We start from the raw sequence: 223858 nt of genomic DNA on the forward strand, positions 1-223858 counted from the left end.
CCCGGCGGCGCGGGCATTCCACAGTGCCAGCGGGGTGATGCGGTAGGTGTGGACGTGCTCGGGGGCACGCTCCAGCTCGGCGAACGGGGCCAGGGCGATACGCGCTTCGGCGGCGGCCGGGTGGTCGATCTCGAGCAGGACGGTTTTGTCGGACTGGACGATCAGTGGTCCGTCACCGATGGGCACTGCGGACTCCTCATGGGCGGGGTGTGGTGAACCGGTCCATTCTAGACCGGCGCGGCGACCCAGGCGATGCGGTGCGGTTGGATCCGCAGCGAGACCCCGTCGGACTCGGTGACGCCGACGATGGACACCGGACTCATCGTCACCACCGAGATCCACTCCTGCACCGCCGAGCCGTCGGCGTTGACGTAGCTGATCTCCACCCGCGTCCCCCGGTCGTAGGCCGAGCGCAGCGTCGCCATGATCTGGTGCGGGTCGCGGACGGTCTCCACGTCGGGCAGGTCTGTGCCCTCCAGGTCCTCGGTGTCGGACGCGGCCTGCCGGGTGCGGCGCAGCCCCTCGACGCTCCCGGCGAGCTGGTCCTCGACCTCCTCACGCGTGACGGTAGGACGCCGTGGGTCGGGCACCAGTGACAGGACCGGGCCATGGGTCGTGGCGGCGGCGTCCCCGTCGACCCCGACCTGTACCCCGGCGTCCTCCAGCAGGTCGACGACGCGGGAGAGCTGCGTGCGACTGACCGCCACGGTCGGGGCGATGCGGCGCAGGGCGGCGTCGTGGACCTCCCCGTCGGACAGGGACGCCAGCGCGGTCAGCGCCGAGGTCAGCGTCGCCTCGTCAGGGGCGGTGAGGACGGTGGACGCCGTACCGGCCGTCAACGCACCGGTGGACCGGAAGGTGTCGTTGATGAGGTAGTCGAGGCCCTGGGGGATCTCCGGCGCCATGCCGGTGAGGAAACCCCGGACCCGGTCGGCGGTCTCACCGGCTGCCGCGGCGCGCTTGAGCGATTCCGGGGAGATGCGCCACACACTCGCCATACCGGTGGACTCCACGTCGGCGATCGCGCGCAGCATCGCCTCGTCGTCGGGGGCCAGCAGACCGGGGGCGAGGACGGTCATGTCGGCCTGGATGATCAGCATGCTCACCGGGGCAGGCAGCACACCGGTCAGCGCGGTGGTCAGCGCGTCCGCCCGGGCGTCGGACGCCAGCGCGACCGCCGCGCTGGTAGGCTGCCCGTCGGCGCGCAGCCCCAGCGCCTCAGCCTCGCGGAGGACGCCGGCCACCGCCTCGGTCGGGGTCTTCGCCGCCAGGGAGGGACGCAGCCGCCACAGCTGGACCGCTGGATCCTGTGTGTCCTGCGTGCCACCGAGCACGGTCACCAGTTCCGCGGTGAGTTCGCGCAGTGCGGCGGTGGCGGGGTGGTCGAGGCTGTCCTGGAGCAGGTGGGCGCCGGTCTCCGCCATCTCCCACGGGGAGTGCGGGCTCGTCGACCAGCCGGACAGCAGCAGCGCCCACCGCCGGGCCATACCCGCAGCCAGGAACTCCGCGCCACGGTCGGTGAGCCCCCACACCTCCCCGTCGGGCCCGGCGGTGTCGACCTCGGGGGCGGGGACGGGCAGACCGGGGCCGATGAGGTCGGCGTGGCGGCACAGCAGCAGTGTGCCGGTGACCTCGTCGATGGTGGTGTCGGTGGCCTTGGCGACACGGGTGATCTCACGGACACCGACTCCGCCGCCGCCCAGCGGGCGCAACGGTGCGGTGCCGAGGAGAGTGAGAAGTTCCGTGATCTGCCGCAGCGTCTCCACGGCCCGGGCGACACCCGACCCGTCGGCACGGTCGGTCGCCGGGACAGGGTCGGGCGAGGTGAAGTCGCCACCGGGGGCCGGGGTCACCCGGCCGGCGATGACGGCACCGACACGCGGGGACAGGCGCGCGGTCTCGGCGTCCACCCGGTCGAGCAGGCCGGCGGCGATCATCCGGGCCAGCGGACGCTCCGGGTCGTCGAGGGACGCCGAATGCCCGATCCCGCCGGCGGTGGCGAGAGTGTCGAGCAGTCGACGCTGCCGGTCGGGGAGTTCGGCGAGGACGCCGGGGAGACGGTCGGTGGGGACCGGACAGCGGTAGCCGTCGACCAGTGCCCAGGGCAGGTCGGTGGTGCCGGTGAAGAAGCCCTGCAGGTCGCCGGGGACGGCGACGGGGAAGGGGTCTGACCGGTCGCCCTCGACGGCGCTGTTGATGTGCAGACCGGGGCCGTAGGCCAGCCCACGGTGTGCCAGGGAGTGCAGCACTTCCGGGATCTCCGCGGTTCCCGGACGACCGGGTGCAGGCGTCCCCGCCTCGTCGAAGAGAAAGGTCAGCGCATCAGTGAGGGAGGCGGCGTCCACCGGATGATGGGCGGCCCCGGCATGGGCCAGCCCATGGAGGACGGCCAGCGAGCGGGCGTCGAGCTGACGCAGTGCGGCGACATCGGCGGTGAATGTCCGGCCGTGGAAGGCGCGCATACGCCACAGCAGATCCACGAGGGTGGCGTCGTCATGGGCGGTGAGCCAGTCACCGTAGGACGGGAACGGTGTGTTGTCGGGCATGATCCGGACAATTTTACCCGTACCTCCCACGGGGGTGGGCGCGGCATGTTGTTCAGGCGTCAGGTACTGCCGTGCCGGTCAGGTGTGGAATGATAGGCGACATGGCTGATGTTGAGAAGAAGCACTACGTTGATCCGGGCTGGCCGCAGGATGTTCCCGAGGGACACCACGCCGTCACCGAACTCATTGCCGCCGACGCCGGTGCACTGAGTCCCTACGGTGACCTGGAGTTCCCGGTCCCCGCCGAGACCCTGCACTACGTGCACCCGTTCACCGTGATCAACGGCGCGGAGTAGAACCTCCCCGTGCACCCGGTGACCCCGGGTGCTTTCGTGCGCCCATGTGCGCTCCGGTGGGCCGACGCCCTCCCGGGACGCCGAAGACGCCCCACGGAACAGTGATGTTCCGTGGGGCGTCTGTGCATTCCGCACGTACTGCCGCCCGGGGAGAGACCCCGGGTGGAAGTGCTAGAACTTCAGGGCGGTGGCGGCGGCGTTGAAGCCGTCGAGGGCAGCGCTGTACTGGTCGTTCAGGTCGTTGCGGTTCGCGTTGTAGGCGTCGGTGACCTCCTGCGGCACGGCGACACCGCGGGCGGCGGCCTCGTCGTTGAGCTGCTTCCAGACGGCGTCGATGGCGAGGACGTCCTCGGCGGAGTTGAGCTGCTCGACCTGGTTCTGGGAGGAGGCCGGAGCGGCGCTCGGGGCGGTGCGCTCCTCAGCAGCGGAGTTCAGACCCAGCTGGGAGGAGCAGGAGGGCCATGCGCCCCAGCCCTGGCCGGCGAGGACGCGCTCGCCGACGACGATCTGCTCTTCGCGGGAGGCCTGGTAGGCGTAGGGGGCGAACTCTTCTCCGCCGTAGCCGCTCCAGGTGCTCGGGGAGAACTGGAGACCACCGTGGAAGCCGTTGCCGGTGTTGATGGACCAGTCTCCGCCGGACTCACACTGTGCCAGGGCGTCCCAGTCGGAGTCGGGGGCGGCGGTGGCGGCCGGGGCCAGAGCGGCGCCCATGCCGGCGACGGCGATGCCGGCGACGGCGAGGCGCTTGGTGGAGGTCAGTCGGGTGCGGGTGTTGTGGCGTCCCATGATGCGGTTCGTTCCTTCCGGTGCAGGGGGGTCGTTCCTGTGAGGTCTGACGCTGCCCTGCGGAGTCCGTTGATGTCTCTGTGGATAGTGCAAGCGGGGACGTCCCCGCTCGGTTCGTTGGACAGCGTAACGGATAGGTCACGGTTCAGTCACGCTGTTGGGCTGAAATGCCCTGATTCTCGGGGAGGACGCGACGTTTCGGAGATTGTCGTGACCAGAGCGTTCCCCGGCCGTCATCGGACCGTGATCGAGGAAAAGTGCTGGTCAGTGATTCCGTTATCGTTTTGTGCCACAGCTGTGACCGTATTGTGATTTATTGGGACCTGGCGGGAGTGTGGTATTCGTCACACAGGGGCGACGCTGGGACTGTGGTGACGGCTGTGAATGTTGATATTGGGGTAATGTCGTCTCTTCCGCTGTCGAGACCCGGTGGCGGAACGGAACAGAGAGTATGGAGGACACATGCCGACCGGCAAGGTGAAGTGGTTCGACGCCGACAAGGGCTTCGGATTCGTGTCTAACCCCGGCTATGACGACGTCCACGTGGGACGCCAGGCCCTTCCGGAGGGGGTGACTGAGCTCGTCCCCGGCCAGCGCGTCGAGTACGACGTGGCCACCGGCCTGCGGGGGAAGGCCCCTGAGGCCCTGCGAGTCACGGTCCTGGACCAGGGGCCGCGGCGTGCCGCACACAAGTACACCCCCGAGAAACTGCACGGCCTGGTGCAGGACACTGTCTCGCTGCTGGAGAACCGGGTCCAGCCCCTCCTGGAGTCCGGCAGGCGTCCGGGACGCAGGGAAGGCCACCAGGTCGCCGAGATTCTGCGGACCATCGCCCGCGAACTCGACGCCTGACCCCCCGCCCCGGCTCACTCCTTCGGCGCGATGGACCAGACAGCGACGACGGGCTCTTCCTCGTCGCCGGAGTCGTCGATGAGGACACTCTGGATCTCCAGGCCGATGAGACGCGGGTGGTTTCCGTCGTCGTCGGTCATGCTCGACGACCCCTCGATGGTGACTTCCTTCGCCTCATTGGCGGCGTAGCTGTTGCTGGAGTTCGCGCCGTCGTCGTCGTAGAACTGCAGCAGGGTCCAGTCGTGGTCGTAGACGTCGGAGGGCAGCTTGAGGGTGATCTCGCCGTCCGCGGGGATATCGACGGTGGCGGGATCCTCGTCGTTGGTCCTCGCTTCACCGTCGGCCCAGATCGACCAGGGGGCGAGTTCGGTCTCCTCGCCGTCGGCGGTCACGGCGGTGACCCGCAGGTCGGCCGGGTTCGTTCCACCCCGGGAGTCCATGTACTTCTGTACCCCCAGCACCGCGCCGGCGACGACAGCCACCAGCACCACGACACCCAGGAACATGAGGAGCTGCTTGCGCTGGGCGGCCTTGCGTCGCTGCTTCTTGGTGAGCTTCGGGGCCTTGGAAGGCTCGGCGGACTCAGTGGACTCGTCCGACATAGGGACCTGCTTTCGCTCGGCGGGGTCAGGACCGTGACCGCGCCCGGCCGATGAGGGAACCCACACCGAGACCGCGGGACGCAAGGATCACATTGACGAAGAACACTGTACCGGTGGCGGCCAGGACGGCCATACCGACGGTGAGCTCGGTCGGCAGCAGGAGGCCCAGTGTCCCGCCGAGCACCCACGACAGCTGGAGTATCGTCTCGGACAGTCCGAAGGCGGAGGCCTGCGCCGACTGGTCAAGACCGGACTGGATCGTCGCGTCGAGACAGGACTTCGAGATCGCGGATCCCAGTGAGAGCACCAGTGTCGCGACCGCCGCGGTGGGTACACCGTCGAACACGGCGGCGACGATCACCGTCGCCAGGGAAATGACGGCCAGCATGATGACGGTGAACCGGGGCCGGGCGAACTTCACCCGCGAGCCCACCGTGTTGCCCAGGAAGGTGCCCACACCGCCGGCTGCGCCGACGACACCGAGCAACGCCAGCTGTTCGGTCCCCGACAGCGTGTGGGAGGACTTCGCCACGAAGGCGACGTAGATCGTCATGAACCCGGTGCCGAGCCGTTGCATCGCGGTGCCCCACATCGCGGTCCGGGTGGCGTCGGGGAAGCGCACGGACATCGACTGCCGCCACTGCCCGAGGAACGACGCGGACCCGGCGGACCCGGCGGACCCGGCGGACGCAGTGGGCGCCACGACAGTCGGAGCCTCCTCCCCGTCCGGCGCACCCATTGCCGGACCGAGGTCATCGGTCGGGGCGAAGGGGTCGGCGAAGACCTCGTCACCACTGCTCTCCGCAGTCGAGGGGATGAGGCCGCACAGGTAGATGCCCGCCAGCGCGCACACCAGCAGCAACCAGAGCGCCTCCTTGGGGGAGAAGACGAAAGCCACTGCCGCCGCGGCGCCACCGACCACCATCGATCCCCCGATGTGCCCGGTGATCATCAGCCGCGCATTCGCCCGCACCAGGTCGAGGTTCTCCGGGGCGAGTCGCGGTGTCACCGAGGATTTCAGCACCCCGTAGGATTTCGACAGCACCAGCATCCCGAGTGCCGCCGGGTACAGCAGCCATGAGTCGAAGTTCTGCAGCAGCACTGCGGCGAGGGTCACCCGGGCGGCGAAGGTCAGTGACATCGCGACGCGGCGTCCGGTCCGGATCCTGTCGAGCAACGGACCGATCACCGGGGCCAGGACCGCGAAGGGGGCGATCGTCACCAGCAGGTAGGCGGCGACCGAGCCCTTGGACTCTCCGGTCGTCGCCGAGAAGAAGAGTGTTCCGGCCAGGGAGACGGCGAGCACGGCGTCCACCGCGAAGTTTGCGATGGTGGCGTACATCAGTGCCGTCAGCCCTGATTCGCGGGCCCCGTCGGCACCGAGCATGCCGTAGACCTTCGCGGTGAGCCGGTGCGTCCGGCCCGGCCGGTCGGTGTTCACTTCACGGTCACCTCGTAGACGGTGTCCCAGAGTTTGCCCGTGATGAGGAAGTGGTCGGTGGTACCGGGCACCTTCGCGATGCCGTTGAGCACGTCGGCCCCGTCCTTCTCCCGGGCGGGGAGGTCCAGGTCCGAGGTATCGAGGATGCCGTTGACCTCACCGGTCGCCGGGTTGATCCGCAGGATGCGGTCGTCGTACCAGACGTTCGCCCACACGTCACCGTCGGAGCAGTCCAGTTCATTGAGCTGGTCGACCGGCTCACCGTCGAGGGTGACCGACACTTCGCCGGTCACCGCGAACGTCGACGGGTCGCGGAAGGTCAGCCGGTCCGAGCCGTCGGACATGACGAGCCGCTCACCGTTGGAGCACAGTCCCCAACCTTCACCGTCGTAGGACGCCTCGTCGGTCTGCTCCAGCGTGGCGGCGTCCCGCTTCACGGCCACCCCGTGTTTCCAGGTCAGCTGCCAGATGTCGTCACCATGGCGGGTGGACCCCTCGCCGAAGTACTGCGGATCGAGGTCGACGGACACGGTTGCGGCGTCACGGGAGGCGTCGGTCAACGGGGTCCGGTAGATACGGGACTGCCCCTCCTTGCCGGTGGAGACCAGCAGATCGCCCTCCGGCATGACCTCGAGCCCCTGGGTGAAGGACGTCGGATCCGAGGGGTATTCCGCGACAACCTCCGCGCTGAGGGACGCCGTGTCCCCTGTGCCTCCCGTGCCGCCTGTGCCTCCCGTGCCAACTCCGTCGTTCCCGCCGCCACCGTCGGAACCGCAGCCGGCGAGCACGAGCGCGGGAACACTCAGCAGCACGGGCAGGAGCCGCGCGCCGTGCCGTAAAGAGGGGCGTGAACTCGACGGGTACAGGGCCATGGGGACCATGCTGCCATAATGGGTGCCGTGAGTAGTCGAGGACATCAGGGACGGCCGTCGCACGACCGGAAACGACGGGGAGGCGGAGTCCTGTTGTCGGCGCAGGGGATCAGCACCGCCCGGGAGGCCGTTCTCGATGTCGCCGGTCCCGACGGTGTCGGCGAACACCTCGGGGGCTCCTCGACCAGCCCGGAGACCGCCGTCCACCGGTTCGCCTGCAGAGAGCGCGGCTACCGGGGCTGGGAGTGGATCGCCGTCGTCGCCTGTCCACCGGGTGCGGACTACGTCACCGTCAACGAGGTCGCCCTCCACGCCGGTGACCGGGCACTGTCCGCCCCCGCCTGGGTGCCCTACGAGGACCGGGTGCGTCCCGGTGACCTGCAGCCCGGGGACCAGCTGCCGCTGAAGGCGGACGACCCGCGGGTCGTCGACGAGGACGATCTCGCTGACGACGACGGGGTGCGCCGCAACCCCGGAACCATGCGCACACTCTCGCACGCCGGGTGGGACGCCGCGGTCCGCCGCTGGACCACCGGTGACACCGGCCCGGACACCGAGTTCGCGCGCCGGGCCGAACGGACCTGCGCGAGCTGTGCATTCTGGCTGCCGCTGCAGCGTCGGCGACGGACCGAGGTCGGTGTGTGTGCCAATGAGTTCTCCGCCGACGGCCGGGTCGTGGCTGCCGACTACGGCTGCGGTGCCCACTCGGACACGCCCCGGGACGGCGGCGAAGGGGCGGCGTCCCACAGTGCCTGGGATGACGGCGGGCCCGAACGCTACTGACGCATTTCTGAAGCGCCGGTGAGCGCGAAACCCGCGTCCGCTTGCGACCGGTGCGGCCAGGGGAGAAACTGAGACGTCTTGACGTTTTCCTGAGCCTGAAAGCTGGTTTCCCCCATGGCAACAACGACTGATCCCGACGGATCGACGGAGGTGAAGGAGGGGTCGTTCCTCGACCGCTTCTTCCACATCACCGAACGCGGGTCCACCATCGGTACCGAGGTCCGCGGTGGTGTGGTCACTTTCTTCGCGATGGCCTACATCATTCTGCTGAACCCGCTGATCATCGGCACCGTCGCCGACCATACGGGGGCCGAGCTGGGGGTCTCCGCCGTCGCCGCGGTCACGGCCTTTGCCGCCGGCGTGATGACCATCGCCTTCGGTGTGTTCGCCAGATACCCCTTCGGCATCGCCGCTGGTCTGGGCATCAACACCCTGGTCGCGGTCACCTTCGTCTCCACCGAGGGGCTGACCTGGCCGGAGGCCATGGGTCTGGTCGTCATCGACGGCATCATCATCGTGATCCTCGCCGTCTCCGGCTTCCGTGAGGCCGTATTCAACGCCATCCCGGCGTCCCTGAAGTCGGCGATCACCGTCGGTATCGGCCTGTTCATCGCCTTCGTCGGTGTCGTCGACTCCGGCTTCGTCACCCGCAACACCGACGACATGAACACCACTGTCCCGGTGAGCTTCGGCATCGGCGGATCCATCACCACCTGGTCCGGCGTGGTCTTCGTCGTCGGCCTGGTCACGTGTGGCATCCTCGCCGCCCGCAAGGTCCGCGGCGGCCTGTTCATCGGCATCGTCACCACCACCATCTTCGCCGTCATCGTCCAGGCCATCGCCGGCGACGACAATCCGGAGTCCACCGGCTGGCACATGGCCACCCCGGATGTCCCGGACTCCTTCGGTGGTATGCCGGACCTCGGCCTGCTCGGCGAGTTCGATCTCTTCGGTGCCTTCACCCGCATCGGCTTCCTCTCCGCCTGCCTCCTCATCTTCACCCTGGTGCTGTCCAACTTCTTCGACGCGATGGGCACCATGACCGGCCTCGGTAAGCAGGCAGGTCTGGTGAACGAGAAGGGCGTCCTGCCGAACATGCGCACCGCCCTGATCGTCGAGGGTGCCGGTGCCGTCGTCGGTGGCGGCGCCTCGGCGTCCTCCAACACGGTCTTCGTCGACTCCGCCGCCGGTATCGGCGACGGTGCCCGCACCGGCCTGGCGAACGTCGTCACCGGTGTGATCTTCCTCGCCGCGATGTTCCTCACCCCGCTCTACGAGGTCGTGCCGATCGAGGCCGCTGCCCCGGTGCTCGTCATCGTCGGTGCGATGATGATGGCCCAGATCAAGGACATCGACTTCGGTGACCTGGCGGTCGGTCTGCCGGCCTTCCTCACCATCGTCATGATGCCGTTCAGCTACTCCATCGCCAACGGCATCGGCATCGGCTTCGTCGCCTACGTCGTCCTCCAGCTGGGTACCGGCAACTGGCGGAGGATCCACCCGCTGATGTACCTGGTGGCGATCCTCTTCGCCGTCTACTTCGGCATCGACCCGATCAAGGATGCGATCGGCTGAGCGCCTGTCGCATGAGTACGCTGAACGGGTGACCAACCCGATCAGCATCACTGACCCCGCCGACCCCCGACTCGACGACATCCGGGACCTGAACTCCTCGGACCGGCGTCCTGACCTGCCGGGAGGGCGGGGTCTCGTCATCGCCGAGGGAAACCTGGTGGTTCCCCGGCTCGCGGCGTCCCGCTTCCCGGTGCGCTGTGTGGTGGGCTTCGCCCGGCGCCTCGACGAGCTCGAGGACGCCGCGTCCGCCGATCCTGCGGTCGCCGCCGGGTTGGCGGGGGTGCAGCGCTACGAGGTGTCCCGCGAGGTGCTGGCCGAGGTCGCCGGATTCGACATGCACCGTGGCCTCGTCGCCGCCGCCGACCGGGTCGAGGAACCGACGGTCGGTGAGGTGCTCGACGGGCTGGACGGATCCAACCGCGTCATCGGCGTCCTCGAAGGAGTGGGGGACCACGAGAACATCGGCGCGCTGTTCCGCAATGCCGCCGGGCTGGGGGTCGGCGCTGTCCTGCTGGGGGCCGGCTGCGCCGATCCGCTGTACCGCCGTGTGGTGCGGGTGTCGATGGGCCATGTGCTGCGGGTGCCGTTCGCCCATGTGCCCGGCAAACCGACGACGTGGCAGCGCGGCCTCGCCGACCTGCAGGAGCGCGGTTACCGCGTGCTGGCGATGACGCCGAACACCGACAACACCCTGGCGGACGCCGTGCGCGGTGCCGACAAGGTCGCCGTGATGGTGGGGGCGGAGGGACCGGGTCTCACCGAGCATGCGATGCGGGCCTCGGACGTGCGGGCGAAGATACCCATGTCGCCGGGTACTGATTCACTCAATGTCGCCACCTCGGCTGCGGTCGGGTTCTACGCGGCCCAGTTCTAGGTGTACTTCCCGGCTCTGGCACGGAGTGACACCATGTCGGGTGCTCCAGGTTGGTCTGATCCTCTCAGACCAATCTGGGGCGCCCGACATGGACCATCAGCGCCCGGTGTTTCGTGCCCGGCGGCGGACCTCGTCGCCGATCCGGTGCGTGCCGGTGCGGATCCACTCCACTCCGGTGCGCAGGCCACGGCCGACGGACACCGCCGCACCCTTCACCAGTTCAGCGGTGGAGCGGGACTCGTCCTGATTCTCCGGCTTGTCGGCGTAGTCGTCGTATCCGGTGTCGGTGACCGCACCGTCCATCGGGACGGCGTCCGGCATGGCGGTGACGACGATGCGCCGCGGGGCAGAGGGAGTGTCGGAGTGACCCGCGCGGGTCTCCGGGCGGCCGTCGACGGCGAAGGCCGCGACCGGGATGTCGATCTCGTCAGAGACCCGGAACCCCAGCCAGTGGGCGATGGCCGCGGCAGCCATCTCCGAGGGGCGGAAAGGTAGCTCGATGCCGCGGGCCTCGGGAGCTTCGGACTCGCCGGCCCAGAATGCGGCTTCGTCGGGCAGCGGGACTCCGGTGTCCTCGATGATGCGTTCCCGCGTGGCATAGAAGCAGCGGGTCATCCGGCCACCGACCCAGTGGGCGAAGCCGCCGAGGCCGTCGCGGTTGGTCGGGGTGTGCACCGTGACCAGCAGGTCGGCAGTGGGGATCATCGAGACCAGGGTATTGAAGGGCTCGGTGAGCGTGGTGAGTCCGGACAGGGACCAGGCGTCCGGTACCTCGGGCAGCACGGTCTGGATCACTGTGAGGCCGCGGTAGCCGCCGATGTAGAATTCGCCCTCTCCGGGCGGGGCGGAGCGGTTCATGTCGAAGTCGCCGATATGGGTCAGCGGCCATGCCGGGTTGAGCTGGGCCAGGAGCTTGCGGGCGTAACCGCGGTCGGCCTTCGGCTCGGCGACGAGGACACCACGCGGGTCGGCCGCCGTGATGAACCAGAGAGTCACCACCTGCTGGTGGTCGTGGTCGGTCATCGCCGGCTACTTCTTCTTCTTACGCGGTGAGGTCCGGACACCGAGGAGGACATCCTCCCAGTGCGGTGTGCTGGTGCTGCGCTTGCGCTTCGCCGGGTGGGACCGCTGGTCCGGGGTCGGGTCGCCGAAGAGGTCGACGGTGGGGGCGATGGAGGACTGCTCGTCGGTCTCGTCCCGGTCGCTGCCGTCGGCGGCCGGGATGTCGTGGTCGCCGGCCGGTTCATCGACCGGGGCATCCTCGTCGAGACCCGGCTCCTCTTCCCCGGTGGAGGGGGCGGAGACAGTACGGACCGGTCGGTTGAAGCGCGGGTCGACAAGGTCGTTGGCCACCGAGTTCGCTGGTTCGACGGTCGACGGGCCGGTGCCCGGGGGAGGAGCCGGGACCCACCGGAACTCGGCGACGAACTGGGTTGCACCGTGCCGGTTGCCGCGGGTCCACGTCACCGTGATGATCCAGTCGTCGGAGGAATCCATCGCGGCGTCCCAGGTGGAGGCGCGGACATCCTCCTGTCGGGCGGCGAAAGCGGTGGCGAGCGACTCCCAGAGAGTGTGCTCGGCAGGGCCGTCGGACAGTACCGGATAGGCCTGACGGGCCAGCTCGGCGATGCGGTGACGCTCCATCTGGATCGGGTGGGCGTAGGGCAGCAGCCGGGATTCGGAGGCCCCGGTCTCCTCCATGAGCTGTGCGACGGTTGCACCGTGGCGCAGTCGCTTCTGGATCTCACGGGGACGCAGCTTCACCTTCGGCTTCGGTTCCTCGGCAGGACGCTCGACAGAGGTGACCGACAGGGTCGGGGTCGGGCTGGCGTCTCCGGTGGAGGTGGCGGGTTCTGCGGCGGTCCCGGTGCCGTCCGGGATGTCTGACGCGGCAGGGGTGACTGCGGCGGCCGGGGCGTCCTCACCTGCCCCGTTCTCCTCGGCCGCGAGCTCGCGGGCGACGGTGACGTGGTCGCGCAGAGCCTCGGTGACCGGGATCCAGTAGAGCCGGTCACTCTCGGTATCGCGCAGGACAAGGGAGGCGGCGTCACTGTCGTCGGGGACGAACTCCAGTTCCTGCATCAGTGCCTCCGTGTCTTACGCTGTTCTGCGCTGTCCGGTGTCGGCCCGTGGCCGTGCGGTGGGTACTCGTGACGACTGTAGCGCACACCTGCGTCGATGTGGGGGAGGACAGCGCCTGCACCCCCGGGGACGTCTGCTGAGTCTCCTGCCGGGACGACGAAAGTCCGCATCACGCAGTCAGAGGTCGTCGGGGAGCGTACTCCACCAACCTCAGTCTGCGTGATGCGGACAGGGCCCGGGAAGTCCGGGCGCGCCCGCGTCTCTACCTGGACGCGACGCCCGCGTCGAGGATGTAGTCGATCGCCTTGGTCAGGGTGCGGATGTCCTCCGGCTCGATGGCCGGGAACATACCGATGCGCAGCTGGTTACGACCCAGCTTGCGGTAGGGCTCGGTGTCCAGGACGCCGTTGGCGCGCAGGGTCTTGGCGATGACGTCGGCGTCCACCGCGTCATCGAAGTCGATGGTACCGACGACGAGGGAACGGGAGTCCGCGTCCGCGACGAACGGGGTGGTCTCGGAGCGGCCCTCGGCCCAGTTGTAGAGGATGGAGGAGGACTCGGTGGTGCGCTCGACCATGCCCTCCAGGCCACCGTTCTCGTTCATCCACTTGACCTGGCTGTCCATCATCAGCAGGGTGGCGACGGCCGGGGTGTTGTAGGTCTGGTTCTTGCGGGAATTGTCGACCGCGGTCTTCAGGTCCAGGAAGGCCGGGATGTAGCGGTCGGACGCGGCGATCTCCTCGACGCGCTCCAGGGCGGCGGGGGAGAAGGCGGCGAACCACAGGCCACCGTCGGAAGCGAAGCACTTCTGCGGGGAGAAGTAGTAGACATCGGTTTCGGCGATGTCGACGGGAAGTCCGCCGGCGCCGGAGGTGGCGTCCACCGCGACGAGGGCGTCGGTGGCCGGGCGCTTGACGCTGACCATCGCACCGGTGGAGGTCTCGTTGTGGGCCCAGCCGACGAGGTCGGCGTCCGTGCCGTCGAGCTCTGAGGTGGCGGGGGCGGTGCCCGGCTCGAAGGCGTGGATCTCAGGCTCGGCGAGCCACGGGGCCTTCTTGGAGACGGTGGCGAACTTGCCGGAGAACTCACCGTAGGTGAGGTGTGCGGACTTCTCACGGATCAGACCGAAAGACGCGGAGTCCCAGAACGCGGTCGCACCACCGAGGGAGGTGATGATCTCGTAACCCTCCGGGAGGTTGAACAGGTCGGCCAGGCCGGAGCGCACCGAACCGACGACATCCTTGACAGCCGGCTGACGGTGGGAGGTGCCGATGACGTCGGTGCCACCGGCGACGATCGCGTCGATCTGGGCCGGGCGGACCTTGGAGGGGCCGCAGCCGAAACGGCCGTCAGAGGGAAGAAGGTTCTCGGGGAGGGTCAGGAACTGATCGCTCATGGTGAGGTGATGTCCGCTTTCTTGTCGTCGTCCCCCGGGTCCTGTCGAGCCCGGAGTGTGCCACCGAACAGCCTAACCTGTAGCGTCCACCACCGGAACAAGAGGGAAGAAGAAGACGACGTAACTTTTGGGCGGGGTAGGGACTGGGGGTACCCGTGTGCTGTCCAATCGGGTACCGCGGTGTTGCGTATACCTGTAATTCTGTACAGTGTGTCCTATCCCACGACTGTCTGCGGTCCGGTGCGACCGGCCGTGCGCTCTGTAGCGGACTGTCACCACCGGTGATACGCGGACTGTGGACGTAACGAGAACTACCGAGAACTTCAGAAACATCGAAAGGGATGTCAATGGCTTCCGAGAACCAGGACAAGGCCGTTCTCCACTACCCCGGTGGCGAGTACGAGATGCCGATCGTTGAGGCGACCGAAGGAAACTCCGGGTTCGCCCTGGGTAAGCTCCTCGCCGAGACCGGTCTGACCACCTTCGACCCCGGCTACGTGAGCACCGGCTCCACGAAGTCCGAGATCACCTACATCGACGGTGCGAACGGCATCCTGCGTTACCGCGGCTACGACATCGCTGATCTGGCCAACAACGCCAGCTTCAACGAGGTCAGCTACCTGCTGATCAACGGCGAACTGCCGAACGAGGCCCAGCTGGCGGACTTCAACGACAACATCCGCAAGCACACCCTGCTGGATGAGGATTTCAAGTCCCAGTTCAAGATCTTCCCGCGTAACGCCCACCCGATGAACGTCCTCGCGTCCTCGGTCAACATCCTCGCCACCTACTACGAGGACCAGCTTGACCCGCTGAACAAGGACTTCCAGCTCAAGAACACCTACCGCCTCATGGCGAAGGTCCCGATGCTGGCCGCGTACGCCTACCGTGCGTCCAAGGGCAAGCCCTACATGTACCCGGACAACAAGCTCAACGCGCGCGAGAACTTCCTGCGCAACATGTTCGGCTACCCGACCGAGGACTACGAGATCGACCCGGTCATCGCCAAGGCGCTCGACAAGCTGCTCATCCTGCACGCCGACCACGAGCAGAACTGCTCCACCTCCACGGTGCGCATGGTCGCGTCCTCGCAGGCGAACATCTACGCCTCGGTCGCCGCCGGCGTCAACGCCCTGTCCGGCCCGCTGCACGGTGGCGCCAACCAGGCCGTCCTGGAGATGCTGCAGGACATCCACGAGAACGGCGACGACGCGACCGAGTTCATGGACCGCGTCAAGAACAAGGAGCCGGGCGTCAAGCTCATGGGCTTCGGTCACCGCGTGTACCGCAACTACGACCCGCGCGCCGCCATCGTCAAGGAGTCCGCTCACGAGATCCTCGAGCACCTCGGTGGCGACAACCTCCTCGACCTCGCCATGAACCTGGAGCAGATCGCCCTCAACGACGACTACTTCATCAGCCGCAAGCTGTACCCGAACGTGGACTTCTACACCGGTCTGATCTACCGCGCCATGGGCTTCTCCGAGGACTTCTTCACCGTCCTCTTCGCCATGGGCCGTCTCCCGGGCTGGATCGCCCACTACATGGAGCAGGTCAACGACCCGACCGCCAAGATCAACCGCCCGCGTCAGATCTACACCGGCCAGACCCTCCGTACCGTCACCCCGCGGTCCGAGCGCTAGTCTCCGGCTCCGGTCCCTCCGACCCCGGTCCCCCGACCCCCGACCCCACCGTGGTCGGGGGTCCGGTGTTTCTGAGAGGCCTTTCCGACGTTTCTGTCGTGCCCGATCGTGTCATGACTGATAGACTGACGCGGTTCTGTTCCACAAGAAAGAGGAGTGTGACCTTCATGGTCAAGCCGCAGATCGATGCCCAGCAGGGACCTGCACCCGTCGAGCTTGTCATCGAGGACATCACCGTCGGTGACGGTGCAGAGGCTGTTCCCGGCGGCATGGTCGAGGTCCACTACGTGGGCGTCGACTACGAGACCGGTCAGGAGTTCGACTCCTCCTGGGACCGCGGCACCACCATCGAGTTCCCCCTCGCCGGTCTGATCCAGGGCTGGCAGGACGGCATCCCCGGCATGAAGGTCGGCGGACGCCGCAAGCTCACCATCCCGCCGGAGCTTGCCTACGGCCCCGTCGGCAGCGGTAACCCCCTCGCGGGCCGCACCCTGGTCTTCATCATCGACCTCATTGACGCCAAGTAGCGTCAGCGCCGCCATAGTGCGGCGCATCCGCCCGGACCGACGTCCCGGGTGACGGCACAGGGCCCCGGGTCGACTCCCGGGGCCCTGTCGTGTTCAGCGTCGGGGGTCTCAGCCCCGTACCACGCTGCGCAGCCGCAGGGTGTTGATCCTCCCCAGTTCACGGACCGTGGTCTCCCATTCGGTGACCGTGGGGTTGTCGAGCCGGCGGCGCAGCAGCCGCAGCACCTCGTGACCTCCGATGCCCTGGGCGCAGACGAGGAACAGGTGGTGGAACCGCTCCTCGTAGCGTCGGCAGAGGTCGGCGACCTCGGTGAGTACCTCAGGTGGGGATTCCAGGATGAACGACTGCTCCTCGCGCGAGTAGATGTCCGTGGTCTGCTCGCCGAGCACGGGGTGGGCCTGGATACTGGCCAGTACCTCGACCCGCGGCATGCGCAGCAGCTCCCGGTGGGCGACGTCCAGCAGGTGCTCCAGGTTGCGGAAGGGGGCGGCGGACGCCACCTCCTCGCCGAGCGTCGGGTTGTACAGCAGGTCACCGATCAGGGCGGAGATCTGCGCCGGGGTCATCCGGTTCAGCTCGGCCAGTGTGGTGTGGAAGGGGGTCGCCGTACGGGTCGGGGCGATGAGGTCGGAGTCGGTGGAGGTCTCGGTGATCGTCTGTGATTCACTCATGATCACAGGTAACTCCCCCATCATTTCGGAGCTGTTACGGCGCAGTGACCCCAGGAGTTAACCTGCCGTCAGCAGGATTAACTGTCAGTGTCCGACTTCCACCGGGGTGACGCGGTCACGCCTGCTTGAGTGCCCGCATCCAGGTGAGACGACGCCCGTTGTTGAGGATCGAGCCGCGGTAGATCCTCGCCACGACCATGAGCACCACCAGTGTCGCCACCGCCAGGACCAGGAAGGACGCCACCAGGCCGAGGAAGGACAGGTTGCCTGCCGCGTACTGCATCGGAGCCACGCCCATCGAGATCGGCGGCACCCAGGCCAGCACCTCCATCACCGTGGAGTCCATGGCCGACCAGCCGAAGATCGGCGGATACATCACGGCGAAGAAGAGCAGCATCACCGGCATCTGGGTGCTGCCCAGTTCCTCGGCGCGGCTCACCAGGGAGCCCGCGGCCGCGTACAGCGCACTGAAGAACAGCATGCCCAGGATGTACGAGACCAGGAGAATCCCCAGTGTCGCCGGATCCAGGTCGACATCAGCGAGCATCCCCGTCACGGCCATCGATGCCAGCGCCGTCCCGAGGATCACCGCGGTGCCGACGAAACCGACGATGAGCATCGCGACGACCTTGCCGATGAGCAGGTCCAGCGGACGGATCGTGGCCAGGATGATCTCCACCACCCGCGACGACTTTTCCTCGGTCACCCGGCCACCGACATTGCCGGAGAAGGTCATGATGAACGTGAGGATCACCATCGTGCCCAGCATTGTCGTCACCACCGCCGGCAGCGTGTCATCGGTGGCCTCGTCGGAGACGTCGACCGTCTCCACCGCGGCATCCGGCAGGGAGTCAGCGAATTCGTCAGGGTCCACGCCCACGGCGTCCAGGGCCTCGTTCTGGGCGATGGCGGACGCCGCGACCTGGGACGCGGCCACCAGGGCGTCATCCGGGGTGCCGTCGGAGATGAGGGTGAAACCGTCATCGTCGCGAACCAGGGCGGCGTCCTTCCCGTCGTCTTTGACCGCGTCCACCGCCTCGTCGCGCGACTCGACCGAGGTCACGTCGATGCCGTCGCCGACAACGGCCGTGACAGTGGTCTCCTCGACTCCGGCGACGACGAGTGAGGGGTTGTCCTCGTCACGGCCGTCCAGCCAGCTGAGCAGGAACACACCGCCGACGACCACGACGAGCACGATCGCCGCGGTGATGATCAGCCCCTTACTGCGCATCGCGACCTGGATCTCGCGTCCGGTGACGGTCCGGATCGCGTCGGCACGGGAATACTTCGGTGTCGTACTCATGAGGTCACGACCTCCTTGAAGAGTTCGTTGAGATCGGGGACGCGGCGGGTGAAGCCGTGTACCGGGCCCGCGGACATCGCTGCGGCGAGGATGGTCTGGTCGTCGATGTCACCGGCGTCGAGGATCACTGCGTCCTCGGTGGTGTCGGTGACGGTGGTGCCGGCGGGGTACCAGTCGCGGGCGGCGGTGCGGATCTCGTACTGGACCGGGCCGCGGGTGCGGAGTTCGTCGACGGTGCCTTCGGCGCGCATCTCGCCGTGGGTGATGATGCCGACGCGGTGGCAGAGCCGCTGCACGAGATCGAGCTGGTGGGAGGAGAAGAGGACGGGGACACCTTCGGACGCTTTCTGCAGCAGCATCTCGCTCATGACGTTGACGGCGACGGGATCGAGGCCGCTGAACGGCTCATCGAGGATGAGGATCGCCGGGTCATGGACAAGAGAGGCGGCGAGCTGGACGCGTTGCTGGTTACCCAGCGAGAGCTCCTCGAGTTTGGAGTCGGCGCGGTCGGCCAGACCGAGCTGGTCGAGCAGAGCCGTGGTGGTCTGCTGGGCTTTGTGCTTGGTGAGGCCGTGGAGCTTGCCGAAGAAGACGAGCTGGTCGGCGATGCGTTCCTTGTCGTAGAGCCCGCGTTCCTCGGGCATGTAGCCGATGGTGCGGCGGATGTCGTCGTTGATTCTCTCGCCGTCGACGCGTGCCTCGCCGGAGTCCGCGGAGAGGACGCCGAGGGTGATGCGCATCGCGGTGGATTTCCCCGCACCGTTGGAGCCGACGAAGCCGTAGACCTCGCCGGGGTTGACGGTGAGGGACAGGTCGGTCAGGGCGCGGACGGTGGAGTCGCCGGTGCCGAAGATCTTGGTGAGACGGTCAAGTTCCAGGGTGGACATGGTCGCTCCTCAGGGTCGGTGATTCCGATTATTACTGTTTGTCGCGGGAACTTTCGGGGGTGCCGGGCCGAAGGTCGTGGCGTAGGCGATGGTCGGCAAGGCGCTGGCGGTGAGCAGGCCGATGAGCGTGAACAGGCCTCCGGTGTAGATCCAGTGGGTGAGGTCTCCGGATCCGACCGAGCCCAGGACGATCATGTAGAACGCGGTTGCCACGGACAGAACCACGAGCCAGCCGTAGGCGATGGCCTGCCAGTTCCGGATGATCTCCTGTTCGTACTCGTCGAGCTCCTCCTCGGGTGCGACGTCCCGGGTGTTTATCACGGTGCGCAGCATCGTCCATGCGACGAGCATGATGGCGGTGAAGAGGATCCAGGCGAACAGGGCGGGTCGCCAGAAGATCTGGACGACACCTATGAGTAGGCCGAAAGCCAGCGACCCGAGGTAGATCCTGATGAGCAGCCGGGTGCGCGCCTCGGTGCGCCAGCCGGGCAGGGACGCTGCGACAGCTGCACTGCGCTGACGCCAGCGGTTGGCGCGGCGGGCCAGGTGGCGTTCGGCGCCGTCGTTGAGGCGGGTGAGCGGATTCATGGTGTTCATGACTGGTCCTCTCCGGTGGTGGATGGGGTGTCTGTCGTGGCTGTGGCGGCTGTGGCGGCTGTGGAAGTAGTCACGGCTGTCGCGTCCATGGCATCGGTGTCCCGGATGCTCGTTGCGTCCGCGATGCCCTCTGAGCCCTCTGAGCCCTCTGAGCCCTCTGAGATGAGGAGGTCACGGTTCATGCCGCCGGCGATGTCGCGGAGGATCATGAAAGGGCCGAGCAGGATTGCCACGGTGGTCATGACGTAACACGCGTGGAGGGTGGCGATGAGCGGGACGGGGTGTTCGGGCGAGTGGGTGATCGGTCGGTTGGTGGTCCCGGTGGGAGAGGTCACGGGGACTCCTTTCCTGCAGTGGGAGGGGTGTATGTGGTGTCGGTGGTCGGGGTGTCGGAGGTCCGGTAGATCTCGGTGGACATCGGACCGAACCGGGGTGCGGCTGAACACGGCCTCGACCGGGAGGGAGAAGACTTCGCAGATGCGGAAGGCGAGGTCGAGGCTGGGGGAGTGGTCCCCGCGTTCCAGCGCACCGACGGTCTGGGGATTGACGCCGATCAGCTCGGCGAGTTGCGCACGGGACATGTCCCGTTCCGCGCGCAGCACCCGGACCCGGTTGTGGATCACGGCCTTCTTCTTTGGGGACATAACTCAGAGTGTTATATAAACCCAACGCTTTGTCAACGATTCACATCATCTTGGCGTCCTTCCGGTCTTCCTCGCGGAGTTTGCGCCGACAAACCCGGGATATGCTGCCGATCAGGTGTCGGAATGTCGGCGCAAACTCGGATGGCATGAGCAGGATCCTCGATGGGAGGAGGTCGGAACCGGCGCATGGTCAGGACCTGCGCAGGATCAGGACCTGCGCAGGATCAGAACCGGCCCATCTCCCAGAACTCACCCATGGCGGGGTGCCAGGTCCAGACCTGGGCGTCGGTGGACATGCGTTCCCCGGCTGTGCGCTTCCGGCGCGTCCGCGGATGCCTGAGGTTGTAGGTCACAGTGTCGAGAACCTGCTCCACCATCTCCGTTGTGGCGTATTCCACGCAGCGGCCGGTGTGCAGAGCAGGGTGTAACCGGACCTGGTCACTGCGTTCCGTTTCCAACAGTCCCTGATCTGGTCATCCTGTGTGGTCGACGCCCCGCCGTGGAAGGCGAAACCGTCGATCTCGATGAGCACGTCGGCGTCTTCGATGACCAGGTCGAAACGGTATCCCTCCACCATGGCGTTGATCTTCACTTCCACTTCGATACCGTCGAGGGCCGCGGTGATGGCGGTCGCCGCCTTCAGCTCGTAGCTGCTGGCGGTTCCGGTGACGAGGTCCTCCAACAGCACACCGGCTCGTCGACGCTTGCGTGGTGGCAGTGCGGCGAGGTCCTCCGCCAGAGCGTCATTTCCTTTCACTCCCAGGTACTGCTCGGTCAGGAACGTCCGGAGTACATCGTCGGGGAGGTTCAGCATGACGGTGGTCTCCAGCGGTGATGTGACGGGGATTCCCCGAAGCGTCCGGGTACGGCGGGTCTGCCCCTCGGAGAGACGGAACCGTTCTCCACCGTTGTGGCTGCTCCGACGTGGCACCCGGGCAGGCGCCGGCCAGGTGAGCGGAACGATGCCGTAGAGGAAGCCTGCGGCCTGGCCGGTGTAGACCAGTCCGTCGCGGAGAGAGGCGAAGATGCCGAGGAGCTCTTCGTCCGTCGGTTGCCGTGGCGTGTAGATGCCGTGGAAGGGTCTGAACAGTGTCCCTTCCTTTACCGCGCGGGCGATGCTGTCAGCATTCATGCCCTGCTTGAGTAGTGTGCTGGTCCGCCAGACCCATGCGTCCCCCATGATGATCCCCGTTTCGTCTGTACCGCAGGTCCCCGCCTGTGGCGTCGACGCCGAGCATAGCGTCATGGTCGTGATTGGCGGGGAGCATCGGGCGGTCCGGAGTCTGCGCCGACAGATTGGCGGTTCGCTGCCGCAGATTGGCGGATTTGTCGGCGCAAACTCGGCACGGGGTGGCGCTGTGGCGCAGCACCGAGGATGCAGGACGCAGCGAGGACGCGCGGAACCGGGGCGCAGCAGACTCTTCGCCGTGAGTCGATCGCTGCATGCACCCGACGAGGACGCGTACAACGGGGGACATGACTGAATCGACAGCACAGAACACCCCGACCGGCAGCACCCCCACCGACACGGTCACCCTCAACGACGGGCACACCATCCCACAGCTCGGCCTCGGCGTCTGGGAACTCACCCCCGAGGAGGCCTACACCTCCACCCGCGCCGCCATCGCCGCCGGCATCCGCCACATCGACACCGCCGCCGGCTACGGCAACGAGGCCAACGTCGGCCGCGCCGTCGCCGACGCGATCGAGGCCGGTGAGGTCACCCGCGACGACCTCTTCATCACCACCAAACTGTGGAACGCCGACCAGGGCTTCGACGAGGCGAAGGACGCACTCGACGTCTCCCTGTCCAACCTCGGGCTCGACCGCGTCGACCTGTACCTCATCCACTGGCCCGTCCAGCCCTGGGGTCGCTATGTCGACACCTGGAAGGCCCTCGTCGCCGAGCGCAAGGCAGGCAAGGCCACGTCCATCGGCGTCTCCAACTTCTACCCGGAGGTCCTCGACGAGATCATCGCGGCCACCGGCGTCGTCCCGGCAGTGAACCAGATCGAGATCCACCCCGGCTTCTCCCAGCAGGAGCAGCGCGAGGACAACGCCAAGCGCGGCATAAAGACTGAGGCATGGTCGCCGCTGGGCCGTGGCGTCCTCGATCATCCGGTCATCACCGGCATCGCGGAGGCGTACGGCGTCACCCCGGCCCAGGTGATCATCCGTTGGCACCTCGATCAGGGGCTCATAGTGTTCCCCCGGTCGAAGCGTCCGGAGCGGGTCGCGGAGAATGCCGCGGTCGGCGGCTTCACGCTCACCGACGAGGAGGTCGCCGCGATCACCGCGATCGACGGGGACGCCGACTACGCCGGTCGTGTCGGCGGCGATCCGTACACCGCGGTCTTCGGCACTCCGCTGGCCTGACCCGGGCCTGACCCGGGCCTGACCCGGGCCAGGATCCGCCCTGCCCGGACGCCGACCACCGAAATGGGGGACAATGGTCGGCATGACAGAGAACGTGGTGTCGCTGGAGATCGACGGGCGGGTGGCGGTGGTCACCCTGACCCGACCGGACCGCAGGAATGCGCTGGATGCGGAGGTGTGCACGCAGCTCACCGCGGCACTGGAGGACGCCACCTCCCGCAGCGGCATCCGGGCCGTCCTGCTGCGGGGTGAGGGCCCGGCCTTCTGCGCCGGGGCGAACCTCAAAGGCGGGGTCTACGCCGACAGCTTCTTCGCCGCACTCGAGCGGATGCTGATCACGGTCACCGACGTCCCGGTGCCGGTCATCGCTGACATCCAGGGCCCCGCGGTCGGCGCGGGCTGCCAGCTTGCCCTTGCCTGTGACCTGCGCATCATGGGGGAGGACGCCGTCACCTGGGTCCCCGCTGTCCAGCACGGTTTCGCCCTGGACCCGTGGACCGTGAACCGTGCAGTGGAACTGCTCGGCGGCGCTCATGCCCGCAACATGCTCGTCGCCGGCGCAAAGGTCGACCGGGATGCCGCGGTGACCTGTGGCTTCGCCATCCAGGCCGGCACCTCCGAGGACGCCCTGGCCTTCGCTCACCGTGTCAGCGAACAGGCCCCGCTGTCGACGGCCTGGTTCAAGAAGGCGCTCAACCATCCCGAGGCCCCGGAACTCGTCGAGGAGGCCCTGGCCTGCTGGGCCAGCCGGGATGTCCGGGAGGCGCGCACCGCCCGGGCGGACCACCGGGCCCCGGTCTTCGAGGGGCGGTAGGGATGGCAGAGTACACCGGCCCGGCCGAATCCACTGAGCCCACTGAGCCCACTGAGCCCACTGAGCCCACTGGGCCCACTGGGCCTACCGGGCCTACCGAACTCACCGGGCTCACCCGCGCCGAGGTCGGGCAGCGCGTCGCTGACGGGCGCGCCAATGTCGTCGGCCGAAGCACGGGGCGCAGCGTCCTCCAGATCATCCGGGCGAACGTCTTCACCAGGGTCAACGCGATCCTCGGCGTCCTCGCGGTGATCGTGATCTCGACCGGGTCGTTCATCAATGCGGCCTTCGGGCTGCTGATCATCGCGAACTCGGCGATCGGCATCATCCAGGAGCTGCGGGCGAAGCGGACCCTCGACAACCTGAAGATAGTGGGGGAGACGAAGCCGACCGTCATCCGCGACGGGGAGAAGCTGACCGTCCACCAGAGTGAGGTGGTGGTCGACGACCTCATCGTGCTGCGCTCCGGTGACGAGATCGTCGTCGACGGCCCGGTGGTCGACGGGGCGTTCTCGGTCGACGAGTCCCAGCTCACCGGCGAGGCGGATCCGGTGCACAAGGAGGACGGTGAGGAACTGTGGTCCGGCTCCTTCGTCACCAACGGCCACGGCATCTACCGTGCGGAGAAGGTCGGCGACGAGGCCTATGCCGCCCAGCTGGCCAAGCAGGCCAGTGAATTCTCGCTGACCGATTCGGTGCTGATGAGCGGCATCAACTCCATCCTCAAGGTCATCACCTGGCTGCTGATCCCGACCGGCATCCTCACCATCTGGACGCAGCTGGTCCGCTCCGGCACCGACGTCAGGGAGTCGATCCTCTCGATGGCCGCGGCGATCGTGCCGATGGTCCCGGAGGGGCTGGTGCTGATGACATCCATCGCGTTCGCCGCCGGCGTGATCCGCCTGGGGCAGTACAAGGCGTTGGTCAACGAGCTCGTCGCGATCGAGGGGCTGGCCCGGGTCAACACGGTGTGCACCGACAAGACCGGCACGCTGACCACCAACGAGATGGAGCTCGACGGTGTCCACGCCGCGGACGGGTCGGATGCCCCGGACGAGCTGCGTGAGGCGCTGGGCAGGCTTGTAGCCACCCAGGAGGACCGCAATGACACCTCCGAGGCCATCGGCACGGCGATTCCCGCTGACCCGCTGACCGGCACGGAGATCCCCTTCAACTCCCGGTACAAGTTCTCCGGCGTCCAGACCGGGGACGCCGCCTGGATCCTCGGTGCCCCGGATGTCCTCCTGGCGCCGGACGGAGAGGCGGCGGCGACCGCAAAGGAGCTGGGGGACGCCGGCCTGCGCGTCCTCGCATTCGGGAAGGTGCCCGGCCAGCTCACCGTCCCGGGGGAGGACGCCACCATGGCGGACGCCCCCACCCTCGATGAACCTGCACTGGTGACGCTGCGCCAGCAGCTGCGTCCGGACGCCCGGGAGACCCTCGACTTCTTCGCCGAGCAGGACGTGGACCTGAAGATCATCTCCGGCGACAATCCGGACTCGGTGAAGGCCGTGGCTGCCGGGGCGACTGACCGCGAGCTCGTCGCCGTGGATGCCCGGGAACTCGACGACCTGTCCGAGGCGGACTTCGATGCGGAGATCGCCCGGGCGAATGTCTTCGGCCGGGTCTCCCCGGAGCAGAAGCAGCAGATGGTGGAGTCCCTGCACCGGGCGGGCCGGACCGTCGCGATGACCGGTGACGGCGTCAATGATGTGCTCGCACTGAAGAAGGCGGACATCGGTGTCGCCATGGGTTCCGGTTCGGCGGCGACCCGGTCGGTCGCACAGCTGGTGCTGCTGACCAACAGGTTTTCCGCGATGCCGAAGGTCGTCGCCGAGGGGCGTCGGGTCATCGGCAATATCGAGCGGGTGGCGAACCTCTTCCTGACGAAGACCGTCTACTCGGTGGTGCTGGCGCTGGTCGTCGGCATCCTCGGGATCTCCTTCCCCTTCCAGCCGATTCACGTGACCATCACGGGGTGGTTCACCATCGGTATTCCGGCGTTCATCCTGTCACTGGCGCCGAACACGGAGCGTCCCCGTGACGGTTTCGTCAAAAGGGTGCTGTCACTGGCGCTGCCCTCGGGGCTGCTGATCGGCGGTATCGCGGTGGGCATGTGGATCGCGGTCTATCCGGGCGGGGACGCCCCACAGCTCGAGCGTGACCAGGCCGGCACCGCGGTGCTGCTGGCGCTGATCATCATGGGCCTGTGGGTGCTGGGGATCGTGGCGCGTCCGCTGAACTGGTGGAAGGTACTGCTGTTGTGCGGCTGCGTGGTCGGCTACCTGGTGATCTTCACGGTGCCCTTCCTGCGGGAGCTGGTGCTGCTGGAGCCTGGGGATGCGTCCCTCATGGTCACCGGTGCAGTGGTCGGCGTGTGTGGTGCGGCGGTCATCGAGGTGGTGCACCGGGTGCTGTCGCGGATGCGGGAGGCGAAAGTGGGCGAAGGGATGGCGTCCACAAAGTAGTTGACACATCAACTAAATAGGAGCATGATCGGAGTCATGGAATTCGGAATCTTCACCATCGGCGACGTCACCACTGACCCCACCACCGGTCGCACCCCGACCGAGCATGAGCGGATCCGCTCCACTGTCCGCTATGCGAGAAAGGCCGAGGAAGTCGGCCTCGACATCTTCGCCACCGGCGAGCACCACAACCCTCCGTTCGCGGCCCCGGCCAACCCGCCGATCCTGCTCTCGCACCTCGCCGCGCAGACCGAACGGCTGCGCTTCTCGACCGCCACCACCCTGATCACCACCAATGACCCGGTGCGCCTGGCCGAGGACTACGCCTACGCCCAGCATCTCACCGAAGGACGCCTCGACCTCATGCTCGGCCGCGGCAACACCGGACCCGTCTACCCGTGGTTCGGTGCAGACATCCGCCAGGGCATTCCGCTGGCCGTGGAGAAGTACCATCTGCTGCGCCGGCTGTGGCGGGAGGAGAACGTCAGCTGGTCCGGTGAGTTCCGCACTTCGCTGCAGAACTTCACGTCCACACCGCGTCCTCTCGACGGCACCCCGCCGTTCGTCTGGCACGGGTCGATCCGCTCGCCTGAGATCGCCGAGCAGGCCGCGTACTACGGCGACGGCTTCTTCCATAACCACATCTTCTGGAACATCGAGCACACACGGAAGATGGTCCGGCTCTACCGGCAGCGCTACGAGCACTACGGGCACGGCGCGCGGGAGGAGGCGATCGTCGGCCTCGGCGGTCAGGTGTTCATCGGCGAGACCGAGGCTGCGGCGAAGAAGACCTTCCGCCCCTACTTCGACAATGCCCCGGTCTACGGCCACGGCCCGTCGATGGAGGACTTCACGCAGATGACGCCGCTGACCGTCGGCACCGTCGACCAGGTCATCGAGCGTTACCTCGGGTACGCCGACGAGGTCGGTGACTACCAGCGGCAGCTCTTCCTCGTCGACCATGCCGGACTGCCGGAGTCGGCGGTCCTCGAGCAGATCGAGATCCTCGGTACCGAGGTCGTCCCGGTGCTGCGCCGGGAGTTCGAGGCGCGGCGTCCTGCGAATGTACCCTCGGACCCGCCGCACGGTGGGCTGGCCGCCGTCGAGCCCGCCACGAAGCACAACCACGCTGCAACGGACAAGTAGCGGAGAAGCAGAGGACAAGTGGAGGAGAAGTGATGAAGACTCTCGTCATCGTCAACGCCGGCCTGGGTGATCCTTCGACCACCCGCCAGGTCGCCGAGCAAATCGCGGATGCCACGGTCCGTCAGGTCACCGCCGCCGGAGAAGGGCTGGACGTCCGGGTCGTCGACGTGCGCACCCTGGCCGCAGACCTTGCGACATACATGACCACGTTCATCGCCACGCCGGCCCTGGCGGACGCCCGACGCACCGTCACCGATGCTGATGCCCTCATTGCCGCCACGCCGGTGTTCCAGGGCAGCTACTCCGGGCTGTTCAAGATGTTCTTCGATGCGCTGGACATGAAGTCACTGGCCGGGATCCCGGTGACCATGGTCGCCACCGCCGGGACGGCGCGCCACTCCATGGTCCTGGACTTCGCGGTGCGTCCGCTGCTGTCGTTCCTCCATGCCGTGGTGCTGCCTACGGGTGTCTTCGTGGACACCGCCGAGTTCGGTGCAGATTCTGCCCTGCCCCGACGTGTGGCGACGGCGGCAGGGGAGTTGGCTGAGCAGCTGACCTCTGTTGTGTCCGGGGTCGCGGGATTCACGGGATCCAGGGGGTTTTCTGGATCCGTTGAGTCTGCTGGATCCGCTGAGTCCGCTGAGTCCGCTGAGTCCGCCGAAGTGGACGCCGCCCTTGACGCTGGTGTCGATGACTCCACATCGGAGGAAACGGACTTCCGCGTTCCCGCCGGTGGCTTCGCCGCAATGCTGGCCGGTCACTCGGGGGAGTAGCCGGCGGCTCGGGGGTCTCCTTGCGTGGAGCTCGGGAGCGACCCGACTGGTTGGTCCCGGTCCACTGAACCAACCGGTCGAGTCGTTGTGGGGACGGCCGTGGCCACGAAATGCCCTCTGACCTGTACCCCGATGTTCGATTGAATCAATATTTGTGCCCCAGGGCAGATTCGAACTGCCGACACCCGCTTTAGGAGAGCGGTGCTCTATCCCCTGAGCTACTGGGGCGCACCGCGTCAGTGTACCGCACGCTTCCTCGGTCCCACGGCATCGGCCACCATGGGGAAGACGGCGACAGTCAGGGCTCCGGCAGCGACAAGGAGGGACGCCTCCTCGTCCGCGAGGAGCCCTGAAGAGGTCGCCACCTCGGTGACGGCGACGATGATCGGCAGGCCAGTCGCGGCATAGAGTGAGAGCTGCAGTTTCTCACGCCATCCCTGCAGCGAAGAGCCGGTGTGACCACCCAGTTCCCGCACCAGGACCGGCAGTCCGCGGGCCAGGAGGATCACCGGGACCAGTCCGAGGAGGAACCACGGGCGGTCGCCGATGACGCCGGTGTCGATCCCCATGCCCGAGGTGACGAAGAATGCCGGGATGAACAACCCGTAACCGAGCACCTCCAGCTTCTCGGTGAGGTCGGGGAGTGCGCTGCCCGGGACGATCTGCCGCACGATGATGCCGGCGGCGAAGGCCCCGAGGACGACGTCGAGCTCGAAGATCGAGGCCACCGCCATGAGGACGGCCAGCATGACCACGATGGCGCGAACGACGGTCTGGTTGGTGGAGCCGACACCGTCGCGGATGGCCCAGCCGACCCAGGGCACAATCTTCCGGACCGTCCGGGGGAGCAGGGCGATGACCAGCGCCACGGCGAAGAAGATCACGAGAATGACAGCGGTCGCCCACGTGGTACGCGCCGAGAGCAGCAGGGCCATCGCCAGCACCGGGGCGAGTTCGCCGACCGCACCGTGGATCATGACGCTGTTGCCGACGGGTGTTCCGGCCAGCCCCTGCTGCCGGATGACGGGCAGCAGCGTTCCCAGCGCGGTGGAGGTCAGTGCGATGGCGAGGACGGTGGCGGTGCCGGTCTCCCCGCCGGTCAGTGCCATGGTCGCACCGAAGGCGAGGAGTGCGCAGATGATCCAGGTGAGGATGGCGTTGCGCCCCTCCTTCCCCTTGAGGTCGGAGGGTGCGAGCTCCATACCGGCGAGCAGGAAGAGCATACCCAGGCCGAGCTCGCGGACCAGGTCGATGGCTTCGCTGTCGGTGGTGAGTTCCAGCCCGTAGGGCCCGATGAGGACGCCGAGGATGATGAGGAACACCACCGCCGGAACCTTCTTGGAGGTGGCGAAAGACAGGACGGGGGCCAGCAGTCCCGCGGCTGCGATCCACGCGAAGGTGATGAGCGTGTCGGTCATGGTGACCAGCGTAAACGAACAGACCCCCGCACCGGTGAGGTGCGGGGGTCCAGGGGTGGTGCGGTGGTCGGCGGTGGTGTGTCGGAGGAGTCGGATCCTAGTGGTCGACCGGAGCCTCGACGCCCACACCGGTGAGGGAGCGGACCTCCATCTCGGCGGCCAGGGCTTCCTTGTGGTCCGGCTTGCCCAGGTAGGTGCCGAGGATGGCGAAGGCGAAACCGATCGGGATGGAGATGATCGCCGGGTTGGTCAGCGGGATGAAGGACCAGTCGGAGTTCTCGAACATCGCTCCCGTGGCACCGGAGACGGCGTCGGAGAAGATCAGGACGATCAGCGCGGAGATCAGACCACCGTAGGTGGACCATACGGCGCCGGTGGTGTTGAACTTCTTCCAGTAGAGGGAGAAGAGGATGGTCGGCAGGTTCGCGGACGCGGCGACACAGAAGGCCAGGGAGACCAGGAAGGCCACGTTCTGGTCCATCGCCAGGATGCCGAGGACCACGGAGATGACGCCCAGGACGACCACGGTGATCTTGGAGACCCGGACCTGCTCTTCCTCGGTGGACTGACCCTTGCGGATCACCGAGTGGTAGAGGTCGTGGGCCACGGAGGCGGAGGCGGTGATCGCCAGGCCGGCGACCACGGCAAGCACCGTGGCGAAGGCGACCGCGGAGATCAACGCCATGAAGATCGAGCCACCGAGTTCCAGGGCGAGCAGCGGGGCTGCCGAGTTCGCGCCACCGGCGGAGTTGCCGATGCGCTCCGGGCCGACCTTCCATGCGGCGGCGTAACCGACGACCAGGGTCATCAGGTAGAAGGCGCCGATGAGGATGATGGCCCAGACCACGGACTTACGGGCTTCCTTGGCCGTCGGGACGGTGTAGAAGCGCATGAGGACGTGGGGCAGACCGGAGACACCGAGGCAGAGTGCCAGGCCCAGGGAGATGAAGTCGATCTTGTGGGCGGTGTCCACGCCGTACTTCATGCCCGGGTCGAGGATGGCAGATGCGTTCTCGGCTCCGTCTGCGGCGTGCTTGTCGACCGCGTTCTGCAGCAGCTCGGAGAAGTTGCCCTTCACCGCGATGGCGACGAGGACGACCATGACGAAGACGCCGGCGATGAGCAGGACAGCCTTGATCATCTGGACGTAGGTGGTGCCCTTCATGCCGCCGATGAGGACGTAGGCGATCATCACGGCGCCGACGATGGCGATGATGAGGGCCTGGACCCCCTTCTCGTGGATGTCCAGCAGGGTGGAGACCAGTGCGCCGGCACCTGCCATCTGCGCGATGAGGTAGAACAGCGTCACGCCGAGGGTCGCGAAGGACGCCGCGAGGCGGACCGGACGCTGCTTGAGGCGGAAGGACAGCACGTCGGCCATCGTGAACTTGCCGGTGTTACGCAGCGGTTCGGCGACGAGCAGCAGCGCGACGACCCAGGCCACGAAGAAGCCGATGGAGTAGAGGAATCCGTCGTAACCGGTCAGGGCGACGGAACCGACGATTCCGAGGAAGGACGCCGCCGACAGGTAGTCACCGGCGATGGCGAGACCGTTCTGGGTGCCGCTGAAGCTGGCACCACCGGTGTAGAAGTCACCGGCCTGGGTGGTCTTCTTGCCGACCCTCGTCACGATGGTCATCGTGATCACGATGAAGGCGACGAAGATGATGATGTTGAGTACGGGGTTACCGGCGTCCGAATCGGAGGCCGCGAGGAAATTGATGTTCATGGCGCTCCCTTACGCAGTCTTCGTGTCGGAGTAGGGGCCGGTGTGCTCAAGGCGGTTCCGGATGTCTTCGGCGCGCGGCTCGAGCTCGCGGTCGGCGTACTTCACGTAGGCGTAGGTGATGACGAACGTCGTGACGAACTGCAGCAGACCCAGGATCAGGCCCAGGTTGATGTTCCCCCACACCTTGTTCGCGTAGAGATCCGGGGCGAACATCGCCAGGATGACGTACGCGACGAACCACACGAGTGCGGCGATCGTGATGGGGAAGGTGAAGGCACGGCGCTTACGGCGGAGTTCCCGGAACTCGGCGCTCTGCTGCGTCGCGATGAACTCCTCGGCTGTCGGTGTATGCCGGGGGTCGGGTGTCGACATGGGCTCCCTTTCGTGTTCGGTGATCCCTCTTGAAAAACGGATATCGAGCATGTCGCGCCCACGGCCGGGCAGACTCACTGAGTGACAGCTGTCACAGCCGTGTTGCGGATGAGGGATAAGTTACAGACTTGTGTGAAGCCATTTCAATGTGGAACGGAAAAGTGCCCCCCTCTCGACGGGTTCCACCCCCGCGAAATTGTGTGACATGCAGTGACGCAAAGCACACAGGGGGTGCCCCCGCTAGCCCCTTCAGTGGTATGACCTTTATGTTGTGCTCAGACTTACTGTCGAAAATATGCACAAATCCCACCGCAGCAGATGCGGTGGGATGGTGGAGCGACGCCGGGCGAAGCGACGTGAACTATGTTAACCCGGCTACTCCGCCTCGCCGGTCAGCTCGGCGACCCGACGCCTGACCTGGCCTGCCGGCGGGTTGGTGGCGTAGGAGCCGTCGGCGTACATCACGGTCGGGACGACCCGGTTGCCGTTGTTGACGGACTCGACCCAGGCCGCGGCGTCCGCATCCTCCTCGACGTCGATACGGGCGTAGGCGGTGCCGGAACGGTCGAGGTTCTCCACCAGCGAGGAGCAGAACGGGCACCAGGTGGTGGTGTAGAGGGTGACGGCAGGGGAGTCGACGGAGTCGGAAGGGGCGGTCATGATGGTTCCTTTCAGGAGTTGTCGCGGGTGAACTCGCAGATCCGGTAGCGGAGCGGATCCTCCCCGGTCAGTGCGGTACCGCGCCCGGAAGTCAGCCACGGACCGTCGTGGGTGGTGAAGCCCGGCTCCGCCCGCATGTCCGGGGCGTAGACCTGGAAACGGTCGGGGGCACCACAGGCGATCTCGGTGACGACGACCCGGTCGGTCACCGGCACGCACTGACGGTAGACGTGGCCACCACCGAGGATCCACACGGTGGAAGCTCCGGTGCCCACGGCGGAACGCCCGGCGGCGAGGATGGCGTCCGGCAGGGAAGTGTGGACGGTTCCTCCCGGGGCGTCATAGGTGGCGTCCCGTGTGATGACGTGGTTGTCGCGTCCCGGCAGGGGGCGGAATCTCGGGTCGAGGGCCTCCCAGGACACTCTGCCCATCACGACGGGTGTGCCGAGGGTGGACTGCTGGAAGTGCTTGAGGTCCTCGGGCAGGTACCAGGGCATGTCGGCGCCGTCGCCGATGACACCGTCGGTGGTCTGCGCCCAGATCATCCCGATCTCGATGTCGGCGGGGAAACCGGGCAGATCGGCGCGGGTGATCTGCGGCTGCTCGGTGAATACCGCGTCGGTTGCCGTGGTGCCCATCAGACTGCCACCGGAGCCTTGATACCCGGGTGCGGGTCGTAGCCGATGACCTCGATGTCGTCGAAACCGTAGGAGAACAGGTCGGCGGCCTTGTGCAGGTTCAGCGTCGGATAGGGACGTGCCTCGCGGGAGAGTTGCAGGCTCACCTGGTCGACGTGGTTGTCGTAGATGTGGCAGTCGCCGCCGGTCCACACGAACTCGCCGACCTCCAGGCCCGCCTGCTGGGCGAACATGTGGGTGAGGATGGCGTAGGACGCGATGTTGAACGGCACACCGAGGAACATGTCCGCACTGCGCTGGTAGAGCTGGCAGGAGAGCTTCCCGTCGGCGACGTAGAGTTGGAACAGGAGGTGGCACGGCGGCAGAGCCATGTTCTCCAGTTCGGAGACGTTCCAGGCGGAGACGATGTTGCGGCGCGAATCCGGGTTGTTCTTCAGCGTCTCCAGGGCAGCGGTGATCTGGTCGATATGGCGTCCGTCGGGGGTCGGCCAGCTGCGCCACTGGACGCCGTACACCGGGCCGAGGTCTCCGGACGCGTCAGCCCACTCGTCCCAGATGCTCACCTTGTTCTCGTGGAGCCATGCGACGTTCGAGTCGCCGCGGAGGAACCACAGCAGTTCGCCGACGATGGAGTGCAGGTGCACCTTCTTCGTGGTGATCAGCGGGAATCCCTCGGCCAGGTCGAAACGCATCTGGCGGGCGAACAGGCTGCGGGTGCCGGTGCCGGTGCGGTCGTCCTTGTGGATGCCGTGCTCCAGGATCTCGCGGAGGAGGTTCTCGTAGGGTGTGTGGACGGGGGAGACCGGTGGTGCGACACTCATGGGTCCCAGAATAGGCGAGTGTCGGTGGGCAGGTCATTGCAGGCGGCCCGGAATAGCGGTCAGCTGCCGGATCTCTCGCCGACGTTGCGGGAAAGGACAGCGCCCCGGGCCGGGCACCCGGGGCCGGCGACGGCGTATGAACCGGATATATCGTCCCACTGGGAAAGCTGTTGCCGGGGACCACCGGCGCCACTACAGTTTCTCCTGAACTCACAGTCGAACTGTTCCGTCGCACAGAGGAGTGGGGACCATGTTCGAGATCGCCGACGGATCTGCTGTCGTGCAGCATGCTCTCACCGGACCGCTGCCTTCCGAGGGGACAGTCACCCGGCTCGTCGATGCGGCCTACAACCGCTACCGGGACCGCTGTGGTGGTCAGGTAGCCGACTACATTCCCCCGCTCGGCCGCGTAGATCCTGACCTGTTCGGTGTCGCTCTCACGGATGCGGCCGGTGTGACCGATTCCGCGGGGGACACCGACGCCGTCTTCACGATCCAGTCGATCTCCAAGGCCTTCGTCTTCGCTCTCGTCTGCGAGGAGTCGGGGCATGACCAGGTCCACGAGACGGTGGGAGTGAACAACACCGGCCGTTCCTTCAACTCGGTGATGGCGGTGGAACTCTCCGCCGGGTCCCCCGGCAATCCGATGGTCAATGCCGGTGCGATGGCGACGATCGCCCTCGTCCCGGGGGAGACCCCGGATGCGCAGTGGGAGTTCATCCGTGCCGGACTGTCCCGCTTCGCGGGTCGGGAACTGACCGTGGACGAGGAGGTCTTCGCCGAGGAGATGGCAACCAACCAGCGAAACCGGGCGATCGCCCGGTTGCTGGAGAGTTACGGGCGGATCACCCGGGAACCGGGACCCGTCGTCGAGGTCTACACCCGCCAGTGCTCTCTGTCGGTGACGGTCACGGATCTCTCGGTGATGGGTGCGACTCTAGCGAACGGCGGAGTGAACCCGGTGACCGGTGAGTACGTGGTCTCCCCGGAAGTCTGCCGGGACACGATCGCCGTCCTGGCGTCCTGCGGGATGTACGAGTGTTCCGGGGAGTGGATGTTCGAGATCGGGATGCCGGCGAAGTCAGGTGTCTCCGGCGGCATCGTCGCTGTCGCACCGGGGAAGTGTGCCGTCGCGGCGTACGCGCCGCCGTTGGACCCGGCGGGCACGAGTGTGCGCGGTCAACGGGTGTGCTCGTACCTGTCCCGGTCGTTGGGACTGAACCTGTTCGCCTCGGCGGCCGGCCAGCTCGGCCATCTTCCGGAGCTACCTGACGCGACCTGACATATGCGGGCAGGTGTATCGACCCACGAACTGACACAGAGGAGAAACAACCGATGAGTACGACAAGCGGGAAGCAGCAGGAGGAACGGCGGTCCTGGCTACCGATGGTGGGCCTGTTCCTCGCCCAGGTCCTCATGTCCTTCAACGTCGCCGCACTACCGATCTCCCTCGGCGGCATGGTCGAGGACTTCAACGTCTCACCGACCACGGCCTCCACCACGATCGTGATATACGGCCTCGCTGTCGCCGCCCTGGTGATGACCGGTGCCAAGGTTGGGCAGCGGTTGGGATGGCTCGGAGTGTTCCGTACGGTGGTTGCGGTATTCGCGGTCTCCTCCCTGATGATGATCTTCTCGCCGTCGGTGGGCTGGGCGATCGGTGGACAGTTCCTCGCGGGCGCTTCCGCTGCCCTCATCGTGCCGGCACTGGTCGCCCTGATCGCCCAGAACTACCATGGTGACCAGCAGGCGACCGCGGTTGGTTCACTCGGGTCGGCCCGGGCGTTCTCCGGTATGGCGGCCTTCCTCATCGGCGGGACGATCGGCACCCTCGTCGGCTGGCGTCCCGTGTTCATCATCACCCTCGGGCTGGCGGTCGCGGTGTTCTTCCTTACCTGGACCCTCGAGAAGGTCCCGGGCGACACGACCGTGAAGATTGATGTCACAGCGTCCGTCATCATCGGAGCTGCGGTGGTGCTGCTGACCCTGGGCTTCAACAACCTCAACGGCTGGGGCATCCTCCGGGCAGAGGAGGACGCACCGTTCGCCATCGGCGAGTTGTCCCCGGCCCTGCTGTTCATCGTGGGCGGTATCATCCTCGGGTCTCTCTTCTTCTGGTGGACCGCACGACGTGGGGACGCCGGCAAGGTCCAGCTCGTCGACCTCTCCGTCCTGCGCAGTCCGAAAGAACGGGCCGCTGTCTACGCGATGTTCATCATCGTGGCCATGGAGGCGGCGGTGAACTTCACCATCCCGACCTACATCCAGGTCGTACAGGGACGCACCGCGTTCTCGACTTCGATGGCGATGCTTCCGTTCAACCTCACTGTTTTCCTCACCGCCTCCGCCGTGGTGTTCCTCTACAGGAAGTTCGCACCCCGGACCATCGCCCTGTTCTCTTTCGTGCTGACCACCGTTGCCCTGGTGTGGCTGGCGTTCGTCGTCACCAACAACTGGGAGACCTTTCCGACGATCCTCGGTCTGATCGTCTTCGGTATCGGTCAGGGTGCCCTGGTCACGCTCGTGTTCAACGTCCTGGTCACGGCATCGCCGAAGGAACTCGCCGGTGATGTGGGTTCGGTGCGGGGGACGACCCAGAACCTCGCGTCCGCGGTCGGCACGGCACTGATGGGCGCGGTGGTCGTCACCCTCCTCAGCAGCGGCATCATCAACGCGATGGACGACCACCCTGAACTGCCGGAGGAGCTGATCGCCCAGGCGGAGTTCGACGAGTCGACGTTCATCAGCAACGACGACCTGCGTGAGGCCTTCGCCGCCACGGGTGCCTCCGACGTGCAGATCGATGCCGCTGTCGAGGTCAACGAAGACGCCCGCCTCGACTCCATGCGTCTCGGTCTGCTGCTGCTCGCCGGCATCAGTGCGGTGGCGGCGATCCCGGCGTCCCGCCTGCCGAACTACCGGCCGCACGAGATCCCGGCGGGCGTCAGTCACGGCGGTGAGTGACCTCGCCCCCGCGTCCACCGTCTTAATCTTCCTGCCCCGCCGTCCGGTCTGGCCGACGACCTGGCGGAGGGGAAGACCTGCTCCGCGCAGGTGTGGCCACTCCCGCCCGGGTTAGAGGTGCTCAGGGTGGGGTTTTCGCGGGTTGGGAGGGGTCAGGCCTGGACGGAGTGCTCCGGCCAGTTGCCGTCGAGGGTGCCCAACTGGTCGAGGAAGAAGTCGATGCACTGCCGCCAGTGACGGTACGAAGCCTCGTACAGCTCGTCGAGGTCGGTGATCTCCACTCCCTCGGCACGGAACGTACGGGGCGGGGGGACAGTACCAGAAGGCCGGGTCAGTTCCGCCGTCCGACGCCGAAGGCGGGCCGTGGCGGCGGTGGTGAGGCTTCCGATGTGGACTGCGGCGAAGGTGGCCTGGGGCAGGGAGTAGCCCAGCGGCCGCAGCCGATGATGGAGGTACTCGTTGCCGGGCCACACTTCCCGCAGAAGACCCGGGTATGAGTGGAGGACCAGGTCGAGCCCGGGGTACCGGGTGAGCAGCTGCCAGATGTGTTCCGCGGTCTCGCTGAGAATCTCGCGCCACGCTGCCTTCTCGGATGCCGGGGGAGTGAGCGGCATCTCCGTGAGAATGTGCCGGAAGCAGGCGTCGACGAGGTCGGCCCGTCCGGGGAAGAGGCGGTAGAGCGCCGGGGTGGTGACGCCGAGGGTCCGCGCGACCTCACCCATCGTGAAGTCTGCGATGCCGATCCGGAGGGCTGCCCGGACGGCATCCTCGGCGGTGAATTTCGGGGGCCTTCCTGTGGCGCGGCGTGGGGACCCCGGATCCGGGGCACCGGTCTGTGAGGAGATCATCGGTGGGTGGGCCCTTCGTGGACCGGGACAGCGAGAGGCCCCTTCATCGCCGGGAAGTGGGGGCACTGGCGGCGAGTCCGTCGAGGAGGACATGGACGTGGGTGCGGTACAGACAGTGGAAGTCCACGGTGAGTGCGTCGGCGTCCGGGCCTGTGCCGACGCGGGTGATCTGACGGTGGAGTTGGGCGGTGGCGGTGGTCGCCAGGTCCGTGAGGTACTGGGTGGCGAAGAGGGTCTGTGGGTAGGTGAAACCCTGCCTGGTCAGATTCCAGACCATCCGGCGGGTGGGTTGCAGTGCGTTGCCGAGGGACCGTGGGAAGGTCGACACCACCTCGCTCAGCCCGGGGTAGTGCAGGAGTGTGGACCACAGCTGGTCTGCGAACACGGAGAGAGACTGGCGCCAGGGAAGGTTGCCCGGTGATTCCGGCTGATCGCGGCCGATCGTTGCGAGGCAGGCGGCGGTGAGATCATCACGTGTCGGGAAAAGCCGGTAGAGGGCGGGGGTCGTCACGCCGAGAGCGCGGGCGACGCGGGACATGGTGAACTCCGAGATACCGAGATCCAGAGCGGCGCGTACGGCGTTGCCCACGGTGAGGCGTGGGAGACGGCTACCGCGGGGAGTTTGTGCCACGAGGGTGTCTGCACCACCTTCAGGGTCGGGAAGTCCGGACGTTCCGGACGGGTAAAGAGCGGTGAGGGATCACCCGGGGACGGGTGGGCGCAGACGACTGTAATTCCGGCATACGAGTAGCGATTAGTAACGGGGTGAAATATGAGGGTGGAACAATGACGTTTATTCACGCGTATGCGATGATCACTTTTCATGGGAACACGCGGCAGGACGACTTGGTTGTCTGTCGTCGGCGAAATTCTGCTGACAGTCGGAGTGGTCGTCGGACTGTTTGTGGTCTACCAGGCGTGGTGGACGAATATCGAGTCCGGGAAACTCCAGTCGCAGGTGTCCGGGGACCTGGACCGCTTATGGTCAGACGAGAATCCACGTCCTCTGAGCCGAAATGCTGAAGGTACCGCCTTTGCCCGGATGTTCATCCCCTCCTTCGGACCGGACTTCAGTTACGCCGTGGTGGAGGGCACGTCGGACGCGGCGCTGAACACGGGACCTGGGCATTACTCGTCCACGCAGCTGCCGGGGCAGCCGGGGAACTTCGCGGTGGCCGGCCACCGGGTGGGGCGCGGGGCGCCGTTCAATGACCTGGGGCATCTGACCACCTGTGATGCGGTGGTCGTGGAAACCGCCTCGTCCTGGTTCGTCTATCGGTTGCTGCCAGTGGAGGACGCGCCGGGCGCGGATCCGGTGACACGTCAGACGGCAGCCGCGCAGTGTCTCGACGAACAGACGGCTGCGGAGGTGGCGACGGGGCGGTACGCCGGCTTGTCCGGTCGGCATATCACCCTGCCCGGTGACGTCGGCGTGCTGGACCCGGTGCCGGGCTCGGGGGTGATGGATGTGCTCGACGGGGATCTGCCGTTGCTGACATTGACGACCTGTAATCCGCAGTTCTCCAACCGGGAGCGGATGATCGTTCACGCTGTGCTGCAGCGTGCGGAACCGCGGGTGGACGGGCAGTTGCCGACTGAACTGGTGGAGGGGGTGTGAGATGTACGCGTGGATCTGGCGGCACCTGCCGGGGCCGGTGACTATTCGCCTGGTGATCGTGGCGGCAGTACTGGTAGGGGTGTTCTTCCTGCTGATGGACGTGGTCTTTCCGTGGGTGGAGACGCTGATGCCCTACGGCGACGTGGCGGTGTGAGGCGTGAGGGTCGGTACGGGGAATTGTGATCGCCCTATTGCGCGAGACCCGCAGCAACGGTGCTGTGCGAATTTGTACGGGGGTGGAACAAGGGGTTCTAATTTATCGAATTCCTGTTTATCTCTGAAGTGATGCCCTGAGACTTTTTCCGGTGCTGGTATTTCTCTCTCTGAGGGATTCCCCCGAATGGCATTCACAAGGAGATTGATTATGGGAAGTTGGCTGACACAACCACCGCGGGGAGGTGTGACGGTCCGAGGGTGGGGGCTTCTTGTCGCCGCCCTCATCGGGATCATCGCGCTCGTCCTCACGGCGGCAGTGACTGTGGCGCCGAAGGCGGCCGCTCAGAATTCGGATGATCCGTCTGTGTCGACACAGGGAAACAACACTTCGGATCTGACCGTGGGTGAGGGCGACTCTTATGACGTCGCGCCCGATGCCAATGGTTCCAACGACGACAGTCAGAACAATGAAGCCGCCGAAGGCACCTCGGAAGTGGTTACCGCCGACGATGCTGACGTTGCAGGCACCGAGACCGAGACAAACGAGCCTAATGCCCCGCCGTCGGAGACCCCGAAGGTCGGGGCCACACCGCGGGCAGCGAACTCCAGCATCGTCATCGACGTCACGTTGATCAAGAATGTCCCGAACCCGGGCGAACAGCTCAAGGTCGGTGACAAGGCCCGTGTCGAGGGGACCTGGAAGGCTCCGGAGGGCATCGCCGAGGGAGACTCCTTCGCCGTCGGTTTCCCGGCGGAACTGCAGATTCCGGCCGGACAAACTTTCAACCTTACCGGCACCGGTGAGTACGACGGTCGGCCGGTAGGCACCTGTACGGTGAACGAGGACAACACTTTCACCTGTGTGATCACCGCCGACCTCGACGACAAGGAAGACGTTCAGGGCACCTGGTGGATCGAGGCCACTGCGTCGAAGTACACCTCCGCAAAGGACGTCGAGTTCACAGTTCCCTCCGGCGGCCCGGTTACGGCTCCGCTGCCCGGTGACAACGGTGGCATCAGCGACGGTCAGGAGTTCGAACTCACGAAGTCCGCCAAGGTCAACCCGGACAAGTCCTCTATCCAGTGGACCGTCGAGATCCCGGGCAGTATGCTCTCCCCGCTGGATCCAGAGGGCACCGGCAAGGTCACTCTCCAGGACAAGCTGCCTGGTGGGCTGATGGTCTGTTCTCCAGCCAACGCCAAGCTGCAGAGCGGTCGGGCTTCCCTGACCGATATCGCGGACGGTCTCACCCTTGAGGAGAAGGCCACTGGAACGGTCGACGTCGAGATAAATGCCGGTGGTGCCTTCAAGGATGACCAGCGTTACGTTCTGACCTACAACACCTGCACCACGGACGGCAGCCTGCTGGAGCCGGACGAGAAGTACGAGAACACCTTCATCGTCGACGGTCAGCACTCCGCTACCGGCATCGGTGAGGGGCAGCCGTGGTCCCCGCAGGTTCTGGCCAAGGCCGGTTCTGTCGTCAGCGGCCTCGATAAGGTCCAGTGGACCGTCACCATCCCCGGTGACATGGTCAAGGAGGACGGCAGCGTCGATTTCTCCGACGAGTTCGAGGGCGACACCTTCATCTGTGAGGGTGGCGTGGACCTCCGGATCCGTGAGTCCCTCGACCGGATCCAGTACCCGAACACCGGACGTTCGTGGACGGACATCACCGACCGTGTCGGCGGTGTCAAGGGGCTCGGTACCGAGGGCGAGAAGTCCTTCTCCACCACCCTGAGTGATCTGACGAAGGATGCGACCAAGGTCTACGAGATTCAGTACAGCACCTGTCTCGACCAGATTCCGGACCGCGGCCAGCAGTTCAAGAACACTGCCAACGTGAACGGTAACCCAGTGGTCAAGACTGCGACTCCGCCCACGTCTAACTCAACCAAGAAGGGCGCCTTCAACACCAAGCCTGTCACCATTGACGGTGAAGAGTACCCGGCCGGTACCACCCAGACCTGGACCGTGGAGATCAAGGGCTACGATCTGGAGACCAAGCTCGAGGACGGCTCTTTCGAGCCCGCCAAGGTCCTCGAGGCCACTGACGCCTTCAGTGACACCATGGCTGTCTGCAGCGACAGTACCGACCTGGTGGCTGCGCTGGGCATGACCGTCGAGGGTAAGGGAGTCGGTAACTACAAGGTCCCGGATGTGGACCTCACGGAGAAGATCACCGTCACCAAGAGAGACAACGGTTTTTCCCTGAAGGTTGATCCGGCCGACGAGAAGGACTTCTCGCGTTACCGGAACTACACCATCACCTACACCACCTGTACTTCCAGCGGTGGTCAGGATGCTGCCGGCACTCGTTACGAGAATGAATTCAAGGTCAACGGTAAGGAGCTCAAGACCCACGTCGACATGAACTGGAACGCCGGCGGTACCGGTTCCGGTGTCTCCCGTGGTTCCTTCGACCTGGTGAAGTCTGCATCGAGCAGCTCTGAGAAGTTCGACGAGGATGCCGAGTTCACCGTCAAGGTCGAGGAGTTCTCCTCCCAGGAGAAGCTCGACGCCAATCAGCCGGAGAACACCTACAACGTGAAGGTGAAGGCGGACGGTACCCCCGTCTCCGGTCACTTCACCCGCGGCAACGGCTGGCTCATTCGCCTCACCGAGACCGGTTTCCCCTCTGACGCCGGCGTGTTGTGGCAGCCGGGCACCTTCGTTAGGTCTGACGGTGTCACCGTTGACGAGCAGGGCCGCGCGATTGTCGCGATCACCCCGAAGTCGAACGTGTCTGTCCAGCTGAAGAATACCGCGACTCTCGGCGAGCTCACCGTCACCAAGAAGGTCGATGAGGGCACGACCGTTGTTGACCCGAATCTGGAGTTCAAGGTCACCGCTCACGTGACCGAGAAGGAAGGCGAGGGCCCCCGGGACATTCCCTTCACCCTGAAGGCGAACCAGTCCTACACCCTGAAGGATCTTCCTATCGGTGCCGTCGTCACCTTTGACGAGACTCAGCCGGTCGACACGGACTTCATTACCTGGGGTACTCCCAAGTTTGAGCCGTCATCTGTCACGGTTAGCGAGGGGACCAGCGGTTCCGAGGTCATACTGACGAACACTGCGTCGGAGACCACGGGTACCTTCACCATCGCGAAGAAGGTTGTGGGCCCGGAGGCCGGCAACTCCAACGTCCCGGAGACCTTCGATGTGAAGGCCACCTGGACCGACGCTGACGGCAACGAGCAGTCGACGACTCTCACTGTCCCCACCAACGGGAACGCTGTGGACTTCGGCGAGCAGCTGCCCGGCGGCACTGAGGTCACCGTGACCGAGGATGTCCCCACCAACGGCAACGGTCTCGCCTGGGCAACCCCCACCTTCTCCGGCGAGGGCGTGACCACTGACGAGGACGGCAACGCCGTCGTCACCATCGGTAAAGACGTCAAGGCAGTCACTGTCACCAACACCGTCGCCAAGAACGATGGCACCCTGCGTCTGACTAAGACCGTCTCAGGTGAGGCCGCAGACCTTGTCGGCAAGGACCCCGAGTTCACCGTCACGGCCACCTGGAAGGACGGAGACGAGTACAAGTCCACCGAACTGAAGGTCTCCAAGGGCCAGGTCACTGAACTGGGCGTGGATCTGCCGGTCGGCACCGAGGTCACCTTCGAGGAGACCGACAAGCCGAACGTGCCGGGCGTCGAGTGGGGCTCCGTGACCTGGGGCGTCGCTGATGACCAGACCTGCCAGGTGCAGGCCCTGACTGCCGGTGTGGAAACCAGCACCTGGCTGCGGGCGAACACCGACGGCACCGCCACCGGCATCGTCTCCGATGAGACCGACTGCGGTCGCCTGATCTCCCTGACCAACGAGGCCAAGCACAGCCTCGGCAAGGTCGAGTTCGAGAAGAAGATCGTCACCGACGACGGCGACACCATCTCAGTGGACGAGGCTGTGGAGAAGGGCCTCCTGCCTGAGGATGTCTCCTTCGATGTGACCATCAAGGATGTCAACGTCTCCGCCGGTCAGACTGCGCCGGAAGGCGCCGTCCAGGCCGGTGACACCATAACCCTGGACAAGGCCAACGAGTGGAAGTGGACTTCCGGTGACCTGCCGAAGGGCACCGTCGTGACCTTCGACGAGGTCACCCCGGTTCCGCTGCCGGGTGTCGACTGGGCCAAGCCGCAGTTCGATGAGGGACAGCTCACGGTTGAGGGCGGCAAGACCGTCCCCACCGAGATTCGGAACACGATCGTCCCGACCACTGAGGTCGACATCGAGAAGACCGTGACCGGTCCGCTGGCCAACAAGCTGGCGAAGAAGACCACCTTCGAGGTCACCGCATCCTGGACTGACAAGGACGGATTCGACAAGACCTGCGTCTTCACCGTGAAGAACGGTGAGTCCGCAGTGCCGACCGAGAACTGCGACGCCACCGTCATCGACGGCAAGGTCTACTTCCCGCAGGGCACTGAGATCACCTTCGAGGAGACCGGCGCGTCCGAGGATGCCCGCCACCTGACCTGGAAGGACGTCAAGTGGACTGTCGAGGAAGGCAATGCTGACCTGGACTCCGAGGACAAAGGCGACCGTTTCCCGACCATTGCGACGGTGACCATCAAGGGCGAGAGTCCGGTCACCATCGGTCTGGAGAACGAGAGCGGAATCGACGGACTGATCATCATCCCGATTATTCCGATCATCCCGCCGCACCCGCCGGTGCCGGGCACCCCGACTGAGCCGGGCACCCCGGTGACCCCGGAGACCCCGACCACCCCGGTCGAGGGCACCCCGGGCCACCCGGGCCAGGCGATGCCGGAGCAGCCGTCCAGCTCCTCCAGCGATGGCGGCCTGGCCAACACCGGTGCCTCGGTGATCGGTCTGACAGCACTCGCGCTGATTCTCGTCGGTGGAGGCGCGTGGCTACTGCTGCGCAACCGTCGCGAGGGTGAAGCCTAGGCTCTCCCCGGACGACCCCCGGGCTGACTCTTCTGTGAGCCGGACCAGGGGGGAGAGGCTCCGGCTTACGCCGGGGCCTCAACTCCATCTCCAACCGTTTGAGTCTTGATCTACCTGCCACACCACATCACCTGAAAGGTCCATCACTTTGAAGAACATTCGTAAGGCACTGCTCGCAGCGGCGACCGCTACCGCTGTCACCTTCTCGGGAACCGCTGTAGCGACCGCCAACGAGAGCACCGACCAGTCGGTCGGCGTTGACATCCGGGAGCCCGGTACCGACGAGGGCGACGGTGAGGCCGGAGACGGTCCCGCCCTCCCCGGTGACGAAGACGATAAGGAGATCACCGGTTCGACGGACTTCGGTGACGTCTTCGGCTCCCGCGACGACAACGGGAACTTCTCCTTCGACAAGGCCCTGTCGTCCCTGAAGAACGTCGCGGCCTTCGGTGCAGCGGTTGCCGGTATCCTCGGCGTGATCGTCACCCTGTCGACCAAGATCCCCGAGGTCCTCGAGATCTTCGGCATCGACACCCCGTCGAAGAAGTAGTCTGACGCTTCCGGACGCAGAATAGGCCCCCGGGCAGATTCACAGAGAGTCTGCCCGCGGGGCCTCTCGCTGTCCGCGTGACTCTTGGCGCGTGATCTTCACCGCGTGGCCGTCACAGGCCCAGATTCGTGATCGTCTGTTCGGCGATCTTCTGGGCCTTCACCGACTGATCCTGGGCCGTCGTGACGGTGACAGCTATGTTGTCCTTGAAGACCGAATAGACAGCCCCGCCGCCGGGGACGCCGTACTCACTGTCGGAGGTGCCGCCGCGTCCTCCCGACCAGCCTTCCGGCTGCAGGGCCTTCGTGGTGGTGTCCACCGGTGCCGCCCAGTTCACCACGGCCACGGCGTCCTGATGCGTGGTCATCCACCGGACCTGCACCACTGCCTGCGGGACCTCCTCATAGGACCAGTACACACAGGTGGGTGTTTCGAACCGGGTGTCCAGGCTCGTTCCCGTCCACCGCTCACCGGTGAGCTCTTCGACCATGCCACCGTCCAGGTACGGGCAGGTAGCGTCCCGTGGTCCCGCAAGATCGGGGGAGGTGTCCGCAGGTAGTTCTGACCCGTTGACCGCCGGCCAGTTCTGTTCGGAAGTGATCTCGGCGTCTGAGCTGACCGCGGGCGAATCATCGGAGCCTGTACAGGCGGACAAGACCAGGACAGTCAGCACGGCGCAGGCAGATGTGGCTGCGGACGAGACCGCAGCGGAGAACGGATGCTTCATTGAGCGGCCGACCTGTCGCCGTCGATCTCCCACCCGTCGGTGTCTTTGTCAATGCCGGAGACGATGATCTCTACCGCCCGTGTCCGGAGGAAGTTCCTGGAAGGGCATCGTGTTTCATCGTCAGGCATACGGAAGATCTGGTCGAGGGTGCTGATCAGCAGGGATGCCACGAAGTGGGTCTGCTGAAGCGAGAAACCGAACTCGATGAGTCGCCGACCGTAGGTCCGGAACGGGACGGCGACGAACCTCGTCACCTGGTTCTCGTAGCCGGAGACCACCTGTGGAAGCTCCGGGTATCTCAGACACAGTGCCCACCATTCGTCGGCGGCCCGGCGCAGCGAGTCCTGCCAGCTGACCGCCTCGGTCAGCGGAGCAACTTCCGAGAGGATGCGGTTGAGGCATTCCTCGAGCAGTGCCCGGTGGGAGGGGAAGCGACGGTAGACCGCGGCTGTGGTGACGCCCAGTTCCCGGGCGACGGCGGCGACGCTGAATGAGCGCAGACCGAGCTCCATGGCGGTCCTCACGACGTCATCGGCAGAAAACCGGGGGCGGCGACCTGCCTGGCGGCGGTGGGTGGCAGTGGCGGCGGTGTGGGTGGCGTGTGCGGTGAACGTCATGGGTCAAACGCTAGGCTGCCAGGGGATTCTGCGCGCTTTTTGATGCCGTGGAGAAACTTATAGCCCTTCACTGGGGGTATTGAATGCCCTTCATAAAGGGGGTCGGGGCCTCCGGCTGGACAAAGCCGGCCAGGAGTGAAACTAAAACATGTTGTACTCTTATACCGTTCTGCGGTGAATGAGATGAACCTTCAGGTTCGCACTATGGCGGCGGAGCGGGGTCGGTGTACCGACCGCGTCCTCGGCCGTGAGCTTCGCCCGGCGCCCGGCCATCAGTCCTCCGGCTGGTAGCTGCCGTGCTCGCCGAAGAAGGCTGCGGCCTGCGCCAGGATCCCGTCGGCCAGCTCGGGACGGCAGATCAGCACGTCCGGCAGGTAGGTGTTCTCGTTGTTGTAGACCAGCGGGGACCCGTCCAGTCGACTGCAGTGCAGGCCGGCGGCCGCGCACACCCCCACCGGCGCGGCATTGTCCCACTCGTACTGGCCACCGGCGTGGAGATAGGCGTCATTGTCGCCCAGCAGTACGCTGATCGCCTTCGCGCCGCAGGATCCCATCGTCACCAGTTCCATGCCGGTCTGCTCCGCGACATGCACCGCGACCTGGGGAGTGGAGTTCCGTGAGATCACCAGACGGTTCGTGGGATGTCCCGTCACCGCCCTGGATTCCCCGGTGGTGAACACCTGGCCCAGATCCGGCATCCCCACCGCCGCCGTGGTGACGGAGCCGTTGATCGCGAGTGCGATGTGCACCGCCCAGTCCTGGCGCACGCCCGCGTACTCGCGGGTGCCGTCGAGCGGGTCGATGATCCACACCCGCTCCTTCTTGAGACGGATCAGGTCGTCAGCGGCTTCCTCGGAGAGGACCGAGTCTTCCGGACGGTGAATGGCCAGTGCACGGGCGATCCACTCCTGGGCGATGGAGTCCCCGGCATCCCCGAGTTCACCGTCACGCAGCAGTCCGACATTTCGGACACCCTTGAGGATCTCGCCGGTTCCCTGGGCGAGGCGGCGGGCGAGGGTCTCGTCGTCAATCGTAGACGTCATGGGGACAGTGTAGCGGTGGTGCGGAACGACAGCCGGGTCGTGGTGTGGTGGGGCGCATATTTTTCCGCCCCTTGTGCTGTCGGTGACCCCGGCTCCACCTACGCAGGTATTGACGACAGCGGAACGACGGCGGCTGAGGTCGGCGAAGCCCGGCATCCGGCGTGCCCGGTGCTCTCGTGCGTGCCCTCCCCGGGAGTACTGCTGGAGCCGGTTGCCGACACATGTGCCGACCTCGGAACGTACCGGATGAATGTGCCACATCTGCTGCCGCACTTTACGGGTGGATCGCGACAACCATTCCTCTGTCGAGTGTCACGACCCGGTCAGCGGCCGTCGCCTGGTCGCGGTCGTGGGTCGCGATGATGACGGTGACCCCGGCGTCCTTCTCCTCGGCGATGGCCCGGCTGATGAGGTCCGCGGTGGCGGCATCCACTGCCGACAGAGGTTCATCGAGCAGGAGCAGGGGTGCTTCCTGTGCCAGCCCCTGGGCGATGAGCGTGCGCTGACGCTGACCGCCGGAGAGGTCGGCGAGGGTGCGGTCGGCGAGGTCCGTGATCCCGGTACGCTCCATCGCCAGGTGTACTGCGGTGTGGTCGGAGCGGTTGAGACGGCGTACATACGGCAGATACTGCAGGATGCTGTGCCTGCTGCGTCCACCAGCCCAGTGCCACCGTCCCATGGCGACGGTGTCACGGACGGTGACCGGGAAGAGCTCGGGGGTCTGGCTGTGCTGGGGGACGATGCAGATGTTGTCCGGTCGGCCGGTGATCCGACCGTGTGAGGGAGGCAGCGTGCCGGCGAGCAGGCCGAGCAATGTTGACTTTCCGCAGCCGTTGGGTCCGGTCAGTGCGGTGACGGATCCGACCGGGAAGGCCACGGTGACGTGGTCGAGGGAGAGGCTGTGCCCGTGGCCGGAACCGGGGTTCCGGCCGTAACTGTGACAGACGTCGTGGAGGGAGACAGTCTCGCGCATATCTTGATGGTAATGATAATCATTACTACATGGAAATCCTGACCGACCCTTTCGAGGTCTCCTTCGTGTTCCGGGCCCTGCTGGCCGGCAGTTTCACCGCGGTGCTCTGCGCCTGCGTCGGCACCTGGGTGGTGCTGCGCGGCCTGGCCTTCTTCGGTGACGCCATGAGTCACGGCATGCTGCCGGGGGTTGCGGTGGCGTCCCTGCTCGGGGCGAATCTCATGCTCGGCGCCGCTGTCAGCGCGGTGGTCATGTCTTTCGGGGTGGTGGTCGTGAGTCGTGCGACGCGACTGTCGAGGGACGTCAGTATCGGTCTCCAGTTCATCGTCATGCTGTCGCTGGGTGTGGTGATCGTGTCGCACTCCGGGTCGTTCGCGGTCGATCTCACGGCGTTCCTCTTCGGTGACGTGCTGGGGGTCGGATCCACTGATGTGCTGACTGTCGGCATTGCGGCGCTGGTCGGACTCGTCGTCTGCGCGGTGATGCACCGGCCGTTCACGGCGTTGACCTTCGATCCACGCAAGTCGCAGACCCTCGGACTGCGCCCCGGATTCGCCCATGTCGCAATGCTCATCCTCGTGGCGTTGGCGACGGTCGCGTCCTTCCGGGTCGTCGGGACGCTGCTGGTCTTCGGTCTGCTCATCGGCCCGCCGGCGACGGCGGTGCTGCTGGTCCGGGGGATCGGGCGGGTGATGGTGCTCGGCGCAGTGCTGGGGGTGACCCAGGTGTATGTCGGGCTGCTGGTCAGCTGGTACGCGGAGACGGCGGCGGGGGCGACGATCACGCTGCTCGGAGGTTTGACCTTCCTCGTGGTGTTGGCGGTCCGGGAGGTGGTGTGTAGAGTTCATTCCGCTAACGCACATGACAATCATTTTCATTAAGAGGAGATATGGGACGACCGGACACCGCCACGCGGCTCGTTGCCGTCACAGCCGCCACACTTGCTCTCGGACTCGCTACCGGCCTCACCGCCTGTGGATCCGGGGACGACGGCACCGGGCAGGACGCAGGCCAGGACACTGCTGAGGCATCCCCGCACGGCTATGTCGAGGGCGCTGAGGAAGCCACCGAACCGCAGCTGCGGCTCGCCGTCTCGGATGCGGACTCCGGCACACTCACCCTGGTGGACCTGCTCACCGGTGACACGGTCCAGACCGAGGACGCCGCAGAACTGCACGGATCCGACAACCGCTACCTGTTCACCACAGGGGAGGAAACCACCACTGTGACCGACTCCGGCGTCTGGACCGTCGACCACGGCGACCACTTCCACTACTACCGCTCGGAGCCCGGCACGGTGGGCGAGGTGCCCGCCGAAGAGCCCGGCCACGTCATGTCCGCGGACACCCGCGTCGCCTTCTTCGATGACGCCACCGGCGACGTGAAGGTCTACCCGCGCGCCGACATGGACGATGACGTTCTTGAGCCGGTCACCGAGTTCAGCGCCGGAGCGCACCACGGTGTCGCCGTGCCATTCGCGGATCAGGTGGTCAGCACCATCGCCCCGGAGAAGGACAGCGCCGAACTCCCGGACACCCTGGCGGTCTTCGATGAGGCGGGGGAGAAGTCCGACCTGGCCGGAGACGCCACCTGCACCGACATCCACGGCGCGGCCACTGTCCGCGACGCCGTCCTGTTCGCCTGCGCCGACGGTGTCCTCACGGTCACGGAGAAGGACGACCCGGACACTCTCACTTCGACCCTGGTTCCTTATCCGGAGGACGCCGACGGCCGTGCCTGGTCCCTGGCCGCCGGTCGCGACCTGGTCGGCGTGCCCTTCGAGGGTGGTGGACTGGGACTGCTCGACCCGGAGACCGGAACCTGGACCGTCGCCCCCACTGATGCGCCCGTGACGTCCGCCGCCGTGTCCCCGGACGACGGCTCGGTGCTCGCCCTCGACGAGGACGGCACCGGATACGCGGTCGACCCGCAGTCCGGGGGGATCCTCGCCGACTCCTCACTCGTCGAGGTCGGCCGGAGCGGGGCCGAGGGTGCCTCTGTGGTGCTCGGTACCGAACGCGGCTACGTCTCGGACCCGGCGTCCGGCACCGTCACCGAACTCGACGTGGCCGACGGACTGCGTGAGACCCGCGAGTTCGATCTCGGCGGAGCGCCCGGTGCCCTGGCCGTCACGGGAGGTAAATGATGCGCCGACCATTCAGCCTCCGCGTACCCGGCGCCGTCCTGGCTCTGGTTCTCGGTGCCTCCGGCGCGGTCGCCTGCACCGGCGGTGACGGGAAACCGGACATCGTCGTCACCACCAACATCCTCGGTGACGTGGTCACCCGGCTGGTCGGCGACACCGCCGAGGTCCGGGTGCTCATGAAACCGAACGCCGACCCCCACTCTTTCGGCATCTCCGCCAGGGAGGCCGGGGAGGTGGAGAACGCCGACCTGGTCGTCGCCAACGGACTCGGTCTGGAGGAGGGGCTCGGCTCCATCCTCGACAGTGCCCGCGGTGAGGGCGTCGAGGTCCTCGAGGTCGGCGAGCTGGTCGACCCGCTCGACTACACCGCCGGTGCCGACAACGGTGCCGACAGCGCCGAGGCAGCGAAGGACCCGCATTTCTGGACTGATCCGGCGCGGATGGTGGAGGCCACCGGGATCATCGAGGAGAAGCTCACCGACGAACTCGACGGTGATGAGGCGGACCGGGTGCGGGAGGCTGCGGCGTCCTACCGCAGTGAGCTGGAACAGCTCGACGCCGAGGTCGCCGAACTGCTCGGGTCGGTGCCGGAGGACAACCGGAAACTCGTGACCAACCACCACGTCTTCGGCTACCTCGCCGACCGGTTCAACTACCGGGTCATCGGCGCGGTCATCCCCGGCGGCACCACCCTGGCCTCCCCGTCCGCCGCCGACCTGCGGGACCTGTCCACGACCATCCGGGACAACCACGTCCCGGCGATCTTCGCCGACTCCTCCCAGCCGCAACGCCTCGCCGAGGTCCTGGCTCAGGAGGCCGGCGTGGATGTCGAGGTCGTGGCGCTGTTCTCGGAGTCCCTCACCGAGCCCGACGGTGAGGCCGGGAACTACATCGGCATGCAACGCACCAACGCCGAGCGCATCGCCGACGCGCTCATGCCGCGGTAGACATCCCCACTTCATCCACTGACTTTTTCAAGGAGATACCCCCATGAACCGTTCCACCCGTACCCGCCGTCGCTCTGTCGCGGCCGTGCCTGCGGCGCTCGCCGCCACCGCCCTTCTCCTCGCCAGCTGCGGTGACAGCGACAGTGACAGCGGCGACAGCACCGCCGCCGGCACCTCCACCGCAGCCTCCGCCACCGGAGAACATGACCACGCCGCCGAGCCCGAGGTCGTCGAGGTCGCGCAGCCCCGCATCCTCACCACCTACGACGGTGGCATCCTGACGCTGGATGCCAACACCCTGGACGTCATCGCCGACGAGAAGATCGAGGGGTTCAACCGACTCAACCCGGTCGGCGACGGACGCCACGCCCTGGTCTCCACCTCCAAGGGATTCCAGCTCTTCGACGCCGGTGTGTGGACCGAGCCCCACGGCGACCACTCCCACAGTTACGCCACCGACCCAGAGTTCACCGATGTCGTCTACAGCGTGGACAAGCCCGGTCACGTCGTCCGCCACGACGGGAAGACCATCCTGTTCAGCGACGGTGACGGGAAGATCCAGGTCTTCGACAGCGCGGCCTTCCTTGAGACGACCGGTGAGGGTGACGCCCCCGAACCGACCGTCACCGAGACCGAGCCGCACCACGGTGTCGCCATCGAGATGTCCGACGGCACCCTGGTGCACACCGAGGGGACCGAGGAGTACCGCGACACCGTCGTTGCCGTCGACGCGGACGGTCAGGAGACCGCCAGGAGCACCGGGTGCCCCGGCGTCCACGGGGAAGCCGCAGCGCAGGGTGAGGCCGCGGCCTTCGGCTGCGAGGACGGACTGCTGGTCTACAAGAACGGCGAGTTCACCAAGATCCAGGCGACCGAGAAGTACGCCCGCACCGGAAACCAGGCGGGGTCGGAGGAGTCCACCGTTGTCCTCGGTGACTACAAGACCGATGAGGACGCCGAACTCGAGCGTCCCACGAAGATCACCCTGACTGACACGGCGGCGGGCAGCACGAAGGTCGTCGACCTGGGCACCTCCTACAGCTTCCGTTCCCTGGGACGCGGCCCGGCCGGTGAGGCTCTGGTGCTCGGCACCGACGGTAAGCTGCACGTCCTCGACCCGGAGTCCGGCGAGGAGACCGCGGCCTGGGACGTCATCGACGAGTGGGAGGAGCCGATCGAGTGGCAGGACGCCCGCCCGACGCTGTTCGTCCTGGGCGACCGCGCCTACGTCAGTGAGCCTGACACGAAGGAACTGCACGTCGTGGACCTGTCCAACGGTGAGGTCCTGGCCTCGGCGGAGCTGCCCGAGGCTCCGAACGAGCTCACCGGCGTCACCGGGTAGCGGTGCCCGGCCGCTAAGGCGCACGAAGCTGTCCGGTCCGCGTGGTTGACTGGTGGGCATGACTGCTGACCCCCTCGACCGCTTCTTCGCGCCCGTGGCGTCCTGGTTCCGCGAGGTCTTCGTGGAGCCGACGGTAGTGCAGTCGCAGGCGTGGGACGCGGTGAGTCGTGGTGAGCACGCCCTCGTCGTCGCCCCGACCGGTTCCGGTAAGACGCTCGCCGCTTTCCTCTGGGCACTGGCGCGGCTGACCTCCGCCGGGCTCATGCAGGACGGGGCGGGGGAGACTGCACGCAAGGGGACCCGCGTCCTCTACATCTCCCCGCTCAAGGCCCTCGGTGTGGATGTGGAGCGCAACCTGCGTGTCCCGCTGGCCGGGATCGCCCGTACCGCCGCGGCCACCGGCACCGACATCTCCCCGGTCACCGTCGGGGTGCGCAGCGGAGACACCCCGCAGTCCGAGCGGGCGAAACTGCTGCGTACCCCACCGGACGTGCTCATCACCACGCCCGAGTCGCTGTATCTCATGCTCACCTCGAAGGCTGCCGGCACGCTCGTGGACGTGGACACCGTCATCGTCGACGAGGTCCACGCTGTCGCCGGTACGAAACGGGGCGCGCACCTGGCGTTGAGTCTGGAACGTCTGGATGCGTTGGTCGCAGACCACGGGGGATCCGTGCAGCGTATCGGCCTGTCGGCGACGGTGAATCCGGTGGACACCGTGGCGTCCTTCCTCGGCGGTGACCGGCCGGTGACGGTGGTCAACCCGCCGGCACACAAGCTGTGGGACGTGAAGGTCCGCTCGGTGGTGCCGGACTTCCGCGAACCACCGGAGGTCGAGCCGCTGGTTCCCGAGGACGCCGCGGACGCAGCGGGCACGTCTGACCCCGACATCCCCGTTGACGACGCCCTCGTCGGCCCCGGCCTCATCGGGGAGGGAGTCGGTGGGATCACCGACGCCGGATCAGGACGCCGCGTCGCGTCCGGCGTGGACCGTGAATCCGCCCTGCCACAGCAGAAGTCCGTGTGGCCGCACGTGCAGCGGGCGATCTACGAGCAGGTCATGGCCAACCGCTCCACCCTCGTCTTCGTCAATGCCCGACGCACCGCCGAACGACTTACCGGCGCACTCAACGAACTCTGGGCCGAGGAGCATGATCCGGAGTCCCTGGCCGCGCCCACCCGCCGTGACCCCGCCCAGCTCATGGCACAGTCCGGGTCGGTCGCCGCTGCTCCGCAGGTCATCGCCCGGGCCCACCACGGGTCGGTGTCCAAGGACGAGCGCGCGGACATCGAGCAGGCGCTCAAGGAGGGGTCGCTGCGGTGCGTGGTGGCGACCTCCTCCCTGGAACTCGGCATCGACATGGGTCTGGTCGACCATGTCGTGCAGGTCGGGGCGCCACCGAGCGTGTCTTCGGCGGTGCAGCGGGCAGGACGCGCCGGGCACTCCGTCGGCGCGGTCTCCCGGGCCACCGTCTACCCCCTGCACCGTCAGGACGCCGAGGCCGCGACCGTCATCGTCGACCGCATGCTCGCCGGTGACCTGGAGCCGCTGCATGTGGTCACCAACGCCCTCGACGTGCTCGCCCAGCAGACCGTCGCCCGGGCGGCACAGGCCGAGTCGACCGGTGGCGATCCGGTGGACGTGGAGGAGTGGTTCCGCACCGTGCGCCGCGCCCACCCTTACGCTGCCCTGCCGCGGGAGGCCTTCGACGGTGTCATCGAGCTGGTCAGTGGCCGGTACCCCTCGACCGACTTCGCGGAGCTGCGTCCCCGCGTGGTCTACGACGCCACCGCGGGCACGCTTGTCGCCCGCCCCGGGACCAGGCGTGTCGCCGTGACCAGTGGCGGGACGATCCCGGACCGGGGACTGTTCGGCGTGTACCTGCCCGCCGACGGGGAGAACGCCGGAGGACGCCGCGTCGGTGAACTCGACGAGGAGATGGTCTACGAGTCCCGGGTCGGGGACGTGTTCACGCTCGGGGCGTCTTCCTGGCGGATCAGTGAGATCACCCGTGACCAGGTCATCGTCACCCCGGCGGCCGGGCACACCGGACGCCTGCCGTTCTGGGTGGGGGACGCCGAAGGCCGGCCGGCGGAACTCGCGCCGGTGATCGGGGCATCGCGTCGGTCGTGGGGGACCGGTGGCGACGGTGACCTGCGGGCGGCGTCCTTCCTCGACGAGAACACCCGGGCCAACCTCGACATGTTCTACTCCGGGCAGCGGGAGGCGACACAGGTCATACCGGATGAGAAGACACTGCTCATCGAACGTTTCCATGACGAGGTCGGGGACTGGCGCGTCGTCATCCACACTCCCTGGGGCCGGTCGGTGAATGCGCCGTGGGCGCTGGCGATCGGTGCCGCACTCGCGCGACGGTCCGGCATCGACGCCATGGCGGTGGCAGGGGACGACGGTATCGTGCTGCGCCTGCCGTACACCGAGGAGCCGCCCGGGATGGAGCTGTTGACCGGCGGTGCTGACGATGCCTCTCCTGTGGTCGCAGAGGTAACGGACGCGGTGGGCTCCTCGGCCCTGTTCGCCGGGCGGTTCCGTGAGTGTGCCGCCCGTGCCCTGCTGCTGCCGCGGCGCAACCCCGGCAAACGTCAGCCGTTGTGGCAGCAGCGCCAGCGGGCCTCCCAGCTGCTGGATGTGGCCCGGCCGCACCCGGAGTTCCCGGTGATGGTCGAGACGATGCGCGAGTGCCTGCGCGATGTCTACGACCTGCCGGCACTCGAGAAGATCGTCGGCGCGGTCGGGTCGCGGCGGGTGCGCGTCGCCGAGATCACCACGGACACGCCGTCCGCGTTCGCCGAATCCCTGCTGTTCAGCTACACCGGTGCCTTCCTCTACGAGGGGGACTCCGCCGAACGCGCTGCCGCCCTGTCAGTCGACCCGGCGTTGCTCGCCGCGGTACTGGGTGCCCGTGGCGAGGGCCTGGAACTTGATGAGGCAGTGGTCGCCGAGATTGTCGCGGGGCTGCAGTGGCTCGCGTCCGGGCGGCAGGCCCGCTCGGCCGAGCAGGTTGTGGACATGCTGCGTGCCCTCGGGCCCCTGGCCGTCGACGAGGTCGCCCGGCGGGTCGATCCTGCGGTGCCTGGCGGGGTGGACGCGGTGTGCGACGAGGTCCGGGCGATGATCCCGCGCCGGATCTGCGGGGTGAAGGTCGGTGGCGTGCTGCGCTGGGCCGTCGTCGAGGACGCCCCGCTGCTCCGCGACGGGCTCGGTATCCCGGTGCCCCCGGGAGTGGGGGCACCGCTGGAGACGGTCCCCGATGCCGTCGACCAGCTCCTGCTGCGGTGGGCGAGAACGCACGGGCCGTTCACCGCCGCCGAGGTCGCCACCGAGTTCGGACTCGGTGCGGCGACCGCGGACGCTCTGGCGAAGCGCTGGGTGAGTGGCCGACGGTTGGATACCGTGTCCGTCAGCGGGACAGACGGGGAACGGTACGTCGACACCGGCGTCCTGCGCAGGCTGCGCGCCGCGACCCTGGCGAAGGCCCGTGGTGCACTCGAACCGGTGAGCCGGCAGACCTATGCGTCCTTCCTGCAGTCCTGGCACGGGTTGGGCGAGGGGGAACGCGAGGACCTGGCTAGCGTCATCGAGCAGTTGGCGGGTGTCGCGCTGCCGGCGAGTGCCTGGGAGACCGTGGTGCTGCCTGCGAGGATCCCCGGGTATGCGCCTGCGGACCTCGACGATCTCATGACCTCAGGTGAGGTCGTGGTCGTCGGTGCCGGGGCGGCGTCGCCGACGGATCCGCTGGTCATGCTGCTGCCCGCGGACCTGGCGCCGCTGCTGGTCGCTGCGACCGAGGGATCCGATGTGCCGCTCGGGCCGGTCGCGCAGCTGATCCGTGACCGGGTCGCAGGGGGAGGGGCCTTCCTCGCCGCGGAGATCGGGCGTGCGCTCGGGGAGGCCGAGGACTCTCCCGGCAGTCCGTCGCATGATGCGGTGGACGCCGCGATCCGTGAGCTCTTCGACGCGGGCGTCCTCATGCCCGATTCCTTCGCTGCGGTCCGGGCCCGGCTGGCCGGTACCGGGATCACTGACGTGGCTGGTCACCGGGGTGGGGCAGTATCGAAGGGCGCGCACAAGGCGCCGCGGCGCGGACGCGGTCGGGGTTCCACCGCGCGGCTGCGCATGGGTCGCACCACCTTCGCCCAGACCGTGAGGTCGGAGGAGGTCCGTTCGCGCCGGGCGGCGATGAACGCCCATGCCGGGGTACCGGGACGTTGGTCCCTGGTGCCCGCGCCCGGTGGTGCAGCGGCCGACCGCGCGATCGCCCGTGGCGAAGCCTGGCTCGACCGGTACGCGGTGGTGACCAGGGGCTCCGTGATGGCGGAGCACACCGAGGGAGGCTTTGCTGCGGCGTACCGGATGCTCACCGCCTGGGAGGACAACGGCACGGTACTGCGCGGGTATGTCGTCGACGGTCTCGGTGGTGCGCAGTTCGCATCACGGGAGGTCATCGACCGGCTCCGCGAGATCGAGGAGGAGGCGGTCACTGACCCGGGCGTTCCGGTTGTGCTGGCCGCCTCGGACCCGGCGAACCCCTTCGGCGCGGCGGTGCCGTGGCCGGAGGTCTACGGGGCAGGTGGTGACTCTCCCGGTGGTGCCGGGCGACCGACCCGTGGCGCCGGAGCGTTGGTCGTGGTACAGGACGGCCGCCTGCTCGCCCATCTCACCCGGGGAGGACGCAGTGTGCTGCTGTTCTCCCGACCGACACCTGGTGAGGGTGATGGTGCCGGTGGTGGAGGCGCCGGCAGTGCTGCCGTCGCCGCTGATCCGGCGGATGTGCAGGCCGTGGTGACGGGGTTGACGGCTCTCATCTCGGCCGGACGCCTGTCCCCGGTGACCGTGGAGAAGATCAACGGCACCGAGGTCATGGCGCTGGGTACGGCGACCCGGGCGTGGACCGAGGCGGGTGCCCGGTTCACCCCGAAGGGGCTGGTCGTGCGCTGACTCCCGCGCTGACCCACTCCGCACTCTGACGGTCGGATCCTCGAGTGGAGAAGGCGTCCGTCTCAGTCCCGGGACGGGTGCTTCCGGTGCGTGTCCTCGTTGAACAGTGCGGTCATCGCATCGAGGAACCCGATGACCGCCTCGCGCGCCTCGGCGGGGACGCCGCGCGCCACCTCGAACATGGCTTCGTGCATCGGGCCGGCCCACGCGGCAAGTTCCCGGTGGGAGCGCTCAGTCGCGCCCAGGAGGACGGCCCTGCGGTCCTCGGGATGGCTGTTGCGGGCCATATGGCCGGACCCGGTGAGCCGGGTGATGAGCTTCGCTGTGGCAGCGGTGCTGATCCTGAGCTGATCAGCGAGCTCCCTCGCGGTCAGGGGGTGACCGGACCGCTCGGCGGCGATCACACGGCGCAGGGCCTCCAGGTCGGTGCCGTTCATCCGCATGTCCGCGCCCAGCCGACGCCGCATCTCCTGGTCCGCGGTGCGGAACCGGCGTACTGCGGCAAGCAGTGCGACCGGCGGTGCCTCTTCGTCGTACCAGTATTCCCGGGGCATTCACGGGTCCTTCCGCGCCAGATGTGTCACAGGTTTCCCAATATACAAGGCCCAGGATAAGCCCACGGGGGAGGTGGGGAGGGTATTGAGGTATGCGCTTCGCCATTATGCTAACTTGGTTAGCGTTATCGAGAGACAATGTTGACCGGAAGGAGACACCCATGGCCGCCGGGCCCGCCACCACGCTCGTCTGGTTCCGCGACGATCTCCGCCTCGCCGACAACGCTGCACTTCAGTGGGCTGCGCAACGGGGTCAGGTCATTGCGGTCGTCATCGACGAGGATGCCGCTGCCACCGGGGCCCGCCCGCGCGGTGCCGCGGCATCCTGGTGGCGCGACCGGAGTCTCTCACAGCTCTCCGCGCGTCTGCTCGACCACGGTGTCCGGCTGCTCCACCTGGCGGGGGACCCGGTGGAGATCATGACGACCCTTCCCGGCATCCTCGACGTGGACGCGGTCGTGTGGAACCGGCGGTACGAGGAACCGCTTCGGGCCGTCGACCGTCGCGTCAAGGACATTCTGCAGGGCGGTGGCAACGAAGTCCACAGCTTCCCCGGCCACCTGCTCACGGAACCCTGGCAGATCACCACCGGGGAGGGCCGACCCTACCGGGTCTTCACCCCGTACTCCCGTGCCGCGGCGCCGGTCGCCCAGGACGCGGTGGAGCGGTTGGTGGAAGCCACGGCGCAGGCGCCCGATGCACTGCACGGTCCCGAGGGGGATCTTCCCGAGGTTCCGTTCCCCTCGGTCCGGTCGTCGGCCGCTGCGTCGTGGACCGCGACTCTGGCTGCCCACTGGACACCGGGTGAGGAAGCGGGGCAGGCGACTCTCGCTGCGTTCGTGACAGGTGACCGCAGGACGACGGCGACCGGTAGCCCCGGTTACGCCGACGGGCGTGACATCCCGGATTCCGACGCGACCACCAGGCTCTCCCCGCACCTGCGTTTCGGTGAGGTCAGCCCGCACCGGGTGTGGTTCGCGGTGGCCCGTGCCGTGGCCGCCGGTGACCTGCCTGTCGCAGACGGCACGTCACTGCACAGCGAGCTGTTGTGGCGGGACTTCGCGTGGCAGCGCCTCTACCATCGGCCCGATCTCGCGTCCCGGTGTGTCCGTGGACAGTTCACGCAGTTCCCGTGGCGGTGGGACGACTCCCTGCCCGGCGACGCGATGCGCCTCGGTGGCCGAACGGCTCTGGCGGAGGAACTGTCGGCGTGGCGGTCCGGGACTACCGGTATTCCACTGGTGGACGCAGGGATGCGGGAACTCTGGGCCACAGGCTGGATGCACAACCGGGTGCGGATGGTGGTGGGCAGCTTCCTCACGAAGAATCTGCTCATCGACTGGCGGCACGGTGAGCAGTGGTTCTGGGACACCCTCGTCGACGCAGACCCTGCGTCCAACCCGTTCAACTGGCAGTGGATCGCCGGATGCGGCGACGACGCCTCCCCGTACTTCAGGATCTTCAACCCGGAGACCCAACGCAGGAAGTTCGACCCGGAACTCAGGTACGTCAACCGCTGGATCCCGGACCTCGCAGCTCAGACGGAGGGCCGAACGGAGCTGTATCCGCCGCCGCTGGTCGACCTCGGAGAGTCGAGGCGACGCGCACTGGACACCTACGAACAGGTCACCGCTGAGTGAACTGGACCCGTCAACACCAAGGAGATCATGTGAGCACCCTCGTCAACGAACAACCGGTCGACGCGTTGTTGTTCCTGTCCTTCGGCGGACCTGAGCGGGCGACGGACGTCGTCCCTTTCCTGGAGAACGTCACCCGTGGACGAGGAATACCCCGCGAACGTCTGGAGGTCGTCGGTGAGCATTACTTCGCGCTCGGCGGCCGTAGCCCCCTCAACGACCTGAACCGGGAGATGATCGGCAACATCGGGGATGAACTCGCCTCACGTCACCGTGACCTGCCGGTCTACTTCGGCAACCGGAACTGGCATCCCATGGTCGAGGACACCGTGGAACGGATGGCCGACGACGGTATCCGTAACGCGCTCGTCTTCGCGACCTCGGCCTGGGGTGGATACTCCGGGTGCCGCCAGTATCACGAGGACATAGCCAGAGCCCGCCGGGCGGTCCTGGAGCTCGGCAAGACTCCGCCCCGGCTTCAACGGCTGCGGCAGTTCCATGATCATCCGCTGTTGATCAACACTTTCGCCTCCGCTGTCGATGACGCCCGGCGCTCCCTCGGTGACCCGGGTGACCTCAGCGACAGGGTCGTGGACGCCGATCTTGTCTTCACCGCCCATTCCGTGCCGGTTCGTGCAGACCGGGAATCAGGTCCGGCCCAGGGTGATGGCCACCTCTACTCAGGTCAGGTCCGGGAGTCCGCACGGTTGATCCGGGCGGCGTCCTCGTTCCGAGTTGCCACGGACGCTGACGTGGATGTGGTGTGGCAGTCGCGTTCCGGCCCGCCGACAGTGCCCTGGCTGGACCCGGACATCTGCGACCATCTGCGGGACCGGGTGAGCCACGGCAACCGCCGCCCGGTGGTGCTGTGCCCCGTGGGATTCGTTTCGGACCATGTCGAAGTGCTGTGGGATCTGGACACCGAGGCGAAGGAGGTTGCCGATGAGCTGGGGATCGGCTTCCGACGGGCCGCTACTCCCGGACCGACGCGGTCCTTCGCACAACTCGTCTGCGATCTCATCGATGAGGTCGTGGTGTCTGACGACGTATCGAACACCGCAGGTGCAGGCGACCGTTGCGGAACAGTGCCCAATTACGGCGGTGCCGTCAACGGCTCACCGTGTGCGGTCGGGTGCTGCGGGGCCTGAACAGTGGCGGCCCACTCCTGTACGTCGGTCGCGGCGTCCTACAACTCCGTCAGGTCCAGTGAACGGTCCGCGACCGCGACGACGTCGGGATCATGCGTGGCCACCACGGTCACGCACCCCGATGCCGCAGTGACCCGGTGCAGCAGATCGGCGAGCAGCTTCGAGGACACGACGATCTCGCCGGGCCCGGTGGCAGGAGTGCCGTCGGTGATGTCCGGGGTCAGGGAACCGGAGGGGTCCATACCGAAGGTGGCATGTCCACGGTGGTGCTGTCGCTGCCGGTGACTTCGCTGCGGACCATGGAGACCCCGAGGGGTTCGGCGGCCACGTCGTCACGGGAGGTCCAGACCTCCGCATCGTGTCCGGACACGGTGCTCCGGTTGAAGTCCGAGGTTCCCGTGGCGAAGGCCACGGAGTGCGCGTCGAACGGTCTCAGGGCCGAGACGGTGTCGTTGCCGAGGCCGATGGTGAAGCCGGAGACCATTCCCACCAGTGCTGCGACGAAGGCGACGACGACCCCGATCATGGTGAACCGGCCCCAGGCGGAGCGCAGTTCCCGTAGGGCGATGAACACTGACATCTCCCTCCTGCGACATTCTGTCGCTATGTGTGGCGCACCCGCCCCGGACCGGAGGACGCCATTCTCAGACGGGGTCGACCGGGGCGTCGGGGGCAGCTCTGAGTCGGCAGGGCCTGCTGGAGCTCATGCTGACCGGAGAACGCCTGCGTCAGGTTGCAGTGCACATAGGCGATGACCGCGGACCGATCCTCCACGTCAAGCCTATGACCCGCAGTCGTCGCCGGTTGCGGGGGAGTAGTCTCCCCGATGACACGGTCACCGCAGGAACCGACGGATGACTGAACCGACGGAGGTCAGAGAGGAGCCACCCGTGCCCGAAGGCGATTCCGTCCTGCAGCTGTCCAACCGCATGCAGTGGATGGGTGGCCGCCTACTCACCCGCTCCGACATCCGCGTCCCCCGTTTCGCCACGGAGAACCTCGCCGGACGCACCGTCACCGACGTGTGGCCCTACGGGAAACACCTGTTCATGGACATCGGCGGGCGCGTCCTGCACACCCACCTGAAGATGGAGGGCGTCTGGTCGATCCACACCGCCGGTACCCGGTGGAGACGCCCCGGCTACACCGCCCGCGTCGTCCTCGGCTTCGCACCGCAGCATGCCGGCGGCCCGGAGATCGAGGTCGTCGGGCATTCACTGGGTTTCGTGCGTCTCTTCGACCGAGACCGGTACGGGGAAGTCGTCGCCCATCTCGGTCCTGACATCCTCGACCCGGACTGGGCGTCCACCCCGTCGGACGGCATCTCGGGACGCGACGAGGCACTGCGACGCATCCTCGACCGACCCGAACGGTCCATCGGCGCTGCGCTGCTTGACCAGCGCAATGTCGCCGGCATCGGCAACGAGTACCGGGCAGAGGTCTGCTTCCTCGGCGGCGTCGACCCACGGCGTCCCGTCGGAACGGGGGAGGTCGCCACGACAACCGCCGCGCATCTTCTCGACCTTTCACGCCGGGTGATGTGGGAGAACCGCCTGGAACCGCGGCGCCTGTTCACCGGCGACCGACGCCCCGGCATGGGCAACTACGTCTTCGGACGCGCGGAGAAGGCCTGCCGACGCTGTGGATCCCCGATCATGAAGAGCTTCCTCGGCGGGGTGGACGCCGACGGTGACGAGGGCGAGCTCGAACGCGTCATCTGGTGGTGCCCGGTCTGCCAGGCGCAGTGATCTTCCCGACCATCAGCCCCTCGCCGCGTGAACGACCCGACAGGGTGGTTTCCCGCCGCGGACCAACCAGTCGGGTCGGTCACGCAGCAGCTCCGGAGTCGTTTCTGCGGCGCATCGCCCGGTCTACCGCGTTCTCCACGAGTTTCAGCATCGCCTCAGGATCGCGGAGATGGCTCCTGTTGAACCGGAGCACCTCCCAGCCCAGATCACGAAGCGCGTGGAACTGGTCGAAGTCGACCTCGGTCTGAGCCCCCTCGGTGTGGTGGCCCCCGTCGTAGTACAGGGCGATCTTCAACTCTTCACACCCCAGATCAGGAAGGGTCCGGGGTGTCCACCCGGCTCCGGCGTCCGGGAGAAGGTCGACCCGGATCTGTGACTTCCACCGGTATGGCGCCGGCAATGCATCCCGGACGATCAACCGCATCACCGTCTCCATCGGGGACTGTGCCCCGCCATCCGAGAGATCCAGCAACCTGGTCACCACCTTCTGCGGAATGACGCCCTTCACCGTCGTCCGGATCTCTTCGCGGGTGATCCAGGTGCACTGGGCGAAAGCGTCGAGAAACTGCACCGCCATGACATCGACCCGGGTCAGTCCGGGAACATCATGGACCCACCAGGAGTGTCGCCCGGTGATGACCGTCCACAGGCACTGCACCGCCGCGACCTGCGGTGCCACCACCTTCATTGACGGGAAACGAAGACAGGGCGTCCGGGTCTCTGTGCCCGGTGGAAGTCTCAGGAACACCGGACGCAGCGGGTGCAGTGCAGCCTTGGCCGAGGCCAGCGTCCCTTTCGGACGCCTTTCCGCGAGAAGGACAACGGGGGCGCAGTCAGCCCAGTCCCACTTGAGTCCGTACACGGCGACCGCTGCCCACCCACCGACCACAGCCTCGGGATGCACCAGGTGATTTCCCCAGGTTCTGGTGACGATGTCGAGGCCGAAGCCGTCGAACTGAGACGGGTCCCAGTCTTCCGGGGTCGGTATGACGACACCACGTGCGACAGCGGTGTAGCTGTGTCGAAGTGACCAGTCGGTGACATCGTCCCTGGCGGCGACAGTGGTGCGACTGACCGGGACGACCGTCGGCATCACCCGCCATGTGTGTGAAGGCCCCCGGCCCCGAGATCGTTCTCGCTTTCCCATGCTCCCCTGTCCCTGATTGCGCGATGATGGGCCACCCCGGTCCTGCCGGGTGCGGGGAAGTACAGCAGAGGAGGGGCGGACTGTCGAGAAAACCGTGGGTCCCTGTGGACAACTCTGTTCCGGTTTCGGTCGGTACCTGTGGAAAACCGGGGCAGCCGGACGCCAGGTTCGGGAGAGCCGAACGCCGAAGACGACTCGACAGGGTGGTCTACGTCGGGCAGACCACCCTGTCGAGTCGTTCTCGCAAGTGACGAGAGGAGCGGGGCCTGAAGCGACCTACCGCACCTACCCACCTACCGCACCTACCGCACCCGGCGGGACCGGATGAACTCCACCAGGTCGTCGGTGGAGGCGTCGCCGGTGTCCACCGGCAGGGAACTGCCCTCGGTGAGCAGAGGGAGCAGGTCGGAGGCACGCTTCTTACCGAGCTCCACGCCCCACTGGTCGAAGCTGTTCACGCCCCACACCAGCCCCTGGACGAAGGTGATGTGCTCGTACAGGGCGATCAGTGCGCCCAGCACCCGCGGGGTGAGCTTGTCGGCGAGGATCGTCGTCGACGGCCGGTTGCCCGGCATGACCTTGTGGGGGATCAGGGACTCCTCGACCCCGGCCTCGCGCAGTTCCTCCGCGGACCGGCCGAAGGCCAGGACCTTGGTCTGTGCCAGGAAATTGGCCAGCAGCATGTCATGCATGCTCGTCGAGCCGTCGGCGGCGACCATGTCGTCCTGCGGGTTGACGAAGCCGATGAAGTCGGCGGGGATCAGGTGGGTGCCCTGGTGCAGCAACTGGAAGAAAGCGTGCTGTCCGTTGGTGCCCGGCTCGCCCCAGTAGATCTCACCGGTCTCCGTGGTCACCGCCGAACCGTCGAGGCAGACCGACTTACCGTTGGATTCCATCGTCAGCTGCTGCAGGTAGGCGGGGAAACGCCCCAGGTCCTGGGAGTAGGGGAGCACCGCGTGCGACTGCGCGCCGAGCACGCTGGTGTACCAGACCCCGAGCATGCCCATGAGCACAGGCACGTTCATCTCGAGCGGCTCGGAGGAGAAGTGGTCGTCGACCTCGCGGAACCCGGCGAGGAACTCCATGAAGTCACGCGGCCCGATCGCGGCCATGAGGGACAGCCCGATGGCGGAGTCCACCGAGTAGCGTCCACCCACCCAGTCCCAGAAACCGAACATGTGCCTGGTGTCGATGCCGAACTTCGAGACCTCTTCAGCGTTCGTCGACACGGCCACAAAGTGCTTGGCCACCACGGCACGCACGGCGTCCTCGTCGGAGGTGTCGGTGCCGAGCTTGCCCAGCAGCCAACGACGTGCAGCATGGGCGTTCGCCAGAGTCTCCGAGGTGGTGAAGGTCTTCGAGGAGATGACGAAGAGGGTGGATTCGGGGTCCAGTCCGTCGAGCTTCTCCACCAGGTCCGTCGGGTCCACATTGGACACGAAGTGCGGGGTGATGCCCGCCGTCTGGTAAGGGCGCAGCGCCTTCGCCGCCATCATCGGGCCCAGGTCGGACCCGCCGATGCCGATGTTGACGACTTCCTTGACGGTGTGGTTCGTCGAGCCGCGCCAGGCGCCCGAGCGCAGGGCCTTGGCGAAGTCACGCATCCGGCCGAGGACGTCGTGGACGTCGGCGGCGACATCCTGGCCGTCGACCGACAGGTCCTGGTCCACCGGGATGCGCAGCGCGGTGTGCAGCACCGCCCGGTCCTCGGTGACGTTGATGTGCTCGCCGGCGAACATCGCCGCGCGGTGCTTTTCCACCCCCGAGGCCTGGGCCAGGCCGGTGAGCTTCCGCAGCAGCGGGAAATCCACCAGGTTCTTCGACAGGTCTACATGCAGTGGTCCGCAGTCGAACGACAGGTCCCCGGACCGGCCGGGGTCGTCGCGGAACATGTCCCGCAGCGTGGTGTTGCGGATCCGCGCAGTCTCGTCGACCAGAGCGTTCCATTCAGGGAGGGACGTGAGTGGCGTCATGTTTTCCACGGTAACCTACTTTGCCTCGGTCTCGCCGTGGGAGACGCCGCCGCCGAGTGCGGCGAGGACGTCATCGTGCAGCAGACCATTGGATCCGACTGCCGAACCCTGGTCAGGGCCGGGGACGCCGGACAGGGAGGTGAATGTACCCCCGGCCTCCCTCACGATGACGTCGAGTGCGGCGAGATCCCACAGGTTGACCTCGGGTTCCGCGGCCACATCCACGGTGCCCTCGGCGACCATGCAGTAGGACCAGAAGTCGCCGTAGCCGCGAAGCCGCCAGGCCGAGTCAGTGAGGGTGATCAACTCGTCACGCAGGCCGGCGTCCCGCCACCCGGTCAGGGAGGACAGGGAGACTGAGGCGTCCGCCACGTCGGCGACCTTGGAGACGTGCATCCGGCGTGCGGTGTCGGTGCCGTCGGCGCTGAAGGTGCGCCAGGCACCCATACCCTCGGCCGCCCACCAGCGCCGTGCCAGCGCGGGGGCGGAGACCACACCCACGACGGGGACGCCGTCGACGAGCAGGGAGATCAGTGTGGCCCACACCGGAACGCCGCGGACGTAGTTCTTGGTGCCGTCGATGGGGTCCACGACCCACTGGCGTCCGGCCTTTCCGGCATCGCCGCCGAACTCCTCGCCCAGGACGGCGTCCTCGGGACGGTGGGTGGAGATGAGGTCGCGCACCTTCTGCTCGGTGGCGGTGTCCGCGTCGGAGACCGGGGTGAGGTCCGGCTTGGCATGGACCTCCAGATCGCCGGCGCCGAACCGGTCCATGGTGATGGCGTCGGCGGCGTTGGCGATGTTCAGTGCCAGATTGAGGTCATCGGCGTACGTGTGGTTCGGGCTCGCGGCCGGGGGCTGACTCATGGCCTCCAGAATAGGCGGGGGCCGAAATGCCTGCAGTGTGAGCCCGGCGGAATCCGGGGTCCGTGCGGCGTCCCCGGTCTTCCGTCGCCGTGGCCCCCTGCGCCGGGATGGGCACCGGTGGGATCCACGGTGAGCCGGACGTGGTGCGGGAGCAGCCGGTCCGTCCGGGTGATGGCGTGGAGTCGGCCCGGGCACGTCGTCGGTGACGCTCACCCGGCCGAGAACACCACCACGGACTGTCCGAGGACGGGGTAGGGGCCGGTGCCGTCCCAGGTTCCTTCTCCGGTGCTGTCCCCGGTACGACCCGAGGGGGTGGTCTCAGCATCCTGAACCACCCTGTCGGGTCGCTTCCGTGACTCGTTGAGGACGCCGGGACGCGCAGAGTCGAGTTCGAGCGTCCAGGTCCGACTGTTGTCGTCACCACCGACCGGGCCGCCGACACCCTCCTCAACACTGCCGCCCTCGCCTCCACTTCCACCTGAGGGCAGGGACACCTCGGCACCACAGCCGGTGTTCACCACCAGAGCCACGGCACCGCAGTTCGCCTCGCCGTCGGTGTCCCCCGCCGTGCCCCGCAGGATCACCCCGACCGGGCGGCCGTCGGTCGCGTGCCAGTCGGTGTCGGTCATCGGGGTGCCGTCGACGCGGAACCACTCCACGTCCCGGTGCCCGTCGGCGCGGAGCCGCGCCCGTGGCGGTACGCCGACTGACGCAGCACCGGCAGCCGTCGACGAAGAGCAATGAGTTCACGGGTGAAGGCCAGCAGGTCACCGTGGACCCCCGACCAGTCGACCCAGCCGGTGGGGTTGTCCTGGACGTAGGCGTTGTTGTTCCCACCCTGGCTGTTGCCCAGTTCATCACCCGCCAGCAGCATCGGCGTCCCCTGGGAAAGCAGCAGCGTGGCCAGCATCCCGCGGACACGTCGTGCCCGGGCCTCGACCACACCCGGGTCATCACAGGGCCCCTCGGCCCCGAGGTTGTCGGAGAAGTTTTCGCCGTGGCCGTCGTTGCCGTGCTCGCCGTTGGCCTCGTTGTGCCGGTCGTTGTAGGAGACCACGTCGGTGAGAGTGAAGCCGTCGTGGGCGGTGAGGAAGTTCACGGAGGTTGTCGCCGGGGCGACCGGCCAGCGCGTCGGACCATCGAACAGGCCCGCCGATCCGAGCAGCAGGGAACCCAGGTCGGTCGCGCCGGGACTGTCCCCACGCCACAGCCGGCGGATCCCGTCGCGGAACCGGTCGTTCCATTCGGCCCACGGCCAGGGGAACTGGCCGAGCCGGTAGCCGTCCGGCCCGATGTCCCAGGGCTCGGCGATGAACCGGACCTGCGAGAGCACCGGGTCCTGGGCGACGGCGCGGAAGAAGGCGGCATCCGGGGTGAATCCGGCGGAGGATCCCACCCCGACACGTCCGAGGGTGGCGCCGAGATCGAAGCGGAAACCGTCGACGCCGATGTCCGTCACCCAGTACCGCAGACTGTCGGTGACCAGGCGGAGCATCGGTGGACGGTCGACGGCGAGAGTGTTGCCGGTGCCGGAGTCGTCGACGAACTCGGGTCCGTCCATGAGGTGGTAGCCGTTGTTGTCCAGGCCGCGCAGCGACAAGGTGGGGCCCAGTTCGTCACCTTCACCGGAATGGTTGTAGACGACGTCGAGGATGACCTCGATCCCTGCGGTGTGGAGGGTGTCGACGAGTTCCCGCAGTTCCCGGTCCGCGGTGACGCCGCTCCGGTCCGTGGCGTAGCGGGGTTCGGGAGCGAACCAGTTCACCGGCTGGTAGCCCCAGTAGTTCGTCAGCCCGCGGTTGACGAGGAATCGGTCGTCGATGAAGGTCTGCAGCGGCAGCAGTTCCACCGCGGTGACGCCCAGGCCGGTGAGATGGTCGATGACCGCCGGATGAGCCATGCCCGCATAGGTGCCGCGCAGGTCCTCGGGCACCTCCGGGTGCGCGGCAGAAAGACCTCTGAGGTGGGACTCGTAGATGATGAGGTCGGCAGCGTCATGCCGGGGGCGTTCTGGCCGGGATGACAGGGATGACAGGGAGGACACCCCGGGGATCACACATTTCGGCACGACCGGCGCACTGTCCCGTGGGTCGGCGTCCCCGTCATCGGTGAAGCCGGACATCAGCGGATGCCAGGTCAGCGGGGATTCGATGATCCGCGCGTACGGGTCGATGAGCAGCTTGGCGTGGTTGGCGTAGCGGCCGGTGTCCGGGTCCCACACACCGTCGACCCGCAGGCCGTAGCGGTCGCCGGGCCCGGGGCCGGTGATGCGGGCGTAGCGGATTCCGCCGGAACGCCAGGGCAGGGGGACGCGCAGCTCGGTGTCTGTCCCGTCGTCCCGCGCCGTGAACAGGCAGAACTCCACGGTGGTCGCCTCCGGAGCCCACACCGCGACATTCACGGCGTCCCCGTCGACGGTCACCCCGAGCGGTGCAGGTGTGCCCCGTGAGACGGTCAGTCTGCTCACCCGACCAGCTCCCCGAAGAGGTCGGCGTAGCGGGACGCCGAGGTGCCCCAGTCCACCGGGGTGGTCATCGCGGTACGTCGCAGTCGGTCCCAGGCGTCCGCATCGCGGTACAGGTCGGCGGCCCGACCGAGGGCGAAGCCGAGACCACCGGCGTCGATCGTCCCGCCGAGGCGCACGTCACCGAAGCTGAACCCGGTGGCGGTCCCGGCATCGAGATTCTCCGGGGTGGCGTCGGTGACGGTGTCGCGCAGCCCACCGGTCGCGGCGACGAGCGGGAGGGCACCGTAGCGCTGCCCGTAGAGCTGGGTCAGCCCGCACGGTTCGAACCGTGAGGGCACGAGCACCAGGTCCCCGCCCGCGTACATGCGGTGGCTCAGGGCCTCGTCGTAGCCGATCCACACACCCATCGCCCCGGGGTAGCGGGCGGCCAGCTCACCGAGGGCGAACTCATAGCCGGGATCGCCCGAACCGAGCACGGCGACGGTCCCGCCGGCATCGAGGAAACCGGGCAGTGCGTCACACAGCAGGTCGACACCCTTCTGGTGGGTCAGCCTGGTGACGACGACCGCCAGCGGCCCGGGGCGGTCACCGGCAGGGTCCAGCCCGAACTCGGCGAGCAGTGCCCCGCGGTTGGCGTCCTTCCCTGCGAGGTCGGACGCCGAGTAGGGCGTCACCGCGGGATCGGTGGCGGGGTCCCAGGCTGCGGTGTCGATGCCGTTGAGGATGCCGGTCATCTCACCCCGGTCCAGGCGCATCGCCGCGACCCCCTCCAGCCCGAAGCCGAACTCCGGGGTGGCGAGTTCCGTGGCGTAGCTGGGGGAGACGGTGGTGACCCGCGAGGAGTGCACCATCCCGGCCTTCAGCGTGGAGACCAGGCCGTGGTACTCCAGGGATTCCGGGTGGAAGTCCCAGGTCGGCAGCTTCAGCCGGTCGAGCTGGTCGGGGCCGAAGATGCCCTGGAAGGCGATGTTGTGCACGGTCACGACCGTGGGGACGTCACAGTCGGCGTACTTCAGGTAGGAGGGCACCAGCCCGGCCTGCCAGTCATGGGCGTGCACCAGGTCCGGACGCCACCGGTCGGCCGTGCCCTCCACCGCCAGGCGTGACCCGACCCACGACAGCGCGGCGAAGCGCACATGGTTGTCCCCGTGGTCGTGGCCGTCGACGGAGTAGGGGCCGCCGGGCCGGTCGAACAGGTGCGGGGCGTCCAGCAGCATGAGGTCGAGTTCGGTGCCGCCGGCAGCGCGGTACACACCACGCCGTACCGTCGCCGGCCCACCGAAAAGGTCCTCGGTGGCCCACACCCGGCGCAGCGTCTTGCCGGCCTCGGCCAGCTTCGCGAGGACGGCCGGATAGGCGGGCAGCAGGACGCGGGTGTGCCACCCCAGGGGTTCGAGTGCGGCAGGCAGGGCGCCGACGACGTCGGCGAGACCACCGGTCTTGATCAGCGGTGCGCACTCCGAGGCGACGGAGAGGACGCGCCGGGTGCGGTGACGGGGAGACATGCCGGTCACTTCTCCAGTTCGCGGCGTCGGTCGAGCATCGGCCGGGTCACCAGGGTGATGCCGGACTCGGTCCGGCGGAACCATCTGGCGTCCTCCTCCGGATCCTCGCCGATGACCAGCCCCTCGGGGACGACCACACCGCTGTCGACGACGCAGTTCGTCAGCCGGGCGCTGCGTTCGACGTGCGCGCCGGGCAGCAGCACCACATGGTCGAGTTCCGAGTAGGACCGCAGGCGCGTGTTGGTGAACAGCATGGAGTTCTTCACCTCGGCGCCGGAGATGATGCAGCCGCCGGAGACCGTCGACTGGACCGCGGAGCCGCGGCGTCCGTCCTCGTCGTGGACGAACTTCGCCGGCGGCACCAGTTCGGAGTAGGTCCAGATCGGCCAGGAGTTGTCGTAGAGGTCCAGGTCGGGGACAAAGGCGGTGAGGTCGATGTTGGCCTGCCAGAAGGCGTCGACGGTACCGACGTCCCGCCAGTAGGGGCGGGTCTCATGACCGGTCATCACGCAGGACTCGCTGAACCGGTGGGCGTAGGCGGAGCCGTCCTTGACGATCTTCGGGATGATGTTGTGGCCGAAATCGTGGGCTGAGGTCTGGTCGGCGGCGTCCTCCCGGAGAATCTCACGTAGGAAGGACCACTCGAAGACGTAGATGCCCATGGACGCCAGGGACATGTCCGGGTGCCCCGGCATCGCCGGCGGGTCAGCCGGCTTCTCGAGGAAGTCGACGATGCGGCCGGTGACGTCGGTGTGCATGACGCCGAAACCGGACGCCTCCTCCCGTGGCACGGTGAGGCAGCCGACGGTGACCTTCGCACCGGTGTCGACGTGCTGACGCAGCATCAGCTCGTAGTCCATCTTGTAGATGTGGTCACCGGCCAGGACGATGACGTACTTCACGCCGTAGTCGTCGACGATGTCGATGTTCTGGGTGACGGCGTCCGCCGTGCCCGCGTACCACTTCTCACCGGCGACGCGCTGGGACGCCGGCAGGATATCGAGGAACTCGTTGCGCTCGGCGCGGAAGAAGCTCCAGCCGCGCTGCATGTGGCGGATCAGTGAGTGTGCCTTGTACTGGGTGGCGACCGCGATCTTGCGGATACCGGAGTTCAGCGCATTCGACAGGGCGAAGTCGATGATCCGTGACTTTCCGCCGAAGTACACGGCCGGTTTCGCGCGCCGGTCGGTGAGTTCCTGGAGCCGGGAGCCGCGGCCACCGGCGAGGACGAAGGCCATGGTCTGGGCTGTCAGCCGTGGCTGGGCGCCGACGGGCATACCACCGGATTCGGGACGGGGAAGAGCTGCTGTGGTCATGGTGTTTCCTCCGTGATGTCAGGTGTGGAGTCTGGTGTGGAGTCAGGTTTCTCGACGAAGAAGATGGCGGACAGGGGTGGCAGAGTGACCAGGGCGGAGTGTTTCTCGCCGCCACAGGGCACAGCCTCGGTGGTGACGGTGCCACGGTTGCCGACGTCACCGCCGCCGTAGAAGGCCGAGTCGGTGTTGAGCGCCTCGGTCCAGGTCCCGGCGGCGGGGAAGGGCAGCCGGTAGCCGGAGCGTTCCACCGGGGTCAGGTTGAGCACCACGACCACCCGCGGGTCACCCGGGTCGCCGTGGCGTACCCAGGCGAAGACCTCGTCGGCGGCTTCCGGGGTATCCGGGGAACCGGACCCGTCGGCGTCGACGATGAGCCAGTGGAAGCCGCCCGGATCGCCGTCGCGGCGGTACAGGGCAGGTGTGGTCCGGTAGAGCCGGTTGAGATCCCGGACCAGGGACTGCACCCCGGTGTGACCGGCATCGTCCAGGCAGTTCCACTCCAGTTCACCGGCGAAGTCCCATTCGGCGACCTGGCCGAACTCGGTGCCCATGAACAGCAGCTTCTTGCCCGGATGCGCCCACATGTAGCCGTAGAAGGCCCGCATGTTCGCCAGCCTCGCCCCGTGGTCGGGGCCACCGGGCATCCGGCCGTACATCGACCCCTTGCCGTGCACCACCTCGTCATGGCTGACCGGCAGGACGAACGCCTCGGTGAAGGCGTACGTCAGCCCGAAGGTCAGCTGGTTGTGGTGGAACCTGCGGTACAGCGGGTCGCGGCCGAAGTAGGTCAGCGAGTCATTCATCCAGCCGAGATTCCACTTGTAGTCGAACCCCAGTCCGGCGGGGCGTCCGTCGGCGTCCGGTGGCTCGGTGACACCGGGGAAGGTGGTGGATTCCTCGGCGACCATCGTGGTGCCGGGGAACTCGGTGGCGGTTTCACCGGTGGTGTCCCGCAGCATGTCGATGCCCTCGTAGTTCTCGCGTCCGCCCTCGTCATTGGGCACCCACTCGCCGACGCGGCGGGAGTAGTCGCGCCACACGACCGAGGAGACGGCGTCCACCCGCAGGCCGTCGAGGTGGTACTCGTCGAGCCAGTAGAGGGCATTGGCGGTGAGGTAGTTCGCCACCTCCGGGCGCCCGTAGTTGAAGATCCAGGTCGTCCAGTCCGGATGGAAGCCGCGGCGTGGATCGAGATGCTCGTAGAGGGCGGAGCCGTCGAACCGGCCCAGGCCGTGGGCGTCGGTGGGGAAGTGGCCGGGCACCCAGTCGGCGAGCACCGCCAGACCCTTCGTATGGGCGGCGTCCACGAAGGCAGCGAAGTCCTCCGGCGTGCCGTAGCGGTTCGTCGGCGCGTACAACCCGATCGGCTGGTAGCCCCAGGAGCCGGGGAAGGGGTACTCCGAGACCGGCAGTACCTCGATATGGGTGAAGCCCAGGTCAGCGACATAGTCGAGGAGATCCACGGCCAGTTCCCGGTAGGTCAGCGGGGTGCCGTCGGCGTGCCGGCGCCAGGACCCCAGATGGACCTCGAAGATGCTCACCGGCCGGTCCCGGTCACCGACACCGGGTGTGGTCGGGTCGCTACGACGGTTGATCCATGTGGCGTCCTTCCAGTCGTGGCGACCGAGCCGACGCACCACCGACCCGGTCGCAGGTGCCGGCTCGGCACCGAAGCCCACCGGGTCGGCCTTCTGCGGCAGCTGCTCCCCGTGCGCGTCCAGCAGGTCGTACTTGTACACCGCCCCCTCGCCCAGGCCGGGCAGGAACAGTTCCCACACCCCGGTCGACCCGCGCAACCGCATCGGATGGGCGGAGGCGTTCCAGGCGTCGTGGTCCCCGACCACGCTCACCCGGGAGGCCTCCGGGGCCCACACCGCGAAGTGGACGCCGTCGATCCCCTCGTGCGTGGTCACATGCGCCCCGAGCACCTCCCACAGCCTGCGGTGCGTGCCCTTACGGAGCAGCTCCTCGTCGGCCGGGCCGATGACCGGGCCGAAGCGGTAGGGGTCTTCACGGATCTCGGTGGACCCTTCGCCGTAGCCGATCCCCGGCCAGGTCACCCGCAGCCGGTAGTAGGGCAGGATCTGACCGGTGAACACGCCGGGGGCGTCCGGGAACGGGGTCAGGGCCACCTCGTCGGTGTCATTGACCACCGCGACGGAGGACGCGCCGGGGATGTACACCACGACATGGCGCCCGTCGGAGGTCGGACCGAGCACGGCGAAGGGGTCACTGAGGGTGCCGGCGACGATGTGGGCGGCGTCCTCGTCGGTGAGGACAGGGGGTGGTTGTTCCTCACGGGGAGTCACAGCGCACTCCTGACGTCCCAGATCTTCTCCATGTACTCCCGGATCGACCGGTCCGAGGAGAAGAAACCCATCCGCGCCACATTGATCAGGGCCTTGCGCTGCCACTGCGCGGGTTCGCGGTAGACCTCGTCGACCCGGTCCTGGGCGGCGTCATAGGAGTCGAAGTCGGAGGCGACGAGGAACCAGTCGCTGTTCCACATGTTGTCGACCAGCCCGCCGTAGCGGTACATCTCGCCGGGGCTGAACGTGCCCTCGGCGACAGCCTGCAGCACATCGCGCAGTGCCTGGCTCTGGTCGATCGCGGCACGGGAGTGGTCCGGCATCTGCCGCCGCCCGGCGACCTCGTCGGTGGTGAGGCCGAAGAGGAAGAAGTTGTCGGCGCCGACCTGCTCACGGATCTCGACGTTCGCACCGTCCAGTGTGCCGATCGTCAGTGCGCCGTTGAGGGCGAACTTCATGTTGCCGGTGCCGGACGCCTCCATGCCGGCGGTCGAGATCTGCTCGGAGAGGTCGGCGGCGGGGATGAGCTTCTCCGCCATGGAGACGTCGTAGTTCGGCGGGTAGATCACGCGCAGGTGATCGCGGGTGTCCGGGTCGTTGTTGACGACCTCGGCGACATCGTTGATCAACCGGATGATGTCCTTGGCGGCCTCGTAACTGCCCGCTGCCTTGCCACCGAAGATCTTCACGCGCGGCACCCAGCCCCTTCCGCCGTTGGTCGGATCGCGCTTGATGCGCTGCCACCGGGCGATGGTCCACAGGATATTGAGCAGCTGCCGCTTGTACTCGTGCTGACGCTTGATCTGGATGTCGTAGAGGGCGTCCACCGGCACCTCGATGTCGTGGTGCTCCTTCAGCCAGGCGACGAGGCGCTCCTTGGCCAGCCGCTTGGTGTCACCGAAGGCGTCGAGCAGGCCCGGGTCGTCGAGGTGGTCCTCGATGCCGGTGAGCCGGTCGAGGCGGGTCTCCCAGCCCTCGCCGATGGTGTCGGTGACCAGCTGCGCCAGCGGCGGGTTCGCCAGCTTCAACCAGCGACGCGGCGTCACACCGTTGGTGATGTTGAGGATCCGGCCCGGGTGCCGCTGGTCCATCACGGGGAACAGGTCCCGCTTGACCAGGTCGGAGTGCAGGGCGGAGACGCCGTTGACCTTGTGGCTCGTGACGAACGCCAGCTCGCCCATCTTCACGTGACCGTCGCCGATCAGCCCGACCCCGTAGGGGCGCGGCCCGCACAGTTCGATTTCCCGGTGGTCGAGACGCTCGATGATCTCCAGGTGACGGGGCAGGGTCTTCGCCATCAGCCCCAGCGACCAGCGCTCCAGCGCCTCCGGCAGCAGGGTGTGGTTGGTGTACCCGAGGACCTGCGTGGTGATGTCGGCGGCGGAGTCGAAGGCGAAGCCGTGCTCGTCGACGAGCAGGCGGATCAGCTCCGGACCGGCGATCGCCGGGTGGGTGTCATTCATCTGGATCGCCACGTACTCCGGCAGGCGTGACAGATCGGAGTGCGAGGTCAGGTAGCGGCGCAGGATGTCCTGTACCGAGGCCGAGGTGAGGAAGAATTCCTGGGACAGACGTAGTTCCTTGCCGCCCTCGGTCGAGTCGTTGGGGTACAGCACCTTCGACAGGGCACGCGCCATGGCCTCATGGTTGGACGCCGCGACGAACTCTCCGGCGTTGAAGCGGTCCAGGTCGAACAGGTCGGCGGTGGGCAGTGCGGCCCACAGTCGCAGCGTGTTCGCCCAGTTGCCGCCGTAGCCGATGACGGGCGTGTCATGGGCGGCGGCCCGGACCCGGGCGCGGGGGTGCCAGATGCGGCGACCGTCCCCGGCATCCTCGACATGTCCGCCGAAGCCGACGTCGTAGGCGGATTCCGGACGGACGAAGTCCCACGGGTTCTCCGTGGCCAGCCAGTCCTCCGGGGTCTCGATCTGGCGGCCGTGGTCGAAGCTCTGCTTGAACAGGCCGTGCTCGTAGCGCAGACCGTAGCCGAAACCGGGGCAGCCCAGGGTGGCCATGGACTCCATGTAGCAGGCCGCCAGCCGACCCAGACCGCCGTTGCCGAGGGCGGCGTCCGGCTCATCGTCGGTGAGCTCGGCGAAGTTCAGGCCCAGCTGATCGAGGGCTTCCCCGACGACGTCACGCAGTCCGAGGTTGATGGTGGCGTCCTCCAGAAGACGCCCGATGAGGAACTCCATGGACAGGTAGTGGACGCGCTTGCGGTCCTCGGCCCAGGTCCTGCGGGTCGACTCGAACCAGGGGGCCACCGCCCGGTCACGGATCGTGTGGGTCAGGGCGAGACGCCAGTCTGTCTTCGAGGCGTGTTCCGGGTCCTTGCCGACGGTGAACTGGAGGTGGTGCAGCAGCCACCAGCGGAAGGTGTCGGCGGTCGGCTCGGGCAGCGTGAGATCGTCTCGTTCAACACCACGGACGGGAATTCTCTCGGACATGGGGCTCCAGGTTGTCCTCAGGGGGACACCGGCGTCACGTTCGGTGGGGCCCGGTGTCCCGACCGGATGGTTTCGTCACTCCACCTGCGATCCTAGGCGAGCCAGCCAGACGGTGCAGTCCACCGGGACCGAGGTGGTGACCACCCGGTCGGCTTGCTGCGATGACCTGCCTGTTCGCCGGAACCGGCCAGTTGTCGGCGCCCAGGTTGGCGACGATGAGAACACCCCCGTCGCCGTGGTCTGCCGTCGTGACTTCCACGGCGACGATGTCTGAGTCGGCATCGGTGCCGGTGTCGGGAACCCGCGCGGTGCCGTCGGCGAGCCCGAGCTCTCTCCGCAGTCGCAGCAGTGAACGGTAGAGCTCCAGGGTGGACGTCGCGTCCCCGGTCTGCCGGTCTACCGCCAGGTCGGCGAAGACCGCGGGCTGCGGCAGCCAGGGAGGCGTCCTCCCGTCCCCGGCCGTGGCCACCTCGTCGGCGGACCAGGGGATCGGGACGCGGCAGCCGTCGCGTCCCAGCTCGGGCTTGTCGGTGCCGTGAGTGCGGAAGAGGGTCGGGTCCTGGCGCTTGTCGTCGGGGATGTCGAGGACCTCGGGAAGGCCCAGTTCCTCACCCTGGTACAGGTACGCCGAGCCCGGCAGACCGAGCATCATCGTGGTGGCGGCTCGTGCCCGGCCCAGGCCGACTGTGCGGTCAGGCTCGGTCACCGGACCGGCGAGCTGGGTGGTCACCTCCTCCGGGGCCAGTGCCAGGCGGGTGGCATGCCGGATGACGTCGTGGTTGGAGAGCACCCAGGTCGTCGGCGCGTTGACGGCGTCATTGACCCGGTAGGACTCACTGATGACCTCACGCAACGCGGCGGCGTCCCACCGGGTGTCGAGGAAGGAGAAGTTGAAGGCCTGGTGGTGCTCGTCGGGGCGGACGTACCGGGCGATCCGGTCGATCGGCTGCACCCACGCCTCGGCGACCATGATCCGCGTGTCTGCGTCTGTGCTGTAGCTGTCCAGGATCCTCCGCCAGCGACGGTAGATCTCGTGGACGCCGTCCCGGTCCCAGTAGGGCATTGAGGTGGACGCCATGGCGGTGTCGTCGGTGCAGACCTCGACATCCGGCAGTCCGGGCGCCTTGATCATCCCGTGGGCCACATCGACCCGGAAACCGTCCACACCCCGGTCCAGCCAGAACCGCAGGACGCCGTCGAACATGTCCCGTACCTCGGGGTTCTCCCAGTTCAGGTCGGGTTGGGAGGAGTCGAAGAGGTGAAGGTACCACTGGTCGCCGCCGGTCGCCCCCTCGGTCTTCGACCAGGCCGCGCCGCCGAAGTTGGACTCCCAGTTGTTCGGCGGGATGTCCCGGGCGGCCGGGTCACTGTCATCGATGTCGCGGAAGATGTAACGGTCGCGCTCCGGGCTTCCGGGCGGGGACGCCAGGGCCGCCTGGAACCATTCGTGCCGGTCACTGGTGTGGTTCGGTACGAGGTCGACGATGATGCGTAGACCCAGTTCATGGGCGGTGGCGATGAGGGTGTCGGCGTCGGCGAGGGTGCCGAAGAGGGGGTCGACATCGCAGTAGTCTGCGACGTCGTAGCCGGCGTCCTTCTGCGGGGAGGGGTAGAACGGCGAGATCCACACGGCGTCCACCCCGAGGTCGCGCAGGTAGGGCAGGTGCGCGGTGATGCCGGGCAGATCACCGAGGCCGTCGCCGTCGGAGTCCGCGAAGGACCGGGGATAGACCTGGTAGATGACGGCGTGACGCCACCAGTCGGTGGGTGTGTGGCTCATGGCGCCACCCTACGTGGCCAGGAACGACCCGGCAGGGTGGTGGTGCTGCCGGAAACCGACCGGTCGAGTCGTTCCCGGCTGAGGAGTTGGCGTGAAGGTGGAGCTCAGCCCTGGGCGTTGAGGATCTCGACGACCTTGGCGACAGAGGCCGGCGCACCGGCGACGGACCAGAGCTTCCCGGCTGTCTCGACCTGCTCGACGCGTCCTCCCGCGCCCTCGACCAGCGCGCGACCCGGCAGCAGGTCCCACGGCAGGACGCTGTGCTGCATCCAGCAGCCGTTGTTGCCCTGCGCCACATTGCCCAGGTCGACGGAGGCGGAACCGTTCCAGCGCACCGTCGCGAACTCCTTGACGACCGCGGTGTAGGCCGCGCCGACCGCCGGATCGGCGATGTCGGTGGGGTGCAGGTAGCCGCCGAGGCAGGTGGCTGACGGGGTGACGTTGAGCGGGGCGTCGTCGAGGCGTCCGACCGGGCGACCGTCGACGGTGGTGGGGAAGTCCGCGCCGCCGAACCAGGTGTAGCCCATCGCCGGACGGTGCACCGCGCCGAAGTGGAGCAGGTCGGGGTCCTCGGGATCGCCCTCGACCAGGGCGAGTGCCGAGCACCAGTAGTCCGAGCCGGTGGTGAAGTTGTAGGTGCCGTCGACCGGGTCGATGACCCAGGTGCGTCCGGACTGGGAGGGGGCGGAGGTGCCCTCCTCACCGAGCAGACCGTCCTCGGGACGCAGGGTGCGCAGCGTGGTGGCGATGAACTCCTCGGCCGCCTGGTCGGCGACGGTGACGACATCGGAGACCGAGGTCTTGTACTCGGTGGTCAGCCCGGCTTCGCGCATCCGCCACGCGAGACGACCGGCGTTGTAGACGAGGGCCTGCGCGAGGGCGGCGTCATCGTCCCGGTCGTGGGCGATGATGAAGGTCTTGGTGATGGCCTGGAGTGCTTCGGCAGGGATCGGTGAGGACTGCGAACTCATGGGGCCATTGTATGGTGCGCCCTGCGACGGGGCCGGTCGGGGGCCGGTCGGGGTCTGCGCGATGGGGTCGGGTGCGGGGCGGTAGAGTAGGCGACCATGCAGCCGGATGTCACCCAAGCGCTCGACCACCTCGACAGCACCCTCACCACCATTGAGAAGGTGCTGGACCTCGACGAACTCGATGACCGTGTCCGTGAGCTCGAGGCGCAGGCCGCCGACCCGTCGCTGTGGGACGATCCGGACCACGCCCAGCAGGTCACCTCGCAGCTGAGCCATGTGCAGTCGCGGCTGAAGAAGGTCCGTGGCCTGCGCTCGCGGCTCGATGACCTGCCGGTGATGTACGAGATGGCCGACGAAGCCGCCACAGAGGACGCCGCCGAGGGTGCCGAGGCCAAGGGACTGGCGGACGCGGAGCTCGCCGAGTTGAAGACGGACATCGAGTCCCTCGAGGTCACGACCATGCTCTCCGGCGAGTACGACGACCGCGAGGCCGTGGTGAACATCCGCTCCGCCGCCGGTGGTGTGGACGCCGCGGACTGGGCCGAGATGCTCATGCGCATGTACACCCGCTGGGCGGAGAAGAACGGCCACAAGGTCGAGGTCTACGACATCTCCTACGCCGAGGAGGCGGGCATCAAGTCCGCGACCTTCGTCGTCCACGGTGACTACATGTACGGCACCCTCTCGGTCGAGCAAGGGACGCACCGTCTGGTGCGCATCAGTCCCTTCGACAACCAGGGACGCCGCCAGACCTCCTTCGCCGAGGTGGAGGTGCTGCCGGTGGTGGAGACCTCCGACCATGTCGACATCGACGAGAATGACGTCCGCGTGGACGTCTACCGGTCTTCCGGCCCCGGTGGTCAGTCGGTGAACACGACCGACTCCGCCGTGCGTCTGACCCACATCCCGACCGGCATCGTCGTGACCTGTCAGAACGAGAAGTCGCAGATCCAGAACAAGGCCTCGGCCATGCGCGTCCTCGCGGCGAAGCTGCTGGAGCGTAAGCGCCAGGAGGAGGCCGCGGAGATGGACGCGTTGCGTGGCGACGGCTCCAATTCCTGGGGCAACCAGATGCGGTCCTATGTGCTGCACCCGTATCAGATGGTCAAGGACCTGCGGACGAACTTCGAGGTCAACGACCCGTCCAAGGTGCTCGACGGTGGCATCGACGGGCTGCTCGAGGCAGGCATCCGCTGGCGGATGGCCCAGCAGCAGGGCGAGGGGGAGTAGGGGTTCGCGTTCTCCCGTCAGTCGGGACGCGGTGCACGTGGGCGGGTGCCTTCGTGTTGGGAAACCCGGCCATGCGCGTGCTGCGTTCCATGTGGTCGGTGAGGCTGTCGCCGTGCTCGCGCTGAGCGAGGCGTCCTTCTGCGGTCTCGTCGGACGCCTGCAGGAGAACCGCAGTGACCTCAGGAGCGTCGCCCATGGTGGCGGCGGAGCGTCCGCCGATGAGGAGGAGTCGGGACGTCATGTCGGCGAGGGTACAGCACGGCCCCACGTCAGGAACTGACCCGGACCGGCGGAATCTGCCCGACGGATCGTGCAGATCCGGGTCAGCTCATGACAGTCGTCGTCGGGGTCCTGGGTAGGCTGGCGTTCCTCTGCTAATGTCTGACCAGTCAGTCAAAGAAACTGTCTGGAGGACGCCGGGAGGCGCCGAGGAGAACATGGCCAGGAAGATCGACCCGGAGAAGGTCGCGCAGAAAAAGGCGGAGATCGCCGAGGCCGCCGCCCGACTCTTCGCGACCAACGGCTTCGAGTCCACCTCCGTCGCTGAAGTCGCCCGAGACGTCGGCACCAGCCCGGCCAGCATCTTCTACTACTTCGACGACAAGGCAGCGTTGTTCCGGGCCCCGTTCGAGGCCGACCTGCCGGCGGCGGAGAGGTTGATTGAGGCGCACAGAGAGTCAGCCGACCCCCTGGCGTCCATTCTCGACATCCTCAGCGAACTCTCGAAAGACGCCGCGTACCCCTACGCCCAGGGGATGCTCATTGAGTCGCTGCGCAGGATGGGGCATGACCCTGACCTCGTCACCGCGTCTGAGAAGGTCACCGCAGTCCAGCGCAAGGGTCTCACTGATCTCATCCGACGATCCATCAACGCAGGTCAGGTCGATGAAACCCTCGATCCGGACCACACCGCAGGCTGGCTGATGACCATTGTCGACGCCTGTTACCTCAACGCCGAACCCGGCCACGATCCGTCACCCGAGGTGCGACGCACCGCGCAGGGCTACCTGCGACCGGGCTACCTGAAAGATTCCGACCATGTCTGAACGGCCTGAGAAGTTCGAGCCCACCACCGTCACCATCCCCGCCTGGTACCGGCCGGTCTTCACCGTCATCGGTGCCGTTCTCGGACTCGTCCTGGCATTCCTCGTCGGACCGCTGGTCAGCTGGCTCGTCGACATGTTCGACAGTGCTCCGTTGCTGCTGCGCGCGCTCGATCAGCTGTCGCTTGCCTGGGTGCTGCCGATTCTCGTCGCCGTCGGTGGAATCGCCGGCTTTGTCATCTGCACCTCGTGGATGGATGATTCGGGTGCGATCGAGGTCGCTGACTGGGGCATCACCCTGCACCGCAAAGGCGACGACCGGTTCCTCTCCAAGGACAGGATGACGCTGCTGGTGGCGTCCGAGAAGGAACTGGTGGTTCTTGACGGGGACGCTGAGCTCTACCGCGGCGGCATCGAGGACGAGATGGTGCCGGGGCTGCGTTCCGCACTGGCGGACCACGACTACCCGCCGCTGGTGGACGCCGACCCCTTCGCCGCCGATTTCACCGACTGGGTCGACGGGGACGGACGCAAGGACACCGCGGTCGATGATCTGCTCCGCGCCCGCCGACGTGCCCTGTCGGACAAGAAGGACGGGGAAGCGGAGGCTGCACTGGAGAAGCTCCGCGCCGCCGGTGTCGCCGTGCGTGACCGCAAGGGACGCCAGCAGTACCGGCTGGTGTGACCGCTACCCCGTCAGCTTCTGCTGTACATCGGGGGCAAGGCGGGCGACGACCTCATCCAGTGGTTCCTCGGCGATCAGGGGGATGTGCAGCACGTAGCGGCATACGGCCACGCCGAGGATCTGGGGAGCGAAGGTCGGGAACCTGCCGATGAACTCTGAGGTCAGGGCTCTCCCTGACCGGCCCTGGAGGCTGGCGACCATGGAGTCGACGAACAGGGGCGCAAGATCCTCGGAGGCGACGGCGGAACGGAACAGTGTCTGCAGGACCGGCCCGGTCCCGGGGGACTCCCAGAGGTTGAGGTAGGCGCGGACGATCCGTTCTCCGACGGAGTCGGTCGGGCCGTCGAGGGCGTCCAGTATCCGATCGCCGAGCTCGCTGCGGTCCACCACAGCCGCGGTGAACAACTGCTTCTTGCTTCCGAAATAGTGCCTGATCAGGCCGGGATCCACCTCTGCCTGTTTGGCGACGGCCCGGACGGAGGTTGCGTCATACCCCCGGTCGGCGAAGGACTCAAGTGCTGCCGCGAGGATCGCCTCCTTGGTTCCGGAGTCGCCGGTGCGGCGTCCGGGCCTGCGGATTCCGGTAGTCTGACCTGCCATGATTCAGTAATTCCTCACGTGGGGAAATGCGTGTACGCTACCGGACAGGCTATATCGGCCCACCCTGGGGCTGCGAATACCGGACACCGCACCCGACAGAGAAGGCACACCATGTCGTCATCAGACCCGGCCACTGAGAACCCCGTCATCGAGGTCCGGGGCCTCGACAAGTTCTTCGGGAAGTTCCAGGTACTCGACGATCTTGACCTCACCGTCGACCGCGGGGAGGTCCACGGCTTCCTCGGCCCCAACGGGGCCGGCAAGTCCACCACGATCCGCGTCCTCCGCGGACTGCTCAAGAGCAACGGGGGCACCGTCCGCCTGCTCGGCGGCGATCCGTGGACGGACACCACCGAACTGCACCGACGTCTCGCCTATGTCCCCGGCGACGTCACCCTCTGGCCCGGCATGAGCGGTGGCGAGGCCATCGACCTGCTCGGGAACCTGCGCGGTGGCCTCGACGAGACGCGGCGTAAACACCTGCTGGACCGGTTCGAGCTGGATCCCACCAAGAAGGGACGCCAGTACTCCAAGGGCAACCGTCAGAAGGTCGCGCTCGTCGCTGCGCTGGCCTCCGATGCCGAACTTCTCATCCTCGACGAACCGACCAGCGGCCTCGACCCGCTGATGGAGAACGTCTTCCAGGAGGAGGTCGCCGCCGCTGTTGACCGGGGTGTCACCGTGCTGCTGTCCAGCCACATCCTCGCCGAGGTTGAGAACCTCGCCGACCGGCTGAGCATCATCCGCGACGGTCACATGGTGCGCACCGGCACCCTCGACGAACTCCGGGGGGACGCCCGGACCACCGTCCGCGCGACCCTGGACTCCATCCCGGAGAAGGGCATCTCCGGACTCCACGACGTCGACGTCGACGGCCACCACCTCACCGCCACCGTCGACCCGTCCGATCTCGGGGACGCGATGACCGCGCTGTCCTCCCACGGGATCACCGCGCTGAGTGTGGAGCCGCCGTCACTGGAGACCCTGTTCCTCGGGCTCTACGGCGAGGATGATGCCGCATGACCGGCACCGGCAATCTGTTCAAGGCCCTGCTCAGGTACGACGGGCGGCTCCTGGCGCCCTGGATCGTCATCGTCACCTTTATCGCGGCGTCCACCCCGGTGATCTTCGGCTGGCTCTTCTCGAGCCAGGAAGACAAGATGCTGCTCGCCTCGTCGATCGGCTCGAATCCGGCGCTCACCCTGATCTTCGGCACCGCCGGTGACCTCACCACCACCGACGGCTTCACGGTCTGGCGTGGTCTGACCCTCGGTGGCTTCCTCACCGCACTCGGTATCGTCCTCGCCGTCACCCGCGCGACCCGCGCACAGGAGGATTCAGGGCAGGCCGAGCTGCTGGCGTCCGGCGTCCTCGGCCGCGGTGCCCGGCTCATGGCCCCTGTGGTGCTGGCCGTGCTCGCGGGCCTCGCGATCGGCGTCGTCGCCGGTGCGGCGATCGGTCTGTGCGGCGCGAGCTGGGGGACCGCCCTGCTCATGGGTGCGACGTTCACCGCCGCCGGCTGGATGTTCGGTGCCTGGGCGGCGGTCTCCGCGCAGCTCGCCTCGGACTCGCACGCGGCCAACAACATCGGCATCGGTGCCCTGGCCGTGCTGTTCCTGCTCCGCGGTGCCCTCGATGCCCTGGACGCGCCGGCCTGGACATCCTGGATCAATCCGCTCGGCTGGCTGTCGGAAACCCATGCCGGTGAGGAGGACGCCCGGTGGTGGCCGCTGCTGTTCGCCGTCGCCCTCGCCACCGTGCTCTGTGTCGTGGCATTCCGGCTGCACGGCAGCCGTGACTTCGGACAGGGCGTCATCGCGACGAAGCCCGGTCCGGACCACGGCACGATCCGTGGCCCGTGGGCGCTGACCTGGCGGCTGCACCGGGGCGTCATCTCGGTGTGGGTGGTCATGTTCCTCGTCCTCGGCATCGTCTTCGGGTACATGTCCGACTCGGTGGAGGAACTGCTCAGCGGCGGCGGTGGTTTCGCCGACGTCTTCACCGGTGGCGCCACCGATCCGTCGCTGATGACCCGGTCGTTCCTGACGATGATGCTCAACCTCGCCGGGATCATCGCCTCCGTTCCGGGCGTGCAGATCATGAACCGGCTGCGGACCGAGGAAGAGGAGTTCCGGATCGAACCGTTGCTGGCCACCCCGCTGACCCGGGCGCGGATGTTCCTCGCCCCGGTCTTCATGGCGCTGCTGGTGACGGGAGTGCTGAACCTGCTCGCCGGTACGGTGGTCGGCCTGTTCGTGGCGAACGGCGACAGTGGTGTTACCTTAGGTGAGACTCTCCTGCAGGCCCTGGTGACGGTGCCGGCGATCTGGGCTGTCGTCGGCGTGGCCGTCCTGGTCATCGGCGTCCGGCCGCAGGTCAGCATCGCCGCCTGGGTCGGCGTGGTGGCGTCCTTCGGGCTGACACTGCTCGGCCCGACCTTCAAGCTGCCGAACTGGGTCCTGGGCATCAGCCCCTTCCACCACGTGCCGACGATCGGTGCGGACGGGGCAACCTGGACGGGCCTGATCGTGGTGGGCATCGTGGCCCTGGTGCTGACGGGGGTCGGGCTGGTCGGCTACCGGCACCGCGACATCGTCTGATGGCTCAGAGCGGGATGACCTCGAGTTCGCCGAGTTCGGCCAGCGGATCGAAGTCACGGTCCTGTGTGTAGACCGGAAGACCGTTCGCTGCGGCGATGGAGGCGATCCACAGATCATTGACGTTGATGCGGCGTCCGGCCTCCAGTTCCGCGAGGGTGATGACCGATACATAGCCCTCATCGGGAAGCCGGGCCGTATCGAGGGGGTGTCCGGATTCCCTGGTGATGAAGACACTCGTGTCCAGCAGACCGCGGGAGCCTGTTCCGCTCATCGGACGGGTCCGAGGTCATCGGTTGTGTCTCCGGCGAGAACCGCAAGTTCGTCCCGCAGGCGGGAATCTGCCTGGTGAGGTCCAAGCTCTGCCGCGAGTTCAGCGCGGGTGAAGAAGACCGGTCGGCCGGGGGGGGGGACAGCGGTGCGATCTCCGCGACCGGCCGACCATGTCGGGTGACGGTGATGCGTTCGCCGTCTGCGACGCGGCGAAGCACATCACCGGTGTGATTGTGCAGATCGCGCGAGGCAATGTGTGTCATGTGCGCAGCTGTAGCCACCTGCGCACACATCGGGTACCCCCTACACCGGGTACTCCATCGGCGCGCCCGGCCCCAGCGGGATCCCCAACGACCACCAGAGCACGAAGAACAGGAACCAGCCGATGAGGATGGCCAGGCAGTAGGGGATCATCATCGACATGACTGTGCCCAGCCCGGCCTTCCTGTAGTAGCGCAGCACGAAGGCGAAGGCCATGGCGAAGTAGGGGTTCATCGGGGTGACGACCGCGGTGGCGGAATCACCGATGCGGTAGAGCATCTGGGTGACTTCGGGGGAGATGCCCAGGTACATCATCATCGGCACCACGATCGGAGCCATCAGTGCCCACTGCGCCGAGCCGGAGGTGATGAGCATGTTGATCAGGGCGACCATGACCACGAAGCCGCCGAGCAGGACCACCGTCGGCATGTTCCAGCTCTGCAGCAGGTCGGCACCCTTGATCGAGACCCACACACCGATATTGGACGCGGTGAACCAGGCGACGAACTGCGAGACGACGAAGAAGAGCACGAGGATGGGCAGCATGGACTCCAGGCCGCGCTCCATGAAGACCGGGATATCGGTGGTCTTCGTGATGGTCTTGCGCGACAGGCCGTAGACCACGCCGAGGATGAAGAAGATCACGGCGATCGGCACGGCGATGCTGGTGATCAGGGGGCTGTCCATGACCTCTCCACCCTCACCCTGCAGCGGAGAGCCGGAGATGAACAGCAGCGCGAAGTAGGCGGCGAGGCAGAGAGCGAAGACGATGCCGGTGAGCTTCAGGGCACGCTGCTCGCCGGGGTGGAGGGTGAGGTCCTTGATCTCGTTGCCGTCGTCGTCGGTGAAGGCGACGGTGGAGTAGTCGACCTCGTCGTGGTTGACGATCTGGTGGATCTTCCTGTCCATGAAGAACTCGGTGACCGCGGTGATGATGCCGGCGAGGACTATCGAGGAACCGATGACGAAGTAGTAGTTCGACAGCGGGTTGACCTCGTAGTCGGCGTCCACGATCTGTGCGGCGGAGGTGGAGATACCGGACAGCAGCACATCGGTGATGTTGAGCAGCAGGGAGGCGTCGAACCCGGCGGCGGAGCCGGCGAAGGCGACCACGGCACCGACGACGGGGGAGCGGCCGAGGGCGTTGAAGGCCATCGCGCCGAGCGGGATCATGATGATGAAGATGGCGTCGGACGCGACGGAGCCGGTGACGGCGGTCAGGGCGACGACGAAAGTCAGGGTCCTGGGGCCGGTCCTCGCGACGACGGAGCGGACAGCCGCGGAGATGAGCCCGGAGTGCTCGGCCACGGAGACACCCAGCATGACGGTGATGATGACGCCGAGGGGCGGGAAGCCGGTGAAGTTGTCGACCGCGCCGCTGACGATCTCCTTGAGTCCGTCGCCGCTGAGCAGGTTGGTGACCTCGACCTTGTCGCCGGTCTGAGGGTCGGTGGCCTCCATCCCGATGAGGGAGCCGAGCCAGCTGAGGACGAGGACGAGGCCGCCGAGGCAGACGAAGAGCCAGAAGGGGTTGGGCAGCAGGTTGCCCATCCGCTCGACGACGCCGAGGAGACCCGGTGTCCGCGTCTCTCCGGAGGAGGTCTTCTCCGGTGGTGACGGGGCCTCCGGAGGCGGAGGCCCGGCGTCGTGGCTGAGGTTCTCTACGGAATCCTGCTGGATTTCTGAGGGTGTAGGCGCATCACTGTCAGACATTTCTGCAGAGTATCAACGGGGGTGCCCTGTCGCACGGGAAAGCAGTCCAATCCGGACGCCACATCAGTCACATCTGTTTCATCAGTCCCATGCGACCAGGTAGGGTAACCGACGTGATCACTTTCGAGAAGGTCAGCAAGACGTACCGCGGGTCAGGTCGGCCCGCGCTGAAGGATGTCTCGGTCAGCATCGACAAGGGAGAGTTCGTCTTCCTCATCGGTCCGTCCGGCTCCGGAAAATCGACGTTCCTGGAACTCATGATCCGCGAGGAGATCGCCGACAGCGGCACGATCAGCGTCGCGGACTACCAGGTCAACACGCTCAAGGCCCGGGACGTGCCGAAACTGCGTCAGCGCATCGGCTACGTCTTCCAGGACTTCCGGCTGCTGCCGAAGAAGAACGTCTTCGACAATGTCGCCTTCGCCATGCAGGTCATCGGCAAGAAGAAGGAGGAGACCGCCACCGCCGTGGCGCGTGCCCTCGACCTCGTCGGGCTGTCCGGCAAGGAGAACCGCCTGCCCAACGAACTCTCCGGCGGTGAGCAGCAGCGCGTCGCCATCGCCCGTGCCGTGGTCAACCGCCCGCTGATCCTGCTCGCCGATGAGCCGACCGGCAACCTCGACCCGGACACCTCCACCGAGCTCATGGGGCTGCTCAGCCGCATCAACCGAGACGGCACCACCGTGGTCATGTCCACGCACGACAACACGGCGGTGGACTCGATGCGTCGTCGCGTCCTCGAACTGTCCAAGGGAAAGCTCGTCCGCGACGACGCCCACGGCGTCTACGGCGTGGGACGCTAGGGGAGGAGAGAACCATGAAACTCGGATTCATTCTCAAGGAGGCCTTCGACGGCTTCCGGCGTAACGTCACCATCACCGTCGCCATGGTCATCACCACGGCGATCTCCCTGGCCCTGGTCGCGACCGGCGTCCTGCTGACCAACATGACCTCCGACACCAAGGAGATCTACCTCGACCGCATCGAGGTCATGGTCCAGCTCGACGACCACACCTCCGGTACCGACACCGACTGCTCCGGCACCGAGTGTGCCGCGGTGAAGGAGAAACTCGACTCCAATGACGAGGTCGAGGCCGTCACCTTCCGCAACAAGGACCAGAGCTTCGATCGCTTCGTGGAGCTGTTCAAGGACTCTGACCCGCAGCTCGTCGCCCAGACCAGCCCGGACGCCTTCCCTGCGGCCCTGCACGTGCGGCTCGCGGACCCGCTGGACACCTCCGCCATCGACGAGATCCGTGACATGCCCGGTGTGGCGACCATCGTCGACCAGGGCGATGACCTGCGCGGCGCAACCCGCAACCTCGACTCGATCCGGAACGCCAGCTTCATCCTCGCCGTGGTCCAGGGCATCGCCGCGATCCTGCTGATCATGAACATGGTGCAGATGGCCGCCTTCCAGCGACGGACCGAGGTCTCCATCATGCGGATGGTCGGCGCGACCCGCTGGTACACCCAGGCACCGTTCGTCATCGAGGCGGTTCTCGCCGCCCTGCTGGGTTCGGTCCTGGCCGTGGTCGGCATGTTCGCCGGCAAGCAGCTCGTCCTCGACAAGGCACTGAAGTCGCTCTACGACTCCCACCTCATCGCACGCATCGACTCCTCGGACATCTGGACCATCGCGCCGGTGGTCATCATCGTCGGCGTCGTCATCGCAGCGGTGACCGCACAGGTGACGCTGCGCTGGTACGTGAAGAAATAGTGGTGACCGGGTAGTATTGCCCGGGTTATGGCGAAGAAGAGTACGCCGGTGGACTCCGGCAAGGGCGCGGGCAGGAAGGCTGCCAAGGCGAAGGGGACGCCGGGCGGCAAGGGCGGCGGCCCACTGGTCGTCGCGACCAACCGTAAGGCGCGGCACAACTTCAGGATCCTCGAGACCTACGAGGCCGGCCTGGCCCTGGTGGGTACCGAGGTGAAGTCGCTGCGTGAGGGCAAGGCGTCCCTGGTGGACGCCTTCGCCACTGTCGACGACGGCGAGATCTGGCTGCGCGGTCTGCACATCCCCGAGTACACCCACGGGACCTGGACCAACCACGCGCCGCGGCGTACCCGCAAGCTGCTCATGCACCGCGGCGAGATCGACTCGATCATGGGTAAGGTCCGCGACGGCAAGAACACCCTCGTCCCGCTGCAGATCTACTTTTCGGGAGGACGCGCCAAGGTCGAGCTCGCGCTGGCCACCGGAAAGCAGGACTACGACAAGCGCCAGGACATCAAGCGTCGCACCGAGGAACGTGAGGTCACCCGCGAGCTGGGACGCCGCGTCAAGGGCATCAACGCCTGACGGTCGGCGCCGCCCGGCGGGTGGACCTGCTCAGGAGTCCCAGATCGGCCCGAACGCTGGCACGCCCCGGCTCTCGAACCCGCGCACGACACGGTCGGTGACACCGGTATTCGCCACACAGATCACCGCGTCCGCCCCGGTGGAGACGAGTGCGTCCCCGTAGGTGTCTCGGGGTTGCTTCGCCACCCACACCAGCCGGGTGCCCTGGGTGTCTGTGAACAGGTGTCCGGGGACCGGCCCGAGACCACTGCCCGTCGCCACGTGCAGCACCCGGGTGAACAGCTTCTTCGCTGTCGCCACATCCACCGTCGGCACACCCTTCACCCAGCCATGCGTCGGCGGATTGTCGATGAAGTCTGCGGTCCAGTTCCCGGCCCGGGAGACGACCATCCGGTACCCGGGCTCACCGGGGACGGTGGGGACACAGGCGAAGGGGTGCCAGCCGAGCAACGGACGCCGGCTGATCGCCCGGGTCGTGTCCACCGCAGGGACATACCGGTGCCCCGGCCGGACCACGGCAGCATGGTCGGAGGGGCGATCCACGGACACGGGGACGCGGCGCAGCAGCAGCCAGGGCCAGACAGCGAGGCAGGTCGAGACGGCCAACATCCAGAAGTGCGGTGAGGCCAGCAGTGTTACAGCGGCATCCTGGGGACCGCCTTCCCGGTGGGCGAGCAGGGCGGCGTTGATCCAGCCGGGGAGGAGGACGGCCCAGGCTCCGAACCGGTGGGAGGCCTCGAAGATGTCGTGGTGCCGCTTCCGGAACTCCGGGGTGGCGAGAGCGCTCACCGTGACGAGGGTGAGCAGTGCGAGTCCGGTGAGGAAGAAGATCAGGTTGGCGGTGAGGTGAGCCGTGTCGTGCAGTAGTCGGCGATGCCGATCCCGAGGACGACGGTGACGGCGTCGTCGGCGTGGAATGCAGGGGGCGCCCGATGCGGCACGGAGCCGCAGATGGGGTCCTGACCGTCAGTGTATCCGTGGCGGAGCCGGGACGATGGTGACGGAGGGAGTCTGAGGGAGGCTGAGGGAGTCTGAGGGAGGCGGATGGAGGCGGATGGAGGCGGATGGAGGCGGATGTGGTGCCGCCGGGAATTGAACCCGGGTGCGGTGGGTTATAGTCTGTAGATCCTGCCGTTGATCGAGCTTTCCGGCGGCAGGGGATGCAGACTTCCGGTGTAACCCGGGGGTTCATGAGGGGTCGATCAGGTTTCGACTTCGTGCATTGAGCCAGGGGAAGCGTGCCGGTGCAGGCTAGAGACCACCGCAAGCGTCGCAGCAACCAATTAAGCGCCGAGAACACTCAGCGCGACTACGCTCTCGCTGCCTAATCCAGCGAAGCGTGTCTGTCGGCCCGGGGTCTGTTCCCCCTCCGGTCACCGGCATCGTTCCGGGAACTCACCTGACGGCCCCGTCATCCGGACCGTCAGGGACATTTCAGGGTGACTGGGCTCATCGTCCGGGCAGGTCTGCGTGACCCGGAGAGCCGAGCAGGGATAGAGCGGACTGCGCACGGAGAAGCCCTGGCGAGGTCGCGAAGGACCCGGGTTCAATTCCCGGCGGCTCCACGACTAGACCCCCTGACCAATTGCAGGTCAGGGGGTCTTTCTCTGCGCTGTCGGCTGTGGGGCGACGGGGTAAGGGTCAGCCCGACCGGTGCCGCAGACATGAAGCCCTGGGGTTTCGGCTCGCTGAAAGGAGTCAGGCGAAGCCGGGGGTCATGCCGCGACCGAAGCCGCGGAACCCTCCGAAGCCTTCGTGTCCCCGGCCGTCGCGGTGTCCACGGCGTCCACGGTGTCCATGTCCGCTCCGGTACTCGCGGGTCTCGCGGTACTCCCGGAACTCCGCCTCATCGCGACGGTGGGGACGCTCGCCGTCGGGCCGGCTGTGTCCACGTCGACCGCGCCCGGGGCCGTCCTCAGGCTCACAGTTCGGCCCACCGTGGGGTCCGCCGTGGGGTCCACTGTGTGGACCAGGTCCGACCCCGGGGCCGAACCCGGGACCGCGACCGAACTCCCGGCCCGCCTCGCGGAAGTGCCTGGCCCGCTCGCCGATCTCCGGATACTTCTCCTCCAGTGCATCGGTCACCTTGGTGGTGAGGGTGCACCACGTCTCCCGCTCTTCATCGGTGAGTACGTCGAACGGATCCTCTCCGGTGGACGCGTCGATCTCGGACGCAGCCTCGCGACCGGTCTCGGTGAGCTCGATGAGGAAGGACCGGCGGTCGTTCTCATCGCGCTCCCGGGTGACCAGTCCCGCGGTCTCCAGCTTGGCGATCAGTTCGCTGAGGGACTGGGGGCGGACACCGAGCATGTAGGCGAGGTTCTTCTGGGGGAGCGGGGACTGCAGGGCGAGGATGCCGAGCACCCGGCCCTGGCCGGAGCGGATCTCCCCACGGAAGCCGCCGCGTCCGCCGCGTCCGCGGCCGCCACCGTGCCCCCTGTGTCCTTCGTGTTCCTCCACGGTGCCGTCACCGCGGCGTCGTTCCCGGTCGGCGGCGCGCATGAGCACGAACAGCCGGGCGGCGAGTTCGGCGGTGTTCCCGGTGGTGTTGTTGATGTCAGTCATGATCTCTCCTTGAGTTGTGTAGGTACCTGACTATCAACATGATACGCAGGTACCTGACAAAGTCAACAGGCACCTGACTAATTATCGATATGCGCAGGTCACCGCAGATATGTCGACGCCCGCGTCCTCTCCGGAAGTGGAAGATGACGCGGGCGTCGGACGATGCAGTGTGCACTGCGGGGGACGAGCCCCGTAGGTCAAGTCCTACATGTGCGGCTTGACCAGGTCAGCGATGAGCTGGCTTCCCTTGTCGGAGGGGTGGAAGAGGAAGTTGTAGTTCGGGGTGGTGGTGTCCACCACGCCGGCCACATACCGCTCGGCGTCCGGAGTGGAACAGGTGTCGTGCCCGGCCGAGGCGGCACGGACGTCGACGAAGGTCGCTCCGATCTCACGGGCGGCGTCACGCTGGGTGGCCTGCAGCCACCGCTCCACATCGCCCAGCACCGGCACGGGCAGACCCAGCGGGAACTCGGGGATGACGTTGAGCGGGCAGACCATGCTGTTGCCGCTGATCTGCAGCATGCCCGGCATCACGATGTTCGCGTTGGGGGCGTAGTTGCGGATCTTGTTCGCGATGGCGTGCATGTCCCGGATGTAGGTGGAGCGAACCACGCCCGGATCGAGGAAATTGTTGCCGTCGTGGAAGTAGCCCCACGGGCCGTAGTTGTTCATGCCCACGGCGACGGCCACGGTGCCGGTCCCGCCGTTGAGGGCGCCGGCATTCCTGGCGGCCTCGATGCGGTTGATCACGTCACCGGTGGTGTGGCCGTTGCAGGACCAGTCGTTGAGTACGCGACCGGTCTGGGCCGCCAGCTTCCGCGGCCAGTTGTTCGGGGACTGCACGCAGCCGCCGGTACGGGGGTAGTTGTCGTCCGGAGCCAGGCCGTAGGTCACCCAGAAGTCCGGGTTGGAGGCGTAGGAGTCGCCGAAGACGGTCAGGGCGCCCGGAGCGGCCTCCGCGGTCGGGGTGTCGTTGCCGGACACGGCCAGACCGCCGGCGATGAGGGCTGCCGCGGAGACGGTGGCCGCCACCGTCCCGGCGATCCGCCGCCGGATGCGGGAAGCAGGCTTGTCGGTCTTGTGGCGCGCGTGCATGAGTGCCTTTCTCGAAACGTCAGTACAATTGTCATACCATCGCACATTCGCCCGGGAAAGTTACCTCCGTTGATGAAAACCCTGGCCAGCGACTATGTGGCGGGGGAGGGAAAGTGTCGCCGAAATCACCCCTGCAGACAACCGGTTCCAGTTGTGGAGGGTCCCCTCACCCCATAGATTCATCACCTATGCGCCTTTTCCCGAACCGTCGTCGTGCGACCGTGGCCGCCGCGACCGCTACCGTCCTCGCAGCCGGTGTCAGCCTGCTGACCGCCCCCGCCGCCGGGGCATCCAGTGTCTCCCTCGGACCGGTCGCCACCCCGGTCCTCCCGCGGTGCGAGCCGAGCATCGTCATCATCGTCCCCGGCGGCGGTAACTCCGTGGAGGGCATCCCGGAGAACCTCCCGGTCGGCGGATACACCGCGGACATGGGGGCGCGGGTCGACCAGATCGGCCGCTCCACCAGCCGCACGGTCTCCTACAACTCCGGCGCCTTTGTCGCCCGTGACTACCTCGACGCCGCCGCGGACGCCACCAACCAGACCCGGGACCTGGTCCGACGCACCGCCGCAGAGTGCCCCGGTGCGAAGATCAGCCTCTACGGCTACTCCCTCGGGGCGGACGCTGCGGCCCATGTCGCCGCCGAGATCGGTCAGGGCAACGGCCCGGTCTCCCCGGAGCGTTTCGGCTCCGGGGTCTTCCAGGCCAACCCCTACCGGGGCAGGACGACCGCCCAGGGTGGCACGGCAACCCCCGGCACCGGCATCCTCGGCGACCTCTCCGGCGCCTACGGCTCGGTGAGTGACCGGATCATGGACGTCTGTGACCGCGGTGACTTCACCTGTGACTCCGACACCTGGACCGGTGACGTCCGCGCGAACCGGGAGGCCTTCCTCGGTGTTTCGGCCCGCGGAGGCTACCAGGGGCTGACCGCCATCCCGGGTGACCAGCGTCAGTCCCTCGCCTTCGAGACGCTCATCGGCGTCCTGCCCGGAACCTGGCTGCACACCAACAGCTACTCCGCGACCGGCAGCTTCTCCCGCGGTGAGGGCTTCCTCCGCGGCCACATGGCCTGACCGTCACGGCTGTCGCGGCGCAGCAGCCACAGCGACACCACCCCGGCGATGAGGACGACCAGCGCTCCCTGCCACGTGTACCAGGTCGCGCCCCAGGCGCCCTTCTCCTGCATGACCCAGTAGGTGAGGTTGAAGTAGAAGGTCGTGCTGACGTACGGCAGCATGACCAGCGCCACGACCGCCGCTCCGACAAGGACGCCGGCCTGGGGCACCCACCATCCCCCGACACCGGCACGCGCGGCGGTCTTCTCTGCGGTCCGGACCGCTAGATCGACCAGGCAGAGCGCCAGCGGCACCAGCCAGACCCAGTGGTGGTGCCAGGAGAACGGGGAGATGAGGCAGGCGGTGATCCCGCCCAGTGCCATGACCAGTGCGTCGTTGCCGCGTCGGGAGGCGGCGATGACCGCCAGCGCCGCCGCAGCGAGGATGACCACCACCAGCACCAGCCACAGCAGGGTCGCTCCGGTGCCCTCGTGGCCGATCCAGCGCACCGCCGTCGACTTCAGCGACTGGGCGCCGGGGTTGTCGAGGGCGCCGATGCGGGAGTCGTCGAACAGGGCGGAGGTCCAGAACTTCGTGGCGTCCGGCACCATGACCAGGCCGATGACCACGGTGGCGAGGAAGGTTCCGGTGGCGACCGCGGCATCCCGGAAGCGACGTTGCAGCAGCATCACCCCGATGAAGATCGCGGGTGTGAGTTTCAGCCCTGCGGCGAGGCCGACCCCGATGCCGCTGAAGCGGTCCCGGCGTCGCAGGAAGTCCAGTGAGACCAGCAGCATGAGGACCAGGTTGATCTGCCCGTAGAAGAAGCTCTCCCGGACCGGCGCCAGCGACATCGCCCCGCACGCTGCGAGGACGCCGAGGGCGGCGGTGCCCGCATCCGGTCGCCAGCCACGCTGCACGAGGACGCCGATGGTGACTGCGACGAGGCACCCGGCACAGGCCATCGCCCAGAGGATCGCCGCGTTCGCCGGTGGGAACAGCGGCAGGATCCGGAAGACCGCGGCGGCGAACGGCGGGTAGGTGAACGGCAGGAAGCCCCACAGTCCGCCGTCGTACACCCCCTGTCCGTTGTTCAGGTGCTCACCGGCGGTGTAGTAGACCATGAAGTCCGGTGAGAGGCGGAAGAGATTGAGTCCCCGCTCCCCGAAGATGAAGGGGTTGGTGTCCCGCTTGAGGACGACCAGCGCGAGGACGAGCAGAACCACCCAGAGCGCCGCACGGGGACGACGGGAGGACCGTGGAGAGGTCCGGGGGGCAGCCTCAGTGGTGCCGCCGGGAGTTTCGGTCAGGGACATATCTCCCACAATTACCAGTGCGCTGCAGAGTCTCCGGTGAGGCGGCACCGGCGGGGGTGACCACTCACAGGTTCGGTTCACCCCGCCGACACAGGATGGGGCCGGTCAGTTCACGCGCTGTCCGTGTTCGTCCTCGTGCTCGGCCCAGGCGTCGTCGCGCAGTGCGTTCTTGCGTACTTTGCCGGTGGAGGTGCGGGGGAGTTCGTCGAGGACGCGGTAGTCGCGGGGCACCTTGTAGCCGGCGATCTGGCCCCGGCAGTGGTCGATGACGGACTGCTCCACGTGTGCCGCGGCGTCCCCGGTGGCGTCGGTGCCCGGGGTGAGGACGACATAGGCGCGCAGTCGCTCACCCCACTTCTCGTCGGGGACGCCGATCACCGCGACATCGTCGACGGCGGGGTGGCTTATCACGGCCTGCTCGACCTCGATGGTGGAGATGTTCTCACCACCGGAGATGACGACGTCCTTGGCCCGGTCGAGGATCTGGATGTAACCGTCCGGGTGTTTCACGGCGAGGTCACCGGAGTGGAACCAGCCACCGACGAAGGCCTCGGCGGTGGCGTCCGGATTGTGGAAGTACTCCTTCATCACGCCGTTGCCGCCGAGCACGATCTCGCCCATCGTCACTCCGTCAGCGGGGACGTCGACGAGGACGGTGTCCGGCGGGGCGCCGGTGGGGACCATCTCGACGACGCGGGCGTCCGCGTTGGTGATCATCGGGACGCCCTGGCGGGCCTTGAGTTTCGCCCGACCGGCGACGGGCAGGTCGGCCCAGTCCGGCTGGGGCTCACAGACGGTGTAGGGGCCGTAGCTCTCGGTGAGTCCGTAGACGTGGGTGACGACAATGCCGAGGTTCTCGCAGGCCTCGATGATCGTCGGGCTCGGCGGGGCACCTGCGGTGACGACGGACAGGCCCTCGGCCGGGTGTGCTTCATCTGCGCCGACGAGTGTGGAGAGTACCGCCGGGGCGCCGCACATGGCGGTTACGCCCTCGGTGTCGATGAGGTCCCACATCTCGGGTCCCCGCACAGCACGCAGCGCGACCTGGGTGGCGGAGACCGCCATGGCCGCCCAGCCCGTGCACCAGCCGGAGCAGTGGAACATCGGCAGGGTCCACAGGTAGACCGTGTCGCGGGTGAAGTCCTGGGTGGTGACCTCGCCGAGGGCGTTGAGGTAGGCGCCGCGGTGGGTGTAGACCACGCCCTTGGGTCGCCCCGTGGTGCCGGAGGTGTAGTTGATGGCGATGGCGGCGTCCTCGTCATCGACGGTGAAGGGGAAGGTCGTGTCGTCGTCCGCGTCCTCCTCATGATGGACACCCTCATCGAGGAACTCGTCCCAGGTGGTCACGGTGCCGGCGTCCGGGTGCTTCGGCTGTGGCTGGGATCCGTCGGCGTTGTGGATGAGCACGAAGGTGTCGACCAGTCCGGCGGATCCGAGGGTGCGACGCGAGGCGAGGATGAGGTCCTGCTCACCGAAGAGGATGCGGATGTCGGAGTGGTCGCAGATGTAGCGGACCTCGGCGGGGGCCAGACGCGTGTTGATCGCCACCAGGACGCCGCCGGCCAGCGGGACGGCGAACTGGGCGAGCAGGGCCTCGTAACTGTTGGATGCCAGCATGCCGACCCGTTCGCCGGGGCGCAGCCCGCGGCGTCGCAGGGCCCGGGCCAGTTTCACGGCGTCCGTCCTCATCGCGGCGAAGGTGATGCGGCGGGGGCCGTCGATGCAGGCGGTCTTACCGGGGTGCACCTGGGCAGAGCGGTCGAGGAAGCGCAACGGGGTGAGTGAGGACTGTGCGGATCGTGACACCGGGATGGTCTCCTTGTCGGGACGAAAGTTGTGGTGCGTGCCACTGTAGCGGTACGGGGGTTGTGGGGAGCGGGGTTGCGGGTGATGTCGTGGATGTCGCCGGGCCCGCCGCAGTCGGCAGGCCGAGCACCGTCGACTGCACGACGCCCATGAGCTGTGCCGGGGGCATGTCGGGATCACGTACGGCGTCCACCACAGACACCACAGACACCACAGACACCACAGACACTGTCCTCGTCACCGTCGCCGCTGTTCTCGCGGCCTGTCTGATCGTCATCCGCTTCAGTCTCTTCCTCCACCTCCACCTCGTGCGCCGCGATCTCACCCCGGTGCTGCCGGCGGGCCTGCAGGAGGCGATGCGGTGGGCGGTGCGCGTCAGTTTCTACGTCTTCTACGTCTTTTTCGCCGCCCTGATCCTTCCGAAGCTCCGTCGCCGCTGGCCCGGTCTCGCCGAGCGGGTCTTCCTCGTGGTCACGCCGCTGTGGTTCCTCGTGGTCGCGGTAGCGCTGGGCGTCGCCTGATCCGCAGTGGCGGACTCAAATGTAGGATATTTGGCACTATCACGTAGGATGGCGGCCATGCCCAGGATCGAACCAGTACAGACCAGGTCGGAACAGGTCGCTGACCAGCTCCGTGACCGGATCGCCGCCGGGGAGTTCCCCGTCGGGTCCCTCATCCCGACCGAGAAGGACCTCGCCGAAGAGACCGGCGTGAGCCGCAACAGTGTCCGTGAGGCCGTCCGCGCACTCGTCCACGCCGGGATGCTCGCCTCCCGCGCCGGCTACGGCACCTATGTCACGGACACCAGCGATCTCGCTCCCACGCTCGCCCGGCACATCGACCGCGACCGGGAGCAGGACGTCGCCGAAGTCCGTGCGATCCTGGAACGTGAGGGCGCCCGGCTCGCGGCACTGCGTGCGACCCCAGAGCAGATCGACGCGCTGCGATCTGCTCTGGCCGTCCGCTCTGACACTCTCGCCGACGGGGACGAGGATGCCTTCACCGCCGCCGACATCGACTTCCACCGCATGCTCATGGCGGCCTCGGGCAATGCTCTGCTCGCCGAGCTCTACCGGGGAGTCGGTGGAAACGAACTCGCCCTGCACAACGTCGGGATGTCCCGGGAGACCGCCGAGATGACCGCGGCCCATGAGGCGGTCGTCACCGAGGTCGCTGCCCACGACCCGGGTGCCGCCGCCGCTGCCGCCGACCACCTCATCGCACTGGTGGAGGCCCTGTCGTGACTGCCGACACGACGGTTCCGACTCTCCGCCGCCATGCGCCCACCACCCTGATCATCGCCGGCATCCTGCTCGTCGCCGGGAACCTCCGCGCCGCCCTCACCACTGTCGGTCCGGTCCTCAGCAACATCCGTGACGACCTGGGACTCTCGTCCTCCGCTGCGTCCTTCCTGGTCAGCCTTCCGCTGTTGGCGTTCGCCGTGGTATCCCCGTTCGTGCCGCGGGTCGCACTCCGACTGGGCCTGGAGCGCACCATCGCCGCGGCACTGGGTGTCCTCGCCGTCGGACTCGTTGTCCGCTCCACCCCGCCGACCGTGCTGCTGTGGGTCGGCACGCTGCTCATCGGTGTGGCGATCGCGGTGCTCAACGTGGTGCTGCCCTCCTGGGTGAAGCGCGACTTCCCGACGAAGATCGGCCAGGTCACCGGCGCCTATTCCGCGGTGCAGTCCGGATTCGCCGCCGTGGCCTCCGGTGTCGCGGTGCCGGTCGCCGGACTCACCGGGCTGGGTTGGCGGCTCCCGGCCGCCATGTGGGCTGGGATGGCCCTGATCGCGGTCGGCGTCCTGCTGCCGCTGATGTGGCGGGAGGCTGGAGAGACGACGGAGGAGGCCACGGACGCTCCTGGCCTCGTGCCGACGGACACCGGCCACACTGTCCATCCCGGTCCTCCGCTGTGGCGCTCCCTGCTGGCCTGGCAGGTCGCCGCGTTCATGGGCCTGCAGTCCACCAACTACTACGTGCTCATCACCTGGCTTCCCTCGATCGAACAGGACGCCGGCATCAGCGACACCACTGCCGGCCTGCACCTCGTGCTGTTCAGCATCTTCGGCATCGGCGGCAGTCTCGGTTGCTCGGCACTGCTGGCCCGGCTGCGCAACCAGCAGGTGCTCGGTGCATGCATCGCGCTGGTCCTGGTGGTAGCGAACCTGGGGATCATGCTCGCGCCGGGTGCCACGGTGGTGTGGGCGTGTGTCGCCGGTATCGGCGGCGGATCTTCGATAGTCTTCGCCCTGTCGCTGTTCGGGATGCGCGCCCGGTCACACCGGACCGCGGCATCCCTGTCCGGTATGGCACAGAGCCTCGGCTACATCCTCGCGGCGGTGGGGCCGGTCGCCGTCGGTGCCCTGCACGATGCGACCGGATCGTGGACGCCGCCGATGGCCGTCCTGCTCGTGCTGTCCGGATGCCTGGTGGTGGCGGGTCTTCTCGCCGGACGTGACCGGACAGTCGACTGAGCTGCCTGCGGAGGTCGGTTCGTCTCATCGGGGGACGCCGCCTGGCCTGTCCCGCCACGGGTTCACACACGGGTCGCTTCAGTACGGACCACCCGTCCCTCCCGGCGGCACAGTCGTCTCCACCGTGACCACGGTCCCGTCGGCGTCCCCTGTCGGACTCGGTAAGGCGCGGCGGCTCGTCGGCCCGGTCCGGCGTGCTGGCGGCGGTGGAAGCGTTCAGCAGGGTCGCCTCAGGCGTGCATTACGTCCACGACGCGCTGTCCGGGCTGGCACTGGGACTCGTGGTCACCACCGCGACGGTGCTCGCGCTCGTGCCGCGGCTGACCCCGGTGGTCGCCCGGCGGATGCCGGGACTGCTCACTCCGCCCGGCCGTCAGTTGTAGTCGTAGAAGCCCTTGCCGGACTTGCGGCCCAGCTCCCCGACGGCGACCTTGTCGCGCAGGATCTGCGGCGGGGTGAAGCGGTCACCCAGCTCCTCCGAGAGGTATTCGGCGATACCGAGGCGGACGTCCAGCCCGACGATGTCTGTGAGCGCGAGCGGGCCCACCGGGTGCTTGTAGCCCAGCGTCATCGCGTTGTCGATGTCCTCGGCGGAGGCGACACCCTCCTCGACCATGCGCATCGCCTCGAGTCCGAGGGCGAGTCCCAGGCGGGAGGACGCGAACCCGGGCCGGTTCTTCACCACGACCGGGGTCTTGCCCAGTGCGGTGACCCACTGCGGGGCCAGCTCACGCAGTTCCCCGGCGGAGGCGTCCGCGATGATGACCTCGATGAGTTTCGATGCGGGCACCGGGTTGAAGAAGTGCAGACCGCAGATCCGCTCCGGGTGACCGGTGACCTCACCGACAGCCTGGGCGAGCTCGTCGACGGAGAGGGAAGACGTGTTCGTCCCCAGCCAGGCGTCCGTGCCGACGACCTCGGCAACGCTCTCCAGTGCGGCGGTCTTGATGCCCATGTCCTCGGGCACGGCCTCGATGACCAGGCTGCATCCGGCGAAGTCCGCGACATCGGAGGTGACGGTCAGGCGGGAGGCGGCGTCCTCGACCGAATCGGCGAGCTTGCCGCGGTCGGCGGAGGCCTGCACCTGGTCGAGGACGCGGTCCCGGGCGGCGTCGGCGGCGTCGGGGTTCGCCTCGACGACCGTCACCTCGGACCCGGAGACGAGGAAAGCGTGGGCGATCCCGGCACCCATGCGTCCGCCACCGAGGACGCCGACGTGTGCGGGGAGACCGGTGGGGAGGGGCGTGTCAGTCATGTTCTACTTCTTCTTTCGGTCGATGAAAGCCTGCATACGGTCGAACTTCGCCTCGGACTTGAAAAGGATGGCCTGGGCGAGGTCGTCGACGGCGGCGATGACCGGCATGGCGAGCGTGGCGATGCGGTCGAAGATCCGGGAGCTGATGCCGGCCAGTGCGTCCGCCCGGCGCCGATCGCGCAGCTGGGTGATGTCCGCGCCGGAAGCGAAGATTCCCTTGGGACTGTTGCGTCCCTCGACCCCACAACCGGTGATGACGAGGACGCGGGGATCGTCTTCCAGCTCGTCACAGACGGCGTGCAGGTCATCGACCATGGCCTGGTCGACGGCGTTGCGGACCTCGGGGCGGTTGAGGCGGACGAGCGTGTGGGTGTCGGTGGTCTCGACAGTCAGGGTGGAGAAGGTCATCCCTGAAGTATGGTTCAGTTCCATTCCTTTTCACACCCTTTCGAGGGGAATGGCGCGGGCGAGGTCTCCCCGAGGGTGGGTTGCCGCTGACGGTTTCCTGTCAACTGTGCTCACAGGACCCGCATGTCTGGTGGTTGACGTGTCCCGGGGGATAGGGTGGACGCTGGTACAGCAGTGCTGACCGGGCACATGCATTCGAAGAAAGAGCAGGATTCAGGTGAGCCAGAAGATCAAGGCCCCGAACGAGAAGAGCAACGGCTTCCTCTGGGGACTCGTGGCGATCGTCGTGATCGCCGTCGTCGTCATCGCCGTGGTGGTCATCCAGGGCCGCGACAGCAAGTCCAGCAATGAGGGGCTCGCCCCGGCTGAGAACGTCAACTTCTCCGTCGGTGTCGAAGACGGCAACATCGTGCTCGCCTCCGACGCTGTCGCAGATGATGCACCGGTCGCAGACCTCTACGAGGACTACAGCTGCCACTTCTGTTCTGACCTGGTCACTGCTGACCACGAGTCCCTGAAGGCCGCCCTCAACGACGGCAAGATCACCATGCGCTACAACACGGTGAACTTCCTGGACGGCGGCGAGGGCGGACATTCGACCGTCGCGGGCGCAGTGGCCATGGCCATCGCGGACTCCGGCAACGCCGAAGCGTTCTGGGCGTTCCACGACTGGGCCTTCATGAACCGCACGGACATCTCCGGCTACAGCTTCGATGATTTCGCAGACGCTGCGGAGAACCTCGGTGTGGATGCCGACACTGTCTCCGCAATCCGTGATGAGTCGGTCCGGGACACCTACCAGTCGGTGCTGGAATCCAACATGGAACGGCTGCAGGACAAGGAAGGCGAGGATTCGGGCACTCCATCCCTGTACGTCAACGATGAGAAATTCCAGCTCCAGAAGGACCCGGAGATGGACACCCAGACCCAGATGGCTGACTGGGTCCCGGACGTCGTCGGCTGACCGACGTCGCCTCAGGCTCGCAGTTCGACGGCCCCTTTCCCGCTTCGGGGAAAGGGGCCGTCGGTCTCCGCCTGCAGCTGCGACGACCCGTCTCTGCTCGCGGACCGGGTACCTGACGCGGTGGGGTAGCAGTCGGGGGTGGCGTCTTCAGGTGGCGTTCAGCAGGGCGTCCGTAGCATGACGGACAACAGCATTCACCCCCCCCCAGACCACCGGAGGTAGTCCGATGAACAGCCGATACACCCGCACCACCCTCGCAGCGTTGACCGCATCCCTCCTCGGCGTCGGTGTTCTCGCCGCCTGCGGTGACGATTCCGACGACGCTGACTCGACCGTCACCGTGACCCGGGAAGCCCCCGCCGACACCTCGGGGACGGAATCCACCGCTGCCACGACCACCTCACGATCCGACGGCAGCGGCAGTTCAGACCACACCGATGCCCGGACCTCCGCGGTGGACGCGGCCAGCGCTCTCGAGGCCGCGCTGGACGCTAAGCCGGGCTCCTATGCCGTGGAGGTCGATGAGGAGGACAGCCGTGCCTGGGAGATCACCCTCGTCGTCGACGGTCAGGGCGTGGAGGTGACGGTGGACGCAGCGACCGGTGAGATCGCCGGCGAGCGGTCGACAGATCTGGACGCCGAGCAGCGCGAAGCCCCGTCAGTCACCGCCGCCGAGGCGGTCGACGCCGCTCTCGCCGAGAAGTCCGGCACCCTCCACTCCCTTGACCTTGACCGGGACGGCGGGACCGTCGTCTGGGAGGCGACCGTCATCGACGGCACCCAGGAATGGGACATCGTCATCGACGCGTCCTCCGGTGACGTCCTGCGCGCCGACCTGGACGACTGATCTGACGTCACCGGGCACCCGGATATCGGCCGGACGGGTCAGCCGGACTCGTCAGCCGAGCTGGTCAGCAGGACGCAGGAGCACCTCGTTGATGGCCAGGTGCCGGGGTCGGGAGAGGATGAAGGCGATGACCTCGGCGATCTCCCCGGGGGTTACCCGGGCGACGTCGTACATCTTCTGCACCGTCTCCCGCGTGGCATTGTCGGTGATGTGGCTGGGCAACTCGGTGTCCACGACGCCGGGTTCGATGAGGGTGACGCGCACATCCGGCAGGAGCTCCTGGCGCAGCGACTCCGACCAGCCGTTGATGCCCCACTTGGTGGCGGCGTAGACGCCATTCGTGGGGCGGGCGTTACGCCCGGCGACCGAGGAAATGTTCACCAGATCGCCGCCGCCGTCCCTGAGCTGGTCGAGGAAGACCTCGGTCGTGGTGATCGCACCGAGCAGATTCGCCTCGACCATCGTCCGGTAGTCTTCACGACGTTCCGGGGAGAAGGGGCCGAGGAGCATGACCCCGGCATTGTTGACGAGCACGTCGGTGCCACCGAGTTCGTCCTTCACCCGCTGCGCCGCGGCAACGAGAGAGTCCCGGTCGGTGACGTCCGCTATGATCGCGGTCGCGCCGTCGCCGAGCTCGTCAGCGAGAGAGTCGATACGATCGGCGCGGCGGGCGAGCAGCGCGACCCGGTACCCGGCGCCATGCAGGGCGCGCGCGGTCGCCGCGCCGATGCCGGAAGATGCGCCGGTGATCACTGCGGTGCGGCGGGCGTGGTCAGAGATGGTGTTCATGGGACGGGGTTCCTTACTGTCGAGACTGTCGAGGTTTCTGCCGGATGACTGTTGTTCTTCAGTCGCGTGCAGTTCTGGACGTCGTAGCGCCGGCGACCCGCGCGACGCGCACCGTGGACCCGCTCAGGCCTCGGGAATGTCGCGCCAGAACGCCTCGCGGGTGACGTCCTCCGGCTCCGGACCGCCGCGCACCCCGGTGTCCAGGGCGTCGATGCGGGCCAGCTCCTCGCCCGTCAGCTCGAATCCGAAGACATCGGCGTTCGCGGCGATCCGCGCCGGGTTCACGGACTTCGGAATCGCCGACCGCCCCTGCTGCAGGTGCCAGCGCAGCATCACCTGGGCGGGTGTCCTGCCGTGCGCGGTCGCGATCTCGCCGATCGTCGTGTCCTCGAAGGTGCTCGTGCCGCTGCCGCGGTAGGCGGTGATACCGCCCATCGGCGACCACGCCTGCGTCACCGTGCCCTGGGCGCGGTTGGCTTCCTGCACCGCCTGCTGCGTGAAGTACGGGTGCACCTCGATCTGGTTCACCGCCGGCACGATCTCGGTGTGTTCCCGCAGCGCGTCGAGGTGCTCGGCCATGAAGTTCGAGACGCCGATCGCGCGGACCCGGCCATCGGCCAGGAGAGTCTCCAGGGCCCGGTAGGCATGGATCGTGTGGTCGAAGTCGGTGGGCACCGCCTGGTGCAGCAGGAGTAGATCGATCGTCTCGACACCTAGCTTGCCCGCGGATTTCTCGAAGGCGTGCAGTGTCTCGTCGTAGCCGTAGTCGCTGATCCAGATTTTCGTTTCAACGAACACCTCACTGCGGTCCAGGCCGGAGCGGCGGATGCCCTCACCGACCTCGCGCTCGTTGGAGTAGGCGGCGGCGGTGTCGATGAGCCGGTAGCCCACCCGCAGTGCCTCGACGACGGAGTCAACGGTCTGCTCGGGCGGGGTCTGGAAGACGCCGAATCCGAGGGCCGGCATCTCCACACTGTTGTTCAGGGTGATGTTCATGATCTTCTCTTTCTTGTCGTGGGCAGCATCGCGCTGCCGTCAGGTACCGTGCCGTCCGGGTGACGCGGCGGGTCTGCGGGAGGTGCGCCCTGCTCGGTCGCCGGGGGCGCCGCGGTGGCGCTGAGGCTGCCCAGGAGCGTGAGACGCTCCTCGGTCGGGCTGCCGGGCCCGGCGGTGTAGCCGAACATGAACCACTCGGGATTCGCGGGCAGGTGCATCGCCTCGTAGACCAGTTCGAGATCACCGACGTCGGGATGGTTGATGCGTTTGATGCCGGTGCGATGGTGCCGCACATCGTGCGTGCTCCATCGCTGCCGGAAGGCATCGGATCGGGTGACCAGTTCACCGATGACATTGGTGAGCGCCGTGTCGCGGGGGTTCTGCCCGGCGTAGGTGCGCATCGTGGCGACGATGTCGTCGGCGCCCTGCTCCCAGTCGGGGAAGAAGCTCCGTGCCGCAGGGCTCAGGAACATGAACCGTGCGGTGTTCCCGCGACCGTCGGCGTCCTCCAGGAGAGGGCGGTACAGTGCCCGGCCGAGCTGGTTGGTCGCGATAACGTTCATGCGCCGGTCGCGCACCCAGACCGGCGCGCCGGTGACGGCGTCGAGGAAACGCTGCAGGCTCGGTCGTACCGGTCCCTCGGAGCTGGCTTTGCGTGGTCTGGGCGGGTGGGGGTCGGCGGCGCGGGCCAGGTCGTGCAGATGATCGGTCTCGGCATCGTCCAGCTGCAGCGCCATGGCCACCTGGTCCAGGATGACCGGGGCCACGCCGCGCAGGTCGCCGCGTTCCATCTTCGCGTAGTATTCCACGCTGATGTGGGCCAGGATCGCGACCTCTTCCCGGCGCAGCCCGGGCACCCGGCGGCGACCGCCGCCGATGAGGCCCACCTGCTCGGGCGCTATCCTGTCACGTCGGCTGCGGAGGAACTTTCCCACATCGGTGTGCTGGTCCATGGTGTCAACGGTAAGCGCGTTCTCCTGCTGTCGGGGTGTACCGCCAGTACATGGACGGAACGGAACTTCCCCGTCCCCGGGCCGACGGCGTCAAGTGGTGGCATGGCTTCCTCTCTTTCCCCCGTCGAACCCCTGACGACACGTGGGGTACGCACCGGCATGATCCTGGCGATCGTGCTGGTCTCCTACTTCATGGTCGTGCTGGACAACTCGATCATCTTCACCGGACTGCCGCAGATCCGGGCTGGCCTCGGACTGTCACCGACCGGGCTGGCGTGGGCGCAGAACGCCTACACGCTCGTGTTCGGCGGGCTTCTTCTTCTCGGTGCGCGACTGGGCGATCTCCTCGGTCGACGCCGGGTCTTCATCGTCGGGCTCGCACTCTTCGGTCTGGCGTCGTTTCTCGTCGGCGTGGCGCAGAACGCCGCCTGGATCGTCACTGCCCGGGCCTTCCAGGGCATCGGTGCGGCAATCGTCGCTCCGTCCTCGCTGGCTCTCATCACCGCCCTGTTCCCTGCCGGCCACGAGCGCACCCGTGCCACGGCGGCCTACGGAACCACCGCCGGTCTCGGCGCCAGTCTCGGCCTCGTCGTCGGCGGAGCGCTCGCCTCATGGGTCTCCTGGCGGGCAGGGTTCTTCATCAACGTGCCCGTCGCCGTCGTCATGGTCATCCTCGCGCTGCGTTTCCTGCCGTCCTTCGAGACCGAACGGGGCCGCTTCGACCTCATTGGTGCCGCCACCTCCGTACTCGGCATGGGTGCACTGGTCTACGGCATCATCAATGCCGGGGAAAGCGGGTGGGGAGACCCGTTCGCGATCTGGCCGATGACCATCGGGGCGTCGGTCCTGGCACTGTTCATGCTCAACGAGTGGCGAGCGAGGCAGCCGATCCTGCCGCTGCGGCTGTTCGCCAGTGCCGGGCGTTCCGGAGCGGCGATCGCCCGTCTGCTGTTCGCGGGCACGATGATTGCGTTCTACTTCTTCACCACCCAGTACTTCCAGGGTGTCTACGGTTGGACACCCCTTCAGGCCGGCCTCGGGTTCCTGCCCATGAGCCTGGTCCAGTTCTGCTCGTCCCTGCTGGTCCCACGGCTCACGCGCAGGTGGGGCAATTCTGTTCTTCTCCTCGGCGGACTCATCCTCGTCCTCGTCGGGATGGCCTGGATCAGCCGGATCACCCCCGACACGTCGTTCGTGGCCGGTGCTGTCGGTCCCCTTGTCCTCCTCGGCCTCGGCCAGGGCCTCGGTTTCGGGCCGATCACCTCCGCCGGAGTCGCGGGAGCCCGTCCCGGGGACGCCGGCGCAGCATCCGGCCTCGTGAACACAGCCCACCAACTCGGCTCCACGCTCGGCGTCGCGGTCCTGACCTACGTCGCAGCCGGCGCATCGACGCTGTCCGGGCGCGTCGTAGATGCCTATGCCGGTGGTGTTGTCATGATCGCCGTCGCTGTCATCGCGTCGCTGGCGCTGATCGTTCCGTCCGAGGTGCGCAGCCGGAGGATGACGACACCGGCGTGACTGTACTCCGCCGCAGAGTTCCGAGGGAGCAGCCTGGCCGTCAACGCACTGACCCCCGACACGCTGGTGCATGTCGGGGGTCCGGGTACGTCGTCAATGGTGGAGCTAAGGGGACTCGAACCCCTGACCCCCACACTGCCAGTGTGGTGCGCTACCAGCTGCGCCATAGCCCCGCACGCGTGGTGGTCCGTGAAGACCGCGATGCGAACGAGGGATAACGTACAACACTCCGACACCTTCCGACAAATAGCCAGGTCCAGCCACATCGATGTGGGTAGGGATGGGTGTTGCGGGTCGGTTCAGCGGGACTTCAGCTGGACTTCAGCTGGACCGTGGGAGAATAACCTCCATGCGGATACTGGTGGTGGATGATGAGGTGCGGCTCGCCGCCGGTGTCCGGCGTGGTCTGGAGGCGGAGGGCATGGTCGTCGATGTCGCCAACGACGGGGTCACCGGTCTGGACATGGCGTCTGACGCCGACTACGACGCCATCGTCCTCGACATCATGATGCCCGGCATGAACGGCTACCGCGTCTGCGAGGCGTTGCGTGAGGACGGCAACTGGACCCCGGTGCTTTTCCTCACCGCTAAGGACGGGGAGTGGGACGAGGTCGAGGGGCTCGACACCGGTGGCGACGACTGGTTGACCAAACCCTTCTCCTACCCGGTCCTCGTCGCCCGACTGCGGGCGATGGTCCGTCGCGGCTCCCGGGGACGCCCTGAGATCCTCTCTGCCGGTGATCTTCGGCTCGATCCGGCGGCCCGGCAGGCCTACCGTGGCGATGACGAGATCCCGTTGACCGCCCGGGAGCTCGCCGTGCTCGACTTTCTGCTGCGCCACTCCGGCGAGGTCGTCACCAAACAGGAGGTGCTCGCCAATGTCTGGGGCGGGTCCTTCGACGGGGACGCCAACATCGTCGAGGTCTACATCGGCCACCTGCGGGCCAAGGTCGACCGGCCCTTCGGTCGTGCGGCGATCGGGACCGTTCGCGGCGCGGGCTACCGGCTCGACCGGAACGGGGGCTGACATGGGCAGGCTTCTCCGGGGCCTACGTCCGGTCCGCTCGATCCGGGCCCGCGTCACCGCCGGGGCGACGCTCTTCGTCGCCGTCATCCTCATCGTGGCCGCGGTGATCGCGGTGCCGGTGCTCGGCCGGGTACTCACCGACTCGGTCGCCGAATCCGTGTACCAGGACCTGGACTCCCTGGAGTCGCAGCTGGAGGCGTCCCCGGACCGGGCAGCGGCGGTGGTGGCCGGGATCGACGATGACCTGCTTGTCCGGTTGCAGACCAGGGGCGGCACGGAGGTCGTCAACGATGAGGACGCGGCAGAACTCGCCGGCACCGACGGGGAGGACGCCACGACGGTCACCGTCGACGACGAGTCCTGGCTTGCCGCGACGGAGGACACGGACGCCGGGACGCTGGCCGTCGCACGCCCGATGGAGCATGTCGATGACACCGTCTCGGCGACGACGACGCTGCTGGTCGTGACGGTGCCGCTGATGGTGCTGCTCGTAGGCCTCGTGGTGTGGGTCGTCACCGGGCGCGCCCTGCGTCCGGTGGAGCGGCTGCGCCGGCAGGTCGACAGTATCGAGGCCTCGGATCTGTCCCGGCGGGTGGATGCCGGTGATGATGAACTCGGTGCCCTGGCCGCGACGATGAACCGGATGCTCGGCCGACTCGAACAGTCCCAGGCGGTGCAGCGCCGCTTCGTCAGTGACGCCTCCCATGAGCTCCGCTCGCCCCTGGCGACGATGCGTCAGTACGCCGAGCTTGCCGTCGCCCACCCCGAGACGGTGCCCACCGGGGAACTCGGGGAGGTCGTGATCGCGGAAGGGGAGCGGATGCAGGACCTCGTCGAGGGGCTGCTGCTGCTCGCCCGGCTCGACGAGGGGCAGCGTCCTCCCACGGCGCCCGTGGACCTGGACGATCTGGTCCTGCGGGAGGCTGACCGGCTGCGTCGTACGGGCGGGCGTCCAGGTGAGAGGTCGACCGCCGTGGAGGTCGACACCTCCGGCGTCGGGCCGGGCCGGGTCGAGGGCAATGACCGGCTGCTGGCCCGGGTGGTCCGTAACCTCGTCGACAATGCCTCCCGGCATGCGGAAGGACGCGTCGAGCTCCGGGTGCGCGGTGAGTCGACGGAGCTGGGGGAGAGGGTGCTGTTGACTGTCGCCGATGACGGCGCAGGTGTGCCACCGGAGGACCGGGAGCGGATCTTCGACCGCTTCACCCGCCTGGACGAGGGGCGTGCCCGGGACGTCGGCGGCAGCGGACTGGGCCTGGCCATCGTCTGCGACGTGGTGGAGGCGCACGGCGGCACGGTGTCGGTCACCACCGGTGACGGTAGAGGGGAGGGCGCAGGCGCAGCGTTCACCGTCGACCTCCCGGCCGATACTCGCGAATAGCCTGAAACCGTGTTCAGTCACTGCTACTTTCGGTGAGGTAACTGTCAGCGTGGAGAGAGGGCACTGTGAGCGGGTCCGTGAACAACGGGAATCTGACCGTCCCGACCGCCGAAGGGCCGGTCACCGGTGTGTGTCAGGGGGGCGACCGCCGCCTGGAACGGCGTCCCCTATGCGACGCCGCCCGTCGGCGAGCTGCGGTTCCGGCGCCCGCAGCCGGCCGCATGCCGGGATGAGCCGCTGGAGACCACCACCTGGGGTCCGTCTCCGATGCAGCCGGCGCAGCCTGAGACGAATGGTGGGGTGGGCGACAACGGCGTCACCGACGAGGACTGTCTGACCCTCAATATCGTCCGACCGGCCGGGGGCGCGACTGACCTGCCGGTGATGGTGTGGATCTACGGCGGCGCGTTCACTGTCGGTGCGTCCCGCAACTATGACGGACGCCACCTCGCCGCCCGTGGTGACGTCATCGTCGTCACCGTGAACTACCGGGTCGGGTCGTGGGGCTTCCTCGACCTGTCGTCGTTGACCACCCCGGAACATGTATTCGAGTCCAATATCGGTCTTCATGACCAGATAGCCGGACTGCGGTGGGTCCGCGACAATATCGCGGCCTTCGGCGGCGACGCGGACAATGTCACCCTTTTCGGTGAGTCCGCCGGCGGTTCCTCGGTCCTGTCACTGATGTGTATGCCGGAGGCCCGGGGGCTGTTCCACCGCGTCATCGCCGAATCCCCGGCCGTGGCCGGTACCCCGGCGAAGGTCCATGCGCAGGACGCCCGCCGCCTCGCCGGCATCGTCGCCGGGGAGGACGCCACGCCCGCCGAGGCGGCCGCCGCGCTGGTCGACTGTTCCGCCGACGAGCTGCTCGCGGCGTCCCTGCGGCTGACGGCGGAGACCGCGAAGACGGACCCTGGCCGGCTGATCTACGGCCCGACGGTGGACGATGAGTCCCTGCCTGTGGCGCTGCTGCCCGGTTTCCTGTCCGGACGTCAGGCGAGGGTGCCCCTGGTCATCGGGACGAATGCCTCGGAGGGGGCGCTCTTCCTCGTCGGCGCGCAACAGAGTGGTGCGGAGCTCCTTCCTGTCCTGCCGGACACGGTGCGTCGGACGATGGGGGTCTCCGCCGCAGCAGACGGCGTAGTCGCGGCCTATCCCGGATTCGACGACCCCCAGGTCTCCGCGCAGGTCGGCGGCGACATGGTCTTCTGGTACCCGTCCACCGTGTTCGCCGATGCCCATGCCGCGGTCGCGCCGACCCGGATGTACCGCTTCGACCATGTCTCCGCCGATCCACGCTTCGGCGGTCCGGGTGCCGCCCACGGCGCGGAGATCCCCTTCGTCTTCGGTCGGGTGGCGGCGGTGCTGCAGGCAGAGGGAGCGTCCGCGGACGACCGGGACGTGGTCTTCGCCGGTCGGATCATGGACCGCTGGCTGGCCTTCGCCCGGGACGGGGAGCCGGGGGAAGGGTGGCTGCACTACTCGGCGGCGCAGCGCGAGGTCCTGGTGCTCGACGGCCGTTCAGACGGTGGTACCCGGGTGGAGGCTGATCCCCAGTCGGAGCGTCGGGAAGCGTGGGCTGCGCTGTTCAGCTGAGGTGCTGGTGTCTGCGCACGACGGAACCCCGGTCGGAATTTCTTCCGACCGGGGGTTCTGCGTGTTCTGTGGAGCTAAGGGGACTCGAACCCCTGACCCCCACACTGCCAGTGTGGTGCGCTACCAGCTGCGCCATAGCCCCGCACGCATGTCAGTCTGTAATGACATCGTTGCGAACGGATTGAAATCTACAGGACCCCGGCAGGAATCGGCAAACCTGCAGGTGGTCTGGCCTGCACTGTGGTGGATCACATGCAGTGTGCCCGGAAGTGGCGTCTTCAAAAGTAGTTGACGTGTCGCCTATCTCGGTCGGTGGTGGTAGAACGGCATGCGTTCACTTCTCTTCACATAAAGGACTTTCCCATGAGCAAGAATCGTTCCATCCGCCGCTCGGCGCGCACCCTCTCCCTTGCGGGCTACGGCTTCATCGCCGCCGGTGTCGCCGGCTACGCCGCCGTGCGCCAGCAGCTCCTCGCCGAGAACATCACCGTGCACCCTGACGTGAAGTCACTCGCCGGTAAGAAGGTCGGTGACCCGGTGACCGCCTACGCCCAGGCAGACATCGTCAACAGGCACGCCCTGGCCATGAGCGGCGGCAAGCCCTTCGCCGAGCTGCCGATGGACGCCCCGGAGCGCGAGACCGCCCTGATGGCCGCCAACGTCCGCTCCTCCCTACTGACCTCCGTCCTCTCCTTCGGGGTCTCCGGTCTCGCTGCCGGTACCGGCGTCCTCGCTGTGACCGCAGGGCGCGGACTCCGTGCGCTGGCCAAGGATGCGCAGTAGGTGAAAGCAGTCTCAACCGGGGGTGACGCGGCGGTTGTAACCCCGCTCCGTTGCCTCCCGGGCGGGAGATTCTGCAAGGATCGGACAGTATGAGTCACGAGACGACAGACGGACCGGCGGCACAGGCGCCGGTGACGGAGGGTGCGGACACCGGATTCTGGGGCGCTTCCCGCCTCTACGGACTGGTGGTGACGCTCTTCGGGGCGATCGGCCTGTACATGTCAGGTCTGATCATGTACGACAAGATCGAGATCATGAAGAACCCGGACTTCGTTCCGGCCTGCACGATCAACGACGTCATCTCCTGTACCGACGTGATGCAGTCGGACCAGGCGTCCGCCTTCGGGATCCCGAACCCTTTCATCGGGCTCTTCGGGTTCGGTGTCGTGCTGACCATCGGTGTCGCGCTGCTGGCGGGGGCGAAGTTCCGGGCGTGGTTCTGGTACGGCTTCCTCGCCGGTCTCGTCTTCGCCGTCGGCTTCGTCCACTGGCTCGCCTATGAGGCGGTCTACGAGATTGACGCGCTGTGTCCCTACTGCATGGTGGTGTGGGCCGTGGTACTGCCGCTGTTCCTCATCACGCTGGTGCACATCGTCTGGGAGAGGCAGCGGGACGCCGCGGGGATCCACGGTGCCGACCGGTACTCCTTCTCCGGCGGCTGGATCATGCCGACGGTGGTGCAGGTCGTCTGGTACGCCGCGTTCGTCGTGCTGATCCTGGTCCAGTTCGCCTGAGCGGGGCCGGTCGAGTTTGGTTACTCGGCCGCATCGGGCTAAAGTGTTCCGATGTGCCATGACCCGGTTTCTTTCCGGGTCTGTCTGTTTTACATCAAGCCGCGGTCGTCATCAGGCGTCGGGGCCCATGACGAGGAAAGGAGCGCCCGATGAAGGTCCGCAAGTCCCTTCGGTCGCTGAAGAACAAGCCGGGCGCCCAGGTCGTTCGCCGCCACGGCAAGGTCTACGTGATCAACAAGAAGGACCCGCGCTTCAAGGCCCGCCAGGGCTGATCGCCGGTTCTTCGAGCCGAACAGCACCCCCTGTCAGTCACCTCACGGTGACGGGCAGGGGGTGTTGTCATCTGTGTGGGGTGGTGCCCGGCGCTCAACTCACGGTGATGGAATTACATGAGTGTTCTTGAGCCCCAACATGTAGTGCCGACCCCCTCTGGCCACCTGCGCCTTTGCCGATCAGTACCACTATATATGGTATTTAAGGCGTGTAATTACCCCAACATCTCGTGGCCAGGGAGGTTGTGCCCTGTCTCTGAGCTGTGTAGGGTCGACGTCATCGCAAGGCCGGGCGGGGACCTGTTCAGGGAACTTCCCGGACGGTCTCCGACCATCACATCGGCTGCCCTCTCCGAACGGCACCGTGCAGTCAGCAGAAGTCTCAACCTCGCAGTCTCAACCTTCTAGGAGTTGTCACGATGATCACCGTCTACACGAAGCCCTCCTGCGTCCAGTGCACCGCCACCAAGCGCGCCCTCGACAAGGCCGGTCTGGACTACGAGCTCATCGACATCAGCATCGATGACGAGGCCCGTGACTACGTGATGGCTCTCGGGCACCTCCAGGCCCCGGTGGTCGTCACCGCCGGCGAGCACTGGTCAGGCTTCCGCCCGGAGCGGATCAAGGAGATGGCCGCCCAGGCCGCCTGACCCTCCGGTCACACCCGAGACACAGGGAGCATGCGCCGGTCGGCGTCTGCTCCTTTCGTCATGGTGCGGCTTTCCGCAACTGTCGGACACCGACGACATCCGATCCACCCCGTGACTTCAGTGAGAGGCCCTATCCTTGCCGGCATCCGGACTGCTCCGCTCCCTGCTCGCTGACACGACCCCGCTCGAGCATCCTCACTTCCGCCGCCTGTGGACGGCCAACATCATCACCGTCATCGGTGCGCAGCTCAACATCATCGTCGTCCCGCTGCAGATCTACGACATCACCGACAGTTCCGCCTACGTCGGTCTGGCCGGGGCCTTCGGCCTGGTCCCGTTGGTCATCTTCGGCCTCTACGGTGGTGCTCTCTCCGACCGCATGGACCGCACGAAGCTGCTGCGCATCACCACCGTCGGCATGATCGTCACCGCCGTGGCCTTCTGGGCACAGGCGGCGTCCGGCCTGGACAATGTGTGGCTGCTGCTCTGCGTTTTCGCCGTCCAGCAGGCTTTCTTCGCGGTCAACCAGCCGACCCGCACCGCGGTCATCGCCCGCATCGTCCCGCTGGGCAAGATCGGCGCGGCGACCTCGCTGAACATGACAGTGACCCAGGCAGGCGCGATCCTCGGCCCGATCCTCGGCGGACTGCTCGTCCCGGTCACCGGGTTCGCCTGGCTGTACCTCATCGACGCCGTCTGTCTCCTCTCCACCCTCTGGGCGGTGCTGAAGCTGCCGGCGATGCCGCCGACGGACGCGGCGTCCTCCGGTAAGGATTCCGGGAAGGACGCCGCGGGCGACCGTGGCGGTTTCCGGTCCGTCCTCGACGGCTTCGTCTATCTCTGGGCCATGCCGCTGCTGCTCATGAGCTTCCTCGTGGACATCATCGCCATGACCTTCGGTATGCCACGCGCCCTCATCCCCGAGATCTCCACCGTCGACTTCGGTGAGTCCGGCGACGGTGGACTCTTCTATGCCCTGCTCATGGCCGCTATGCCGGCCGGCGCGGTCCTCGGCGGCGTGTTCTCCGGAGCGGTGACCCGGGCCCGGCGTCAGGGCCTCGGCATCGTCGTCTCGGTGATCTGCTGGGGTGCGGCGATCATCGTCATGGGCCTGGCGGTGACCTTCGCTGACGGGCAGGCCGGACTGTGGGCCTGGGTGGCTGTGATCTCCTTCCTTGTGGGTGGCACCGCGGACATGTTCTCCTCGGTACAGCGCAACGCCATGCTCCAGGAGGCCGCTGACGACCGGATGCGTGGGCGCCTCCAGGGGGTCTTCCTCATCGTGGTGGCGGGCGGGCCGCGGTTGGCGGACATGCTCCATGGCTGGATCGGCTCGTGGACCGGCGCCGGACCGGCGACGGCGGTCGGTGGCGTCCTCGTCATCGTCGGCGTCCTCATCGCCGTGGCCTTCGTACCGGCGTTCCTGCGTTATGTCCCGGCCCGCTTCGGTGTCGTGGACTCCAGCGCCGACCTCTCCGACACAGAAAGGAACTGACATGCTCATCGTCTACTTCTCGTCGACCACACGGAACACGGAGCGCTTCGTGGCGAAGCTCGGCCTGCCGGCTGAACGCATCCCGCTGCGTCGTGGCGATGAACCGCTGCGCGTCGACGAACCCTATGTGCTGATCTGCCCGACGTACGGGGGAGGGGCGTCGATCACCGGCGACCTCTCGCGTCCGGTGCCCAAACAGGTCATCCAGTTCCTCAATGACGAGTGCAACCGGAGTCTGATCCGTGGCGTCATCGCCGGCGGGAACCTGAACTTCGGCGCGGACTTCTGCAAGGCAGGGGACGTCATCGCGGCGAAGTGCCACGTCCCGTACCTCTACCGGTTCGAGTTGATGGGCAACGAGGAGGACGTCGTCCGGGTCCGCGAGGGCCTGGCGGAGTTCGAGGCGGCGTGCCGGGCGGACGCGACGTGGGAGCAGACCGTGACCTGAGCCAGACAGTTGACCAGTAATACATGCGGCAGCGGCCGATAACCGGTAGACATGAGCAGACAGAACTATGAACGGGGAATGATGACCACGGATCTCGGAAAGAGCGTCGCAGAGCCGGTGGCCCAGACGGAACAGCTGGACTACCACTCGCTCAACGCGATGTTGAACCTCTACGACAGCAACGGCAACATCCAGTTCGACAAGGACCGGGAAGCCGCCAACCAGTACTTCCTCCAGCACGTCAACCAGAACACGGTCTACTTCCATGACCTGGAGGAGAAGGTCGGGTACCTCGTCGAGAACAAGTACTACGACAAGGCAGTGCTCGACAAGTACGACGACGAGTTCGTCAAGGATCTGTTCAAGCAGGCCTACGCCAAGAAGTTCCGCTTCCAGACCTTCCTCGGGGCGTTCAAGTACTACACGTCCTACACGCTGAAGACCTTCGACGGGCGCCGCTACCTCGAGCGTTACGAGGACCGGGTGTGCATGGTCGCCCTCGGCCTGGCCGACGGGGATCCCGCCCTGGCGTCCCATCTCGTCGACGAGATCATCGACGGCCGGTTCCAGCCGGCCACCCCGACCTTCCTCAACATCGGCAAGGCCCAGCGCGGCGAGCCGGTGAGCTGCTTCCTGCTGCGTATCGAGGACAACATGGAGTCCATCGGGCGCTCCATCAACTCCGCCCTGCAGCTGTCCAAGCGTGGTGGCGGCGTGGCCCTGCTGTTGAGCAATATCCGTGAGGTCGGCGCGCCGATCAAGCACATCGAGAACCAGTCCTCGGGTGTCATCCCGGTGATGAAGCTGCTGGAGGACTCGTTCTCCTACGCCAACCAGCTCGGTGCCCGTCAGGGAGCCGGCGCGGTGTACCTGCACGCCCACCACCCGGACATCATGAAGTTCCTGGACACCAAGCGGGAGAACGCGGACGAGAAGATCCGCATCAAGACCCTGTCGCTGGGTGTGGTGATCCCGGACATCACCTTCGAGCTGGCCAAGCGCAACGACGACATGTACCTGTTCTCCCCGTACGACGTGGAGCGGATCTACGGCAAGCCGTTTGCCGATGTGTCGGTCACCGAGCATTACGAGGAGATGGTCGAGGACCCGCGGATCCGCAAGTCCAAGATCAACGCCCGGCAGTTCTTCCAGACCCTCGCCGAGATCCAGTTCGAGTCCGGTTACCCGTACATCATGTTCGAGGACACGGTGAACCGTGCCAACCCGATTGAGGGACGCATCACCCACTCGAACCTGTGCTCCGAGATCCTGCAGGTCTCCACCCCGAGCACGTTCAACGATGATCTGACCTACGCCGAGATCGGTGACGACATCTCCTGCAACCTCGGTTCGCTGAACATCGCCGCCGCGGTGGATTCCCCGGACTTCTCCCGGACCATCGAGACTGCGATCCGTGGTCTGACCGCGGTGAGTGACCAGACCTTCATCGACTCGGTGCCGTCGATCCGTGAGGGCAACAACACCTCTCATGCGATCGGCCTGGGGCAGATGAATCTGCACGGGTTCCTCGGTCGCGAGCACATCCACTACGGCTCACAGGAGGGCCTGGACTTCACCAACGCCTACTTCGCCGCAGTCATGTACGAGTGTCTCAAGGCGTCGAACGCGATCGCGAGGGAGCGTGGCCACAAGTTCGGGTCGTTCGAGACCTCGGAGTACGCGACCGGTGAGTTCTTCGACCGGTACGACCCGGCGTCCTTCGCGCCGACGACTGAGCGGGTGCGTGAGATCTTCGCCAACTCCTCGATCCATGTGCCGGATGCCGCGGACTGGGCCGCGTTGAAGGACGCGGTGATGGCTGACGGCCTGTACAACCGTAACCTGCAGGCCGTGCCGCCGACCGGCTCGATTTCCTACATCAACAACTCGACCTCGTCGATCCACCCGATCGCCAGCAAGATCGAGATCCGTAAGGAAGGCAAGATCGGGCGGGTCTACTACCCGGCGCCGCACATGGACAACGACAATCTCGAGTACTTCGAGGACGCCTACGAGATCGGCTACGAGAAGATCATCGACACCTATGCGGTGGCGACGAAGTACGTGGATCAGGGTCTGTCGTTGACGCTGTTCTTCCGGGATGACGCGACCACGCGTGACATCAACAAGGCGCAGATCTACGCCTGGCGTAAGGGCATCAAGACGCTGTACTACATCCGTCTGCGTCAGACCGCGCTGACCGGCACCGAGGTCGAGGGCTGCGTGTCCTGCATGCTGTAGTACCCGCCGGCGGACGCTCGGCAGTGTCCGCATCACGCATCCTGAGGTCGTTCTGACCTCAGTCGGAACGACCTGACACTGCGTGTCGCCGACATCATGAGCTCCCCGCTGACGCGCAGAAGGGCCCCGCACCGATCCTCGGATCAGTGCGGGGCTCTTCTGACTGGTGTGCTGTCGGCCCGGGTGGCCGGGAAGCCGTCGGCTACCCGGTGACCGTGGAGACTGCTACTCGGCGCGGCCACCCAGCTTGGCGTCGATGCGCAGCAGGCCGGAGCCGTCGTTGCCGACGGTCTTGATCCAGTCGATGATGTCGTTGACGGTGGACTCTTCCTCGATCTGCTCGGCGAGGAAGAAGTTGATGAGGGAGCGGGAATCGATGTCACCGGTCTCGTCCGCGACGCGGGCGAGGTTGCGGATCATCTCGGAGATCTTCTGCTCGTGGGCGAGGGCGGCCTCGAAGGCGTCCAACGGGGTGGCGATCTTCAGGGACGGCAGCTCGATGTCGGTGAGGTCCACGCGGGCCTCGCGGTCGAGGAGGTGCTCGGCGAACTTGGCGGCGTGGGTACGCTCCTCGTCGGCCTGGGCGCGGAACCAGTCGCGCATGCCGAGGAAGGAGAGGCGGTCCATCTCGTAGGACAGCTGGGAGTAGATGAGGGACGCGCCGTGCTCGGCGACGACCTGCTTGTTGACGGCTTCCTGGAACTTCTCGTTGATGCTCATGGCAGTAACGATACTGATCGGTTCATCCTTTCTCTAGGGCAGATAGCCTCACCTTTGCTTATATCTGCAGGTGAACAGGCATGTCTGTCCTCAGTATGCTTTGGCTGTGCTGCAGTGAGTGCGACGTAAAAGATGCTGTTCAGAAGCATGGTCGGGGGTGAAAGTGCCCCCGTCGGCCAGATCTTCCTCATTCTGCCCGAGTATGAAGTGCAGCCTCGCCTCATTCACACCACCCTATGTCGGGGGTGTCAAGGGCCCGGAAACTCCGGCACCTGCGGCTCGGTTGCGGCTCGGTTGCGGCTCCGCCCGGTCCCCGTCGCGTCCCCCGGATCCGCCGGATGGATGAGTCCCGGATGGGGTACGGTGGGAGGATATGTCAGGCTGCGGGGGAGTACCCGGCCGGGCAGACATTCCGCACTACCGCAGGAGAGCTGTATGACGACATCGCGCCAGATCACCACCCCGGTCCACCACCGTGCCGGGGACCGCGTGACCGCGATCAACTGGAACACCATTCCCGACGACAAGGACCTCGAGGTCTGGGACCGGCTGACCGGTAACTTCTGGCTCCCGGAGAAGGTGCCGCTGTCCAACGACATCAAGAGCTGGGGGACACTCTCCGAGGCCGAGCAGACCGCGACGATGCGTGTCTTCACCGGTCTGACGATGCTGGACACCATCCAGGGCACCGTCGGTGCCACGAGCCTCATCGATGACGCCGTCACCCCGCACGAGGAGGCGGTGTTCACCAACATCGCGTTCATGGAGTCGGTGCACGCGAAGTCCTACTCGTCGATCTTCATGACGCTGGCCTCCACCCCACAGATCAACGACGCCTTCCGCTGGTCCGAGGAGAACGAGAACCTCCAGACCAAGGCGGACATCGTCCTGAACTTCTACCAGGGTGATGACCCGCTGAAGAAGAAGGTCGCCTCGACCCTGCTCGAGTCCTTCCTCTTCTACTCCGGCTTCTACCTCCCGATGTACTGGTCCTCCCACGCCAAGCTGACCAATACCGCCGACGTGATCCGCCTGATCATCCGTGACGAGGCTGTCCACGGCTACTACATCGGCTACAAGTACCAGCGCGCGCTGGAGCAGGAGACCGAGGCTCGCCGGCAGGAGCTCAAGGACCACACGTTCGAGCTCGTCTTCGACCTCTACGACAACGAGTGCCAGTACACCGAGGATCTCTACGACGACCTCGGCTGGACCGAGGACGTGAAGCGCTTCCTGCGCTACAACGCCAACAAGGCCCTGAACAACCTCGGCTACGAGGGGCTGTTCCCGGCGGACGAGACCCGCGTCTCCCCGTCGATCATCTCCGCGCTGAATCCGGGTGGCGACGAGAACCACGACTTCTTCTCCGGGTCGGGTTCCAGCTATGTCATCGGTAAGGCCGAGAACACCGTCGACGACGACTGGGACTTCTAAGACCCTTGATCTAGCTCGGCCCTGAAAAGGGCTGGTGAGAGGCCCGGAACTGCGGTTTATCGCAGCTCCGGGCCTCTTTTCGTGCCTTCTCTCACCAGACAGAGGAGGACAGAGATGAACACCAGTAGCCGTCCGATGGGGCACGCCGGGGGCACGCGCGTACCTGCTCGGTGGAGGCGGGGCGACACGCCAAGCGGAATTCGGGATCGGCGTGCCCTTGATGTCGTGCCCCTTCGTGCCCTCCGCAGCTTTGAGACGGGCCGAGAACCCGCAGGATCTCGCGGATTCCTCCCTCCGTCGGGAGCGAGGGGCACGGAGGGGGCACGGCGGCCCGCTCCCGTCCACGAGCGTCCACCGGAGGGCATGATGAGCACGACGAAGAAGGAGAACAGCGCGGGCAAGCGCGAGGCGTGGGGCAGGCTGCGGAAGCTCCCCTCCGGCCGCTGGCAAGTCCGGTACCCCGGACCCGATGGGATCACCTATACGGCCCGCACCGACGATGACAAGCCGCTGACGTTCTTCACGAAGATAGACGCGCGCACGTGGCTGGCGTCGGTGCATACCAAGATCGCCCGCGGCGAGTGGGAGCCGCCCGAGGTGCGTGCCGCTCGTCTTCGCGCCGAGGCCGAAGCGGAGCAGGCGCGGTTGATCGGGTTCGCCGAGGTTACGTCCTCTAGCGTGGTGTATCTGTAACTGTTGGTGACCACCCCGTCAACGACGACGGTGACCACCGCAGGTACCTTTCGACTCAACTCCTACATCTCCTCGAAAGGGCACTCCACGATGGCCACCAGCCCCCATCATATCGACCCGTCCACCTACCTCGACGACCTGCTCACCCAAGCCTCCCCGGATCTCATGCGCCAGATGCTGCAGAGCCTCATCAACCAGATCCTGTCCACCCAGGCCGACCAGATCTGCGGCGCGGACTACGCCACCACCAGCCAGGCGCGCACCAACACCCGCAATGGCCACCGACACCGCGACCTCGACACCCGCGTCGGCACCGTCGACGTCGCCGTACCCAAACTCCGCTCCGGCTCGTTGTTCCCTAACTGGCTGCTGGAACGACGAAGCCGGGCCGAACGAGCCTTGAGCACCGTCATCGCGACCTGCTATCTCAAGGGTGTGTCCACCCGCAGGATGAATGACCTGGTCGCCAGCCTGGGGATCACCAACCTGTCGAAATCGCAGGTATCCGACATGGCCAAGGACCTCGACATCATGGTCGAGGACTTCCGCCACCGCCCACTCGACGGTGGACCCTACCTGTACGTGTCCTGCGACGCGCTGACGATGAAAGTCCGTGAAGGCGGACGGGTCGTGAAAACCTCCGTGCTGCTGGCCTGCGGGGTCAACGTGGAAGGCTACAGGGAATTACTGGGCATGCAGGTCGCCACCGCAGAGTCCGTGGCTTCCTGGACCGGGTTCTTCCGGGATCTCAAGGCCCGCGGGCTGGACCAGGTGTACCTGGTCACCAGCGACGCCCACCTGGGCATCCAGCACGCCATCGGCGAGGTACTGCCGAATGCGTCGTGGCAGCGCTGCCGGACGCACTTCGCCAAGAACCTCTCGTCGATGGTCCCCAAGACGCAGTGGCCGACACTGTCGGCGATGTTCCAGACGATCTTCCAGCAACCCGATGCCGCCGCGGTGTGGGCCCAGGCCCGGGAGGTCGTCAGTTTCTGCGAGCACAGGTTCCCGAACGTCGCCAACTACCTGGAGGAGGCCCTTGATGAGCTCTTGGCATTCACCAGCGTGCCGAAGGCGGTGTGGATGAAGGTGTGATCTAACAACCCCACCGAACGGCTCAACCATGAGATTCGCCGGCGTACCGACGTCGTGGGGATCTTCCCGAATCGTGACGCGGTGGTCCGGTTGGTCGGGGCGGTGCTCGCTGAGCAGCACGATGACTGGATTCAGCAGAAGCGCTACATGTCGTTGACGAGTCTGGAGCAGACCAGGACGATGATGAACGCCAACGTCATCGACGCCGATTCCACTGCGCATGAGGCAGTATGAGCCGAACCCGTTATCAGGCTCGTGACGGTCCCTGACCTGGAGTCAGACGCACTGTTTCAGCGGAAGGGAGATACACCACTTCCCAGGACTTGACCGGATCCGCGTCAGGCTTGGTCATGCATCTTCCTTGCTTCGATTGGGTCGACTCGCTAATATTGTCGACCATGCAACTAATCGCTAGTCTGCGAACTGTGGAACATGATGGCGAACCGCGAAACTCGTGACCCCGTAGCCGGCCAGTCTGGCTCATCAGTCCGTCGCATGGTGGCCCAACCGTCGACGCTCGAACTGATCCTGCACCCGCTGAGGTTGCGGATTCTGCAAGCGATGACAGGACGGAGCATGACCACCGCGGAGCTTGCCGGACTCTTCGATGATGTCGCTGCTGCAACGGTCTATCGGCACGTCAACACCCTCCTGGATGCCGGGGTGTTGACGATCGTGTCCGAACGACGGGTGCGTGGGGCGGTGGAGCGCACGCTCGCGCTCGTGGAAGATGCGGCACAGATGAACGCCGAGGACGCCGCGCAGATGTCCGAGGAGCAGCATCGGCAGGCGTTCGCCGTGTTCCTTGCTCATCAGGCGGCCGAATTCGACCGTTTCATCGCACGCGACGATGAAGCGGCGATGCCGTTGTTCGGTTACGGGCAGGCCATCCTGCACCTGACTGAAGACGATCTCGGCGACGTCCAGGAGCAGCTCAGGGCCATTCTCGAGCCCTATCTCCGCTCGCGCGGCGGACTTGACGAACATAGAGTCAGCCTGGCGACGCTCCTTATCCCGGAAAGTACAAGCCAGGACGACTGATGCACCACGATTGCCGCCATGAGAATGGCGACTACCCGAAATGAAGAGGAGCCACTCGATATGCCCCTGGAACAGCTCATGTCTCTGGGCTCGGCCCGTCCGATCGTCCGGTGGGGCGAAGACGATGTGCTACATCGGCCGGCCAGGCGGGTCACAGACTTCGGCCCCGATCTGTGGAATCTGCTCTGCGACATGTTCGCCACGAACACTGCCGCGGACGGCGCCGGCCTGGCTGCACCGCAGATCGGCGTGGACCTTGCCGTGTTCGTCTACGAATGCCACGACGCCTTTGGGCGCGAGCGCCGGGGCCTCGTCTGCAACCCCACGATCGCGCTCGCCGCAGAGCCGGAAGAAGAAATCCTTGGAGAGGGGTGCCTCTCGCTTCCTGGCGCATATCTGCCGGTCTCTCGCCCCGGTTTTGCCGTATGCCACGGCTATAACCAGTTCGGTGAGCCCATCAAGGTCGCCGGAACCGGAACCCTCGCACGGTGCCTGCAGCACGAGACCGACCACATCAACGGCATCGTGATGGAAGACCACCTCACCGCGGCAGAGCGCCGTGACATCCACCGCCAGCACAAGAAGGTCGCCAAGCAGTATCCCAGCAACTGGCCCGCGTAAGTCACCGACTCGCTCCCACCGCGCGACGCGGCCGGTCGAAATGGGTTCACGAAGGCAAATCGTTCTCTCTGCCCGGACAGTCCTTACATTCGAGAGTCCCGCAGACTTCGATTCGAGACCACGAGAAGCGATGCTGGGAGCGCGAGCGCACCGAATGCCCCGATGACGGCCCCCATGCCGAGAGACTCTCCGGCGAATCCGACCAGCGGTGCCACGACGAGCTGCGGAGCTTGCTGTACAAACAGCAACAGACTCTGAAACCGCGACAACATAGTGGCCGGTGCCAGGAGTAGGTATGTCGGGAACGCGTGAGCAGTGAACAGGACGACGCCCGCGCCGACGAGGACCGTGGACGACACCGCGACCTCCCACCTCGGTGCGATCGCGAGCAGACCGAGGCCCAAGGCGATGATGATCGGGCCGACGAACATGGGCTTCCAGGCGTTGGTCAGCGTTCCCTTCCAACCGAACCACGCCGTGCAGACGAGCCCGCCTGCGATCCACCCGGCTTCGATCAGACCCGCCTCGCTCGCTGACCATCCTCGCTCCCGCGCGGCGAGAGGGATGCCGAGGGCGACGACGGGGATGACCGCACCCGCAATGATCGTCACTGACGCGAGAAGCGCCGCAACGTCCTTTCTCGATCGCACGGCGCTCATCGCATCGAGAATGCCGCGGACGCCGAGTCGAACATCTGACGGCTGAACCCGACGGGGGACGCGGATCAACAGAAGGACGCACAGCATCACCGCTGTACCCGCAGCCCCGATCCAGGCCACTCCGGCAAGCGTCAACATGCCGATCAGGAATCCGCCGAGCGGCGGGCCTATGGTGCGCGCCAGCTGACCTGCCATTCCCACGCGTGCCATCGCCGTGCCAAGCTCGCGGTCAGGGACGAACAGCCGCGCGAACACGGCAGAGGCTGGGCGGAAGAAGGCGGACGCGGTTCCCATCGATGCCGCGATGACGAACAGCAACGCAGGAGACGTTCCGGCGCCCCACGCCACGGCCGCCAGAATCACGGAAAAGGCGACCAGACCCAAGGTGCTGACGATCATCGTTCTGCGCGGTCCGACTCGATCGGCGAGCAATCCGCCCAGCAGCCCGAGCACCACGGCCGGAGCCACGGTCAGCGTCAGCACCGCGGATGCAGTGTCAGGGCCATAGGCCGACGCGGTCCACGTCATTGCGAACGCGAGAACCGCCAACCCGAGTTCTAGCCCGAAGGATGCGACGAGCCAGGCTTGCAGGCTTTTCGGATAGCAGTTCGTCATGTCGATGCCCATGGAATGCTCGGTACTCGTGACTCGTCAGCGTGTTGCAGCATCGGGCGCTTCCATGCGGCTCGCCGGCCCATCGTCCGGTATCAGCACCATTCCCAGAGTCGTTCGTGCCTCTCGCCCGGTTCGCGGTCGAAGGTGAGGTCTCAGAAGCTCACGGAGGCATTCCCGAATGTGCCGAAGGTCCTCATCGGTGACGTACAGCAAGGTCTGGCTGTAACCGAAGTCCGGTGTAACGGACCCCTTCGTGGATTCGATAAGGCGGTCGAACTCGGAGGCCAAACGCGCAAGGAACACCACGAACGCCCGCTGGCTCTCGTGAGTGGGCGAAGGATGGATCGTGTTGATGTCACGAGGACACGCGCCGTCCTCCGAGAGAGCGAGTTCGCGTTGGGGGGAACCGTGGCGCGAGCGCTTTGGTATGACCGTGAGCACGCCGCTGGTGATGAGCGTATTCACATGTCGGTGCACCGTCGTGGCGGCGACTCCTTCGACGAGAGCCGCCAGCTCTGAGACTGAGACTGAGACTTTTCGAGAGGCCACTGCATGCAAGATGCGCAGCCGTACCGGATGGAACAGCGCTTCGAATGAGTTCAACTCGCCACTCATCCAACTCCCATCAGTCGCAAGCTTGCGAATAGTTGCAGTGTAGAGAACACTAGAGGGCGAGAACGAGGGAGGCAACATGGCCACGATCGACGTCCAGGCGCAGCACGTCACCATCCGAATGAGCGGATGGGAGGCGATGGCAACACGCCGTCCTGCGCTGACCGTCCAGAGGTCGGCGCTTTTCGCGGTCACGGCCTCCGACGAATGGGTGACCAGGGGTCTGGGGTTGCGACACGGAGGGGTGGTCGTGTCCGGGATACTCAAGGTTGGCATCTGGGTGGGCCTCGATGGGACCCGTCGTCTGCTTGCGATGCGCCGAGGCATGCCGACGCTGAGACTGTCGTGCGCTCCCGGCGGCGCTGAGGGGTTCTCCGAGGTGTTGGTGAGCGCGCCCGACGCGCACGAGGTGGCGGCTCTCCTGGCCGTAGGAGCCAGGGCGTGAACGGCGTTGCCGTCGAGGCGGATCGGCTCACGAAGCGCTTCGGCTCGGTGTCTGCCGTGGAGGGGATCTCGCTCACTGTGACCCATGGCCGGGTCACGGGCCTGTTGGGGCCGAACGGTGCCGGGAAAAGCACGACGCTTCGCATGTTGCTGGGACTCATCCGTCCGGACGAGGGCACGGCGGTCATCGGCGGCAGCCGGTACGTGGACTTGCCGGACCCGACCGCCCGGGTGGGCGCTGTCATCGACGGTGGCGGCCTGCAGCCCTCACTGACGGCCCGGCAGCACCTCCGAGTCCACGCGGCCCTCGGCGGGCATGACGACGAGCGCGTGGAGACCGTCTCGGCACTCCTGGGGACCGACGCGGTCGCTCGGCGGCGCGTCAGAACGTTCTCCCTCGGTATGCGGCAGCGCCTGTCGGTGGCCACCGCGCTGCTCGGGGACCCAAGCATCCTGATTCTCGATGAACCGGCCAACGGGCTCGACCCCGCGGGTATCGCGTGGCTGCGCGGGTTCTTGCGGGATTTCGCGGATCGGGGCGGGGCCGTGCTGCTGGCCAGTCACGTCTTGTCCGAGGTCGAGCAAATCGTCGACGACGTCATCCTGATCGACCGGGCACGAACCATCAGCCGCGGCTCACTCGGCGATCTGACTGACGGCAGGCAGCTCTCTCGAAGACGTCTTCCTGACGCTGACATCGACTGGGAGCCGAACCGGAGGCGAAGGAGAGGTGCACCGATGAAACGCGTAATCACCGGCGAGCTGCGCCGACTGTTCGGAACCAGGATCCCCGCATGGGCGGCCGTGACTGCGCTGGCGGCCGGCGCCTTCTTCTCCGCGGTGATCTCGATCGTGGGGCCGGGGAACGCTACTCCTCCCATGCCCGGCCTGGACACGCCAGAAGGGGTGCAGATCGTGCTCGGGAGCACCGGGCTGACGCTGTTCCTACCCGCTCTGCTGGGCGTCTTCGCCATCGCTGGCGAGTATCAGCACCGGACCATCGTCACCACCTTCATCACCGCCCCCCCGACGCGGAACAGTTCTCGTCGCGAAACTGCTCGTCTACGCATTCGCCGGTCTCGGCTACGGCATCCTCCTGGCGGCGTCGACGGGAGCCGTGCTGCTGCTCCATGCCGGCATCAGCGGGACGCCGCTCGGACTCGCACCGGCCGATCTCGCCCGCGATCTCGCCGGCGTTGCCCTCGCCGCCGTCGCTTACACGGCCATCGGCGTCGCGGTTGGAGCCATCACCCGCAACCTCCTGCTCGCTGCCGGGATCGTGCTGGGCTGGTTCTACCTCATCGAGCCGATGATCATGCTCATCCCCGGAATCAACACCGCCTACCCGCTGCTGCCCGGCGGGGCGACAGCGAGCCTGGTCGGTTTCACCTTCCTCACCGACGCGATGAGCGCCCAGCTGCACTTGTCTGGACCGAGCATCCTCAGCCCGTGGGTCGGCGCGCTCGTGCTCTTCGTGTATGCGGCCGTCGCCGCAGCTATCGCCTTCGTCCTCCCGCTACGGCGAGACATCGCCTAAGCACGGCCGAAAGCCCGGCACCTCTCATCTCGAACGAACGGAGAATCATCGAATGAACAGACAGATCGCGGGCCTCGGCCGCCGAAGCGCCTACGCCCTGCTGAACCTGTTCACCGGGCTGGTCAGCCTCGTGTTCCTGCCGGTGCTGCTGCTCTGCGCGCTGCTGTGCCTGCTCGGCATCGGCCTCCTGCTCCTCCCTGCCGCGCTACGCGCACTGCACGCCTGGGCCACATGGCATCAGAGAGCTGCTGCACGGCTGCGGGGGCGAGCGGCCCCCGAGCAGCACTCCCCCCACGAAGGCGGTGGCTGGGGCGTCCTTCGCCGTCAGGTCCAAGACCCCGGAACCCGGCGAGAACTGGGCTGGCTTGTCATGCAGGCAGTCTCCGGCAACCTCCTCGGCCTGCTGGCACTCGGCGGTGTCGGCATCGTCCTCGTCACCATCCTCGCCGGCGCACTGTGGTGGACCCCCATGCTCGCCGACCATGTTCAGTTCCTGGGCGAACCGGTGACCAACTGGAGCGCCGCGGCGGGAGTCGGCGGCATTCAGCTCGTGCTCGGCATCATCCTCTGGCTGCTCGCGACCGTCCTCGCTACCGCCCACGGACGGCTTACGCTGAGCGCGCTGCCGGTCACGAGATGACGGTCAGCGGGCCCTCGTCCGGGGTCGGCGGTTCGAAGTTGTCGAAGTAGGCGGCCGCGAGATCGGGGTCGAGCTGATATGCGTCTGCCTCGTCACTCCGGCGGGCGCCCACCCTCTCCAGCGCGACCTCGCGCGCCGTGGCGAGGTAGATCGTCTCCGGCTCCACGCCGAGCGGCCTGACAAGGCTGCGCCACGTCTCGCGTTCCCTCCGCGACCAGAACGAGAAGTCCAGGACGACATCCGTACCCGCGGTAACGAGCGCGGTCAAGCGGGCGCGGAGCTCGGCCTCGATCTCCCGATGGAGATCTGTCGGCAATGGCATCGACCGGATGCCGCGACGCCATGCCTCCTGGTCGAAGGACAGCCGCGTCATGCCGCTCTCTTCGAGTTGCCGGGCGACGGTCGACTTTCCCGAACCGGCCGGGCCGCACATAAGGATGACCCTGCTCATACAGACGATCATACTTTCCGGTGAACTTTCAAGTCATCCTAATCGGGTATATGAAGAGGAAGTACCCAATGGTTGCTCGAACGCGTGGTCGGCCTCCGCTGGGGCGTCGTCGTCAGACGGTGAAGTCGATCCATATGTCCGGTCGAGCTCGGGACGACCCGGCACTGGACGGTCAAGTCTCTTTGAGTGGTGTTCTTTGTCGGTCCCTGTGAACAGGGGATTGTCAGCGACGAGTCGACCAGCTCAGCCGTCGTCGTAGACCATAGGGACCATAGGGACCATAGGGACCATAGGGACCATGGGGACCGTGGGGATCACGGTCATCAAGCTCCGATCATGAACTGCACATCCGGAACCCCGACCGCGTCAGCGGAGTCGTGGACACCGTCGTCGGGGTCGTAGAGAAGGCCGGCGCCTCAACGTGCAGAGTTCGTACCGCACGTTCCACTTCAACTAGGACTGCTTGATGGTCAGAGCGCAGAAGCCGTCAAGGCATCAGGCGATCAGCGCGGCAGCTCAGCAGATGCTGGCGCTGGGAGAATCGGGGCGCTTCGAGTTCAACCTGACTTGGCTCAGATTAGTACGGTGTTCCCACGGCACGGCGCCGAATATCGCTCACGATTTCTACTAACTCCGGCGGTAGCGGCACTGCCGCGACCGCCTCGTGCCCGCCGACATTGATCCGCATCTCCCGGTAACCACTCAGTGTCTGCACCAGTTTCTTCAACGACCACCCCGATGCCGACTCCAGCCAACGACCCACCGCCAACGCCGCCATCACCACCGTCAGGTGAGCATCAATCGACTGCTCGAGCGTGTGGAAGATCGGTCGGGCCTTCAGATCCGACTTCGCCATCCGGAATGATCGCTCAATCTGAAACAACCGCCGGTAATAGCCGATGATCACCATCGGATCCTCATCCAACCTGCTGGTCACGTAGGCTTTGATCCCTGCCAGCTCGCGGTGCTGGGAAGCGAGTTCGAGGTTGACTTCCTTGGTCGTCTTTCCCATTTTCACGTACCGGTTGCGCTTGACCGGGGTCTTTCCTTCTGCGATGTTGCGGGCCTTGCGCAGTGACTCGTCAATCCGGCTCTTCTCGATTTAGAGTGCGTTGATCCGGTCCTGCAGCTGGCCTGAGTGAATCAGGGACCGCAAGATGTAGTGGTCCAGGTTCCTGAACCCCAGAGCGATACCGCGCAGGTGCTCCAGTCTCCCGTTGATCGCCTCAACCGGCCCGTTGGACGCACCAAGGTCGAAGTAGGCGAGGATGTCGGCCTGCCGGCGCCACAGAGTCCGACCCAGTTGTGCCAACTCCTCCAGCCCCGAAGGTAGGCCCTTGCGCAGAGTGTCGATCACCCTGCTCATCATCTTCTTGCCCCGTGACCGGTCCGGGTGCCCGTACGCGCCGATCAGGTCCTGGTAGAACGCCCAGGTGACCTGCAACGCGACGTAGTCATCATCGGTGCCCCACAGCAGATCCAGGCGTTGGCGCTGCCGGCCGGTGAGGAAGTCGGTCCTGGTCAGCAGGGCCCGGCGGTGCTTGTACAGCGGATCGTCCTTCCGTCCGCGCCGCCCGGTGGTTTCTCGCTGTAGGCGTTGCCGACACCCCGTCAGCTTCTCGGCGGCCAGGTGGACGACGTGGAACGGGTCCAAGACCTTCCGCGCCGCAGGAAGTGCGTGGTCGACGGCGGTGGCGTAGCCGGTGAATCCGTCCATCGTCACGACCTGCACCCCGGCCTGGAAGTCCGGGTCGCGCTCATTCAGCCAGGTTCGCAGAACCTCGGCGCTGCGCCCGGGGCGCATGTCGATCAGACGTGCTGGGCCTGACCCGTCGGCCAGCGGGGTCAGATCCACCAGTACCGTGACCATCGAAGACGGTTCACCGGGGCGGCGGGTGTGCTTCCAGACGTGCTCATCGACACCCAGGATTCGCACCCCGGCCAGGTGGGGGGGTCGGCGTAGACAAGGTTGCGGGCTGCGGTGACGGCGACCCGGTTAACCAGTTCCCAGCCCCCCCCCCGAGCGCCTTAGCAGTGGCTTTCACACTCATCCGGTCGATGGCGAGGCGTTGGAGGATCCAGCGGGTCACCCGCCGGGTCAGCTTGGCTCCATCGTCGGCGCACGGCAGGGAGGTCTGGAAGATCTTCCTGCTGCAGGTGGGGTTGGTGCAGGTGAAGCGCGGAACCCGGACGTGCAGGCGAGTGGGGAACCCCACGACCGGTAGGTCGACCAGTCGACGTCGGATGTGGTCCCGCTTCACCCCGGGCATCGCGCAGTCCGGGCAGGTGTCGGCTACGTCCACTGGGTCGGCGTTGATGATGGTGAGGGTTCCTGCATCGGCGGCATCGGTGATCGTCAGGCCGAGTTCTGCGGTGCGGCAGATGGTATCGGCGACGAGGTTGCCAGTAGGGTGCACGGTAGGGTCCTGGTTCGGTCAGATGAAGGTGTGGTAACTCTCATCTTGTACCGGCCAGGGCCTCTGTATGTTGTGCCACCCCGGACCCCGTCCTACTGCCAGCTACGCACTCCCCACCGCGAAGAGCCGTCAATCCCCTTGACGGTCCGGCGGGCTCGGTCGGCGGAGTAGTGGTCGATCGTCCGTGACGGTCGGATCCCCTTGGCCGGGTCGCCGGGATCCCGGCTGACCCAGATCTGATCGTGGGTGTACTCGACCCCGGGATGGTCGTTGCGCCACTTCCAGATCGGGTACGGCAACTCCCTGGTCTTGCCACCCAGGACATATGACAGGCCGGCGGCGTCCAGGTCCCGCCGGTTGGCCTCACTGATCGTCCCGGCGTCGGCGACGACGGTGACGTCATGCAGGTCGTAGGTGTCCATGAACGCTTCCACCGAGGCAAGGAACGTCTTCGTTTCCGCCCTGTTCCCTTCAAAAGCCTGGATGCGCAGTGGGAACCCGTTCACGTCAGTGAGCATGCCGACGGTGATCTGCGGATCAATCCGGCGCTCCTTACTGAACCCGGACTCACGGAACCCGTCACCTTCGTCAGCTTCCCAGTAGAGGGTGGTTACGTCGTAGAGCACCAGTGACGTCGGCCCGATGCCCGCATGATCAGCGCACACGGCGGTGACCGCGTCGCGGAACTCGTCAGTGGCGTAGCGAGGCAGTCGGCGCTTAATCGTCGAGTAACTCGCCGAGGTTGCTCCGGCTTCGGCCAGCACACGGATGGAGTCGTACTTCGAGCCTGGCTGCAGGATCCGGGCGGTGACCAGGCCAGCGAACACGTCATCATTGTCGGCAGCAACGTCCAGGCCGATTGCCCTATAGGCGGTGTCGATCGCGTCGAGCAGGTAGCCGGAGCGTTGTGCGGTGACCTCCCACGGTTGCTCTTCGGTGCCTGTCCCACGGACTGCTGGGATGTCGGTGACGTCGAGGTCCGGGCCGAGTTCGAGCTGGTCGCCCTGGAGTCGTCGGGCGGCTTCGGCCTTCAGCGCGGCAAGTTCGGCGTCGGTGTGGGCTGAGCCGAGGTGTTCCGTCGAGGTCGCACCACCAGCGTAGGAGTAGATGATCTGCACCGAAGTAGCCCCGGAGGCGGTGGTCACGGTGCGGATCCTGGGCTGCATGTTCAGGAGTCTACCGGTCCAGGACTGACTGGTTAGTACGGTTTTTCGCCGAATTCCGCCGAAGCCCCGCAGGTCACGGACTTAGATGACGTGACAACACCGAAACGTGAGCCAAGTCAGGTTCAGCGTGCGCCGGAGGAACGCGACCTCTCCGATCCGGGCGACGTCGACCAGGTGGGCAAGAATATCGTGCACCGTCCACCCCGGGACACAATGAGGGTGTTTCCCGGCGGGAACCGTCAATAGTGTCGAGGTCGTCGATCAGGCGTCGCCGCTCGGCGTGGACCAGGGGCCGGATCTCTTTCCTGGACAGTGACACCGGATACTCCTTTGTATCTGTTCCGCGGCGTCCTGACCGGGCGGCGTTGTGGCTCCCGTGACGCCTGTGGCTGTTGTGCGGTTTTCCGGCCGTGAATCGCGGGCGCTACCCCCGATTGCGACGCCTCGGACGCTAAGGGGGGTCCTGGCTATCAATATCTGAACGCACCCATTACCATGGACTGCAGTCTGCGCTGGATGTGTCGGCGGAGGTGACGACTACGCCGCCGAGCCACAACACCGTGCAGTTCATTCAAAGGGAGCCGTCCCGACGAGCGGCTCCGCGTAGTCAGGAGGATTGAATGACCGCAGTAGCGCCTCGGGAAGACCATCCGGTCGCTCCCACACGGCCTGCTCCCCAGGGTGGTAAGTCCCTCAAGGGCAACCACGCCTGGACCATGCTGACGACCACCGACCACAAGCAGCTCGGCATCATGTACATCATCATGTCGTTCTGCTTCTTCTTCATCGGTGGCCTCATGGCCCTGCTGATCCGCGTGGAGCTGTTCCACCCGGGCATGCAGTACCTGTCGAACGAGCAGTTCAACCAGCTCTTCACCATGCACGGCACGGTGATGCTCCTGCTGTACGGAACCCCGGTCGTGTGGGGCTTCGCGAACTACATCATGCCGCTGCAGATCGGCGCCCCCGACGTCGCCTTCCCGCGCCTCAACGCGCTGGGCTTCTGGCTGACGACCTGGGGCGGCATCCTCATGCTCTCCGGCTTCCTCACCCCCGGTGGTGCCGGTGACTTCGGCTGGACGATCTACATGCCGCTGGCGGACGCCATCCACTCCCCGGGTGTCGGTACCAACCTCTGGATCGTCGGTGTCGGCGTCGGTGGTGTCGGCACCATCGCCTCGGCCATCAACATGATGACGACCATCCTCTGCCTCCGCGCACCGGGCATGACCATGTTCCGTATGCCGATCTTCACCTGGAACATCCTGGTGACTTCGCTGCTGGCGCTGCTGATCTTCCCGCTGCTCACCGCCGCGGCCCTCGGTGTCCTCTACGACCGCCTACTGGGCGGGCACATCTACGACCCGGCCAACGGTGGCGCCATCCTCTGGCAGCACCTGTTCTGGTTCTTCGGTCACCCTGAGGTCTACGTCCTGGCCCTGCCGTTCTTCGGCATCGTCTCCGAGATCTTCCCGGTGTTCAGCCGCAAGCCGATGTTCGGTTATGTCGGCCTGGTCTTCGCGACCCTGTCGATCGCCGCTCTGTCCCTGGCCGTGTGGGCGCACCACATGTTCGTCACCGGTGCTGTGCTGCTGCCGTTCTTCAGCTTCATGACCTTCCTCATCGCGGTGCCGACCGGCCTGAAGTTCTTCAACTGGCTCGGCACCATGTGGAAGGGCCGGCTCACTTTCGAGACCCCGATGGTCTTCGCCATCGGCTTCTTCGCCACCTTCCTGTTCGGTGGTCTGACGGGCATCATGCTGGCGTCCCCGGCCCTGGACTTCCACCTGTCGGACACCTACTTCGTGGTCGCCCACTTCCACTACACCCTCTTCGGAACCATCGTGTTCGCCTCCTACGCCGGCGTGTACTTCTGGTTCCCGAAGATGACCGGTCGCATGCTCAACGAGAAGCTGGGGAAGATCCACTTCTGGCTGACCTTCATCGGCTTCCACACCACGTTCCTCATCCAGCACTGGCTGGGCAACATGGGCATGCCGCGTCGCTACGCCGACTACCTCGAGTCGGACGGCTTCACGATCTACAACCAGATCTCCACCATCGGTGCACTGATCCTCGGTATCTCCGTTATCCCGTTCGTCTGGAACGTCTTCAGCTCCTGGCGCTACGGCGAGGTCGTCACCGTCGACGACCCGTGGGGTTACGGCAACTCCCTGGAGTGGGCGACCAGCTGCCCGCCGCCGCGCCACAACTTCGAGTCCCTGCCCCGGATCCGTTCGGAGCGGCCTGCCTTCGAGCTGCACTACCCGCACATGGTCAAGAACATGCGCGAGGAAGCTCACGTGGGACGCCACTTCTAGGCGCCCTCTCCACCCGGCCGCAGGCCAGGCACCGGTTGAACGACAGCCGCACCCCAGCTACGCGGGGTGCGGCTGTCGCCGTCTGTGCCCCAGGTGCGACAATGGAGGACGTGGACAACTCCCAGACCAACACCGCCGACAACGCTCACCTGACCGTCACCCTCGCTGACGGACTCACCCCCGCGGTCGTGACGCTCACCGGGCCGGACCAGCCCGGCGTGACCGCCGAGTTCTTCCGGACACTTGCCGAGCACGGTACCCAACTCCTCGACGTGGAACAGGCCGTCTTCCGCGGCAACCTCAACCTCGCCGCCTACGTCGGCTACCGGCCGTCCGAGGGAACCGTTCTCAGGGAGGACCTCGACGCAGTGCTCGAGGGCACCGGCATGAGCGTCACTGTCGACGTCTCCGACGAGATCCAGAAGGCCCGCGGACGCTCCACTCACGCGGTCATCGTCCTCGGCGACCCGGTGACCGCCGAGCACATCTCCACGATCGGTCGCGTCCTCGCCGACCACGGTGCCAATATCGACCGGATCCGTGGCATCGCCGACTATCCGGTCACCGGCCTCGAACTGAAGATCACCGTCGCGAATCCTGCGCCCGGCGGTTCCACCGAACTGCGTGAGGCTCTCGCCGAGGTCGCTCACGGCTCCGGCGTGGACATCGCCATCCAGCGCGCCGGCCTGGCCAACAAGACCAAGCGTCTGATCTGCTTCGATGTGGACTCCACCCTCATCCAGCAGGAGGTCATCGAGCTGCTGGCCGCGCACGCCGGCCGTGAGGCGGAGGTCGCCGCCGTCACCGACCGCGCGATGCGCGGCGAGATCGACTTCTCCGAGTCCCTCCACGAGCGGGTCAAGGCCCTCGCCGGCCTGGACGCCACCGTCATTGACGAGGTCTCCCGCGCGGTCCAGCTGACCCCTGGTGCGCGCACCACCATCCGGACCCTCAAGCGCCTCGGCTACCGCACCGGCGCGGTCTCCGGTGGCTTCGTCCAGGTGCTGGAGCCTCTGGCACGCGAGCTCGGCCTCGACTTCTACCGGGCGAACACTCTGGAGATCGTCGACGGCAAGCTCACCGGCCGCGTCATCGGCCAGGTCATCGACCGTGAGGTGAAGGCCGAGAGCCTCAAGGAGTTCGCCTGGTCCAACGGCATCGCCCTGAACCAGACCGTCGCCGTCGGTGACGGGGCCAACGACATCGCCATGCTGTCGGTGGCCGGTCTGGGCATCGCCTTCAACGCCAAGCCCGCTCTCCGCGAGATCGCGGATGCCACCGTCAACCACCCCTTCCTCGACGAGGTGCTCTTCATGCTCGGTATCTCCCGCGAAGAGATCGACTCCGCCGACCTGGAGGACGGGACCTACCGGCGCGTCCCGCTCGAGCCGCGGTGAGTACGGCAGACGGGACAGACCCCGACTCCACCACTCCGCTGATCCGTCGGGCCCACACCCGCCTGCAGAACGCCATGCATGTCGACCGTGACGGCGAGAACCCGGACGACCCCGCCACGGTCCAGGCCATGCCGCTGGTGATGGAGTTCCCGCATGATCCGTTGCCGGACCGTCGCGCACTGCTGGAGGCCGCCGCCACCGCCTGCGTAGCCGTCTGCCTCGATCCGAGAGCAGGGGAGGACTCGTTCTTCGCCGATGCCCTGGGCCGCTGGTACGGCGCGAGGATCCGCAAGATCGCCCGTCGGGCCCGCAACAGGAAGTGGCGGGATGTCCAGGGGATGCCCGGGGTCACCGTGTCCGTGAACGACGCCTCGGTCCGTGCTTTCACCCCCTGTCCGGTGACTGAGACCCCTGAGCTGCTCAACAAGCTGCAGATCCAGGGCGCGGACCTGGTCTCCGACCCGTCCTACGCGGACACTCCCGAGGCAGTACTCGTCCACGATGACGCGCCGGTGATCTACGTCGACGCCTCCCTGGAGATGACGGTCGGCAAGGCCGCGGCACAGGTCTCCCACGGCTCGATGCTGCTGGCTGCGGCGATGGCGGGGGACGCCGCCCTCGACTGGGCGGCCCACGGCTTCCCGCTGCATGTCTGTGAGGTGTCCGCCGGACGCTTCGCCGAGGTCCGTGCCGAGGCGGAGCAGCGGATCAAGGAAGTGACGGAGACCTCCAACAGACCTGCGGCTCGGGCCGCCGCGGTCGTGCAGGACGCCGGATACACGGAGATCGCCCCCGGCTCCTTCACCGTCGTCGCTCTACAGCGGGGCTGATCAGCCCCGGTCGCGCAGCGTGCGGCGCAGGATCTTGCCGGTGGCCGACTTCGGCACCTCACGCACGAACTCCAGCGCCCGGATCCTCTTGTAGGGCTCGACGCGCGCGTTCACGGTGTCCTCGATGGCGGTGGCGACCTCGTCCTCGGAGCGGGTGTCTCCCTCGGCGACCGCCTGGCGAACCACGTACGCCTTGGGGATCTCCTCACCGGTCTCCGGGTCGGAGGCGCCGACGACGGCGGCGTCCGCGACATCGGGCAGGGTGAGCAGCACGGCCTCGAGTTCCGCCGGGGGAACCTGGTAGCCCTTGTACTTGATGATCTCCTTGAGCCGGTCGACGATGTACACGTCGCCGTGGTGGTCCTGGCGGGCCAGGTCACCGGTGCGCAGCCAACCGTCACCGGGCAGGGACTCCGCGGTGGCGTCCTCGTCGCCCAGGTAACCGGACATGACCTGGGGTCCGCGGACCCACAGCTCGCCGTCGGCGCTGACGCCCTCGGCCGGGACCGGGATCTCCTCGAGGGAGTCCGGGTCGACGATCTTGTGCTCGGTGCCGGCGACCGGTCTGCCGACGGAGCCACGGGAGAGGTTCGCGTCGGTGTTCATGTGCGTCACCGGGCTGGCCTCGGTGAGACCGTAGCCCTGGTAGACGCGGATGTCGAGGCGCTGCTCCACCGCGCGGGCGAGGTCGTCGTCGAGCGGAGCCGCACCACTGAACACACCGCGCAGGGAGGAGAGGTCGTGGCTGTCGACCGCCGGGTCCTTCGCCAGGGCGACAGCCACGGGCGGGGCGATGAAGGTGAAGGTGACCTTGTGCTCCTGATGGGCGGCGAGGAAGGTGTTCAGCTGGAACCGGGGGGAGGTCAGCAGCCGGGCGCGCAGCCGCATCGCCGCGTTGGCCAGGACGGTGAGTCCGTAGATGTGGAAGAAGGGCAGGATGCCGAAGATGGTGTCGGCCCGGTTTACCACACCGGCGGTCTCGATCTGGGCGATATTGGCCACCAGGTTCGCGTGGGTCAGCTTCACCCCCTTGGGCAGGCCGGTGGTGCCCGAGGAGTAGGGCAACGCGGCCAGGTGCGTGGCGGGGTCGAAGGAGACCTCGGGGGGAGTGCTGCGCTCGGCGTACATCTGCTTGAGCCCGCGGGAGGCGTCCAGGTGGATCAGCCTCTCGGCGGGCAGCCCGGCAAGCTCTGCGGCCTCCTCGCCACCGTCGCCGAAGCCGGCGAGGGTCAGCAGCAGCGTCGCGCCCGAGTCCTTGATCTGGTGGGCGACGGTCTCCGGGGTGGAGAGCAGCGGAACAGGGGTCAGGACCGCACCGAGGCGCCAGACGGCGTGGGCGGCCACGAGGAAGTTCTCGGAGTTGGGGCACTGCAGCGCGACGACGTCACCGGTGCGCACCCCGAAACGGTGGAACCAGCCTGCCGCGGCGTCCACGTGGCTGCGCAGTGTGGCGAAGGTGGATTCGGTGCCTTCCGCCAGATCGACCACGGCGACACGGTCCTCGTCCTCCGGAGCGAGCGAGCCGTAGATGTAGTCGTAGAGGCTCACCGGGGGGACGGTGAAGTCGCTCTGGTCACTGGTCACGGGCATACGGGTACTCCTGTGGACATTTCGACGCTGCAATAACTACATGGGCGATCCTACGCGGTAGCGCAGCTCATCCGCGCAGGCGGCGTAGTGCGCCGCGGACCTTACCCCCGTCGGTGGTGGTCCAGAACGGTGGCATCGAGGAGCGGAAGAAGGACCCGTAGCGTTTTGTCGCGATCCGTGAGTCAAGGACGGCGACCACGCCACGGTCATCGACACTTCGCAGCAGTCGGCCCGCGCCCTGCGCCATGAGCAGGGCGGCGTGGGTGGCGGAGACCTCCATGAACCCGTTGCGTCCCGCCTTGTCGGCGGCCTCCTTCCGGGCCTGCATCAGCGGGTCATCCGGACGGGGGAAGGGGATCCGGTCCATCACCACCAGCGACAGCGACGGGCCCGGCACATCCACACCCTGCCACAGGCTGAGGGTGCCGAACAGGCACGTCTCCGGCTCCGCCCGGAAGCGGTCGATGAGGGTGCCGAGGGTGTCCTCACCCTGCAGCATGATGTCGTAGGGCACCAGGGTGCGCATCTCCGCGGCGGCGGCCTCGGCGGCTCGCCGGGAGGAGAACAATCCGAGGGTGCGACCGCCGGCGGCGTTGATGAGCTGGGCCAGTTCGTCCATCGTCGTCGGCGACGCGGCATCCCGGCCCGGCGGATCGAGGTGGCGGGCCATGTAGAGGATCCCGTGGGTGCCGGCGTCGAAGGGGGTGCCGACATCCAGGGTGGTGCACTTCGACGCGGACAGTCCCCAGGACGCCAGCATCGCGGTGAACCGGCCGCCCAGGGCAAGTGTCGCGGAGGTGAGGACCACGGTGGAGTCCCCGAACAACCGGGTGCGCAGCAGGTCGGCGACACTCAGCGGGGCAACCCGCACCGCGCGCCGCGAGCGGTCACCGCCGAGCCAGACGACGTCCTCGCCGAAGATGCTGTCATCGTCGGAGCCTCCCTCGTCGAGGATCCGCACGACCGTGTCATGCAGTTCCTCGCAGGAGGAGACGCAGTGGTGCAGTTCGGCGGCCTTCTCGGCATCCTTCGCACTCTCGGCGCCGGTCGGCACGGTGCCTTTTGTACCCTGCAGCTTCGAGCGCAGCCCCCACAGGGCGTCACGCAGGGCGATGAGCGGTTCCTGCAGCTGGACCGGTACCTGCAGCCAGCGCCCCTCCGGGGCGGTACCGGCGGTGACCGAGGCCTCGACCTCGGCGGTCCAGGTGTCCGCGGCCTCCTGCAGGGCGTCCGAGCAGCCGTCGGGACCGACCTTGGCGCAGCGCTTGGCGAGGATGGCCAGGGACGCGGCGGTGAGTTCGGCGGTCGCCACCGAGGTGATCCGGGCCTCGAGTTCGTGGGCCTCGTCGATGACCGCCACATCGTGCATCGGCAGCACGGAACTGTCCGCCATCGCGTCGATCGCCAGCAGGGCGTGGTTGGTGACCACCACATCGGCCTCGGCGGCCTCGGCACGGGCGGCTTCGGCGAAGCACTGCTCGCCGAAGGGACAGCGGGTCGCCCCGACACACTCCCGGCTGGTCACACTGACCTGACGCCACGCCTGGTCGGAGACACCGCGGGGCAGGGAATCACGGTCGCCGGTGCCCTCTCCGGTCTCCAGGATCTCCTGGGCCCAGTCACGCAGTCGGGTGACCTGGGCGCCGGTCCGGGTCAGCTCCGCCTCGTCGAGCAGGGAATCCTCCCCGTTCTCCGAGGAGGGGGAGCCACCACCGGTGCGATGCAGGCAGAGGTAGTTGTTACGGCCCTTGAGGATCGCGAAGGTCGGACGCCGCCCCAGTTTCGGGGCGAGGGCGTCCACCACCCGCGGCAGGTCCCGGTTCACCAGCTGACGCTGCAGGGCAATGGTGGCGGTGGACACGACGACGCGACGTCCGGTCTCGACCGCGTGGGCCAGCGACGGCACCAGGTAGGCCATGGACTTACCGGTACCGGTACCGGCCTGGACGGCCAGGTGGCGTTCCTCGGCGATCGCATCGGCGACGGCGGCGGCCATGGTGCGCTGCCCGTCGCGTCGGGTACCACCGAGGGTCTCGACGGTGTGGTCCAGCAGGTCGAGCGGGGACGGCGTGCCGGAGTCGGCGGGGGTGTCGCTCACAGGCCGACGAAACGCACTGACAAAGCCGGTTCGTCGCGGGACAGGGCCAGGCCCTCCCACGGCAGGGACACCAGCTGGGTGGCCAGGTGCTCCCGCGACTCGTCGAGGGTCGGCAGGTCGGCGACCGGCGCACCGTCGCGGATCAGCGGCACGGTGAGCTGCACCGTGTTGAGGACGCCGCCGAGGTCCGGGGCGTCGGCGGCGATGGACCAGGCGACCTCCTCCACGGCGGTGCCGGTGGACCGGCAGGCACGCAGCGCCTGCTTCGCCCCACCGTGGCTGGCCTTGCCGCGGCTGCGCTTGTGGACGTGGGTGCCGTCGACCTCGACCAGCTTGTAGACCAGTCCGGCGGTCGGGGCGCCGGAGCCGGTCACCACGGAGGTGCCGGCACCGTAGGTGTCCACCGGCTCACTGCGTAGCGAGGCGATGGCGAACTCGTCGAGGTCGGAGGAGACGCAGATCTTCGTGTCGTAGGCACCGAGGGAGTCCAGCTGGTCCCGGACCTGACGGGCGAGCACACCCAGGTCACCGGAGTCGATACGCACCGCGCCGAGTCCTGTACCGGCGACCTCGACGGCGTTGGCGACACCCTGGCGGATGTCGTAGGTGTCCACCAGCAGGGTGGTGCCCACCCCCTGGGACTCGATCTGCGCCCGGAAGGCGGCCTTCTCGTCGGGCTGCCCGTCGGCGTCCGTGTGCAGCAGCGTCCAGGCGTGGGCGCTGGTGCCACCCACCGGGACGCCGTAGCGCGCGGCGGCCTCCAGGTTAGAGGTCGAGGTGAAGCCCGCGAGATAGGCGGCGCGTGCGGCGGAGACCGCGGCGTCCTCATGGGTACGACGCGAGCCCATCTCGATGATCGGACGCCCCTCGGCGGCGGTGACCATACGGGCCGCGGCGGAGGCGACGGCTGAGTCGAAGTTGAGGATCGACAGGACCACGGTCTCCAGCACGACGCATTCGGCGAAGGTGCCGCGCACGGTGAGAATGGGGGAGTTGGGGAAGTAGAGCTCGCCTTCGCGGTAGCCGTCGATCTGCCCGGAGAATCGGTAGTTCTCCAGGTAACTGCGGGTGCGTTCGTCGAGGAAGGGCAGCCCGTCGAGCTGTTCGGTGGTGAAGCGGAAGTTCTTCACGGCCTCGATGACCCGGGCGGTGCCGGCGACGACGCCGTAGCGTCGTTCATTCGGCAGGCGGCGGGTGAAGACCTCGAAGGCACACCGACGGTCGGCGGTGCCGTCGGCCAGCGCGGCCTGCAGCATCGTCAGTTCGTACATGTCGGTGAACAGGGCCGTGGAGGCGGTACCGGAAGGCGTGGTGGATGCGGTCACACTGTCACATAGTAGTGATGTCCCGTTGCCGCGTCGGTGACCACCGGTAGTCTGGGTGACATGACTTCTCCTGCCGCCCCGGCTGCCACACCTGTGGCAGAGCAACTGCCGGACACACTCACCGAGGCCGACCTGCCCTGGCTGTGTATCTGCTGGGACGATCCGGTCAACCTCATGAGCTACGTCACCTACGTCTTCCAGACCGTGCTCGGCTACTCCCGCAAACGTGCCACCGCACTGATGATGGAGGTGCACACCGAAGGCAAGGCCATCGTGAGCTCCGGGGACCGTGACAAGGTGGAGGCGGACGTGAAGAAGCTTCAGACCGCCGGCCTGTGGGCCACCATGCAGCGCAGCGAAGGATGATCCCGTGATCCCCTGGACGAAGAAGAAGGGTCTGGTCCGCGGTACCCGCTACCAGACGCGTCTCGAACCCCTGGAGCGTGAGATGCTCGGCGATTCCGCCGTGACGGTCTCCGACGCCCTCATGGGCCGCGCCCGGTCAGCCCCGAAAGACGAGCTCGCCGAGATGACCGGCCTGCCCTCCGGTCACACGGACGCGCCGGAGGACCCGGCCCTGGCCCGTCTGCTGCCCTCCTTCTTCCGCGACGGGGCGGAGGAGGTCGAGGGGGAGGCGTCCGTCACCCGGCAGTTCACCGAGACCGACATCATTAAGGCGAAGCTGATCAATCTCCGGATCCTCATCGACGCCCTCGGCCCCGACGGGTCGGTGAACATCAGCATCGGTACCGACCAGGCCGGGCCGTGGCTCAATGCGGTGGCAGACATCCGCACGTACCACTCCGCCCAGCTCGACGTGTACCGCGTGGAGCACGGGGAATCCTCCCAGGAAGCCGAGACCGCCGCGAACTACCTCGACTGGCTCGGCTACCACCAGGACACGCTGCTCAGCGCCATGATGGGCGAGCTCGACGTGCCCGACGGATTCGACGAGGGATAGACGCCGTGGCAGCCATGTCGTCCTCCTTCGGTGCGGTCCCCGGCCGGGTCAACGGCCTGGCGGACGTCCCCGGCATCGCCGTCGGCCATGCCCCGGCCCGTGATGACGCCGGCACGCCGGTCTCCTCCGGCGTCACCGTGGTCACCTGCCCCTCCGGTGCTGTCGGTGCGGTGGACGTCCGTGGCGGCGGCCCGGGGGCCCGTGAGACCGACCTGCTCAGGCCCTCGAACTCCATGCAGGCGGTCCACGCCGTCGCCCTGTGCGGTGGCTCCGCCTTCGGGTTGGACGCCGCGGGCGGAGTCATGTCCGGGCTCGAGGAGCGCGGTATCGGATTCCCCGTTTTCGGGGACGCCGTGCCGGACGGCCCGATCGTGCCCATCGTCCCGGCCGCCGTGATCTTCGACCTGCCCGTCGGCTCACCGGCGGAGCGGCCGGACGCCGACTGCGGACGCGAGGCGCTGGTGAATGCGCTCGACACACTCGACGAACTGCCCGGGGTGACCGGCCCGTCGGTCAACGGCTGTGTCGGTGCCGGACGTGCCGCCACCGCCGGTGCCCTCAAAGGCGGCTTCGGCCAGGCCAGTGCGGTCCTGCCCACCGGGGAGACGGTCGCCGTCGGCCTGGTCGCCAACCCGGTCGGCTCGGTCGTGGATCCTTTGACCGGCTGGCCCTGGGGCCTCGGCGCCGAGCTCGATCACGACGGTGTCGGAGAGTTCGACCGCTACTGGGGCGGGCTCCCTGACCCGGACGACGGTGGTCTGGCGGCACTGCTCGCCCGAGGGCTCGGCGGGACGAAACTGCCGCCACCGGATGCGTCCGCTGCATCCGTTGCATCCGACGGGTCTCCGCTGAACACCGTGATCGGCGTCGTCGCCACGGACTCCCCGGTCACCAAGGCCCAGGCAGAACGGCTCGCCATGGCCGCCCATGACGGGCTGGCCCGGGCGGTGCGTCCCTCCCACCTGCCGATGGACGGCGACACCTTCTTCGCACTGTCCACCGGCGGTGGGGGAGAGACCGGTGCCGGTGTCCCCGGTGAGGAACTCGCCCTGCTCGCCACGGTCGCCGCCGACTGTGCGGAGCGCGCCGTGGTGCATGCGGTGCTCGCGGCGTCCTCGATGTACGACGTACCCTCGTGGACGGAACTGATGTCGTGACCACACCTGCGTCCCCCGGTGTGCCCGCCACCACCGGTGGGAAGTCGCCGTCGACCTTCCGCCGCAGCCGCACCGGTAGGGCCCTGATCACCTCCGGGTCCTTCCTGGTCCTCATCTGGGTGCTGATGGCGGTCAACGCCCTGTCGAACTACCGGCTCACCGGCTACGGCGTCGAACCCCGGGAGCTGGAGGGGCTACGGGGGATCTTCATCGCCCCGTTCCTCCACGTGGACGTCAACCACCTCCTGGCGAACACCCCGGCATGTGCTGTACTGCTCTTCCTCATCGCCCTGTCCGGGCAGAAGGCCGTGTGGGGCTCCTCGGTGTGCACGGTGATCATCGGCGGTGTGGGGATCTGGCTCACCGGCCCGGAGAACACGGTGCATGTCGGTGCATCGATCCTCATCTACGGCTGGGTCGCCTTCCTGGTACTGCGCGGCTTCTTCGTGAAGTCCTTCGGGCAGATGGCTCTCGGCGTGGTCGTCGCACTGGTCTACGCCGGCCTGTTCTGGGGCCTGTTCCCCGGTGATCCCGGTGTGAGCTGGCAGGGCCACCTCTTCGGCGCGGTCGGCGGCGGTGTCGCAGCATTCCTCACCGGGCGGCAGGCCTCTTCTGGCCCGGCTTTCCGGAAGTAGTGCCGAAGAGCCGGTTCCGCGCGGGCTGAGCAACCTCCCGCCACTACTTCCGGACATCCGGGGCGGGGTGCCGGGGAGATCCGACTAGGATCGGACGCCATGGCAGGAGACACCGCAGGCATGGCAGGCACGGCAGAAGCAGGTTTCGACAATTCCCCCATCGGCGTCTTCGACTCCGGTGTCGGCGGACTCACCGTCGCCCGCGCGATTGTCGACCAGCTGCCGGAGGAGTCGATGATCTACATCGGCGACACCGCCAACTCACCATACGGTGACAAGCCCCTGGCCGTCGTCCGTGAGCTCGCCACCTCCATCGCCGACGACCTCGTCGACCGCGGCTGCAAGATGATAGTCGTGGCCTGCAACACCGCGTCCGCCGCCTTCCTGCGTGACGCCCGCGAGCGCTACCCGGTCCCGATCATCGAGGTGATCCTGCCGGCGGTGCGACGGGCCGTGTCCGTCACCCGCAACGGCCGGGTCGGCGTCATCGGCACGCACGGCACCATCACCTCGGGTGCCTACCAGGACCTCTTCCGCGCCAACCCGAACGTCGAGGTCTTCGCGCAGGCCTGTCCCCAGTTCGTCCCGTTCGTCGAGCGCGGTATCACCACCGGACGCCAGATCCTCGGGCTCGCCGAGGCGTACCTGGAACCGTTGAAGGACGAGGGTGTGGACACCCTCGTCCTCGGCTGCACCCATTACCCGCTGCTCACCGGCGTCCTCCAGCTGGTGATGGGGGATGACGTGACCCTGGTGAACTCCGCGGAGGAGACGATGAAGACCGTCTACCGCACGCTCAACGAGGGCGGGATCCTCGCCGACCGCAGTGAAGGTGACCAGCCGGTGCACACCTTCGAGTCCACCGGTGACCCGCAGCGGTTCGCACATCTCGCCAGCCGGTTCCTGGGGCCGCAGGTCACCAGCGTGAGTCAGATCCCGGAGATCCTGCGGTGAGCACCCCGGCGGACGTGGACGTGAGCCTACGGTAAGTCCGGCCACCGCCCGGATGTCGACCTGTGGGACAATGCGTGTCATGGAGATGACGATTCTGGGATGTTCCGGCAGCCTCGCATCGCCCGACAATGCCGCGTCGGGTTATCTGCTGCGTATGTCCGACGGACAGCGCATCCTCATGGACATCGGTCCCGGCGTCCTCGCCCGCCTGCAGGCGCACGACCGTCCCGGTGACGTCCACATGGTGTTCTCCCACCTGCACCCGGACCACTGCCTCGACTTCCCGTCACTGGCCGTGTGGCAGCGCTACCATCCGACGGACGCCGCGACACGCAGGCACACGCTCCTCGGACCGTCGATCGCCCCGGTGCACCTGGGCCGGGCGTCCGCCGACAGGCTCGAGGACGTCGACGACTTCTCCGACATCTTCGACATGGTCACCTGGGGTGCACCGACCGAGGGACCGGTCGCGTTCCCCGATCCGGCCTACACCGAGCACCGCATCGGCGACGCCCGGCTCTACGCCGCCCCCGCTGTGCACCCGACCGAGTCGTACCTCATGCGTATCGAGGACGCCGACGGTTCCTCACTCGTCTACTCCGGGGACACGGCCGCCACCCCGCATCTCGCTGCCCTCGCCGCCGGTGCTGATGTGCTGCTGTGCGAGGCGACCTGGGGGGAGCGCGACAACGGCAACAACCCGCCGCAGATGCACCTGTCCGGCGAGGAGGTCGGCCAGGCCGCCGCAGAGGCAGGGGTGGGACGCCTGGTGCTCACCCACATTCCGCCCTGGGGTGATGTAGAGGGGGCACTGCGCGGGGCACGGCGCTTCTACGACGGGCCGGTGGATGTCGCGGTGCCCGACATGGTGGTCACGCCGGGGCGGTAAGGACGGGGACTTCCCGGCCGGTAGGCTGTCCGGCATGACTTCCTCCGATTACACCCGCTTCGACGGGCGCGCCGTCAATGAACTGCGTCCGGTCCGTATCACCCGTGGTTTCACCACCAACCCCGCCGGTTCCGTGCTGGTCGAGTTCGGGAACACCCGCGTGATGTGCACCGCCAGCGTCTCCGAGGGCGTGCCGCGGTTCAAGCGTGACTCCGGCGAAGGCTGGCTCACCGCCGAGTACGCCATGCTCCCCTCCGCCACCGCCGAGCGCATGCCGCGTGAGGCGCTCAAGGGCAAGGTCAAGGGCCGTACCCACGAGATCTCCCGCCTCATCGGCCGCTCCCTGCGCGCCGCCGTGGATCTGCGGGCCCTCGGCGAGAACACGGTCAACATCGACTGTGACGTCCTCCAGGCCGACGGCGGTACCCGCACCGCCTCGATCACCGGCGCCTACGTCGCCCTGGCTGATGCGCTGGCCGTGCTCCGGCAGCGTGGCGTGGTCCCCGGTGAGCCGCTGCTCGACCCGGTGGCCGCCGTGTCCGTCGGCGTCATCGACGGTGTGCCCTGCCTCGACCTGCCGTATCCGGAGGACAGTCGGGCGGACGTCGACATGAACGTCGTCATGACCGCCGAGGGAAAGTTCGTCGAGATCCAGGGCACCGGTGAGCACGCCGAGTTCAGCCGTGGCGAGCTCAACGAGCTGCTCGACCTCGCTGAGGGCGGTCTCTACGACCTCGTCGACCTGCAGCGCGCCGCCCTCGACGCCGAGCTGGGCGAGGCCGTCACCCTGGGGGAGTGGAATTAGATGGCCGTCCAGGTTCTGGTGGCGTCCCGTAACACCAAGAAGCTCGGTGAGCTCGAGCGCGTCCTCGCCGCCGCCGGCATCGAGGGCATCGAACTGCTCACCCTGCGTGATATCGACGAGTACCCCGAGACCCCGGAAACCGGCGCGACCTTCGAGGACAATGCGCTGATCAAGGCACGCGACGGCGTCCGCTACGCCGGGTTGCCCACTGTCGCCGACGACTCCGGCATCACGGTGGACGCCCTCAACGGCATGCCCGGCGTCCTCTCGGCGCGCTGGTCCGGCAGCCACGGTGACGATGAGGCGAACAACGCCCTGCTGCTCGCCCAGACCTCCGACGTCCCCGATGACCGGCGTGGTGCAGGCTTCGTCTCGGCGTGCGCGCTCGCCCTGCCGGCGGAGATGGCGTCCTCCCTCGGGAAGGACGCCGAGACGACCGTGCGCGGGACCTGGCGTGGAACCCTGCTGCGCGGCCCGAAGGGGGAGAACGGGTTCGGCTACGACCCACTGTTCGAACCGGAGGAGGCCCCCGGTAGATCCAGCGCCGAGTTGTCCCCGGAGGAGAAGGACGCCCTGTCCCACCGTGGTCGCGCACTGGCTCAGCTGGTGCCGATGCTGCGGGTGCTGGCTACAGTAGGGAACTGAAACCCCTTCCCCCAGTCAGAGAGGAACCGGTGACGCCGTGAGTGTGTCCGGTAGTCCGTCCCAGATCGTCAGTGACGCCGTGGGAGCCGCCGGCCCCGTCGACCTGAGCTGGCAGGTGGACCTCTACAAGGACCTGCACCGGTACCCGGAGCTCTCCGGTGCGGAGCGGGAGACCGCCGCCCGGATCCACGCCGAGTTGCACCGCTTCCCGGACTGGGAGGTCACCACCAATATCGGCGGCTACGGCATCACCGCCGTGCTGCGCAACGGCGAGGGACCGACGGTGCTCTACCGGGCAGACTTCGACGGACTGCCCGTCGCCGAGGCCACCGACGTGCCCTACGCCTCGACCCATTCGCAGCTCAACGCGCACGGCCAGCAGGTGCCGACGATGCACGCCTGCGGCCACGACGCGCACACCGCCACCGCGCTCGGTGCCATGGCGGTGCTGGACGCCACCCGGTCGGACTGGTCCGGCACGGTCATCATGGTCTTCCAGCCGGCCGAGGAGGCCGCTATCGGCGCCCACGGCATGGTCACCGACGGTCTGTGTGATGTGGTACCCCGGCCCGATGTGTGCCTGGACCAGCATGTGCTACCCGGTCCGTCCGGGACGGTGTACTGCTCGCCGGGGCCGATGACGACGAGCTCCACCACCATCGAAATCACCCTGTTCGGACGAGGTGCGCACGCCTCGATGCCGCACCGGGGTGTGGACCCGGTGGTGCTCACCGCGGCGGTGGTGATGAAGCTGCAGACCATCGTCTCCCGCGAACTGCCGCCGGGGGAGTTCGGTGTGGTCACCGTCGCCTCGATAGAGGCCGGCAAGGCGAACAACGTCATCCCCGATTCGGCGAAGATCGCGCTGAGCTGCCGGTTCTACTCGGAGCGGTGGCGGCTGAAGGCGGTGGAGTCCATCAAACGCATCGTGCGCGCCGAGGCGGTGGCGGCCGGTTGTGAACGCGAGCCGGAGTTCCGCTTCGTCGGCCTGCTCGCCGCGACCGACAATGACGCCGGGGTCTTCGAGGTGGTGCGTCCGCACTTCGACGCGCACTTCGGTGCGGATTCGCAGGACATGGAGCCGTGGACGGCGTCCGAGGACTTCCCGGTCATCCCCACCGCCTTCGGCTGTCCCTACCTGTTCTGGACGGTGGGGATCACACCGCGTCGGCAGTGGGCCCGGGCGGAGGCGGCGGGTCGCCTCGACATCGACATCCCCTCGAACCACAATCCGGGGTTCCTGCCGGACCTGGCGTCCCTGCCGGTGACGACGGAGTCCGCGGCGGTGGCGGTGCTGGCGTGCCTGGGCCACCAGTGGCGCCCGACCGGTCTGCCGGACGACGACTGGGCGGCGGCGGACTGGGCGGGGGAGCCGTCGGGGGCTTCGAAGCCGGCGGGTGCCGCCGGCAAGGTTGACTGAGCTCCGTCATGCTCTGCCATGCTCAGCCATGCTCTGCCAGACACCCGCCCGACCCAGGGACGAGCGGTGACGCGGTGAACCTGCGTCAGAGGTCGAAGGTTTCGCGGACTTCGTCGCGGCGACGGCGCTCCAGCACGAAGGAGAGCACCGGGATGACGCCGGCGAGGATCGTGGTGACCCACTTGCCCGGCGCCCACCGGGCCTTGACACCCAGGTCGAGGCAGGTCACGCAGTAGACCATGAAGATCCAGCCGTGGGCGATGGCGACGAACTTGAACCAGCTGGGCGTGTCGATGTCCGCGATATTGAAGACGATGTACTGCAGGATCATGTCGACACAGAGCCACAGCAGCATGACACCGGTGATGTAGGCCATGACGGAGTAGCGGGTCAGTGCACCTTGGACCCGACGCTTGCGCTCGGGGGTGGCGGCGACGGCCGGTGCGGCGGACTTCTGCGTGGGGTTGGCAGGGGAGGACATGCTGTTCAGGAGATCCTGTTCTCGTCGGTGGAGGTGGTGCCGGAGTCACGGGCCTCGCGTGCTTCGCGTGCTTCGCGGGCACGGCGTCGGCGGTCGTCGGTGAAGACGTCGGCGGCGTCCTCGGAGCGCTGGTGGGATTGGCGCTGCGGCAGGACGTCCGTGGACAGCTCGGTGATCTCGTCCGGGGAGGTCGGCTTGGTGACGGCGGGGGCTTCGTCGCCGTTGGCGCGGTCACGCTCGTACTCCATGTATTTGCGGTAACACACGATGAAGAAGAGGCCGAAGATCGGCCATTGCAGGGCGTAGCCGAGGTTCTGGAAGGTGCCGTCACTGTCGTGCCAGCGCCCCCACTGCCACCACGCCAGGCACAGTGTGGCGATCACCGCGGCGGTGAGAAAGCTCCACTGCACGATGCGGACACGCAGCGGAAAAGGATTCTTCTGGGCTTCCCGGGACACGCACTCCACCGTACCCGTGCGTGTGGACGGGGTCGAAACCCCGGCGGACCGGCGTGACAGGGGACACAGTGACGCTCTCCGGTCTGCCCGGCCACCGGGTCCGCCGGGCCGGATCCACACCCTTGATCAGGCGTTGCTACGATGATCTCTGCGCACGTGAGAGCGTGCATGCGCCCGTGGCGGAATTGGCAGACGCGCCAGGTTTAGGTCCTGGTGTCTACGGACGTGGGAGTTCAAGTCTCCCCGGGTGCACAGAGTCGGCAGAAGATCAGCAGCGGGTCGGCAGCGGGTCATCATAGGGTCGGCACAGGGCGGTCCCGCTACCTGGTCCGGTGGGGGTCAGTCCGGTGCTGGGCGTTCCGGTGGGGCCCGGTCAGATCTGCGATGACGCCGGCCGCGATGTCCCGGGCCCTGCGCATGGCACGGCGGTCACCGCTGGTGATCATCTCGGCATGGGCGCCGTCGATGAGCAGGGCGAAGAGTGCGGCGTAGCTCTGCGCCTCGGCCGGGGAGCCGGCGATCCCGTCGTCAAGGGCCATCCTGGCCAGCGCGTCCTGCAACCAGGTCTTGTATCCGGCGATGGCCACGCGGGCAGGGTGTCCCGGGTCGGGCAGTTCCGCGGCGGCGACGGTGAACGGGCAACCGCGGAAATCCGGTCTCGCATAGTTGCGCAGGAACCGGTCGAACAGGGCGAGGACCTTTCCGTCCGGCCCGGGGGACTGGTCGAGGATCTCCCTGGTGATGCTCTTCCGCCGGATGTCCCTGCGCCGTTGCAGTACCGCCGCGACCAGCTCCGCCTTGGTGCCGAACTGTGCGTAGAGCGTCGGTTTGGAGACGCCGGACTCCTCGGAGATCCGGTCGACCCCGACGGAGGTGATGCCGTCGGCGTAGAACAACCGGGACGCGGTGGACAGGATCCGCTCTCCCTTGGTCGAGTACATACCCCGAAACTACTGACAGGTCTGTCAGGTGACAAGGAGAGAGGCGGTCGCAGACGGACCGTGCCGCCGGGGTCTCCGGACACTGTATGTCCTGCTCTGATGCCATCCGTGACGGTCATGCACAGCCACCATCTGCAGTCAACGGTCGGTTCACAGGTCGTCCGGCTCGTCCTACCCTCGCACGCATCACCCCGGAGTGTCCGGGGCACGGGCCCGACGACCCGCGTTCACTGTTGCCGGGAGGCCGACATCATGACTGCTGTACCTGACTCTCCGTCATCGCCGACGGGTGCGCTCGCCGTGCCCGGTGGGTCCACCGCCGACGGGCACGCTGTTGCTCATTCAGGGCGTCCCCCCGCCCACGGCGGACGCTCCGCCAAGGGTGGACACGCCTGGGACCTGCTGACCACCACCGACCACAAGAAGCTCGGGATCATGTACATCGTGATGTCCTTCTGCTTCTTCTTCGCCGCAGGACTCATGGCCCTGTTCATGCGTGTGGAGCTGTTTCACCCTGGCATGCAGTACCTGTCCAATGAGCAGTTCAACCAGATGTTCACCATCCACGGCACGCTCATGCTGCTGCTGTTCGGAACCCCGATCGTCTGGGGATTCGCCAACGCCATTCTGCCGCTGCAGATCGGTGCCCCCGATGTGGCCTTCCCCCGGCTCAACGCCTTCGGCTTCTGGATCACGCTGTTCGGCGGTCTGATGGTCATCTCCGGGTTCCTCACCCCGGGCGGCGCAGCCGACTTCGGCTGGACGATGTACATGCCGCTGGCGGACGCCATCCACAGTCCCGGTGTCGGATCGAATCTCTGGATCGTCGGCGTGGGGATGACCGGTGTCGGCACCATCGCCTCGGCCATCAACATGATCACCACCACGCTGTGTCTCCGCGCACCGGGCATGACCATGTTCCGCATACCGATCTTCACCTGGAACATCTTCATCACCGCGCTGCTGTCGCTGCTGATCTTCCCGTTGCTCACCGCGGCGGCTCTCGGCGTCCTCTATGACCGGCTGCTCGGCGGTCACATCTACGATCCGGCCAACGGCGGCGGCGTGCTGTGGCAGCACCTGTTCTGGTTCTTCGGTCACCCTGAGGTCTACGTCCTGGCCCTGCCGTTCTTCGGCATCGTCTCCGAGATCTTCCCGGTGTTCAGCCGCAAGCCGATGTTCGGTTATGTCGGCCTGGTCTTCGCGACCCTGTCGATCGCCGCTCTGTCCCTGGCCGTGTGGGCGCACCACATGTTCGTCACCGGTGCTGTGCTGCTGCCGTTCTTCTCCTTCATGACCTTCCTCATCGCGGTGCCGACCGGAGTGAAGTTCTTCAACTGGCTGGGCACGATGTGGAAGGGGCGGATCACCTTCGAGACCCCGATGATGTTCGCCATCGGCTTCTTCTGCACGTTCCTGTTCGGTGGTCTGACCGGTGTCATGCTGGCGTCCCCGGCCCTGGATTTCGCTCTGTCGGACACGTACTTCGTGGTCGCGCACTTCCACTACACCGTCAGCGCGACCGTGATCTTCGGTGCCTTCGCCGGCGTGTACTTCTGGTTCCCGAAACTGACCGGGCGGATGCTCAACGAGAAGCTGGGGAAGATCCACTTCTGGTTGACCTTCATCGGCTTCCACACCACGTTCCTCATCCAGCACTGGCTGGGCAACATGGGTATGCCGCGTCGCTACGCCGACTACCTTGACTCGGACGGGTTCACACTGCTCAACCAGGTCTCCACCATCGGTGCCATGATCCTGGGAGTGTCGATGATCCCGTTCATCTGGAACGTCGCCAGCTCCTGGCGCTTCGGCGAGGTCGTCACCGTGGATGATCCGTGGGGTTACGGGAACTCCCTGGAGTGGGCGACCAGCTGCCCGCCCCCGACCCACAACTTCGAGTCTCTGCCGAAGATCCGTTCGGAGCGGCCTGCCTTCGAGCTGCACTACCCGCACATGGTGAAGCGGTTACGCGAGGAGGCGCATGTGGGACGCCACTTCTAGGCGTCCGGTGTGATGCCCCGTCCCCGGATCCCGCCTAGAGTACGTCCTTGATGATCCGGGCGACGTGCCCGGTGGCCTTGACGTTGTACTTCGCCAGGGCGATCTTCCCCTCTTCGTCGACCAGGAAGGTCGAGCGGATGACACCCTGCACGACCTTTCCGTAGTTCTTCTTCTCGCCGAAGGCGCCGTAGGCCACCAGCGTCTCCTTCTGCGGGTCGGAGAGCAGCGGGAAGGTCAGGTCGTGGTTCTCCCGGAACGTCGCGAGCTTCTCCGGTTTGTCGGGGGAGATGCCGAGCACGTCGATGTTCGCGTCGTTGAGCTGGGTCAACGAGTCACGGAAGTCGCAGGCCTCGGTGGTGCAACCGGGGGTGTCCGCCTTGGGGTAGAAGTAGACGACGACCTTCTTCCCGCGGAAGTCGGACAGGCTCACGGAGCCGCCCTTGTCGTCGGTGAGGGTGAAGTCTGGGGCCGTGTCACCCACGGCGAGCCGGATGTCAGTCATGCTGGCCAGCATACGTACGTCGTCTTTCGTCGGGGGTTCACCTGCGCAGGTGGGGGAGGACGCCGTACAATGGCGGATCGATACCGACCGTTTCCCTTCCCTTTCCACTCACGAGGAGATCTTCCGTGGCACGTAGCACCGACGCCATCCAGCGCGACATTGAGCGCACCCGTGACCAGCTCTCCGACACCCTCGAGCAGCTCAGCACCCGGGTCGCCCCGTCCGCACTCGCCGACGAGGCCAAGGGCAAGGTGCAGTCCGCACTGTCTGACCCGAAGGTCCAGCTGATCCTCGGTGGCGTCGCCGCCGGAGTCGTTCTCCTCGTCGCCCTGTCGGTCAACGGCAAGCGCAAGGAGAAGAAGCAGATCAAGGAGATCCAGCGTCTCCTCGCCAACGCCCGCTAGGTGACCCCCGGCAGCCCTACGGCGAGCCACGACCCCGGTCGGTTCCGCGACACAGCGGAACTGGTCGGGGTCGCGGTCGTTGCGGTCCTCGTCGGCTGGTGGTGCACCGCGGCAGGCATTCCCGCGTCCTGGATCTTCGGCTTCCTCGTCGTCTTCGGCCTCTACTCGCTGCTGCGCAACCGTACGGTCTCGCCGCCGTCATCGACGATGCAGCCCGCCCAGGTGCTCATCTCGATGGTGTGCACCACCCCGCTGATGGAGCTCGACGGTCCGACGGTGCGCAGCTTCCTGCTGCCGACGACGCTGTCGGTTCTGGTGATGCTCGTGGTCAGCACCGTCGCAGGACTCGTCCTGGCCCGGTTCGGACGCACCGACCCGGTCTCCGCGATGATCTCCACCCTGGCCGGCGGCGCCAGCGCGATGACGCTCATGGCCCGGGAACTGCACCTTGACGTGCGTTTCGTGGTGCTGACGCAGTACCTGCGACTCACCCTGGTGGTGCTGACCCTGCCGCTGTTCGTGCACCTGCTCAGCGGGGAGGACGCCGGCAGCGTGGGTGGCGGCTCCTCCGACTGGTGGGAACCTGACCTGCGTCCCGTGGTGGGCGCGGCGGCAGTCTGGGCGGTGACCTGGGCCTTCGTCCGTCTGACGCGGCGATTCTTCAGCGTCCCCGCCCCGTACCTGCTGGTGCCGATAGCGGTGACCTGGGTCTTCTCCGCGGCCGGGGTCCCTGCTGAATGGCTCACCCCGCACGGTGCGGTGCTCACCGTGGCCTACGGCATCATCGGCATCCAGGCCGGCGGCACGCTGACGATCGGTGCACTGCGTCAGCTGTCCCATGCCCTGCCCATCATTCTCACCGCGGTGACGGTCATGGTCGCCGGCACCGTGGGCGCCGCGCTCGTCATCGCCCAGGTCACCGACATCAGCAGGTTGGACGCCTACCTCGCCACGGTGCCGGGCGGGATCTACGCGGTCCTGGCGTTCGCCCACGAGTCCGGAAGTTCAGCGGTGGTGACGGTGGGACAGGTGCTGCGCACCCTCGTGATGATCGTGGTGGGGGCCTATCTTCCGACGATCGTCCGGACACTGACAGGTCGACGGCAGAGTGGGGACGCCGAGGACTGATACCGTCTACAGGTGTGATCGGAACACTGTGGAACCTTCTCGTCCGGGCGGCCGGAACAGCCGTGGCCCTGTGGGTCGTGGTCAATGTCGTCGGAGGGGTGGACGTGCTCACCCCGTCGTCCCCGTTGGTCGGTGACGGCTCGAATGACCGCGTCATCGTCTACCTGCTGTCCGGCCTGGTGATTCTGCTGCTCAATATGACGGTGCGCCCGGTGCTGCACCTCATCGGGTTGCCGGTGTCGATTCTGACGCTCGGGCTGTTCGCCCTGGTCATCAACGCGGTGGTCTTCATCCTCGCGGCCACGGTGACCGAGGCACTGGGGATGGGACTGGTGGTGCACACCTTCGGCGCGGCGTTCTGGGGTGCGATTCTCATGGCCCTGGTGAACTGGGTGCTCGGCCCGTTGGTCGCGATGCTGCAGACCCGGCGGTGATCCCCGGGATCTGTCGCCCCCGCCGGACTGAGGGCGTACACGATCATCACGTTTCGGGGAGACCGGCACAACGCTGAGCCTGGAAACGTCATGATCGTGTACGCCCGGAATCCGGCAACGCGAAACCCCCGACCGGACGAACCCGGTCGGGGGTGTGTTGTGCGTCATCAGGGACTCGAACCCCGAACCCGCTGATTAAGAGTCAGCTGCTCTGCCAATTGAGCTAATGACGCATGCTCGGTTGCTCTGTGCAACGAGGTAGAACTATAGGGCACCGGTACGCGCACCGGCAAACTCGCTGTTCACGTGAGGTTGTCGGGGTGGTGTCGCCGTGCGTCGGACAGTCGGTGGACAGTCGGTGGACAGTCGGTGGACAGGCGGGGTGCGGAGGTGAGCGCGATGAATCGCACGCACGGTAACGATTGGGACACAATTTCGCGAAGCCGTCGTTTCGGGTTCGTCGGCGGGAGTCCGGTGGCTAAAGTTGTCGGGTAGCGACGGGCAGGAATGTTCCCACCACGCCGGCTGACCCCGTTCACCACACGACGAAAGTGATGTCTTACTCCCATGCAGTTCCTTCCGGGCCGTTCTGTGCGGTCCTTGCGGTCCATCTTCGCTGCCGCAGGCGCGGTCACCCTTCTGGCGACCGCGGCGTGCACCATCGACAATGACGATGACGACGACACCGAACACGCTGCGTCGGAGACCACCTCCGCGGAGGAGATCGACAGTGAACTCGCGGCGAGCGTCAAGGACAACGCCACGGGTGTGAAGGTCGACAAGCCCATCACCGTCACCGACTCTGACGGGATCGACTCGGTCTCGCTGACCGACGGCTACGGGACCGAGATCGAGGGTGAGTTCAACGACGACAGGACCGAGTGGACCTCCACCGACCACCTGGAGTACTCCAGCAACTACACGCTGGCGGCGAAGGCCGGCAAGGAGAAGCTCAACCAGAGCTTCACCAGCTTCAGCCCGAACCTGCTCACCGACGGTGCGATGTCGCCGCTCGACGGCGCCACCGTCGGTGTCGGTCAGACCATCTCGCTGCGCTTCGACGAGGTGCCCTCGGACCGCAAGGCCATCGAGGACGCCATCACCGTCGAGACCGAGCCGAAGGTCGAGGGCGCGTTCTACTGGATCACCTCCCAGGAGGTCCGCTGGCGTCCGAAGGACTACTGGACCCCGGGTACCGAGGTCCACGTCAAGGCTGATCTGTTCGGTAAGGACCTCGGCGACGGCATGTACGGCCAGCAGGACCGCGAGGCGGATTTCACCATCGGTGACGATCTCCGTGCCGAGGCCGACGACAACACCAAGCAGGTCGTCGTGAAGAAGAACGGCGAGGTCATCAAGACCATGCCGACCTCGATGGGCATGCCCGGCCACGAGACCCCGGTCGGCGTCTACACCATCGGTGACCAGTACGACACGCTGATGATGGACTCCACCACCTACGGCCTCGCCCTGGACGCCGGTGGCTACCAGACCGACGTCTCCTACGCGACGCAGATGTCCTACTCCGGCATCTACCTCCACGCCGCCCCGTGGTCTGTCTGGGCCCAGGGCAACACGGACACCTCCCACGGCTGCCTGAACCTGTCGATGGCGGACGCCCAGTGGGTCTACGAGAACTTCAAGCGTGGCGACATCGTCACCGTGAAGAACACCGGTGGGGAGACCCTCAACGGCTCCGACGGTCTCGGCGACTGGAACATCCCGTGGGAGACCTGGTCCGCCGGTAACACCGAGGGGTAGAACACCCGGGGTTGGAACGCCGGGGACTGGACCGCAGGAGCAGGGGTCAGCCCTCGTCCGGGGCGGAGGGCTCCGGCGTGCCGGACGGGCGCAGGTAGAAGGTCCGGTCCACGTAGAACAGACGGGGTAGGGCGCCGGCGAGCATCTCGGGGGACGCCGTCACCTCGACCACCTCAGCGGCCACCAGTGTCGCCGGGCCGACCGGGACAGTGCCGACCGGCCTGATGCGCAGCACTGCCGGCGCGCCGGCGAGCAGGGGTTCACCGGTCGGGGCGGTGGTCCATCCCTGCTCGTCGGTGAAGTGACGTCCGTCCCAGGCGGCGAACTCGCGGGCAATGTCGACCTCGTCGGGTCCGAGGAAGTGCACCAGGCAACTCTCGGCCTTGAGGATCTGACCGGGCCGGCCGGTGGACTTGGCCAGTGAGAAGGAGACCGCCATCGGGTCGATCGCCAGGGAGGACAGGCTCGACAGGATCAGTCCGACCGGCTGATCCTCGACGGTGGCGGTGATGAGGACGACTCCTGCCGGGTGGTGCCGGAACACGGTCCGGAAGTCGTCGACCTGCTCACTCTGCGAAACCATGGCTGCCAGGATACGCTTCCCCTACTGACGTTTTTCAGGAAACGAAGTTAACGGAGAGTGGACTGGTATGGCGTGGTTCGTGTTGGTGGTGTCAGGTCTGTTCGAGGCCGTGTGGGCGACGGCACTGGGCCGGGTCAGCGGCTGGGGCGATGTGCGGAACATCGGCGTCTTCACCGTCGGTCTGGCGGTCTCGATGACCGGTCTGGCCTGGGCGATGCGCTACCTGCCCACCGGCACGTCCTATGCCGTGTGGGTCGGGATCGGGGCCGTCGCCACGGTGGGCGTCGCCGCACTGCTCGGCGATGAGCACCTCAGCGTGGCCAAGGTCTTCTTCCTTGTCGTGATCATCGGCGGCGTCATCGGGGTGAAGACCGTCAGTTAGCGCATCCCCCAGGCGTCCGCCAGGATCGACATGGATTCCAGCGATTCGGCTGTGGTGGGGGACTGCAGCGAGATCATCAGCTCATCGGCGTCCGCGTGGCGGGTGAAGCCCTCGAGGTACTCGGCGACCTGCTCACCGGTGCCGACCGCGTGGTACCGCAGCATCGACAGGATCATCTCCGCCGCCGGCGAGGACATGAGCAGGTCGAGGTCCTCCTCACCGACCTGGCGTCCCCGCAGCGCCATGGACTCCACGCGCCGACGACGCACGATCTCGCTCTGCCGCACCGCCTCCGCCTCCGTGGCAGCGGCGGTGACATTCACCGCGGCGATGACATAGGGCTCCGGGCAGAGCTCCGAGGGCTGGAAGTACTCGCGGTAGGCCTTCACTGCGGGCACCAGGGAGTCCGGCGCGAAATGGGAGGCGAAGGAGTACGGCAGGCCGAGCTGCGCGGCGAGCGTGGCACCGAACATCGAGGAGCCCAGGATGTACAGCGGGACATTGGTGTCCGCCCCCGGGATCGCCTCCACCCCCTGGACCTTCGATCGTCCGGCGAGGTAGCCCTGCAGTTCCAGCACGTCCTCGGGGAAGTTCTCGGCATTCTGCGGGGAGCGGCGCAGAGCGGCGACCGTCCGGGCGTCCGTCCCCGGGGCGCGCCCCAGCCCCAGGTCGATCCGATCCGGGTAGAGCTCGGCGAGCGTGCCGAACTGCTCGGCGATGACCAGGGGCGCGTGGTTCGGCAGCATGACGCCGCCGGCGCCGAGCCGGATCCGCTCCGTCTTCGCCGCGACGTGGGCGATGAGCACCGCGGGGGAGGAGGACGCGATGGAGGTCATGTTGTGGTGCTCGGAGTACCAGACCCGGGTGTAACCGAGCTCCTCAGCCTTCTGCGCCAGGTCAACGGACCGGCGGAAGGCGTCCCGCGGAGTCTCGCCACGGTAGACCGTGGCGAAGTCAAGCAGGGACAGTGGTGCGTGGGACTCGGCTGCGCTCATAGTCCCCGAACCTACCCCCGTCCCCCGTGGTCCGCTCTACTTGTCGAGGTTGCGCAGCTTCACCGCGAAGACGATGAGGGAGATACCGAGGGCAAGGGCCGCGATACCGGCCAACCAGGACAGGGTGACGACATTGTCCACCGGGTTCGTGATGGCGAGGACGCCGAGGAGGACGCCGAAGAGGATGTTGACGATGCCCACGGCGATGGTCCAGCCGCTGCGGTTCTCGACCGGGGCGGCCAGTTCCACGACACCGGACAGGACCATGCCGATCGCCATGAATCCCAGGACGAAGAAGGCACTGACGATGGCGCATGTCACCGGGAACAGGAGGACCAGCAGGCCGAACAGGGTCTGGATGATGCCGTCGGTCAGCACCCACCCCCAGGAGGTGTTCTGCTTCTTCAGGTCGAAGGACAGGCCGACGGTGGACAGACCGTCGACCACCATCCAGGCACCGACGATGATGCCGAAGACGGTGGCGGAGCCGAAGGGGGAGATCAGCAGCAGGATGCCGACGAGGACGGCGAGGATGCCCCGCCAGAGGAGGAACTGGAAACCGCGCTTCTGAAGGGCCGCCAGGAGGTCGGCGGCAGGGTTCCCGGCGGGCGTGCCGGCGGGTGACTGGGAAGGTGTGCTCATGCTACCGAGCGTACGCCGTTCACCCCCTCTGCACTGGGAAGGGACGCCGTGTCCGGTGACCGGTCCGGTGCCAGGTCGGGCACCCGCTCAGAAGTAGCTCGCGAGCGGGCCGTCGTCGGTCTCCAGGACCTTGACCGGAGTGCCGAAGATCCCGGTGAGCACCTCGTCCCGGATGACCTCGTCCGGGGTGCCGAAGACGGTCACCTGTCCGTCGGCCATCGCGCAGATGTGGTCGGCGTAGCGGGCGGCGAAGTTGATGTCGTGGAGCACGATGACCACGGTGCGTCCCAGTTCGTCGCAGGCCCGGCGCAGCTGCTTCATCATCTGGACCGAGTGCTTCATGTCCAGGTTGTTCAGCGGCTCGTCGAGCAGGACGTAGTCGGTGTCCTGCGCCAGCACCATGGCGACATAGGCACGCTGACGCTGTCCTCCGGAGAGCTGGTCGAGGTACCGGTTCTCCAGCTCGGTGAGGTTGAGGAAGTCGATCGCCTCGGTGATGTGCTTCTCGTCCTCGAGATTCAGGCGACCGTGCGAGTGCGGGTAGCGTCCGAAGCCGACGAGCTGACGCACGGTCAGGCGGGTGACGAAGTGGTTCTCCTGACGCAGGATGGACAGTTCCTTGGCCACGTCCCCGGAGGGGGTCTTGAACACGTCCTTCCCTGCGACGGTGATGGTGCCGGTGTCCGGCTTCTGGAGGCGTCCGACCATGGTCAGCAGGGTGGACTTGCCGGCACCGTTGGGTCCCACCAGTGCGGTGACGCCACCGGCGGGGATGTCGAAGGTGACGGGGCCGATGGTGACCTCGTCGCTGTAGGAGCGGGAGACATTGTCGAAGGAGATCACAGGCGGCCTTTCCGCAGGATGAACAGGAGGAACACGGATCCTCCGATGAGCTCGATGATGATGGTCACGGCGCCCTCGGCGTCGAAGAAGTTCCGCATGATGAAATAGGAACCGGTGAGGAAGACGTAGCCGATCAGTGCAGCGACCGGGAAGATCAGCCGGTGGTCGTAGGTGTCCGTCAGCTGGTAGGCGATGGTGGCGACCAGGAAGCCGAGGAAGGTCATCGGTCCGACCAGGGACGTGGTCATCGCCATGAGGATGGAGATGAGCAGCAGCAGGATCATCAGCTCCCGGCGGTGGTTCACCCCGAGGTTGTTGGCGGTGTCGTTGCCCAGGGCGACGACGTTGAGCCGGCGACTACGCAGGTACAGCAGGATGCAGACGACGAGGACGACGGGGATGACGATACTGAAGTTGTCGGTGTTCGCGTTGCCGATGTTCCCGAAGGTCCGGGCCGTGAGGATGTCGAACTCATTGGGTTCGAGCAGTCGCTGCATGAAGGTGGACAAGGAGCGCAGGCCCCCGCCGAGGACGATGCCGACCAGCAGCATCACCTGGATATTGCCGAATTTGCCGGAGAGCAGCCAGCTGAACAGGGCGACGGCGAAGAGCACCATCAACCCGGACTGCAGAAGGAAGGCCGGGGTGCCGTCGAATGTCGCCAGCCCGACGGAACCGAAGAAGAAGATGACGCTGGTCTGCACCGCGACGTAGATGGACTCGAAGCCCATGATCGACGGGGTGATGATCCGGTTGTTTGTCGCGGTGTGGAAGGCCACGGTGGCGAAGGCCTGGCAGAGGGCCACCAGGGCGATGGCGGTCAGCGCGTCCCGGCGCAGGTTGACGATCCGCCAGAATCCCTTCTCCCCGAAAGGGACCGGGTTGCCGTAGGTCATGTGCAGGACGGTGAACAGCAGGGCCAGGGCGACCAGCACTGTGACGAGCACGATGTACTTCGTGCGCTGGGCGGTGGTGGCGAACGGGCCGCTGGTCCGCGTGGCGCGGGGTGCGGAGGTGGTGACGTCAGTTGGCATGGCGGCGTCCTCTCACGAGCAGGAACACGAAGACGACCGCACCGAGGATGCCGAGGATCAGGGACACCGGGACCTCGAAGGGGGCGATGACGGTGCGGGCGAAGATGTCCGCGAGGATGAGGATCCACATGCCGAGCATGACGACCCAGGGCAGGTTGGAGCGCAGATTGTCGCCGCGGAACATCGAGATGATGTTCGGGACGATGAGACCGAGGAACGGCAGGCTGCCGACGACGACGGTGACGGTGCCGGTGACCACGGCGACCATGCCGATGCCGAGCAACTGGACGCGGCCGTAGTTGAGGCCGACGTTGGTGGCGATGTCCTTGCCGAGGCCGGCGACGGTGAAGCGGTCGGCGACGATGAAGATGAGCACAAGGACGATGAGCACGAGGTAGAGCAGCTCGTAGCGTCCACGGACGATGCCGGTGAACGAGCCGGTGAACCAGATGCTGAGCTGTTGGAGCATGTCGGTCTTCAGGGCGACGAAGGTGGAGACCGAGCCCACGACCGCGCCGAGCATCATGCCGACGATGGGCACGATGAGGGAGGACTTCAACCGGACCTGGCGCAGGAAGAGGAAGAAGATGCCGGTACCGACGAAGGAGAAGATGATCGCACCGATCATCCGGGTGGTCAGGGACGCACCGGGAATGAGCACCATCGTCGTGATCAGCCCCAGCCCGGCCCATTCGGTGGTGCCGGTGGTGGTCGGTTCGACGAACTTGTTCTGGGTGAGCAGTTGCATCACCAGCCCGCACATGGCCATCGCCGCACCGGCCAGTGCCAGTGCGACCGTGCGGGGGACACGGGTGATGAAGAACATGTCCCAGCCGTCCTCACCACCGGTGATGTTGTAGACGCCGGTGAAGAGTGACGCGATGAGGAGCGCGGCGGTGAAGAGAATGCCGAGGAGCATCGGCCAGGTGGTGCGCCACACTCTGCGCGGTGGTGCGTCCTCCGGCGGGGCCGGGGTTGCGACGGTCATGTCGGTCCTGTCCTGAATCGTGCCGAAGCCCGGCCAGCGGGACTGACTCGGGGGAGTCGGTCAGCAGGCCGGGCGTGGGGCGGGCGTGGTGCCGGGAGTTACTCGGCAGCCTCGAAGGCATCGGCGACGGTGTTGAGGACCTCGGTGTAGGCGATGATGTCCTCGGTGGTGTAGAAGTCGTTCGGCAACAGGATGATCTGGTCGTTCTGCACGGCCGGGACGTTCTTCAGGGCCTCGGAGTCGGCGATGAGCTCCTGGGCGGAGTGGTACTCGGGCTCGTCGGCGGAGACGGCGGCGTCACGGTCCAGGACGATGATCCAGTCCGGCCTGGAGTCGGCGATGGCCTCGACGGAGATGTCGTCACCCTGGTGGTTGGTGGAACCCTCGTGGTCGTAGGACGGGGTCAGATCCAGCATGTCGAAGATCGGCCCCACGGAGCGGCCGGTGGACGGGGCGGCGTAGTTGATGTCGCCGCCGGAGGTGACCAGGCCCATGACGGTCTCGTCGGAGTTGTAGGCCTCCTTGGCGCGGTCCTTGGCCTCGTCGAAGGCGGAGACCAGATCCTCGGCCTCGTCGTCCTTGTCGAAGACCTCACCCATCAGGTTGGTGATGTCCTTGAGGGTGTCCTCGGTGGACTGGGTCGCCGGGGCGTCCTCGTCGGTACTCTCGAGGTCCTGGTCGAAGCTGAGGTCCAGGATCGGGGTGTCCGGGAGCAGTTTCTTCATCTCGTCGTACTGGGATGCGTAGCGGTAGCCGGTGATGATGAGGTCCGGGTCGGCGGCGACAAGCTCCTCGAGGTTCGGCTCGCGGTGGGAACCGGTGTCGTGGATCTCGGTGTCCTCGTGGTACCTGGTGATGGAGTCCGGGATCAGGGTGACCGGGGCGGAGACCAGGTCGATGTCCCAGTCGGAGAGCACCTGGAAGATGCGGTTGTCGAAGGCGGCGACGCGCTCCGGGTCGGCGGGGATCTCGACCTCGCCGCGGGCGTCGGTGACGGTGCGGGTGTCTCCGTCGGAGCTGCTGTCGTCATCGTCGGAGCAGGCGACGAGGGAGCCGGCCGCCAGGAAAGCGGTGGCAGCCAGGGCGACGGGTGCCAGGCGGCGGCGGTTGCCGCGGAAAAGGGTGCGCATGTTTACGGGGGAGTCCTCTCGGAACGTCAGGTTCGGAAATCTCTTTCTGCACCCTAGCCAAATGGGAGCAGCATATGCCAAGCGCAGCCTAAGTAGAGATATGGGACGCCTCACCGCGACATGGCCCGAGAAACGCTGTCGCCCCAGTTCGTGCAGGGGTTACAGCGCTTCCCTGTGAACCGGCAACGGGGGTGAGATTTGGGGGTGATGAGAGAGTATGTAGTGAGAGCTGTGTTCTTCACTACCTGCGGTTACATGGTAGTGATTCTGATTCACCCGTTGCGTCGGATGCCGGACGGGCCGGTCGCTCTCAGGCCGCCCACGCCCGCCACAGTGTCGCGTACCGGCCACCGGCGGCCACGAGCTGCTCCTGCGTCCCGCACTCGACGATCCGACCGTGCTCCATCACGGCGATCCGGTCACAGGACGTCGCCTGGCTCAACCGGTGGGCGATGACCACCCCGGTGCGTCCTTCCAGTACCGCCGCGGACGCCCGGTCGAGGACATCGGCATGGGTGGAGCCGGCGTCCGCCGTCGCCTCGTCGAGGATCACCAGGTCGGGGTCGGCGACCAGCACCCGGGTCAGCGCGAGATGCTGCGCCTGCGCGGCGGTGAGGTCCACCCCCTGCAGGCCCAGCGGGGTGTCGAGACCCTTCGGGAGCTGGTCCAGCAGATCGTCCGCACCGGTGACTGTCAGCGCCTCCGTCAGGGCACTGTCGGGGACGGCCGCCGGGTCGGACGCACCGAGCACCAGGTTGTCCCGCAGGGTGCCGGCGAAGACATGCGTCTCCTGGGAGATCAGCATGGTGCGCTCAGGCGCCTGCAGTGTTCCGGTGGTCACCGGGTGGATACCCGCCAGCAGTGCGGCGACCGTCGACTTCCCCGCCCCGGACGTGCCGACCAACGCGACATGCTCGCCGGGAGCCAGCGTCAGTGAGACATCGTGGAGGACATCGCCCGCGTCAGGATTCTCCGGGGCATAGGAGAAGGACACGTCCCCGAGGACGACGCCGGCGTCCGGCGAGGTCGGGGTGGAAAACGCCCTGGCGTCCTGCGCGGGAAGATCGGTGACCCCGATGATGCGCGCCAGCGAGGCCGTCGCGGACTGCAGCACGTCGATCTCGCGCATGAGCATGCCCAGCGGTGCCTCGATACGCAGGAAGAACAGCACCGCCGTGGTGACCGCGCCGATGGTGGGAGTGCCTCCGCCGGAGACGTCACCGACCAGCACGTACCCGATGAGCAGCACCGCGGTGAGCATCGCCAGGAAGGCCGCGTCGACCCGCCACATGAACATCGTCTGCACCGTGCGCGCCCGCAGGGACCACCGGTTGACCTGCCAGGACGCCTCCGCGATCCGCCCGGAATGGCGACCCGACAACCGGAAGGCCAGCACTGTCGGCAAGCCCCGCAGCGAGGACAGCAGGATGTGGGCGCGGTCGCCGAATGCCGCCCGCTCCGCGGCGTACATCGGCGGGGCGAGTCGCAGGTACCACTGCACAGTCCACCAGTACAACGGCAGCGCCACGGCGATGACCAGTGCCAGGCGCCAGTCGAGTGCGGCGACGCCGACCAGTGTGAGCACGATGGCGAAGAAGGTCTTGGTCAGCGAGGGCACGACCTGGGAGAGTGCCTCGGAGACCTGCGCGACATCGTCGCTGGCACGGGAGATGAGGTCGCCGGTGCCGGAGCGTTCGACCCGCTGCTGCGGCATCGACAGCGCCTAGCGGATGAGCTTCTCACGCAGGGTGGCCAGCAGACGCTCCATCACCCGTGACGCCACGAGGATCCCGAGGACGGCCAGGACCGCCGCGCCGACCGCGGACCCGAAGATGAGCAGCCCGTAGAGCCAGAGTGACGTGGTGCCGTCCCCGTCGGCGGCGCCGGCGACATCGTCGACGATGCGTCCGAGAACCGCCGGGGTCACCAGTTCCAGACCCGCACCGGCGGCGGCGAGGACCGCGGAGATCAGCAGGAGGACGCGGCGTCCGCGCAGTTCCCGCCACAGGGTCGTGGCGGTGCGCTTCCCGGTGGCGATGGGCAGGCGGGCGTCGGTGTTGTTCTTCACGGCGCTCACAGTTCCACCACCCGGTCGCAGGAGGCGAGCATCGTGCGGGACGCGGTGACGATCACGGTGGTGCGTCCGGCACGGAACGGGGCGACGCGCTGGGCGACGGCGGCGCCCGTGACAGAGTCCACCGCCGTCGTCGGGTCATGGAGCACCAGGACCGGTGGGTCGGCCGCCAATGTCCTGGCCAGGGCGATGCGCTGACGTTGTCCACCGGACAGGCGCGTCCCACCGTCGCCGACTCTGGTGTACTCACCCTGGGGAAGTGCCTCGAGGATGTCGTCGCAGGCCGCGGCATGCAGCGCGCCGGGGATACGCCCGGGTTCGGCACCGGGGACATTGATGTTTTCGGCGACGGTGCCGTCGAAGAGGTCGGCGGTGTGTGGAGCCGTGAGCACCTGCGACCTGTAGTCGTCGATATCGAGCTGCTCCGCGGCCGTTGTCCCGAGCAGGACGCCGCGTCCGTGGGCGAGACGGTCAATGAGTTCGCGGGCGGGGCGTCCTTCCGCGTTGACGCCGACGCACTCGCCGGGTTCCACGGTGAGGTCGCCGACGGTGAGGGAGGTGGCGTCCTGCGCGGTCGCGGTGGTGGCGTGCTCATCGGCGTAGGGGGTGCGCAGTAGGTCGAGGACGCGTCCGCCAGAGGCGACGCCGGTGGCCCACGGCGCGCCGATCATGTTCGGCAGGCCGGTCAGGGGTCCCAGGAGGAACTGTGTCAGACCGACGACGGAGATCAGTTCGCCGACGGTGAGGTGACCGTTGAGTGCCAGGGATGCGGCACCGAGGCTGAGCCCGGCGATGAAGACACCGGTGACGGTGTTCATCGAACCCGTGTACAGCGCTCGGGAGTTGCGGGCCTTCAGCGCGCCGTCGAGGGCGTCGGCGCTGACGGACTCGTAGCGCGTCGCGGCGTTGGTCTCTGCGCGCAGGCCCTTGATGACGCGGTAGCCGGTGATGATGTCGCTGGCCTGGCCGGTCGCCCGGGCTACGAGGGCCTGTTGTCTCTGGCTGCGTTTCTGCAGGGGACGCCCGGCTTTCGTCATGATCCAGAGCGTCACCGGGGCGCCGATGATGAGGGCCAGACCGAGCGGCCAGGAGATTATGGTGAGGGCGACCGCGCAGGCCACGACGGCGGCGAGTTCGCCGACGGGGTAGATGGAGAGTTGCATGGTGCCGGCGAGGCGGAAGACGTCTCCGGTGGCGATGGAGAGCATCGCGCCGCCGAGGTGGTCGGTCTTCATGCCGGCGGGGTGGAGCAGGCGGTCGGTGACGTCCATGCGCAGCCGGTGCTGGACCTGCTGCATGCCGTAGAACCCGGTGCGGGAGCCGAAACGGAAGCAGAGGGACGCGGCGACGGCCGCTGCGGTGAGGGCGATGAGCCAGGTGATGAGCTCGCCGAGGCTGTGGTGGGCGATGGCCTTGTCGACGACGAAGCCGGCGCTCACCGGGACGGCGGCGGAGCACAGCTGACTCAGCGCGAGCAGGAGGCCGCCGGGGACCGTGTACTTCGTGGCACCGAAGATGACGCGCCGGGTGAACTGTTCCGGCGTGGTGTATTCGTCATAGGGGATCGGTGGGCTCTTGAGCTGGTGCTCAGGGGCCTGGAGCAGCAGTGGCCAGCGGATGCCGAAGAGGTGGCTGCGCAGGGTCTCGTCGGTGAAGGCGTCCTGCGGCCGGGGTGCCTGGGCACTCGTGTCGGCGTCGGCGGTGTCGTCTGCGGCGCCAGGGGGAGGTGTGGTCACGGTCACTGAGACTACGGGGTGGGTGACGCTACGTGTTGTCCTGAAGTGACAGATGGTTAGCGGGAGGGGACAGTGTGTGCGCTGCGTCAATGGTGCGGGTCGGGTGCTCCTGGGCGGTTCAGAAGCCTGGTCCGACCTGGAGCACCCGACCTGGAGGGCTTCAGAACTGTGGCAGGCACAGATCCGCGATTCTGTGCCACAGAATCCGTGATTCGTGCCTGACGCAGATGTGCTGCACGCATCGTCGAGCAGTCGGTCCACGAGGAGACTGCGCCGGCGGACACGGTCCTGTTCGCCAAGGCGCTCACCGAGATCGCGGACGCCGAGGCGGTGCTCACGCTGCGGAAAGCGGCCTCCTCCCTGGCCGACGGCGGCCAGCGTCCGCGTCAGTGGTTGCCGAGCAGGATATTCGCGATGAGCTGGTCGAGTCGCCGGACATCCACATCGCGACCGGGACCGGTCTTGATCTTGCCGGCCCGGGTCCACAGTTCCAGCTCTGCCGTGGAATCCAGTGTGCCGGCGTTCTCCGAGGACCACATGTTGATCGAGGAGTTATGGCGGTATGGCAGGGAGTACATCTCGCTCTTCCTGCCGCGGAGGCCCTGCGCGTCCCTGACGATGAGTCGACGGTCGGTGAGACGGCGGAATCGCGGCAGGTCTTGTAGGCGGCGATGGGCGTTTCACCCGGGACGAGGATCGGACCGATGTCCTCGGGGATCGGCACCTCCATCTGGAAGGGCCAGGAGGTGATGACATTGATTTCAGTCGGCAACTGCCGGCGTCTCCGGTGGGGGAGATCCCGGACGCCGTCCTCCTCATCCATGACCTCAACCAGCTGCCGGACGCGGATGCGGTCCACCGGCTGCGTCACCTCGCAGCAGGAGCGGGAAAGGTCCTGGTCGTGGAGGACACCTTCGACATCTCCGGCACCATCGACGAGCACGCCGCCGAGAACGACGTCCTCTCCCTGGCTGCCTGGGGATCGGGCTTCCGCACCGGTACGGAACTGGCGACGGTTTTCGCGGACGCCGGAGTCACTGTCATTGTGACCGGGAGGTTCGGCTGGGACCGGACGGTGTACACCGTGGTGTAGCACACACTACATCCTTCGGCGAATCCTGTAGTGTTCACAACATGCAACTGGTTGACCGCATTGCCGCCCACCGCAGTGAACTCACTCCCGCGGAGGTCCGCGTCGCAGAATTCATGACCGACAATCCGCACAGTGTCGGCTACCTCTCCGCACTGAAGCTCGCCGAGGCGTCCCGCACCAGCGACGCCACGGTCGTGCGCACTGTCCGCAAGCTCGGCTTCGACGGCCTTGATGACCTGCGTGAACAGCTCGCCGTCGAGCTGTCCCGGGCCGGCCGGATGGAGAGTTCCATCCAGGCGCTCGTGTACGAGCCGGAGAGCGAGGTCACCCGGCACATCGCCGGGTCCGCCGACGCGGTCGGCGTCCTGCTGGAACGCATCGGCCAGGACGCCCTCGCCGGGGCCGTCGAGGTCATCGCAGCCGCCGGCCGAGTAGTCATCGTCGGTTTCGGCCCGGCCAGGTCCATCGCCGACTACGCGGCCCACCGGTTCCGCCGTGCCGGGGCACAGTCCGTCGCCGCCGGGTCGAGCGGACGCGCCTTCGCCGACGAACTCGCCGCCCTTGCCGACGGTGACGTTGTCGTGCTCATGTCCTACGATCGTGCCACCGTGGAGGTCAGCGTCCTCTATGCGCGGGCCGCGGCGCTCGACATCCCGGTCATCCAACTCAGCGAAGGCGTCCACACCGTCGATCCGCGATGCGCGGTGGTGCTCGGTGTGGGGCGCGGCAATCCGGAGTACAGCCCCAGCTATGCCCCGACCGTGGTGGTGCTCGAGGCGCTGGTGCTGGCGGTCGCGGCGTCCGACCCGGACCGTAGCGCGGCGGCCGGCGTGGTGCTCGACGACCTGCGGGACCAGCTGTCATGAGCGAACCGTTGTTCTCCTTCGGGAACGTCACCCTGGTCCGCGACGGGCGCCCCATCCTCGACCATGTGACCCTCGACATCCCGACCGGCGGCATCACCGCGGTGACCGGACCGTCCGGCTCCGGCAAGTCCACACTGCTGCGCTGCTGCAATCTGCTGGAGACCCCCACCTCCGGACGCATCCTCTACCGCGGGACCCCGTTGACCGGCCCCGGTTCCCTTGACCCGCTGACCCTGCGCCGGCGGGTCGCAATGGTCTTCCAGCGGCCTACGGTCTTCGCCGGCACCGCCCTGGACAACCTGCGCGCCGCCGACAGGTCCCTCGACGGGGACGCCGCCACGGCTCTGCTGGCCGAAGTCGGACTGGAGGCGTCCTACCTGCACCGCGAGGCGGACACGCTCTCCGGCGGCGAGTCACAACTGCTCTGCCTCGCCCGGGCCCTGGCGACCGAGCCCGATGTGCTGCTCGCTGACGAGGTCACCTCCTCCCTCGACGAGGACGCCACGAGCGTCCTCGAATCACTTGCCCGACGGCTCGCCGCCCCGGACGCACAGGGAGGACGTGGCCTCTCGGTGCTCTGGGTCTCTCACGACCCGGCGCAGGTCGAGCGGATCGCCGGCCGGTCCATCCGGATCGACGCCGGGCAGGTGACCGCATGAGCGGGGACGGAGGTGCCGTCGGCTGGGTCGGCCTGGCGGTCTCGCTGATCTTCATCGCCGTGGCCATGGCGGTGACCAGTGGATTCCACCTGAAGCTCAACCGGCCGATCGTCGTCGCCGTGGTGCGCTCCCTGGTGCAGATGGGCATCGTCGGCTATGCCCTGGTGCTGCTGGTGGACCCGGATACGTCGATCTGGTGGTCGTGGGCGTGGACGGTGGGCATCATCGTCTTTGCGGCGGTGACGGTGACGCGTCGCGCCCCGCGGGTACCGGGTCTGTTCCTTATCTCGATGACCGCCTGTACAACGATTGCTGTGACCTCGCTGGCCGTCATCTTCGGCTTCGGGATCTTCGAGCTGACCAGCCGTGCTCTGGTGCCGGTGGCCGGGATGGTCGTCGGCAACTCGATGAAGGTCGGTGTGGTCGCGACGACCAGGGTCTCGGAGTTCGCCTCCGACCAGCGGGCCGAGGTCGAGGCCGGGCTGGCGCTGGGGATGAGCGTACGCAGGGCGTCCTCCCGGCTGCTGCGTTCGGCGCTGCGTACCGCGATCTCGCCGCAGGTCGAGCAGACCGCGGCGCTGGGTATCGTCTTCCTGCCGGGCGCGATGACGGGTCTGATCCTGGCGGGCATGGACCCGCTGGAGGCGGTCGCCACGCAGCTCGCGCTGATGTACGTCATCCTCGCAGGGGTGGTCATTGCCGCGGTCATCACCGGGATCGGGACGCTGCGGGCACTCACCACCCCCGGGCAGACACTGGCGCAGCTGGCGCGGCAGGGGTAGCGGAGCGGTCAGTCCGGGTCGCCCAGATCCGCGCCCGGTCGGCGTCGAACAATCGGGCCTCCAACTCTCCACTTGCCGTGCGGAGAGATCGAAGAGCCCGAACCCCTCAGGCAGGTCCACCAGCAGCTCAATGTCGGAGTCCTCGTGGTCCTCGCCGCGGGCGACGCTGCCGAATACCCGGGGGTTGGTCACGCCCACCCTTCTGAGGATCTCCAGGACCTGTGGACGGCGTCGTTGGAGCCGTTGGCCCGATGGGGTGGTGCTGTGGAATCGGAGTAACCGGGAGACCTCCGGTTGGCTTCGGCCGATGGCGTCCGCGATCTGTCGTCGGCTGAGACCTGCTGCATGTCCGGTGCGGACGGCGGACACCAGCATCTCGGCGGCGTGGGCCCGGAGCTCGTCCGCGTTGTGCACTTCGCTGCGGATCTTGTCGATAGATGCTTCTGTAGTGGTCGTATAGTAGATGCCGTCAACGTGGGCAATGCGCGGATACCCCTTGTATGTGCTGGCCCCTGACCGGCTGCCCGTCCTTCGACGTCGGTTCTGTGTTCCCTGTCAGGAGCTGACCCGGATCTGTAGATTATGTCCGGTCGGATCGACAGAATCGGGTCTGCTCATGACAACGGAGAAGTCCTGCTCCTACTCCACCGCAGCGGTGAGCTCCGGAGTGATCTGCTCGACGGCCCAGTCGAGGCTCATCGGGCCGGACGCGGTTGTCACCGCATAGCCGAGCGCCATGTCCTGCCAGATCAGTGCGCCGTTCTTCACCGACGGCAGGGCGGCGAACCGGGGGTTGTTCTCCAGCTGCGACTTCTCGCCGGTCGGGTCGTAGATGACCAGGACATCGCCGTCGAGCTCGTCGAGCCGCTCCAGGGAGACCGTGCCGCGGGCACCGGCGGCCTGCTGCTTCTCGTTCTGGACCATGCCGAGGTCCTCGAACATGGAGTTGGTGGAGTAGACCAGCTGGCCCTGGTTGAGCATCGCCGAGTTGTAGGTCAGTTCATCGATGCCGGGGAACTTGTCCCGGATCTCGGCGATCCGGTCGTTGTACTTCTCCTTGACCTCGGCGGCCTTGTCCTCCAGTCCGGTGGCCTCGGCGACACCGTCGAGGATCGGCTGCCACGCCGGACCGTCGGCGGGCCAGTCGTAGACGAGGGTCGGGGCGATCTTCTCGAGTTCAGACCATGTGGCGTCATCCGTGTAGACATCGCCGACAATGACGAGGTCGGGGTCGTAGGACGCGATCGCCTCGGGGTTGGCGGTGCGGTCGGCGGTGAGGGCGGCGTCCTCCGCCCAGTCGATCTTTCCCTCCAGCCACGGCATGCTCCCGTCGCCACCCTGGATCTCGAACATGGCGACCGGCTCGAGACCGAGGGAGAGCACGGGGTCGATGCCGGCCTCGTGCAGCACGACGATCCGCTCGGGCTTCTCGTCGATGGTCGAGGACCCGAGGGTGTGCTCGACGGTGACGGGCCAGGACGCGCTCTCGGATGTGGTAGCGCCGGTGGTGTCCGTGGCATTGTCATCGGCATCGTCGGAGCTGCAGGCGGTCATGCCGAGGGCGAGGAGCGCGCCCAGCAGTGCGGCGGGAAGGGTACGGGACAGTTTCACTGGTTCTCCTGGGATCCTGAGGTCATGTAGTCAAGAGGACAGGCTATGCTTCGTTCCATGTCTCTCTGTCGTCCCGGACTGCCCCGTGCTTGACGATCTGACACCCTTCCGGACCACCCTGGCCTCAGATTCCCGGTACCTGCTGCTGTGGTGCCACACCGGTACGGTGGCCGTGCGCTGCGGCACGGTGGAACGACTGACCGCCGGGCAGTGCGTCCTGATCCCTCCCGGGAAGGACGCCACGCTCGTCGTCGCGCCGGGCGCCGTCGTCGTGCCGGTGCGGATCGCGGTCGAGGAGGTCGCGGAAGGTATGGCAGGTCCAGTCGGTCCAGTCGGTCCAGTCGGTCCAGGCCGTTCGGACGCCCCACAGGTCTTCACTCCGGGCGAGGAATGGAACGACTGGCTGCTGCACCACTTCACCGCGTCCATCGCACCGATCCGGGAGCCGGGGTACCGGGCCGCCGAGATCGTCGAGCGGTTGCGGGGGAGTGCGGGTGCGGTGGCCGCGCAGCCGATGCCGACGATGCTGACGATGCCGCGCAGTCCTGAAGCACGGCAGGTGGCCCGCGCCCTGGTGAAGGATCCCGCGTGCGGGTGGACTGTCGCCCAGTGGGCGTCCTCCGCGCAGGTGGGGGAGAGGACGTTGCACCGTGCCTTTGTCGCGGAGACCGGGCTGACCATTGCCGCGTGGCGTCGGGAGGTCCGGTTGGACGCCGCCCTGTCCCTGCTGCGTGACCCGGAGAAATCGGTGGCGCAGGTCGCCGAGGCTGTCGGATTCCGGACGTCGACCGGGTTCATCCGGGCGTTCAGCACCCGGTCCGGTCTCACGCCCACGGCGTGGCGGAACGGTCAGGACGCTGCGGACGCGCCGGGCGTCCTCCCGTCGGAGCTCCCGGTGTGGGCGGCGGCATCTGCCCCGCCGAGCCTGGACCACGGCTTCCACCTGCTGCTGTGGGTGTACCGCGGGACAATGCGGCTCACCGTCGGTGAGCAGGTCATCGATGTCACCGAGGGAGAGGTGGCGTGGATGCCTGCCTATCGCGGGCACGGGGTGCAGCTGGGGCCGGGGTCGGTGGTCCTCCCGTTGACGTTCACGGTCGCTGAGGTGGAGATCGGGGAGAAGGTCGGACCGGTGACGGTGCCGGCGTACGAGGTTCCGGCACTGCTGCAGCACGTCATGGCGAACCAGTGTGGTGTGGGGCCGACCGGGTACGACAGGACGGTGGTGCCGGGTCGGGCCTGGGTGCCGGGACAGGTTGTCGCTGCGGACGTGTCCGGCTCATGGACCTCGGTCGGAGCTGCGACTGTGGCGGACGCTCTGCTGGCTGACCTGCGTGACCGGCGCACCCCGGCGCAGTGGGCGGCGTCGGTGGGGCTGACCGTCAGGGCGCTGAACGAACGGTTCCGGGAGGCGACCGGGATGACTCTGCTGCAGTGGCGCACGACGGTGCGTCTCCAGGCGGCCATGCGGATGCTGTCGACCGGAGCGACACCGTCGACGGCCGCCCATGCTGTCGGCTACCTGCACCTGTCACAGTTCAGCCGTGACTTCGCGGCCCGGTACGGGATGGGGCCGCGGGAGTTCAGGGGGAAGTGAGTCGGAGGGTAGGCACTGCCGGTGGTCACCGGCTCCGAGGAGGCGGTCGGCGGCAGTACAGGACTCCCGGTGTGTAATACCATGAGACGTGACATCGCAATAGGAAACAGATAGGCGTACCGCTTTCGCTTCATGCATGAGAGTGGTTTGTGTCTCGCCATCTGCCTGGTGCGATTTTCGACACAGTGCACCACGGTGGGTTATCCTCTGTGCGATGTAGTTATCAATTCAGATTGGTTGAGTTGAAGGGACATCGTTCGCAGAACAAAAGAAGTTTTCTACGCACTACCTACCGGGACTTTCCGAAAAATGGGAAGAACCGGCAGGTGGTCGCTATGATCTTCAACGTCGTGAACGCCGACTTTGACGCAGTTCGGTTCACAGTTCAAACACAACTCAGCAGTGCCACAGACGAGCAGCTACAGACGAGTAAAAGCAGGAGGAGACCAGACAATGTCGACCACACCCCCGCCCCCGGGCGCGCCCGGGCAGCCTGACGGCGACGCCGCGTCGACGGCATCGGCGCCCTCGGGTGCTCCGATCAAGCTGACTGCCCCGGGTGCGCCCGGTGCCCCCGGAACCCCGGCCGCGCCGGCCACTCCCGCTGCGCCTGCCGAGCCTGCTGCTGCCGCAGAGTCGACGGCACCTGCTGCGCCGGCCACCGAGCCCGCTGCTCCGGCCCCGGCCGCGCCGTCCGGTCCGATCAAGCTGAACGCGACCGCACCGGGAGCTCCCGGTGCTCCGGGTGCGCCTGCCGCACCTGCGACTCCCGCAACCGCAGCTCCGGCGGCCCCGGCTGAGGCTCCGGCCGCCGCTGCGCCTGCCGCACCTGCGGCCGAGCCGGCTGCCCCGGCCGCTCCGTCCGGTCCCATCAAGCTGAACTCCGGCGCTCCGGGTGCCCCGGGTGCGCCTGCTGCCCCGGGTGCGCCTGCCGCACCTGCTGCGGCGCCCGCCGCACCGGCGGCTCCTGCTGCTCCCGGTGCCCCTGGTGCACCCGCCGCCCCTGGTGCCCCGGCTGCACCCGCCGCTGCCGCACCTGCTGCTCCGGGCGCTCCCGCTGCTCCGGGCGCTCCCGGTGCCCCTGCAGCCCCCGCTGCTCCCGCCGCCCCTGGTGCCCCGGCTGCACCTGCCGCTGCCGCACCTGCTGCTCCCGCAGCCCCTGCAGCCCCCGGTGCTCCCGCAGCCGGCGCTCCTGCTGCCGCGGCGACGACGACCGCCGCCAAGCCCAAGCCGAAGCCGAAGCCCGAGAAGAAGGAACCCTTCACCATCTTCGGCATGGAGGTCGCTGACCTCTGGGGCATGGCTGTCGCCGGCGTCGGTGGCGTGGCCGCCAGCGCCTGGGCCGCCGTCAAGGGCCTCGGCAAGAAGGGTGCGATGATCTTCGGTGCCGCCCTGGTTGCCGCCATCATCATCGTCGTGGCTGTCCGCTGGTTCATCCACCTCGACTTCATGGAGAGCTGGATCGAGCAGTACCCGGGTGAGTACGAGCCCGCCGAGTCCATCGCCCCCGATGAGGGCTTCCCGATCTGGGCCCGGTGGCAGCACTACCTGAACTTCCTGTTCATGGCCCTGATCCTGCAGTCCGGACTCCGCGTCCGTACCCAGCAGAAGCCGCCGGCTGTCTGGCAGCCCAAGAAGGGCGGCAAGAAGATCAGCATCAACCTCTGGCTCCACACCTCGCTGGACCTGTTCTGGATGCTCAACGGTCTGATCTTCATCGTCCTGCTGTTCGTCACCGGACACTGGGCCCGTATCGTCCCGACCAGCTGGGAAGTCTTCCCGAACGCCATCTCCGCCGGTCTGCAGTACGCGTCCTTCGAGTGGCCCGCCGAGAACGGATGGACGAACTTCAACTCCATCCAGCAGATCATGTACTTCCTGGTCATCTTCGTCGCCGCCCCGCTGGCCATCATCTCCGGCCTGCGCATGAGTGAGTGGTGGCCGTCCGAGGCCAAGAAGCTGAACAAGCTCTACCCGGCCCCGGTCGCCCGGAAGATCCACTTCCCGACGATGATCTTCTTCGTGTTCTTCGTCTTCGTCCACGTCTTCCTGGTCTTCACCACCGGTATGACGCATAACCTGAACCACATGTTCGCCGGTAACGACTCTTCCAACCTCGGTGGCTTCGTCTGGTTCGTGTTCGGACTCGCCGTCGTCATCGCCCTGGTATCCGCGGCGCGTCCGCTGGTCATCCAGCCGATCGCCGGCAAGTTCGGTCAGGTCAGCGCCCGCTAGTCACTGACGACAGGTACTGACCGGCACAAGCCGGGCAGCCAGAAGGGCGGCACCGTCACGGTGCCGCCCTTCTGTCATGCCCCGGGGAGGACACCTGCCGCCGAGTTTGCGTCCCCGATTCCGGACTACCGTGGCAGCAGATCAGGGAAACGGTGCCGCAAAACCCGGGGACCATCGTGGGTCGGTCGCTGCAGGCCGGTCTGACGGTCTCGGACCAACATGGGGCGCCCGACCGAGGTGAACTTCCGTCTACGGCAGCCGGTGCGTCCACTCCTCGGTGTTGAACTTCTCGTCGCAGCGCTGGCGGGCGACGGCCAGGTCGGCGTCCGAAATGGTCCCCTCGGTCGCGCTGTACTTCTCCTTGAAGGTGTCGTGGAAGACCTTGAGGATCTCCTCCCGCGGCAGTTGCGTCTGCGACCGCATCGGGTCGACCCGCTTCACCGCCGACCGGGTGCCCTTGTCCTTCATCTTCTCCTTGCCGATACGGATGACTTCGAGCATCTTCTCGGCGTCGATGTCATAGGACATGGTCACATGGTGCACCATCCACCCGTTGGAGAACCGCTTCTGTGCCGCACCGCCGATCTTGCCCTGGTCCGAGGAGATGTCGTTGAGCGGGATGTAGTGGGCGTTGATACCGACCTTCTTCAGCGCCTCCATCGTCCACTCGTCGAGGAAGGGGTAGGACTGGGCGAAGCTCAGCCCGTCGACCAGCGCCTGGGGGACGACCAGGGAGTAGGTCACACAGTTGCCGGGCTCCATGAACATCGCCCCACCACCGGTGACGCGGCGCGAGACCGTGATGCCGTACTTGTCCACGCCCTCCTGGTTGATCTCGTTGGAGTACGACTGGAATGACCCGATGACGACCTGCGGGGCGTTCCACTCCCACAGCCTCATGAACGGCTTGCGGCGTCCGGCGGCGACATCGTCGGTGAGCGTCTCATCCATCGCGACATTGAGCATCGGGTCGATCGCGGGACCGTAGATGACATCGAAGTCGATGTCGTCCCAGTCGATGGCGTGCCCCAGCGCCCGGCGCACCGCGATACCCACGCCCTCGGCGGTGATGCCGAAGAGGACGTCGGTGCGCAGCAGCGAATCTGCGACGCGTTCGGTGTAACCCTCGGCGGACAGGTCAGCCGGTGCACCCTCCAGGGCGGAGGTCATCCGGATCAGTGCCTCATCGGGTTCGAGGAAGAAGTCACCGGCGATCCGCACCCCGGTCAGGACGCCGGGGTCATCCTCGGTCACCGTCGTCACCTCCAGGTCGACGACGATGAGCTTTCCTCCGAGGACTTTGTATTCTCCGTGCACGTCAACGGGCCTTTCTGATAGCGGTGTAGTCGACCGCCCAGTCTAGCCTTACCGAGCACCCGTCTGTACCGGTCAGTGCCGGTCAGTGCCGGTCAGTGCCGGTCAGTGCCGGTCAGCGCCTGCCACTACCCGTCAGAGAGCGTCGGTACCGTGCTCGCCGGTGCGCACCCGCACCAGCCCGGTGAGCTCGCTCGCCCACACCTTTCCGTCGCCGATCTCGCCGGCGCCGGTCCGGGCGGCCTGCACGATGGTGTCGATGATGTCCTCGACGGTGTCGGCGGGAACGATCACCTCGATCCTGGACTTGGGCAGGAAGTTCTCGGTGTACTCCCTGCCGCGGTAGACTTCCTTGCGTCCTCCCTGGTTGCCGTATCCGAGGACTTCGGTGACCGTCAGGCCTCCGATGCCCTTGTCGGCGAGTGCGGCGGTGACGGCGTCGAGCCGGGTGCCTTTGATGACTGCGGTGACGAGTTTCAGCATGGCCACTGTCCTTAGTTGTAGTCGTAGGCGGTTTCGCCGTGGAGCTTGAAGTCGAGGTCGTCCTCTTCCTCGACCCGGATATGCATCGTCTTGTCCATGACCTTGGCGATGATCCAGGTCATGCCGAAGGAGAAGGTGCAGGTGACGGCGATGGCCGCGAGTTCACCCCACAGTAGCGAGATGTCCCCGCCGAAGAAGATGCCCCGGATCGGTTCGTCGTTGGTGTATGTCGCCCACCCGAAGAACACCACGAAGAGTGCGCCCACGATGCCGCCGAGCCCGTGCACGGCCCAGGCGTCCAGCGATTCGTCGATCCCGAGCTTCGTCTTCCAGGTACATGCCCAGGCGACGAATGCTCCGGCGATGAGTCCGAGAGCCAGCGCACCGAAGGGGTCCACGGCGTCGGCGGCCGGGGTGATGGCGACCAGCCCGGCGATGACCCCGGACGCGAGGCCGAGCACGGTGGACTTACCGTGGCGGAACTTCTCGTAGAGCATGAAGCCGAGCATGCCGGTTCCGCCGGCGTACAGGGTGTTCATGATCGTGTACTGGGCGACGTAGTTCGCGCCGCCGGCGGTGCCGCCGTTGAACCCGAACCAGCCCATCCACAGGATTCCGGCGCCGAGCAGGACCAGGGGCATACTGTGCGGGCGGCTCGCGGTCTTCTTCCGCGGGCCCAGCACCAGCGCCAGCGCCAGGGCGGCGAAACCCGAGGCCATGTGCACCGCAGTGCCACCGGCGTAGTCGTGGAAGTCGAGGACCTCACCCATCCAACCGTCGCCGAACACCCAGTGTCCGAGAGGGAAATAGACGAGGGTGACCCAGACCATCGAGAAGACGATCCAGGCGGAGAACTTCATACGCCCGAGTGCGCCGGACGCCACGATGGCCACGGTGATGCAGGCGAACATGGTGTAGAACGCCATGTCCGCGGTGACGGAGAAGCCGCCGTCCACGCCACTGTCCTCATTGCCGACGAGCCCGAAGTAGGAGGTCGGGTCGCCGATGACGCCACCGAGCGAGTCGCCGAGCACCAGGCTGTGGCCGAACAGCACGTAGAGGACCGTGACCGTGCCGAGGGTCGACATGGTCATCGCGAACATGTTGAGGACATTGTTCTTGCCCGACATGCCGCCGTAGAACAGTGCGATTCCGGGAAACATGAGGAGGACGACCGTCATGGCCGCCAGGATCCAGGCGACGTCCGCCAATTCCTGTGGATCAATCATCAGCGCAGGGCTCCATTCGTGACGCGGTCATGAGAAACAGCACGGATGCTCGGAATGAACACCGTGTCCTCACGGTAAACAGCGCTGATGTCGGTCCCGTGTCCCCACTGTAAAAGCAGGGGTCGTGGTGCCGACCCTCGATGACACGTCCGGTTGCGGGAGGTTACGGCCTGACTACAGGTGGGTTACCCGCATTAACTCCGGTCCCGGTCAATGTCGGCCCTGACCAGCATCACCCCCGCAGCGCCAGCGCGAAGGGAAGCACTGCCGCCGCACCGGCCTGACGCAGTGCACGTCCCGCCACGGTCATCGCCCACCGCGACCCGATTTCGGTGTCCACCAGCAGCACGACCTGCCCCTCGACTGCAGCCGCGGTCTCCGGGGGCACCGTGAATGCTCCGGCGAGGTTCTTCACCCGGAAGGCGCTGTTGACGTCGGGAGTCCCCGGATCGCGGGTGAGTTCCAGCGACCCGGCGTCCACCATCCGCCCGATCGACGCGAGGCCGGACGCCAGGTCGCCCGCCGTCGTCGGCCGCGTCACGGAGGGCATCCCGACGACCACGGAAGGACGCTCATCCCAGCCCCACTCCTTGAGAACCTGGACACACCAGTCGGCGATGTTCTTCGGCACCGGCACGTCCTCGGCCCCCTCGGCGAGGAAGGTCCGCAGCACCTGGCCGGCGCCGAGATCGGTGAGGCGGGCGATGGCGCGTCCCTCCGCGACCCGCTCGTCGGTCGGGATCTTCCCCTTGAGCTGCACGCCGACCTTCTCCATGCCGGAGGGCCACTGGCCCCGTGGGTCGACAGGCACACCGATCCCGGAGAGCACCTTACGCGCCCCGGACTCGTTGTCGGCGCTGACGGTGGCGTCCCACCAGACCCCGGCACAGACATCGCAGCGTCCGCAGTCATGGGCGGTCGGGTCATCGAGAGCCTCGGCGAGGAAGCGCATCCGGCACATCTGACCTGCCTCGTAGTCCAGCATCGCCTGTGCCTCACGCTTCCGGGCCTCGGCGACAGCGTCGTAGCGTGGCGTGTCATAGGACCAGGGTGCGCCGGTGGTGACGAAGCCGGAGCCGGCCCGGTCCACCGCGCCGTCTACCTGCAGGGTCTTGAGCAGCAGGGTCAGCTTCGTGCGCTTGATACCGACCAGAGGTTCCAGCGCGGGGACGGACAGGGGAGTGGGGGAGTCCGTCAGGGCACCCAGTACTGTCAGTGCGTCCTCCTCCTCGGGCATGGAGGCGGTGGCGAAGTACTCCCAGATGTCCGGGTCCTCGTCGCCGGGCAGCAGCAGGACGTCTGCGGACTCCGTGGCACGACCGGCGCGTCCGACCTGCTGGTAGTACGCCACGGCGGAGCTCGGCGCGCCGAGGTGCACCACGAACCCCAGGTCGGGTTTGTCGAAACCCATACCCAGCGCGCTGGTCGCCACCAGCGCCTTGAGACTGTTGTCCTTGAGCGCCTGCTCCAGACGGGCGCGGTCCTCGGCGTCGGTGCGTCCGGTGTAGGCGGCGACATCCCGGCCGGCTTCCCTGAGCGCGCGGGTCGTGTCCTCGGCGGCAGAGACTGTGAGGCAGTAGATGATGCCCGAACCGGTGAAGTCCCCCAGGTGCTGGACCAGCCAACCGATCCGGTGCCCGGGGGAGGAAGTGGGAGCGACACCCAGGCGCAGCGAATCACGGGAGAGCGCGCCACGGATGACAGCGGTGTCCGCTCCGAGCTGGGCGGCGACATCGTCGACGACGCGGCTGTTCGCCGTCGCCGTCGTCGCCAGCACCGGCAGGTCACCGGGCAGGGACACCAGCAGTGCGCCGATCCGACGGTAGTCGGGGCGGAAGTCATGGCCCCAGTCGGAGATGCAGTGGGCCTCGTCGACGACGACCATGCCGACCCCGGCGCCGGAACCGGTGGCGCCCAGCAGAGGATCGAGGACGCGCTCCCGGAACTTCGGGTTGGTCAGCCGCTCCGGGGAGATGAGCAGTACGTCGAGGCGTCCTTCCCGGAGGGCGGTGAGGACGTCATCCCACTCGGTGACATTGGCGGAGTTGATCGTCGCCGCGTGGACCCCGGCGCGTTCGGCGGCGGCGACCTGGTCGCGCATCAGGGCAAGCAGCGGGGAGATGATGAGCGTCGGACCGGCGCTGCCGCCTGTGCCGCCTGAGCCTTCCCGGATCAGCCGGGCGGCGACGAAGTACACCGCCGACTTGCCCCAGCCGGTGCGTTGGACGACGAGAACCCGTTTCCGGTCACTGACCAGCGCCTTGATGGCGTCGAACTGGCCGTCGCGGAAGTCGGCGTCCGGGCGTCCGGTGAGTTCGCGGAGGATCTCCGTGGCGCGGGTACGGAGGTCGGTGGTGGGGGCGGCGGGAGAAGCGGCGGCGTCGGTCGGGCTCATGCGCCCCACCCTAGAGGAGTGACCGGACAGCTTAGGGCCGGTCGTCTGCCGGTCCCTGTGCCGTCGCCGTTCACCCCGGATACATCACAGGCCGTGTCGCTCTGACGTCCCGAAAGGGGCATGCCGTGTGATGTATGTCCGTTGAACGGCGGTCAGGGATGGCCCATGGTGGGGGGTGCGCAGTCCCTTCGGTATCCGGACCAGCAGGACGCCGGTCGCAATCAGGGCGAAGACGACGCCACCACCGATGACGATCATCATGTAGCCGACACCCCACAGGCCGGTGTCGTCATAGTCCGCCATCAGGATGCCGCGCGCGGATCAGGGGCACCTGGCATGAGTAGAACGTCGAAGACAGCACCCTCACCACTCGACGACCGGGCCCGCGAGGTCGTCGAGCGGCTCCACGCGCAGAACCGGCACCAGTTCGTCCGCAGCATCTTTCCACTGGTCCGTGAGATGGCGAAGGCGAAGTCCGGCACCGGGAACCGGGACCACACCCGGACCGACTCCGGCAAGGAGATGCTCGCCGACAAGATGGTGGCCCTCGACCGGGAGAAGGCGGCGCTGTGTCACCTGCTGTGCCGCAGTCTCCGGGCACGTACCGTCGTCGATATCGGGACACCGTTCGGGGTGGCCACAGCAGGTTTCCCGAGGTGTTCATGGTGCTCACGCTACCTGTCTCTCACCTCCGGCGAGTGGCCTCGGGACCGGGGGCCGTGCAGCACCGGTCGGGGAGTCCTACTCTCGGGAAGTGATCGATATTCACTGTCCAGGGAGCTGACTGCTGATGACCGCACCCGTCTGGCACACCACCGGCGTCGAGGAGGTCAGAGCTGCTCTCGACCTACCTGACCCCGCAACAGGAACCATCACTGACACCGGCCTGACCTCGGCGGACGCCGCCGCCCGGCTGGAAAGCCACGGTCCCAACAAGCTCCGCGAGAACACCGCCGACCCCTGGTACGTCGTCCTCGGCCGGCAGATGGCGTCCCCGATGGTCGTCTTCCTCTTCCTCGCCGGCATCGTCACCCTCATCCAACAGGAATGGTTCGAGGCGGCGGTGATCTTCCTCGTTGTCGTGCTGAACTCCTCGATCGGCTACTGGCAGGCCCGCAAGGCGGAGAAGGATGTCGCCGCGCTGGCGAAACTCTCCACACCCGAGGCCACCGTCGTCCGTGACGGTGTGGTTGCCGACATTCCCGCCACTGACCTCGTCCCCGGCGACACGGTCCGCCTCGAATCCGGCGACATGGTGCCCGCCGACCTGCGGATCGTGGCGTCCAACGGACTGCGCGTCGACGAATCGATGCTCACCGGTGAGGTCCTGCCGACCACGAAGCGCGCCGAGGTCTCCGACCACGGCGTCGATCTGGCGGTGGACGCCCCACTCGGCGACCGCGTCACCATGGGCTACTCCGGCACGCTCGTCGTCTCCGGTCGCGCCAGCGGCCTGGTCGTCGCCACCGGTCACGACACCGAACTCGGCTCCATCGCCGACCTCGTCCAGACCGACAGCGGGAAGACCCCGTTGCAGATCCTCACCGACCGGCTCGAGAAGACCATCGCCGCACTGCTGGTCGTCGTCGGCGTCGCGGTGTTCGTCGCCAACCTCATCCTCGGCACCGGCCTGGGGGACGCCTTCCGCTCCACCGTCGCGCTGATCGTCTCCTCGATGCCGGAGGCACTGCCGGTCGTCCTGTCTGTCGCGATGGGTGTGGGGGTGTCCCGTATGGCGGCCCGCAATGCGGTGGTACGCCATCTGCCCAGCGTGGAAACCCTCGGTTCCACGACCGTCATCGGTTCGGACAAGACCGGCACGCTCACCGTCAACCGGATGACCGTGGAGACCGTGTGGACACCCACCGGTCTCGACGAGACCCCGTCGCTGCGTACCGGTGCGTTGACCAATGACGCCACCGCCCACCCCGACGGCGACACGCTCATCGGGGACGCCGTGGATGTCGCCATGGCCACCGCCGCACTCGAGCGGGGTGCCGTCACCGCTGCCGAGCGCAGTGCGGCGCCGGAGGCAGACATGCCCTATGAACCCGAGCACGCCTATTCACAGACGCTGCGTCGGGAGACCGGGGAGGACGGTACGGACCGCCGTGTACTCCACGTCAAGGGTGCACCGGAGGTCGTGGCATCCTTCTGCCGGGGGATGGGTGAGGGCGGCGTCCTCCATGAGGCGATGGAGGAGGCCAACCACGCGATGGCCGCCGATGGGCTGCGCGTCATCGCCACCGCGTCCCGCGTCCTCGGGGACGATGAAGTCCCGGACGCCACGAAGGCACTCGATACCCCGCATGACCTGCAGTTCACCGGGCTGCAGGGGATGATGGACCCGCCGCGTGAGGGCGTGCGCGAGGCGATCGGGCAGTGTCGGTCGGCCGGCATCCACGTCATGATGATCACCGGTGACCACCCGTCACCGCCGTCGCGATCGGCAAGCGGCTCGGGCTGGGACGTCCCGGCGATGAGCCGGTCACCGGCCGCGACCTGGCCGGGCTGGATGACGCCCAACTGCGCGAACGGCTCAAGCACACCAGCGTCGCCGCGCGGATGAGTCCGCAGGACAAGCTGCGGATCGTCAAGCTACTCAAGGCTGACGGGGAGACCGTCGCCGTCACCGGTGACGGCGTCAATGACGCCCCGGCGCTCAAGGCGGCGTCCATCGGAGTGGCGATGGGGGATTCCGGTACCGATGTCGCCCGGGAATCCGCCGACGTGGTCCTCACCGACGACAACTTCGTCACCATCGTCGACGCCGTGCGCCTCGGCCGGGTGACGTTCTCCTCGATCCGCAAGGCCACCTTCTTCCTCATCTCCAACGGCCTGGCACTCATGACTGCGGTGGTGGTGAACACCTTCACCGAGCTGCCGCTGATATTCCTGCCGGTGATGCTGCTGTTCATGAATATCGTCACCAACGGCATCCAGGACATCGCCCTGTCCTTCGAGAAAGGCGAGGGTGACGAGCTCGACCAGAAGCCCCGGTCGAAGGATGAAGGCGTGCTCGACACCCACATGTGGATGCGGTCGGTCATCACGGGGCTGTGGATGGGCATCGGAACACTGCTGGTCTACCGGGTCGCCCACGACCAGGGGCTGCCGCTGGAGGAATGCCGCACACTGGCTCTGATCACCATGGTGATGTTCAACTTCTTCCAGGTGTTCAGTGCCCGTGCGCTGCACATCTCCGCCTTCGCGGTGAACCCGCTGGGCAACCCGCTGCTGCTTGGCTCCGCACTGTTGGCGCTGGTGCTGCAGTGGGTGTGCACCGCGTGGACACCGGCCGCCGACCTCATCGGCCTGACCGCGCTGACGTGGGAGCAGTGGCTCATGTGCACGGGCATCGGGGTTACGGTGTTGTTGATCGTCGAAGCAGAGAAACTCGTGGTGAGGTGGATGGAATGGCGGAACACACGGCACATGAGGAGCACGGCGGCCGTCGGACGGACATCTGCGTCATAGGTGCGGGCGTCCTCGGTCTGACGGCGGCACGTGAGCTGGCGTCCCGCGGTCATTCGGTGACCCTGCTGGACGCCGAGGCGCCGTTCGCCGGGGCGAGTCACCGGTCATTCGCGTGGATCAACGCGAACAACAAGCCACCGCACACCTACCACCGGCTCAACGCGCTGGGCATGGAGGAGCACGACCGGCTGCAGGCGGAGCTGGGCGGGGACTGGTTCCACCGCTCGGGCTCGGTGCTTGCGTCGTCCGTCGGGACGCCGGAACAGCGCGCGGAGTTCCTCGTCGACCGGCTCGACCGGCTGCACGCCGAGCATTACCCGGTCCAGCAGATGGGACGCGATGACCTGACCGACCTGGAACCGGTCGTGGACTGGACACACGTGCTGCCCGAGGGTGGGGAGGCGCTGTTCTTCCCCGAGGAGGGATACCTGGACGCCGACCTCTTCGCCGCCGGGCTGCTGGGCGACCTGGCCGGACGTCGGGTGACGGTGCAGCAGGGGCGGGTGACGCATCTGGCCTCGGACGCGGTAAGCGCCCGTGTCCTGCTGGACACCGGGGTCGAGCTTACGCCGGACGCCGTGGTCGTCGCCGCCGGTGCCGGTTCGCGGGCCCTCGGACTTCCGGTCGCTGATCTCGCGGCCCCGGAAGGGCCCACCGAGCGGACCCACAGTTTCCTGGGGCTGAGTGCACCGACCGATGTGCCGCTGGGCCGGGTGGTCATCACGGACGTGATCAACGTGCGGCCCCGCCATGACGGACGCCTGTGGGTGCAGCTGCCGGGTGTGGAGCACCGGGTCTCCGAGGCGGTGGACGCGTCCTCGCGGGACGCCGTGTGTGATGAGGTACGCCACCTCATGGAGATCGAGCTGGAGAGGATCCTGGGTACTCCGGTGCCGGTGCCGACGGTGCACCTGTCCGGACGCAGTCTGCCGGAGGACGGCTTCCCGCTTGTCGGATTCACCGACACCCCGCGCCGGATCTACGCACTGGTCGCGCATTCGGGGATGACGCTGTCTGCACTGCTCGGTCGCCTGGTCGCCGAGGAGATCAGTGGTGGACCCGGGGAAGCGGCCGAGCTGCTGGCGTCCTTCCGCCCGGACCGTCCGGCGGCCGCGGAACCCGCCCCGTCCACCCCCTTCATCGGGCGGCAGTAGGCCGGGCACTGCAGGTGCGGCGGGCGTGGACGCACAATGGAGGCATGACCACCACCATCCCCACCACCATGCACGCCTGGCAGGTCACCACACCCGGCCCGGTCGACGGGGCCGATGCACCCTTGGAACTCGTCGAGAAGCCGGTGCCGGAGCCTGGCCCCGGTGAGCTTCTCGTCCACGTCCACACCTGCGGGGTGTGCCGGACCGACCTGCACGTCACAGAGGGGGACCTTGATGTGCACCATCCCCATGTCACGCCCGGCCACGAGATCGTCGGGTCGGTGACTGCTCTCGGTGAGGGGGTTGATGCGTCCTGGCAGGACGCCAGGGTCGGCGTAGCCTGGCTGCGCTCGACCTGCGGGGAGTGCCGTTGGTGCCGGTCAGGGCGCGAGAACCTCTGCCCGAACTCGACCTACACCGGGTGGGACGCCGACGGTGGATATGCCGGGTACACGGTGGTGCCCGCCGACTTCGCGTACCGGCTTCCGGACTCCGGTCAGGACGCTGCGTCCGATGTGGCGTCCGATGCCGCACTGTCTCCCATGCTCTGCGCGGGCATCATCGGGTACCACGCCCTGCAGCGCGCCGGGCTGCCCGAATCCACCCCGGACAACCCCGCCCGGCTCGGACTCTACGGCTTCGGCGGATCGGCCCACCTGTGCGCCCAGCTCGCGCTGTCCTCCGGAGCCCGCGTCCACGTCCTGACCAGGGACAAGGCTGCACAGGAACTGGCGCTGTCACTGGGCTGCGCTTCGGCGGCCGGCGCCTACGACATGCCGCCGGAGCCGTTGGACGCCGCGGTACTCTTCGCCCCGGTCGGGGACATCGTCCCACCGGCCATGCGCGCGCTGGACCGGGGTGGCGTCCTGTCGATCGCCGGGATCCACCTCTCGGACACCCCACCGCTGAACTACGAGAACGAGCTCTTCTACGAAAAGGAGATCCGCTCGGTCACCTCGAACACGCGTGCCCAGGGCCGTGAGTTCCTGTCACTGGTGGCGGAACACGGGGTGCACGCGACGACGCACGAGTACCCGATGAGCGATGCGTTGACTGCCCTGCAGGACCTCAGGGCAGGACGCTTCGACGGGGCGGCGGTGCTGGTCAATGACTTCTGATCCGACTTCTGATCCGACTTCTGACGCGGCAGCTGATGCACTGGTCGGCGGCGTGGGCTGCCCGCACTGGCACTCATCGCTGGACATCGTGGCGATCCGCTTCCACTGCTGCGGGCACTCCTATCCCTGCCTGCACTGCCATGAGGAGGCCGAGGACCATCCGGTGACGCCCCGGCCCACGGCTACTGAGTCCGACCGGGCACAGGAGGCCGTGCTGTGCCGGGCGTGTGGAGCGTGGCTGACCGTGGTGGAGTACCTCGACCTCTACGACGGGGCTGCCGAGCCACACTGCCCGTACTGCGCTGCGTCCTTCAACCCCGGCTGCGCACTCCACTCCCACGTGTACTTCCAGGTGCGACCCGACAGGTAGGTTCTGTCGGCCCCGACCAACCAGGCGGGTCGTACCTGGGTCGGGCGCTCAGGGGAATCAGCGCCGCAGGCCAACCTCAGGCACCCTACCTGGCGTCGTGCTCCGGGAAAACGTCGCTGGGAATACGACGAGACCCCGGTACCTTCACGGGGAAGGAACAGGGGTCCGCGTGTCTGGGGTGGCTGACGGGACTCGAACCCGCGACACCCAGGATCACAACCTGGTGCTCTACCAGCTGAACTACAGCCACCATTGCCGCTGTTGAAGCAGCGGGACTCATACTAGACCACCGCTGTCATTCCGGGCAAAAGCGCAGGTCCCACCGTGTGGCCGGTCATGGTGGGTAATCGACCACGGTCGGCAGCTACACGATCGGCGTCGCCTCGGTAGCCGCAGCGGCAGCGGCGTCCACCGCGTCCTGACCCGGAGTCTCGGCGACGAAGGCCGCCCGGCGGTAGTAGTCCAGCTCGCGGATGGACTCCAGGATGTCCGCCAGTGCACGGTGCTGCATGCCCTTGGCCGGTTGACCACTGTAGACCCGCGGGTACCAGCGGCGGGTGAGTTCCTTGATGGAGGAGACGTCGATCATCCGGTAGTGCAGGAAGTTGTCCAGGTCGGGCATGTACTTCGCGATGAACTTCCGGTCGGACGCGATGGAGTTGCCGCACAGCGGCGCTACACCGGAGGACGCCACGAAGCGTCTGATGTACTCCACGACCTCCTTCTCTGCGTCCGCCACGGAGACGGAGGACGCGCGGATCTCCTCGGTCAGGCCCGAGGTGCCGTGCATCTTCGTCACGAAGTCGTCCATCTCCGCCAGCTCGTCGTCGGTGGCGTGGATGACGATGTCGATGCCCTTGTCGAGGGGCTTGAGTTCAGCGTCGGTGACGACGACGGCGATCTCCACGAGCACGTGCCGGGAGGTGTCCAGTCCGGTCATCTCGCAGTCCACCCACACGAGGCGGTCGATCTTGGCGGTCTGGTTCGGTGTCATGTTGTCAGCTTTCTCTTGTCTTCTGCCGTCACTCGTCAGCCATCCGGGCATACGCCTTCCCCATCAGCGGGGCGGTGATCCGACGCGGCAGGTAGGTCGACATCACGTTGGCGACCTTCGACAGGCCGCCGGGGACGACGCGCAGCTTGTTCGCGGCCAGCGCCTCGAGCGTCTCGGTCGCACAGTCCGGGTAGGTCGTCCACACGAAGTCCGGGGTGGCACGGTCAACGATGGTACGCGCGGCGTCCTCCTTGACCTCCTCTCGCACCGGGCCGGGGGCCAGCAGGGTGCAGCGCACCCCGGTGCCCTTCAGCTCGTAGTGCAGCGCCTCGGTGAAGGTGTTGACCATGGCCTTCGTGCCCACATAGGTCGCGTTGTTGGGGATCGCGGCGTTGCCGGCGACGGAGCCGACGTTGACGATTCCGGCGTCCCCGCTCGCCACCATGCCCGGCAGGACCGCGGCGGTGAGCTCGAAGACGGCGGTGGCGTTGAGCTCGAACTGCGTGCGCTCGTAGGCGGGGTCGAGCTGCCGGAACTCGCCGAAGGTCGCCACGCCGGCGGAGTTGACGATGATGTTCACGTCCAGGCCCTCAAGCTCCTCGATGAGGACGCTGCGGGCCTCGGCGTCCGCCAGATCGCAGGGGCGGATCTCGACGGTGACGTTCCGGCCCTCGGTGACCAGCGTGTCGCGGATCATCTCCATCGGCCCGGTGGTGCGGGCGACGAGCAGCAGGTTGTGTCCGCGGCGTCCCAGCTCCAGGGCGATCGCCTGTCCGATGCCGGAGGACGCCCCGGTCACCACAGCGACACGGTCGGGACCGGGGGAGGGCAGGGCCGGAGACTTACGGGGCTTACGTCGGAACAACAGGGACTCCTGTGTCGGTGGGGGACGGGAACTGGCGTCCCTCAGGCTACCTGCTGGCAGTGACGGTGGTCGGTAGTCCGGTAGATGACGTGGAAGAGCGCTCCGGCGGGTCGGGGGAGGCCCGCAGGAGGCCCGCGGGAGGGTCGCGGGGGTCGCGGGAGGGTCGTGGGGGTGCCGGCGGGGAAATGAACGGGGGTAAATTTCCTTGGTGAACTCCGTTTCGTCCGGAAGGTGATTAGTTTGTGTCCTCTTCTCACCCTATTGTGGGTCGCTGACGTTCCGTACCACGAGAGGACATCGCATGTCTCAGAAAGACGATAACTCGGCTGTGCCGCCCGAATCCGAGGACACCGGCCCCGCCACCGGTGCCGTGACCTTCGAGGACTCCGGCAAGGAGACCCCGGTCGACGCCTCGGACGCCGTGGAAAGCGCCGCAGACGGTGACGAGATCCGCGGTAAGCGGGGCGTGGAGCGTGCCGAGAACCGGAAGAAGTTCATCGGACTGGGTGTCGGCCTCCTCCTCGCGGTGATCATCTACTTCATCTTCCCGTCCAACGGTGCCGACCTCGTCAACGACGCGTCCCCCGACGCCGAGACCCCCTACGAGCTCGACCCGATCCGGATCACCGCCGCGATCATGGTGCTCATGGGTGCCTGGTGGATGACCGGTGCCCTTCCGCTGGCCGCGACCGCCATGGTCCCGCTCGTGGCCTTCCCGATCCTCCAGGTTGCGCCGATCGCCGATGTGTCGTCGCCCTACGCTGAACCGACGATCTTCCTGTTCATGGGTGGATTCATCCTTGCTCTCGGTATCCAGCGCTGGGGCCTGCACCGCCGGCTGGCCCTCATGGTGGTCCTCGCCGTGGGTACGAAGCCGAAGCAGCTGGTGCTCGGCTTCATGATCGCGACCGGCTTCATGTCGATGTGGGTCTCGAACACCGCCACCGCCGTGGTCATGCTGCCGATCGGTATCTCCGTGCTGGCGCTGACCGCGGACAAGGTCGGTGGACACGACAAGCAGAAGAAGTTCGCCACCGCCCTGATGCTGGCCATCGCCTACTCGGCGTCCATCGGCTCCCTGGGCACGATCATCGGTACCCCGCCGAACGCCTTCCTCGCCGCCTACATGTCCGGCACCCACGGCGTCGAGATCGGCTTCGGCAAGTGGATGATGGTCGGCGTCCCGCTCGCCGTGGTCTTCACCGTCATCGCCTGGCTGGTGCTGGTCACCGTCTTCAAGCCGGAGATGAAGGAGATCCCCGGTGGTCGTGAGCTCATCAAGAAGGAGATCGACGACATGGGCAAGATGTCCCGTGCGGAGATCACCGCCGGAATCATCTTCCTCATCACGGCCATCGCCTGGATCACCATCCCGCTGCTCGCCGAGTACACCAGCTGGTGGACGATCAGCATCCCGGATGCGGCGATCGCCATGACCGCAGCACTGCTCATGTACATCGTCCCGGTCAACAATCGCGGCACACGCGTCATGGACTGGGAGCACTCCAAGGCGATCCCGTGGGATGTCCTGATCCTGTTCGGTGGCGGCCTGTCGCTGTCCGCCATGGTCACCGCGTCCGGTCTGTCGTTGTGGATCGGTGAGATGGTCAAGGGCATGGACGCCCTGCCGACCGTACTGCTGGTCTTCGCCATTGCCGCGGTCGTCCTGGCGCTGACCGAGTTCACCTCGAACACCGCCACCGCCGCGACGTTCATCCCGATCATGGGCGGTGTCGCCATCGGTATCGGCCTCACCGGTGACGGCATCATCAACGTCCTCATCCTGGTGATCCCGACCGCCCTGGCCGCCACCTGTGCCTTCATGCTGCCGGTGGCGACCCCGCCGAATGCCATCGCCTACGGCTCCGGTTACGTCAAGGCCGGCGACATGCTCAAGGGTGGTCTGTGGCTCAACCTCGTGGCCGTCTTCCTCATCACGATCACGGTGTTCGCCCTGGCTGTTCCTGTCTTCGGGCTGACGTTCGGCTGATGACGACCATGTGAGACCGGACAATGCCCGGGCTGAAAGTTTGCACCACCTGATGTGCAGCTGAAAGCCCGGGCTTGTTAGCGTCACCCGTGTGCTGAATACGAGATCCCCTGAACCGGAGAAGCCCAACCCGGGGAAGGGGACCCCGCAGAGTGACGGCGCCACCGCAGCCGCCGCAGCGCGCACGACCTACGGTCGGCTCGGCTGGGTGGACGCCGCCAAGGGGCTCTGCATCCTCCTCGTCGTCGCCGGTCACGCGATCATCAACCTCAACAACAACGGCTACGCCACCGGCATCTGGGAGGAGATCAACCTCGTCATCGGCCCGGTGCGGATGCCGTTGTTCTTCCTCCTGTCCGGCCTCTTCGCTGCCAAGGCACTGTCCGAGAACTGGCGGAAGTTCGCCGACCGGCGTATCTGGGTGATGCTCTGGCTGCTCGTCCTGTGGGTGCCGATCCGGGAGATCTGGCTTGCGATGATCCCCCGCACCACGCTGGACCACAGCGGCGACATCGCCGCCCCGGCCGGGTTCGACCCGGAGAACTGGGGCCCCATGGTGGGCCGGATGCTCGAGGCTGTCCAAGGTCCGCCGAGCTACCTCTGGTTCCTCTACGCACTGGCACTGTTCGCCGTGCTGTCGAAGGCGACCCGACGCGTCCACCCCGTCATCCAGATCCTCGTCGCCGGCACGGTCGCGATGTGCACCCCGGAACTCGACCTCGGATGGCCGTGGAACGACATCCTCCACACCTACGTCTTCTACCTGGTGGGCATGTACGCCGCCCCGTGGATCCACCGGCTGGCGCGCCTGCGCTCACTACCGGTCATCCTCGGGGCGACCGCCGTGTACACGGCCGTGGGACTGTGGATCTACAACAACAACGACCATTTCAACCTGGGGCTCAACGGACCGGTGAAGGTCTTCCTGGCGTCCGTCGGCATCATCGCGGTGATCTCCGCGGTGTCGGCGCTGGAGGGGTCGCCGCTGCTGCGTCCGCTCATCGAGGTCGGCTCCCGCACCCTGCCGGTCTTCATCATGCACATCATGGTGCTCGCGACCGTGACTTTCGTCGCCGACCTCGTGCTGCCGGGTGATCCCGGCCTGCCGCTGCAGCCGCTGATCCTGGCCGCCATTGTGGTGACGTTCTGCCTCGGCCTGCACAGACTGCTCACGTCCTGCGGTTTCGCGTGGCTGTTCCGGCGTCCGGCGTGGACGCGTCGGTGGTACCTCCGTTCGCTGGAGAAGAACGCCTGATGGCTGACCGGATCATCGTCGCGTCCCCCGGTTGCCCGGAAGTCGTACCGCTGGTCGCCGCGCTCGGCGGGGAGTACGAGACCCGCTACGCCGACTAGGACGGCTTCGACAAGGACCAGGACGCGCCTGAGGAGATCGACTTTTCCCTCCTCTCGTCTTCACCGCCCCCACCGGCACACTGCTGCTGGTCCGGCGGGACGGGCAGACCGTCGCCGGCGGTGGATTCTTGTACCTCGATGAGGAGACCGCCGAGATCAAGCGCGTCTGGACCTTCCCGGACCACCGGCGCCAGGGCCTGTCCCGAACCGTCATGACCGCCCTGGAGGACACCGCGTCCTGTCAACGGGCTGCGGTGGCAGCCACCCACCGGTGGCGTGACCCCCGGAGACGCGCTTGACGGGCCTGCACTGAGCAGGTCCGCCGATGGTGCCCCCGGCAGGATTCGAACCCGCGACCAGCCGGGTAGAAACCGGATGCTCTTATCCACTGAGCTACGGAGGCGCGAGACGACATATTAGCCGACGGGCACAGCGATCACCGAAGCAGGCCGACCGAAGTGCCGACGAGCGCTTCCGAATCGGAATCGGCAGATCACGCTAGTAATGTCAGGGATCATGTCCGACACGTCCGACGCTGTCACCACGTCCCCCCGCCGCATCGGGTCCCCGGTCGGCCTCTACATCGGAGCGGCGCTGCTCGCCGGTGTCGTCGCTGCGGTGATCGGGGCTGCTTTCCTGGGCCAGTCACTGGCCGCTCTCGGCCTCCCCGACCCCGGATCGGCCACGACCTGGGGACTGCCGCTGGTCCGCGGTATCGGCACCCTCGCCGCCTGTATCGGTATCGGCGGATTCCTCATGAGTGCGCTCGGTACTCCGCCCCGCAAGGACGGCTACCTGGATGTCGACGGTTTCCGGGCGTCCCGCACCGGCACCTGGGGCATGGCCGCCTGGGCGGTCTGCGCCCTGCTGATGATCCCGCTCTACCTCTCCGACGCCTCTGGCGCGCCTCTGTCCGAGACTCTGAAGCCTGACTTGTGGGGCACCGCGATCGACCAGGTCGCGACTGCCGGAGCGATGCGGTGGATCGCGATCCTCGCCGGTCTCGCCGCCGTACTTTCGCTGTTCAGCCGTAAGTGGATCTGGCAGCCGGTGTTCCTGGCCCTGTCGGTGATCTCCCTGGTCCCCATCGCCCTGGAAGGCCACTCGGCGTCCGGCGGCGACCACGACTACGGTGTGAACTCCCTGCTCTGGCACATCGTCCTCGGCGCCCTGTGGATCGGTGGTCTCGCCGCGCTGGTCGCCCACGCCGCCCGCCGTGGTCCCCACCTGCCTGAGCTGGTGAAGCGCTACTCCTGGCTGGCGATGGTGTGCATCATCGGTGTGACGGCGTCCGGCCTGATCAACGCCGCGATCCGCCTGTCCTTCTCCGAATGGTTCACGACCGACTACGGCCGCGTCATCACGCTCAAGGCCGTGCTCACCGTGATCCTCGCGGTGATCGGCTGGGCGCACCGCCGGTACACCATCCCGCAGCTTGAGGCGTCCACAGGCACGAAGGACGCCTGGTGGAAGCGTCCCTTCGTCCGCCTGGCGATCGTGGAGGTCCTCATCATGGCCGCCACCGTCGGTGTAGCTATCTCGCTGTCCCGTATCCCGCCGCCGGTGGAGTTCACCGCCGACATCTCTCCTGCGGAACTGACCCTCGGGTTCGACCTCACCGAGCCGTTCTCCGCGGCGGCCGTGTTCACCCACTGGCGTTTCGACCTGATCTTCGGTACAGGCGCACTGCTCCTGCAGGCCGTGTACCTGTGGGCGTGGCGCGTCCTGCGCAAGCGCGGTGTGGAGTGGCCGGTCAGCCGCCTGATCTGGTGGACGCTCGGCAACGTCACGCTGCTCTTCGTCACCTGCTCGGGGCTAGGGCTGTACTCCATGGCGATGTTCGCCCCGCACATGCTGCAGCACATGATGCTGACCATGCTGATCCCGGTGTTCTGGGTGCTCGGCGGGCCGATGACGCTGCTGCTGCGCGCGCTGCCGCCGGCCGGGAAGAACGGCATCCAGGGCCCGCGCGAATGGCTGGTCGTGTTCATCAACAACCCGGTCTCGCGGTTCCTCACCAACCCGGTCGTCGCCGCCGTGCAGTTCGTCATCGGGTTCTACGCCCTGTATCTCTCCGACATGTTCGAGTGGATGGCGCAGGAGCACGCCGGCCACGTTTTCATGAACATCCACTTCCTCATCTCCGGCTACCTGTTCTACTGGGTGGCCATCGGGGTGGACGCCGCCCCGCGTCAGCTCAGCCCCTTCATGAAACTGCTGATGACGCTGGCGGCGATGGCCTTCCACGCGTGGTTCGGCATCGCGATGATGCAGATGTCTGAGCCGCTTGCCGAGGCGTACTACCTGTCGCTGCAGCTGCCGTTCCCGGTCGATCTCATGGAGCAGCAGCACACCGGTGGTGCGATCGCCTGGGGACTCTCGGAGATCCCGCTGGTGCTGGTCAGCATCATGCACGGCGCGCAGTGGGCGAAGCAGGACAAGAAGGAGCAGAAGCGGTTCGACCGTAAGGCCGACCGCGACGGGGACGCCGAGCTTGAGGCCTACAATGCGATGCTCGCCGGGCTGAAGACAGGCGAGAACTCCGCCCAGGCGGAGTACTACGGTGCGGAGTACCAGGGTGACGAGGTCCAGGGCTTCATGCACTCCGATAGGGCGAAGCGGGAGTACCGGCAGAAACACCGGGAGTGAGGCGTCCTCCTTTCTGCGGGAAGCCGCAGGTGAGTGGAGGTTGTGGACAACTCTCTTCTGATTCGGGTCGAGTTGTCCACAGATTCTTGACCGGTAGTCGACAGATCCTGAGCTGTGGGGGACCATCTGCGGGCACCGGGGGAGACGAGGTGGGGAACACCCTGCCGACCACCGGGAGTCGTCCGGCCGGTGCCGTGGCGCAGGTCCCGGGGCCGCGTCCCCGGGAGAGGGGGCTGATCATGGCCACACAACAGATGTCCGTGACGATGACGGGATTCGCGGCGTCGAACCCGGTCAGGAACTCGTCGATCATGAAGCTCGTGACGTTCCGCATGGCGTCCACCCCGCGGTGGAACACCAACGGCGAGTGGAAGGACGGCGGGACGCTGTTCATCGATGTCCAGTGCTGGGGGCGCCTCGGCGACCACGTGATGTCGTCCGTGGTGAGGGGCGCGCCGCTCGTCATCGCCGGACGCATGACCTCGTATTCCTTCAAGTCGGAGAACGGGCAGAAGCGGGCGGACGGCGAACCCTTCACCGAGACCCTCTGGCGGGTCACGGCGTCCAACGTCGGGCTGGACCTCAGCCATTCGCCGTCGACGTGGTCGCTGCGAGACAAGGTGAAGGACGCCGCGGACGGCGACGCGAAGAAGCCCGCCCCGGGCGAGAGCACGGGTGGGTTCGCCACCGGCCTCTCCGAACTGTCCGGTCCGGCTGAGGGTCCGACCTCCGGGCTCGGGGACGCGCAGGACGCCCGGCCGACTGCTGAGCCTGGTGTGCCGGGGGACTCCGACAATCCCGACCCGCCGGCGGACCAGGGCGACGGGGAGCGGGAGCTGTCCTCCGTCGGCCATGAAACCCCGTTCTGACCGTCGCTCATCGAAATATCCGGGCAGGAATCCCGTGAATTGCTGAGTTCGCCGGATCCGTGCTCGGATATTTCGATGGAGTGGCACGCTGCCCCTACCTCGCAACGGAAGAGCCATGAACTCCGGAAGATTCTCCTCACGGGCAGACCTGCTGGCGTCGATGTCGGATGCGCAGGTGAACACAGCGGTGCGGAACGGCCGCCTCCACCGACTGGCCCACAACATCTACAGCATTGCGGAGCCGACCGACGAGCTCCGGCTGCAGGCCCTGCACGACATCCGCGGGTGGGTGTACACGGGCCGGACGGCGATCGACCTCTACCAGGGACGACCAGTGAACTGGCCGGTCGAGGCGCGGCATGCGGGCTCCGGGCGTCGGACCGCTGAGGCACACCTCAGGTCCGGCATCCCGGAACGGCTTCGTACCGGAAACGGACTGTCGCTGGTCAGCCCCCTCCAGGCGGTGATGGACGCGGCGTCCCCCGAAGAGTACGCCGGATTCCTCACCGACGCGTACCAGAGGATCGGCGCGCATGAGGCGCTGGAACGGGACCTGGCGTCGCTGGTCACAGGGCGGTCGGCGGCGCGGGAACTGCTGGCGGTCACGCCGACCGGAACGATGAGCAAGCTGGAGCAGGACGCCTTCCGCATCATCAGTGACGCCCTGACGGACCTGCCGGTCACCGTGCTGACCAACCGGATGGTCGGCAACTACTGCTTTGACGTCGTCATCCCCGAGGCGAAGGTCGCGATCGAGATCGACAGTTTCACCTACCACGCCCTCGGTGGGCAGGGGACGACCGAGCGTAGTTTCGTCAAGCAGGTGTGGAAGGACAACGAGACCGCGGACCTGGGGTGGATGGTCCGGCACTACACGCAGTTCTGCATCCGCGGCGCCGCGGACCGGGTGGCAGAGGACGTCCGACGCTGCGTCCTCCCGCGGATGTGCCGCGTCGGCGTCAGCCTGCCGGACGCCACCGACGCCGGGCAGGACGCCGTGTTCACCTGGCACCCGGTCTTCCGACCCGAGCCGTGGTGCCCACCACAACCTGGCAGGGATCCGGCGGACTGACGAGTTCGCGCGATCCGCGCCGGGTTCAGGTGGGGTGGGAGGGGTGGGAGAGGGAGGAAGTTGAGGAGAGGAGAGCGGGACGCGGGGGACGCCAGCCCCGCAGTGCGACGGCAGGGGTGTCCCCGCACAAGTCCTGTAGGGTGATGGGCTGACTGCAAAACACCCGCGAGATTCACTTGAAGGGGAACAATGGGCGAGTTCATCTACACGATGAAGAACGTACGTAGGGCTCACGGCGACAAGGTTGTCCTGGACAACGTCACCATGAGCTTCTACCCGGGAGCGAAGATCGGCGTCGTCGGACCCAACGGTGCCGGTAAGTCCTCGCTGCTGAAGATCATGGCCGGCCTCGACCACCCGTCGAACGGTGAGGCCTTCCTCGATCCGGGCGCCACCGTCGGCATCCTGCTGCAGGAGCCGCCGCTCAACGAGGAGAAGACCGTCCGCGGCAACGTCGAGGAAGGCCTCGGCGAGATCATGGACGTCAAGCGCCGGTACGAGGAGATCGCCGAGGAGATGGCGACCAACTACACCGACGAGCTCATGGAGGAGATGACCGTCCTCCAGGAGAAGATCGACGCCGCCGACGCCTGGGAGCTGGACTCCAAGATCGAGCAGGCGATGGACGCCCTGCGCTGCCCGCCGTCCGACGAGCAGGTCACCCACCTCTCCGGTGGTGAGCGTCGCCGCGTCGCCATGGCGAAGCTGCTGCTCAGCGAGCCCGACCTGCTGCTCCTCGATGAGCCGACCAACCACCTGGACGCCGAGAGTGTCCTGTGGCTGGAGAACCACCTGAAGAACTACAAGGGTGCCGTCCTCGCCGTGACCCACGACCGCTACTTCCTGGACCACGTGGCCCAGTGGATCTGTGAGGTCGACCGCGGCAAGCTGTTCCCCTACGAGGGCAACTACTCCACCTACCTGGAGACCAAGGCCCAGCGCCTCGAGGTCGCAGGCAAGAAGGACCAGAAGCTCCAGAAGCGCCTCAAGGAGGAGCTCGCCTGGGTCCGTTCCGGCGCCAAGGCCCGCCAGGCCAAGAACAAGGCCCGTCTGCAGCGCTACGAGGAGATGGCCGCCGAGGCCGAGCAGTACAAGAAGCTCGACTTCGAGGAGATCCAGATCCCGACCCCTCCGCGTCTGGGTAACCAGGTCGTGGATGTCAAGAACCTCACCAAGGGCTTCGACGGCCGCGTCCTGATCAAGGACCTGTCGTTCACCCTGCCGCGCAACGGCATCGTCGGCGTCATCGGCCCGAACGGTGTCGGTAAGTCGACGCTGTTCAAGACCATCGTCGGTCTCGAGCAGCCGGACGCCGGTGAGGTGCAGGTCGGCAAGACCGTGCAGCTGAGCTACGTCGACCAGAACCGCGAGAACATCGACCCGGAGAAGACCGTGTGGGAGGTCGTCTCCGACGGCCTCGACTACATCATCGTCGGTCAGAACGAGATGCCCTCGCGCGCGTACCTCTCAGCCTTCGGGTTCAAGGGTGCCGACCAGCAGAAGCCGTCCAAGGTGCTCTCCGGTGGTGAGCGCAACCGCCTGAACCTGGCGCTGACGCTGAAGCAGGGCGGTAATCTGATCCTGCTCGATGAGCCGACCAACGACCTCGACGTCGAGACGCTCGGTTCGCTGGAGAACGCCCTGCAGAAGTTCCCGGGCTGCGCCGTGGTGATCTCCCACGACCGCTGGTTCCTGGACCGCACCTGTACCCACATCCTCGCGTGGGAGGGCAATATCGCCGAGGGGCAGTGGTTCTGGTTCGAGGGCAACTTCGAGGACTACGAGAAGAACAAGGTCGAGCGACTCGGTCCAGATGCCGCCCGACCTGCACGGGTAACGCATCGCCGTCTCTCACGTTAGACTGTTTGTATAAACAAAACAGGCTAAAGGAGATTTGATGCCCTTCGTCGACAATGAGGCGACCGGGACCCGGTTCCACAGCACACGGGTGAACCTCCGGTGGTCGGACTTCGACCAGTTCCAGCACGTGAACAATGCCGCGTACCTGGAGTTCTCGCAGGACGCCCGGATCGACTTTGTCCGGGACGTCCTCACCGAGATGGACATCTCGGTCCCGGCGTTCATCGTCCGGTGGGCGTCCGTCGACTACCGTAAGGCCCTGTCGTCGAGCGAGACGCAGGTCGTCGTCGAGTCCTTCATGTACGAGATCGGCGAGAAGTCCTTCAAGATGCGGCAGAACATCCGCAACGCCCAGCACAGGATCGTCGCAGTGGTGGACACGGTCAATGTCGGCGTGGACATCCTCTCCGGCAAGACCCGGCCGTGGAACGAAGGTGACATCGAGGTCATCAAGATGTTCATGATCCCGGTCGAGGAGGAGGACCATTCTCCGGCCGCCGAAGCGAAGAAGGATGCTGAGGCGGACACGGGTCTCTGATCCCGACCCCGCGTGAGCGGTACGCTGGGATGCTGTGACTTCTTCGCTGTTCTCCCTGTCCGGCGGTTCTCCGGCCCCGGTCACGCTCACGCTGACCCGCCCGGGCCGCACCCAGGCGTCCACCCTGCGGCGCGTTGCCGCAGTGGTGACGCGCGTCCTGCGGATGGATTCCGGTGCGATGGTCCGGCTCGTCTCCCGGGGGGAGGACGCCACGGACCTGCTCATCGCCACCCCGTTGGGGTGCGTGGTCGCCCAGCGTATCCACGCCACCGTCTCGGAGGACGGCGCGGTGGTCTCCGCTGACCCGTTGCCGGCGCTGCTGGGGGACGCCGCGTCCGTCGACGATGAGGCTGCCATCGACCTGTCCGGCCGGATGGACATGCTCTGGGCAGGGACGCCACCCCCGGCATCCGGGTGGTCCCTGGTGGACACGATCCCGGGTGCCGACGTCCGTGAGGTCTTCGAGCAGCTCCAGTCGGAGGCGGAAGCGCACTCCGGTCCGGCGGGTCTGCCGCCGTCACTGCTGGACCAGCCGTTGCTGCGGCTGACGAGCAGGGGGCAGACGGGCATCATCGAGATCCCCGGCAGTGTCGTCGCCGCGATGGGTTCACTGGGGTTGGTGAAGGAGCCGCCGGCCCAGTTGACCGACCATGACCTCATCCGGGTGAGCGTGACGGGGTCGTGGATCCGGATCGACGCGATCTTCGGCACCGCGTACCTGCCGCGTCCGGGTGGGCTGGCGCGGATTCCGACGCCCCGCTGACGGGTTCGCTGACCAGATCACTGCTCAGAGCATGTCGGCGATGAGCTTCACCGACATCACGACGATGAGCATCAGCAGTGCGATGCGCACGAAGCCGGTGCCGCGGTCCAGCACGATCTTGGCCCCGACCTGCGCGCCGAGGACATTGAAGACCGCCAGCACGATACCCAGCAGCCACAGGACGTGACCACCGGCGGCGAAGACCAGCAGGCCGCCGATGTTCGTGGCGGTGTTCACCAGCTTCGTCATCGCCAGCGACTGGATGAGCGTCCGGGACATCAGTGCGGTGAACACGATGACCAGGAACATCCCGGTTCCCGGGCCGAAGAAACCGTCGTAGGCGCCGATCAGGGCGATGAGCCCGAGCCCCAGGGCGAGTCGACCACGGGTAAGGCGGGGTGTGGCGTCCTCCCCGGATGACGCCGTATCGCGTCCGAAGGAGGGACGCAGCGCGACGAAGACACCGACCGCCAGCATGAGGACGACCACCACGGGACGCAGCACGTCGCTGCTCACGGCGGACGCCATGAGGGCGCCAGCGGCGGAACACAGGCCGGCCAGGGGAGCGCAGAGCCGCACGGCCCGCCAGTCGATCCGCACGGTGCGCACCATGCGCAGCCCGGCACTCGCGGTACCGAAGACGGCGGTGAACTTGTTCGTACCCAGGGCGACCTGGGCGGGCAGGCCCGGGGCGCAGGCGAGGATCAGGGGGATGAGGACCAGTCCGCCGCCACCGATGACGGCGTCCACCCCGCCGGCCAGCACGGCACCGAGCACGAGGATGAGCAGGCCGACAGGGGAGAGGTCGGAGCCTGGTGCGACCAGGTCGAGGAGGTCGGACACCTCAGGCCCGGTTGATGAGCATGTCGGCGACGCGCACCATGTGGTCCCACACGGCCTCGCGGGCCGGACCGGGCAGTTCGGTGTCACTTACGGTGCCCAGGGCGTCCGCCATGATCGTCAGCCAGTGCTCGCGGGCCTCGGGGGTCACCGCGAAGTGCATGTGCCGCATCCGCAGACGGGGGTGTCCGCGCTGCTCGTTGAAGGTCTGCGGCCCTCCCCAGTACTGCACGAGGAACCAGCGCAGCCGGTCCTCGGCGCCCTCGAGATCATCGGCGGGGTACATCGGCCCGAGCACGGGGTCGCCGGGGATGCGCTGGTAGAACTCGTGGACGATCTTCCGGAACGTGTCCTCGCCGACCATGTCGTAGAGACTCTTCGTCGGCTGCACCTGCGGCTGCCCGGCGGACTGCGGAGTCTGTGCAGGCTGCCGGGGCTGGCGGCGGGGTTCGCCGGGGACCGGGGAGATGGGGATCGTCATGACTCCCAGCCTAACCGGCGTCCTGTGTCGCGTCCTACCGGTGTCCTACAGGGCGTCGAAGGCACGGGCCGCGGCGGCCCGCTCGGCGCGGGAGACACCCTCGGCGAGGACGCGGCGCAGCCCCGCAGGGGTTGCACCGTCGTCGGCGAGCGCCTTGACGTCGGCCAGGACTGTGGGTCCGGACCAGGAGGGGAAGAGCCCCTCACAGTTGCGCAGTGCCATCTCGGAGGAGAGCGAGTTCCACATGTCCACGACCCGGTCGACGTACTCGGTGCCGAAGGGGGCGAGCAGGTCGTCCTGGCCGACGTGGCCGAAGCCGGCGATGCGGTAGCGCAGACCGAGGTTGGACTGCTCGGCGCCGTGCTGGGTGAGCACGTCCCAGTTGTCCCGCTTGACGGTGGAGACCGGCAGGGCGGTGCGGGCCCGCAGCGCGTTCATCGCGCCGGAGGAGGTGGGGTCCTCGGACTCCTCGATGGCGATGAGTGCCTCGGACTCCTCCTCATTGAGCACACCGGCGGTGCCGACGAGGGCGGTGAGCAGTCGCCAACGCAGATCGTGGTCGACGGTGAACCCGGGCAGCAGGGAGTCGGCGGAGACGCCGTCCTCCAGGCCCAGCAGGCCGCGGATCCACTCGGTGGACGCCTCGGTCTGCGCGGAGTTGGTGTACGCACGGACGAAGGCGAGGCGCGCCTGGCCGTCGGTTGCCTCGGCGCCGGCGCGGAAGGCGCCGAGCAGGGTGCGGCGTCCTTCCTCCTTCCAGTCGTCGGCGACGTAGTTCTCGACCGCCGAGATCGCCTGGGCGAGGACCTGCTCGAGGACGCCGAGCTGGTCCTCGGCGGCGGCGCCCCGGGCGACGAGGGCCACGAAGTCGCGGGCCTTCATCTGTGCGTTGCGGGTGGCCTGCCAGGCCGCGGACCAGATGAGGACGCGGGCCATCGGGTCGGTGATGCGGGCGATGTTGGACACGGCGAAAGCCAGGGAATCGGCGTCGAGGTCGACGAAGCCGTAGGCGAGGTCGTCGTCATTGACGATGACGAGGTCCGCCACCGGGTCGCCGACGAGGTCGGGCACCTCGGTGCGCTCACCGTCGACATCGAGCTCGACGCGGCGGCGCAGTTCGACGGTGGGGGCGGTGCCGGCGTCGTCGAGCTCTCCGACGAGGTCGTAGAGGCCCACGGCGAGGCGGTGGGTGCGGGTCTCCCCGGCACCGGGCTGTGCACCGGACTGGGTGACGGCGAAGGAGGTGTAGACCGAGCCCGGGGCACCTTCGCCCTCGGTGGTGAAGTCCGTGCCGAGGGTGTTGATGCCGGTGGTCTTCAGCCACTGGTTCGCCCAGTCGGACAGGTCGCGGCCGGAGGCCTTCTCCAGCGCTCCGAGGAGGTCGTCGAAGGTGGCGTTGGCGAAGGCGTGGTTGACGAAGTGGGCGCGGATGCCGGCGAAGAAGGGCTCCAGGCCGACGTAGGCGGCGAGCTGCTTGAGTACCGAGGCGCCCTTGGCGTAGGTGATGCCGTCGAAGTTGGCGTCCACCTCGACGAGGTCGTTGGCGCCGGAGAACACCGGGTGGGTGCTCGGCAGCTGGTCCTGGCCGTAGGCCCAGGACTTCTCCTTGGAGTTGAAGGTCACCCAGGCGGTGGTGTGCTCGGTGGCGTGGGTCTGGGCCATGGCCGAGGACCAGGTGGCGAAGGACTCGTTGAGCCACAGGTCATCCCACCACTGCATGGTCACCAGGTCGCCGAACCACATGTGGGCGAGTTCGTGGAGGATCGTGTCCGCGCGGCGTTCGTACTCGTAGTGGGACGCGGCGGAGCGGAAGACGTACTCGTCACGGATGGTGACGCAGCCGGCGTTCTCCATTGCACCCATGTTGTACTCGGGGCAGAAGATCTGGTCGTACTTGTGGAACGGGTAGGCGACACCGAAGTTCGCGGCGTAGTAGTCGAAGCCGGACTTGGTGACGTCGAAGATGACGTCGGCGTCGAGGTACTCGGCGAGGGACTTTCGGACGAAGATGCCCAGCGGGATGGTGACGTCCTCGGCGGGGACCAGGCGGGTGTCGGTGACACCCTCGGTCTCCGGGGTGGGCAGAGGACGCCCGGTCCACTCGTCGGTGACGTGCTCCCACGGGCCGACGCAGAAGGCGATGAGGTAGGTCGAGAGCGGGTAGTCGACCGTGGCGGTGTGCACGGCGACGCCGTCGACGTCGGCGCCGAGTTCACCGGAGACGCCGACGGTGTTGTTGGTGACGACGGTCCAGTTGTCCGGGGTCTTCACGGCGACCTCGTAGGTGGCCTTGATGTCCGGCTGGTCGAAGCAGGCGAAGACCCGCTTGGCGTCCGCCGCCTCGAACTGGGTGTACATGTACACCTCGTTGTCGGCGGGGTCGGTGAAGCGGTGGAGGCCTTCGCCGGTGGTGGAGTACACGGCGTCCGCGGTGACGGTGAGGTCGTGGTGGCCGACGGTGAGGTCGAGCTGGAGGCCCTTCTCCTCGTCGTATGCACCGGCGTCCGTGAGTGGGACGGCGGTGGAGGTGATGTCGGTGCCGTCGAGGACCACCGAGGTGACGGTGTCTGCCCGCAGGTCGAGGAAGGTGGAGCCGTCGGCGGAGGCGGCGAAGGTGATCGCCGTCGTCGACGGGAAGGTGCGGTGTGCGGAGTCGCCGCCGGAGGTGAGGTCGAGGTCGATGACGTAGTGGACGTCACTGATCAGTGCCGAGCGCTCAGCGGCCTCGGCGCGGGTGAGGTTGGTTGAACTCATGGAAGCCGAGTCTAACCGTCGGGTGGTACACCCGCGCGGCACTGCCTCGTCCCGCGTAGGATCGGCGCACATGAGCACACCAGTCACCATGTACTTTGATGCGACCTGTCCCTTTGCCTGGGTCACCAGCCGGTGGCTCAAGGAGGTGGAGAAGGTCCGCGACATCGACCTCAGCTACTCGCCGATGAGCCTGGCGGTCCTCAATGAAGGACGCGATGAGCTGCCCGAGGACTACCGCAACGCGATGGAGGCGGCCTGGGGTCCGGCCCTGGTCGCCGCTGCGCTGCAGCTCAAGGACCCGTCGAAGGTGGACGCCTACTACACGGCGATCGGCACGCTGATCCACGACAAGGGCGAGGGCCACAAGCAGGGGGCCGGCGCGTATGACGGGCTGATCGCGTCTGCGCTGTCCGAGGCGGGGGCGGACGCCTCCTACCTGGACTACGCCCACAAGCGTGGTTCTGAGGACGGCTCGGTCGAGGCCGATCTGCGCGCGTTCCAGGACAAGGCGATGGAGAAGGTCGGCAATGACGTCGGCACCCCGGTCGTCGAGCTGGGCGGGCACGCCTTCTTCGGGCCGGTCATCACGCGCGTGCCGAAGGGCGAGGAGGCCGGCGCGCTGTTCGACGCGGCCGTGACCCTCGGCAGCTACGAGCACTTCTTCGAACTCAAGCGCTCCCGCACCGAGGACCCCGACGCCACAATCTAGTCACTGACCTGCACAGGAATCATCACCAGTGAGGTCATCCGAGGCGGCAATATCACCATTCTGCCCTTGTTCTGCCCTCACCAGATCCAGGACACCAGCCGCAGCATCCCGGATCCGGGCGTCCGCCTTCGGCCACAGGTGCGTGTAGATGTCCAGCGTCGTGGACGCCTTCGCGTGCCCCATCGCCGCCTGCACCTCAGACGCCGGCGACCCCGCGGCGATCAATGCGGAGGCGTAGAAGTGGCGTAGGTCGTGCCACCCCACCTCCCGCAGACCGTGCGCGGCGATGACTGCCCGCATCACCGAACCCAGTGACGCCCGGTCGTGCCACACTCGGTCCTTCACCGACCGACTGGTGCCCCGGTAGGGGAAGACTGGGCCGGATCGGTCCAGCTGTGGGTGCTCCCGCAGCTGCTCCGCGATGACGAGGATCGTCTCCTCTGCCACGGGGATCGTCCGGTGCGACTTCTCCGTCTTCGGTACCGGCACCCACCTGGCACCACCTGGTGCGACCTGACCATTCACCGTGATGGTGCGGCGCAGTGTGTCCACGTCCTGGACCCGCAGCCCGGCGATTTCGGAGATACGCAGGCCGGCACCGACGACGACCTGCATCATCCGTGCCGCCTCTGGTCGCTTCGGGGTGTCCTTCGTGTGTGGTTGCCGCCGGCCATTCTTCTGCCGCGGTGCGGGTTTTCCGTCACGGGTCGCGGTGATCAGGGCGGCGACCTCGGCGACGGTGAGGAGGTCCTGCCGGGACACTGCGCGCTTCGGCGCGGCCTTCGGGATCTTCACGACTGGGACGCGGCCGATCATGCCGTCCTCGTGGGCGCGTTTCAGGAGGCCGCAGACCTGTCCGACCATCGTCGCCGCGGTGGACTCCGCGAGAGGCTTCCCCTGCTTCCACGGCCTGCCGCCGGTGAGCTGGTTCCGCCACGCGGTGATGGTGGATGCCCGGATCTTCCCGACTGGTGTGCGGTCGAGGGGCCCGAGGTTGTCGACCAGGGCTTGCCGGTTGCTGACAGTGTTCTCCTTCGTTGCTTCGGCCAGCCACTCGCGGGCAATTACGCCGAGGGGTGTGGCGGCATCCTCTGGGGCTATGTAGGTGCCGCTGCGGACGGAGACTGCCTGGGCTTGCTCGAAGGCGATCGCGGCTTTCTCCGTGTCGAAGGTTTTGCCGCGTTGCTCGCCGGCGTCGTCGTAGTAGCGGGCGACCCATCGGACTTTCCCGGTCTTCGGTTTGCCTTTCTTCGGCCGGCGCTGTGCCATTGCTACACTGCTCCTTGTCTGATGCTTCGGACACTTTGGCCCCCGCCACCATTCCCCGGTGACGGGGGCCGTTTTCGTACGGGGTGACTACTGGGGCGTGGCAGCGCTGACCTTTTTGTTGTCGTACTTGGTGGTTAGAGCCGCCTCGAGAATGACCCAGGCGGCATCTTCGTACGATACGAAGGCGCCCGCATCGCGGTTGATGCGGATGGTGCTTTCAACATCGGGGCTTCTGTGTCCCGTAGCGTCCATCTTGCCGGGGCACCAGAAAACGCAAGTGGCTTCGGACCTAGAGAGTGCGTCGATGCACTCCTGGTGGGTCTTGTACACCTGTTCTGCGACTGGCCAAGTTGGGAGGAGTTTGAGGTAGTTCGGTGTCTTGCCATCGTCCGCCAGTACGTTGGTGGTGCCTGCTGGCCAGCAGATCTTTCGCGTGTGGTTCCTGCTCACGGCGTCGGAGAGTGCCGTTGCCACTGCTGGGTCTGCACCCCTGCCGGAGATCACAACATCGATTCCGTGTAGTGCTTTGTCCAGGGCATGGGGGTCGGTGGCGTCCCCGACGGTGATGTTGGTGAGCTTGGATATGTTCTCTTCGCCGAGTTGGGCGGTGAGTTTGTCTCGGTTGCGGATGAGCACTGAGATGTTCTGATTCCGGGTGAGAGCTTCCTCGACTAGGCATTTTCCGAGGCCGCCTACGCCGATGACGAGGAGGTTTTTGGGAGTCGATGGGGCCATCGTTTGATCCTTCCGTTGAGATATGGGTGCGTGGAATCCTACGCTTGAAGCGGGAAACTTAGGCGGCGTTCGGACGCTCTGGCCTCTGCCACCCTTACCGGTGACGGGGGCCGCTTTCGTGCGCCTGGGGGCTATTCGCGGGGGACGCTGATGGCGAAGACGGTGGCTTCGGAGACGGTGTAGTCACCGAGGGATCCCACTGCACCGGCTTGCGCGCTCACGGTGCAGTCCTGCATGTCCGGGGTGACCTGAATGACGGAGGTCTCTGCATCCGGGACGGGGATCGACGCGGGACGGTCGCTCATGATTAGCTCGTAGTCGTAGTCGGTGTCCGGGGTGACGACACGGCTCCCTTCTTCTGGGGTGGCGATGTCGGCGCGTCCTCCGAAGGGGCAGGTGATGTCGATGGTGTTCGTGCCGCTGATGGGGTCGGCCTCGAGGAAGGGGAGGGTGACGACGGGGATGGGCCCAGCAACGTCTTCGGGCCCGGTGGTGATGCTCTCGTTGTTGCGCATCTCGTCGGTGATGCCTTCGATGGCGGGCCCGTCTTGGGAGACGCTGACGGTCATGGGCGGGTCCGCGGAGTCCTGGTCGTCTCCTCCGCAGGCAGCGAGTCCGAGGGTGAAGACGCCGGCGGTGAGCACGGCGAGTAGGCGGGCGTGGGGGGGTCATGCTGTTCTCCTAGTTCTTACTACGCGGACTGCCAGCGAAGTCGTCCGTCTGACGCTGGCGCGCAGACCATGGGCTTCCCGGTCGCGGAGACCCCAGTTCCTCCGGTACAAAACGATCCGGGGTGCACAGTCCCGACGCTCGGGGGATCTACAGGTGCTGGCGCCGGCGCTGGATCCGCCGGGGCCGGTGCGGGCGGCGCTACTGCCTCCGGAGCGTTATCGATGATGTTGTCTGCGGGGGCAGGCTGGGGATATTCATTGCCGATAGTGTCCGAGCTGTCGGGCTGGTCGGGGGGATCATTGCGATCCTCGTCTGGCTTCGGTTCGGCGGTCGTTGGATCTGGTGCCGTTGTCGTGGTTGGTGCCGGTTCAGTCGTTGTTGAGGTTGGCGCGGCACTCGTCGTCGTTACGGAAGTGGTGGTCTGTTCCGTGGCATCACTGGCGTCATCTTCCCCGAAGATGCCGCCGATGATGGAGAGCCCTAATAGTCCTGAGATGGCGATGATAGAACCCTTGGCGAGCTTCGATCGTCGCTGCCACCAGTTCTGATCCTCTGTCGATGGTGCGGTCATGGGTGTTCTCTCTTCTTGAGTGTCATGTACAGGCGAATGTGGTGCTTGGAGCATTCGAGTTCGTCTGCGAGGGCTGGTACGCAGGGTCCACACCAGTCGTGGGCGGTTCGGAACTCCTGGTCGGTGAACAGGATCCGCAGGGCGAATCGGTCTGCTCTCCGTTCCTGGCGTTGGTCGTAGTGCCCGTTTCCGGTGGGGTGGTCCTGGTAGGCGGCGTGTCCTAGCTCGTGTGCGAGGACTGAGCGGTACATGCCGATGCTCAGGTTACGGCGTGTGCTGATGGTTCTTGTTTGTTGGGTGTAGTAACCGGGTGGTCCGTCGTCGTGGTGGGTGAGGGTGACGCCGAGAAGGTCGGCGATCACCGCGAGGGTGGTGAGCCCGGTGGTGCTAGTCGAAGTCACTGTCCTCCTTGTCTCGCTGTGCGTCCTCGTCTTCGCCGCTGTAGGCGACGGCGTCGAGGGGAGTGCCAGTGTCCTCGTCGGCCGGACGCGGGGGTACCCGATCGTGCGATTTCCTGGCGCGCCGGGAGGCGAGCATGTCGATCTCGGGGGCGACGGTCGCCGGGTTGAGCCGACGGGCGAGCTCTAGCGCTAGCGCGCCATCCTCAGCGGTTTCCACGAGTTGACCGTCTGATTCGAGATATGCCCAGACCTGTTGGTCGGTGATCCGGCCGAGGTCGACCAGGGCTTGAAGCGGGTTCACGTTGTACGCATTGGCGAGGGTGATGAGTTCGTCTGCGGTGAGTTCGTCGTTGACCAGTCGTCGAGTGACGGTGGTGCGGGAGACGCCGAGTTTGTGGGCGATGTCGTCAGCTGTGACGCGGCGACCGTTGAGGTCGCGGAGCCAGTGTCGGAAGTCTGTCATGGCACACACCTTAGTGACTCATTTTCGATACAGCAAGTGGGCGCTTACCGGCGCAAACGACAAGCGCATGGTCCATGACTGGATCACCAGAGTTGCACCGCCGTAGTTCGATGGTGCATGATTGGTTCATCGGCAACCACGGAGGTGACCAAATGAACCGATTTCTGATCAGTCTTGATGAGCTGGACCGCGTGAAGCGGGCCAACAACCTGCGCACCGTGAGCGATCTCGCAGAGCGCACCCACATGGGCCGGTCCACATGGACCAGGGCAGTGAACACCAGGCGTCCGACCCCGGATGTGCTCGACGCGCTTGCAGCGCTGGGGGCGCGACCGAACCGGATCCTGGTCGCCGCTGAGCCCCTCGAAGCAACCGTCGCCGCTTAACCCCCACCCCAGACATGAAAGGAGGCCCCGCAATGCAGTGCGGAGCCTACACCCAGCAGGATACCGCATCCGACTACGACTACGGCATGTCGTCCGGCCTGAACCGGGCTGCGACGCTGGTCAGTATCCACGGGATGCGCAGCACCAATCCGGAGGTCCAGGCGTTCGCCAACGAGATGATGCGGAAGCTCGCCGGCAAGGCCGATGAGGTCACCGCCGAGATCCGCGACCGCGAGCAGGTGACGGCATGAGCGCGATTACCCCGTTCGACTTCCATGGTCGCCAGGTCCGAGTGCTCACCGCCGAGGATGGCGAGCCACGGTTCGTGCTCAACGACCTCTGCACCGTCCTGAACCTCGGGAGCCCACACAAGGTCTCCGCCCGGATCGACGAGGATGCCCGGACTCAGATTCCGGTCACCGATTCCCTCGGTCGGCAGCAGCAGACCACCGTCGTGGATGAGGCCGGCATGTACGAGGTCATCCTTCGTAGCGACAAGCCGGAGGCCGTGGAGTTCCGTCGCTGGGTCACCCGCGAAGTCCTCCCCGCGATCCGGAAGCACGGCGGGTACCTCACCGAGCAGAAGATCGAGCAGGTCCTCACCGACCCGGACACGATCATCCGCCTCGCCACCGACCTGAAGGACGAACGGGCGCGCCGGGTGCAGGTCGAGCGGAAGAACGTCGCCCTCGACAAGTGGAAGCGAGCGACCGAGGCCGGCGACGGACTGAAGATCTCCGACTTCCGCGGCAAGTACTTCACCAGCGTCCCGAAGATGGCGTTCTTCCAGCACCTTTATGACAAGCGCTGGATGAAGGACGAGCGCGGATGGCGGAAGCGGGACGACGGGACGGTGAAGGAAGGGCCGAACCACATGGCCCCGCTGCGGAAGGCCAACGGGATCCTCTACCAACACGGTGAGGGGAACTACGGCGGCAAGCAGCGGCTGCAGACCCGCGTGAAGCCGGACGCTGAGATCGCCTTCCGGGACGCGCTGATCAAGGAGGGGCTGACCCCCAATGAGCACAGCACTGGACTGGTGCTGATCACCAACGAAGACCTGAAAGAACTCGGGGCGTAGCCCCACCATGTCCGCGCCCTGGGGAAGGGGCACGGGCCGCACCGCCGAGACGTAGGTCTCCGTCCCTGTCGTGGGGGAGCGGGTGCGCACGGTCGACGGATTGCCGTCTGACCTTGTTGTTTGAGAACTCGATAGTGAATCACGTGTCGTCATGGTCCGGGGCTGAACCCCGGTGAGCGGACGTGCCAGGCCTGAGTCTCCACCCGCTGGGGTGTGCGACGGGAACCGGCAGCCGCCACGACCCTTGCCCGTCGAATGAGATGGGCCTCGGACTACACCCACCGCTAGGCCTCCGGCATGAGGAGCGTGGTGGAGAGAAGCGACACGACAATTCCATATGCCCGCCTGCGCCAAGTGGCAGAGCGGCCGTACTCAAAATGCGGTGGTTCCCGGTTCGAATCCGGGGGCGGGCACCGGCGCAATCCTGCGCCACTGCCGGTGGTCCCGTTGTGTCACGAGCAGCAGGTCATTCAACCACCGGCATCCCCGCCCGGCCATAGGAGCCGACGCCGCCCAAGGTTCTAGTTCTGTCACGGGTGGCGCGGGACGGTTCGACACCGTCGCCGGGCACTGGGCGTCATTGCGGAATGCGCCCCGCGGCACCAGATGTGCCGCACGGGCGGTGGGGCATCCCCCGCACCCACCACCCCACTCACTCATGACGATGCCCCGGAGCCGACCAAGACCACCGGGGCACCTGACCTACCCACGAAAGGAGTGGTCATGACCACGACCCTACCGCCCATGCTCACGGTGCCGGAAGCCTCGACGCTTCTCCGCACCCCAGTGTCCACGATCCACTACCAGATCAAGCACGGAGCATTCCCTCACCCGTGCACCGATCGTCCGCGCCGGGTGCAGACCCGCGCTGTCCTGGCACACACGGGCCTCACCGCTGATGAGGCCCTGGACATTCTGACGGCTGGGGAGGTGGCGGCATGATCCCGCTGTCTGACGAGGAGCAGTACCTCAAGTCCCGTCTCGATCATCCGGCTGGCCGTCACCGGTACCGGGGCCCGCACCAGGACGATCACCGCGTGGGGCATGCCCGCGCTGAGCGTGACGCCGCGCCGGGCGACACCGGCCTGTTCGACGCCCTGGGCCTCTCCCTCTGCCTCATCGGCCTGTTTTTCCTCGTCGCTGTTGCCGCGGTCCTCGGGTGGCATGCGGCCGGCACTGTCGGCGCTGTCATCGGCGCTGCCGCCACTGTCCTCTTCATCCACTTCTTCATCAGGAGCCTGTCATGAGCATCATCATCGCTACTACCGCGGCTGAGGCCGCTGCTGTCGTCCGGGAGCTGGACGGCCAGTCCGTCACTGTGACGACCACCCTGGACGTGTCGTGGGCCGGGCTGGCCACGGACACCACCGCCGCCACCGCGGTGGGGGACACCCCGACTGTCGAGGACGATTCACCGCAGGTCGAGGACATCGACGACACACCACGCGCACCCCGCCGCCTCAAGTCCTGGAACCAGGAGGAGGACCAGGTGAAGATCTGGATCCGCAAGGGCATGTCGGTGGCTGAGGTCGCGGAGTCGCTGGGCCGGACCCCGTCGTCGGTGCGGAACAAGTTGCTCGTCCTCGAGCGTGAGCGTGCGGCCTGTGGTCTCGACCCGATCCGTCCGAAGAAGGTGACCGCGTGACCACCGACCCGCACGTCATCGCCGCGCAGATTATCGGCCGCGGCTACTACCACGGTGCGGTCCTGAAGTCTGTCGCCGGCCGCAACTCGCACGACCTTGCCGCGTCCGCCGGGTGCCGAAACGCGGGGGAGCGGTTCCTGCGTGCCGCTCGCGAAGCGGCGAAGGACATGGACCAGCGCGAACTGTGGTCCCACATCGACTACGCCGCGAGTCATGGCAATGCGGCGTCCACGAAGAAGCAGGTGACGGCCCTCATGGCTGACATCACCAACCACCGGAAGGAGCAGGCACGATGAACGACATCGCGACCAACCAGCAGAAGGCCACCGAGTACATCGCCCTTAAGGCGTACGAGGCTGCGCTGAAGGCAGAGCTCGCCGCCCGGAAGCTCGACCTGGAGCAGTCCATCCCTCCGGGTGACAGTGTCACCGGGCGGGACGCGAACGGGAAGCCGATGGGCGCGGCGAAGCACACCGAACCTTCCGTGAAGGCTCGTGTGCAGGACAAGGACGCGCTCGTCGCGGCGGTGCCGGATCAGGTGTCACCGACGATCAGTCCGGACGATGCGGCGGAGATCATCCCGATCCTGCTGGAGCACGCCCCGCACCTCGTCCACGACGCCCTGCCCGCCTACGCGGTCGGTGTGCTGTTGAAGCGTGCGGAGGCGGGGGAGGAGATCCCGGGTGTCGTAGTGGAGCGGAAGGCCGGCTACATCTCGGTGCCTTCCTCGAAGCCGTACAAGGAACTGAAGGCCTACGTCGCCGGTCAGATCAGCGGTGTCCTGGAGCTCGCCGGCGTGCAGACCCGGGCACTGGAAGCCGGTGACGACGATGAGTGAGGCGAGTAATCATCTGCGGCAGGTCATGGGCTTCTTCTGGCCTGGCGACGAGGGGGCGCACACGCCGGGCGGGTTCATCGAGGCTCTGATCCGTGCGGTGTGCAAGGCAGATGACGGCAACAAGGACCGCCTGTACGCCGCGTTCCCCGCGGTCGTGTGGGGTGTGAAGGCGTGCCAGGAACTCCCGAAGGATGTGGCCCGTGGGCTGATTCTCGCGGAGATCGACGGCGAAGAGAAGGGACCGCTGTGAACGAGTATCAGACACGCCGGCCTACCGGTCAGGCATCGTGGCCGATCGTGATCCTCGCCGGGGTGGAGGGGTCGGGTAAGACCTGGTCCGCCGTCGAAGCATCCGGCATGGACCTGATCGACCGGGCGTTCTTCCTCGAGGTGGGGGAGCGTATGGCCGATGAGTATGGGGCGGTGCCTGGTGCTGACTTCGAGATCGTGGAGCATGACGGTACGTGGGGGAACATCCTCGGTGCCGTGCGGTGGGCCGCGTCCCAGACCCCCGCGGATGGGAAGGCGCACCTGCTGATCATCGATTCGGTGACGGAGGTGTGGACGCTGCTGTCGGATATCGCGCAGCATGTGGCGAACACCCGGGCGCGGAACAAGGGTCGCGGCAACGGTGGCGACGCGCAGATCACGATGGACCTGTGGAACCAGGCGAAGGACGCTCTCGCGGACTTCCTCGCCGCGTGCCGTGCCTTCCCCGGCCCGGTGATCCTCACGGCCCGCCTCGACAACGTCACCGTGGTCGAGGGTGGCAAGCCGACCGGTGAGCATGTGTGGAAGATCCGGGGTGAGAAGAATCTGCCGTATCAGGCGACGGTGATTTTGCAGGCCCGGTCGCCGCGTGACTGGCTGCTGACGAAGATCGCTTCCACGAAGATGCAGTTGCCGCCGAATGGTGAGGAGAAGATCGGGCCGGCGTTCACGGTAGAGGGCCTGTTCGAGCGGATGGGTGTCACTGCCGGCGCCGCGGCTTCCACCTATGTGCGTCCGTCGCCTGATGGGACGCCACACATGTCGCAGGCGCAACGCCAGGCGCAGGCCCGTGAAGCTTCCGCGATGCGGGAGAAGATTGCCGCACTGCGGGACCTAGACGAGATGCCTACTCTCGCTCCGGCCGCTGACCGGCTGGGGCTCGGTGATGAACTCCGCGCCCGGTGGCGTGAGGTGAAGCACGCGCAGGAGGCCGCCGCTGACGGGATCGAGACCGTGGACCCGGAGGTGGTGACCGATGGTGCCGCCGACTGAGCCGCTGAACCCGGTAGAGGTGGAGCGTCGCATTGCGGAGCTCGCGAACCTCATCGCCGAGGGCGTGCAGCAGGTCACGAATCACCTTCGTGCGTACCTGGAGGCGAAGCGGGAGCATGAGCGGTCCTACGCCCGTGCCCTGCTCGACGCTACGGGGTCGGTGGAGGTGCGGAAGCAGACCGCGATCCTGGCGACGACTGAGGAGCAGGATGCTCTGGACGTGGCTGAGGTCGCGTACGGGCATGTGAACCGGCGGGTGAAGGCGTTCGAGAAGGAGCTGGACGCGATTCGCAGTATCGGCGCTTCAGTGAGGTCGATGTACGCGGTCGCTGGCCGTGGGGTGGGCGCATGACGCCGAAGCGTATGCCGCCGGCGGTGGCTTCCGCGGTCCTCGACCGGGCGGACGGGTGGTGTGAGGCGATGATCCCCACCGTCTGCACCGGGGCACCTGAGCACCTGCATCATCGTCAGCTTAGGAGTCAGGGCGGGGAGCACACCGCCGACAATCTCGTCGGGATCTGCTCGTCCTGCCATGACTGGATTCATGCTCACCCGCGGTGGGCGTACCGGGCTGAATTACTGGTCCACGGGTGGGAGGAGCCGCGCTTCCCGCCGGCGTTCTACCGCGGCCGCATGACACAACGAGAGGAGGAAACGTGAGCTGGAAAGTGTCGGCGTGGGTGATGGAGTACGCGCCGGTGAAGTCACCAGCGGAACAGGCGATCCTGTACGCCCTCGCGGACCGAGCCCACGATGATGGCACGTGTGCGTGGCCGTCACAGTCCTGGATCGCGAAGATGACGATGATGTCCGACCGGACTGTCCGCCGTCATCTTGCGGCCCTGGAGGAGCGCGGGGTGATCGTACGGGGAGACCAGAGAGTGGTCCAGCACATCCCGAAAGCGACCCGCCCGGTGGTCTGGAATCTGGCGATCTGGCTCCGCCGCACACCCCCGGACAAAATGACCGGCCCGGACACTGGTGTCCGCACACCCCCGGACAACGGTGACCGGACCCCCCGGACACCCGTGTCCGACAAACCACCCTTGAACCATCCCTATGAACCACCCACTACCTCCCTAGGGGACACGCGCCCGGACGAGCCGCCGAAGCGGGCGACCGCGCACCGCCTCCCGGACGGGTGGTCCCCAGATCCCGACACGGTCGCGGACCTCACCGAGAAGTGCCCCACCGTCGATCAGGCGTGGGAGCTCGAGAAGTTCCGGGACTACTTCCTGGCCGCCCCGGACCGCACCGGACGGAAACTCGACTGGACCGCGACCTACCGCAACTGGATCCGCCGCGCCGCCGAACGACCTGCCCCCCGCGGGGCGTCACGGCCGGCACCTAAGCGGTCGGGCTGGGACTGGGAAGACACCACTGGCGTCATCGACGCTGAGGTCATCACACATCTGGAGATCGAATGAACCCGCAGTCATGGCGCGATGTCGCCAAACTCGTGCTGGAGAAAGGCAAGACCCTCGCCCCTGACCGGTTCCCCGCCCCGAACCCGGCTGTCGCGGACTCGTGGGCGGAGGTGTTCGAGAAGATCGGCCTGCCGTGGCAGATCTGGCCCGAAGCGGTCACCTGGTGGTCGATGAACGTCGATGACGATCGGATGGTCACCCCGAAGGCGTTGAAGGAAGCGGGTTGGGTGATCCGTGACCGGTGGGAGGCGGGCCGGGAACCGGCGAAGTTGGAGCTTCTGGAGGCGTCGCGGAAGCGTCGGCTGGAGGCGAACTACCGGGAACTGCTCGGCAATGACGGTGGGGCGCTTGAGGCGTTCCATGATCCGACTGCAGCGTTGGGGTCGGGGGAGCGGTCGGGGGAGACGACGCAGTCGTGGCAGGACATGCGGGCGGAACTGATCGCCCGGAACAAGGCTCGGCGTGAGGCTGAGCGTCAACAAAAAGCACCGGCCTACGTGCCGGAGGAAGGAGCCTAACCATGGCTCAGATCAGCATCATCGGAACGCTCGGCAAGGATCCCGAGCTCGAGCACGGACAGAACGGCGGGAAGGCCTACACGCGCCTGTCACTGGCCTGGTCGGAGTCCGCGAAGGACCAGGGCGGTCACTGGGTGGATGGCCCGACCCTGTGGCTGCAGGTCACCGCGTTCGGGCGTGTGGCGGAGAACGTCGTCCGGTCGCTGCACAAGGGTGACCGGGTGGTGGTCACGGGCAGGGTCAAACCGGAGACGTGGACGAACCGGCAGTCGGGGGAGCAGTCCACGGTGCTGACGGTGGTGGCGGACACTGTGGCCCCGGAGCTGACGTTCGCCAGTGTGCAGGTGGCAAAGAATCCGAAGGGCGGTCAGCAGTCGGGTGGTTGGTCTGGTGGGGGAGCGCAGCAGGGTGGCGGGTGGAACAACCAGCAGCCGCAGCAGGGCGGTTTCGACGGCGCCGAGGAGCCGCCTTTCTAGTCGTCGAACCCCCGCACCCTCACCGCGTCCCTCACCAATCACCCCCACGCGCCGTCCACGGCCCTCCTGGGGGCCGAACCGGCCCAACCAGGAAGGAACCCTGACATGACCACCTTCCACGTCGCTGGAATCCCCGCCCCGCAGGGCAGCAAGACCGGCTACATCCGCGGCACCAAGGTCGTCCTCGTGGAGTCCAGCAAGAAGGTCAAGCCGTGGCGTGCCGCCGTCGCACAAGCCGCCACACAGGCGTACCTCCACGCCGAACCGATCGACGGGCCTGTCGCCGTGGAGATCGACTTCCACCTGCCCCGCCCGAAGAGCCTCCCGAAGCGGGTGATCTGGATGGTGAAAAAGCCCGACCTCGACAAACTCATCCGCTCCACCCTCGATGCCCTCTCCGGCATCGCCTACATCGACGACAACCGCGTCACCCACATCACCGCCACCAAGGACTACGCCCGCGTCCCCGGATGACGCCGGCGCCACCATCACCATCACCGAAAGGACCGAACCGTGAAGATCATCAAGATGCTCGCCCTCATCCTCCTCGCCAGTGCGCTCAGCACCATCGCAGAGGACCTGATCAAAGCAGCCATCAACCCGAAGAAGGAAGCATGACCCCACCATTCCCCGACACCCGGTTCATCGACTGCCCCGTCCGCAGCGTCTCGTGGGACAAGGATGAGGTCCCCGAAGGGTACGTCGATGTGACTGTCCGCCTGCCTGAGACGGGCCTCGGCTGGTCTGGCGGCATCGTCGCGGACCTGGACCTGCGGTACGACCCCGCGGTGACCGCATGAGCGTCTGCCATTGCCGGATCTGTGACGGCACCGATTACACCTGCGCCACCTGCCCCGGCGGGACGCTGATGGACATCACCGACGATGGTCCCGTGTGCCCCCAGTGTGGGGGAGAGGAGACCGACCGATGATCCGCACGCAGCCTGTCCGCCGACCAGGTCCGCGCCGCACGCAAAGCACTGGAGGAAGCATGAACTGCCCAGACGGCAATTACGAGCACCGATGGATTCACCTCGGAGAAGGCGACGGATTCAGTGCCTATGAGTGCGGGCGCTGCGGCGCGGAACTACACGACCACGGAAAAGAGGAAGCATGAGTACCGAAAAGAAACTCCGGGACTGTGCACGCGCCGTAGTTAGCGCGGCACGGCTCCACGACGACGCTGTACTGCCCTCCGATTTCCCAGACCTCACCGACCCGGAGTTTGAGCGACTGTGCGAAACCGTGGCGTCCTACCCGATCCTCGCTTTGCCGGTGCCAGATCGTGACAGGTGCCTCTGGCCCCTGCACGGATACGCCTACGGCCACGTTCAGCGCCGGGGTGACCGGATCATCATCAGCCGTGGCGACAAGCCCATGCACCTCACCAAGGGTGAAGCGCTGGAACTCGCATCAATTCTCACCGCCGCCGCAACGGAGGAAGCATGAACAAGCACCGGGAGCACGACCCGAAACTGGCCGCTGAGCTCGCCGCCGACGCGCTACGGGAACCTGACCAAGGTGAGCACTGGTGGGCCGCGTGGGTATCCCCCTACGACCCGGACGCGATCTGGGAACTCTTCCAGAAACTCACCTGCCCCGTCACCTGCGTCGGTCACGTAAACAGCACGGGGTGGCACCAGGAATGCCAGAAGCGGGCACAGAACGCCATGCGCGCCCTCGACATAGAACCGCCCGACATCGACCCCACCCCCGCCCGAGACGAAGACCGGGAGTACTGACTATGACCATCACACCAGACCAGGCCGACCGGCTGAAGAAGAACGCAACCTCCGGACCGTGGACCGCATACCGTGAATACCCCGAATACTTCATGCAGGTCTACTCCGACAAAGACAAATCAGGCATCACCGACAACGGCGTCGTAGAGGACGCCGACGCGGCCCTCATCGCCGCCGCCCCGGACCTTGCGCAGACCATCGCCGGGATGGAATGGGAATGGGGTGTTCTCCGCCCTTGGGGTGAGACCTCCTGGTTCCAAAAAGAAGAGCACGCCAGGGAATGGCAGAAAGAACTCGGAACCCCGCTTGTCCGCCGACTGGTCGGACCCGTGGAGGAGGCGGAATGAGCGTCCTCGCTCTGGTTCTCTCTCTCGCCTCCATGCTGACCACCGTCTGCCTCGTCGTCGTGATCGACCGGCAGCAGCGAACCATCGACCGTCTCGACGCTGACGTGGAGGACCTATGGGGCACCGCAAACACCCTCGACCTAGACCAGGAGACCCCGAATGACTGACATCACCGACCAGGACCGACGCGACGCCCGACAGTGGGCGGAAGGTTTCCTGTCTGAACCCGGCGTGCGAGGATCCCGCGCCACCACCGCCGCCCGCGTGATCCTCGCCACCGTGGACGCCCCGGCCCCCACCCTCGAGGAGGGGATCAGAGAATGGGTGGAGAAGCGCTACTCGGGCGTCATCGGCACCGGGAAGTATGAACTGATCGCCCTCGCTGACCGCGCCGCCCAGGTGGAGCACGACCTCGCGGAAGCCCACGCCGAGGTGGAACGACTCACCGACGTTAACGAGAACCTACGCCGCACTGACAACTACCGGGAGTTCCGCGAACAGTTCCTCACCGTGCAGAAAGGTGCAGAAAGCAACGCAGAAAGCAACGCAGAAAGACACAACCCCGCCGACGTGAAGCCGGGGGAAGTATGGATTGTGGATGTCGGAGAGCGCGAAGCCGTGGCAACCCGCGACGGATCAAGCGACCAGTATCCGTGGTCGGCGGCATTCTTTGACGGCGAGATTGAATACTTTGACGACGAGTCAATTACCCTCATTACCCGCCTGGTGCCCGCGCCGCGTGTCATCACCGACGCGGACGAACTCGACACGCTGGCGGAACAGGCCATCGTTAGGGACCACACCGACGGAGAGGCCTTACAGAAGATCAACGGAAAGTGGATCGCAGCCCGGCCGCAGCGAGATGACGGATTCAGCTCATGGAGCATCACCCCCGTCACGGTCCTGTGGGAGCCGGAAGCATGACCCACCACAACCGCCAAGCCCCGCCACAGTGCGGGGCTTCACTCATGAAGGAGGGGAAATGATCGAGTACGAGCAGATGGATCAGACCATGCTCGCCATGATGGAGATCTACCGGCGACAAGTCACTGAACTGAAGGAGAGCCTGTATCACTCCGAGGAAGCACGGCAGCGCGCCGAGGCTGACTACGAACCCGAGCGGAAGCGTGCCGACGAGCTCCGCGACCGGCTGAACGAATCCAAGGCCCGGGAGCAGGGCTTGCGGGCAACCATCACCGAGAAGGACGCCAAGATCGTCAAGCTCGAAGGCGTCATCGAGTCGTTGAAGATCGAGCTCCAGAACGCCCGGGCAGCGACCACCGCAGCGAAGGAGGGGGAGCAGTGAGACGGATTGTGCCCCGTGGCTGGCTGGAGTGGGTGTGGGCGGTGTGCATCGCCCTGAACGTGGGCGTGGGTGTGGGCGCGGTGACTGTGGGGGAGTGGTGGCGGGCCGTGGACGCGGTCACCATCAGCATCCTGTTCGCCCTCCTCGTCCGCTTCCGCCGCCTGGCTAAGTACTGGGAGGCTGAGGCAACCGTCCCACCGGGCCTACACATCGCCGGCACCCTCCCCGACGGCCGCACCATCCGCGGCAACCTCACCACCGGATGGAGCATCAGCGTCGGAACGAAAGACCTCGACAACCGATTCATCCAGAGCATCGGCACCAGCCTCAAGAAGTACGACGCGCAGTGGCGTATCCGGAAGAAGGAAGGCGCCTGGAACGTCTACCGCCGCCGACCGGTCGGGGCCGTGCGCTCCACCGGCGGGAACCTGCCCGCAACAGAGATAGGCCGGTGGCGACTCGACACCCGGTACCCCACCTTCACCGCCGCACTCCGCCACACCGAAAGGAACCGCCCGTGACCACTGAACCCGAAGCCCGCGCCTTCCTCACCGACCTGACCCGCCTCGCCCAGGCACTCGATGACGCTGTACTCGACTCCGGACTGCCGGCCGCCTCCGGTGAGAACGCCGGCATCGCCCGCAGCCTCCCGAAGTCCAAGAGCCCGTGCTCCGACAGTCTGGGGGACATGCGCCGCGACGCGTTGGCCTACGTCCAGCAGTGGGCCGGGAACCTGAGCAGTGACCTGGCGATCCGGCAGCCCGACACCGAGCACACCGGCCCCACCCTCACCCCCTGGGTCCGCTGGCTCCACCGCCACCGCGTGGACCTCATCGCCCGCCCCTGGTGGCCCGACGCCGAAGACGAACTCCGCGAACGCGTTCACCGGCCCCTTGCCGACCAGTTCACACCACCAGACCCAGCAGAACAGGCCAAAGCACTCGACGGCCTCGTCACCGTCGAAGTCCTCCGCGAACGCGGCTACAAGGCCGGCACCATCCGGCAGTGGCGCAACCGCGGCGTCCTCGAGGAACAGGGAACCCAGATGCTCAGCACCGGGGAGACCATCACCCTGTACCGCTTCACCCGCCCTCCACGGTCGTAGCACTACCGCTTGTAACGCACCTGTGATAGGCTTACGCCCGAGCGATACGCGACCCCGGGCGTCCTCCCCACAACGGAGAAACGCACCGGGGTTTTGCTATGCGCTCACCCGGTCGTGGGTCCGGGTAAGGCGACGTTGGTGGGCCCTCCGTCGCCGGTCATGGTGGTACACCCCCGGCAGTGTCGAGCCACGCTCCACTGCCGGGGGACGCCAGCCCATGGATCGTGATCCGGTGATCACCGCAGCAGCCCCACCCGGGCACCCTTCCCTCCTGCCGAGGCCCCCAACGCTGCGCAGCCCCGTTCAACCCGGGGACGATTCACCACGCTCTCGAACACTCGGGGGCACCCTGTCCGGCCCACCGCCTACTGTCACCACCGTCGGGGAAACAACTCCCCGTAGAACAGGCAGGAGCCACATGAGCAAAAGGATCTACTACCCGAGGTTCAAGCACGACACTGCAGTGCTGGCAGAACGAACGTCGGAAGGGACGCTCATAGTCGAGGCGCTGGACACGCACCCAATGATGAAGGGCTTCGACACGATCGAGGACTTCCTCTCCGAGTACTACACCCCAGAGTCCGGTGTCGAATACCAGGACCGGCACAGTGGTCAGTACGAGGCCGACCCCAATCAGCTTCTCGACGCCGGTACGCACACGGCAACGATCATTCGAGACAAGGACAGTCTCTACGCCTTCTGGAGCGAGCATCAAGACGCCATCATGTTCGAGCCGGAGTTCGGCGGCGTATTCGTCAAAGGCGACCTTCCCTTCCTGTGGGTCGGGACGGTGAAGCCCGGGGAAGATCTCATGCGCGAAGAGGACGAGGTGTACTGCTTCCCCTACTTCGCTCTGACGCCCACCGATTAGGCGCCGTCCAGCCCCTCCATCCACTTCGGGCGTGAGGGCTTCGTTATGGCGCAGCAGTCCCTCACCGGCATGGCGCTCGGTGCCGTCCCTGATGAGCGGGACACCCCAGACGAAGACTGACCCCCCAGCCTGAACAATGGGGGAGGGGGTCAAGCGAACACACCCCCCACTACACAGAAGCCCCCCACCAACGGAGGGGGAGGGGCGACGCAAGAGGACCGCGCAACACACACTGGCGCGAGCACCAGGACACCGACACAGGAAGGGGGTGCACACCATGGAC

Annotated in this window: 217 protein-coding genes, 8 tRNA genes, 1 other RNA gene and 10 pseudogenes (1 of these 236 only partly in view); 130 read left to right on the plus strand and 106 right to left on the minus strand. The window is 66.8% G+C overall.

The window, feature by feature from the left end; genetic code table 11:
• Together ACZ9GM_RS00505 and ACZ9GM_RS00510 are read right to left on the minus strand one after the other, a co-directional pair.
• Window positions 1-186, minus strand: the start of a protein-coding gene (locus ACZ9GM_RS00505) for a DNA repair helicase XPB (RefSeq protein ID WP_476036967.1). Its footprint begins 1461 nt before the window's first position; the window shows 186 of its 1647 coding nt (coding positions 1-186); the start codon lies at window positions 184-186; its stop codon lies off the left edge, out of view.
• Window positions 187-227: 41 nt separating this feature from the next.
• Complete coding sequence (locus ACZ9GM_RS00510) at window positions 228-2546, minus strand: helicase-associated domain-containing protein (protein ID WP_476036968.1); 2319 nt, start codon at window positions 2544-2546, stop codon at window positions 228-230.
• Between the two features lie 101 nt (window positions 2547-2647).
• Between ACZ9GM_RS00510 and ACZ9GM_RS00515 the strand changes: the two genes are divergently transcribed.
• On the plus strand, window positions 2648-2842 hold the full coding sequence (locus ACZ9GM_RS00515) for a hypothetical protein (protein ID WP_291473726.1): 195 nt from the start codon (window positions 2648-2650) through the stop codon (window positions 2840-2842).
• Between the two features lie 171 nt (window positions 2843-3013).
• Here the strand turns inward: ACZ9GM_RS00515 and ACZ9GM_RS00520 are convergent, their stop codons facing one another.
• On the minus strand, window positions 3014-3628 hold the full coding sequence (locus ACZ9GM_RS00520) for a resuscitation-promoting factor Rpf1 domain-containing protein (RefSeq protein ID WP_291473727.1): 615 nt from the start codon (window positions 3626-3628) through the stop codon (window positions 3014-3016).
• Between the two features lie 462 nt (window positions 3629-4090).
• Between ACZ9GM_RS00520 and ACZ9GM_RS00525 the strand changes: the two genes are divergently transcribed.
• Entirely contained in the window at window positions 4091-4480 is a 390-nt protein-coding gene (locus tag ACZ9GM_RS00525) for a cold-shock protein (protein WP_291473728.1), read from the plus strand.
• A 14-nt stretch (window positions 4481-4494) separates the two neighbouring features.
• On the opposite strand, the gene ACZ9GM_RS00530 is transcribed toward ACZ9GM_RS00525, so the two are convergent.
• From ACZ9GM_RS00530 to ACZ9GM_RS00540, 3 genes are read right to left on the minus strand one after another with little or no spacing between them, the layout of a single operon-like run.
• On the minus strand, window positions 4495-5082 hold the full coding sequence (locus tag ACZ9GM_RS00530; protein WP_291473729.1) for a DUF2771 domain-containing protein: 588 nt from the start codon (window positions 5080-5082) through the stop codon (window positions 4495-4497).
• A 25-nt stretch (window positions 5083-5107) separates the two neighbouring features.
• Window positions 5108-6523: an MFS transporter gene (locus ACZ9GM_RS00535; RefSeq protein WP_476036969.1), complete on the minus strand. Its 1416-nt coding sequence runs from the start codon at window positions 6521-6523 to the stop codon at window positions 5108-5110.
• Window positions 6520-7395: a glutaminyl-peptide cyclotransferase gene (locus ACZ9GM_RS00540; protein ID WP_476036970.1), complete on the minus strand. Its 876-nt coding sequence runs from the start codon at window positions 7393-7395 to the stop codon at window positions 6520-6522. The genes ACZ9GM_RS00535 and ACZ9GM_RS00540 overlap by 4 nt, the downstream gene beginning before the upstream one ends.
• A gap of 93 nt (window positions 7396-7488) precedes the next feature.
• Here ACZ9GM_RS00540 and ACZ9GM_RS00545 point away from each other — a divergent pair, with 93 nt between their 5' ends.
• The 3 genes from ACZ9GM_RS00545 to ACZ9GM_RS00555 all read left to right on the plus strand — a co-directional run bounded on the left by ACZ9GM_RS00545 (window position 7489) and on the right by ACZ9GM_RS00555 (window position 10627).
• Window positions 7489-8178, plus strand: a complete 690-nt coding sequence (locus tag ACZ9GM_RS00545; protein ID WP_476036971.1) for a DUF3027 domain-containing protein — start codon at window positions 7489-7491, stop codon at window positions 8176-8178.
• Between the two features lie 114 nt (window positions 8179-8292).
• Entirely contained in the window at window positions 8293-9753 is a 1461-nt protein-coding gene (locus tag ACZ9GM_RS00550; RefSeq protein WP_291473733.1) for an NCS2 family permease, read from the plus strand.
• A gap of 28 nt (window positions 9754-9781) precedes the next feature.
• Window positions 9782-10627: a TrmH family RNA methyltransferase gene (locus ACZ9GM_RS00555; RefSeq protein WP_476036972.1), complete on the plus strand. Its 846-nt coding sequence runs from the start codon at window positions 9782-9784 to the stop codon at window positions 10625-10627.
• Between the two features lie 96 nt (window positions 10628-10723).
• Here ACZ9GM_RS00555 and ACZ9GM_RS00560 read toward each other — a convergent pair whose 3' ends face one another.
• The 3 genes from ACZ9GM_RS00560 to serC form a co-directional block, all read right to left on the minus strand.
• A complete protein-coding gene (locus tag ACZ9GM_RS00560) occupies window positions 10724-11650 on the minus strand; it encodes a DUF6928 family protein (RefSeq protein WP_476036973.1) in 927 nt (308 codons plus the stop codon).
• 6 nt (window positions 11651-11656) lie between these two features.
• On the minus strand, window positions 11657-12709 hold the full coding sequence (gene sepH / locus ACZ9GM_RS00565) for a septation protein SepH (protein WP_476036974.1): 1053 nt from the start codon (window positions 12707-12709) through the stop codon (window positions 11657-11659).
• Window positions 12710-12971: 262 nt separating this feature from the next.
• Window positions 12972-14105 carry a phosphoserine transaminase gene (gene serC / locus ACZ9GM_RS00570; protein WP_291473737.1) on the minus strand — a complete coding sequence of 378 codons (1134 nt, stop codon included), beginning with the start codon at window positions 14103-14105 and terminating at the stop codon, window positions 12972-12974.
• Window positions 14106-14452: 347 nt separating this feature from the next.
• Here serC and ACZ9GM_RS00575 point away from each other — a divergent pair, with 347 nt between their 5' ends.
• A complete protein-coding gene (locus ACZ9GM_RS00575) occupies window positions 14453-15748 on the plus strand; it encodes a citrate synthase (RefSeq protein ID WP_476036975.1) in 1296 nt (431 codons plus the stop codon).
• 167 nt (window positions 15749-15915) lie between these two features.
• Window positions 15916-16275, plus strand: coding sequence for an FKBP-type peptidyl-prolyl cis-trans isomerase (locus tag ACZ9GM_RS00580; protein ID WP_291473636.1), 360 nt, complete (start codon window positions 15916-15918; stop codon window positions 16273-16275).
• A gap of 108 nt (window positions 16276-16383) precedes the next feature.
• On the opposite strand, the gene ACZ9GM_RS00585 is transcribed toward ACZ9GM_RS00580, so the two are convergent.
• The 8 genes and pseudogenes from ACZ9GM_RS00585 to ACZ9GM_RS00620 all read right to left on the minus strand — a co-directional run bounded on the left by ACZ9GM_RS00585 (window position 16384) and on the right by ACZ9GM_RS00620 (window position 21510).
• Window positions 16384-16947: a 2-oxo-4-hydroxy-4-carboxy-5-ureidoimidazoline decarboxylase gene (locus tag ACZ9GM_RS00585; protein ID WP_291473635.1), complete on the minus strand. Its 564-nt coding sequence runs from the start codon at window positions 16945-16947 to the stop codon at window positions 16384-16386.
• A gap of 115 nt (window positions 16948-17062) precedes the next feature.
• Window positions 17063-18250, minus strand: coding sequence for an ABC transporter permease (locus ACZ9GM_RS00590; RefSeq protein WP_476036976.1), 1188 nt, complete (start codon window positions 18248-18250; stop codon window positions 17063-17065).
• Window positions 18247-19137 carry an ABC transporter ATP-binding protein gene (locus tag ACZ9GM_RS00595; protein ID WP_476036977.1) on the minus strand — a complete coding sequence of 297 codons (891 nt, stop codon included), beginning with the start codon at window positions 19135-19137 and terminating at the stop codon, window positions 18247-18249. Before ACZ9GM_RS00595 ends, ACZ9GM_RS00590 begins: the two co-directional genes overlap by 4 nt.
• 9 nt (window positions 19138-19146) lie before the next feature.
• Window positions 19147-19734 carry a hypothetical protein gene (locus tag ACZ9GM_RS00600; RefSeq protein WP_476036978.1) on the minus strand — a complete coding sequence of 196 codons (588 nt, stop codon included), beginning with the start codon at window positions 19732-19734 and terminating at the stop codon, window positions 19147-19149.
• On the minus strand, window positions 19731-20069 hold the full coding sequence (locus tag ACZ9GM_RS00605; protein ID WP_476036979.1) for a hypothetical protein: 339 nt from the start codon (window positions 20067-20069) through the stop codon (window positions 19731-19733). The genes ACZ9GM_RS00600 and ACZ9GM_RS00605 overlap by 4 nt, the downstream gene beginning before the upstream one ends.
• Window positions 20066-20378 (minus strand): annotated as a pseudogene (locus ACZ9GM_RS00610) (helix-turn-helix transcriptional regulator). The gene ACZ9GM_RS00605 and the pseudogene ACZ9GM_RS00610 overlap by 4 nt, the downstream one beginning before the upstream one ends.
• A 224-nt stretch (window positions 20379-20602) precedes the next feature.
• Entirely contained in the window at window positions 20603-20731 is a 129-nt protein-coding gene (locus tag ACZ9GM_RS00615; protein WP_476036980.1) for a hypothetical protein, read from the minus strand.
• Complete coding sequence (locus ACZ9GM_RS00620) at window positions 20728-21510, minus strand: hypothetical protein (protein WP_476036981.1); 783 nt, start codon at window positions 21508-21510, stop codon at window positions 20728-20730. The genes ACZ9GM_RS00615 and ACZ9GM_RS00620 overlap by 4 nt, the downstream gene beginning before the upstream one ends.
• A gap of 344 nt (window positions 21511-21854) precedes the next feature.
• Here ACZ9GM_RS00620 and ACZ9GM_RS00625 point away from each other — a divergent pair, with 344 nt between their 5' ends.
• The 5 genes from ACZ9GM_RS00625 (at window position 21855) to ACZ9GM_RS00645 (ending at window position 27955) form a co-directional block, all read left to right on the plus strand.
• Complete coding sequence (locus ACZ9GM_RS00625) at window positions 21855-22754, plus strand: aldo/keto reductase (protein WP_476036982.1); 900 nt, start codon at window positions 21855-21857, stop codon at window positions 22752-22754.
• Window positions 22755-22836: 82 nt separating this feature from the next.
• Complete coding sequence (locus tag ACZ9GM_RS00630) at window positions 22837-23568, plus strand: enoyl-CoA hydratase (protein WP_476036983.1); 732 nt, start codon at window positions 22837-22839, stop codon at window positions 23566-23568.
• A 2-nt stretch (window positions 23569-23570) separates the two neighbouring features.
• Window positions 23571-26036 carry an HAD-IC family P-type ATPase gene (locus ACZ9GM_RS00635; protein ID WP_476036984.1) on the plus strand — a complete coding sequence of 822 codons (2466 nt, stop codon included), beginning with the start codon at window positions 23571-23573 and terminating at the stop codon, window positions 26034-26036.
• 36 nt (window positions 26037-26072) lie between these two features.
• Window positions 26073-27182 carry a CE1758 family FMN-dependent luciferase-like monooxygenase gene (locus ACZ9GM_RS00640; protein WP_476036985.1) on the plus strand — a complete coding sequence of 370 codons (1110 nt, stop codon included), beginning with the start codon at window positions 26073-26075 and terminating at the stop codon, window positions 27180-27182.
• Between the two features lie 32 nt (window positions 27183-27214).
• A complete protein-coding gene (locus ACZ9GM_RS00645) occupies window positions 27215-27955 on the plus strand; it encodes a CE1759 family FMN reductase (RefSeq protein WP_476036986.1) in 741 nt (246 codons plus the stop codon).
• Window positions 27956-28110: 155 nt separating this feature from the next.
• Here ACZ9GM_RS00645 and ACZ9GM_RS00650 read toward each other — a convergent pair.
• The 7 genes from ACZ9GM_RS00650 to ACZ9GM_RS00680 all read right to left on the minus strand — a co-directional run bounded on the left by ACZ9GM_RS00650 (window position 28111) and on the right by ACZ9GM_RS00680 (window position 33593).
• A tRNA-Arg gene (locus tag ACZ9GM_RS00650) sits at window positions 28111-28183 on the minus strand.
• A gap of 8 nt (window positions 28184-28191) precedes the next feature.
• A complete protein-coding gene (locus tag ACZ9GM_RS00655) occupies window positions 28192-29373 on the minus strand; it encodes a cation:proton antiporter (RefSeq protein WP_476036987.1) in 1182 nt (393 codons plus the stop codon).
• Between the two features lie 97 nt (window positions 29374-29470).
• The gene (locus ACZ9GM_RS00660; protein ID WP_476036988.1) at window positions 29471-31102 is read right to left on the minus strand and encodes a solute symporter family protein; all 1632 of its coding nucleotides are present in this window, start codon (window positions 31100-31102) and stop codon (window positions 29471-29473) included.
• Window positions 31103-31111: 9 nt separating this feature from the next.
• Window positions 31112-31474 carry a DUF485 domain-containing protein gene (locus ACZ9GM_RS00665; RefSeq protein ID WP_476036989.1) on the minus strand — a complete coding sequence of 121 codons (363 nt, stop codon included), beginning with the start codon at window positions 31472-31474 and terminating at the stop codon, window positions 31112-31114.
• Window positions 31475-31849: 375 nt separating this feature from the next.
• A complete protein-coding gene (locus ACZ9GM_RS00670) occupies window positions 31850-32134 on the minus strand; it encodes a mycoredoxin (protein WP_291473620.1) in 285 nt (94 codons plus the stop codon).
• Window positions 32135-32145: 11 nt separating this feature from the next.
• Entirely contained in the window at window positions 32146-32772 is a 627-nt protein-coding gene (locus ACZ9GM_RS00675) for a dihydrofolate reductase (RefSeq protein WP_476036990.1), read from the minus strand.
• Entirely contained in the window at window positions 32772-33593 is an 822-nt protein-coding gene (locus ACZ9GM_RS00680; protein ID WP_476036991.1) for a thymidylate synthase, read from the minus strand. The genes ACZ9GM_RS00675 and ACZ9GM_RS00680 overlap by 1 nt, the downstream gene beginning before the upstream one ends.
• Before the next feature lie 250 nt (window positions 33594-33843).
• Between ACZ9GM_RS00680 and glsA the strand changes: the two genes are divergently transcribed.
• Both glsA and ACZ9GM_RS00690 read left to right on the plus strand, forming a co-directional pair.
• Window positions 33844-34875 carry a glutaminase A gene (gene glsA / locus ACZ9GM_RS00685; RefSeq protein ID WP_476036992.1) on the plus strand — a complete coding sequence of 344 codons (1032 nt, stop codon included), beginning with the start codon at window positions 33844-33846 and terminating at the stop codon, window positions 34873-34875.
• 53 nt (window positions 34876-34928) lie between these two features.
• Window positions 34929-36557, plus strand: coding sequence for an MFS transporter (locus ACZ9GM_RS00690; RefSeq protein WP_476036993.1), 1629 nt, complete (start codon window positions 34929-34931; stop codon window positions 36555-36557).
• A gap of 152 nt (window positions 36558-36709) precedes the next feature.
• Here ACZ9GM_RS00690 and ACZ9GM_RS00695 read toward each other — a convergent pair whose 3' ends face one another.
• Both ACZ9GM_RS00695 and ACZ9GM_RS00700 read right to left on the minus strand, forming a co-directional pair.
• Complete coding sequence (locus tag ACZ9GM_RS00695) at window positions 36710-37405, minus strand: TetR/AcrR family transcriptional regulator (protein WP_476036995.1); 696 nt, start codon at window positions 37403-37405, stop codon at window positions 36710-36712.
• A 43-nt stretch (window positions 37406-37448) separates the two neighbouring features.
• Window positions 37449-38036, minus strand: coding sequence for a TetR/AcrR family transcriptional regulator (locus ACZ9GM_RS00700; RefSeq protein ID WP_476036996.1), 588 nt, complete (start codon window positions 38034-38036; stop codon window positions 37449-37451).
• Window positions 38037-38228: 192 nt separating this feature from the next.
• On the opposite strand from ACZ9GM_RS00700, the gene ACZ9GM_RS00705 reads away from it, so the two are divergent.
• The 4 genes from ACZ9GM_RS00705 to ACZ9GM_RS00720 all read left to right on the plus strand — a co-directional run bounded on the left by ACZ9GM_RS00705 (window position 38229) and on the right by ACZ9GM_RS00720 (window position 44647).
• A complete protein-coding gene (locus tag ACZ9GM_RS00705; RefSeq protein ID WP_476036997.1) occupies window positions 38229-39023 on the plus strand; it encodes a class E sortase in 795 nt (264 codons plus the stop codon).
• Between the two features lies 1 nt (window position 39024).
• A complete protein-coding gene (locus tag ACZ9GM_RS00710) occupies window positions 39025-39177 on the plus strand; it encodes a hypothetical protein (RefSeq protein ID WP_476036998.1) in 153 nt (50 codons plus the stop codon).
• Window positions 39178-39387: 210 nt separating this feature from the next.
• Window positions 39388-44097 (plus strand): DUF5979 domain-containing protein, encoded by a 4710-nt coding sequence (locus tag ACZ9GM_RS00715; RefSeq protein WP_476036999.1) that lies wholly within the window; start codon window positions 39388-39390, stop codon window positions 44095-44097.
• Between the two features lie 148 nt (window positions 44098-44245).
• Window positions 44246-44647 carry a hypothetical protein gene (locus ACZ9GM_RS00720; RefSeq protein ID WP_476037000.1) on the plus strand — a complete coding sequence of 134 codons (402 nt, stop codon included), beginning with the start codon at window positions 44246-44248 and terminating at the stop codon, window positions 44645-44647.
• A gap of 112 nt (window positions 44648-44759) precedes the next feature.
• Here the strand turns inward: ACZ9GM_RS00720 and ACZ9GM_RS00725 are convergent, their stop codons facing one another.
• The 4 genes from ACZ9GM_RS00725 to ACZ9GM_RS00740 all read right to left on the minus strand — a co-directional run bounded on the left by ACZ9GM_RS00725 (window position 44760) and on the right by ACZ9GM_RS00740 (window position 48007).
• Window positions 44760-45374 (minus strand): DUF2020 domain-containing protein, encoded by a 615-nt coding sequence (locus tag ACZ9GM_RS00725; RefSeq protein ID WP_476037001.1) that lies wholly within the window; start codon window positions 45372-45374, stop codon window positions 44760-44762.
• Window positions 45371-45991, minus strand: coding sequence for a TetR/AcrR family transcriptional regulator (locus ACZ9GM_RS00730; protein WP_476037002.1), 621 nt, complete (start codon window positions 45989-45991; stop codon window positions 45371-45373). The genes ACZ9GM_RS00725 and ACZ9GM_RS00730 overlap by 4 nt, the downstream gene beginning before the upstream one ends.
• Window positions 45992-46263: 272 nt before the next feature.
• The gene (locus ACZ9GM_RS00735; protein WP_073884127.1) at window positions 46264-47034 is read right to left on the minus strand and encodes a 3'(2'),5'-bisphosphate nucleotidase CysQ; all 771 of its coding nucleotides are present in this window, start codon (window positions 47032-47034) and stop codon (window positions 46264-46266) included.
• A 274-nt stretch (window positions 47035-47308) separates the two neighbouring features.
• Window positions 47309-48007, minus strand: a complete 699-nt coding sequence (locus ACZ9GM_RS00740) for a metal ABC transporter ATP-binding protein (protein WP_476037003.1) — start codon at window positions 48005-48007, stop codon at window positions 47309-47311.
• A gap of 29 nt (window positions 48008-48036) precedes the next feature.
• On the opposite strand from ACZ9GM_RS00740, the gene aztB reads away from it, so the two are divergent.
• The 5 genes from aztB to ACZ9GM_RS00765 are packed head-to-tail and all read left to right on the plus strand — an operon-like array spanning window position 48037 to window position 57402.
• On the plus strand, window positions 48037-48888 hold the full coding sequence (gene aztB / locus ACZ9GM_RS00745) for a zinc ABC transporter permease AztB (protein ID WP_476037004.1): 852 nt from the start codon (window positions 48037-48039) through the stop codon (window positions 48886-48888).
• Between the two features lie 8 nt (window positions 48889-48896).
• Window positions 48897-50153 carry a hypothetical protein gene (locus ACZ9GM_RS00750; protein ID WP_476037005.1) on the plus strand — a complete coding sequence of 419 codons (1257 nt, stop codon included), beginning with the start codon at window positions 48897-48899 and terminating at the stop codon, window positions 50151-50153.
• Window positions 50153-51100, plus strand: coding sequence for a zinc ABC transporter substrate-binding protein AztC (gene aztC, locus ACZ9GM_RS00755; RefSeq protein WP_476037006.1), 948 nt, complete (start codon window positions 50153-50155; stop codon window positions 51098-51100). The genes ACZ9GM_RS00750 and aztC overlap by 1 nt, the downstream gene beginning before the upstream one ends.
• A gap of 43 nt (window positions 51101-51143) precedes the next feature.
• Complete coding sequence (gene aztD, locus ACZ9GM_RS00760; protein WP_476037007.1) at window positions 51144-52442, plus strand: zinc metallochaperone AztD; 1299 nt, start codon at window positions 51144-51146, stop codon at window positions 52440-52442.
• A gap of 58 nt (window positions 52443-52500) precedes the next feature.
• Window positions 52501-57402 carry a DEAD/DEAH box helicase gene (locus ACZ9GM_RS00765; RefSeq protein ID WP_476037008.1) on the plus strand — a complete coding sequence of 1634 codons (4902 nt, stop codon included), beginning with the start codon at window positions 52501-52503 and terminating at the stop codon, window positions 57400-57402.
• Window positions 57403-57464: 62 nt separating this feature from the next.
• Here the strand turns inward: ACZ9GM_RS00765 and ACZ9GM_RS00770 are convergent, their stop codons facing one another.
• On the minus strand, window positions 57465-57956 hold the full coding sequence (locus ACZ9GM_RS00770) for a MarR family winged helix-turn-helix transcriptional regulator (RefSeq protein WP_291473601.1): 492 nt from the start codon (window positions 57954-57956) through the stop codon (window positions 57465-57467).
• 161 nt (window positions 57957-58117) lie between these two features.
• Here ACZ9GM_RS00770 and ACZ9GM_RS00775 point away from each other — a divergent pair, with 161 nt between their 5' ends.
• Together ACZ9GM_RS00775 and ACZ9GM_RS00780 are read left to right on the plus strand one after the other, a co-directional pair.
• Window positions 58118-59596 carry a cryptochrome/photolyase family protein gene (locus ACZ9GM_RS00775; protein ID WP_476037009.1) on the plus strand — a complete coding sequence of 493 codons (1479 nt, stop codon included), beginning with the start codon at window positions 58118-58120 and terminating at the stop codon, window positions 59594-59596.
• A gap of 29 nt (window positions 59597-59625) precedes the next feature.
• The gene (locus ACZ9GM_RS00780; RefSeq protein ID WP_476037010.1) at window positions 59626-60741 is read left to right on the plus strand and encodes a ferrochelatase; all 1116 of its coding nucleotides are present in this window, start codon (window positions 59626-59628) and stop codon (window positions 60739-60741) included.
• A 38-nt stretch (window positions 60742-60779) separates the two neighbouring features.
• Here ACZ9GM_RS00780 and ACZ9GM_RS00785 read toward each other — a convergent pair whose 3' ends face one another.
• The gene (locus ACZ9GM_RS00785) at window positions 60780-60983 is read right to left on the minus strand and encodes a hypothetical protein (protein WP_291473598.1); all 204 of its coding nucleotides are present in this window, start codon (window positions 60981-60983) and stop codon (window positions 60780-60782) included.
• On the minus strand, window positions 60962-61321 hold the full coding sequence (locus ACZ9GM_RS00790; RefSeq protein WP_476037011.1) for a hypothetical protein: 360 nt from the start codon (window positions 61319-61321) through the stop codon (window positions 60962-60964). The genes ACZ9GM_RS00785 and ACZ9GM_RS00790 overlap by 22 nt, the downstream gene beginning before the upstream one ends.
• A gap of 310 nt (window positions 61322-61631) precedes the next feature.
• Between ACZ9GM_RS00790 and ACZ9GM_RS00795 the strand changes: the two genes are divergently transcribed.
• Window positions 61632-62489, plus strand: a complete 858-nt coding sequence (locus tag ACZ9GM_RS00795; RefSeq protein WP_476038296.1) for a DNA-formamidopyrimidine glycosylase family protein — start codon at window positions 61632-61634, stop codon at window positions 62487-62489.
• Between the two features lie 79 nt (window positions 62490-62568).
• On the opposite strand, the gene ACZ9GM_RS00800 is transcribed toward ACZ9GM_RS00795, so the two are convergent.
• The 11 genes and pseudogenes from ACZ9GM_RS00800 to ACZ9GM_RS00850 form a co-directional block, all read right to left on the minus strand.
• Window positions 62569-63582, minus strand: a complete 1014-nt coding sequence (locus tag ACZ9GM_RS00800) for a DUF559 domain-containing protein (protein WP_476037012.1) — start codon at window positions 63580-63582, stop codon at window positions 62569-62571.
• 356 nt (window positions 63583-63938) lie between these two features.
• Complete coding sequence (pgi, locus tag ACZ9GM_RS00805; RefSeq protein ID WP_291473594.1) at window positions 63939-65609, minus strand: glucose-6-phosphate isomerase; 1671 nt, start codon at window positions 65607-65609, stop codon at window positions 63939-63941.
• A gap of 15 nt (window positions 65610-65624) precedes the next feature.
• Window positions 65625-66476 (minus strand): histidinol-phosphatase, encoded by an 852-nt coding sequence (gene hisN, locus ACZ9GM_RS00810; RefSeq protein ID WP_476037013.1) that lies wholly within the window; start codon window positions 66474-66476, stop codon window positions 65625-65627.
• A gap of 209 nt (window positions 66477-66685) precedes the next feature.
• Complete coding sequence (locus ACZ9GM_RS00815; protein WP_476037014.1) at window positions 66686-67135, minus strand: hypothetical protein; 450 nt, start codon at window positions 67133-67135, stop codon at window positions 66686-66688.
• Complete coding sequence (gene glgX, locus ACZ9GM_RS00820; RefSeq protein ID WP_476037015.1) at window positions 67102-68943, minus strand: glycogen debranching protein GlgX; 1842 nt, start codon at window positions 68941-68943, stop codon at window positions 67102-67104. The genes ACZ9GM_RS00815 and glgX overlap by 34 nt, the downstream gene beginning before the upstream one ends.
• Window positions 68940-70448: a glycogen synthase GlgA gene (gene glgA, locus ACZ9GM_RS00825; protein WP_476037016.1), complete on the minus strand. Its 1509-nt coding sequence runs from the start codon at window positions 70446-70448 to the stop codon at window positions 68940-68942. Before glgA ends, glgX begins: the two co-directional genes overlap by 4 nt.
• Window positions 70449-70453: 5 nt before the next feature.
• Window positions 70454-71764 (minus strand): glucose-1-phosphate adenylyltransferase, encoded by a 1311-nt coding sequence (glgC, locus tag ACZ9GM_RS00830; protein ID WP_476037017.1) that lies wholly within the window; start codon window positions 71762-71764, stop codon window positions 70454-70456.
• Window positions 71761-74073, minus strand: coding sequence for a 1,4-alpha-glucan branching protein GlgB (glgB, locus tag ACZ9GM_RS00835; protein ID WP_476037018.1), 2313 nt, complete (start codon window positions 74071-74073; stop codon window positions 71761-71763). The genes glgC and glgB overlap by 4 nt, the downstream gene beginning before the upstream one ends.
• Window positions 74070-76520: a glycogen/starch/alpha-glucan phosphorylase gene (locus ACZ9GM_RS00840; RefSeq protein ID WP_476037019.1), complete on the minus strand. Its 2451-nt coding sequence runs from the start codon at window positions 76518-76520 to the stop codon at window positions 74070-74072. The genes glgB and ACZ9GM_RS00840 overlap by 4 nt, the downstream gene beginning before the upstream one ends.
• Before the next feature lie 75 nt (window positions 76521-76595).
• Window positions 76596-78300: pseudogene (locus ACZ9GM_RS00845) on the minus strand (glycoside hydrolase family 13 protein).
• 104 nt (window positions 78301-78404) lie between these two features.
• Window positions 78405-79271 carry an inositol monophosphatase family protein gene (locus ACZ9GM_RS00850; RefSeq protein WP_476037020.1) on the minus strand — a complete coding sequence of 289 codons (867 nt, stop codon included), beginning with the start codon at window positions 79269-79271 and terminating at the stop codon, window positions 78405-78407.
• A gap of 96 nt (window positions 79272-79367) precedes the next feature.
• Between ACZ9GM_RS00850 and prfB the strand changes: the two genes are divergently transcribed.
• From prfB to ACZ9GM_RS00870, 4 genes are all read left to right on the plus strand, one after another.
• Window positions 79368-80501 carry a peptide chain release factor 2 gene (prfB, locus tag ACZ9GM_RS00855; protein ID WP_476037021.1) on the plus strand — a complete coding sequence of 378 codons (1134 nt, stop codon included), beginning with the start codon at window positions 79368-79370 and terminating at the stop codon, window positions 80499-80501.
• A gap of 112 nt (window positions 80502-80613) precedes the next feature.
• The gene (locus ACZ9GM_RS00860) at window positions 80614-80781 is read left to right on the plus strand and encodes a hypothetical protein (protein ID WP_291473584.1); all 168 of its coding nucleotides are present in this window, start codon (window positions 80614-80616) and stop codon (window positions 80779-80781) included.
• Between the two features lie 157 nt (window positions 80782-80938).
• Entirely contained in the window at window positions 80939-81547 is a 609-nt protein-coding gene (locus ACZ9GM_RS00865; RefSeq protein ID WP_476037022.1) for a TetR/AcrR family transcriptional regulator, read from the plus strand.
• Complete coding sequence (locus ACZ9GM_RS00870; RefSeq protein ID WP_476037023.1) at window positions 81540-82229, plus strand: YqeB family protein; 690 nt, start codon at window positions 81540-81542, stop codon at window positions 82227-82229. The genes ACZ9GM_RS00865 and ACZ9GM_RS00870 overlap by 8 nt, the downstream gene beginning before the upstream one ends.
• Before the next feature lie 3 nt (window positions 82230-82232).
• On the opposite strand, the gene ACZ9GM_RS00875 is transcribed toward ACZ9GM_RS00870, so the two are convergent.
• The gene (locus tag ACZ9GM_RS00875) at window positions 82233-82829 is read right to left on the minus strand and encodes a TetR/AcrR family transcriptional regulator (protein ID WP_291473581.1); all 597 of its coding nucleotides are present in this window, start codon (window positions 82827-82829) and stop codon (window positions 82233-82235) included.
• A gap of 111 nt (window positions 82830-82940) precedes the next feature.
• On the opposite strand from ACZ9GM_RS00875, the gene ACZ9GM_RS00880 reads away from it, so the two are divergent.
• Both ACZ9GM_RS00880 and ACZ9GM_RS00885 read left to right on the plus strand, forming a co-directional pair.
• Window positions 82941-83852: an ABC transporter ATP-binding protein gene (locus ACZ9GM_RS00880; protein ID WP_476037024.1), complete on the plus strand. Its 912-nt coding sequence runs from the start codon at window positions 82941-82943 to the stop codon at window positions 83850-83852.
• A complete protein-coding gene (locus ACZ9GM_RS00885) occupies window positions 83849-85429 on the plus strand; it encodes an ABC transporter permease (protein WP_476037025.1) in 1581 nt (526 codons plus the stop codon). Before ACZ9GM_RS00880 ends, ACZ9GM_RS00885 begins: the two co-directional genes overlap by 4 nt.
• Before the next feature lie 4 nt (window positions 85430-85433).
• Here ACZ9GM_RS00885 and ACZ9GM_RS00890 read toward each other — a convergent pair whose 3' ends face one another.
• The 3 genes from ACZ9GM_RS00890 to ACZ9GM_RS00900 are packed head-to-tail and all read right to left on the minus strand — an operon-like array spanning window position 85434 to window position 87673.
• Window positions 85434-85700, minus strand: a complete 267-nt coding sequence (locus ACZ9GM_RS00890) for a PIN domain-containing protein (RefSeq protein WP_291473578.1) — start codon at window positions 85698-85700, stop codon at window positions 85434-85436.
• Window positions 85606-85992, minus strand: coding sequence for a type II toxin-antitoxin system Phd/YefM family antitoxin (locus tag ACZ9GM_RS00895; protein WP_476037026.1), 387 nt, complete (start codon window positions 85990-85992; stop codon window positions 85606-85608). The genes ACZ9GM_RS00890 and ACZ9GM_RS00895 overlap by 95 nt, the downstream gene beginning before the upstream one ends.
• A gap of 10 nt (window positions 85993-86002) precedes the next feature.
• Window positions 86003-87673 carry an AbgT family transporter gene (locus tag ACZ9GM_RS00900; protein ID WP_476037027.1) on the minus strand — a complete coding sequence of 557 codons (1671 nt, stop codon included), beginning with the start codon at window positions 87671-87673 and terminating at the stop codon, window positions 86003-86005.
• A 113-nt stretch (window positions 87674-87786) separates the two neighbouring features.
• On the opposite strand from ACZ9GM_RS00900, the gene ftsE reads away from it, so the two are divergent.
• Genes ftsE through smpB form a run of 3 tightly spaced genes read left to right on the plus strand, consistent with a single transcriptional unit; the run spans window position 87787 to window position 89975 of the window.
• Window positions 87787-88476, plus strand: a complete 690-nt coding sequence (ftsE, locus tag ACZ9GM_RS00905) for a cell division ATP-binding protein FtsE (RefSeq protein ID WP_291473576.1) — start codon at window positions 87787-87789, stop codon at window positions 88474-88476.
• A gap of 14 nt (window positions 88477-88490) precedes the next feature.
• The gene (ftsX, locus tag ACZ9GM_RS00910; RefSeq protein ID WP_291473575.1) at window positions 88491-89393 is read left to right on the plus strand and encodes a permease-like cell division protein FtsX; all 903 of its coding nucleotides are present in this window, start codon (window positions 88491-88493) and stop codon (window positions 89391-89393) included.
• Window positions 89394-89420: 27 nt separating this feature from the next.
• The gene (smpB, locus tag ACZ9GM_RS00915; RefSeq protein ID WP_476037028.1) at window positions 89421-89975 is read left to right on the plus strand and encodes an SsrA-binding protein SmpB; all 555 of its coding nucleotides are present in this window, start codon (window positions 89421-89423) and stop codon (window positions 89973-89975) included.
• 30 nt (window positions 89976-90005) lie between these two features.
• Here the strand turns inward: smpB and ACZ9GM_RS00920 are convergent, their stop codons facing one another.
• Window positions 90006-90764: a hypothetical protein gene (locus tag ACZ9GM_RS00920; protein ID WP_476037029.1), complete on the minus strand. Its 759-nt coding sequence runs from the start codon at window positions 90762-90764 to the stop codon at window positions 90006-90008.
• Window positions 90765-91169: 405 nt separating this feature from the next.
• Here ACZ9GM_RS00920 and ssrA point away from each other — a divergent pair.
• Window positions 91170-91543: a transfer-messenger RNA gene (gene ssrA / locus ACZ9GM_RS00925) on the plus strand.
• Between the two features lie 130 nt (window positions 91544-91673).
• On the opposite strand, the gene ACZ9GM_RS00930 is transcribed toward ssrA, so the two are convergent.
• Together ACZ9GM_RS00930 and ACZ9GM_RS00935 are read right to left on the minus strand one after the other, a co-directional pair.
• On the minus strand, window positions 91674-92540 hold the full coding sequence (locus ACZ9GM_RS00930; RefSeq protein ID WP_476037030.1) for a MarR family winged helix-turn-helix transcriptional regulator: 867 nt from the start codon (window positions 92538-92540) through the stop codon (window positions 91674-91676).
• Between the two features lie 204 nt (window positions 92541-92744).
• Complete coding sequence (locus ACZ9GM_RS00935) at window positions 92745-93635, minus strand: GDSL-type esterase/lipase family protein (RefSeq protein ID WP_476037031.1); 891 nt, start codon at window positions 93633-93635, stop codon at window positions 92745-92747.
• Window positions 93636-93823: 188 nt separating this feature from the next.
• Between ACZ9GM_RS00935 and ACZ9GM_RS00940 the strand changes: the two genes are divergently transcribed.
• A complete protein-coding gene (locus ACZ9GM_RS00940; RefSeq protein WP_476037032.1) occupies window positions 93824-94711 on the plus strand; it encodes a cutinase family protein in 888 nt (295 codons plus the stop codon).
• Here the strand turns inward: ACZ9GM_RS00940 and ACZ9GM_RS00945 are convergent.
• Window positions 94651-96009 (minus strand): glycosyltransferase 87 family protein, encoded by a 1359-nt coding sequence (locus ACZ9GM_RS00945; protein ID WP_476037033.1) that lies wholly within the window; start codon window positions 96007-96009, stop codon window positions 94651-94653. The genes ACZ9GM_RS00940 and ACZ9GM_RS00945 overlap by 61 nt on opposite strands.
• A gap of 105 nt (window positions 96010-96114) precedes the next feature.
• Window positions 96115-97815: an AMP-binding protein gene (locus ACZ9GM_RS00950; protein ID WP_476037034.1), complete on the minus strand. Its 1701-nt coding sequence runs from the start codon at window positions 97813-97815 to the stop codon at window positions 96115-96117.
• Between the two features lie 167 nt (window positions 97816-97982).
• Between ACZ9GM_RS00950 and ACZ9GM_RS00955 the strand changes: the two genes are divergently transcribed.
• From ACZ9GM_RS00955 to ACZ9GM_RS00970, 4 genes are all read left to right on the plus strand, one after another.
• Entirely contained in the window at window positions 97983-98336 is a 354-nt protein-coding gene (locus ACZ9GM_RS00955; RefSeq protein ID WP_476037035.1) for a hypothetical protein, read from the plus strand.
• Window positions 98337-98393: 57 nt separating this feature from the next.
• The gene (locus ACZ9GM_RS00960) at window positions 98394-99059 is read left to right on the plus strand and encodes a FadR/GntR family transcriptional regulator (RefSeq protein ID WP_476037036.1); all 666 of its coding nucleotides are present in this window, start codon (window positions 98394-98396) and stop codon (window positions 99057-99059) included.
• Entirely contained in the window at window positions 99056-100291 is a 1236-nt protein-coding gene (locus ACZ9GM_RS00965; protein ID WP_476037037.1) for a CynX/NimT family MFS transporter, read from the plus strand. Before ACZ9GM_RS00960 ends, ACZ9GM_RS00965 begins: the two co-directional genes overlap by 4 nt.
• A 236-nt stretch (window positions 100292-100527) precedes the next feature.
• A complete protein-coding gene (locus ACZ9GM_RS00970) occupies window positions 100528-100674 on the plus strand; it encodes a hypothetical protein (protein ID WP_291473563.1) in 147 nt (48 codons plus the stop codon).
• On the opposite strand, the gene ACZ9GM_RS00975 is transcribed toward ACZ9GM_RS00970, so the two are convergent.
• Together ACZ9GM_RS00975 and ACZ9GM_RS00980 are read right to left on the minus strand one after the other, a co-directional pair.
• Window positions 100665-101546, minus strand: coding sequence for a 3-hydroxyacyl-CoA dehydrogenase family protein (locus tag ACZ9GM_RS00975; protein WP_476037038.1), 882 nt, complete (start codon window positions 101544-101546; stop codon window positions 100665-100667). The genes ACZ9GM_RS00970 and ACZ9GM_RS00975 overlap by 10 nt on opposite strands.
• 3 nt (window positions 101547-101549) lie before the next feature.
• On the minus strand, window positions 101550-101954 hold the full coding sequence (locus ACZ9GM_RS00980) for an enoyl-CoA hydratase/isomerase family protein (protein WP_476037039.1): 405 nt from the start codon (window positions 101952-101954) through the stop codon (window positions 101550-101552).
• Between the two features lie 217 nt (window positions 101955-102171).
• Here ACZ9GM_RS00980 and ACZ9GM_RS00985 point away from each other — a divergent pair, with 217 nt between their 5' ends.
• Window positions 102172-102918, plus strand: coding sequence for a DsbA family protein (locus ACZ9GM_RS00985; RefSeq protein WP_291473560.1), 747 nt, complete (start codon window positions 102172-102174; stop codon window positions 102916-102918).
• A gap of 226 nt (window positions 102919-103144) precedes the next feature.
• Entirely contained in the window at window positions 103145-103765 is a 621-nt protein-coding gene (locus ACZ9GM_RS00990) for a PepSY domain-containing protein (RefSeq protein WP_476037040.1), read from the plus strand.
• A 51-nt stretch (window positions 103766-103816) separates the two neighbouring features.
• Here the strand turns inward: ACZ9GM_RS00990 and ACZ9GM_RS00995 are convergent, their stop codons facing one another.
• From ACZ9GM_RS00995 to ACZ9GM_RS01005, 3 genes are all read right to left on the minus strand, one after another.
• Window positions 103817-104554: an SDR family oxidoreductase gene (locus ACZ9GM_RS00995; RefSeq protein ID WP_476037041.1), complete on the minus strand. Its 738-nt coding sequence runs from the start codon at window positions 104552-104554 to the stop codon at window positions 103817-103819.
• Window positions 104555-104677: 123 nt separating this feature from the next.
• Window positions 104678-105550 carry an aldo/keto reductase gene (locus ACZ9GM_RS01000; protein ID WP_476037042.1) on the minus strand — a complete coding sequence of 291 codons (873 nt, stop codon included), beginning with the start codon at window positions 105548-105550 and terminating at the stop codon, window positions 104678-104680.
• The gene (locus ACZ9GM_RS01005) at window positions 105547-106503 is read right to left on the minus strand and encodes a helix-turn-helix transcriptional regulator (RefSeq protein WP_476037043.1); all 957 of its coding nucleotides are present in this window, start codon (window positions 106501-106503) and stop codon (window positions 105547-105549) included. The genes ACZ9GM_RS01000 and ACZ9GM_RS01005 overlap by 4 nt, the downstream gene beginning before the upstream one ends.
• A gap of 102 nt (window positions 106504-106605) precedes the next feature.
• Between ACZ9GM_RS01005 and ACZ9GM_RS01010 the strand changes: the two genes are divergently transcribed.
• Window positions 106606-108021 carry an MFS transporter gene (locus ACZ9GM_RS01010; protein ID WP_476037044.1) on the plus strand — a complete coding sequence of 472 codons (1416 nt, stop codon included), beginning with the start codon at window positions 106606-106608 and terminating at the stop codon, window positions 108019-108021.
• 97 nt (window positions 108022-108118) lie between these two features.
• Here ACZ9GM_RS01010 and ACZ9GM_RS01015 read toward each other — a convergent pair.
• A tRNA-Ala gene (locus ACZ9GM_RS01015) sits at window positions 108119-108194 on the minus strand.
• A 176-nt stretch (window positions 108195-108370) separates the two neighbouring features.
• Here ACZ9GM_RS01015 and ACZ9GM_RS01020 point away from each other — a divergent pair.
• The 3 genes from ACZ9GM_RS01020 (at window position 108371) to ACZ9GM_RS01030 (ending at window position 112025) form a co-directional block, all read left to right on the plus strand.
• Window positions 108371-109048 carry a response regulator transcription factor gene (locus ACZ9GM_RS01020; protein ID WP_291473554.1) on the plus strand — a complete coding sequence of 226 codons (678 nt, stop codon included), beginning with the start codon at window positions 108371-108373 and terminating at the stop codon, window positions 109046-109048.
• Window position 109049: 1 nt separating this feature from the next.
• The gene (locus ACZ9GM_RS01025) at window positions 109050-110429 is read left to right on the plus strand and encodes a sensor histidine kinase (protein WP_476037045.1); all 1380 of its coding nucleotides are present in this window, start codon (window positions 109050-109052) and stop codon (window positions 110427-110429) included.
• A 126-nt stretch (window positions 110430-110555) separates the two neighbouring features.
• Window positions 110556-112025 carry a carboxylesterase/lipase family protein gene (locus ACZ9GM_RS01030; protein ID WP_476037046.1) on the plus strand — a complete coding sequence of 490 codons (1470 nt, stop codon included), beginning with the start codon at window positions 110556-110558 and terminating at the stop codon, window positions 112023-112025.
• A gap of 69 nt (window positions 112026-112094) precedes the next feature.
• On the opposite strand, the gene ACZ9GM_RS01035 is transcribed toward ACZ9GM_RS01030, so the two are convergent.
• Window positions 112095-112167 (minus strand) — tRNA-Ala (locus ACZ9GM_RS01035).
• A gap of 221 nt (window positions 112168-112388) precedes the next feature.
• On the opposite strand from ACZ9GM_RS01035, the gene ACZ9GM_RS01040 reads away from it, so the two are divergent.
• From ACZ9GM_RS01040 to nrdE, 7 genes are all read left to right on the plus strand, one after another.
• On the plus strand, window positions 112389-112808 hold the full coding sequence (locus ACZ9GM_RS01040) for a hypothetical protein (protein ID WP_476037047.1): 420 nt from the start codon (window positions 112389-112391) through the stop codon (window positions 112806-112808).
• An 89-nt stretch (window positions 112809-112897) separates the two neighbouring features.
• Window positions 112898-113542: a vitamin K epoxide reductase family protein gene (locus ACZ9GM_RS01045; RefSeq protein ID WP_291473550.1), complete on the plus strand. Its 645-nt coding sequence runs from the start codon at window positions 112898-112900 to the stop codon at window positions 113540-113542.
• Window positions 113543-113691: 149 nt separating this feature from the next.
• On the plus strand, window positions 113692-113814 hold the full coding sequence (gene ykgO / locus ACZ9GM_RS01050; RefSeq protein WP_005288826.1) for a type B 50S ribosomal protein L36: 123 nt from the start codon (window positions 113692-113694) through the stop codon (window positions 113812-113814).
• Window positions 113815-114233: 419 nt separating this feature from the next.
• Window positions 114234-114464 (plus strand): glutaredoxin-like protein NrdH, encoded by a 231-nt coding sequence (gene nrdH / locus ACZ9GM_RS01055; RefSeq protein WP_014009257.1) that lies wholly within the window; start codon window positions 114234-114236, stop codon window positions 114462-114464.
• 136 nt (window positions 114465-114600) lie between these two features.
• Window positions 114601-115959 carry an MFS transporter gene (locus ACZ9GM_RS01060; protein WP_476037048.1) on the plus strand — a complete coding sequence of 453 codons (1359 nt, stop codon included), beginning with the start codon at window positions 114601-114603 and terminating at the stop codon, window positions 115957-115959.
• Between the two features lies 1 nt (window position 115960).
• Window positions 115961-116407: a class Ib ribonucleoside-diphosphate reductase assembly flavoprotein NrdI gene (nrdI, locus tag ACZ9GM_RS01065; RefSeq protein ID WP_291473548.1), complete on the plus strand. Its 447-nt coding sequence runs from the start codon at window positions 115961-115963 to the stop codon at window positions 116405-116407.
• An 81-nt stretch (window positions 116408-116488) separates the two neighbouring features.
• Complete coding sequence (gene nrdE / locus ACZ9GM_RS01070) at window positions 116489-118648, plus strand: class 1b ribonucleoside-diphosphate reductase subunit alpha (RefSeq protein ID WP_476038297.1); 2160 nt, start codon at window positions 116489-116491, stop codon at window positions 118646-118648.
• A gap of 225 nt (window positions 118649-118873) precedes the next feature.
• Here the strand turns inward: nrdE and ACZ9GM_RS01075 are convergent, their stop codons facing one another.
• On the minus strand, window positions 118874-119368 hold the full coding sequence (locus tag ACZ9GM_RS01075; RefSeq protein WP_014009261.1) for a ferritin: 495 nt from the start codon (window positions 119366-119368) through the stop codon (window positions 118874-118876).
• 435 nt (window positions 119369-119803) lie between these two features.
• Between ACZ9GM_RS01075 and nrdF the strand changes: the two genes are divergently transcribed.
• The 5 genes and pseudogenes from nrdF to def all read left to right on the plus strand — a co-directional run bounded on the left by nrdF (window position 119804) and on the right by def (window position 124252).
• Window positions 119804-120802 (plus strand): class 1b ribonucleoside-diphosphate reductase subunit beta, encoded by a 999-nt coding sequence (gene nrdF, locus ACZ9GM_RS01080; protein WP_291474547.1) that lies wholly within the window; start codon window positions 119804-119806, stop codon window positions 120800-120802.
• Window positions 120803-121168: 366 nt separating this feature from the next.
• Entirely contained in the window at window positions 121169-121495 is a 327-nt protein-coding gene (locus tag ACZ9GM_RS01085) for a hypothetical protein (RefSeq protein WP_476037049.1), read from the plus strand.
• Between the two features lie 90 nt (window positions 121496-121585).
• Window positions 121586-122824: pseudogene (locus ACZ9GM_RS01090) on the plus strand (IS256 family transposase).
• 261 nt (window positions 122825-123085) lie between these two features.
• Window positions 123086-123631, plus strand: coding sequence for a helix-turn-helix domain-containing protein (locus tag ACZ9GM_RS01095; protein WP_476038298.1), 546 nt, complete (start codon window positions 123086-123088; stop codon window positions 123629-123631).
• Window positions 123632-123691: 60 nt separating this feature from the next.
• Entirely contained in the window at window positions 123692-124252 is a 561-nt protein-coding gene (gene def / locus ACZ9GM_RS01100) for a peptide deformylase (protein ID WP_476037050.1), read from the plus strand.
• 83 nt (window positions 124253-124335) lie between these two features.
• Here the strand turns inward: def and ACZ9GM_RS01105 are convergent, their stop codons facing one another.
• Together ACZ9GM_RS01105 and ACZ9GM_RS01110 are read right to left on the minus strand one after the other, a co-directional pair.
• The gene (locus tag ACZ9GM_RS01105) at window positions 124336-125538 is read right to left on the minus strand and encodes an MFS transporter (protein WP_476037051.1); all 1203 of its coding nucleotides are present in this window, start codon (window positions 125536-125538) and stop codon (window positions 124336-124338) included.
• Window positions 125539-125562: 24 nt separating this feature from the next.
• Window positions 125563-126255 (minus strand): helix-turn-helix domain-containing protein, encoded by a 693-nt coding sequence (locus ACZ9GM_RS01110; protein WP_476038299.1) that lies wholly within the window; start codon window positions 126253-126255, stop codon window positions 125563-125565.
• Between ACZ9GM_RS01110 and ACZ9GM_RS01115 the strand changes: the two genes are divergently transcribed.
• From ACZ9GM_RS01115 to ACZ9GM_RS01130, 4 genes and pseudogenes are all read left to right on the plus strand, one after another.
• On the plus strand, window positions 126218-126583 hold the full coding sequence (locus ACZ9GM_RS01115; RefSeq protein ID WP_476038375.1) for a hypothetical protein: 366 nt from the start codon (window positions 126218-126220) through the stop codon (window positions 126581-126583). The two genes, ACZ9GM_RS01110 and ACZ9GM_RS01115, sit on opposite strands and share 38 nt — an antisense overlap.
• Window positions 126584-126639: 56 nt before the next feature.
• A pseudogene (locus ACZ9GM_RS01120) lies at window positions 126640-127134 on the plus strand (ATP-binding cassette domain-containing protein); the annotation flags it as partial.
• Between the two features lie 565 nt (window positions 127135-127699).
• A complete protein-coding gene (locus tag ACZ9GM_RS01125; RefSeq protein WP_476038376.1) occupies window positions 127700-128119 on the plus strand; it encodes a hypothetical protein in 420 nt (139 codons plus the stop codon).
• A gap of 52 nt (window positions 128120-128171) precedes the next feature.
• Window positions 128172-128759 carry a sensor domain-containing protein gene (locus ACZ9GM_RS01130; RefSeq protein WP_476037052.1) on the plus strand — a complete coding sequence of 196 codons (588 nt, stop codon included), beginning with the start codon at window positions 128172-128174 and terminating at the stop codon, window positions 128757-128759.
• On the opposite strand, the gene ACZ9GM_RS01135 is transcribed toward ACZ9GM_RS01130, so the two are convergent.
• From ACZ9GM_RS01135 to ACZ9GM_RS01150, 4 genes and pseudogenes are all read right to left on the minus strand, one after another.
• Window positions 128749-129210, minus strand: a complete 462-nt coding sequence (locus ACZ9GM_RS01135; protein ID WP_476037053.1) for a P-loop nucleotide/nucleoside kinase family protein — start codon at window positions 129208-129210, stop codon at window positions 128749-128751. The two genes, ACZ9GM_RS01130 and ACZ9GM_RS01135, sit on opposite strands and share 11 nt — an antisense overlap.
• 577 nt (window positions 129211-129787) lie before the next feature.
• Window positions 129788-130297: pseudogene (locus ACZ9GM_RS01140) on the minus strand (IS1634 family transposase); the annotation flags it as partial.
• Window positions 130298-130312: 15 nt separating this feature from the next.
• Window positions 130313-131627, minus strand: a pseudogene (locus ACZ9GM_RS01145) (ISL3 family transposase).
• A 116-nt stretch (window positions 131628-131743) separates the two neighbouring features.
• A pseudogene (locus ACZ9GM_RS01150) lies at window positions 131744-132793 on the minus strand (IS1634 family transposase); the annotation flags it as partial.
• Window positions 132794-133413: 620 nt separating this feature from the next.
• Here ACZ9GM_RS01150 and ctaD (ACZ9GM_RS01155) point away from each other — a divergent pair.
• The 3 genes from ctaD (ACZ9GM_RS01155) (at window position 133414) to ACZ9GM_RS01165 (ending at window position 137341) form a co-directional block, all read left to right on the plus strand.
• Window positions 133414-135114, plus strand: coding sequence for an aa3-type cytochrome oxidase subunit I (gene ctaD / locus ACZ9GM_RS01155; protein WP_476037054.1), 1701 nt, complete (start codon window positions 133414-133416; stop codon window positions 135112-135114).
• 101 nt (window positions 135115-135215) lie between these two features.
• Window positions 135216-136511 carry a phosphoserine phosphatase SerB gene (serB, locus tag ACZ9GM_RS01160; RefSeq protein ID WP_291475767.1) on the plus strand — a complete coding sequence of 432 codons (1296 nt, stop codon included), beginning with the start codon at window positions 135216-135218 and terminating at the stop codon, window positions 136509-136511.
• 74 nt (window positions 136512-136585) lie between these two features.
• Window positions 136586-137341 (plus strand): aminoacyl-tRNA hydrolase, encoded by a 756-nt coding sequence (locus tag ACZ9GM_RS01165; protein ID WP_291475825.1) that lies wholly within the window; start codon window positions 136586-136588, stop codon window positions 137339-137341.
• Here ACZ9GM_RS01165 and ACZ9GM_RS01170 read toward each other — a convergent pair whose 3' ends face one another.
• The 3 genes from ACZ9GM_RS01170 to ACZ9GM_RS01180 form a co-directional block, all read right to left on the minus strand.
• A complete protein-coding gene (locus tag ACZ9GM_RS01170; protein WP_476037055.1) occupies window positions 137342-138931 on the minus strand; it encodes an AMP-binding protein in 1590 nt (529 codons plus the stop codon).
• Between the two features lie 67 nt (window positions 138932-138998).
• Entirely contained in the window at window positions 138999-141029 is a 2031-nt protein-coding gene (locus tag ACZ9GM_RS01175) for an ATP-dependent DNA helicase (protein WP_476037056.1), read from the minus strand.
• Window positions 141026-142354: a nicotinate phosphoribosyltransferase gene (locus ACZ9GM_RS01180; RefSeq protein ID WP_476037057.1), complete on the minus strand. Its 1329-nt coding sequence runs from the start codon at window positions 142352-142354 to the stop codon at window positions 141026-141028. The genes ACZ9GM_RS01175 and ACZ9GM_RS01180 overlap by 4 nt, the downstream gene beginning before the upstream one ends.
• Before the next feature lie 60 nt (window positions 142355-142414).
• Between ACZ9GM_RS01180 and clpS the strand changes: the two genes are divergently transcribed.
• The 9 genes from clpS (at window position 142415) to ACZ9GM_RS01225 (ending at window position 149820) form a co-directional block, all read left to right on the plus strand.
• The gene (gene clpS, locus ACZ9GM_RS01185; RefSeq protein ID WP_014009270.1) at window positions 142415-142720 is read left to right on the plus strand and encodes an ATP-dependent Clp protease adapter ClpS; all 306 of its coding nucleotides are present in this window, start codon (window positions 142415-142417) and stop codon (window positions 142718-142720) included.
• A gap of 4 nt (window positions 142721-142724) precedes the next feature.
• On the plus strand, window positions 142725-143315 hold the full coding sequence (locus tag ACZ9GM_RS01190) for a DUF2017 domain-containing protein (RefSeq protein WP_476037058.1): 591 nt from the start codon (window positions 142725-142727) through the stop codon (window positions 143313-143315).
• Between the two features lie 14 nt (window positions 143316-143329).
• A complete protein-coding gene (locus ACZ9GM_RS01195) occupies window positions 143330-144472 on the plus strand; it encodes a P1 family peptidase (RefSeq protein WP_476038300.1) in 1143 nt (380 codons plus the stop codon).
• On the plus strand, window positions 144469-145107 hold the full coding sequence (locus ACZ9GM_RS01200; protein WP_476037059.1) for a rhomboid family intramembrane serine protease: 639 nt from the start codon (window positions 144469-144471) through the stop codon (window positions 145105-145107). Before ACZ9GM_RS01195 ends, ACZ9GM_RS01200 begins: the two co-directional genes overlap by 4 nt.
• A gap of 99 nt (window positions 145108-145206) precedes the next feature.
• A complete protein-coding gene (murI, locus tag ACZ9GM_RS01205) occupies window positions 145207-146061 on the plus strand; it encodes a glutamate racemase (protein ID WP_476037060.1) in 855 nt (284 codons plus the stop codon).
• 79 nt (window positions 146062-146140) lie between these two features.
• Window positions 146141-146950, plus strand: coding sequence for an MBL fold metallo-hydrolase (locus ACZ9GM_RS01210; protein ID WP_476037061.1), 810 nt, complete (start codon window positions 146141-146143; stop codon window positions 146948-146950).
• 34 nt (window positions 146951-146984) lie between these two features.
• Window positions 146985-147755, plus strand: a complete 771-nt coding sequence (gene rph, locus ACZ9GM_RS01215) for a ribonuclease PH (protein ID WP_291475754.1) — start codon at window positions 146985-146987, stop codon at window positions 147753-147755.
• Window positions 147756-148400 carry a non-canonical purine NTP pyrophosphatase gene (locus ACZ9GM_RS01220; RefSeq protein ID WP_291475753.1) on the plus strand — a complete coding sequence of 215 codons (645 nt, stop codon included), beginning with the start codon at window positions 147756-147758 and terminating at the stop codon, window positions 148398-148400.
• A 37-nt stretch (window positions 148401-148437) separates the two neighbouring features.
• A complete protein-coding gene (locus ACZ9GM_RS01225; protein WP_291475751.1) occupies window positions 148438-149820 on the plus strand; it encodes an amidohydrolase in 1383 nt (460 codons plus the stop codon).
• A gap of 85 nt (window positions 149821-149905) precedes the next feature.
• Here ACZ9GM_RS01225 and ACZ9GM_RS01230 read toward each other — a convergent pair whose 3' ends face one another.
• Window positions 149906-150301, minus strand: a complete 396-nt coding sequence (locus ACZ9GM_RS01230) for a DUF3817 domain-containing protein (protein WP_291475749.1) — start codon at window positions 150299-150301, stop codon at window positions 149906-149908.
• Between the two features lie 5 nt (window positions 150302-150306).
• The gene (locus tag ACZ9GM_RS01235; RefSeq protein WP_291475748.1) at window positions 150307-150759 is read right to left on the minus strand and encodes a hypothetical protein; all 453 of its coding nucleotides are present in this window, start codon (window positions 150757-150759) and stop codon (window positions 150307-150309) included.
• Between the two features lie 170 nt (window positions 150760-150929).
• Here ACZ9GM_RS01235 and ACZ9GM_RS01240 point away from each other — a divergent pair.
• Window positions 150930-151011, plus strand: a tRNA-Leu gene (locus tag ACZ9GM_RS01240).
• A gap of 68 nt (window positions 151012-151079) precedes the next feature.
• On the opposite strand, the gene ACZ9GM_RS01245 is transcribed toward ACZ9GM_RS01240, so the two are convergent.
• Window positions 151080-151700: a TetR/AcrR family transcriptional regulator gene (locus tag ACZ9GM_RS01245; protein ID WP_476037062.1), complete on the minus strand. Its 621-nt coding sequence runs from the start codon at window positions 151698-151700 to the stop codon at window positions 151080-151082.
• A gap of 252 nt (window positions 151701-151952) precedes the next feature.
• Here ACZ9GM_RS01245 and ctaD (ACZ9GM_RS01250) point away from each other — a divergent pair, with 252 nt between their 5' ends.
• Window positions 151953-153704: an aa3-type cytochrome oxidase subunit I gene (ctaD, locus tag ACZ9GM_RS01250; protein WP_476037063.1), complete on the plus strand. Its 1752-nt coding sequence runs from the start codon at window positions 151953-151955 to the stop codon at window positions 153702-153704.
• Between the two features lie 34 nt (window positions 153705-153738).
• Here ctaD (ACZ9GM_RS01250) and bcp read toward each other — a convergent pair whose 3' ends face one another.
• The gene (gene bcp / locus ACZ9GM_RS01255) at window positions 153739-154206 is read right to left on the minus strand and encodes a thioredoxin-dependent thiol peroxidase (protein WP_476037064.1); all 468 of its coding nucleotides are present in this window, start codon (window positions 154204-154206) and stop codon (window positions 153739-153741) included.
• 125 nt (window positions 154207-154331) lie between these two features.
• Between bcp and ACZ9GM_RS01260 the strand changes: the two genes are divergently transcribed.
• Genes ACZ9GM_RS01260 through ACZ9GM_RS01270 form a run of 3 tightly spaced genes read left to right on the plus strand, consistent with a single transcriptional unit; the run spans window position 154332 to window position 156172 of the window.
• Window positions 154332-154610, plus strand: a complete 279-nt coding sequence (locus ACZ9GM_RS01260) for a DUF3618 domain-containing protein (RefSeq protein ID WP_014009284.1) — start codon at window positions 154332-154334, stop codon at window positions 154608-154610.
• The gene (locus tag ACZ9GM_RS01265) at window positions 154611-155738 is read left to right on the plus strand and encodes an AbrB family transcriptional regulator (RefSeq protein WP_291474217.1); all 1128 of its coding nucleotides are present in this window, start codon (window positions 154611-154613) and stop codon (window positions 155736-155738) included.
• A 14-nt stretch (window positions 155739-155752) separates the two neighbouring features.
• A complete protein-coding gene (locus tag ACZ9GM_RS01270; protein ID WP_291474218.1) occupies window positions 155753-156172 on the plus strand; it encodes a phage holin family protein in 420 nt (139 codons plus the stop codon).
• A gap of 160 nt (window positions 156173-156332) precedes the next feature.
• Here ACZ9GM_RS01270 and ACZ9GM_RS01275 read toward each other — a convergent pair.
• Window positions 156333-156405 (minus strand) — tRNA-Lys (locus tag ACZ9GM_RS01275).
• A 334-nt stretch (window positions 156406-156739) separates the two neighbouring features.
• On the opposite strand from ACZ9GM_RS01275, the gene ACZ9GM_RS01280 reads away from it, so the two are divergent.
• On the plus strand, window positions 156740-157933 hold the full coding sequence (locus ACZ9GM_RS01280) for a L,D-transpeptidase (RefSeq protein ID WP_291474219.1): 1194 nt from the start codon (window positions 156740-156742) through the stop codon (window positions 157931-157933).
• A gap of 46 nt (window positions 157934-157979) precedes the next feature.
• Here the strand turns inward: ACZ9GM_RS01280 and ACZ9GM_RS01285 are convergent, their stop codons facing one another.
• The gene (locus ACZ9GM_RS01285) at window positions 157980-158516 is read right to left on the minus strand and encodes a flavin reductase family protein (RefSeq protein WP_291474220.1); all 537 of its coding nucleotides are present in this window, start codon (window positions 158514-158516) and stop codon (window positions 157980-157982) included.
• A gap of 67 nt (window positions 158517-158583) precedes the next feature.
• Here ACZ9GM_RS01285 and ACZ9GM_RS01290 point away from each other — a divergent pair, with 67 nt between their 5' ends.
• Window positions 158584-158898 carry a DMT family transporter gene (locus tag ACZ9GM_RS01290; protein WP_476037065.1) on the plus strand — a complete coding sequence of 105 codons (315 nt, stop codon included), beginning with the start codon at window positions 158584-158586 and terminating at the stop codon, window positions 158896-158898.
• Here the strand turns inward: ACZ9GM_RS01290 and ACZ9GM_RS01295 are convergent.
• From ACZ9GM_RS01295 to ACZ9GM_RS01340, 10 genes and pseudogenes are all read right to left on the minus strand, one after another.
• Window positions 158895-159893 (minus strand): LLM class flavin-dependent oxidoreductase, encoded by a 999-nt coding sequence (locus ACZ9GM_RS01295; RefSeq protein WP_476037066.1) that lies wholly within the window; start codon window positions 159891-159893, stop codon window positions 158895-158897. The genes ACZ9GM_RS01290 and ACZ9GM_RS01295 overlap by 4 nt on opposite strands.
• Before the next feature lie 36 nt (window positions 159894-159929).
• Window positions 159930-160535 (minus strand): HdeD family acid-resistance protein, encoded by a 606-nt coding sequence (locus ACZ9GM_RS01300; RefSeq protein ID WP_476037067.1) that lies wholly within the window; start codon window positions 160533-160535, stop codon window positions 159930-159932.
• An 87-nt stretch (window positions 160536-160622) separates the two neighbouring features.
• On the minus strand, window positions 160623-161378 hold the full coding sequence (locus ACZ9GM_RS01305; RefSeq protein WP_291474224.1) for an iron ABC transporter ATP-binding protein: 756 nt from the start codon (window positions 161376-161378) through the stop codon (window positions 160623-160625).
• Window positions 161375-162412: an iron chelate uptake ABC transporter family permease subunit gene (locus tag ACZ9GM_RS01310; protein WP_476037068.1), complete on the minus strand. Its 1038-nt coding sequence runs from the start codon at window positions 162410-162412 to the stop codon at window positions 161375-161377. The genes ACZ9GM_RS01305 and ACZ9GM_RS01310 overlap by 4 nt, the downstream gene beginning before the upstream one ends.
• Entirely contained in the window at window positions 162402-163400 is a 999-nt protein-coding gene (locus ACZ9GM_RS01315) for an ABC transporter permease (protein WP_476037069.1), read from the minus strand. Before ACZ9GM_RS01315 ends, ACZ9GM_RS01310 begins: the two co-directional genes overlap by 11 nt.
• 98 nt (window positions 163401-163498) lie before the next feature.
• On the minus strand, window positions 163499-164530 hold the full coding sequence (locus ACZ9GM_RS01320) for a siderophore ABC transporter substrate-binding protein (protein ID WP_476037070.1): 1032 nt from the start codon (window positions 164528-164530) through the stop codon (window positions 163499-163501).
• A 310-nt stretch (window positions 164531-164840) separates the two neighbouring features.
• Window positions 164841-166244, minus strand: a complete 1404-nt coding sequence (locus ACZ9GM_RS01325) for an ABC transporter ATP-binding protein (protein WP_291474227.1) — start codon at window positions 166242-166244, stop codon at window positions 164841-164843.
• Between the two features lie 9 nt (window positions 166245-166253).
• Window positions 166254-166598 carry an ABC transporter transmembrane domain-containing protein gene (locus tag ACZ9GM_RS01330; RefSeq protein WP_291474228.1) on the minus strand — a complete coding sequence of 115 codons (345 nt, stop codon included), beginning with the start codon at window positions 166596-166598 and terminating at the stop codon, window positions 166254-166256.
• A 5-nt stretch (window positions 166599-166603) separates the two neighbouring features.
• Window positions 166604-168340 (minus strand): ABC transporter ATP-binding protein, encoded by a 1737-nt coding sequence (locus tag ACZ9GM_RS01335; RefSeq protein WP_291474229.1) that lies wholly within the window; start codon window positions 168338-168340, stop codon window positions 166604-166606.
• A 386-nt stretch (window positions 168341-168726) separates the two neighbouring features.
• Window positions 168727-169070 (minus strand): annotated as a pseudogene (locus tag ACZ9GM_RS01340) (PH domain-containing protein).
• A gap of 57 nt (window positions 169071-169127) precedes the next feature.
• On the opposite strand from ACZ9GM_RS01340, the gene ACZ9GM_RS01345 reads away from it, so the two are divergent.
• Genes ACZ9GM_RS01345 through ACZ9GM_RS01360 form a run of 4 tightly spaced genes read left to right on the plus strand, consistent with a single transcriptional unit; the run spans window position 169128 to window position 171740 of the window.
• Entirely contained in the window at window positions 169128-169433 is a 306-nt protein-coding gene (locus ACZ9GM_RS01345) for a hypothetical protein (RefSeq protein WP_291474230.1), read from the plus strand.
• 41 nt (window positions 169434-169474) lie between these two features.
• Window positions 169475-170299 carry a MurR/RpiR family transcriptional regulator gene (locus ACZ9GM_RS01350; RefSeq protein ID WP_476037071.1) on the plus strand — a complete coding sequence of 275 codons (825 nt, stop codon included), beginning with the start codon at window positions 169475-169477 and terminating at the stop codon, window positions 170297-170299.
• Window positions 170296-170958 (plus strand): ABC transporter ATP-binding protein, encoded by a 663-nt coding sequence (locus ACZ9GM_RS01355; protein ID WP_291474232.1) that lies wholly within the window; start codon window positions 170296-170298, stop codon window positions 170956-170958. Before ACZ9GM_RS01350 ends, ACZ9GM_RS01355 begins: the two co-directional genes overlap by 4 nt.
• A complete protein-coding gene (locus tag ACZ9GM_RS01360; protein WP_291474233.1) occupies window positions 170955-171740 on the plus strand; it encodes an ABC transporter permease in 786 nt (261 codons plus the stop codon). Before ACZ9GM_RS01355 ends, ACZ9GM_RS01360 begins: the two co-directional genes overlap by 4 nt.
• Window positions 171741-171848: 108 nt before the next feature.
• On the opposite strand, the pseudogene ACZ9GM_RS01365 reads toward ACZ9GM_RS01360, so the two are convergent.
• A pseudogene (locus tag ACZ9GM_RS01365) lies at window positions 171849-172115 on the minus strand (nucleotidyltransferase family protein); the annotation flags it as partial.
• 264 nt (window positions 172116-172379) lie between these two features.
• Entirely contained in the window at window positions 172380-173351 is a 972-nt protein-coding gene (locus tag ACZ9GM_RS01370) for an iron-siderophore ABC transporter substrate-binding protein (protein WP_476037072.1), read from the minus strand.
• An 85-nt stretch (window positions 173352-173436) separates the two neighbouring features.
• Here ACZ9GM_RS01370 and ACZ9GM_RS01375 point away from each other — a divergent pair, with 85 nt between their 5' ends.
• Both ACZ9GM_RS01375 and ACZ9GM_RS01380 read left to right on the plus strand, forming a co-directional pair.
• Complete coding sequence (locus ACZ9GM_RS01375) at window positions 173437-174948, plus strand: helix-turn-helix transcriptional regulator (RefSeq protein WP_291474235.1); 1512 nt, start codon at window positions 173437-173439, stop codon at window positions 174946-174948.
• Window positions 174949-175401: 453 nt separating this feature from the next.
• Window positions 175402-177183, plus strand: coding sequence for a cytochrome b/b6 domain-containing protein (locus tag ACZ9GM_RS01380; protein ID WP_476037073.1), 1782 nt, complete (start codon window positions 175402-175404; stop codon window positions 177181-177183).
• Between the two features lie 249 nt (window positions 177184-177432).
• Here the strand turns inward: ACZ9GM_RS01380 and ACZ9GM_RS01385 are convergent, their stop codons facing one another.
• The 6 genes from ACZ9GM_RS01385 to ACZ9GM_RS01410 form a co-directional block, all read right to left on the minus strand.
• Window positions 177433-178500 carry a lipoate--protein ligase family protein gene (locus ACZ9GM_RS01385; protein WP_291474237.1) on the minus strand — a complete coding sequence of 356 codons (1068 nt, stop codon included), beginning with the start codon at window positions 178498-178500 and terminating at the stop codon, window positions 177433-177435.
• A 132-nt stretch (window positions 178501-178632) separates the two neighbouring features.
• On the minus strand, window positions 178633-178977 hold the full coding sequence (locus ACZ9GM_RS01390; protein ID WP_291474252.1) for a P-II family nitrogen regulator: 345 nt from the start codon (window positions 178975-178977) through the stop codon (window positions 178633-178635).
• 14 nt (window positions 178978-178991) lie between these two features.
• Window positions 178992-180209 carry an ammonium transporter gene (locus tag ACZ9GM_RS01395; protein WP_476037074.1) on the minus strand — a complete coding sequence of 406 codons (1218 nt, stop codon included), beginning with the start codon at window positions 180207-180209 and terminating at the stop codon, window positions 178992-178994.
• 232 nt (window positions 180210-180441) lie between these two features.
• On the minus strand, window positions 180442-182604 hold the full coding sequence (locus tag ACZ9GM_RS01400; RefSeq protein ID WP_476037075.1) for a RecQ family ATP-dependent DNA helicase: 2163 nt from the start codon (window positions 182602-182604) through the stop codon (window positions 180442-180444).
• A gap of 84 nt (window positions 182605-182688) precedes the next feature.
• Window positions 182689-182907: a hypothetical protein gene (locus ACZ9GM_RS01405; protein WP_476037076.1), complete on the minus strand. Its 219-nt coding sequence runs from the start codon at window positions 182905-182907 to the stop codon at window positions 182689-182691.
• 60 nt (window positions 182908-182967) lie between these two features.
• Window positions 182968-183180, minus strand: coding sequence for a hypothetical protein (locus ACZ9GM_RS01410; protein WP_476037077.1), 213 nt, complete (start codon window positions 183178-183180; stop codon window positions 182968-182970).
• Between the two features lie 214 nt (window positions 183181-183394).
• On the opposite strand from ACZ9GM_RS01410, the gene ACZ9GM_RS01415 reads away from it, so the two are divergent.
• The 5 genes from ACZ9GM_RS01415 (at window position 183395) to ACZ9GM_RS01435 (ending at window position 188723) form a co-directional block, all read left to right on the plus strand.
• Window positions 183395-185173: a cation-translocating P-type ATPase gene (locus ACZ9GM_RS01415; RefSeq protein WP_476037078.1), complete on the plus strand. Its 1779-nt coding sequence runs from the start codon at window positions 183395-183397 to the stop codon at window positions 185171-185173.
• Entirely contained in the window at window positions 185170-186081 is a 912-nt protein-coding gene (locus ACZ9GM_RS01420; protein WP_476037079.1) for an HAD-IC family P-type ATPase, read from the plus strand. Before ACZ9GM_RS01415 ends, ACZ9GM_RS01420 begins: the two co-directional genes overlap by 4 nt.
• Window positions 186021-187235, plus strand: coding sequence for an NAD(P)/FAD-dependent oxidoreductase (locus tag ACZ9GM_RS01425; protein WP_476037080.1), 1215 nt, complete (start codon window positions 186021-186023; stop codon window positions 187233-187235). The genes ACZ9GM_RS01420 and ACZ9GM_RS01425 overlap by 61 nt, the downstream gene beginning before the upstream one ends.
• A 68-nt stretch (window positions 187236-187303) precedes the next feature.
• Window positions 187304-188353, plus strand: coding sequence for a zinc-binding alcohol dehydrogenase family protein (locus tag ACZ9GM_RS01430; RefSeq protein WP_476038301.1), 1050 nt, complete (start codon window positions 187304-187306; stop codon window positions 188351-188353).
• Window positions 188343-188723, plus strand: coding sequence for a CHY zinc finger protein (locus ACZ9GM_RS01435; protein WP_476037081.1), 381 nt, complete (start codon window positions 188343-188345; stop codon window positions 188721-188723). Before ACZ9GM_RS01430 ends, ACZ9GM_RS01435 begins: the two co-directional genes overlap by 11 nt.
• A 174-nt stretch (window positions 188724-188897) precedes the next feature.
• On the opposite strand, the gene ACZ9GM_RS01440 is transcribed toward ACZ9GM_RS01435, so the two are convergent.
• The 3 genes from ACZ9GM_RS01440 to cmrA form a co-directional block, all read right to left on the minus strand.
• Window positions 188898-188973 (minus strand) — tRNA-His (locus tag ACZ9GM_RS01440).
• A 114-nt stretch (window positions 188974-189087) separates the two neighbouring features.
• The gene (gene orn / locus ACZ9GM_RS01445) at window positions 189088-189717 is read right to left on the minus strand and encodes an oligoribonuclease (protein ID WP_291474248.1); all 630 of its coding nucleotides are present in this window, start codon (window positions 189715-189717) and stop codon (window positions 189088-189090) included.
• 28 nt (window positions 189718-189745) lie between these two features.
• The gene (cmrA, locus tag ACZ9GM_RS01450; protein WP_476037082.1) at window positions 189746-190582 is read right to left on the minus strand and encodes a mycolate reductase; all 837 of its coding nucleotides are present in this window, start codon (window positions 190580-190582) and stop codon (window positions 189746-189748) included.
• A 301-nt stretch (window positions 190583-190883) separates the two neighbouring features.
• On the opposite strand from cmrA, the gene ACZ9GM_RS01455 reads away from it, so the two are divergent.
• The 3 genes from ACZ9GM_RS01455 to ACZ9GM_RS01465 all read left to right on the plus strand — a co-directional run bounded on the left by ACZ9GM_RS01455 (window position 190884) and on the right by ACZ9GM_RS01465 (window position 194224).
• Window positions 190884-192572 carry an SLC13 family permease gene (locus ACZ9GM_RS01455; protein ID WP_291475331.1) on the plus strand — a complete coding sequence of 563 codons (1689 nt, stop codon included), beginning with the start codon at window positions 190884-190886 and terminating at the stop codon, window positions 192570-192572.
• Between the two features lie 91 nt (window positions 192573-192663).
• Window positions 192664-193827 (plus strand): acyltransferase family protein, encoded by a 1164-nt coding sequence (locus tag ACZ9GM_RS01460; RefSeq protein ID WP_476037083.1) that lies wholly within the window; start codon window positions 192664-192666, stop codon window positions 193825-193827.
• 184 nt (window positions 193828-194011) lie between these two features.
• Window positions 194012-194224 (plus strand): GNAT family N-acetyltransferase, encoded by a 213-nt coding sequence (locus tag ACZ9GM_RS01465; protein ID WP_291475345.1) that lies wholly within the window; start codon window positions 194012-194014, stop codon window positions 194222-194224.
• A gap of 27 nt (window positions 194225-194251) precedes the next feature.
• Here ACZ9GM_RS01465 and ACZ9GM_RS01470 read toward each other — a convergent pair.
• Window positions 194252-194328 (minus strand) — tRNA-Arg (locus ACZ9GM_RS01470).
• A 101-nt stretch (window positions 194329-194429) separates the two neighbouring features.
• On the opposite strand from ACZ9GM_RS01470, the gene ACZ9GM_RS01475 reads away from it, so the two are divergent.
• From ACZ9GM_RS01475 to ACZ9GM_RS01500, 6 genes are all read left to right on the plus strand, one after another.
• On the plus strand, window positions 194430-196574 hold the full coding sequence (locus tag ACZ9GM_RS01475; protein ID WP_476037084.1) for a bifunctional copper resistance protein CopD/cytochrome c oxidase assembly protein: 2145 nt from the start codon (window positions 194430-194432) through the stop codon (window positions 196572-196574).
• A gap of 239 nt (window positions 196575-196813) precedes the next feature.
• On the plus strand, window positions 196814-197443 hold the full coding sequence (locus tag ACZ9GM_RS01480) for a single-stranded DNA-binding protein (protein ID WP_476037085.1): 630 nt from the start codon (window positions 196814-196816) through the stop codon (window positions 197441-197443).
• Window positions 197444-197558: 115 nt separating this feature from the next.
• Window positions 197559-198515 (plus strand): hypothetical protein, encoded by a 957-nt coding sequence (locus ACZ9GM_RS01485; RefSeq protein ID WP_476037086.1) that lies wholly within the window; start codon window positions 197559-197561, stop codon window positions 198513-198515.
• 189 nt (window positions 198516-198704) lie between these two features.
• On the plus strand, window positions 198705-200375 hold the full coding sequence (gene ettA / locus ACZ9GM_RS01490; RefSeq protein ID WP_291475322.1) for an energy-dependent translational throttle protein EttA: 1671 nt from the start codon (window positions 198705-198707) through the stop codon (window positions 200373-200375).
• Window positions 200376-200412: 37 nt separating this feature from the next.
• Complete coding sequence (locus ACZ9GM_RS01495) at window positions 200413-200913, plus strand: acyl-CoA thioesterase (protein ID WP_291475320.1); 501 nt, start codon at window positions 200413-200415, stop codon at window positions 200911-200913.
• A 34-nt stretch (window positions 200914-200947) separates the two neighbouring features.
• A complete protein-coding gene (locus ACZ9GM_RS01500; RefSeq protein WP_476037087.1) occupies window positions 200948-201676 on the plus strand; it encodes a DUF8185 domain-containing protein in 729 nt (242 codons plus the stop codon).
• Between the two features lie 24 nt (window positions 201677-201700).
• Here the strand turns inward: ACZ9GM_RS01500 and ACZ9GM_RS01505 are convergent, their stop codons facing one another.
• From ACZ9GM_RS01505 to pepN, 3 genes are all read right to left on the minus strand, one after another.
• Window positions 201701-202519, minus strand: a complete 819-nt coding sequence (locus tag ACZ9GM_RS01505; RefSeq protein ID WP_291475318.1) for a TSUP family transporter — start codon at window positions 202517-202519, stop codon at window positions 201701-201703.
• A 1-nt stretch (window position 202520) separates the two neighbouring features.
• On the minus strand, window positions 202521-202907 hold the full coding sequence (locus tag ACZ9GM_RS01510) for a globin (RefSeq protein WP_291475343.1): 387 nt from the start codon (window positions 202905-202907) through the stop codon (window positions 202521-202523).
• Window positions 202908-203042: 135 nt separating this feature from the next.
• A complete protein-coding gene (pepN, locus tag ACZ9GM_RS01515) occupies window positions 203043-205751 on the minus strand; it encodes an aminopeptidase N (RefSeq protein WP_476037088.1) in 2709 nt (902 codons plus the stop codon).
• 70 nt (window positions 205752-205821) lie between these two features.
• On the opposite strand from pepN, the gene ACZ9GM_RS01520 reads away from it, so the two are divergent.
• Window positions 205822-206460 (plus strand): mycothiol-dependent nitroreductase Rv2466c family protein, encoded by a 639-nt coding sequence (locus tag ACZ9GM_RS01520; RefSeq protein ID WP_476037089.1) that lies wholly within the window; start codon window positions 205822-205824, stop codon window positions 206458-206460.
• Here ACZ9GM_RS01520 and ACZ9GM_RS01525 read toward each other — a convergent pair whose 3' ends face one another.
• The 5 genes from ACZ9GM_RS01525 to ACZ9GM_RS01545 form a co-directional block, all read right to left on the minus strand.
• Complete coding sequence (locus ACZ9GM_RS01525; RefSeq protein ID WP_476037090.1) at window positions 206461-207729, minus strand: tyrosine-type recombinase/integrase; 1269 nt, start codon at window positions 207727-207729, stop codon at window positions 206461-206463.
• 87 nt (window positions 207730-207816) lie between these two features.
• Window positions 207817-208464, minus strand: coding sequence for an NAD(P)H-binding protein (locus ACZ9GM_RS01530; protein WP_476037091.1), 648 nt, complete (start codon window positions 208462-208464; stop codon window positions 207817-207819).
• A 131-nt stretch (window positions 208465-208595) separates the two neighbouring features.
• Window positions 208596-209108 (minus strand): hypothetical protein, encoded by a 513-nt coding sequence (locus ACZ9GM_RS01535; RefSeq protein WP_476037092.1) that lies wholly within the window; start codon window positions 209106-209108, stop codon window positions 208596-208598.
• 595 nt (window positions 209109-209703) lie between these two features.
• Entirely contained in the window at window positions 209704-210108 is a 405-nt protein-coding gene (locus ACZ9GM_RS01540) for an ImmA/IrrE family metallo-endopeptidase (RefSeq protein WP_476037093.1), read from the minus strand.
• On the minus strand, window positions 210095-210571 hold the full coding sequence (locus ACZ9GM_RS01545) for a helix-turn-helix domain-containing protein (protein WP_476037094.1): 477 nt from the start codon (window positions 210569-210571) through the stop codon (window positions 210095-210097). Before ACZ9GM_RS01545 ends, ACZ9GM_RS01540 begins: the two co-directional genes overlap by 14 nt.
• 152 nt (window positions 210572-210723) lie before the next feature.
• On the opposite strand from ACZ9GM_RS01545, the gene ACZ9GM_RS01550 reads away from it, so the two are divergent.
• The 27 genes and pseudogenes from ACZ9GM_RS01550 (at window position 210724) to ACZ9GM_RS01680 (ending at window position 223575) form a co-directional block, all read left to right on the plus strand.
• Window positions 210724-210957, plus strand: a complete 234-nt coding sequence (locus ACZ9GM_RS01550; RefSeq protein ID WP_476037095.1) for a helix-turn-helix domain-containing protein — start codon at window positions 210724-210726, stop codon at window positions 210955-210957.
• A 32-nt stretch (window positions 210958-210989) separates the two neighbouring features.
• The gene (locus ACZ9GM_RS01555) at window positions 210990-211208 is read left to right on the plus strand and encodes a hypothetical protein (RefSeq protein ID WP_476037096.1); all 219 of its coding nucleotides are present in this window, start codon (window positions 210990-210992) and stop codon (window positions 211206-211208) included.
• Window positions 211205-212038, plus strand: coding sequence for a BRO-N domain-containing protein (locus ACZ9GM_RS01560; RefSeq protein ID WP_476037097.1), 834 nt, complete (start codon window positions 211205-211207; stop codon window positions 212036-212038). Before ACZ9GM_RS01555 ends, ACZ9GM_RS01560 begins: the two co-directional genes overlap by 4 nt.
• A 339-nt stretch (window positions 212039-212377) precedes the next feature.
• Window positions 212378-212451 (plus strand) — tRNA-Leu (locus ACZ9GM_RS01565).
• 525 nt (window positions 212452-212976) lie between these two features.
• Window positions 212977-213285, plus strand: coding sequence for a hypothetical protein (locus tag ACZ9GM_RS01570; protein WP_476037098.1), 309 nt, complete (start codon window positions 212977-212979; stop codon window positions 213283-213285).
• Window positions 213282-213683: a hypothetical protein gene (locus tag ACZ9GM_RS01575; RefSeq protein ID WP_476037099.1), complete on the plus strand. Its 402-nt coding sequence runs from the start codon at window positions 213282-213284 to the stop codon at window positions 213681-213683. The genes ACZ9GM_RS01570 and ACZ9GM_RS01575 overlap by 4 nt, the downstream gene beginning before the upstream one ends.
• A complete protein-coding gene (locus ACZ9GM_RS01580) occupies window positions 213680-213979 on the plus strand; it encodes a hypothetical protein (protein ID WP_476037100.1) in 300 nt (99 codons plus the stop codon). The genes ACZ9GM_RS01575 and ACZ9GM_RS01580 overlap by 4 nt, the downstream gene beginning before the upstream one ends.
• Window positions 213976-214521 carry a hypothetical protein gene (locus ACZ9GM_RS01585; protein ID WP_476037101.1) on the plus strand — a complete coding sequence of 182 codons (546 nt, stop codon included), beginning with the start codon at window positions 213976-213978 and terminating at the stop codon, window positions 214519-214521. Before ACZ9GM_RS01580 ends, ACZ9GM_RS01585 begins: the two co-directional genes overlap by 4 nt.
• The gene (locus tag ACZ9GM_RS01590) at window positions 214514-214771 is read left to right on the plus strand and encodes a hypothetical protein (RefSeq protein WP_476037102.1); all 258 of its coding nucleotides are present in this window, start codon (window positions 214514-214516) and stop codon (window positions 214769-214771) included. The genes ACZ9GM_RS01585 and ACZ9GM_RS01590 overlap by 8 nt, the downstream gene beginning before the upstream one ends.
• Entirely contained in the window at window positions 214768-215784 is a 1017-nt protein-coding gene (locus tag ACZ9GM_RS01595; RefSeq protein ID WP_476037103.1) for a DEAD/DEAH box helicase family protein, read from the plus strand. Before ACZ9GM_RS01590 ends, ACZ9GM_RS01595 begins: the two co-directional genes overlap by 4 nt.
• Window positions 215768-216136 (plus strand): hypothetical protein, encoded by a 369-nt coding sequence (locus ACZ9GM_RS01600; protein ID WP_476037104.1) that lies wholly within the window; start codon window positions 215768-215770, stop codon window positions 216134-216136. The genes ACZ9GM_RS01595 and ACZ9GM_RS01600 overlap by 17 nt, the downstream gene beginning before the upstream one ends.
• A gap of 68 nt (window positions 216137-216204) precedes the next feature.
• Entirely contained in the window at window positions 216205-216444 is a 240-nt protein-coding gene (locus ACZ9GM_RS01605; RefSeq protein WP_476038302.1) for an HNH endonuclease, read from the plus strand.
• 23 nt (window positions 216445-216467) lie between these two features.
• Window positions 216468-216653: pseudogene (locus ACZ9GM_RS01610) on the plus strand (helix-turn-helix domain-containing protein); the annotation flags it as partial.
• A gap of 177 nt (window positions 216654-216830) precedes the next feature.
• On the plus strand, window positions 216831-217211 hold the full coding sequence (locus ACZ9GM_RS01615; RefSeq protein WP_476038377.1) for a hypothetical protein: 381 nt from the start codon (window positions 216831-216833) through the stop codon (window positions 217209-217211).
• Window positions 217208-217729: a hypothetical protein gene (locus ACZ9GM_RS01620; protein WP_476037105.1), complete on the plus strand. Its 522-nt coding sequence runs from the start codon at window positions 217208-217210 to the stop codon at window positions 217727-217729. The genes ACZ9GM_RS01615 and ACZ9GM_RS01620 overlap by 4 nt, the downstream gene beginning before the upstream one ends.
• A gap of 2 nt (window positions 217730-217731) precedes the next feature.
• Window positions 217732-218205 (plus strand): single-stranded DNA-binding protein, encoded by a 474-nt coding sequence (locus tag ACZ9GM_RS01625; protein ID WP_476037106.1) that lies wholly within the window; start codon window positions 217732-217734, stop codon window positions 218203-218205.
• 105 nt (window positions 218206-218310) lie between these two features.
• On the plus strand, window positions 218311-218679 hold the full coding sequence (locus tag ACZ9GM_RS01630; protein WP_476037107.1) for a RusA family crossover junction endodeoxyribonuclease: 369 nt from the start codon (window positions 218311-218313) through the stop codon (window positions 218677-218679).
• Window positions 218680-218819: 140 nt separating this feature from the next.
• Window positions 218820-219005, plus strand: coding sequence for a hypothetical protein (locus tag ACZ9GM_RS01635; RefSeq protein ID WP_476037108.1), 186 nt, complete (start codon window positions 218820-218822; stop codon window positions 219003-219005).
• A 312-nt stretch (window positions 219006-219317) separates the two neighbouring features.
• The gene (locus tag ACZ9GM_RS01640; RefSeq protein ID WP_476037109.1) at window positions 219318-219653 is read left to right on the plus strand and encodes a hypothetical protein; all 336 of its coding nucleotides are present in this window, start codon (window positions 219318-219320) and stop codon (window positions 219651-219653) included.
• Window positions 219650-219946 carry a hypothetical protein gene (locus tag ACZ9GM_RS01645; protein ID WP_476037110.1) on the plus strand — a complete coding sequence of 99 codons (297 nt, stop codon included), beginning with the start codon at window positions 219650-219652 and terminating at the stop codon, window positions 219944-219946. Before ACZ9GM_RS01640 ends, ACZ9GM_RS01645 begins: the two co-directional genes overlap by 4 nt.
• Window positions 219947-219948: 2 nt before the next feature.
• Window positions 219949-220293 carry a hypothetical protein gene (locus ACZ9GM_RS01650; protein WP_476037111.1) on the plus strand — a complete coding sequence of 115 codons (345 nt, stop codon included), beginning with the start codon at window positions 219949-219951 and terminating at the stop codon, window positions 220291-220293.
• A complete protein-coding gene (locus tag ACZ9GM_RS01655; RefSeq protein WP_476037112.1) occupies window positions 220290-220460 on the plus strand; it encodes a hypothetical protein in 171 nt (56 codons plus the stop codon). Before ACZ9GM_RS01650 ends, ACZ9GM_RS01655 begins: the two co-directional genes overlap by 4 nt.
• On the plus strand, window positions 220453-221217 hold the full coding sequence (locus ACZ9GM_RS01660) for a hypothetical protein (protein ID WP_476037113.1): 765 nt from the start codon (window positions 220453-220455) through the stop codon (window positions 221215-221217). The genes ACZ9GM_RS01655 and ACZ9GM_RS01660 overlap by 8 nt, the downstream gene beginning before the upstream one ends.
• Before the next feature lie 58 nt (window positions 221218-221275).
• Window positions 221276-221599, plus strand: coding sequence for a hypothetical protein (locus tag ACZ9GM_RS01665; protein ID WP_476037114.1), 324 nt, complete (start codon window positions 221276-221278; stop codon window positions 221597-221599).
• Window positions 221596-222120 carry a hypothetical protein gene (locus tag ACZ9GM_RS01670; RefSeq protein ID WP_476037115.1) on the plus strand — a complete coding sequence of 175 codons (525 nt, stop codon included), beginning with the start codon at window positions 221596-221598 and terminating at the stop codon, window positions 222118-222120. Before ACZ9GM_RS01665 ends, ACZ9GM_RS01670 begins: the two co-directional genes overlap by 4 nt.
• Complete coding sequence (locus tag ACZ9GM_RS01675; protein WP_476037116.1) at window positions 222117-222704, plus strand: hypothetical protein; 588 nt, start codon at window positions 222117-222119, stop codon at window positions 222702-222704. The genes ACZ9GM_RS01670 and ACZ9GM_RS01675 overlap by 4 nt, the downstream gene beginning before the upstream one ends.
• Before the next feature lie 418 nt (window positions 222705-223122).
• Window positions 223123-223575: a hypothetical protein gene (locus ACZ9GM_RS01680; RefSeq protein ID WP_476037117.1), complete on the plus strand. Its 453-nt coding sequence runs from the start codon at window positions 223123-223125 to the stop codon at window positions 223573-223575.
• Window positions 223576-223858: the final 283 nt, after the last annotated feature.

The sequence above is a fragment of the Corynebacterium sp. UD i78 genome, assembly GCF_056280545.1.

Bases quoted from the DNA above. Each gene is read 5' to 3' on its own strand.
- ACZ9GM_RS01085 (WP_476037049.1), top strand. From the start codon at position 121,169: ATGAGCACGACGAAGAAGGAGAACAGCGCGGGCAAGCGCGAGGCGTGG.
- aztD (WP_476037007.1), top strand. From the start codon at position 51,144: ATGAACCGTTCCACCCGTACCCGCCGTCGCTCTGTCGCGGCCGTGCCT.
- ACZ9GM_RS01530 (WP_476037091.1), bottom strand. From the start codon at position 208,464: ATGGCCCCATCGACTCCCAAAAACCTCCTCGTCATCGGCGTAGGCGGC.
- ACZ9GM_RS00550 (WP_291473733.1), top strand. From the start codon at position 8,293: ATGGCAACAACGACTGATCCCGACGGATCGACGGAGGTGAAGGAGGGG.
- ACZ9GM_RS01430 (WP_476038301.1), top strand. From the start codon at position 187,304: ATGCACGCCTGGCAGGTCACCACACCCGGCCCGGTCGACGGGGCCGAT.
- ACZ9GM_RS00880 (WP_476037024.1), top strand. From the start codon at position 82,941: ATGTCGTCATCAGACCCGGCCACTGAGAACCCCGTCATCGAGGTCCGG.
- ACZ9GM_RS01170 (WP_476037055.1), bottom strand. From the start codon at position 138,931: ATGCCCGTGACCAGTGACCAGAGCGACTTCACCGTCCCCCCGGTGAGC.
- ACZ9GM_RS01025 (WP_476037045.1), top strand. From the start codon at position 109,050: ATGGGCAGGCTTCTCCGGGGCCTACGTCCGGTCCGCTCGATCCGGGCC.
- hisN (WP_476037013.1), bottom strand. From the start codon at position 66,476: ATGAGTCAGCCCCCGGCCGCGAGCCCGAACCACACGTACGCCGATGAC.
- ACZ9GM_RS00665 (WP_476036989.1), bottom strand. From the start codon at position 31,474: ATGTCGACACCCGACCCCCGGCATACACCGACAGCCGAGGAGTTCATC.
- ACZ9GM_RS00955 (WP_476037035.1), top strand. From the start codon at position 97,983: ATGTCGGGATCACGTACGGCGTCCACCACAGACACCACAGACACCACA.
- ACZ9GM_RS00840 (WP_476037019.1), bottom strand. From the start codon at position 76,520: ATGTCCGAGAGAATTCCCGTCCGTGGTGTTGAACGAGACGATCTCACG.
- ACZ9GM_RS00750 (WP_476037005.1), top strand. From the start codon at position 48,897: ATGGGACGACCGGACACCGCCACGCGGCTCGTTGCCGTCACAGCCGCC.
- ACZ9GM_RS01455 (WP_291475331.1), top strand. From the start codon at position 190,884: ATGTCTCAGAAAGACGATAACTCGGCTGTGCCGCCCGAATCCGAGGAC.
- ACZ9GM_RS00800 (WP_476037012.1), bottom strand. From the start codon at position 63,582: ATGCCGACGGTCGTCCCGGTCAGTCGCACCACTGTCGCCGCCAGGGAC.
- sepH (WP_476036974.1), bottom strand. From the start codon at position 12,709: ATGCAGGAACTGGAGTTCGTCCCCGACGACAGTGACGCCGCCTCCCTT.
- ACZ9GM_RS01110 (WP_476038299.1), bottom strand. From the start codon at position 126,255: ATGGTGACGTGCTGCGCCTGGACGTCGATCGTGGCCATGTTGCCTCCC.
- ACZ9GM_RS01680 (WP_476037117.1), top strand. From the start codon at position 223,123: ATGAGCAAAAGGATCTACTACCCGAGGTTCAAGCACGACACTGCAGTG.
- ACZ9GM_RS00895 (WP_476037026.1), bottom strand. From the start codon at position 85,992: ATGTGTGCGCAGGTGGCTACAGCTGCGCACATGACACACATTGCCTCG.
- ACZ9GM_RS00710 (WP_476036998.1), top strand. From the start codon at position 39,025: ATGTACGCGTGGATCTGGCGGCACCTGCCGGGGCCGGTGACTATTCGC.
- ACZ9GM_RS00730 (WP_476037002.1), bottom strand. From the start codon at position 45,991: ATGACGTTCACCGCACACGCCACCCACACCGCCGCCACTGCCACCCAC.
- murI (WP_476037060.1), top strand. From the start codon at position 145,207: ATGGCAGGAGACACCGCAGGCATGGCAGGCACGGCAGAAGCAGGTTTC.
- ACZ9GM_RS00785 (WP_291473598.1), bottom strand. From the start codon at position 60,983: ATGGACCCCTCCGGTTCCCTGACCCCGGACATCACCGACGGCACTCCT.
- ACZ9GM_RS01425 (WP_476037080.1), top strand. From the start codon at position 186,021: ATGGCGGAACACACGGCACATGAGGAGCACGGCGGCCGTCGGACGGAC.
- ACZ9GM_RS01195 (WP_476038300.1), top strand. From the start codon at position 143,330: ATGTCGTCCTCCTTCGGTGCGGTCCCCGGCCGGGTCAACGGCCTGGCG.
- ACZ9GM_RS01290 (WP_476037065.1), top strand. From the start codon at position 158,584: ATGGCGTGGTTCGTGTTGGTGGTGTCAGGTCTGTTCGAGGCCGTGTGG.
- ACZ9GM_RS01495 (WP_291475320.1), top strand. From the start codon at position 200,413: ATGCCCTTCGTCGACAATGAGGCGACCGGGACCCGGTTCCACAGCACA.
- ACZ9GM_RS01000 (WP_476037042.1), bottom strand. From the start codon at position 105,550: ATGAACATCACCCTGAACAACAGTGTGGAGATGCCGGCCCTCGGATTC.
- ACZ9GM_RS01420 (WP_476037079.1), top strand. From the start codon at position 185,170: ATGAGTCCGCAGGACAAGCTGCGGATCGTCAAGCTACTCAAGGCTGAC.
- ACZ9GM_RS00640 (WP_476036985.1), top strand. From the start codon at position 26,073: ATGGAATTCGGAATCTTCACCATCGGCGACGTCACCACTGACCCCACC.
- ACZ9GM_RS01545 (WP_476037094.1), bottom strand. From the start codon at position 210,571: ATGACAGACTTCCGACACTGGCTCCGCGACCTCAACGGTCGCCGCGTC.
- nrdI (WP_291473548.1), top strand. From the start codon at position 115,961: ATGCTCATCGTCTACTTCTCGTCGACCACACGGAACACGGAGCGCTTC.
- ACZ9GM_RS01020 (WP_291473554.1), top strand. From the start codon at position 108,371: ATGCGGATACTGGTGGTGGATGATGAGGTGCGGCTCGCCGCCGGTGTC.
- ACZ9GM_RS00975 (WP_476037038.1), bottom strand. From the start codon at position 101,546: ATGACTGACACGCCCCTCCCCACCGGTCTCCCCGCACACGTCGGCGTC.
- serC (WP_291473737.1), bottom strand. From the start codon at position 14,105: ATGAGCGATCAGTTCCTGACCCTCCCCGAGAACCTTCTTCCCTCTGAC.
- ACZ9GM_RS01230 (WP_291475749.1), bottom strand. From the start codon at position 150,301: ATGTCCTCCCCTGCCAACCCCACGCAGAAGTCCGCCGCACCGGCCGTC.
- ACZ9GM_RS01600 (WP_476037104.1), top strand. From the start codon at position 215,768: ATGGTGCCGCCGACTGAGCCGCTGAACCCGGTAGAGGTGGAGCGTCGC.
- ACZ9GM_RS00870 (WP_476037023.1), top strand. From the start codon at position 81,540: ATGTCTGAACGGCCTGAGAAGTTCGAGCCCACCACCGTCACCATCCCC.
- nrdF (WP_291474547.1), top strand. From the start codon at position 119,804: ATGACGACATCGCGCCAGATCACCACCCCGGTCCACCACCGTGCCGGG.
- ACZ9GM_RS00660 (WP_476036988.1), bottom strand. From the start codon at position 31,102: ATGAACATCAATTTCCTCGCGGCCTCCGATTCGGACGCCGGTAACCCC.
- ACZ9GM_RS01245 (WP_476037062.1), bottom strand. From the start codon at position 151,700: ATGTACTCGACCAAGGGAGAGCGGATCCTGTCCACCGCGTCCCGGTTG.
- ACZ9GM_RS01620 (WP_476037105.1), top strand. From the start codon at position 217,208: ATGAACCCGCAGTCATGGCGCGATGTCGCCAAACTCGTGCTGGAGAAA.
- ACZ9GM_RS01400 (WP_476037075.1), bottom strand. From the start codon at position 182,604: ATGAGCCCGACCGACGCCGCCGCTTCTCCCGCCGCCCCCACCACCGAC.
- ACZ9GM_RS01040 (WP_476037047.1), top strand. From the start codon at position 112,389: ATGAGCAAGAATCGTTCCATCCGCCGCTCGGCGCGCACCCTCTCCCTT.
- nrdE (WP_476038297.1), top strand. From the start codon at position 116,489: ATGACCACGGATCTCGGAAAGAGCGTCGCAGAGCCGGTGGCCCAGACG.
- ettA (WP_291475322.1), top strand. From the start codon at position 198,705: ATGGGCGAGTTCATCTACACGATGAAGAACGTACGTAGGGCTCACGGC.
- ACZ9GM_RS01095 (WP_476038298.1), top strand. From the start codon at position 123,086: ATGGTGGCCCAACCGTCGACGCTCGAACTGATCCTGCACCCGCTGAGG.
- prfB (WP_476037021.1), top strand. From the start codon at position 79,368: ATGCAGCCGGATGTCACCCAAGCGCTCGACCACCTCGACAGCACCCTC.
- ACZ9GM_RS00595 (WP_476036977.1), bottom strand. From the start codon at position 19,137: ATGTCCACCCTGGAACTTGACCGTCTCACCAAGATCTTCGGCACCGGC.
- ACZ9GM_RS00990 (WP_476037040.1), top strand. From the start codon at position 103,145: ATGAACAGCCGATACACCCGCACCACCCTCGCAGCGTTGACCGCATCC.
- ACZ9GM_RS01360 (WP_291474233.1), top strand. From the start codon at position 170,955: ATGAGCGGGGACGGAGGTGCCGTCGGCTGGGTCGGCCTGGCGGTCTCG.
- ACZ9GM_RS01480 (WP_476037085.1), top strand. From the start codon at position 196,814: ATGGCCACACAACAGATGTCCGTGACGATGACGGGATTCGCGGCGTCG.
- ACZ9GM_RS01325 (WP_291474227.1), bottom strand. From the start codon at position 166,244: ATGCCGCAGCAGCGGGTCGAACGCTCCGGCACCGGCGACCTCATCTCC.
- ACZ9GM_RS01295 (WP_476037066.1), bottom strand. From the start codon at position 159,893: ATGAGCGCAGCCGAGTCCCACGCACCACTGTCCCTGCTTGACTTCGCC.
- ACZ9GM_RS00530 (WP_291473729.1), bottom strand. From the start codon at position 5,082: ATGTCGGACGAGTCCACTGAGTCCGCCGAGCCTTCCAAGGCCCCGAAG.
- ACZ9GM_RS00580 (WP_291473636.1), top strand. From the start codon at position 15,916: ATGGTCAAGCCGCAGATCGATGCCCAGCAGGGACCTGCACCCGTCGAG.
- aztC (WP_476037006.1), top strand. From the start codon at position 50,153: ATGCGCCGACCATTCAGCCTCCGCGTACCCGGCGCCGTCCTGGCTCTG.
- ACZ9GM_RS00890 (WP_291473578.1), bottom strand. From the start codon at position 85,700: ATGAGCGGAACAGGCTCCCGCGGTCTGCTGGACACGAGTGTCTTCATC.
- ACZ9GM_RS00790 (WP_476037011.1), bottom strand. From the start codon at position 61,321: ATGTCAGTGTTCATCGCCCTACGGGAACTGCGCTCCGCCTGGGGCCGG.
- ACZ9GM_RS00515 (WP_291473726.1), top strand. From the start codon at position 2,648: ATGGCTGATGTTGAGAAGAAGCACTACGTTGATCCGGGCTGGCCGCAG.
- ACZ9GM_RS01625 (WP_476037106.1), top strand. From the start codon at position 217,732: ATGGCTCAGATCAGCATCATCGGAACGCTCGGCAAGGATCCCGAGCTC.
- ctaD (WP_476037063.1), top strand. From the start codon at position 151,953: ATGACTGCTGTACCTGACTCTCCGTCATCGCCGACGGGTGCGCTCGCC.
- ACZ9GM_RS01320 (WP_476037070.1), bottom strand. From the start codon at position 164,530: ATGCGCACCCTTTTCCGCGGCAACCGCCGCCGCCTGGCACCCGTCGCC.
- ACZ9GM_RS01415 (WP_476037078.1), top strand. From the start codon at position 183,395: ATGACCGCACCCGTCTGGCACACCACCGGCGTCGAGGAGGTCAGAGCT.
- ACZ9GM_RS01485 (WP_476037086.1), top strand. From the start codon at position 197,559: ATGAACTCCGGAAGATTCTCCTCACGGGCAGACCTGCTGGCGTCGATG.
- ACZ9GM_RS00930 (WP_476037030.1), bottom strand. From the start codon at position 92,540: ATGACTGACATCAACAACACCACCGGGAACACCGCCGAACTCGCCGCC.
- ACZ9GM_RS01645 (WP_476037110.1), top strand. From the start codon at position 219,650: ATGAACAAGCACCGGGAGCACGACCCGAAACTGGCCGCTGAGCTCGCC.
- ACZ9GM_RS00740 (WP_476037003.1), bottom strand. From the start codon at position 48,007: ATGCGCGAGACTGTCTCCCTCCACGACGTCTGTCACAGTTACGGCCGG.
- ACZ9GM_RS00625 (WP_476036982.1), top strand. From the start codon at position 21,855: ATGACTGAATCGACAGCACAGAACACCCCGACCGGCAGCACCCCCACC.
- ACZ9GM_RS00575 (WP_476036975.1), top strand. From the start codon at position 14,453: ATGGCTTCCGAGAACCAGGACAAGGCCGTTCTCCACTACCCCGGTGGC.
- serB (WP_291475767.1), top strand. From the start codon at position 135,216: ATGGAGGACGTGGACAACTCCCAGACCAACACCGCCGACAACGCTCAC.
- ACZ9GM_RS00940 (WP_476037032.1), top strand. From the start codon at position 93,824: ATGCGCCTTTTCCCGAACCGTCGTCGTGCGACCGTGGCCGCCGCGACC.
- ACZ9GM_RS00995 (WP_476037041.1), bottom strand. From the start codon at position 104,554: ATGAACACCATCTCTGACCACGCCCGCCGCACCGCAGTGATCACCGGC.
- ACZ9GM_RS00630 (WP_476036983.1), top strand. From the start codon at position 22,837: ATGACAGAGAACGTGGTGTCGCTGGAGATCGACGGGCGGGTGGCGGTG.
- ACZ9GM_RS01575 (WP_476037099.1), top strand. From the start codon at position 213,282: ATGAGCATCATCATCGCTACTACCGCGGCTGAGGCCGCTGCTGTCGTC.
- ACZ9GM_RS01665 (WP_476037114.1), top strand. From the start codon at position 221,276: ATGATCGAGTACGAGCAGATGGATCAGACCATGCTCGCCATGATGGAG.
- clpS (WP_014009270.1), top strand. From the start codon at position 142,415: ATGACTTCTCCTGCCGCCCCGGCTGCCACACCTGTGGCAGAGCAACTG.
- ACZ9GM_RS01005 (WP_476037043.1), bottom strand. From the start codon at position 106,503: ATGGACCAGCACACCGATGTGGGAAAGTTCCTCCGCAGCCGACGTGAC.
- ACZ9GM_RS01590 (WP_476037102.1), top strand. From the start codon at position 214,514: ATGAGTGAGGCGAGTAATCATCTGCGGCAGGTCATGGGCTTCTTCTGG.
- ACZ9GM_RS01285 (WP_291474220.1), bottom strand. From the start codon at position 158,516: ATGGTTTCGCAGAGTGAGCAGGTCGACGACTTCCGGACCGTGTTCCGG.
- ACZ9GM_RS01130 (WP_476037052.1), top strand. From the start codon at position 128,172: ATGAACAGACAGATCGCGGGCCTCGGCCGCCGAAGCGCCTACGCCCTG.
- ACZ9GM_RS00540 (WP_476036970.1), bottom strand. From the start codon at position 7,395: ATGGCCCTGTACCCGTCGAGTTCACGCCCCTCTTTACGGCACGGCGCG.
- ACZ9GM_RS01355 (WP_291474232.1), top strand. From the start codon at position 170,296: ATGAGCGAACCGTTGTTCTCCTTCGGGAACGTCACCCTGGTCCGCGAC.
- ACZ9GM_RS01520 (WP_476037089.1), top strand. From the start codon at position 205,822: ATGAGCACACCAGTCACCATGTACTTTGATGCGACCTGTCCCTTTGCC.
- ACZ9GM_RS00645 (WP_476036986.1), top strand. From the start codon at position 27,215: ATGAAGACTCTCGTCATCGTCAACGCCGGCCTGGGTGATCCTTCGACC.
- ACZ9GM_RS00775 (WP_476037009.1), top strand. From the start codon at position 58,118: ATGGCCGCCGGGCCCGCCACCACGCTCGTCTGGTTCCGCGACGATCTC.
- ACZ9GM_RS00655 (WP_476036987.1), bottom strand. From the start codon at position 29,373: ATGACCGACACGCTCATCACCTTCGCGTGGATCGCAGCCGCGGGACTG.
- glgC (WP_476037017.1), bottom strand. From the start codon at position 71,764: ATGACCACAGCAGCTCTTCCCCGTCCCGAATCCGGTGGTATGCCCGTC.
- ACZ9GM_RS01350 (WP_476037071.1), top strand. From the start codon at position 169,475: ATGCAACTGGTTGACCGCATTGCCGCCCACCGCAGTGAACTCACTCCC.
- ACZ9GM_RS00525 (WP_291473728.1), top strand. From the start codon at position 4,091: ATGCCGACCGGCAAGGTGAAGTGGTTCGACGCCGACAAGGGCTTCGGA.
- ACZ9GM_RS01560 (WP_476037097.1), top strand. From the start codon at position 211,205: ATGAGCGCGATTACCCCGTTCGACTTCCATGGTCGCCAGGTCCGAGTG.
- ACZ9GM_RS01280 (WP_291474219.1), top strand. From the start codon at position 156,740: ATGCAGTTCCTTCCGGGCCGTTCTGTGCGGTCCTTGCGGTCCATCTTC.
- ACZ9GM_RS00850 (WP_476037020.1), bottom strand. From the start codon at position 79,271: ATGAGTTCGCAGTCCTCACCGATCCCTGCCGAAGCACTCCAGGCCATC.
- ACZ9GM_RS01220 (WP_291475753.1), top strand. From the start codon at position 147,756: ATGGCCGTCCAGGTTCTGGTGGCGTCCCGTAACACCAAGAAGCTCGGT.
- ACZ9GM_RS00900 (WP_476037027.1), bottom strand. From the start codon at position 87,673: ATGTCTGACAGTGATGCGCCTACACCCTCAGAAATCCAGCAGGATTCC.
- ACZ9GM_RS01395 (WP_476037074.1), bottom strand. From the start codon at position 180,209: ATGATTGATCCACAGGAATTGGCGGACGTCGCCTGGATCCTGGCGGCC.
- ACZ9GM_RS00705 (WP_476036997.1), top strand. From the start codon at position 38,229: ATGGGAACACGCGGCAGGACGACTTGGTTGTCTGTCGTCGGCGAAATT.
- ACZ9GM_RS00725 (WP_476037001.1), bottom strand. From the start codon at position 45,374: ATGAAGCATCCGTTCTCCGCTGCGGTCTCGTCCGCAGCCACATCTGCC.
- rph (WP_291475754.1), top strand. From the start codon at position 146,985: ATGACTTCCTCCGATTACACCCGCTTCGACGGGCGCGCCGTCAATGAA.
- ACZ9GM_RS00675 (WP_476036990.1), bottom strand. From the start codon at position 32,772: ATGGGCACCACGGCAACCGACGCGGTATTCACCGAGCAGCCGCAGATC.
- pgi (WP_291473594.1), bottom strand. From the start codon at position 65,609: ATGACGCCACTCACGTCCCTCCCTGAATGGAACGCTCTGGTCGACGAG.
- ACZ9GM_RS01475 (WP_476037084.1), top strand. From the start codon at position 194,430: ATGTCAGGGATCATGTCCGACACGTCCGACGCTGTCACCACGTCCCCC.
- ACZ9GM_RS01435 (WP_476037081.1), top strand. From the start codon at position 188,343: ATGACTTCTGATCCGACTTCTGATCCGACTTCTGACGCGGCAGCTGAT.
- ACZ9GM_RS01310 (WP_476037068.1), bottom strand. From the start codon at position 162,412: ATGCCAACTGACGTCACCACCTCCGCACCCCGCGCCACGCGGACCAGC.
- aztB (WP_476037004.1), top strand. From the start codon at position 48,037: ATGGAAATCCTGACCGACCCTTTCGAGGTCTCCTTCGTGTTCCGGGCC.
- ACZ9GM_RS01165 (WP_291475825.1), top strand. From the start codon at position 136,586: ATGCATGTCGACCGTGACGGCGAGAACCCGGACGACCCCGCCACGGTC.
- ACZ9GM_RS01555 (WP_476037096.1), top strand. From the start codon at position 210,990: ATGCAGTGCGGAGCCTACACCCAGCAGGATACCGCATCCGACTACGAC.
- pepN (WP_476037088.1), bottom strand. From the start codon at position 205,751: ATGAGTTCAACCAACCTCACCCGCGCCGAGGCCGCTGAGCGCTCGGCA.
- ACZ9GM_RS00945 (WP_476037033.1), bottom strand. From the start codon at position 96,009: ATGTCCCTGACCGAAACTCCCGGCGGCACCACTGAGGCTGCCCCCCGG.
- glsA (WP_476036992.1), top strand. From the start codon at position 33,844: ATGTTCGAGATCGCCGACGGATCTGCTGTCGTGCAGCATGCTCTCACC.
- ACZ9GM_RS01525 (WP_476037090.1), bottom strand. From the start codon at position 207,729: ATGGCACAGCGCCGGCCGAAGAAAGGCAAACCGAAGACCGGGAAAGTC.
- ACZ9GM_RS00590 (WP_476036976.1), bottom strand. From the start codon at position 18,250: ATGAGTACGACACCGAAGTATTCCCGTGCCGACGCGATCCGGACCGTC.
- ACZ9GM_RS00765 (WP_476037008.1), top strand. From the start codon at position 52,501: ATGACTGCTGACCCCCTCGACCGCTTCTTCGCGCCCGTGGCGTCCTGG.
- ACZ9GM_RS00935 (WP_476037031.1), bottom strand. From the start codon at position 93,635: ATGCACGCGCGCCACAAGACCGACAAGCCTGCTTCCCGCATCCGGCGG.
- glgA (WP_476037016.1), bottom strand. From the start codon at position 70,448: ATGTCTCCCCGTCACCGCACCCGGCGCGTCCTCTCCGTCGCCTCGGAG.
- ACZ9GM_RS01210 (WP_476037061.1), top strand. From the start codon at position 146,141: ATGGAGATGACGATTCTGGGATGTTCCGGCAGCCTCGCATCGCCCGAC.
- ACZ9GM_RS00865 (WP_476037022.1), top strand. From the start codon at position 80,939: ATGGCCAGGAAGATCGACCCGGAGAAGGTCGCGCAGAAAAAGGCGGAG.
- ACZ9GM_RS01075 (WP_014009261.1), bottom strand. From the start codon at position 119,368: ATGAGCATCAACGAGAAGTTCCAGGAAGCCGTCAACAAGCAGGTCGTC.
- ACZ9GM_RS00980 (WP_476037039.1), bottom strand. From the start codon at position 101,954: ATGACCTTCTCCACCCTGACTGTCGAGACCACCGACACCCACACGCTC.
- ACZ9GM_RS01550 (WP_476037095.1), top strand. From the start codon at position 210,724: ATGAACCGATTTCTGATCAGTCTTGATGAGCTGGACCGCGTGAAGCGG.
- ACZ9GM_RS00670 (WP_291473620.1), bottom strand. From the start codon at position 32,134: ATGACCGCCCCTTCCGACTCCGTCGACTCCCCTGCCGTCACCCTCTAC.
- ACZ9GM_RS00680 (WP_476036991.1), bottom strand. From the start codon at position 33,593: ATGAGTGTCGCACCACCGGTCTCCCCCGTCCACACACCCTACGAGAAC.
- ACZ9GM_RS01315 (WP_476037069.1), bottom strand. From the start codon at position 163,400: ATGACCGTCGCAACCCCGGCCCCGCCGGAGGACGCACCACCGCGCAGA.
- ACZ9GM_RS01655 (WP_476037112.1), top strand. From the start codon at position 220,290: ATGAGCGTCCTCGCTCTGGTTCTCTCTCTCGCCTCCATGCTGACCACC.
- ACZ9GM_RS01135 (WP_476037053.1), bottom strand. From the start codon at position 129,210: ATGAGCAGGGTCATCCTTATGTGCGGCCCGGCCGGTTCGGGAAAGTCG.
- ACZ9GM_RS00600 (WP_476036978.1), bottom strand. From the start codon at position 19,734: ATGAACACCATGAATCCGCTCACCCGCCTCAACGACGGCGCCGAACGC.
- ACZ9GM_RS00770 (WP_291473601.1), bottom strand. From the start codon at position 57,956: ATGCCCCGGGAATACTGGTACGACGAAGAGGCACCGCCGGTCGCACTG.
- ctaD (WP_476037054.1), top strand. From the start codon at position 133,414: ATGACCGCAGTAGCGCCTCGGGAAGACCATCCGGTCGCTCCCACACGG.
- ACZ9GM_RS01635 (WP_476037108.1), top strand. From the start codon at position 218,820: ATGACCCCACCATTCCCCGACACCCGGTTCATCGACTGCCCCGTCCGC.
- orn (WP_291474248.1), bottom strand. From the start codon at position 189,717: ATGACACCGAACCAGACCGCCAAGATCGACCGCCTCGTGTGGGTGGAC.
- ACZ9GM_RS00620 (WP_476036981.1), bottom strand. From the start codon at position 21,510: ATGAATGCTGACAGCATCGCCCGCGCGGTAAAGGAAGGGACACTGTTC.
- ACZ9GM_RS01010 (WP_476037044.1), top strand. From the start codon at position 106,606: ATGGCTTCCTCTCTTTCCCCCGTCGAACCCCTGACGACACGTGGGGTA.
- ACZ9GM_RS00960 (WP_476037036.1), top strand. From the start codon at position 98,394: ATGCCCAGGATCGAACCAGTACAGACCAGGTCGGAACAGGTCGCTGAC.
- ACZ9GM_RS01570 (WP_476037098.1), top strand. From the start codon at position 212,977: ATGATCCCGCTGTCTGACGAGGAGCAGTACCTCAAGTCCCGTCTCGAT.
- ACZ9GM_RS01380 (WP_476037073.1), top strand. From the start codon at position 175,402: ATGTCGACCACACCCCCGCCCCCGGGCGCGCCCGGGCAGCCTGACGGC.
- def (WP_476037050.1), top strand. From the start codon at position 123,692: ATGCCCCTGGAACAGCTCATGTCTCTGGGCTCGGCCCGTCCGATCGTC.
- smpB (WP_476037028.1), top strand. From the start codon at position 89,421: ATGGCGAAGAAGAGTACGCCGGTGGACTCCGGCAAGGGCGCGGGCAGG.
- ACZ9GM_RS00885 (WP_476037025.1), top strand. From the start codon at position 83,849: ATGACCGGCACCGGCAATCTGTTCAAGGCCCTGCTCAGGTACGACGGG.
- ACZ9GM_RS01105 (WP_476037051.1), bottom strand. From the start codon at position 125,538: ATGGGCATCGACATGACGAACTGCTATCCGAAAAGCCTGCAAGCCTGG.
- ACZ9GM_RS00875 (WP_291473581.1), bottom strand. From the start codon at position 82,829: ATGGCAGGTCAGACTACCGGAATCCGCAGGCCCGGACGCCGCACCGGC.
- ACZ9GM_RS01405 (WP_476037076.1), bottom strand. From the start codon at position 182,907: ATGGCGGACTATGACGACACCGGCCTGTGGGGTGTCGGCTACATGATG.
- ACZ9GM_RS01585 (WP_476037101.1), top strand. From the start codon at position 213,976: ATGAACGACATCGCGACCAACCAGCAGAAGGCCACCGAGTACATCGCC.
- ykgO (WP_005288826.1), top strand. From the start codon at position 113,692: ATGAAGGTCCGCAAGTCCCTTCGGTCGCTGAAGAACAAGCCGGGCGCC.
- ACZ9GM_RS01115 (WP_476038375.1), top strand. From the start codon at position 126,218: ATGGCCACGATCGACGTCCAGGCGCAGCACGTCACCATCCGAATGAGC.
- ACZ9GM_RS00510 (WP_476036968.1), bottom strand. From the start codon at position 2,546: ATGCCCGACAACACACCGTTCCCGTCCTACGGTGACTGGCTCACCGCC.
- ACZ9GM_RS01300 (WP_476037067.1), bottom strand. From the start codon at position 160,535: ATGAGCACACCTTCCCAGTCACCCGCCGGCACGCCCGCCGGGAACCCT.
- ACZ9GM_RS01640 (WP_476037109.1), top strand. From the start codon at position 219,318: ATGAGTACCGAAAAGAAACTCCGGGACTGTGCACGCGCCGTAGTTAGC.
- nrdH (WP_014009257.1), top strand. From the start codon at position 114,234: ATGATCACCGTCTACACGAAGCCCTCCTGCGTCCAGTGCACCGCCACC.
- ACZ9GM_RS00520 (WP_291473727.1), bottom strand. From the start codon at position 3,628: ATGGGACGCCACAACACCCGCACCCGACTGACCTCCACCAAGCGCCTC.
- ACZ9GM_RS01660 (WP_476037113.1), top strand. From the start codon at position 220,453: ATGACTGACATCACCGACCAGGACCGACGCGACGCCCGACAGTGGGCG.
- ACZ9GM_RS00735 (WP_073884127.1), bottom strand. From the start codon at position 47,034: ATGACGTCTACGATTGACGACGAGACCCTCGCCCGCCGCCTCGCCCAG.
- ACZ9GM_RS00585 (WP_291473635.1), bottom strand. From the start codon at position 16,947: ATGAGTGAATCACAGACGATCACCGAGACCTCCACCGACTCCGACCTC.
- ACZ9GM_RS01045 (WP_291473550.1), top strand. From the start codon at position 112,898: ATGAGTCACGAGACGACAGACGGACCGGCGGCACAGGCGCCGGTGACG.
- ACZ9GM_RS00695 (WP_476036995.1), bottom strand. From the start codon at position 37,405: ATGATCTCCTCACAGACCGGTGCCCCGGATCCGGGGTCCCCACGCCGC.
- ftsX (WP_291473575.1), top strand. From the start codon at position 88,491: ATGAAACTCGGATTCATTCTCAAGGAGGCCTTCGACGGCTTCCGGCGT.
- ACZ9GM_RS00715 (WP_476036999.1), top strand. From the start codon at position 39,388: ATGGGAAGTTGGCTGACACAACCACCGCGGGGAGGTGTGACGGTCCGA.
- ACZ9GM_RS00560 (WP_476036973.1), bottom strand. From the start codon at position 11,650: ATGACCGACCACGACCACCAGCAGGTGGTGACTCTCTGGTTCATCACG.
- ACZ9GM_RS01605 (WP_476038302.1), top strand. From the start codon at position 216,205: ATGATCCCCACCGTCTGCACCGGGGCACCTGAGCACCTGCATCATCGT.
- ACZ9GM_RS00690 (WP_476036993.1), top strand. From the start codon at position 34,929: ATGAGTACGACAAGCGGGAAGCAGCAGGAGGAACGGCGGTCCTGGCTA.
- ACZ9GM_RS00635 (WP_476036984.1), top strand. From the start codon at position 23,571: ATGGCAGAGTACACCGGCCCGGCCGAATCCACTGAGCCCACTGAGCCC.
- bcp (WP_476037064.1), bottom strand. From the start codon at position 154,206: ATGACTGACATCCGGCTCGCCGTGGGTGACACGGCCCCAGACTTCACC.
- ACZ9GM_RS01630 (WP_476037107.1), top strand. From the start codon at position 218,311: ATGACCACCTTCCACGTCGCTGGAATCCCCGCCCCGCAGGGCAGCAAG.
- ACZ9GM_RS01650 (WP_476037111.1), top strand. From the start codon at position 219,949: ATGACCATCACACCAGACCAGGCCGACCGGCTGAAGAAGAACGCAACC.